Here is a 171,717-nt window from a genome sequence, read left to right as displayed (position 1 = left end):
ATGCTGGCCACAATGGCCGCATGACACAGCCGGCCAGATATGCCGGAGAGCACGACGCCAAAGCGCGAGCTACACCACGTCAGGGGACACGATCCTCGCCCGTGAGGGGCTGACCGTCTCCGCCATCGCCCGGCAGACCGGCCTGGACCGCAAGACCGTCCGTCGCTACATCGCCCAGGGGCTGGAGCCGCCCCGCTATACCCCTAGGCCGCCCAAGCCCACGGTGGTTGGGCCCTATCAAGCCTACCTGCGCCAGCGGGTGATCGCGGTGCCCGGGCTGAGCGCCCGCCGTCTGCTGCGGGAGATCCAGGCCCTGGGCTATCCCGGCGGCTATACGGCAGTGAAGGACTTCCTGCGCACCGTGCGACCGGCGGCGGCCAAGGGCTTTGAGCAGCGGTTCGAGACGCCGCCAGGGCATCAGGCCCAGGTGGACTTCGCCCACTTCAAGGCCAGCTTCACCGATGAGCCCGGCGTGGAACGGGTGGTGTGGCTGTTCTCCCTGGTGCTGGGCCACAGCCGCATGCTGTGGGCGCGCTTCGTCGCCCGCCAGGACTTGGCCACCGTGCTGAGGTGCCATATCGCCGCCTTCGAGGCTCTGGGCGGCGTGCCCGCCCGCATCCTCTACGATCGCATGAAGACCGCCGTGCTGGGCGAAGCGGCGGGAGATGACGGCGCCGATGGCGGCATCGCCTACAATGCCCGTCTGCTGGACCTGGCCGCCCATTACGGCTTCCTGCCCAAGGCCTGCAAACCCTATCGCGCCAAGACCAAGGGCAAGGTCGAGCGGCCCTTCCGCTACATCCGCCAGGACTTCTTCCTGGGACGGACCTTCCGCAATCTGGATGACCTGAACGGCCAACTCCAGCGATGGCTGGAGCAGGTCGCCAACATCCGCCGCCACGCCACCACCCAGCGCATCGTCGTCGAGCACTACGCCGAGGAACGGCCCCACCTCAAGCCCGTCCCCGCAATCCCCTATGCCACCGTGCTGTCCCTGGAACGCCGCATCACCAAGGACGGCATGGTGTCCGTCGGCGGCAACCTCTATTCCGTCCCCGACAGCACCCGGCGCCGCGCCGTCGAAGTGCAACTCACCGCCGACCAGGTCCACATCCTGGAGGAAGGCCGCCGGATCGCCATACACCCGGTGCTGGAGGGCCGTGGGCGCCGACACCTGATCGCTGGGCACCGCGTCCTGCCGCCACCCGTCAACAGCACGACACCCCGGCAAAGTGCTCCCCAGGCGCCACCATTACGGCGGTCCGGCGAGATCGTCACGCCGCGCGACCTGGCGATTTACGACGCCATCGGCCGCCACCTCGCCCAGCGCGAGGTCACGCCATGAGCGCCACCCTCGACAGCATTCGCCGCCACCTGGTGGGCCTGAAGATGCCCCGCGCCCTGGAAACGCTCGACCACGTCCTGCGCCAGGCCGAGCGCGGCACCCTCACCACCCTGGAGGCCATCGACGCCCTGCTCGGCGAGGAACTGGCGCTGCGGGAAGCATGCCGTGTCAAGGCCGCCCTCCAGATGGGCCGTCTGCTCACCGTCAAGACGTTGGCGGGCTTCGACTTCGCCTTCCAGCCTTCCCTCGACAGGGACCGCATCCTGGCCCTGGCCCAACTGGACTTTATCGACCGGCACGAAGTCCTTCACCTCCTGGGCCAGCCCGGATGCGGCAAGACCCACCTCGCCACCGCCCTGGGCGTTGAGGCCGTCAAGGCGGGACGCACCGTCTACTTCACCACCCTGGCCGACCTCATCGCTTCCCTGGCCAAGGCCGAACGCGAAGGCACCTTGCGCGAACGCCTGCGCTTCCTCTGCCGCCCCCAACTCCTCATCGTCGATGAGATCGGCTACCTCCCCGTCGTCCCCGGCGGCGGCAACCTCTTCTTCCAGCTCGTCAACGCCCGATACGAAAAGGGCGCCATGGTCCTCACCTCGAACCGCGGCTTCGCCGAGTGGGGCGACGTCTTCGGCGACACCGTCGTCGCTACGGCGCTCCTCGATCGCCTTCTCCACCACGCCATCGTCGTACAGATCGAGGGCGCCAGCTACAGGCTACGCCAGCATGCCGACCTCATCCCCGAAAACGTCCGGCGAAGACCCGACACTGCACCGCTCCAAGCCATCCGGAAACGCGGAAGACCGCCGAAAGTGAGGCCCACCGACACCCACCCAATCAATTAGCCAAACAAACCATCTGGGGATTTTTAAGTCGCCACTTCTGGGGAAAATCACTTCGCCGTTTACAGCCAGGCGCTCGGTGTACTTGATGCTGACGTATTGAACGCCCCTGTCCGAATGGTGAACCAGGCCGCCGTGCTTGGCTGGGCGTCGTTCATGCAGGGCCTGCTCCAGGGCGTCGAGCACGAAGGCGGCATGGGCGGTCCGCGACACCCGCCAGCCGACGATGCGCCGGGCGTAGGCGTCGATGACGAAGGCCACGTAGACGAAGCCCTGCCAGGTGGCGACGTAGGTGAAATCCGACAGCCACAGCATGTTCGGCCGGGGCGCATGGAACTGCCGATTGACGTGGTCGAGCGGACAGGGCGCCGACTTGTCGCTCACCGTCGTCTTCACCGGCTTGCCCCGGATCACGCCCCGCAAACCCATGCCCCGCATCAGCCGGGCAACCGTGCAGCGCGCGACGGCGTGGCCTTCCCGCTTGAGCTGGTGCCAGACCTTGCGCACGCCATAGACGGCGAAGTTCCCGTCGAATACCCGCCGTATTGCGACCTTCAACCGCGTGTCCCGCTTGGCCCGCGCCGGCAGGCGATCCGGGTCGGAACGCCGCGACGCATGCCGGTGATAGGTGGACGGGGCGATCGGCAACACCTGGCAGATCGGCTCGACCCCGTGCGCACCCCGATGCTCATCGATGAAGGCAATCATGGCTTGAACCGGCGGTCGAGCTCCGCCGCCGCAAAATACGCGCCCGCCTTGCGCAGGATCTTGCTGCTCCGCGCTGCCCTACGGGTCATTCGCTTGGCGCAGTTCCCGGTTCTCCCGTTCCAGCGCCTTCAGCCGTTCCGCGACATCGCTGGGCACACCGGCCCGCGTGCCTGCTTCAATCTCGGCCTTCTTAACCCATTCGTTCAGCGTCTGGCCCGAACAGCCGATCTTCGCCGCGATCGACATCACCGCCGCCCAACGGGACGGATGATCCTTCTCATGATCCAGCACCAGCCGCACCGCGCGGGACCGAACTTCGGGGGAAAACTTGTTCGTCGGCTTGCTCATCGTGGCTTCAGTCTCTCAGGAGTGAAAGCCTCCGACAATCCCGGCGCGCTTCATGTTCCGGCGCACCGGTCTGCTGGAACGCGTCATCCCCGACATCGCCGCCATCCTGGCCGCCGGCGGCCTTGTCCCACCGGAGGAGGCGCCGGAGGCCGCTGAACCCGCCATCGCACCAGAGGACGCCAGCGGCGATGATGGTCATCGTGGTTGAGAACGCCCCGCCGCGGCTGCGGGGACGCCTGTCACTCTGGCTGGCCGAGGTGCGGGCCGGCGTCTATGTCGGCGTCTACTCCCGCCGGGTGCGCGAGCGCATCTGGGGCGAGGTCGGCCAGATGATCGGCGACGGCAACGCCGTCATGGCCTGGAGCGCCCCCACCGACAGCGGCTTCGCCTTCGACGCCATCGGCACCAACCGGCGCGAACCCATCGACATCGACGGCCTGACCCTGGTGAAATTCCGCCCAGTCCCAGACCCGGATGCGCCACCCTTCTGAGGCGAGATACGGGCTATTTGCGGTCAATGATGCGCCGCCCGCAATTCCTCAAGGTAATCTGCCCACCATTGCATCATACTTACACGGTCCTGCCAGTGCTCACCACGAGCATACGCCCTCCGGATCTCGTTGTTCTCTACATGGCCAAGCTGTCGTTCGATGGCATCTGGATGCCATTTTCCGCATTCATTCAACAGGCTGGAGGCCGTGGCCCGAAAACCATGCGCTGTGGCCTCGTGCTTTCCGTAGCCGAGTCGCCGTAAGGCAGCGTTGAGGGTGTTGTCGGAAATTGGCCGCTTAGGGGTTCGAATACCCGGAAAGAGAAGGACACCCCTGCCTGTAATATCGCGCAGCCCCTGAAGTATCTCCAGCGCCTGCCGGGAGAGGGGGCTGTGATGGGGGCGACGCATCTTCATGCGCCCGGCGGGAATGGTCCAGACTGCCTTGTCAAAATCGAATTCCGACCATTCAGCAGCGCGCAGTTCCCCAGGACGGGGGAACAGAAGAGCCATCAACTGCAACGCCACCCGCGTGACCAGTTGCCCATCGAATGCATCAATGGCGCGCAACATCGCCCCAAACGCCTTTGGTTCAGTAATGGCGGCCCGCGGCGTGCTAATTGGCGTGGTGAGCGCGCCTCGAAGAGCGAAAGTGGGATCGTTCTGCGCACGCGCTGTCGCAATCGCGTAGCGGAATACGCTCCCTATGGTGGATCGTAGGCGCCGCGCAGTTTCGTATCGTCCACGGATCTCCGCCTCCCTCAGCACACGCAGAACGGAGGGCGCGTCAATCTCTTTAATCGATCTTGTTCCCAGTATCGGGTAGGCGAAGGAGAGGAGCCATTCAATCTTGGTAATCGTGGCTGGCGCACGCCCCTCCCGCTTTAGCTTGGCGACATACTCCTCCGCAACAGCGTGGAAACTGTCGCCCGAGCCATACTGCAGCAGTTTTCGCTGCTTTTTGTCTTCCGACGGATCGATACCGGCAAGCAAAAGCTTTCTGGCCGTGTCGCGGGCCTCACGCGCTGCGGCCAAGGTAACGAGAGGATAAGTGCCAAGAGCCAGAAGCTTCTGCTTTCCGCCAAAACGATAAGCCAGCCGCCATAAACGGGCACCGGTAGGCTGCACCCAAAACTGCAGCCCTTCGCCATCAGAAAACTTCTGCAATTTCTCGCCGGGGCGGGCATTCCGGCACTTCATGTCGCTCAACGCCATGGTCCGGTCCTCCTGTTGGTACACGATACCAACAAGGACTGCCGATACCAACCCACATACCAACAGGCGGCTTCGATGACGAGGGTATCCCAGGGATACGCCCACGCACGCCAAGCTACGATTTCGTGGGTAAAACCCTATATTTTATACGGGGTTAAATCGTACTAGAGCGTATTATCGGCGGCCTGCGGAAACGATGACGTAGGAGAAAATGGTGCCCAGGGGCGGAATCGAACCACCGACACGGGGATTTTCAGTCCCCTGCTCTACCAACTGAGCTACCTGGGCATCCAGAAGAACCTAGCGGACGCTAAGCCCCTGATCTCGCGTGGGTTTTTGTAACCCGTTGCCGTGGCGTTGGCGTCCGCGGCGCGTCGAGGTGGCTGTATGTAGACAAGTCCGGCGGGCTTGTCCAGCCTGTTGTTTCATTCTTTTGCGGATTTTTTTTAGATGGTTGATTTAAAAGAGATTTTGCGAGGCGCGGCCGGTTCTGGGTTCAGTCCCGCTCACCCCCGGGCGCGGTTTCGCCGTCCTCGTCCGTCTCGTCGGTGACGGGCACGCGGTAGCTTTCGTTCAGCCAGCGGCCCAGGTCGACGTCGGCGCAACGGGTGGAGCAGAAGGGCTTGGCCTCCGGCGCCGGCGGACGGCCACAGATCGGGCAGGCGGCGCGGGACTTTCGGGGCTTCAGGGGAATGGGATCGTCGGTCATCACGGGCACCATCACTCACATCAAGGCGTCATCGTCGGGCAAAACTCCCGGGGCCGACACGTCCGGCGTCACCAGGTCCAGCAGGGAGGGGCCCCGCCGCTGGCGTGTCATTTCCACCAGGCCCAGGCGGGACATGCCATAAACCTGGGTATTGCCGGGATCGTCCGCCACCGCCCCGGTCAGCGCCAGGATCAGGCGCTCGCGGTCCGGCGGGCGCGACAGGTTGATGAAGTCCACCACCACGATGCCGCCGACATTGCGCAGACGCAGCTGGCGGGCGATTTCCGGCACCGCCGCCAGGTTGACAGCCAGGGGGTCGCCCTTTTCCCCGCCATTGACGTCGATGACGGTCAGGGCTTCCGTGCGCTCGATCACCAGGCTGCCAGTGGCGCCCCCCGCCTTGGCGCCGAACAGGGGAACGCGCGGGCGCAGCAGCTTGGCGATGGCGCCGTCCAGGTCGCCGCCATCGAACAGCGGCAGGCCGGTGCTGGCCCGCTTCAGGACCGGCAGCAGGTCACCGGCACGGTCGTCGCACCAGCGGCGCAGCTCGGCATACAGGTCCTGACCGGACGCGGCGCGGTCATCCACCAGGATGGCATCCACGGGCTGCCCCGTCTGTTCCATCAGCGCGCGGATGCCGGCGTGGGGTGCCGGCAGCAGCACGGCCGGGGGCCCGTCACCCGCCCGCGCGACGCCCCGCCAATCCAGCGCCAGAGCTTCAGCCTCCTGGGCCAGCCATACGGCCGGCACGGCGGCGGCTGCGGCGCGCACGATCCAGCCGCCAGCCCACCCCCCTGGCCCGCCCCGCCCCCCGGCGGGCACGGCATCCCGCACCACCGTGGTCAGGCGCGCGCGTTCGGCGGCGGCGCTGGCACCCTGCCCAAGGCGCTTGGACACATGGATACCGGCCGCCAGCGGCGTATGGACCAGGAAACGGCCCGGCAGCGCCACGTCCATGGACAGGAGCGCGCCCTTGGCCGCCACCGGGTCGGCCTTGACCTGCACGATCACGGTCTGACCCGCGCGCAGCGAGGTGCCGATGGGCCCCTGGGGGCGAACGGCCGGACGATCCTTGGGCTCGCCCTTGCCCCCCCCGCCATGCTTGTCCGCCTGCGGCAGACGAACGTCGGCGCCGGGCAGCAGGCCGTCCCGCCCAGTGCCGATGTCAACGAAGGCCGCGTTCATACCGGCGACAATGCGAGTGACGCGACCGCGAATCACGGCGCCGGCCAGGGTGGGCCGGTCGGCACGGTCGATGTACAGGTCCGACAGCACGCCGTCGGTCAGCACAGCCGCGCGGCGCAGGGCTGGGCCCTGCGCCGGCGCGGTGATATCGATGTGGAGGTCACGGGCCATCAGGGCCGGCCCGTCAGGCGGCTACGGGGGACAGGGCCAGCGGGTCTATCCCAGCGGCGCGCAGCAGGGCCGCCGTTTCGAACAGGGACAGCCCCACGACATTGCTGTGGGAGCCCACCAGGCCGCGAGCGAACAGGGCGGCACGGCCCTGGATGGCATACCCGCCGGCCTTGCCCACGCCCTCGCCACAGGCGACATAGGCGTCGATCTCGGCCCGGCTCAACTTCTTGAACAGCACGGCGGTCTGTACCAGCCGGGTGCGCTCCTTGCCCGTGGCGTCCACCACGCAGAGGCCGCCGAAGACACGATGCCGCCGCCCCGACAGCAGCGCCAGGCACTGGCGCACATCCTCGGCGCTCTCCGCCTTGGGCAGGATGCGGCGGCCGCAGCCCACCACCGTATCGGCGGCCAGCACGACGGCGCCGGGGCTGCGGGCCGCCACCACCGCCGCCTTGGCCTGGGCCAAGCGCAGGGCGTGATGGGCCGGCAGCTCATCGGCCAACGGGGTCTCATCAATGTCGGCCGGGTCTATGCCCGCCGGCGTCACCCCGATCTGGGCGAGCAGTTCCCGGCGGCGCGGGGAGCTGGACGCCAGCACCAGCGGCGGGATCCGCCACGGCGCTTGCCCCGTCCCGTCCGCTTGCACACGCACCATGGGGTACCGTCCGCTTACTTGAAGCGGAAGGTGATGCGACCCTTGGTCAGGTCATAGGGCGTCATTTCGACGTTGACCCGGTCACCGGCCAGCACGCGGATGCGGTTCTTGCGCATCTTGCCCGAGGTGTGGGCCAGCACTTCGTGTTCGTTATCGAGCTTAACGCGGAACATCGCGTTCGGCAGCAGTTCGGTCACCGTGCCGGAAAACTCGATCAAATCCTCCTTCGACATAACTTCCTTTCGGGAAAAAACGGGTGGATAGCGGGATGCGCGCAATTTCGGCGACATAGGTGATGGCCCGGACGGTCGCGGTCAAGTGTTTTCCAGGCGACCATGGGATGGGCCGGCATGTTTGCACGGCATTGTGTCCGGCCCGACTACCCCGGATGGGTCGGCCCGGGATAATGATGCGGACGGCCTCACGGCTGGCCACCCGGCTTTTTCTTGGGCTTGCCGGTGGCGTCCGCCTCCAGCGCCGCCTGGCGGTCGCGCCACAGCCAGGGCGCCTCCACCCGACCGCCCCACATGCCGGCGCGGTGGCTCATGGCCAACACCTGGACACTGTAATAGTCCGGCGACAGGGCGGTGTAGGCCAACGCCCAGCCGGCACGCACCATGATGCCGGCGACGTCCCGCCCCTCCACCGTGCAGACCCCCAGGCGCCGCTGCTTGGGCGGGCTTTCCTTCGTGGTGCAGCGGACGATCTTGTCCTGGACGATGGCCTGCAATTCCTTCGTCGCCTGGGCGAAACAATCATAGCTGGCGCCGCGTCGATTCTGGCAGGTTTGGCCGGGATCGGGCGCGTCGATGCCGTAAAGCTTGATCTCCCCGCCATCCACCAGCAGCGTATCCCCCTCCGTCGCCTGGGCATGGCCCTCGATCACGTCGCCGCCCCCGCCCACAGGCGGCGGCGGGGCGGCCAGGGCCGTGCTCCCGGCCAGGGCCGCGAGCACCAAGGGCAGGGCCTTTACGCAAAGGGGCGGCTTCGGCTTCATCATGGACTTACTATAACACCCCTTGGCCCATTGCGCAGGTTGCGGGATGGCCAGACCCCGCCCATTATCGCGCCCCTTGACCCTTATTCCGCCCCTCAAGCGGAATGAGGGAAGCGGGTCCGGACTGACGCGCATGAGAGCCGCGCGCGTCCGGGCGGACCTGGACTGTTGCTGAGCCGGGGGCGGATGCACTATGCCGTCCGCCGACCCCTTTCCCGACGACTACATAGATAGGCTGGACCCATGACCCTCGCCGCCGTCCCCGCCCGTATGGACCTTGTCGCCCTGCTGGACGATGTCGCGGCGCTGGCGGTGGAGGCTGGGCTTGCCACCCTGCCGTTCTATGAAGGCAACGACGGCGCCACGTCCAAGGCCGATGGCAGCCCCGTCACCCTGGCCGACCACGCCGCCGAGGCCATCATCCTGCCCGGCTTGGCGCGACTGACGCCAACCATCCCCGCCGTATCGGAAGAGGCGGCGGAGCGCGGGGAGATCCCGGCCGTGACCGCGCGCCAGCCCTTCTGGCTGGTGGACCCCCTGGACGGCACCAAGGAATTCATCAAGCGCAATGGCGAGTTCACGGTGAACATCGCGCTGGTCGAGCAGGGCCAGCCGGTGCTGGGCGTGGTGTACGCCCCCGCCAGCGGCGAATTGTTCGCCGGGGTGTTGGTGCCCCAGCCCCTGGCCTGGCGCCAGCGTAACGGCGCGGAGCGCGAGGCCATCGCCTGCCGGCCGCAGCCGCGCGCCGGCGTCACCGTCGTCTCCTCCCGCTCCCACGCCAACGACGCGGCGCTGGCGGATTACCTCAAAGCCTATTCGGTGGCCGAGACGCTGGCCTGCGGCAGTTCGGTCAAATTCTGCCGCATCGCCGAGGGCATCGCCGACCTCTATCCCCGCTTTGGCCCCACCTGCGAGTGGGATACGGCCGCCGGCCACGCCGTGCTGCTGGCCGCCGGCGGCGGCATGACCACCCCCGAGGGCGACCCCTTCCGCTACGGTAAGGCGGGTTTCCGTAACGGCCCCTTCATCGCCCACGGGAAGTAAGACGGCGGAAAGGGCATCCCCTGCCCTTTTGCGTAAATCTTAGAGCTAATGGACCCTATGGCGCCCAGCTCTCAGACTACCTACATGTCTTTGATATGCAGGTGATTTGAGACGAGGGAGCCTTCGGCATGCTCTTGGCCAGCCTGTTCCGGTCCCTGATCAAGACCGGTCATATGACTCTGATCGACGCGTATCAGCGCCGCTACGAATTCGGCCGCCGCGACCCGGACGCCCTGCCGGGGGGGCTCTGTCCCGGAAGCGTCGCGGATGGCGGCCCGGCGGCTTACGGCCCCATCACCATGCGGCTCACCGATCCGGCCCTGCACTGGAAGCTGGCCCTGGCGCCGCGCCTGTACGCGGGCGAGGCTTACATGGACGGCACGCTGGTGATGGAGGAGGGCAGCATCTACGATCTGCTGGCCCTGGTCACCCGCAACAGCGGCTGGCAGCACATCGGCTGGTCCGACCATCTGATGGGCCCCATCGAGACCCTGACCCGCTATGCCCAGCAGTTCAATCCGGCGCACCGGTCCAAGGCCAACGTCGCCCACCATTACGACCTGTCGGGCAAGCTCTATTCCCTGTTCCTGGACAGCGATCGCCAATATTCCTGCGCCTATTTCCCGACGCCGGAAACGACGCTGGAAGAGGCGCAGAGCCTGAAGAAGCGCCACATCATCGCCAAGCTGCGGCTGGAGCCCGGCCACAAGGTGCTGGACATCGGCTGCGGCTGGGGTGGCATGGCGTTGGAGATCGCCCGCCAGGTTCCGGACGCCCGGATCATGGGCATCACCCTATCGCAGGAGCAGTTGGCCGTGGCCCGTCAACGCGCGGCCGACGAGGGCCTGGCCGGCCGCGTGAGGTTCGAGCTGGTGGATTACCGCCACCTGAGGGCCCAGGGCTACGCCGGTCATTTCGACCGCATCGTCTCGGTCGGCATGTTTGAGCATGTGGGCCTGCCCCACTACCCCGAATATTTCGCGGCGGTGCGCGACCTGATGACTCCAGAGGGGGTGGCCCTGATCCATTCCATCGGCCGGCTGGACGGGCCGGGGGCCACCAACCCCTGGATCCGCAAATACATTTTCCCCGGCGGCTATGTTCCCGCCCTGTCGGAGGTGATGCCGGCGGTGGAGAAGGCGCGCGTCGTCACCACCGACATCGAGATCCTGCGCCTGCATTACGCCGAAACCCTGCGCGCCTGGCGCCACCGCTTCCTGGCGCGCGCCGACGAGGCCGCCGCCCTGTACGACGACCGCTTCGTCCGCATGTGGGAATTTTACCTGGCGGGGTCGGAGTGCGCCTTCCGCTACCAGGGGCACATGGTGTTCCAAATCCAGTTGTCGAACGCGCTGGCGGCGGTGCCCCTGACCCGCGATTATATCCACAGGGCGGAGGAGGCGATGGCCCCCCGCTCCCGCAACCCGGCGATGGTGGCGGAATAGCGGGGAATCAAGCCTTAAGGGCGGGGCGCGCACGAGCGGCTCCGCCTTTATCCCCGCGTTTATCCCCCTGTGGATAAAATCCATCCGCATGTTGCACTTGCCGAGGCCGCAGCGTCCGGCTATGCCATGCCTCCCCCGCTGTTAAACTCATGCCCATGGACACCAAGTTGACCGACCCGGCCGCCTCCACCGGTGCGTTGCCCTACCGCACGCCGCCCCATAATCTGGAGGCGGAACAGGCGCTGCTGGGCGCCGCCCTGGTCAACAACAAGGCCCTGGAAAAGGTGGCCGAGTTCCTGCGGCCGGAGCACTTCTTCGACCCGGCCAACGGCCGCGTCTTCGCCGCCATCGCCAAGCTGGTGGAGCGCGGCCAGATCGCCAGCCCGCTGACGCTGAAGGCCTATTTCGAGCAGGACGCCGACCTGAAGGAGATCGGCGGCACCGAGTACCTGGCCCGCCTGGCCGCCGGCGTCGTCACCGTCAGCAACGCCGAGGACTACGGCCGCATCATCCACGACTCCTACCTGCGCCGGCAGCTGATCGACGTGGGCGAGGACATGGTCAACGCCGCGTACAAGCATGACCTGGACGTGGTCGCCACCGACCAGATCGAGGAGGCGGAGAAGCGGCTGTTCGACCTCGCCTCCACCGGCGACGCCCAGGGCGGCTTCGTCCCGTTCGAACGGTCGCTGAAAGCCGCCATCGAAATGGCGGAGGCGGCGTACAAGCGGTCCAGCCATGTCACCGGCGTCACCACCGGCCTGCGTGACCTGGACGGCAAGCTGGGCGGCCTGCACCCCTCGGACCTCATCATCCTGGCCGGCCGCCCCTCCATGGGTAAGACGGCGCTGGCCACCAACATCGCCTTCAACGCCGCCCGCGCCCATATGAAGAGCAGCGGCAAGGAAGGGGCGCCGGTCGGCTTCTTCTCCCTGGAAATGTCGGCGGAACAGCTGGCCACCCGTATTCTGGCCGACGAGGCCGAGGTCAGCGGCGACAAGATCCGCCGTGGCGAAATCCACGGCAGCGACTTCCCCCGCTTCATCGAGGCCAGCAACTACATCTCCAAGGTGCCGTTCTTCGTGGACGACACCCCTGCCCTGTCCATCACCGCCGTGCGCACCCGCGCCCGCCGCCTGAAGCGCACCCACGGCCTGGGCATGATCGTGGTCGACTACCTGCAGCTGCTGCGCGGCGGCGGGATTAGCAAGACCGACAACCGCGTGCAGGAAATCTCCGAGATCACCCGGGGCCTCAAGGCCATCGCCAAGGAACTGGACCTGCCGGTGATCGCCCTGTCGCAGCTGTCGCGACAGGTGGAAAACCGCGAGGACAAGCGCCCGCAGCTGTCGGACCTGCGTGAATCCGGCTCCATCGAGCAGGACGCCGACGTGGTCATGTTCGTGTACCGCGAACAGTACTACCTGGAACGTGCCGAGCCCTCGCGCCGCCCGGAAGAGGCGGAGGACAAGTTCAACGACCGCTACCAGCGCTGGCAGCAGCGGCTGGAAGAGGTGCACGACACCGCCGAGGCCATCATCGCCAAGCAGCGCCACGGCCCCGTGGGCACCGTGCGTCTGCACTTCCACGGCGAATTCACCCGCTTCTCCGACCTCGACACCCACCATGCCCTGGCGGGCGCGGGCGACGATTACTGAGGAATCAGGCGTGTCGCCCATGGGGTTCCTGGATCAGGTGCCGGCCGGTGCCGGCGCCGTATTGACCATCGACCTGGCAGCCATCGCCGGCAACTGGCGGCGGCTGCGCGATCATGCCCAACGGTCGGGCCGCACGGTGGAATGCGCCGGCGTGGTCAAGGCCGACGGCTATGGCCTGGGCGCCGTGCCCGTGGCGCGCGCGCTGCTGAAGGCCGGCTGCCGCACCTTCTTCGTCGCCGACCTGGAAGAGGCCGCGGCCCTGCGCGCCGCGCTGCCCACCGGCCCCGATGCCCGCATCCTGGTCCTGCACGGCCCGACGCCGGGCACGGAGCGGGATCTGGCCGCCCTGGGCCTGATACCCGTCCTGAACAGCCTGGATGATATCGACCGCTGGCGATTCTTGGCGGCTGAGCTGGGCCGTGAGCTTCCCGCCGTCATCCACATCGACACCGGCATGAACCGCCTGGGACTGGACGACGGTGACGCCCGGCGCCTGGCCGGGGATACGGCCAGGCTGTCGGGCATCGCCCTGACGGGCTGGATGAGCCACCTGGCCAGCGCGGACGTGGCGGGCGACGGCCTGAACGCCGAGCAGGACGCCCGGTTCCGGGCCCATCTGGCCCGTTTGCCCGCGGCGCCAGTCAGCCTGGCGGCTTCTTCCGGCATCTTCCGCGAGGCGTCGCTGCTGCACAACATGGTGCGGCCGGGGGCCGCGCTCTACGGGGTGAACCCGACGCCGGAGGCCCCCAACCCTATGAGCCCAGCGCTGCGGCTGTTGGGACGGGTGCTGCAGATCCGCGACGTGCCAGCGGGCACCACCGTGGGGTATGGCGCCACCTATCGCACCGCGGCGCCAGCACGGCTGGCCACCATCGCCGTGGGCTACGCCGATGGATATTTCCGCGCCCTGGGCTCTTCCGGCCATGTCACCATCGCCGGCGTGCGGGCCCCGGTCGTCGGCCGCATTTCCATGGATTTGCTGAGCGTGGACGCCAGCGACGTCCCGCCCGCCGCCCTGGTTCCCGGCGTGTTCGCCGAGTTGATCGGGCCCGACCGGCCGCTGGACGACGTGGCGGCCGACGCCGGAACGATAGGCTATGAGATCTTAACAGGGCTTGGCCGGAGGTTTTACCGCGTGTATCAGGGGGCGTGACCTTTTGCGGCGCACCCTGATGCGGAGCCGTTGGGCACGCCAGCGGTTGTGTATGGTAAGTCCCTTGAATGACTGAGGAGCGGAGCGGATGGGGTTCTTGAGCGGGATCGGCCGGGCCACCCTGGTGTTCCTGGCCGCCACCGGGCGGCTGGCCCTGTTCACGGCGCGCGCCTTGTCGCATTGCGTCCGTCCCCCCTACTATCCCCGCCTGCTGCTGCAGCAGATGCGGGAGATCGGCTACAACAGCCTGCCGGTGGTGGGCCTGACGGCCCTGTTCACCGGCATGGTGCTGGCGCTGCAGAGCTATACCGGCTTCGCCCGCTTCAACGCGTCCAGCGCCATCGCCACCGTGGTGGTGCTGTCCATCACCCGTGAGCTGGGCCCGGTCATGGCCGGGCTGATGGTGGCGGGCCGCGTGGGTGCGGCCATGGCGGCCGAGATCGGCACCATGCGGGTGACGGAACAGGTCGATGCGCTGACCACCCTGTCAACCAACCCGTTCAAGTACCTGGTGGCGCCCCGGCTCCTCGCGGGCACGCTCATGCTGCCCTGCCTGGTGCTGGTGGCCGACATCATCGGCGTCTTCGGCGGCTATGTCGTCAGCATCTACCGCCTGGGGTTCAACCCCGCCGCCTACCTGACCAGCACGGCGCAGTACCTTGAAACCATCGACGTGGTCTCGGGCCTGGCCAAGGCGGCGGCCTTCGGTTTCATCATCGCGCTGATGGGCTGCTACAACGGCTACCATTCCAAGGGCGGCGCCCAGGGCGTGGGTGCGGCCACCACGCATGCCGTGGTTTCCGCCTCCATCATGATCCTGATGATCAACTATCTGCTGACGGGGCTGTTCTTCTCATGAGCACGGTATCCCCCCAATCCGCGACCCCTAAAATCGAACTGGTTGGCGTCAAGAAGGCCTTCGGCCCTAAGAAGGTGCTGGACGGCGTAGACCTCAGCGTCGCCAAGGGCGAGTCTTTCGTCATCATCGGCGGGTCGGGCACCGGCAAGTCGGTGATGCTGAAGTCCATCCTGGGGCTGCTGCGCCCGGATGCGGGCACCATCAAGGTCGATGGCGAGGAGACCACCCATATCGGCGGCCGCGCCCGCGACCGGGTCATGACCAAGTTCGGCATGCTGTTCCAGGGCGGCGCCCTGTTCGACAGCCTGCCCGTCTGGCAGAATGTGGCCTTCGGCCTGATCCAGGGCCAGGGCATGAAGCGCGCCCAGGCGCGTGAGATCGCCATCGAGAAGCTGGCCGCCGTGGGCCTGGGACCGGACGTGGCCAACCTGTCCCCGGCGGAACTGTCGGGCGGCATGCAGAAACGCGTGAGCCTGGCCCGCGCCATCGCCACCACACCCGAAATCATCTTCTTTGACGAGCCGACGACGGGCCTGGACCCGATCATGGCCGACGTCATCAACGACCTGATCGTGAAGTGCGTGCGCGACCTGGGCGCCACGGCGCTGACCATCACCCACGACATGGCCAGCGCCCGCAAAATCTCCGACCGCATCGGCATGCTGTACCAGGGCAAGCTGATCTGGCAGGGCCCAACGGACGCCATCGACGACAGCGGCAACGCCTACGTCGACCAGTTCATCCACGGCCGTGCCGATGGCCCGATCCAGATGCAGGTGAAGCTGGGGTAAGCCTGCCAAGGCAAGGGACAGTCGCGTATGGGCCGTCATGCCATGCTGATCCTTGGCTTGTTGTTCTTGGTCGCGGGTCCCCAGGGTCCCGCGCGGGCGTCCGCCTGGCAGCCTATCCAAGGCCACGCGCAACTTCCCCTGTGGCCGGGAACGGCGCCTGGCATGCCGGCCTCTGCGGCGCCGGAGACGATGCGCGTGGACGACGGCGTGGTGGTGGCGGAAAACGTCTCCCGCCCCACCATGACGGTCTACGCGCCCAAAGGGCCGAACACGGGCGCCGCCATCATCGTTTTCCCCGGCGGGGGCTACAAGATCCTGGCCATGGACCTGGAGGGCACCGAGATCTGCGACTGGCTGACCGGCCGGGGCATCACCTGCGTGCTACTGAAATACCGCGTGCCGCGCTCAGGCCCCTATTGGGACGGCGCATGCCACTGCCATGTCATTCCCCCGGTGCCGATGGCCTTGCAGGACGCCCAGCGGACCGTGAGCCTGGTCCGCCACCATGCCGCCGAATGGCGGATCGATCCGCACAAGATCGGCGTCATCGGCTTTTCTGCGGGCGGGCACATGGTCGCTGCCGTCAGCACCCATTTCCGCGACAGGGCCTACACCGCCGTGGACGCGGCCGACATTGAAAGCAGCCGCCCGGATTTCGCCATCGCGATGTACCCCGGACATCTGTCCGAGGCGGAGGACACCATCGCGCTCAATCCAGACATTGCCAGTCACATCTCCCGCGACACGCCGCCGACCTTCCTGTTGCAGAACGAGGATGACCACGTGGACAGGGTTGAGGACGCGCTGAGCTATTACATGGGGCTGAAGAAGGCGGGCGTGCCTGTGGAGTTGCACTCCTACGCCAAGGGAGGCCATGCCTTCGGACTGCGGCCGACGGCGTCCGCCGTGTCGGCGTGGCCCCATCTGGTGGAGACCTGGCTGCGCGGCCTGGGGATCATTTAGACCGGACGCGGCCGTGTCACGCGGCGAGGCATCCCCATCCCGCCGTGGCCATTTCAGCCGGCAACCCGCTTTCGGCCAAGGTGGCGCCGGCTTCCATGCCTGATGCCCAGGCGTAGGCGGCGGACATGTCGGCGAAGGCCCGCAGGTCATGGCCGCCGATGAAAAGCCGCGCCAAATTCAACAGGAACCGCACGCCGGTGTTGTGGCTGACCACCGCCGCACGGCCACCGGCGCGGCCGCGCCGAGCCTCTCCCAGGACGGCCCCCATGCGGCGAATGGCGGCCGGCGACACATCGCCGACGTGAAGCCGCAAGTCGGTCACGCTGTTCCACGTGGCGACATCCGCGTTCCAGGCCAGCATTTCCTCCATGTAATCGGCGATGATGTCGCCGGTCACATCCTCCAGGACCAAGAGGCAAATGATCCGGGATGAAGGAAATAATTTATGATGTATTTTATACATTTCCGCACTGCCACCGGAAACGACGATGGCGGTATAGGTAGCATGACCGAAAATTGAAAGTTGTGACCATTTCACTGGTCAAGCTTTCAGAAACCGGGCACCACACCTACATAAGTAGCGATACCCCCGCGCCAATATTGAAAATTGGACCAGCCTCGGGTCGCTCAGTCGACGTCACCCGCCTCATCCGGGGTGATGGGTTGGAAGTCCGCACGGCTGTAGCGATGGCCCCGCTTCACCGTGTAGACGACGCTGCGCAGGTTGGCGATGTCCTGGGTCGGATCCTTGGCCACGAACACGAGGTTGGCCAGCTTACCCGCCGCCACCGTGCCCATCCGTTGATCCATGTCCAAGACGCGGGCCCCCATTTGGGTGCCGGCCTGGATGGCGGCCAGGGGTGAGAATCCGGCCCGGCGAACCAGGAGTTCCAGTTCCTCATGCAGGGCCGGATAGGCGTCAGCGGCCGGCGTTTCCCCATCCGTGCCGGCGGAGATGCCAACGCCGGCGTCACGCGCCTGCCGGGTGATGCGGGCTGCCAGGTCACCCGGACAGTAGGAGCCCGGCGGGTTGGGCTTGCCCGCCCAGCGCTCGTCGCCCTCGGCGTAGACCCGCAGTGTGGCGTCCAGCATCGTGCCGTGGCGTTTCATGGCTTCGAACAGGGTGGCCATGACGGGGTCGGGATTGGCGATGCGCGCCGGGTCCACGGGCGCGCGATCGTGATACTGCGTCGGCTTCTCCGGCAGCGCCTGATAGGCCAGCATGCAGGCATGGGACAGCACGTCAACGCCAGCCTCGATCTCCTCTGCCGGGGTTGCCGGAAAGACCATGGCATGGGCCCAGACGCGAAAGCCCTGGGCATGGGCCTGCCGCGCGATCCCCGCCACCAGGTCGGCGGACAGGTTGGCGTAGATCTTGACGCCGCTGGCGCCGGTGCCCCGCGCCAAAGCCACCGCCAGCTTCAGGTCGGTTTCCGGGGTGATGGCCTGCATCCAGGGCACCTGCCCCGCCGTGGCGCCCTGGGCGGAGGCCGCCGTGCGCGGGTCCTTGAAGAAGCTGGGGCCGGCCATCAGCGCGGCGTAATGGATATCCGGGGCTGGGATATCCCCTAGCAGGGCTGCGCGCGCCAGATCGGCAAGAACGCGGGTATCGCCCGCCATGTCCCGTTCCGCCGTGACGCCACCGTACAGCGCCCGGCGCAACAGCGCCTCTTCGGCGCGGCGGTTGGGCACGGTGGCCAAGTGGACATGGGTATCGATCAATCCCGGCAGGACGTAAAGACCCCGGACATCGATCACCACGGCCCCCTTGGCCAGGCTTGCCGGCACCTGCCCCGTGGGCGCCACCAGCGCGATGTCCTGCCCCCGGGTCACGACATCCATGCCAGGCTGCGGCGCCGTGCCGGTACCGTCGATCACGGTGGCCCCGCGATAGATCACCACCGCGGTCGGCGCCACCCCTCCATCAGCCGCGCTGGCGGGCGTCACCCCCGCCGCACCAGCCAGCAGCGTCAGGATCGTCAAGGCGCGGCGCGCCATGGTCATGATGCTTTTCAAGGTGAACATCCTGAGGGGAACGGCAGGCGGCGACTGTGGGCGCGGCACTGGCGGCTGTCAATTCACCGGCCACCGGCCGCATCATCACGCTCCAGCCCCCGCACCATTCTGTCGTGCGTCCGGCGGGGCCCTACCCCCTAAATCTGGTGGCTGTATAACCGGCGCCGGGGTGGCGGTTTGGTCCCCCAAGCTGTTATGATGCGCCCTGCCCATCACCCCGTCAGGATTTTGTTCCCGTGGCCCGAAACACGAACCGCTATGTCTGCCAAAGTTGCGGCACGGCCCATCCGAAGTGGAGCGGCCGGTGTGAGGGATGTGGCGCCTGGAATACCCTGGTGGAGGAAGCCGCCCCCGAGGCCGCACCCCGGGGCTTGGGCACCAAGGTGCAGGGCCGCCGGCTGGAGTTCGTGGAATTGTCCGGCGTGTCGGAGCAGGCACCCCGCCGCATGACCCACATCCAGGAATTCGACCGGGTGTGCGGTGGCGGTTTGGTGCATGGCTCCGCCCTGCTGGTGGGCGGTGACCCCGGAATCGGCAAGTCCACCCTGTTGCTGCAGGTCATCTGCCGGCTGGCCCAGGGCACGTCCTGCGCCTACATCTCCGGTGAAGAGGCGGTGGATCAGGTGCGCATGCGCGCCCTGCGGCTGGGCCTGGCTTCGGCGCCGGTGAATTTGGCGGCCGCGACCAATGTGCGCGACATCGTGGCCTCGCTGGACGCGGCGGACGGCCCGCGCGTGGCGGTCATCGACAGTATCCAGACCATGTTCGTCGATACGCTGGACAGCGCGCCCGGCACGGTGGCCCAGGTCCGGGCCTCTGCCTCCGAACTGATCCGCGTGGCCAAGCGCCGGGGCATCACCCTGCTGATCGTGGGCCACGTCACCAAGGACGGCCAGATCGCCGGCCCCCGCGTGCTGGAGCACATGGTGGACACGGTGCTGTATTTCGAGGGGGAGCGCGGCCACCAGTTCCGCATCCTGCGCGCGGTGAAGAACCGCTTCGGCGCCACCGATGAGATCGGCGTGTTCGAAATGGCTGAGGACGGCCTGCGCGAAGTCGCCAACCCGTCGGAGATTTTCCTGGCGGAACGGCGGGGCGACGTCACCGGCACCGCCGTCTTCGCCGGCATGGAGGGCACCCGCCCCGTGCTGATGGAGGTGCAGGCCCTGGTCGCCCCCTCCCCCCTGGGCACACCGCGGCGGGCGGTGGTGGGCTGGGACACGGCGCGCCTGGCCATGGTGATGGCGGTGCTGGAGGCGCGGTGCGGCCTCGCCATCGGCGCCAATGATGTGTATCTGAACGTCGCCGGCGGCCTGAAGGTCACGGAACCGGCGGCGGATTTGGCGGTGGCCGCGGCCCTGGTCTCCTCCCTGACGGGGGAACCGGTGCCGGCCGACGCTGTGGTTTATGGAGAGATCGGGTTGTCGGGGGAAATCCGGGCGGTGAGCCAGAGTGAGACGCGGCTGAAGGAGGCGGCGAAGCTGGGCTTCGGCACGGCCCTGGTGCCCACCCGGCGCAAGGGATCCGGCGGGGACGCCGGCCTGCGGCGCATCGAACTGCACCACCTGTCGGACCTGCTGCCCCTGTTCCAGGCGGCCCCCGCCCAGAAAGGCGCGCCGCCGAAGAACACACCCAAGGCCGTCTCCAGCGGCGGGCGGGGCTGAGGCATCATGGATATCAACGGTTTGAACCCCCTGGACATCGCCGTCGTCGTCATCGTCGTGCTGTCGGCGCTGCTGGCTTTCGCCCGCGGCTTCGTGCGCGAGGTGCTGTCGATCGGCGCCTGGGTCGGGGCTGCCCTGGTCACGCTGTATGCCTTCCCCCTGGTCAAGCCCTTCGTCCGCGCCCATATCGAGCGGCAGATGATTGCCGACGGCGTCGCCATCATCACCCTGTTCGTGGCGGCCTTGCTGGTGCTGCAGATGATCTGCCACACCCTGGCCGGCCGCGTGAGCGACAGTGCCCTGTCGGCCATAGACCGGTCGCTGGGGTTCGGTTTCGGGGTGCTGCGGGGCGCTGTGTTGGTCAGCCTGGGCTATATGCTGATGGGCTATATCTGGCCGGACAACAAGCCGGACTGGCTGCGTGACGCACGCACCCGGCCGGCGCTGGAGGCCGGGGCGGACATGCTGCGCACCTTGGCGCCGTCCGACCTGCGCCACGAGGGTGAAGGACGAATCGATGCCGCCCGGATGGAAGCCGAGCGGGCCCTGGCCGCCAAGCAGGACTTGGAACGGCTTCAAACCCCGGCGATCACCCCTGCGGGGAACGCGGGTGCGAAGCCGGGTGAACAGGGCTATAACGACCGCGAACGCACGGGCCTTGATCAGCTGATCGAGAACACCGTCGATAAGAAGAAGCCGGAATAAGCGCTTCTTCGCAACGGACCGCAACGTACCAACCTAGCGCGAAAGGCGCCCGGTGACCGCTCATGCTGACCACGAACCCCTTTGACGACGACAAGTTGCGTGAGGAATGCGGCGTCTTTGGCATCCTGGGCGCCACGGACGCGGCCGCCCTGGTGGCCCTGGGCCTGCATGCCCTGCAGCATCGAGGCCAGGAATCGGCGGGCATCGTCGCCTTTGACGGGGAACATTTCGGCGTCCATCGCGCGCTGGGCCAAGTCGGCGACAACTTCAGTTCCGAGGCGGTCATGCGCCCGCTGAAGGGCAACGCCGCCATCGGCCATGTGCGCTACGCCACCACGGGTGACACAGCGCTGCGCAACGTGCAGCCGCTGTTCGCGGACTTTGAGTTCGGCGGTTTCGGCCTGGCGCACAACGGCAACCTGACCAACGCCATGACGCTGCGCCGCCAGCTGGTGCGCCGTGGCTGCCTGTTCCAGTCCACCACCGACACCGAAGTCATCGTCCACCTGATGGCGACCGCCCGGGGCGGCAGCGTCATCGACCGCATGGTCGAGGCCCTGCGCCAGGTCGAGGGCGCCTACTCCCTGGTCGCCATGGCCAAGGACCAGATCATCGGCGTGCGCGATCCCCGCGGCGTGCGCCCGCTGGTGCTGGGCATGCTGGGCGACGCGCCGGTCCTGGCGTCGGAAACCTGCGCCCTGGACATCATCGGTGCTGAGTTCGTCCGCGACATCGAGCCGGGTGAAATGGTGGTGCTGACTGCCGCCGGGGTGCAGAGCCTGCGCCCCTTCCAGCCGGAAAACAGCCGCTTCTGCATTTTCGAGTACATCTACTTCGCCCGGCCCGACAGCTTGGTTGAAGGATCCAGCGTCTACAAGGTGCGCAAGTCCATCGGCGCCCATCTGGCCCAGGAAAGCCATGTGGATGCCGACGTGATCATCCCGGTGCCGGACAGCGGCGTGCCCGCCGCCATCGGCTATGCCGAGCAGAGTGGCATCCCGTTCGAGTTGGGCATCATCCGCAACCACTATGTCGGCCGCACCTTCATCCAGCCGACCGACAAGATTCGGCATCTGGGCGTGAAGCTGAAGCACAACGCCAACCGACACTACATTCAGGGCAAGCGCGTCATCCTGGTGGACGACAGCATCGTGCGCGGAACCACCTCGGTGAAGATCGTGGAAATGATGCGCGCGGCCGGCGCCAAGGAAGTGCACATGCGCATTTCCAGCCCGCCCACCCGGCATTCCTGCTTCTACGGCATCGACACGCCGGAGAAGGAAAAGCTGCTGGCGCATAAGCTGTCGGTCGAGGAGATGAACCGCTACATCGGATCCGACAGCCTGGCCTTCATCTCCAACGACGGGCTGTACAAGGCGCTGGGACACAGCGGCCGCGACACTGGCGGCCCGCAATATTGCGACGCCTGCTTCACCGGCGAGTACCCCATCCCGCTGACGGATTATGAGGGCACGCCGGGTGGCGAAGTCGCCTTCCTGGCCGAACGCCGCGCCTAAGGCCAAGCCTGGCTTTCCGTGATTGAGAAACGCCCCCGGAAGACGATCTTCCGGGGGCGTTTCGATTCCCGCCAATCGCTTTCGCCCAGGCTACCGCCCGCGGTCAGGGGACTCGTCCTGCGTTGCCAGCTCCAAATGCCAGTCCAGTGACATCATGTGTCGAGGCAACGCATCCTGCCCGCATGCCCAAGCGAAACCCTGCCGCATGTCGGAAAAGTGTTGAAGATCATAATCCCGGATATAGACGCGGGCCAAATTTATCAAGAATTTCTGACCGGCATTGTAGCTTACGATGGCCACCTTTCTCCGATCTTTTTCTAATCCATGAGTAAAAATCCCGGGCCGACGCTTCACATTTAACAGCTTTGACATCCTCTCCAAGGATGAGTGGTGGACGTTTCCGATAAAGGAACGCAAATCCACCACGCAATTCCAGGAGATATCCACCTCACCATCTTGGATCAGGCCGGATATATGATCGGCTATTTCGTGCCCGTCCACATCCCCACTATAGATGATACATATCAGACGCAACTGCGGGAAAAGCTGGTAATCAGCCTTGTGCATAAGCCATGTCCTGCCGCGATAGACAAAAGCTCCGGCTGACTGTCTTGATGCGGATTGGACGTTGCGATCAGGTCGGGGAGCTTTATTCTATCAGATCTTAATCAAACTTTTACCTGCGCGGCGGTACCGCTCAGGTAGCAAGCTCGCTTACTTGGATATTGGGGCTAAGCCCATGGAGGATTGCCGGCCTGACAGGCATCATTAACGCCCCCCGGGTTCCCCACCACATATCGACCCCGCGCACAGGGTGGATTGTGTCAGGATGCCCATTTTCAACTGCCAAATCCCACCAGAGACGGAACCGGGGACGCCCATCAGCGCCTGGATACCGGCGCCCTTGTGCGGCCCCATGACATCAGGAGTGGTCACGGAGTGTTCCGACTGAACGCGAGATTGAACATGGCACGTTTTTTCGTGCCAATGAAGCACAAAATTCCGTGCCTTCTATACCCATCCGCCGCCTACGGACTGAGGCTGCGCGCGACACCATGAAGGGGTTGAAGGATAGGCTGCGCCAGGTCCGTGAGTATCTGGGGGAAACCCAGAAAAGCATGTCCGCCCGGTTCGCTTTGGGCGTGAACACCTGGCAGGGGTATGAGCGCCTGGGGAAGCTGCCCAAGGGGGAAACCCTGGCTCAACTGCTGACCCTGGACATTTCGGTGGACTGGCTGCTGACCGGCCATGGCGACATGCATATGACCGGCAACCGCCCCGGGCTGGATGCGCACCTTCTGGCGCAGATCATCGACGGCGTGCTGACCCTTCACGGCCAGAACGGGAGTCGACCCAGCCCGACGGTGCAGGGTCAGTTGATCAGCCACATCTATGACCGGCTGATCGCCATACCGGACGAACGGGAGCGGCGGGGCGCCCTGCGGTATGCGCTGGACCAAGCGCGGGAGGATTGGGCGGAGGACGCACCGCCCATCGGGCGGTAGGGGCTCAGGTCGGCGTCGGCTTCACCGCCACGATGGGCGGCAGCATGGTGACGCCCAGGCCCAGCGACCGCAACGCCGCCTCATCCCGCCGTTGGGACGCCCCCCCAGTTTGGCGCAGGGCGTTGAGGTCGATGCCGGTGGCTTGGCGCACACGGTCGGCCACCGCCGCCGGCGCCTCTGGCCCAGCGCTGAAGTCGAAGACCGCCTCCGGCGTCACCAGACGCTTGGGCGACGCGGCCAGCCACCAGACGCAGGGGCCGGCACAAGGACCATCGACAATGACGGTGATGCCCCTGTCGACGATGGTCTGCGCCAGCTCGGCGGCCGCCTGCGGGTCGCCACCACCCTGCGACCAGATGACCAGGGTCTGGGCGTCGAGGGCGGTGATGCGGGCGATGGCGTCCTTCATCACGGCTGTCTTGGCTTCGCCATGGGCGCAAACCAGCTTTTGCCCCCCCACCCCGACACCGGCCCCCTTCGCGTTGGGACGATGGCCATAGCTCCAGCAATTAAGCACCTGCTGAACGATGGGGTCGGTATCGTCGGGGCGGCCCGGGGGCAGGAAATCGGCCCGCGCCGGCATCATGCTCCCCGCCGCGATCAGCAGGATACCCAGGACAAGGGCAAGTCGGGTCATGAAGGCCATGGCTGCGATCCGAACAGGGACAAACGGCGTCGAACTTATATGGGGCCGCCGCCGCACTTTCCAACGGAAAGCAGGCCAACGGAAAGCCGGACCTCACACGCCGGTGTCAGCCAGCGTCGGTCCCTGTTGGACCACCACCGTGCCCTTGCGCCCCAGGGTCTTGGCCAGCGCATCCAGGCGCCGCTGCACGGCGTCGCCGTCCAGCATGGCGGCATCCCGGGGCAGTAGCAGGGTCAAGGTATCCGGCGTCAGCCGCAGGGCCGTCCGCTGCAACAGGGTCGCGGCGCCGCCGGTCAAGGTGTGGGCCAGCCGCAAGGCCAAACCCACGATCACGGCGCGGCTGAGCTGCGCCTCTGACAGCAGGGTCCGGGTCAGCCCCAGGGGCTGACCATCGGCCGTGCCCGCATACCGCACGAAGGAGGCCAGCGCCAGGAAAGCCCGTTCCGCATGATCGGCACCGGCGAAGGGCATGCGCAGCACCCGCAGGTAGGCGTGCTCCGCCCGATAGTCCGGGTGCTCCGACCATCCCAGGTCGGACAACAGGCACGCCGCCGTCCGCAGCCGGGCGGCGGCCTCGTCCTCGCCCGCGAAGAGGGGGGACGTCCACTGCGTCAGCGTCGCGGCCTCGCCGAAGCGGCCCAAGCGCTCGGCCACCTGGGTGCAGCTGTCGATCAGCGGATCGCGCCGGCGCTCCTCCGCCGACAATTGGTCGAACAGGAACCCTTCCCGCAGGCCGTAGGCGGAAAAAACCACATTAGATGGCTGCACCGCGCGCAGCAGACGCTCCATGACCAGCGCCGCCATGGGCAGCGTCTCCAGCCGGCGACGGGAAACGCCCGGCATCTTTTCCAGCGATGCGCGGCTCTGACGCCCGACCAGGCCGGCAAAATCAGCCATCACCCGGGCGTCGACCACGTAATGGTGGATGATGTGCAGCGGGTGGCCCACCTGCTCCATATGCATCTTGGCCAAGGCGCGCCAGCCGCCGCCCACAGGGTGGAAATCGCGGCCCCGGCCTTCCAGGGCCCAGGGCAGCTTGGCCAGTTGCGCATCGATCAGCTTGGTGGCCGACCCCGGCTTGCCGTCCACCGCCTCGATCAGCCGCAGGGGACCCAGCGGCAGGGTGGCCTGACGGCCGATGACGCCCTTGTCCAGGGTCACCAGTTCCAGACTGCCGCCACCGAGGTCGCCCATCAGGCCGTCGGCGCCGGGCGTGCCGGACAGCACCCCCATGGCGGACAGCCGCGCCTCCTCCTCCCCCGCCAGCACGGTGACGGGCACGCCGGTCAGCGCCTCCACATCCGCCACGAACTTGGCACCGTCCTTGGCGTCGCGCACGGCGGCGGTGGCCAGGATATCCACCCGGCCGACCTGCATGCCTTCGATCAGACGGCGGAAGCGGGCCAGGTTGGCCAAGGCCAGCTTCACACCCTCGGGATGCAGCTTGCCCGTCTTTTCCACCGACCGGCCCAGCCCGCACATGATCTTCTCATTGAAGATGGCGATGGGTGACCGCTCCAGGCGGTCATACACCACCACCCGCATGGAGTTGGAGCCGATGTCGATGACCGCCAACCGGTCGGAGCCAACATGGCGTTCTGGGGCGGGACGATCGAACTTTACGGGCATGGGTATCCGGTACGGGCTAAGGCGGTTCAGTCAGCGCGTTTGGCGGCCTTGGCGGCCGCCTTCAGCAACAGCTTGGCCGGCCCCTTGGGATCGGTGACCGCGCTGCTGCCCCGCCCCGACAGGCTGGGGTTGGTCATGAAGAACGTGTGGGCGTTGAAGGCGCCCAGCGGTGCTTCCACCCGATGATACTCGCCATCGGGGCTCAGCTGCCAGCTTTGCGCCTCATCCTTCAGGTTCGCGACCATGATTTGATCCATCACCTGGCGATGGCAGGACGGCGTCTCGATGGGCACCAGCGTCTCGATACGGCGGTCCAGGTTGCGCGGCATCCAGTCGGCGGAGGAGATGAAGACCTTGGCGCCGGGGTGCGGCAGGCCCACGCCGTTGCCGAAGCAGACCACGCGACCATGCTCCAGGTAACGGCCGACGATGCTTTTCACCCGGATGTTTTCCGACAGGCCCTTCACCCCCGGCCTCAGGCAGCAGATGCCGCGGATGACCATGTCGATGCTGACGCCCTGCTGCGACGCCTCATACAGCTTGTCAATGATGCGGGCGTCGACCAGGGAGTTCAGCTTCACCCAGATCTGCGCCGGCCGGCCGGCGCGGGCGTGGGCGATCTCGGCATCGATCAGGCTGACCAACCGGTCGCGCAGGCCGATGGGGGCGATGGCGATCTTCTCCAGCGCCTTGGGCGTCGCGTACCCGGTCATGTAGTTGAACATGTGGGCCGCGTCGTGCACCAGCGCCGGATCGCAGGTGAAGAAGCTGAGGTCGGTGTAAATCTTGGCGGTGATGGGGTGGTAGTTGCCGGTGCCGAAATGAACGTAGGAGCGCAGGCCCTTCTGTTCCCGGCGCACCACCAGCGACACCTTGGCGTGGGTCTTGAGGTCGACGAAACCATAAACCACCTGCACACCCGCCCGTTCCAGGTCGCGGGCCCAGCGGATGTTGGCCTCTTCATCGAAGCGGGCCTTCAGCTCCACCATGGCGGTGACGCTCTTGCCCGCCTCCGCCGCCTCGATCAGGGCCGCCACGATGGGGGAGTTCTTGGAGGTGCGGTACAGCGTCTGCTTGATGGCCAGCACGGCAGGGTCCTGCGCCGCCTGGCGCAGGAACTGCACCACCACGTCGAAGCTCTCGAACGGGTGGTGGACGATGATGTCCTTGTGGCGGATGGCGGCGAAGCAATCACCGCCGAAATCACGGATGCGCTCCGGGAAGCGGGCGTTGTAGGGCTGGAACAGCAGATCCGGCCGCTCATCGATGATCAGCTGCTTGGTCTCGGCCAAGCCGATCAGGCCGTCCAGCACGAACACATCGTCGGTGGGCACGTGCAACTGTCCGGCCAGGAAGTCGCGCAGGTCACGCGACATGCCGGCGTTGACGCACAGCTGGATGACGCTGCCCCGGCGGCGGCGCTTCAGCGCGCTTTCGAAGGTGCGGACCAGGTCTTCCGACTCTTCCTCAATTTCGATGTCGCTGTCGCGCAGCACACGGAAGAAGCCATGGCCCTTCAGGGTGAAGGGCGGGAACAGCCGGTCGATGAACAGCAGCACCAGCTCTTCCAGCAGGATGAAGCGCACGTCGCTGCCCGGCAGGCGCACGAAGCGATCCAACTGCGCCGGCAGTAGGACCAGGGCGTCCAGGTGGGTGTTGCGCACCGGGTCGAACAGCTGCACCGCCAGGGAGAAGCCGGAATTGGCGATGAAAGGGAACGGATGGGCCGGATCGACCGCGATGGGCGTCAGCACCGGGAAGATGTCGTCCAGGAACTTCGCTTCCAGCCAATCGGTTTCCGACGGCGTCAGCTCGGCGGGGTCGATGGCGGCGATGCCGGCCTTGGCCAGGTCGGCGCGCATCATCAGCCAGCAAGCCTGCTGCTCGCGCATCAGCTCCGCCGCGCGGGCGTTGATGGCCGCCAACTGCTGCGCCGGCGTCAGGTTGTCATCGGAGGGGGTGGCCACGCCCGCTGTCACCTGCGCCTTCAGGGCGGCGACGCGGACGGTATAGAACTCATCCAGGTTGCTGGCGGAAATGGACAGGAAGCGCAGCCGCTCCAGCAAGGGGTGGTGGGCGTTGTACGCCTCTTCCAGGACGCGCTGGTTGAAGGCCAGCCACGACAGTTCGCGATTGATGAACCGGTCCGGCGACGTCATATCGAGGGGGGCAGGCTCAACTTCGCGGGTCGGGGTTTCCACCGCCGTGGACATGGTCGCCTCATTCGCAGCAAGGGTATCGGGTCGTTCACCATAAACAGCCAACGTTACCGTTTCTGGTTCCGGTACCGCCGATCCTGTTGATTTCGCTTCCGTGCCGGTCGCGCTCTTGTCCGCCTCAGGGGTCTCCGGGTCGACAGCGGGCGCGGGCAGTCGGTCCACCCTGGGGGATGTCTCGTGAAAACCCTTTTCCTGCTGCGGCATATGAAATCCTCCTGGGACGACGACAGCGTCCCCGATCATGAGCGTCCCTTGTCGGCACGGGGGGAGCGCGCGCTTGCGACCATGGCCGACTATTTCCGGCACCGCAAGGGTGGAACACCCCGGCCCGACCTGATCCTCTGCTCCACCGCCGTTCGCACGCGGGCGACCCTGGCCGGCCTGCTTACCCTGTGGCGGGAGCCGCCACCCCTGTGCGTGGACCGGGTGTTTTACATGGCCTCCGCCCCGGCGCTGGCCGACCGCCTGCGGGCCTTGCCCGACCCGACCGCCACCGTCCTGCTCATTGGTCACAACCCGGGGCTGGAGGAGCTGGCGTTGTCGCTGGCGGGGGCCGAGGAGGACCCCGCCCTTCGCACCCGCGTCATGGAAAAATACCCGACCGGAGGGCTGGCGCGACTGGACTTCACCCTGGACCGCTGGGCCGACCTGGCCGCCGGCAAGGGCCACCTATCCGAATTCGCCACCCCGCGCGGGGTGGCGCGGGACTGAAGAGATCGCCCTAGCCTGGAGTTGTATAATTAATACCATCTTGGAGGGCGCATGAAGACTAAAGCCCCCTCGTTTCAAATCCGGAAAGTTCATCAAAAAAGTAAGTGGCATCAAGCTGCGCAAGGCTTTTATGGCCGCCTGGGCGCGGACGCGACAGGGCTAAAAACGAAACCGATTTCACTTCCAATCACCTCCTATTAGTTGCACATCGGCTGAGCAACCATTTGCCTGGAATTTCGCCACCCCTGTCCTTTCGGCTAGGATCAGGGCAGGACCGCTGACCCGACCGGCGGCGCCATTCCCTATATTTCTTAACGACTTATTAACGACGTTGCCCTGCGGCGGCGGGACGGCACGCCTTTTGCGATAGCGTCATGACGTGACGTAATTGTTGCGCCGCACAAAAGCTAATCAAGAGAGTGGGGGAGCCGATGGACAACAGCCTGATCGACCTGACGAAGAACGTTCTGGACGTGGCCAGCCAGAAGGTCTCGGTGATCGAGGACATCAACCGGACCACCAAGATGCTGGCCTTCAACGCCCTGATCGAGGCCGGCCGCGCCGGCGACGCCGGCCGGGGTTTCGCCGTGGTGGCCAACGAGGTCAATTCCATCTCCCAGCGCGTCAGCGTCGTGGCGGGCGAACTGCGCAGCGAGATCGGCCAACTGGTCGACCGCATGACCACGGTGGGTGAGGATTTGATGACCCGCTTCCGCGGCCAGCGCCTGGCCGACCTGGCGTTGAACAGCATCGACATCATCGACCGCAATCTCTATGAGCGGTCTTGCGACGTGCGCTGGTGGGCCACCGACAGCGCCGTGGTCGCGGGCCTGCAGAGCCCGTCGCACGAGACGGCCCGCCATGCCAGCGAGCGGCTGAACGTCATCCTGCAAAGCTATACCGTCTATCTCGACCTGTGGGTGGCCGACCGCACCGGCCGCGTCATCGCCACCGGCCGGCCCGACCGCTTCCCCCACGCCATCGGCGCCAACGTCGCCAATGAGGCCTGGTTCATCGACGCCCTGCGCACCCGCGACGGCGGCGATTTCGCGGTGGAGGATGTCAGCCCCAACCCGGTGCTGGAGAATCGCACGGTCGCCACCTATTCCACGGCCGTACGCCGTGACGGCGCCCAGGATGGCGAGGTTCTGGGCGCGCTGGGCATCTTCTTCGACTGGGCGCCGCAGGCCCGCGCAGTGGTAACCGGTGTCCGCCTGGAAACATCGGAACGGACCAACACCCGCTGCCTGCTGCTGGACGCCGCCGGCCGCATCATCGCCGCCAGCGATGGCCGGGGGGAGCTGACGGAGAGCTTCCACCTGGTGACCCAGGGCCAGCCCATGGGCCACTACATGGACCGCCATGGCCGGCTGATCGGGTTCGCCCGCACGCCGGGATATGAGACCTATCGCGGCCTGGGCTGGTATGGCGTCCTGGTCCACAACCCGCCTGGCCAAAGTTGAGTACCCCTTCCAGCGCGTCGCCCAGCGGCCACCGTTGGGCGACGCCGGGGGCCTAAGGAAAGCGCACCACGTCGCCGTCCAGGGGCATGGCGTGGCGGACATCATGGGTGCTCCCCTCCAGCGTCACCGGCGCATCGACGTCGAAGGTGGCCTCGACATTGGTCTTCCCCCGTCGGGTGTAGGCCTTGATCACGAACGGCAGCCCTTCCGACTGCTCGAACGTTGATCGGTCGCTCAGGTGGAAATGCAGATGGGGCGCGCCGGCCGCACCGGTCTGCCCCACCCGGCCGATGATCGCCCCGGCCTGGACGCGGTCGCCGGCTTTCACCCCGACGCTGCCCGCGCGCAGATGCGCATAGTGCGCGAAGACGCCTGGCGCGATTTCCAGAATGATGAAGTTGCCATAGAGGGTCCGGGCCGTCAGGTCATCCGGGACGGATTGCGGCGCCAGCGGCGTGCCATCGGGCACATCGTCGCGCACATCCAGCACCAGACCATCCGCCACCGCCAGCACATCGGCGCCATAGCCCACCCAATCCTCATCCCGGGTCGCGGATAGACTGTCATGGCGGCCGCGCAGGGAATGCCAGGCGGCATCCAGGCCGAACCAGTCGATGGCGAAGCGCTGGGGGATGGTGAGCATCCCGTCGACGGCGACCATGCTGCCCCAGTGATGGGAATGGGGATTGCCGGGCCCCTCCACGGCCAGCCAGGCGCCGCCGCGCAACGGCGGCCCGATCTCCAGCGCCGGCGCGCGGGCGACCGCACTGGTCACCGCGGCCGCCCGCTGCACCTGCCCCTGGGCCGTCCGGAAATCCAGCTGATGGCGCAGGCTTACCGGCGGGGCGCCGGGCGGCAGGGTCAGCCAGAGGAACAGCACCTGACGCCGGCCGGGCTCGATGGCGACGCCCCCACCCACCTCGCCGCCCGGCGGCTGGGCCAGCAAGCCGGCAAGGTCCGCCCCGGCCACGGTCAACAGCGGGACCGCCCCCTTCCCGGCGAACACCGACAGCCGCTCCAGCGTCAGCGGCCCATCGCCGGAATCAAAACTGGTGATATGGAGTTCATAGGCCAGATGGTTCCGACCATCGCTGGCGGCGACCGGCCGGGGCCGCCAGGGGATACGGGCTTCGACCTGGGCCTGATGGATCTCCTCCGCCCGCGTCGGCGCCAGGGCGCACAGCAAGGCGCCAACCACCAAACCAAGAAATCGCGGCACGGACCACCCCCAGGCTATCCCCCTAAGGCATCATGATCCCTGGGCAGGAGCAAGGGGCTTAACCAGGACTTGTGGCGACCATTAATCAACAAACTGGATTGGTTCATTCAATACGTTCTGTTGGAACGATCACAGGATGGGGCGCAGTTTCGAGGGCAAGCGCAAACCCACTCCCGAGGATGTCTATCATGACCACCGCCGCCCCCATCCGCGTCGCCGTTTCCGGTGCCGCCGGGCAGATTGCCTACTCCCTGCTGTTCCGCCTGGCCAAGGGCGACGTGTTCGGCGCCGGCCAGCCCATCCACCTCTCCCTGCTGGAGATCACGCCGGCACTGCCGGCCCTGCGCGGCGTGATGATGGAGTTGGAGGACTGCGCCTTCCCCCTGCTGCGCGGCATGGACGCCAGCGATGACCCGTCCGTCGCCTTCCGCGACATCGACGCCGCCTTCCTGGTCGGCTCTCGCCCACGCGGCAAGGGCATGGAACGGCGGGACCTGCTGTCCGCCAACGCCGCCATCTTCAAGGCGCAGGGCCGCGCCCTGAACGAACAGGCCAAGCGCACGGCCAAGGTGCTGGTGGTGGGCAACCCCGCCAACACCAACGCCTGGATCGCCATCCAGCACGCACCGGACCTGCCGCACGACGCCATCACCTCCATGATCCGATTGGACCACAACCGCGCCCAGGCGCAGTTGGCGGCCAAGGCCGGGGTGGATGTGACGGCCATCGAGCGGCTGGTAGTCTGGGGCAACCACTCACCCACCATGTTCGCCGACTGGCAGCACGCGGTGGTTCAGGGCCACCCCCTGCCCGACCTGATCGGCGACACCGCCTGGTACCGGGAGACGCTGATCCCCACCGTAGCCCAGCGGGGCACCGCCATCATCGAGGCGCGGGGCCTATCCTCCGCGGCGTCCGCCGCCAATGCCGCCATCGACCACATGCGCGACTGGGTGCACGGCAGCGGTGACCGCTGGGTTTCCATGGGGCTGGCGTCGGAAGGGGATTACGGCCTGCCCCAGGGTCTGGTTTGCGGCGTGCCCGCACTGTGCCGGGATGGCCGTATCGAACGGGTGCGTGGCCTGGAGCTGGACGCCTTCGGCCGCGCCATGCTGGACCGGACGGTGGCGGAGCTGATGGAGGAACGGGCCGCCGTGGCGAACCTCTGAACCCGGCGAACCTCTGAACCCAGCGTAACAAGGCAAAGGGCGCCCTCCCCTCCCTGGGGAAGGCGCCCCTTTTTCATGGCGCGTCAGCCGAAGAAGCCGATACGCTGGGTGATGCCGTTGCCGACGCGGCGCACCAGATCGTACAGGCTGGCGATGGGCTTGAAGATGCGTTCGTTCTCCTGCCCGTAATTCTGGCTGTCATCGCTGACGTAAGTGGCGCTTTCGCCGAAATCGCCCTCCCCCGCGGTTTCGGCCACGGGGAAGATGCGGGACAGCAGGTCCAGGGCCCAGGGCACATCCAGTTGCATCAGCCGCGCCATCAGCCGGCGGTGGGTGATGTTGTGCTGGCTGGAGAATTGCGGGATGTGCGTCGCCCGCAGGAAAACCTCCTGGATCAGGGCGATGCGCAGGGCGTGCAGCACCAGCAGGCCGTTGCTCAGCGCCTCGTCCGGTGGCGCCACCTGGCCCGGCACCGGCGGGCGTTCCACCCGGGCCAGCCCTTCCTCCAGCACGTCGAAATCGCGGTAGAGCTTGCGGAAGATGCGGATCAGGCGGCTATGGAGGGGGTTGTCCTCGAGGATGGCCGCCAGGCGCCGCATCTCCTCCACCCGGGCGGGGTCGGCGGTGTGGGCGGCGCGCAGCAGCCAGAAGGCCGGGTCCAGGGTGTCGATATAGGCCTTCAGCGCGTCGGGGCTGGCGATGGCCACGCCGTATTCCACCATGCCCAGCAATTGCCGGAAGCGCGGCGAGGTGCGGTACAGCTCGGCGAAATGCTCCGGGTCCTTGTCGATGGCCTCGCCCACGCCGCTGACCGTGTTCGCCGGCAGGCCCATCTGCTGCAGAATGGCGTTGTGCGGAATGGCGCGGAACTGCGAGGCACGGCTCTGGTCCACATCGTCGGCGTTGCCGTCGTGCTGGCGCTTGATGGCCCGGCTGCCGGAGGGATACAGCAGGTTGGTGCCCAGGGCCGACAGCAGGGCGCCGTAGTTCGGATCTTCCACCAGCGACACCTGGAACTGCTTCACCGTGGTGAAAAATTCGCGGATGTAGTCGGCGTCGCCATAGAACGGGTCGTCATCCAGGGTGGTGTGCTTGCCACCCAGCATATGCTCCAGGATGCGCGTCACGACGGCCAGGGCGCCAGGCTGGGTCACGAAGTAGAGATAGCCGTCGCCACCCTGGAAGCTGACCTCCTGCTTGAAGGCGATCTTGTGGTGGGCCATGAACGACAGCGTCGCCGGGGCCGCGACATAGCCCAGGCGTTCCGGGAAGCCCGCCGGATGGGCGCCACGGCCGATGGATTCGCCGTGGGTGTCGAAGATCACCAGTTGCACACCGTCCAGCCGATGGCGGGTGAACAGGCGGGCGATGCGCAGGCGCAGACGCTCGATACTGGCGGAGGCGGGTGTCTGCCCCAGGTAGCGGCCGGCGTCGGAGAAGCCGGTCTGGATGCACAGGCGGCCGCGCCGCTTCACGTAATCGCGGTAGTGCGGGTTGTCCAGCAACTGCTCGATGACGCGGCTGCCCACCTCCAGCGCCCGTTCCGTCTCGAACAGGGGGCTGATGTCAACCTTGTCAGCCACGCCGAACAGGCGGGCGTAGTAGAGCGCCGTCAGCACGGTGAAGGCCGATTCGGATTCCGCGATCAGGAAGCGGACGGGCACCGACGCGTCGGCATACTTCAGCATCTGGGCCACGACCATGAACAGCCGCTTAGCCGAGGTGCGCTCGGCGATGATGCTGCCGAAATTGATGCGCACCGGCCGCACCTCATCCAGGAGGCCGGTGATCGCGGTCAGGTAGGATTGGCGGTAGCGCGGATCATCCGGCGCCGTCTCCATGCCCACCGTCTTGCGCACCGCGTTGTGCAGCTGGGTGGCGTTGATGCGCACATGGGTATGCGCCTGGCCCAGGCCGTAGTTCGACAGTTCCGCCTTCAGGATGGCCAGGCGCCGCACCACGTCGTCGCCCTTGCCATCCTTGCCGGCGACGCCCTTGCCGACCGCCGTCGCCAAACGAATGGCGCGGTCCACCTGCTCGATGGCGTGCGCGGCCTCCACCAGGCGCAGGGGCAGGCCCTCATGCATGCGCTGGGCGATGGCTTCGATGTCTTTCTGGGTGGTCGTCTCCCTGCCGAAGGCGGCGACCTCATCCGTCACCTGGGCGATGGCCAGGGCCAGACGGGATTCCAGCAGATCCAGGGTGTTGCGCAGGTCTTCCTGCACCGGCGCCGCCTTGCGGATGGCCTGCACCTCGGCCAGGTAGTGGCGCAGTTGCCCGACCTGCACCACCAGGCGCTTGTGCAGCGTGTCGGACCAGCGGATGTCCGAGCGGCCGTCCAGGTCGTATCCCACCCAGCTGGCCACCGTCAGCAGGCGCGGCGTCAGTTCGGCCCACTGGTCGGGGTAGCGCTCCCGCGCCACGGTCAACACGATGTCGTAGACGGTGCGCAGCGCCGCCTGGATGTTGGTGATGGCCGCCAGCGACAGGCGGTGCTCATCCACCAGCGACAGCTCACCGGGCCGCAGCTCCGTCGCCGCGACGGCGGCGATCAAGCCCTTGCGCGCCTCCGCCGTGAGGGGCACGCCCGCCGCGTCCCGCCCCGTGGCCAGCTTGGCCATGGCGTCCATCAGTTCCCCCGTCAGGTTGAACGTCGGGTGGGCGGTGATGACGATGCCGAAAATCTCCTTCTCCACCTGGGCGCGGAAGGCGTCGAACGGCACGGCCTTGCCATCAGCGTCCACCGCCAGGCCATCGATCAGGGCGCGGATGCGGGCGGCGTTGGCGGCGGGATCGGCCTCACCCAGATAGGCGCCCAGGCGGCGGGCGCGGGCCAGGAAGCCCTCCGCCCCCAGGTACTGGATGGCCTGCTCCACCGCCGCCAAATCCAACTCACCCGAGTGCAGGCGGCGGGAGACATCCAGGGCCAGCAGTGACACCGGGTTGGCGAAGGGATCGGCGTCCGCCAGTTCGGTATAGCGGGTCAGCCGCGCCACCAGATCGGCCGTCAGCCCGACCGCATCCGTCGCGCCCCCGCCCATAGTCCCCGCACTGGCGCCGCCGAACTTGGCCACCGAGCGATCCAGCAAGGGGCCAGCCTTGGCCAAGGTCGCCAGGGTGGCGGCATCGGCCGCCTTGACGTCCACCCCCGGGGTGGCCGTGGCGTCCGGGACGGAGGCGGCCTTGGTGGATGCGGTTTTGCCGGTCATCGTTGGGGTCTTCGCTGGGGTGGTGGGCGTCGCGGTCAGGCCCTGGGCCTGACTGGAGTCGGGGGACTTTTCCGCGGACTTTTCAGCAGCCCGCGACGCTGCCAGCGATGACGTCATGATGATTCGGTGCCCAGTTTGGTTGCTCATCCCTGTCGCGCCGGACCGCCTGTCCATCCGTTCCGCATTCCACCGGTGTTAGGCATGACGCTGAGTCATTATCCTACCTCGCACTGGCGAAATGGGGTGCCGGGGCGGAGGGCTTACGGGGGCGGGCTCGGGGTGGCGACTTATTGTGACGCAACGGAGTGCCGAGACTATCGCAACTGTGCGTCGCAAAGCAACCTGAGGGAAAGAATTTTGCCGTTTGCCCCGAATCGATGTAATTCCGCAACACGACCTTAACGCAGGCGCCATCTTCGGTTATCCATTCGGGATGACGAACGGCCCCGACCGCCCCACACCCGTACCCAGTGGTCCCGCACCCAGTGGTCCCCCCAGTGGTCCCGATGCCCCGGCCGAGGCGACGGGCGGCGTCGCCACGCCCCCCATTGCTCCCGAACCCGCTGGGCCACAACCACCCGCGCCCCCCTCCGGTTCCCGGCCCAAGCGCACGCTGGCCGTGCGTGAGGTGGAGGTGAAACTGGCGACGACGCCGGCGGCGCTGGAGAGGCTGCAGGCGCTGCCCCTGCTGGCGCGCATGGCCGATGGCCCCGCCGTCCATCGCCATCAGGTCACCACCTACTATGACACGCCGGATTTGGCGCTGGCCGCGCGTGGCCTGGCCTTGCGCGTTCGCCGTCAGGGCGGCCGCCGGGTGCAGACGGTGAAGACCTGGGCGTCCGACGCCGGCACCGCCGCCGCCGCCGGCCGGCGGGAATGGGAGTGGGAGTTGCCGGCGGACGGGGACGGGCCGGACCGCGCCCTGCTGCCGGCCGCCATCGCCGGCCTGCTGAGCGAAGCGCAGTGGGCCGAGGTCGCCGCCCGTTTCGCCACCGATATCCACCGCACCGCCCTGCTGCTGCACCCCGACCCCCGCACCTCGGTGGAATTGGCGCTGGACCAGGGGGAGGTGCGCCTGTCCGTCCCTGGCGCGGGCGATGAAACCACCTGGCCGGTGGCGGAGGTGGAGCTGGAATTGAAGGGCGGGCGGGTCGCGGCCCTGTTCGAGGTGGCCGCCGCCCTGCATCACCACGCCCCATTGCGCCTGACCACGGGCAGCAAGGCGGACGCGGGCCTGCGCCTGCTGACGGGCAAGCCGGCAGCGGCCGTCCCCGCCCATCCTGCGGCCCTGACCCCGGTGACGACGGTGGCGGAGGGCTTCCGCCATGCCACCCGCCAGGCGGTGGGCCACCTGCTGGAAAACGCCACCGTGCTGCTGGAAAGCGGCGACGCCCAAGCCCTGCGCGAAATGGCGGCCGCCAGCCGGCGGTTGGACACGGCGCTGCGCCTGTTGCGCGTGGTCATCGGCCTGACGCCCGCCGCCGGGCTGGCCTGGACCAAGGCCGCCGTCAATCCGCACGCGGACGCGGCGGACGCCCTGCGCCGGCGCCTGATCCCGCTGCGCACCCTATTGGAAACGGCCCGCGCCTGGCATCGCCTGGCCGAACGCGCCGCCCTGCTGCCCGACCGCAAGGGGGCGGCCGGCCTGAGCAAGCGCCAACGGCTGGTGCTGGACCATGCCGCCACCCAGGGCCGCCGCCGGGTGATGAAGCACCTGCGCGGCGCCGGCCACACCGCGCTGATGCTGGATCTCGCGGCGTGGATCGAGGGCGGCGGATGGGCCTCCCCTGCCCTGGACCAGCCGCTGAGGACGGTGGCGCCCCACCTGCTGGCCGACTTGCAGGACAAGGTGGCCAAGGCCCTGGCCCGCCTGGACCTGGCGCCCCCGCCCGCGCCCGGCGCCAAATCCGTCGCCAAGTCCGTCGTCCCTGGGCAGAAAACGCCGCCCGACACCGACGCGCTGGAACGCCTGCGCCGCCGGGCCCAGCGCCTGTATGAAACGGCGGAGGTCTGCCGCGGCCTCTACCCCGTGACCACCGCCAAGCCCAAAGGCGCTAAGGCGGGCACCAAGACCAGCGCCGGGAAGCGACCCGCCGCCGACCCGCTGGCCCCCCTCACCCGCCTGCACGCCGCCGTGACCGCCCCCGCCCTGGCCCGCCAGGCGGCCCAGCTGGTGGCGCAATTGGCCAAGGCCACCGGCCCCAAGGCCCGCAGCACCCGCTTGCTGTCCCGCCTGGCGCAGGAGGAGGCGGCGGCGCTGGCCAAGCTGCCGACCACCTGGCGCGGCTACAGCCGGCGGCGGATGTTCTGGATCGTCGGGCGGTAGCGGCCGGAGGAAGGCCTACGACTCCGTCGGCCTATCCTTGGGCTCCAGCACCTGGCGGCAGAAGGCCACGGTGATGGGCTTCTTGGCGGCCAGGGCGGCGCGGTCCAGCAGGGCCACGGTGCGGCGGGCGCTGTCGAAGGAGCGTTCGGTGTGGGTCATCAGCCAGGCGATGACGTCCTCGCCCACCCGCACCTGGCGGTCGTCGAACAGCTTGACCAGCACAGCCATCAGCAGGGCGTCATCGGGGGCGGCCATGCCCACGGCCGGCGCCGCCACCAGGCGGGAGCGCAGGTCGGGCAGGCGCAGGGTCCAATTGACAGGGGCGTAGTGGGCCAGCAGCAGCAACTGCCCCCCCGCCTCCTTGGTGATGTTGTAGAGATGCAGCAGGGCGCGTTCCCGCGCCGTGTCGCCCGAGATCTCATGCGTGCGGTCGATGACGGCGGTGCGGGTGGGGCCCAGCAGGTGCGGCACCTCCGCCGGGTCCAGATCCTCCGGCCCCAGCAGCGGCGCCCGCGACCGGGCGCGCCATACCTGGGCCAGATGGCTCTTGCCGCAGCCGGGCGGGCCGTACAGCACCAGGGCCGGCGCCGGCCAGTCCGGCCAGGCGTCCAGCCAGGCCACCGCGTCGGCGTTGCCCGGCGCCACCAGGAAGTCGGCCTCCCCCATGGCGGAACGGTGCCCCAGGTCCAAGGGCAATTGTCTCAAGTCGGCCATGATTCCAGGATCTTACCGGCAGCGGGCACTGTAGGCGGGAGAAAGGGGCGCCGGATCAGGGAACCGGCGGCGACGCCCCGGTTTCCATCCCCGACGGGACCCGGCCTTCCGGGGCCGGATCCACGCGCGTCACCTCCTCGGGAGGGACGCCGGTGTAATAGCTGCTGGAAAGGTACTGACGCAATGCGAAGCGCACCAGCACGCCGATGATGGCGGCCACCGGCACCGCCAGCAGCACGCCGGTGAAGCCGAACAGGCTGCCGCCCGCCAGCAGGGCGAACATGACCCAGACGGGATGCAGGCCCACCTTGTCGCCCACCAGCTTGGGCGTCAGGACATAGCCTTCCAGCAGGTGGCCCAGGATGTAGAGCGCCACCACCAGCCCCTCGCGCCACACGTCGTGGAACTGGAACAGGGCGACGCCCACGCTGGCGCCGAAACCGACCACCGTGCCGACATAGGGGATGAAGGACAGGATGCCGGCGATCAGGCCGATGACCAGGCCGAAATTCAGGCCCACCGCCGTCATGGTAAGGGCGTAGAAGGCGCCCAGCGCCACGCAGACCGTGGCCTGGCCACGCACGAATCCGGCCAGGGTGCGGTCCACCGCCCGCAACTGTTCGCGGATGACCTCGGCATGCTCCCGCGGCAGCCAGCCGTCCAGGGTCGCCACCATGCGGTCCCAGTCGCGCAGCAGATAGAAGGCCACCACCGGGGTGATGAATAGCAGGGAAACCAGGCCGAACAGGGCGGCCCCGCCAGTGAACAGGTTCTTGATAAAATCCGCCCCCCAGCCGACCAGCGTGCCGACATACTCGCTGGCGGCGCCGCGCAGCCGCTCGATGTCATCGGGCGGCAAGGCGGCCATCAGGCTGCGGACGCGCTGCATGGTTTCATCCCGCGCCCAGGTGATGATGGCCGGCAGGCTTTCGATCAGCTGGCTGACCTGCTGCTGGATCAGCGGCACCAGCAGCAGGATGGCGAGCACCACGGCGACGACGAAGACCAGCAGCACCACGCAGGTGGCCGCCAGGCGGGGCAGGCCGAACCCTTCCAGCCGATCGGCCACGGGGTCCAGCAGATAGGCGATGGCCATGCCGGCGACAAAGGGCAGCAACATGCCGCGCAGCAGCCAGATGAGGGCGATTCCCAGAACCAGACCGATCAGCCAGAATCGTGTCTGCCGCCCCGCATGCGTCTCCGCCATCGTCCCCCCGAGAGTGCCTGAATCGAAACCGAGCCAATGACTATACCAGACAAGCCCCTGGAATCAGGCAGCCTTATGTCAGGGGCGCCGCTTAGGCCCCGGCTAGGCTGATCTGGTAGCGCACCGCCGGCTGGGTCGGTTGTTGACCGGCCGGGGCCGGGCCGGCGGGGGCGGCGGCGTCCACCTCCGACAGCGTCAGATCACGCTGGGCCAGCGCGGTCTTGAGGTGGCTGACGTCGCCCAGCACGGTCAGTGTCAACAGCGCCTCGGTGGTCTTGAGCGCGCTGGTGTCCACCTGGGTCACCATCGGCACGCCGGCCAACCGCCGCCGCACCTCCACCAGGGTGGCGAGGTCCGTCAGGGGGACCCGCACGGACACCTGCCCGGACTGGTGGCTGTCCACCACCACGCGGCGCTTCCACCCTTCCTCCACCCGGTCGACGGTGGTGGCGACGGCCAGGGCCAGCGGGGCCGGCACCGCGACCGCGGGCTGGACGTCCGGCGTGGCCGACGGCAACGGACGGGAAACGAAGGCCCCTTGCGGCACCGATTCCGGCGGCGACAGCCCTTCCCCGGGGATGAAGGTGGTCAGTGTCAATTGATAGCCCTTGGCGGCGTCGCCCTCCAGCCGGGCCACCACCACCTGGCCGGCGCCATGGCGGGCGGCGATGCGGGCCAGGACGGCGGCATCCGGCGTCAGCGCGGCCTTGGCCGGCAGGTCGGTCTGATCGGCGCCGTCCGGCGGCGCCAGGGTCACGGGCACCAGCCCGTCGACCTGCCCCATCTGCGCCCAGGCCTGGCGCCAGGGGCCATCGGTCCACAGGGCGGGCTCCGTCCCGGTGGCGTCGAGGGGCAGCACCAGGGCGGGTTTGCCCACCATCTCGGCATAGCGCACGCCGTTCTGTTGCAGAAGCTGGCGCACGGCGGCGGGGCGGAAGCGGACGGTGAAGCGGCCGACATAGCGGACAGAGGAAGCGCGCTCCTGCTCCAGCTCGAATCCGGCCACCAGGGCCTCCAGATCCCCCTGCCCCACGGACGGGGGCTGGCGGCCATCGGCGGCGGGGGTCAGCTTGCGGAACAGGCGGGCCAGCGCCTCGCGCTGGGCCTGCAGGATGGCCTGGTCGCGGGCCTGGTTGGCGTTGCCGGCGGTAACATCCACGTCCACGCCCCGCTCCACGAAGGCCTGCTCCGCCGCCGTCGCGCCACCGGCCTCGGCACGGGCCCGCCCGGCGAAGGCCCCGGCGGCGCATACCCCGGCCGCCAGGGCCAGGAAAATGGCGCCCCGGAACCCGGTCTGGCGCAGGAGGGGGATGCAGCGGTGCGGCATTGCAAAGCCTTCCGATATTGCTATGTTCGGCGCCGAAACCCGGGCGGGTCACGGAACCGTCTTGAAACGACGGTGGCGGGCGGCGGCCTTAGCGCAGCGGCCCCCGGATGGACGCCCCTTCTTAGCCCAGGCCCTGCGAGGACGCCATAAGCACCTATTCGTACAAGGACGCCGGTGTCGACATCGACGCGGGCAACGCCCTGGTCGAGGCGATCAAGCCCCTGGCCAAGTCCACCGCGCGCACCGGTTCCGACGCCGGCCTGGGCGGCTTCGGTGCCCTGTTCGACCTGCGGGCCGCCGGCTTCACCGATCCGCTGTTGGTGTCCACCACCGACGGCGTCGGCACCAAGCTGAAGGTCGCCATCGACGCCAAGCGCCATGACACGGTCGGCATCGACCTGGTGGCCATGTGCGTGAACGACCTGGTGGTACAGGGGGCGGAGCCCCTGCTGTTCCTGGATTATTTCGCTACCGGAAAGTTGGACGTGGCCGCCGGCCGCGCCATCGTCGCCGGTATCGCCGAGGGTTGCCGCCAGGCCGGCTGCGCCCTGGTCGGCGGTGAGACGGCCGAGATGCCGGGCATGTACGCCGATGGCGACTATGACCTGGCCGGCTTCTCCGTGGGTGCCGTGGAACGCAGCCAGGTGCTGACCGGCGCCGGTGTCGCCGCCGGCGACGTGGTCCTGGGCCTGGCGTCCAGCGGCGTGCATTCCAACGGCTATTCCCTGGTGCGCAAGCTGGTGTCCGTCTCGGGCCTGACCTATGAGGATGAAGCCCCCTTCGCCCCGGGCAAGACCTTGGGCGAGGCGCTGCTGACCCCCACCCGCATCTATGTGAAGAGCACGCTGGCGGCGGTGCGCGCCGGCCTGGTGAAGGCCATGGCCCACATCACCGGCGGCGGCCTGATCGAGAACATTCCGCGCGTCCTGCCGGACGGCTTGGGCGTCACCCTGGACGCGACATCCTGGACTCTGCCGCCGGTGTTCCGCTGGCTGGCCGGCGTCGGCACCATCGCCGACCTGGAACTGGCCCGCACCTTCAACTGCGGCGTCGGCATGGCCGTGGTGGTGCCCGCCGACAAGGCGGATGAGGCGATCTCCGTCCTGACCCAGGGTGGTGAGACGGTTACGCGCATCGGCCAGGTGGTGCCGGTCGCGGCCGATGCCGCCCATCGCGTCACGGTGACGGGCACGGACAAGGCATGGCACTCGTAAACAGCGGAACGCCCGGCAAGCTCAAGCTGGGCGTTCTCATTTCCGGCCGGGGCAGCAACCTGCAGGCCCTGCTGAACGCCACCACCGCGCCGGACTTCCCGGCGGAGGTGGCGCTGGTCCTGTCCAACAAGGCGGATGCCGCGGGGCTGGAGCGGGCGCGGGGCGCCGGCGTCCCGGCCCTGGCGCTGCCGCACAAGAACTATGCCGACAAGCCGGCGTTCGAGCAGGCCATGACCCGGGCGCTGGAGGATGCCGGCGTTCAACTGGTGTGCCTGGCCGGCTTCATGCGCCTGCTGTCGCCCTGGTTCGTGGACCATTGGCGCGACCGGCTGATCAACATCCACCCGTCGCTGCTGCCGGCCTTTCCCGGCATCGACACCCACCAGCGGGCACTGGACGCCGGCGTGCGCTTCCACGGCTGCACGGTGCACTATGTCCGCAGTGAGGTGGACAGCGGCCCCATCGTGGCGCAAGCCGCCGTGCCGGTGCAGGCGGAGGACACCGCCGACACCCTGTCCGCCCGCGTGCTGGAGGCGGAGCACCAGCTGTATCCCCACGCCGTGCGCCTGATCGCCGAGGGCCGGGTGACGGTGGAAGGCAACCGCGCCGTGCTGGCCGGGCCCCTGCCCCTCCCCGCCACGGCGCTGAACCCGACTCCTGCCTGAGGTCCTATCCGGGGATTGCTGGCACGGTTTGCCGCAGGTCCGGCTCGTCATGCAGGAAGGTCAGGTTCAGGCCGGCGGTGATTTCCGTGTCCGGCTCGCGGGGTTTGGCGGCCTGGGTGGCCAGCCGCGCCTGGCTGTCCTCATCCAGCCGCACGCCCGCCTCCGCCACGGCCGCCGCCCAGGGCGTCAGCCCTTCGGCCGGCAGGACGAAGCGCAAGGCCATCGCCAGATTGGAAAACTGGGTGCTGTCGACCAGCCATCCGCCCGCCGCCATGATGGCGTCGGTGACCGCGGACGTGGCCTGATGCCGTTCACACCGCGTGATGGCGGCCAGCATGAGGGGGCGCGGCCTCATGATCGCCCTCCACTCGACGGCCAGGGGGGTGTTTCGTTTCTCATGGCGCCATTATGCATGGCCGCCGCTGGCGCGGCCACCCGCCACTGGGCACAGAGGATCACAACCAAGGCGTGACCTGAACCGTTAACCGAACAACGCGGCCCCTTGCCAGCGGCCCGCGTTTGCGCATAAACCTTGGAAAACGGGTTTCATCTCGGGACAAGGGAGGGCGAACTATGGCCGGTGCTCACAGCGGTGCGGTCGCGGTCAGCGACACGGTGGTCAAGGAACATGCCGACGGCTGGCATGCCTTCACGCGCTTCGTGAAGGCGGGCATCATCGCTGTTGTCCTGCTGATGCTGATGTTCCTGGCGCAATTCGCCCTGGGGTGGGGCTTCTCCATGTTCCTGATGATCGTGGGCGACATCATCCTGGTGCTGGCCCTGTTGCTGGGCAAGGTGTAGCCCAGCCTCCACATCTGGCCACCATGGCATTTTCCCATCGGCGCCGTCCGCGCTTCGTGCATCACGAAGCCGTGGGCGGCGCCGATGTGCTTTGGGCCGATGCCGCGACATCGTTCGCCAAGACCGATGGAAGCCCAGACCATTGCACCCGTGGGTCCCTTCGACATATCTGTAAACAAATGGCTTTAAGGTCCGGATGATGTCGAAACACCTGAACGCGGCGATTCAGTTTCATCAGGCCGGCTGCCTTGCCGAAGCGGAACAGGAATACCGCCAAGCCATCAATACCGGCGATACCGGGTTCGCCCGCAATTTGCTGGGCGTGCTGTGCGCGCAAACCGGTCGCGTGGCGGAGGGTATCGCCCTGATCCGCCAGGCCATCGCCCTCAACAAACGGGTGCCGGAATTCCATTCCAACCTGGCCGTGGTGTTGTTGGGGGCGGGCGACGCCCCGGGGGCCGTGGCCGCCTGCCGCCAGGCCCTGAAACTGAACCCCAACCTGGCCGACGCCCTCATCAACCTGGGTGCCGCCCTGCTGCGGCTGGGCCACCATGCCGACGCGGTGGCCCCACTGCGACGGGGCGTCAAGGCCAATCCCGGCAATGTCGAGGCTCACCGCAACCTGGGCCTGGCCCTGCTGGGCACCGGCCAGCCGGCGGAGGCGGTGGACAGCTTCCGCGCCGGCATCGCCCTGGCCCCCACCCATGCCGGATGCTGGACCGGCCTGATCGCGGCGCTGGAACAGTCCCGGTCGGCCGGCCTGGGGCAAGGGTTGGAGGAGGCCGTGGCCCGTTGTCCAGGTGAGATCGCCCTGCGGCTCAAGCTCACGGCGCACCGGTTGGCCGCCGGCGACACAGCCTCTGCGGAAGCCCTGGCCCGGCAGACAGCGATGGCCGCCCCGGCCGTCCTGGAAGCGACCATCATGCTCGCCAACGTGCTGACCGCCCAGGGCCGCACGGCGGAGGCCCATCAGGCGTTGACTGACTGGCTGGACCGGGGCGACGCCTCATCCCACACGCTGACCCTGTTGGCCGACGCCTTCATGGGACTGGGCGATGACATCCTGGCTGAACGGCTTTTCCGACAGGCGGTGGCGCTGGAGCCGGGCGCCGGTCAGGCCGCCTTGGGGCTGGGACTGCTGATGCGTCGTCTTGACCGCGGCCAGGAGGCGCTCACCCTGCTGGAGCGGTGCGCCCAGGACCTGCCGGCCTCCCCCCTGGCGCAGGCCGCCTATGGTGATCTGCTGCTGGCCATGGGCCGGCCCGCCGCCGCCCTGGCCTATGCGCGCCGGGCCCAGGCGCTGACGCCCGACGATCCAGGTATCCTGCTGACCCTGGGCAACGCCCTGCGCGACCTGGGGGAGATCGATGAAGCGCTGGCGGCATTGACGCATGCCGTGACCGTGGCGCCAGAGCGGGCGGACATCCATTCCAACCTGGTTTATACTCGCCTTTTCCACCCTGCGGTGACTCTGGCCCAGGTCCGGGCGGAGCATATCGCTTGGGCGCAACGGCACGCCCAACCCGTCCCACCAGCCCCGCCTGCCCCACCAGCCGGACACCACGGGGCCCTGCGCATCGGCCTTGTTTCAGGCGACTTCCGCAACCACCCCGTGGGCTATTTCATCGTCCGGGCGCTGGAGGCGCTCGCCAAGCGGGGGGTGACGCTGATCGCCTACGCCAACCAGCGGGTGGAGGACGACATCACCCGCCGGGTGCAAGCCGTATGCGCCTGGCGGCCCATCCAGGGGCTGGACGCCCCGATGGTGGCGCGGCAAGTGCGCGAGGATGGCATCGACATCCTGATCGATCTCGCCGGCCACATCGCCGGCAACCGACTGGACGTGTTCGCCTTGCGTCCCGCCCCTCGCCAAGCGACCTGGGCCGGCTATATGGCCACCACCGGGCTGACGCAGATGGACCTGATCATCGCCGATCCCCATCACATCCCGCCCGAAGCCGAAGAATTCTATACCGAGCGGGTCGTCCGCATGCCGCACAGCTTCTTGTGCTACGACCCGCCGGCCGCGGCCCCCGCCGTGCCGCCACCGCCGGCGGAGGGCAACGGCCACGTCACCTTCGGATGCTTCAACATCGCGGCCAAGCTGAACGCCGAGGTCATCGCCTGCTGGGCGCAAATCCTGACCCGCGTGGCGGGATCCCGCCTGCTGCTGAAATCGCGCGGCCTGGATGAGGCGCCGGTTCAGGCCCGCATCCTGGAGCAATTCCGGGCCGGCGGCATTGATGCCGCGCGCCTCGACTTCCTGGGCGCCACCACGCAAGCCGAGCACGTCGCCTGCATGCAGCGGGTCGACATCGCGCTGGACCCGTTCCCCTTCGCCGGCAGCACCACCACCCTGGAATCCCTATGGATGTGCCTGCCCGTGGTGACGCTCACGGGGCAGACCTTCTCCGGCCGCCACTCCACCTGCTTCCTCAGCGTGTTGGGACTCACGTCGCTCATGGCGACGACCGTGCAGGAATATGTCGACATCGCCGTTCGCCTGGCCACCAATCTGGAAGAGGTCGCCGACCTACGCCAGCGGTTGCGCCCCGTCATGGCCGCCTCCTCCCTTTGTGATGCCGAGGCCTTCGCCGACGACTTCATCCGGCTGCTGCGGTCGGCCTGAGTCGTCAGTACACCGTTTCCCCCGGCGGCACGGCCGACCGGGGCGTCAGTACCACGACATCGCCGGCCGCGTTACGGGCGCCCAGGATCAAAACCTCCGACAGGAAGCCGGCGATGTTGCGCGGGGGGAAGTTGCAGACGCACACCACCTGGCCCCCCACCAACTCCTCCGGCCTGTAGTGGGTGATCTGGGCGCTGGACCATTTGATGCCCAGATCGCCCAGATCCACCGCCACCTTGTAGGACGGGTTGCGCGCCTTGGGGAAAGGCAGCACCTGCACCACCCGGCCCACGCGGATGTCGAGGTTCAGGAAATCCGCCACCTCCGCCGGTGGCTTCAGGGGTGCCGTCATCATCCGTCCTTCACAGCGGGGTTAAACCGACAGGCCCGCCATCACACCGCCGGGACGCGGCGCATCAGGGCGGCGTACAGGACGGTGGCGATGAACAACCCAGTGAACCACGCATAGCTGTAGATCGCCTGGAAAAAGGCCGGCACGCCGGCGAAGGTCGCCGGGAAGGCCGCATGCAGGAAGCCAGGGATGTTGGGCAGCACGGCGATGATGAAGGCCCCCAGGGCCCTCAGGTTCCAGCCACCGCTGTAGGCGTAGGGCCCGTTGAGATCGAACAGCCCCTCCAGGCTCAGGCGGGCGCGGCGTACCAGCCAATAGTCGGCCAGCATGATGCCCAGCAGCGGCCCCAGCAGGGCGCCATAGCCCAGCAGCCAGGTGAAGATATAGCCCTGGGTGCTTTCGATCAGCTTCCACGGCATCATGATCACGCCGATGGCGGCGGTGATGTAGCCGCCCCGGCTGAAATTCACGGCGCGGGGGAAGATGGCGGCGAAGTCATAGGCCGGCCCCACGGTGTTGGCCGCCAAGTTCACGCACAGCGTGTCGATGACGATGATGGCAAGGCCGATGGCGACGGCGATACCCTCCATCCGGCCGGCCAGATCCACCGGGTCCCAGATGGCCTTGCCATAGACGGTGATGGTGGCGGAGGTGACGGCGACGCTGATGAAAGCCAGACCCGCCATGGGCAGCGGCAGGCCCAGCGCCTGGCCCTGGTACTGGTCTTTCTGGCTGCGGGCGAAGCGGGTAAAATCGGGGATGTTGATGGCCAGGGTGGACCAATAGCCCACCATGGCCGTCAGGCCGGGCAGGAAGGCCACCCAGAACCCACCTTCCTTGGCGCCGCCGGGGCCGAACTGCGACGGGGCCGACAGCAGGCTGCCAAAGCCGCCGGCCTTGTCGTAGGCCCACCACAGCAGCGCCAGGATGATCAGGATCTTCAGGGGCGCCGTCACCGTTTCCACCCAGCGGATGGATTCGGGCCCCTTGGCGATGAAATAGAGATGCAGGGCCCAGAACAGGAAGAAGCACACCAGCTGGCCGGCATTGATGCCGATCCAGCCCAGCTTGGCCCCATCCAGGGCGCCCGCCGTCAGGATGTTGCCGATGGCGTAGATGGCGCTGCCGCCCACCCAGCACTGGATGCCGAACCAGCCGCAGGCGATCAGCGCGCGCAGCAGGGCCGGCAGCTTGTTGCCCCGCACCCCGAAGGCCGACCGGGCGATGACGGCGAAGGGCACGCCGTACTTGGCGCCCGAGTGCCCCACCAGCAGCATGGGCACCAGCACGATCAGGTTGCCCAGCAACACCGTGCCGACCGCTTGGCCCGCGGACATGCCCTGCTCGATCAGGCCGGACGCCAGCATGTAGGAGGGGATGCACATGACCATGCCCACCCACAGCGCGGCGAAGTGCACCCAGCGCCAGGTACGATGGCGCGGGTCCACCGGCGCCAAGTCCGCGTTCCAGATCTCCGACGTCGTGTCGACGCCCTGCCCTGTGCCCATAAATGCCCCCGTTCAAACCTTTTGGTTCTTGTCACCGGGCGGCGACCTCCCGAATCCCGTCTTCTATTAGGCCCGTCTTCTGTTTATGAGGCCCTTTTCGCCTATGCCCGATCCACACCCACCGGCTTCAGCGCCTGCTTCCGCTTGGCGGCGGCGTCGAAGCCGGGCGCGAAGGCCGGACGGTTGACATAGCGCCCGGCGCCGCGCACCGCCCGCAAATCGCCATCCTGCCAGGCCACGCGGCCGGCGGTCAGGGTGACGCGTGGCAGGCCTCGCACCTCCATGCCCTCGAAGATGTTGTAGTCCACGTTCTGGTGGTGGGTCTTGGCGGAGATGGTCTTGGTCGCGGCCGGGTCCCACACCACCAGGTCGGCGTCGGCGCCCACGGCCACCGCGCCCTTGCGCGGGTAGATGTTGAAGATCTGCGCGGCATTGGCGGAGGTGACCTTCACGAATTCGTTCATGGTCAGCCGGCCGCTGTTCACCCCGTGGTGCCACAGCACGGCCATGCGATCCTCCACTCCGCCCGTCCCGTTGGGGATGCGGGTGAAGTCATGGCGGCCGGCGGCCTTCTGCGGCGCGCAGAAGCAGCAATGGTCGGTGGCGGTGGTGTGCAGGGTGCCCGACTGCAGGCCATGCCACAGCGCGGCCTGATGCTCCCTGGCGCGGAAGGGCGGGCTCATGACATGGGCGGCGGCCACCTCGAAATCGGGATGGCGGTAGACGCTATCGTCCACCAGCAGGTGGCCGGCCAGCACCTCGCCATAGACGCGGTGGCCGTCCATGCGCCCGCGCGCGATGGCCTCCAGCGCCTCGCGGCAGCTGACATGTACGATGTAGAGCGGCACGCCCAGCACCTTGGCGATCTGGATGGCGCGGTTCGCCGCCTCCCCCTCCACCGCCGTGGGTCGGGACAGGGGATGGGCCTCGGGACCGGTCAGGCCCTGGGCCAGCAACTGCTTCTGCAGCTGGAACACCAGCTCGCCATTCTCGGCGTGGACGGTGGGCATGGCGCCCAGTTCCAGGGCGCGGGTGAAGCTGTTCACCAGCACCTCGTCATCGCACATGATGGCGTTCTTATAGGCCATGAAGTGCTTGAAGCTGTTCACGCCGTGGTCGCGCACCAGGGCGCCCATGTCGGCGTGCACGCTGTCATCCCACCAGGTGATGGCGACGTGGAAGGAATAGTCGGCCGCCGCCTTCTCCGCCCAGCCGCGCCAGGTGCGGTAGGCCTCCATCACGTTCTGCTTGGGGTTGGGGATGACGAAATCGATGATCATGGTGGTGCCGCCGGCCAGGCCCGCCGCCGTTCCGGTGTAGAAATCATCGCTGGCCACCGTGCCCATGAAGGGCAGCTGCATATGGGTGTGCGGGTCGATGCCGCCCGGCATGACATAGCAGCCGCCGGCATCCACCACCGTCGCGTCCGACGGCGCCGCCAAATCCGGCCCCACCGCGCGGATCACCCCATCCTCGGCATAAACGTCGGCGCGGAAGGTCTGGTCGGCGGTGACCACGGTGCCGCCCCGGATCAGGGTGCGGATGGAGGGGGGGGTGGTCATGGGGTAACTCCTATCAAGTGTCCCTCAATCGCCGGGCGCCGCCATCCGGCGGCTTGGCTTCCTCACGTTCCAGTCCGCTGCGCTTCCCGAAACGTTCCGGCGGCCCTGGTCAGGGCCTGCAACGGAATGAGGAGGATCCCTCATTCCGTTGGTGTGGCTCACGCGGTGGGCAACGACAGCCCGGCCCCCCGCAGGATGAAGCGCACGACCTCCACCGTGATGGCGTCGAAGTCGCGGCGCGTCAGTTTCTTGCGGCCCAGCACGGCGCGGACCTGGGCATCGAAGTCGGCGTAGTGCTGAGTCACCGCCCAGATGAAGAAGAAGAAGTGCCGGGTATCCACCGGGGCCATGCGGCCCTCGGCGATCCAGCCGTCCAGCACGGCCGACTTCTCATCCACCAGCTTCTTCAGGTCGGACGTCAGGAAGCCTTCGATCTCGGCGGCACCATGGATGATCTCACTGGCGAAGACCTTGGACACCACCGGACGGTCGCGCGTGGCCCGCATCTTGGCGCGAATATAGCCCGCCAGCGCCTGGGCCGGGTCGCTGTCCGGCGTGACATGGGCCAGGGGGTCCAGCCATTGCTTCAGGATGTCAGCCAGCACGGCGCGATACAGGTCGTGCTTGGTGCTGAAATAATAATGCACGTTGGCCTTGGGCAGGCCGGCACGGAGGGCGATGGCCGCCGTGGTGGCGCCGCCGTATCCCTGCTCGGCGAACACCTGCTCCGCCGCGGTCAGGATGCGGCGCAGGTTCTCACGCCGTATGCCCCCTTCGGGCGCCGCGGCCGGCGCGTCCGCCCGTACTGACTTCTGGTCCTTCTTGGACGCTCCCCCAACACCCTGCGCCATCTGTACTTCCAACCCCTCGTACCCGTAATGCGGAACGCGGGTCAGGTGGCGTCGGCCTTCGCCACCACGGCCCGCAACAGAACATTGCATCCGGCCTCACACCATTCCGGATGCGCATGTTCAATCTCGTTATGGCTGATGCCGTCCACACAAGGAATGAAGATCATCGATGTCGGGGTTACACGGGCCAGGTAGCAGGCGTCATGCCCTGCCCCGGACACCATGTCGCGGTTGCTGTAGCCCAATTCCGCCACGGCGCCGCGCACGGCCTCCACGCAGCCCGCGTCGAATTTCACCGGGGCATAATACCAAATCTGCTCGAATTCCGTTTCGAGACCGGTTTCCTGGGCGACTCGTGCAACGGCGTCGCGCAGCTTTGCGTCCATTTCCGCCAGCACCGCATCGTCGGGATGACGGAAATCGACGGTGAAGAACACCCGGCCTGGGATGACGTTGCGGGAATTGGGGTGGATTTGCATCAGGCCCACCGTGGCGCAGGCGTAGGGCGCATGCTCCAGCCCGATGCGGTTCACCGCCTCCACGACACGGGCGGCGCCCAGCAGGGCGTCGCGCCGCCGGCTCATCGGCGTCGGGCCGGCGTGGGCCTCCTGGCCGGTGAAGGTGATCTCATACCAGCGCTGGCCCTGGCAGTCTGTGACCACGCCGATGGTCTTGTCCTCCGCCTCCAGGATGGGGCCCTGCTCGATATGGGCCTCGAAATAGGCGCCAAGCTCGCGGCCACGGATGGGGGCGTCGCCGGCGTAGCCGATGCGGGCCAACTCCTCCCCCATGGTCTTGCCGTCCAGGTCCTTGCGCGACAAGCCGTACTCTAGGTCGAAGGTGCCGGCGAACACGCCCGAGGCGACCATGGCCGGCGCGAAGCGGGACCCTTCCTCATTGGTCCAGGCCACCACCTCGATCGGCGCCTCGGTCTGGTAGTTCAGGTCGTTCAGGGTGCGCACCACCTCCAGCCCGGCCAGCACGCCATAGACGCCGTCAAACTTGCCGCCCGTCGGCTGGCTGTCCAGGTGGCTGCCCATGAGGATGGGCGGCAGCGCGTTATTGCGGCCGGGGCGGCGGGCGAAGATGTTGCCGATGGCGTCCACGGTGATGGTGCAGCCCGCGTCGCGGCACCATTGGACGAACAGGTCGCGGCCCTGCTTGTCCAGGTCCGTCAGGGCCAGGCGGCAGACCCCGCCCTTGGGCGTGGCGCCGATCTTGGCCATCTCCATCAGGCTGTCCCACAGCCGGCTGCCGTTGATGGCGACGTTCGTGCCGAACTTGGCCTCAGTGCTCATGGTTCACATGCTCCCTTATTCGGCGGCTTTCGGCGGCAGGACGCGGGCGGGATTCTGCGGATGCTCGGGCCAGGTCAGGTAGGGCCGCCCCGTCTCCTGCTCATGCATGGTGATGCAGTCCGGCACCGGACAGACATGGGCGCACAGGTTGCAGCCCACACACTCCTCATCCACCACCTCGAACAGGCGCTTGCCTTCGGCCGGAATGATGCGGATGGCCTGGTGCGAGGTGTCCTCGCAGGCGATGTGACAGCGGCCGCAGTCGATGCACAAATCCTTGTCGATCTTCGCCTTGGTGACGAAGTTCATGTTCAGGTCGTTCCAGTTCACGACGTTGGGAACGGCGCGGCCCTGGAAATCGGCCAGGGTGCGATAGCCCTTCTCATCCATCCAGGCCGACAAACCGTCGATCATGTCCTCGACGATGCGGAAGCCATGGGTCATGGCGGCGGTGCAAACCTGGACGCTGCCGCAGCCCAGGGCCAGGAACTCCGCCGCATCGCGCCAGGTGCCGATGCCGCCGATGCCGGAGATGGGCAGGCCCCGCGTGTCCGGGTTGCGCACGATCTCCGCCACCATGTTCAGCGCAATGGGCTTCACCGCCGGGCCGCAATAGCCGCCGTGCGTGCCCTTGCCGCCCACGGTGGGGGTGGGCGCCATGGCGTCCAGGTCGACGGAGGCGATGGAATTGATGGTGTTGATCAGCGACACGGCGTCGGCCCCACCGCGCTTGGCCGCTTCCGCCGACCACAGCACATTGGTGATGTTGGGCGTCAGCTTCACGATCACCGGCAGGCGGGTGGCGTTCTTCACCCAGCGGGTCACCTGCTCCACCATTTCCGGCACCTGGCCGATGGCGGAGCCCATGCCGCGCTCACACATGCCGTGGGGGCAGCCGAAGTTCAGCTCCAGCCCGTCCGCCCCGGTCGGCTCGATCCGCCGGGCCAGCCCGGCCCACGCCGCCTCCGTCATCACCGCCATGAGGGAGACGACGACGGCGCGGTCGGGCCAGGCCTTCTTCACCGCCGCGATCTCCCGCAGGTTGACCTCCAGTGGGCGGTCGGTGATCAGCTCGATGTTGTTGAAGCCGATCAGGGCGCGGTTGCTGTCCAGCAGAGCGCCATAGCGGCTGCTGACGTTGACCACGGGCGGGTCCTCGCCCAGGGTCTTCCACACCACACCGCCCCAACCGGCCTTGAAGGCGCGAACGATGTTGTATTCCTTGTCCGTGGGCGGGGCGGAGGCCAGCCAGAACGGGTTGGGCGATGTGATGCCGGCGATGGTGGCGCGAAGATCGGCCATGGGTCGTCCCTCCCCTGCTCAAGCCTTGAGATAGGCGTCGATGGCGAAGGCCGCTGCCTTGCCGTCCGCCACGGACTGCACGGTCAGGTCCTCACCGCTTTTGATGCAATCGCCGCCGGCATAGACGCCAGGCAGGCTGGTGGCCAGGGTCTCGTCCACCTGGATGCGGCCGCCCGCCAACGCCAGACCATCCAACCCGCCGGGCGCCAGCTTCTGCCCCACGGCTTTCAGCACGACGTCACAGGGGATGGTCACCGTCTCGCCGGTACCAACCAGGCGGCCCGCATCCATCGCCATGCGTTCCAGCACGATGCCACTGACGGCGCCGCCGGCCCCCAGGATCTCGCGCGGCGCCAACCAGGTGCGCAAGACCACCCCCTGGGTGCGGGCCAGATCCTGCTCATGCCCCGTGGCGCCCATCTCGGCCGTGCCCCGGCGGTAGGCCATGGTGACCTCCGCCGCCCCGGCGCACAGCGACTGGATGGCGGCGTCCACCGCCGTGTTGCCGCCACCGATGACCACCACACGGCGCCCAGCCAGGGGGCCGGCCACGGCCACCGGGGGGGCGGTCCGCTGGCGCAGCGCGGCGATGACGTCCACCGCGTCGGCCACGCCGGCCAAATCCTCACCCGCCACGCCCAGGGTGTTGATCCCGGCAAGGCCGACCCCCAGGAACACGGCGTCGAAATCCTGGCGCAGTTGGGCCAGCGTAACGTCGCGGCCCAGAGCCATGCCCGTCTTCACGCTGATGCCGCCCAGAGACAGGATAAAGTCCACCTCGCGCTGGGCGAAGTCGCCAACCATCTTGTAGGCGGCCAAGCCATATTCGTTCAGGCCGCCGGCCTTGGCGCGGGCCTCGAACACCGTCACCTCGTGCCCCAGCAGGGCCAGCCGGTGGGCGCAGGCCAGGCCGGCGGGGCCGCCGCCCACCACCGCGACATGCTTGCCGGTCGGCGCCTGGCGGGTGAAGGGCTGCACGCCCGCCTTGAACAGCGCGTCGGTGGCATAGCGCTGCAGACGGCCGATGGCCACCGGTTCCGCCTCCGCCTTGTTGCGCACGCAGGCCTGTTCGCACAGCACCTCCGTCGGGCAGGCGCGGGCGCAGGTGCCGCCCATGATGTTGGCGTCCAGAATGGTGCGGGCGGCCCCCTTCACATTGCCGGTGCCGATCTTGCGGATGAAGCCCGGGATGTCGATGGCGGTGGGGCAGGCCGTGACACAGGCCGCCTCATAGCAATACAGGCACCGGCTGCTCTCCGCCATGGCTTGCAAGGCGGTGAAGGGGGGAACCAAGTCCCGGTCCAGGCTGAGCTGGTTCCCGTGTGCGGCCCCGTTGACGCCACTCATCTGCTGCTCCCGTCCTTTCCGGCCCTTTACTGGGCCACCGCCGGGACGGTCGTGCGTTCCCGGCGGTCCTGTTCAGAGGTACGCGTGTCGCAGGCGTATGCCTTGATTGGCTTTATTTTTCGACTTGTTTTTTGCCCAAGGGCAGCAGCCCCTAGGGCAATTCGCGCAGCACCTCGGCCAGCGTGCCGAAGATTTGGTCGATGTGGCTTTTCTCGATGATCAGCGGCGGCGACAGGGCGATGATGTCGCCGGTGGTGCGGATCAGCAGGCCCTTCTCAAAGGCCCGCAGGAAGGCGTCGAAGGCGCGCGCCGTGGGCTTGCCGGCGATGGGCTCCAACTCGATACCGGCGATCAGGCCCAGGTTGCGCACGTCGATGACATGCGGCAGGCCGCGCAGGCTGTGCGCCGCCTCCTGCCAATAGGACGCCAGTTCCGCCCCCCGGGTCAGCAGCCCCTCCTCCTTGTAAATCTTCAGGGTGGCGAGGCCGGCGGCGGTGGCCAGCGGATGGCCGGAATAGGTGTAGCCGTGGAACAGCTCGATGACGTTCTCCGGCCCGGTCATGAAGGCGTCGTAGATGTGGTTCTTGAAGAACACCGCCCCCATGGGAACCGTGGCGTTGGTCAGGCCCTTGGCCGCGGTAATGATGTCCGGCACCACACCGAAATAGTCGGTGGCGAAGGGCGCGCCCAGGCGACCGAAGCCGGTGATGACCTCATCGAAGATCAGCAGGATGCCGTGGCGGTCGCAGATGGCCCGCAGCTTTTCCAGATAGCCCTTGGGCGGCAGCAGCACGCCGGTGGACCCCGCCACCGGCTCCACGATCACGGCGGCGATGGTGGAGGCGTCGTGCAGGGTGACGATGCGCTCCAACTCATCCGCCAGATGGGCGCCCCATTCCGGCTGGCCCTTGGTGAAGGCCTGGTGCGCCTTGTCATGGGTGTGCGGCAGATGGTCGACACCGGCCAGCAGGGGGCCGAAGAACTTGCGGTTGGTGACGATGCCGCCGACCGAGATGCCGCCGAAGCCCACGCCGTGGTAGCCGCGTTCCCGCCCGATGAAGCGGGTGCGCGTTCCGTCCCCCCGGGCGCGGTGGTAGGCCAGCGCCACCTTCAGCGCCGTATCCACGGATTCCGAACCGGAATTGGTGAAGAACACCTTGTCCATGCCGGTGGGCAGCAGGGCGGCCAATTGGGCCGCCAACTCGAAAGCGCCGGGGTGGCCCATCTGGAAGGCGGGGGCATAGTCCATGGCCGCCACCTGCGCCTGCACCGCCTGCACGATCTCGGGCCGGCAATGGCCGGCGTTCACGCACCACAGGCCGGCCGTGCCGTCCAGCACCTGGCGGCCGTCATCAGTGGTGTAGTGCATGTCCTTGGCGCCCACGAACAGGCGCGGCGCCTTCTTGAACTGACGGTTGGCCGTGAACGGCATCCAGAACGCGTCCATGTTGTTCGGGACGCTTCCCGACCCACGGCCATCGGGGGCCGCGGACGTGGGAATGGGGTGGACGCCGAAGCCGTCGTGACGCTGTGCCAAAGCCGCTCTCCCAGAAAGCGCCCGACCCCTTTCGGCCAGGCATGCCCGCACGTTATAGCCCGAAATTTATGGAATGGAGAGTGACATGAATTTGACCATTTGGTCAGGATTTTTTTGACCGGACGGCCAGAAAAATGCGCAAAGTCGCGTCACCGCCCTTCCTGCATAATTTCTGTGCAGGGGACATACACGGATAGCGCAAAAGAAAAGCGGCCCCGAGGTCGCCCCCGAGGCCGCTTTCCCTAAATCGTCATCCGTGACGCCGGCGTTCAGCCGACGATCTCGGTGCCGGCGAAGAAGTAGGCGATCTCGATCTTCGCGTTCTCCAGGCTGTCGGAGCCGTGGACGGAGTTGGCTTCGATCGATTCCGCGAATTCCTTGCGGATGGTGCCGGCGTCGGCGTTGGCCGGGTTGGTGGCGCCCATGATCTCGCGGTTGCGGGCCACGGCGTTCTCACCTTCCAGGACCTGCACGACCACCGGGCCGGAGGTCATGAAGGACACCAGGTCGCCGTAGAACGGACGGGCGGCGTGCACTTCGTAGAACTTCTCGGCCTGCTGCTTGGTCATCTGGATGCGCTTCTGCGCGACGATGCGCAGACCGGCTTCCTCGAACTTGGCGTTGATCTTGCCGGTCAGGTTGCGACGGGTGGCGTCGGGCTTAATGATCGAGAAGGTCTGTTCGACGGCCATGGCCGGATCTCCTGGGATTTGAAGTGAGGGAATCTCGAAAGTGGCGGCGTTATATACGGGCGCACGCGGGGCCGCAACGCCCGACGTCACCACGTCCACCCCGCGTCAGGGGCAGGAAGCGGGGGAATGCCGCCGCAAGCCGGGCCGCAAGCCCGATTGATTGCAGACCGCGCGAACGGCACATTGGATTTCGCCCGTTGTAAGGGGGGGTCACCATATCGTGAGGGCCAAATGAGTCGTCGCCGACATGCCGCCTATGTGGCGATCACGCTTGGCGCCCTGATGGCGAGCAGTTCCCCCGCTGGGGCGGATTCGGGAACCGGGCGGGTGACGCACTGGGCACCAAGCGGTATCGCATCGGATCAGTATGAGTCGCACCCCGCGTTCGATCCGCTGACCGGCGATCTCTATTTCGTGCGAAGCACCCCGCAATTTCGCGGATGGCGCATCCTCTACAGCCACTGCACCCCATCCGGCTGGAGCCCCCCGCAGGACGCCCCCTTCGCGGGCGACGGCGTGGAAGCGGACCCCTGGTTTTCGCCGGATGGGCGGTCGGTATGGTTCATATCCAACCGCACGACGGACGGCGTCCATCGTGAGGATCTGGACATCTGGCGCGTCGAGCGGGGGGCCGATGGCCACTGGGGACAGCCCGTGCGCCTGCCATCCCCCATCAATTCCATGGGATATGAGTGGTTTCCACGGCTGGCACCGGATGGCTGGCTCTATTTCGGGTCGGACCGTCCAGGCGGCTTCGGCAAGACCGACATCTGGCGCGCGCGCGCCGATGGCCAGGGTGGCTGGACGGTTGAAAACGCCGGGCCCGCCCTGAATGGACCCGATGACGAGTATGAGGCCCTGCCGTCACCCGACGGCCAGCGCCTGATCCTGATGGCGGAAAACGGCGCCGGAGACGTGCGCACGCTCTACGAAAGCCACAAGACGGACAACGGCTGGTCACCACGCCGCGCACTGGGGCCGGACGTGAACGCGACCGGTTCCGAGATCGGCGCGCTTTTCTCGCCAACCGGCAAGACGCTGATGTTCGCTCGGGATTTGCACGGAAATGAAAGCGGCGAATTTTTTGTCTGGCGCGGCGGACTATCGGCGGCTTCGACGGCGGAGGAGGCCTGGCCTGCGGCCTGCCCCGCGCCCCAGCACTGACACCCCCACCCCTTTCAGGCCGCCCCCTCCCATGCTAAGAGGGCGACCATGCTGACCATCACCGACCTCACCTACCGCATCGCCGGCCGCACCCTTCTGGACCAGGCCTCCGTCGTCGTGCCCAGGGGCCACAAGGTGGCGCTGGTGGGCCGCAACGGCACGGGCAAGTCCACCTTGTTCAAGCTGATCGCCGGCGAGTTGCACCCCGACGGCGGGGAGATCAGCCTGCCCAGCGGCATGCGCATGGGCATGGTGCGGCAGGAGGTGCCGGCCGGGGCCACCAGCCTGCTGGACACGGTCATGGCGGCGGACACCGAACGCACCGCGCTGCTGGCGGAGGCGGAGACGGCGACCGACCCCGCCCGCATCGCCGACATCCACACCCGCCTGGCCGACATCGGCGCCCATTCGGCGGAGGCGCGGGCGGCGCAGATCCTGTCCGGCCTGGGCTTCGACGCGGCGGCGCAACAGCGGGCCTGCGCCGACTTCTCCGGCGGCTGGCGCATGCGCGTCGCCCTGGCCGGCGTGCTGTTCACCCAGCCCGACCTGCTGCTGCTGGACGAGCCGACCAACCATCTGGACCTGGAAGCCACGGTGTGGCTGGAGAGCTATCTCAAGAACTACCCCCACACCATCCTGCTGATCAGCCACGACCGGGAGCTGCTGAACAAGGTCCCGACCACGACCATCCATCTGGATCAGCAGAAGCTGACCTCCTACAGCGGCGGCTATGACCAGTTCGTCACCGTGCGCGCCGCCAAGCTGGAGAACCTGAAGGCCCAGTCGGCCAAGCAGGAGGCCCAGCGCAAGCACATGCAGGACTTCGTGGACCGCTTCCGCGCCAAGGCCAGCAAGGCCAAGCAGGCGCAAAGCCGCCTGAAGGCGCTGGAAAAGCTGGGTCCGGCCATTACCGTGCTGGAGGAACACCGCACGCGCTTCGACTTCCCCTCGCCCGAGGAGCTGTCGCCGCCGCTGATCAACATGGACGGCGCCGCGGTGGGCTACGGCGACAAGGCCATCCTGCGCAACCTGAACCTGCGCATCGACCCTGAGGATCGCATCGCCCTGCTGGGCGCCAACGGCAACGGCAAGTCCACGCTGGTGAAAATGCTGGCCGGGCGGCTGGCCCCCATGGGGGGCGAGGTTCGCCGATCCTCCAAGCTGAAGGTCGGATACTTCGCCCAGCACCAGGCGGAGGAGCTGAACCTGGCCTGGACGCCGGTGCAGCAGACCCAGGCCGCGATGAAAGGGACCACCGAGCAGCAGGTGCGCAACCACCTGGGCCGCTTCGGCTTCCCCCAGATCAAGGCCGACACCCTGATTCGCGACCTGTCGGGCGGGGAGAAGGCGCGCCTGCTGTTCGCGCTGATGAGCCGGGAGGCGCCGGGCATCCTGCTGCTGGACGAACCGACCAACCACCTGGACATCGACAGCCGCGAGGCGCTGGTGGAGGCGATCAACGGCTATCAGGGTGCCGTCATCCTCATCAGCCACGACCCGCACCTGGTGGAACTCACGGCCGACCGGCTGTGGCTGGTGGCCGACGGGACCTGCAAGCCCTATGACGGCGACCTCGACGAATACCGCGCCTGGCTGCTGGACCAGCGCCGCAGCGACAGCGCCTCGCGCGACGTCACCCCCGCCGCCGGCCGCGACCGCAAGGAGGAACGCCGCGCGGCGGCCGAGCTGCGCCAGCAACTGGCCCCCCTGCGCCGCAAGGTGGAGGACGCGGAGAAGCGCATGGGCCAGTTGGGCACCAAGAAGGCCAAGCTGGATGAGAAACTGGCCGATCCCGCCCTGTACCAGGGCCCGAAGGAGGCCGTGACCAAGCTGCAGATCGAGCTGGGCCAGGTGCAGAAGGACCTGGACGCCGCCGAGGAGGCTTGGCTGACCCTGTCGGAACAGCTGGAAGAGGCGATGGCGGCGGGCGCGTGAGGCCGGTCGCCTGCGCCCATGCGCCGCACCCCGCTCGTGGCCCCCAGTCCGAAATTGCGTAACCGAAACCGGGGTGTAACACAGCCATCATTGCAAATCGGGGCGGTGCGTGCCATCTGTGCGCCTATGTTCCGTGCATAAACTTGTTCCCGGGGCCTGGGGCCCAGGGCTCCCACCCGGGGAGCGACGACCTGAACAGCCTTACGCCCATCTGGAGACATGCCGTCTTCAGTGGGACGCACCGCCGCTGGAATGCCGATGCTGAGGAACGCCTGACCCATGCCGACTGATCGCGCCGAGACGACCTTGAACGGCAAGAAATTCGCCGCCCGGGGCTCCGCCAAGAGCTGCCATCCGCATGGGCACGGGCATGCCCCCCGGGCCCATAGCCCGGCCAGCGAGAACCCCGCCTGGCTGTTCTTCCGCCGCTGGGCGGCCAACCCCGTCTCCATCGCCTCCATCACGCCGTCGGCCCCCTCCCTGGGCCGCCTGATGGCCCGCCATGTGCGGCGCGAGGCGGATGAGATCGTGGTGGAATATGGTGGCGGCACGGGCGCCATCACCAAGGCGCTGCTGGACTCCGGCATTCCCGCCTCTCGCCTGTTCGTGATCGAGCGGGATAAGGAGCTGCACGCCTACATGACGGCCAAATTCCCGGGCGTCACGGTGCTGCTGGGCGATGTGAAGGACGTGCGCACCCTGCTTCCGCCGCAATGGGTGGGCAAGGTCGGCACCATCGTCTGCGGCATCCCCATGATCCTGATCCCGACCGAGGCCCAGCGCCAGATCATGGATGAGGCCTATGCCGTCATGCCGCGCGGCCGCCGGTTCCTGGCCTTCACCTATTCCTTCCGCTCCCCCCTGCGCCGCCAGGCCCTGGGCCTGGCGGGCAAGCGCCTGGGCTGGGCCATGTCCAACATCCCGCCGGCGGCGGTGTGGGGCTACACCCGGGACTGAGGGACGGCGGCCCAGCCCGGCAGCCGTGATGTGATCCACTGTTCGGAAGCGCGGAGAAGGCGCTGAACCGGCTGGTCGAACAGCGCCGTGATCAGCCAGGCGCTGAGATAGATTAGCGCCAGCACCGCCACCAACGCCCCGAGCAACGCCGGCCCGGACAGCGCGAGTTTCGGCAGGGTAATCTCCAGCGCCAGCAGCAGCGGCATGTGAATGACGTAAAGCGGGTAGGATAAGGCGCCGGCCCGGCGGGCGAGCCGTCCCCCGCGCAGCACGCCATGACGTTCCAATCCCGCCAGCCCCAGCATCAGCAGCCCGACCTGGACCGCCATGCGCATGAACATCACCTGCCCGCCGTACTCCCTGCCCCAGGCGAGGTCGGGCAGCGTCACGAGAATCAACGCGGCCCCCAGCGCCGCCAGGGCCAGACTGGTCCGGCGCCCGGGACGAAACTTCACGAATATCCATCCGGCGGCCAAGCCGGCCATGAAATAGAAATTGAAGTAGCTGATCGCCCGCATCCCCCAGGGATTGGCCACTTGGCTCAGCCATACCGAACGCGGCAGATGCAGCATGTCCAGGACCGGCCACGGTATCCAGCGCCAGAAGGTGGCGAAGACCCAGGCGGCCAGGACGACGGGTCCCAGCCGGGGTATCAGGGCCAAGCCAAAGAAGAAATAGAAGACCAGTTCATGCCGCAAGGTCCAGGCCGCCGGTATGAACTCCCGATCATGCCCCGGTGACAGCAGAATCATCGGTATGGCCGCTTCCGGCGTGATCAGGGAATGGAGGAAGTAAAACGGGATCAGCAGCGCCAGCCAGTAGGCGGGATAGATTCGGCAGAGGCGGCGCCACCAGAAGCGCGGCACGGCGGCGATGTCGCCCCAATCGCCAGCATGGACCATCATCATCACGAAGCCGGACAGGACGAAGAAATAGGTCACGCCCAGCGCACCGGGCACCGGCCAGCCGCCCAGCACGGGCCCCACGCCCGGCGCCGCCAGCTTGTCAACGTTGGGGCCCGTATGGCCAAAGACGACCGCGGTCGCGGCCAGGAAGCGCCCCCATTCCAGGGTCGCCAGCTTGGGCGGTGCCAGATCGGCGGCCCCCCGCCCGGAAACGGCACCATCACGTATTGTTCTCGCACCCAAAGGCGTATGTCCCATTTGGAGAAGTTGGCTTCTAAGCCTTGCGCGGCGCCTGGGCCAGCAGGGCGTCGGTCCAGCTGGGGGGCAGGACGCCCAGCAGCCAGGACACGGCATAGGTTGGCCAGGGGAAAGCGATGCGCGCCCGGTTGGCGGCCAGGCCCTGCACGACGATGCGCGCGGCCCTGTCCGCGTCCATCAGGAAGGGCATGGGAAAGGTGTTCACCGCCGTCATGCGGCTGCGCACGAAGCCGGGACAGATGACGGTGACCTGCACGCCCTGGCCCATCAGCTCCCCCCGCAGCCCCTCGCCATACGACCGCACCGCCGCCTTGGAGGCGCAGTAGGCCGGGGCGCCGGGCATGCCGCGAAAGGCGGCCAGCGAGGACATCAGCGCCAACTGCCCCCGCTTGCGCGCCACCATGCGCGGAATCAGGGGGTGTATGGTGTTCAGCACGCCCTCGATGTTCACCGCCAGGATGCGGCGCGCCTGCTCCTCGGTCTCTCCGGAAAGCCCGTCCCCACCGCCCGTGCCGCCGGAAATGCCGGCGTTGGCGATCGCCAGGTCGATGGGCACGCCGTCATCGGCCGCCCGGATCCAGTCGCCCAAGGCCTGGCGATCCAGCACGTCCAGCGCCGCCGCCGTGACCCGCGCACCCTTGGCGCGCGCGGCATCGGCCACCGCCGCCAGCCGCGCCGAATCACGACCCGTCAGCCACAGCTGGCGCCCCGGCACCGCATAGGCCAAGGCCAAGGCCTCGCCAATGCCGCTGGACGCGCCGGTGATCAGAATACTGTTCGGCGACTGCACCGCCCGTTCCCCTTCGCCTGTCTCGTCACGGAGGGCGTGCCCCCAGCGCCCACCGCAAGGCCCGCACCCCGCGGGCACCTGTGGCGCTCGCTTGTTTGTCGCCGTCCCCACGGGCTATAACCCTGGGCTCAAGACGATGCAGCATGTCTCGCCGCTGGTCCAGCGGCAGCGCGTCGATGCGTCCCTGTCGCCCTTCCCGTACCCCGGATCCTATCCTTTGAGCAAGACCGCCCCCCTCGCCAGCATGACCGGCTTCGCCCGCACGGAAGGTGCGCTTGGCGGCATCTCGTGGATCGTCGAGGTGAAAAGCGTCAACGGCCGCGCCCTTGACCTGCGTACCCGCCAACCCTCCGGCTTCGATGCCATCGAGGCGCTGGCCCGGACGGAGGTGAACCGCCTCATCCGCCGTGGCAACGTCACCCTGAACCTGACGGTCAACCGCGCCACCACCACCGCCCCCTTGCGCCTGAACCGCGAGTTCCTGGCCCAGGTGCTGGAACTGGCGCGGGAGATCGAGGGCGCCGGCGCCGCCCCGCCCCGGCTGGACGCCCTGCTGGCCATCCGGGGCGTCATCGACACCGGTGAGGAGACGGAGCAGCCGGAGGAGCGGGCGACGCTGGAGGCCGCCATGGCCAAGACCGTGACCCAGGCCATCCAGGCGCTGTCCACCGCCCGCCTGGCCGAAGGCGCCCGCCTGGCGGAGGTGCTGGCCGGCCACCTGCATGAGATCGCCACCCTGACCGAGGCCGCCGCCAACACCGCCGCCCTGCAGCCCGCCGCCCTGCGCGACAAGCTGAAGACCCAGGTGCAGGCCCTGCTGGAGGCCGTGCCGGCCCTGCCGGAGGAGCGCCTGGCCCAGGAGGCGGCGCTGCTGATCGCCAAGGCCGACGTGCGGGAGGAACTGGACCGCCTGCGCGCCCACATCGCCCAGGCCCGCGACATGCTGGCCGAGGGCGCCGCCGTGGGCCGCCGGCTGGACTTCCTGTGCCAGGAATTCAACCGCGAGGCCAACACCCTCTGTTCCAAGTCCGCCGACGTGGAATTGACCCGCATTGGGCTGTCGCTGAAGGCCACGATCGAGCAGTTCCGCGAACAGGTCCAGAATATCGAATGAGCACGCCCGAGATGACCGCCGACACCCCGTCCCCCGCCCTGCCCCCCTACATGCACCGCCGCGGCCTGATGCTGGTGCTGTCCTCACCCTCGGGTGCGGGCAAGACCACCATCGCCCGCCGCCTGCTGGAGCAGGACCAGGAGCTGACCATGTCGGTTTCCGCCACCACCCGCGCCAAGCGGCCGGGCGAGGTGGCGGGCGTGGACTACCACTTCACCAGCCTGACCGAGTTCGACCTGATGGTGAACCAGGGCAAGCTGCTGGAATACGCCAAGGTATTCGACAACTACTATGGCACCCCGCGTGAGCCGGTGGAACAGGCGCTGGCCAGCGGCCGCGACGTGCTGTTCGACATCGACTGGCAGGGCACGCAGCAGCTGAAGGAAAAGGCCCGCGACGACCTGGTCAGTATCTTCATCCTGCCGCCGTCGGCCCGCGAACTGGAACGCCGCCTGACCAGCCGCGCCCAGGACAGCCAGGCCGAGATCGCCAAGCGCATGAGCAAGGCGTCCAACGAGATGAGCCACTGGGCCGAGTACGATTACGTCATCATCAACAACGACGTGGACACCTCCGTCGCCAAGGCCCACGCCATCCTGACCGCCGAGCGCCTGGTGCGCCGCCGCCAGGTGGGCCTGTCGGAGTTCGTGAAGGGCCTGCAGGCGGGGGTGTGATTGGCTGAGGGCCATGCCTAGGGGGACTTGGGAATGCTGAAGGTCACGGCCAAGTGGCCGCACATCGTCGTGCTGTCGGCGGCGTTGGTGCTTTTGATGCCTGCCATGGCTTGGGCGGAAGACATGCGTGGTGCCCTCGGCAACTACGCCAGCAACCGCCAGGCGCAGCTTCTGGATGACAAGTGTCACATCCTGAACAGCGAGGAACGGCCGGTTATCGATACCTTCGTCCAGGACGTCCAAGCCTATGTCGTGGCTAAGGCGCCCAGGGAGCAGGACACGTTACGCAAATTGGATGAAACGGCCCAAACGGCTGCGGCCGCCGAGAGCTGTGGCACCGCCGCCAAGGTGGTCCGGGACGCCTACGAGGACCGGCTGGCCAACAGCCTGGCCCTCGCCGTCATCCCCTACGCCTGGGCCATGGACGTGGGTGAACGCTGCGAGAAGATCACCCCGGACGAAGACAACCAGATCATGAAGCTCTATTTGGCCCGCCAGCAGGAGGTTCAGCAGAAGTATGGGACGGCGTTCTTCGGGAAGTACGCCATGATCGTCCATCAGGCGGACGACAAATCCCAAACCTTCTCCTGCTCAGACGCCCGAAAGATGATCGACGCCGTCATCGGCAAGTAAGGCGGAAGTCCTCCCTACTCCGCCGCGCTCGCCGCCCGCGCGCCCGCCAGGAAGCGCTTGGCCTGGTCGATCAGGGCACGGCGGCGGGCGGCGTCCTCGGCGTGGCGGGCGGCCTCCGCCGCCACGTCCGAGCCGCAGTGGGGACAAGTCTCCTCGTGCGGCCAGATATACTGGTCGCAGCCCCGGCAGACCTCCAGCTTCGGCGGGGTGGTGCCGCCGCCGGCCGCGCGTTCGCGGGGGTGGATGTGCACCTGGGCCGGATCGCGCGCCGGCAGGGGTGGCGCGTCCGTCATGCCGGGGATGGCCTCGGTGATCAGGGCGAATTCGCCGATGGCGAAGCTCTCCGGCGGCGCCTCCTTGACCTTCACCACCCGCTCGCGCAGGCCGTGCTTGGCCAGGTCCAACACCCGGTGGTGGCAGTAGGGGTTGTTGCCCCGGCGGCCCAGCAGCGATTCGGACGTCCAGGTGCAGCCGGCGCGGCAGGCGTCGGCATAATAACAGGTGCGGCAGTAGCCCCACATCTCATCCACCGAGCGCAGGCGGCCGAAGCTGATGCGCTCGGTATGGCGCCAGATGTCCTCCACCGTCATGTCGCGGACATGGCCGGCGGAATAGAGCGAGGTCGCCAGCGAGGGGCAGCCCTTGATGGTGCCATCGGCCTCGATGCCGATGGCGGTCTGGCCGGCGGCGCATCCGGTCCAGTGCATGGTCTCATCGCCATAGCCCCGCCACATGCGCTCATACGGGCCGAAATAGCCGATGTTGTTGCCCACGATCATCAGCAGGCCCCGCTCCGCCCCCTCCTGATACAGGCGTGCCAGCAGGGGCATGACGTCGATCAACTGATAGGGCTGCAACAGCAGGTCCGGGTTGTCGACGGCATTGCCCATGGCCACGGTCAGCTGGATCTGCCAATGGGTGGCGCCGGCCTCGATGATGCGGTCCATCAACTCCGGCAGATGGGCCGGCGTCTCCGGCCCGATCTGGGTGTTGACCGACACATCCAGCCCGCGCGCCTTGGCCCGGCGCAGGGCGCTGATGGCCTGGTCGTAGGATCCCGGGACACCGCGCACGCGGTCGTGCAGTTCCGGCAGGCCATCGATGGAGACGCCCAACCCTTGCAGACCGGCATCCACCGCCTGGTCCAGCCGGGCATCGGTCAGGTTGCGGGCGCCGGTCTGGATGGCGGTGCGCATGCCATGGTCGCGGCAGCGGCGCACGATGTCGATCCAGTCGCGGCGCAGATAGGCCTCCCCTCCGATCAGGCTCATCTCCCGCGTGCCCAGGGCGGCCAGCTGGTCCACCAGGTCCAGCGCCTCCGCCGTCGTCAGTTCATCGGCGCGGGGCCGGCCGGCGCGGGAGCCGCAGTGCTGGCACTTGAGATTACAGGCCAGCGTGATCTCCCACACCACATGCACCGGCACCAGGTTGTGGTGGTCCTCCATCCGGCGGAAGCGGACGGGAACCTCCTGATCGGTGGGCGGCAAGGCGGACGCGCTGTTGTCCATGGGGGAAGCCCTTGAAGAGTGTTGAAATAGGCCGGCACCCCGGGGGCGCCGGCCGGTCTCACGATGGCGGCAGGCTCAGGGCTTGCGCGCCTCGGCCTTGGCAATCTCCAGCTTCAGGTGCGTCAGCAGGGTGGGGATGTCGCCGTATTGCTGCACATGCGCCTCGGCCTCGGCGGCCAGCTTCTTCAGTTCCGACAGGTCGCCCTTGGCGATGGCGTCGGTGATGGCAACGCCGTACAGGTGGTGAATGGATGACATGGTTTTCCTCCGGGATTCAGGACTTGGGATTAGGGGGTGGGATCAGGGCTTGGCCGCTTCGGCCTTGGCGATTTCGACTTTAAGCAGCTGCAGCACGGTGGCGACGTCGCCATACTCCTGCAGGTGCTTTTCGGCCTCGGCGTGCAGGCTCTTCAGCTGCGTCAGGTCGCCCTTGGCGATGGCCTGGGTGGCGGCGACGGCGTAAAGGGGAATGTGACTCACAATATATCCCTCTTAAGTTGTGGTTGCGGATAAAAAAAAGCCCCTGCCCAGCGGCGGGATCAGGGTGTCTTGCCGGCCTCAAGCTTGGCGATGGCCGCCTTCAGGTGCGTCAGCAGTGTCGGGATGTCGCCGTAACGCTGCACATGATCTTCGGCCAAGGCCTTGGCCCGTTTCATTTCCTCCAGGTCACCACTCGCGATGGCCTGGGTAATGGCAACGCCATAGGGCTGAATGATCGTCATTGTCTTCCCCATTGTTTGAAAGGTCGCGGAAGGCGCACGGCTGCGACCGCCCCGCCCGAAGGCGGGGGCCTGACATTATGAAATGATCAAAACAAGACGGTCCCTGCGGGACCGGGGGCGGGTCCAACGGATCGGCGCCGCCTCCCAAGCGGCAAGGTGGTCAGGCCACGGCTTCTCTGTGTCTGCCAAACTTTTTTGACCTGGGACGGTCCCGGAGTCAACTTAAATGATTGCAATGATCCATTAATACAACCAGTTAGAATCACTCCCGCCCCGGCCGCCAGATGGCGCCGGTCAGGGCGGCGGTGATGCAAAGCGCGGCGGACGCGACGGAAGCGGCGGCCACCAGCGCGAACAGGACGCCCAGGCTGGCGCCCAACCCCACGGCCAGCCACCCCACGCCCGCCGCGACAATCAGGCGCACCGTGCCGGCCAGGAACGCCCACAAAGGCCGGCCGCCGCCTTGGGAGGCGAAGCCCAAAATGAAGGTCAGGCCGACGGCGCCGTAGACTGGGCCGACGGTGCGCAGGTAATGGGCACCGTGGGCGAGCACGGCGGGGTCATGGCTGAACAGGTCGACCCAGGCGGCCGGCCACAGCGCCACACCCAGCCCAATCGTCTCCGTCACCCCAGCGGCCATCAAGGCCCCGATCCAGGCGGCGCGCCGGGCGCGGGGGGCATCGCCCGCCCCCATGGCCGTGCCCACCAGGGTCAGCACCGCCGTGCCCAGGCCGAACAGCAGCGGGATCAGCAGATAGTCGAGGCGGGAGCCCATGCCGAAGCCGGCCAGCGCCTCAGTCCCGAAGCGTCCGACGGCACCCGTCACCAGCAAGGTGATCAGGTTTAATTGCAAAGCGCTGAGGGCCGAGACGACACCCACCCCCAGGATGTCGCGGAACAGCCGTCCTTCAAGCGGCACGCGGCGCAGCGTCAGGCCCGAGCGACCACGCGCCATGTAGGCCAGCAACACGCCCGCCGCCACGGTGTAGTAGCCGCTGACCGCCATGCCGGCGCCGGCGACGCCGAAGCCCTGGAAGGAACCAATGCCGAAGATCAGCAAGGGCGACAGCGGAATCATGATCGCCGCCCCGACCAGGGTGACCAGCGCCGGTACCCGCACGTTGCCGATGCCGCGCAGCACGGCCGACATCAGGTTGATGATCCATACCGGCACAGCGCCGGCGAACAGCCAGCCGGAATAGGACAGGGCCGCCGCCAGCGCCCCTCCGGTCCCACCCAACAGGCGATAGAGCGCCGGCCCACCCAGCCCCAGGCCCAGGGTGAACGCCAGGCCAAAAGCGATGGCCAGGGCCAGGGCGTGGAACACCAGGGCATTGGCATCCCGCGTCCGCCCCGCCCCCACGGCCCGCGATACCGCTGCGGCCACGCCGCCGCCAATGCCCCCCGCCGCCACCATGGTCATCAGCATGGACACCGGCAGGACCAGGGCCGCCCCCACCAGCGCGTCCGTGCCCAGCGCGCTGACATAATAGGTCTCCGCCACGCCGACGGCCGTCTGGATGACCAACACCACAATGGTGGGCAGGGCCAAACGCAGCATGGTGGGGACAATGGGCCCGTGCAGCAGCGCGTGGCGGGTGGGCGGCGCCGGCTTGGCCTCCACCCGATCGCTTTCCGCGGCGCCGGATAAGGTTTCCGCCGGCGTCGTGCCGATGTCAGTCATGGCGATCATCCCCTTTTGAATGGATAAGAGCATATGCCCTTATATAGGAGCATATACTCTTATCTGGCGCTGGATGCCAGCACCTGTTAGAACAGCGCCAGGAGGATGAGGACATGACCTTTGACTGGCAGCGCGACGGCGTCGCCCACTGCAACTGCAACGCCCTGCGGCGGGCGGCCCGGCGGATGACGAACTTCTATGATGCCAGGCTGGCACCCACCGGCCTGCGCGTGACGCAGTTCTCCATGCTGGCGATGGTATATGAGGCTGGCGCCCTGTCGGTGAACGAGATGGCGGCGCGCCTGGATCTGGACCGCACCACCACCGGCAAGAACCTGCGCCCGCTGGAGCGGGAGGGCCTGATCCAAACCGTACCCTGCCCCACCGACCGGCGCAGCCATGAGATCACCCTGACCGACAAGGGACGTGAGGCGTTGCGCGCCGGCACCCTGCTGTGGCGGGAAGCCCAGCGGGAATTTGAGGCGGCCAATGGCGAGGACAGGGCGGCCGCCCTGCGCCAAACGCTGGGCGGGCTCAGCATTCCGGCCTGACCAGTCCTTCAGAACGAGACGCGGCCGGTGAAAATCCAGGCGTGATCCAAGGTCGGCGTCAGCGCCGGTTCGCGTTGCAGCGTGGGCGACACCGCGAACTGGTAGCCAAAGCCGAAATTGGCCTTGGAATGGCCCCCCAGCGGGAAGCGGCCGAAGATGATGCCGGGGGTCAGCAGCACCTGGTTCTTGCCGTCGCGCAGGCCGCCGGACCAATAGGTGTCGTTCACCTCCAGCTCCGGCCAGAAATAATCGTCCAGGTGATATTGGAAGGTGACGTTGGTGGCCACCGCCCGGCCGATGGTGACCTCATGCGCCAGGGGCAGGGCGACACCCACGGTGCCCTGGATGTCGACCCGGCCGAAGCCCTTGCCGGCGGCCAGGGTGGGGGTGACCAGCCAGGCGTCGTTGGTGAAGGCCTTGATGCCGGTAGGCGCCTGGAAGCCCAGGAAGGCGGTGACGATGTAGTCCCCGCCCCAAGGACGCTGAGGGTCCGCAGTGGCGGACAGCAGGCGCTGCTTAACCAGCAGCACGGGATCGTCGCCGAAGCCCTGAACCGGCTTGATATTGGAGCGCACCTGATAAGGCGGAATGTTCAGCACCACCTCGGTGGTCGCGGTCGGAATCAGTTCCAGGCCCTTGCCGCCGCCATAGTTACGGACCATGGCGCCGGTGCCTTGGTACTGGTTCAGTTGGTCGAAGCGGAACTCCTGCTCCAGCCGGGGGGTCACGGTGACCAGCGGCGTCACCCAGCCAGGCTGGCTGGATTGGGCCTGATCGACGCGGGCGTACCAGTTGTTGAAGTAATCGCTGAGGACGTCGGTGCTCTGGGCGTAGGCCGTGCCAGTCAGCGCGCCAAAGGCAAGCACGCTTGACACCACGGCGCCTATGGCGGTGGGGCGGATCATGATGAGGGTCCTTATGGGGCTTCGTTATATTTTCTCGTATATATCGGGCCCGTTACCCCTCCGATTAAAATCGATTTTAATCAGGCACCGTCAGGCGCTGAGCCGCGCGGTCCGCTGGAAGGCCTGGGGCGGCTGGCCGAAGGCGCGCAGGAAGGCGCGGCGCATACGCTCCCGGTCGCCAAAGCCGGTTTCGCGCACGATGATCTCGATGGGATGGCGCCCCTCCTCCATCAGCACGCGCGCGGCCTCCAAGCGCAAATTCTCCACCGCCTTGGCGGGTGACTGGCCGGTTTCGGCATGGAAGGCGCGGCTGAACTGCCGGGGGCTGAGGTGCGCCACCTCGGCAAGCCGCTCCACCGACAGATCCTCCTTCAGGTTCTCGCGGGCGTAGCGCAGCACCGTCTGGATGCGGTCGGAGCGCGGTTCCAGTTCCAGCAGGGCGGAGAACTGGGACTGCCCGCCCGGGCGGCGGTGATACACCACCATCTTGCGCGCCACCGCGCGGGAGATGTCGGCGCCCAGATCCTCCTCCACCAGCGCCAGCGCCAGGTCGATGCCGGCGGTCATGCCGGCCGAGGTCCAGATGGGGCCGTCCTGGATGAAGATGCGGTCCTCCTCCATGCGCAGGGTGGGGAATTCCCGCTGCAGGGCACGGGCCACCAGCCAGTGGGTCGTAACCCGCCGCCCTTCCAGCAGGCCAGCGCGCGCCAGGATGGCGGCGCCCGTGCAAATGCTGGCGGTGCGGCGGGAGACGCGGGCCGCCCCGCGGACGAACACCGCCAGGCTGGCAGGTACCACAGCCAAGTCCAGGGCGCCGGCGACCATGAGCGTGTCATAACTGAGGTCCCCCGGCGGTTGGGCCTGCACCGCCACGCCGGAGGAGCTGACCACCATCCCCCCCATCTCCGACACCAGATGCACGTCATAGACCGGCCGGCCGGCGAGGATGTTCGCCACCTCGAACACCGTGACGACCACGAGATCCAGGATCTGGAAACCGGGGAAGACGACAACACCGACACGGCGCATGGGGGCTCTCCAGATCAGGGGATCAGGTCAGGGTGGGCAGCGATATGTCCTGAAAAGTGGCATCAATGACATTCGTGACAAGACCCTGCGCCGCTATCTTTCCCTTGTCAACGCCGGCGGCCCGCCGGTGTCCAAGCGAAAGGAAACCGGATCATGAGCACCATTTCCACCAAAGGTACCGCTGTCGTCACCGGCGCCTCCTCCGGCATCGGCGCCATCTATGCCGACCGTCTGGCCCGCCGCGGCTATGACCTGATCCTGGTGGCGCGTAACGCCGGCCGCCTTCAGGAGCGGGCCCAGCGCCTGGCCGCCGAAACCGGCCGCACGGTGGAGGTGCTGGCCGCCGACCTGACCAAGGCCAGCGACCTGCGCGCCGTGGAAGCCCGCCTGCGTGAGGACGCCCGCATCACCGCCCTGGTGAACAATGCCGGCGTGGGTGCCACGGCACCGCTGCTGGACGCGGATGTGGACGCCATGGAAGCTATGATCCAGCTGAACGTCACCGCCCTGACCCGCCTGACCTACGCCGCCGTGCCCGGCCTGGTGAAGCGCGGCGGGGGCCTGGTGATCAACATCGCCTCCATCGCCGGCATCGCGCCGGAGATCCTGAACGGTACCTACGGCGGCACCAAGGCCTTCGTCGTCGCCTTCACCCAGTCGCTGCACCATGAGCTGGCGGGCAAGGGCCTGCGTGCCCAGGCCGTGCTGCCTGGCGCCACGCGGACGGAGTTCTGGGGCGTGGCCGGCGTGCCGGTGGAACACCTACCGCAGGAGATCGTGATGCCGGCGGAGGAGATGGTGGACGCCGCGCTGGCGGGCCTGGACCAAGGTGAACTGATCACCATCCCTGCCCTGCCTGATGCCGCTGACTGGCAGGCCTATGAGGACGCCCGCCAGAAGCTGAAGCCCAACCTGTCCCATGCCAGCGCCGCCGCCCGCCTGAAGCCGGCCGCGTAAGCGATAGCGCGAAACGGAACGGGCCGCCCCATCACCGGGCGGCCCGTTTTTTTTCACCGGCCGGCGGCGTGAGCCGTCACGCCGTTGGACGCGATAGCGGCAGCCGGAGGTTTCCGGGTAACGAAGTGGACTGGAAACCGAGGACAGCCAAGGACCGGATGTCCTGCCGGCGCCTGAGGCACGCTTAGTACACAGTCCCGGTTCCGGTTCCCATCTGTGTCCCCTGCTGCTGCGCCGCCGGGGTGGCCTGCACCCAGACGCTGCCGCCGTCGCCGCCATCCAGCACGCCTTCGCCGCCCTTGGGCTCGGTGCCGGGGATGAAGGCTTCCCAGATGGCTTTGCGGTCGCCAGGTTCGGCCAAGCGGCCGGTCTCAGGGTTCACGCGCACCAGGCGCACGCCGGGCGGCACGCGGAAGGGCAGCGAGGGCTTGTCGGCCAGCGCCGTCTCCATGAACTCCTTGAAGATGGGTACGGCGACCGAGGCGCCCGTCTCATGGTCGCCCAGGGAGCGCGGCTGGTCATAACCGGTGAAGACGCCGAACACCAGGTCGGGGGAGAAGCCGACGAACCAGGCGTCCTGGCTGTCGTTGGTGGTGCCGGTCTTGCCTGCCAGTGTCTTGCCCAGCACCCGCAGCGCCGCCGCCGTGCCGCGATCGACCACGCCCTGCAGGATGTTGACGATCTGGTAGACGGTGCGGGGGTCCTCGATCTGTTCACGCGTGTCGGGCACATCCGGCACAGCACCGACGTCGGCGCCTGCGGCGACGGAACCGGGCGTCAGCTGGCAACCCTCGCAGGCCCGCTGGTCGTGGCGGTAGATGGTCTTGCCGCTGGCGTCCTGCACCCGGTCGACGAAGGTGGGGGTAATGCGCTTGCCGCCATTGTCCAGCATGGCGTAGGCGGTGGTCAGCTTCAGCACCGTGGTTTCACCGGCACCCAGCGCCATGGACAGTTCCGGCGCCAGATGGTCGCTGATGCCGAACAGCTTGGCCTCATTCACCACCGCCGGCATGCCGATGTTCTGCGCCAAGCGCACGGTCATGACGTTGCGCGACTTCTCGATGCCCACGCGCAGCGGCGTGGGGCCATAGAACTGATCGGTGTAGTTGCTGGGCCGCCACTTCTCCTGCCCCGGCCCCTGCTCCAGCGAGAAGGGCGCGTCCAGCACCAGGCTGGAGGGGGTGAAGCCCCGGTCCAAGGCGGCCAGGTAGACGAAGGGCTTGAAGGCGGAACCGGGCTGGCGGTTGGCCTGGGTGGCACGGTTGAAGGCGCTGATGCGGGCGCTGAAGCCACCGCTCATGGCCAGGACGCGGCCGGTGCGCGGGTCCATGGCCACGACAGCGCCTTGCAGCTCAGGAATCTGGCGCAGGGCGTAGACGCCGGGCATGGGCGCCGGTTCTTCCGCCTTCTGGCCCTTCGACGCCGGCTTGGCCTCCGACATCGCCGGTTCGACCATGATCAGATCGCCGGCGGTGAGGGCGGTGGCGCGCTTGGCCCAGCGCACGTCGGCCGGCTGCAGCTTGCCCTGGCTGCCGTCCTTCAGGCCGATGGCGGCCTCTTCCCCGTCAGCCTTCAGCACGACGGCCAACTGCCAGCGTTCGCCACCGGCCGGCAGGGTCGCCTTGGCCAGCTGGTCCTGCCAGTTGGCCGGGCCTTCCAGGTGAGCCACGGGGCCACGCCAGCCCTTGCGGCGGTCGAACGCCTCCAGCCCATGGCGCAGGGCCTCCACAGCCGCCTGCTGCAGCTTGGGGTCGAGGGTGGTGCGGATGGACAGGCCGCCCTCATACAGCTTGGACTCGCCGTAGACGGACAGCAGCTCGCGCCGCACCTCCTCCACGAAGTAATCGGCATCGACCTGGCCTTCGGCATGACGGTCGCGGAAGGTCAGCGGCCGACCTTGCGCCTCCTTGGCCTCGGCGGTGGTGATGTAGCCATCCTCCGCCATGCGGCCCAGCACGTAGTTGCGGCGGGCGATGGCGGCATCGTGGAAGCGGTCGCGGTAATAACGGTCCGGCGCCTTGGGCAGACTGGCCAGGAAGGCCGCCTCATCCACCGTCAGCTCATCCAGCGACTTGTTGAAGTAGTTCAGCGCGGCGGCCGCGACGCCGAAGGAGCGGTTGCCGAGGAAAATCTCGTTCAGGTACAGCTCCAGGATGCGGTCCTTGGAGAGCGCGTCCTCGATCCGGTAGGAGAGGATGGCCTCCTTGATCTTGCGTACGTAGCTGACCTCGTTGTTCAGCAGGAACAAGCGCGTCACCTGCTGGGTGATGGTGCTGGCGCCGATGGGCCGCCGGTCCTGCCCCACCCGTTCCACGTTGGTGGCCATGGCACGGGCGATGGCCAGCCAGTCGACGCCACCGTGCTGGTAGAAGTTCTGATCCTCGGCCGAGACGAAGGCCTGGCGCACGCGCTTGGGGATCAGGCTGATGGGCACGAACACCCGCCGCTCCGCCGCGAACTCCGCGATCAGCCGGCCGTCGCCGGCCTGCACCCGCGTGGCTGTGGGCGGCTGATAATCCACCAGCTGGTGATAGTCCGGCAGGTCGGCCGCGTAATGGCGATAGCCCAGGTAGACGCCGACGCAGCCGGCCCCCGCCAGAATCAACAGCACGACCAACAGCTTGACGATAATGCGCATGGAACCGACCGACACCCGCAGGCGATAAGACCAAAAGATCGCGGCACCCTAGCAGGAAGCGCCCGCCCTGTCGCCGTCCGGCCGGCGGCGGCGCGCATGCCCCAGGCGCACGACTGCCGCGGGAAGCTAACGCGACACGATTATGGCTTATTTGCGCGAAGCGGGCCGTCGGGGCCCGAAATAACTGTCGATGGCGCGCACCATGTCGGCGGCGAAGCGCCGGCGGTGGCTGTCCGCGGTCAACAGGCGGGCGTCGGTGGGATGGGACAGGTAGCCCATCTCCACCAGGATGGCCGGCACGTCCGGCGCCGTCAGCACGGCGAAGCCGGCGGAGCGTAAGGGCGAATTCAGCAGCGCGATGTCCCGCCCCACCGACTCCACCACCAGGTTAGCCAGGCGCCGCGACTGGTTGCGGGTGTCGCGCTGCGCCAGGTCGATCAGGATGCTGGCGACCTGAGTGCTCTGGTCCGCCAGATCCAGGCCGGCGATGGCGTCGGACCGGTTCTCGCGCTGGGCCAGCATGTCGGCCTCACGGTCGGTGGCCCTGTCCGACAGGGTGTAGACCGACAGGCCGCGCACGGACCGGCCCACCACGATGTCGGCATGCAGGGAGATGAACAGGTCGGCACCCAGCGCCCGCGCCTTGCCTGGCCGGTCACGCAGGGGGATGAAGACATCGCTGTCCCGCGTCAGCGCCACGCGATAGCGGCCGGTGGCCTCCAGCGCGCGGGCCAGCACCCGGGCGGTGGCCAGCGTGATGTCCTTCTCATAGACCCCGGTGACGGCGGTGGCACCGGGGTCGTCGCCGCCATGGCCGGGGTCCAGAACGATCAGGGGCGTGCGGTCGCGCAGGGTGGGCTTGGCCCCTGGCGCCGGCGGCACCACCACCACCGGGGCCGCCTTGGGCGGCGGCTCGGGCGGCAAGGCGCCGATGCGGTTGGCGGCCGGCACCACGGCCCCCCCCGTCCCCACCGGCACCCCTCCTCCCGAAGGCGCCTCGGTTCGCGACGCCTCCGGCAGGACGGCGACGGCGGGCGTTTCCTCCGCCCGGGTGGTGGGCGGTGGCGGCGGGGCGGACGGCCCGGCGACGGCCGCCATCAGGCTGCCAAGGTCGCCATGGGCCAGATCCAGCACCAGGCGGGGCGGATGGCCGTCCCGCGCCGGCAGGAAATCGGCGTTGATCACGCGCACCGGGCCATCAGTTTCCAGCACCACCTGGGCGGAACCGGTCAGGCTGTTGGTCATGCGCACCGCCTTGACCAGGCCCCGGCCGGCGCCGGGCAGCGCCGCCTGCCAGGTCACGGCCGGCAGGTCGATCACCACCTGCGTCGGGCTGACGGAGGTGGTGACGTGGTAATCGGTGCGGGCGCTCATCTCCAACACGAAGCGGGTCTGGTCCCCCTGCAAGCCCAGTCGCACGGCCAGGACGGCGCTGCGGTTGGGGACGGAGGGCATGCGCAACGACTGTGCCTGCGCCAGGTCCATGGCCCCCAGGGTGCCGAGGCTGCCGGCCGCCGCCGGAGAAACGGCATAGGGCGAAAACAGGACCAGCCCGGCCACCATCGCCGCGCCCACCAGGGCGCCCGCGAGGGATGCGCGTCGCCTCCCCCGATATGCCAAGAACAGATGATGTCGACGCCCAAAGGCGGACAAGACAGGTTCCCCCCGAACGAGACGAGACGGGCCGTACCAGGGAGCGTTATACCTCCGCCGAATCAACCCCTTCAAGCATGATCATGAGATCCTGGCTAAGAAACGGCGGGCGCGCGGCGGTGTGGTGGCGGCGCCTGTCCCACCCGGCCCGTCCCAAACTAAGGCCCGGTCGCGGCCAGTCGCCGAGGACCATGATTCTTTTGATTGTAGTATGGGTCCCCCCGTGTTTATCTTGAAATCGCGACAACCAGTATCCTGGCCCGCCCCTCCCGGGGTGGGGGCGTCGCCCCCGGGTTTCGTGCCGCAGCCAGCCAAGTCCGCTGCGATGCGATCCGTGGGCGTGGCGCTTGAGGGGATGCTCGGTCCTGTGAAACCACGAAGCCGGTGCCGGCCCCCTGATTAAGGATAGGGGCTGGCGCCAGGTCCGTGTCGCCCGCCCCCCCGCTGGCCGCTTCCTGGAAGCGCCGTTTCGGGGTGCTCTTCCCTCGGCGGCGATGGGGATCCGACGCTTCGGCACTAAACGGTGGCACACCGGTGGGCCCGTCCGTCGTGCGGGCATGCCGTCCCTGTGCCATGAGGATAAAAAATGGCCAAGCGTATGCTTGTCGACGCCACGCATCCGGAGCAGACCCGGGTCGTCGTCGTCAACGGTAACAAGCTCGATGAGCTTGATTTTGAAATCGCCAGCCGGAAGCAGCTGAAGGGCAATATCTATCTTGCCAAGGTGATCCGGGTGGAGCCGTCGTTGCAGGCGGCCTTCGTGGAATACGGCGGCAACCGCCACGGCTTCCTCGCCTTCTCCGAAATCCATCCCGACTACTACCGCATCCCGGTCGCCGACCGCGAGGCCCTGCTGCGCGAGCAGGAGGAGCTGGAGCGGGAGCGCGAGGCACTGGAGCACGAGGAGGAGGAGGCCCTGCACGCGGCGGAGCATCCGCCCCTGCTGGAGGCCGGCGCCTCCGCCGTCAGCTACGACGACGCCCAGGCCGAACCCGCCGCCGCCTATCAGGCGGTCGCGGACGAGGTGGGCGCCCATGAGACGGTGGCCACCGACCTGGTGGTGCCGGAGGGCCACCCGGAAGACGCCTATGTGCCGCCGGCTCAGCCGCTGACCATCGAGCAGCCCTACATCACCGAGGAACTGCCCGCCGAGCACGCCGCCAGCGGCGACGCCGATGGCGAGACGGCGGAATTCGTCGAGGATGATGGCGAGGACGACGACACCGACGGCGACACCGAGGGTGAAGAGGGCGCCGATGGCGAAGCCGCCGATGCCGATGGCGAAACCGGTGAAGGCGACGCGGGCCGCCAGGGCGGCGACCGCCGCCGCCATCGCGGCCGCCGCGGCCGTCGCGGCCGCGAGCGGGGCGACCGCAACGGCGACCGCGCGCCCCAGGAAAACGGCCACCCTGGCGAGGCCGCGCATGCCGAGGAAGAGGGCGAGGAACGCCGCCGTCCCCGCTCGCTGCGCTCCTACAAGATTCAGGAAGTCATCCGCCGCCGGCAGATCCTGCTGGTGCAGGTGACGAAGGAAGAGCGCGGCACCAAGGGCGCCGCCCTGACCACCTATCTGTCGCTGCCCGGCCGCTACTGCGTGCTCATGCCCAACACCCCCCGGGGCGGCGGCATCTCCCGCAAGATCACCAACCCGCAGGACCGCAAGCGCCTGAAGGAGTTGCTGGAGGAGCTGGACATTCCGAAAGGCATGGCCGTCATCCTGCGCACCGCGGGCATGGAACGGTCCAAGCAGGAGATCAAGCGCGACCTCGAGTACCTGATGCGTCTGTGGGACAACATCCGCGAGCAGACCATGCAGGCGGTGGCGCCGGCGCTGATCTATGAGGAAGCGAACCTCATCAAGCGGTCCATCCGCGACCTGTACGCCAGCGACATCGACGAAGTGCATGTGGAAGGCGCTGCGGGCTACCGCACCGCCAAGGACTTCATGCGCATGCTGATGCCCAGCCACGCCAAGAAGATCCAGCCCTACACGGACGACATTCCGCTGTTCCACCGCTTCCAGGTGGAAAACCAGATCGACGCCATGTTCAACCCGGTGGTGCAGCTGCGCTCCGGCGGCTACATCGTCATCAACCAGACGGAAGCCCTGGTCGCCATCGACGTGAACTCCGGCCGCTCCACCAAGGAGCGGAACATCGAGGAGACGGCGGTGCGCACCAACCTGGAGGCCGCCGAAGAGGTGGCCCGCCAGCTGCGCCTGCGCGACCTGGCCGGCCTGATCGTCATCGACTTCATCGACATGGAGGACGGCCGGAACAACGCCGCGGTCGAAAAGCGCCTGAAGGAGGCCATGAAGGCCGACCGGGCGCGTATCCAGCTGGGCCGCATCTCCCCCTTCGGCCTGATGGAGCTGTCGCGTCAGCGGCTGCGCCCCAGCCTGCAGGAAATCAACTTCGAGCGCTGCCCGCACTGCGAGGGCACGGGCATGGTGCGGTCGCTGGAAAGCGCGGCCCTGGCCGTGCTGCGGGCCATCGAGGATGAGGGCATCCGCCGCCGCTCCACCGAGATCACGGTGACGGCCGCCAGCTCGGTCACCCTGTACATCCTGAACCAGAAGCGCGACGCCCTGACGGCCATCGAGCGCCGCTACGGCCTGCGCGTCTTCCTGTCGACCGACGACAGCCTGGTGCCGCCGGACCACCGTCTGGAGCGCATCCGCGCCCGCACGGCTGCCGACGACCAGCCCGCCGCCGCCGTCAGCGCCGAGCGCATCTACGCCGAAACCGACCGCGCCTTGGAAAAGGCGGACGAGGTTGAGGAAGAGGTCGCCGAGGAAGAGGTCGAGGAGACCACGGCTGAGAGCGGCAATGGCGAAGGCAACGGCCAGGATCGCCGCCGCCGCCGCCGCCGCCGCCGTGGCGGTGGGCACGAGCGGGGCGAAGGCGCGCCGCAGACCGCCGACATCCCCGAGGGGGAACAGTCCGCCGACGCGGCCATCGCCGGTGAAGGCGTCGAACCTGCCGCCGGCGAGGATGCCGATGGCGAGGGCGCCGAGGGTCTGGAGACCGCTGACGGCGATGACGCCAATGGTGAGCGCAAGAAGCGCCGTCGCGGCAAGCGCGGCGGTCGCCGTCGCGGCCGCCATGGCGCCGAGGGCGAAGGCACCGAGGGTGACGTCACGGGGAGTGACACCTTTGAGGGCGACGATGGTGACGTCGTCGCGGCCGAAGGTACCGAGGGCGATGCGGTGATCGCCGAGGTGGATGCCGCCGTTCCGGTGCCCGCCACCGAGCCAGTGGTCGAGGCCCCGGCCGAAGCGGTGACGGCCCCGGTGACGGAACCCGTCCCGGTCGACGCGGCCCCGGCCGCCGAGCCGGTCGCGGAGGAGGCCCCGGCCAAGCCCAAGCGCGCCACCCGTAGCCGCAAGAAGGCCGCCCCCGCAGCCGAGGTTCCCCCCGCCGACGTTTCCACCGAGGAAACCCCGGCAGTGACCGACGCCGTAGCCCCCGCGGTCGACGCCGCGCCAGTCGCCGAAGAAGCCCCGGCCAAGCCCAAGCGCGCCCCCCGCAGCCGCAAGAAAGCCGCCCCCGCAGCCGAGGTTTCCAGCGAGGAGGCCCCGACCGTGGCTGACGCGCCGGTTGCCGAGGCGGCCCCCACTGCCCCGGCGCCCGAGGCGCCTGTGGTGGTAGCGGAGCCGGTGGTAACGGAACCGGCGGCCGACGTGGCCCCGGCCGGTGAAGCCGCCCCCGCAGCGCATCCGTCGGTGGAGCTGAACCCGCCGGTGGAACAGCCCAAAAAAGGCTGGTGGAGCCGCGTGCTGAAGTAAGCCCTTCTGGCCCTAGGCCCCTTCGGACAGAGGGCCTAGGGCCATAATCCTAAAAGAATCAGCCCTCCCGAACTGCGGTTCGGGAGGGCTTTTTCATGTACGATGTGTTTCGAATGAATGAATTCCCCGTGTGAAGGCGGCGGCGCCTTTGGGCGCGGAGTCGCTGGAAACCATCACGCGTGCCTCCCGCCGCCGCAGGAGCCGCCCGAACGCCAGGCAGTCCGAATGCGCACCGACACCGACGCCTTGATCCTGATCGACATCCAGAACGATTTCTGCCCCGGCGGGGCCCTCGCCGTCGCCGATGGCGACGCGGTGGTGGGGCCGGCCAATGAGCTGGCCGCCCATTTCGCCACCGTGATCCTGACCCAGGACTGGCACCCGGCGGGCCACCGTTCCTTCGCCAGCGCCCATGCCGGCCATCGCCCGTTCGACATGGTGCAGATGCCCTATGGGCCACAGATGCTATGGCCTGACCACTGCGTCCAGGGGACGGAAGGGGCCGCCTTCCACGCCGGGCTGGCCCCAGCGGTCGACAAGGCGCAACTGGTGGTGCGCAAGGGCTTCCGCCCGCATATCGACAGCTATTCCGCCTTTTTCGAGAATGACCGGGTGACGCCCACCGGCTTGGCCGGCGCGCTGCGCGAACGCGGGGTGCAGCGGATCTACCTGGCGGGCCTGGCCACGGACTATTGCGTCGCCTACTCCGCCACCGACGCCGCGCGCCTGGGCTTCGAGGCGCTGATCGTGGAGGACGCCTGCCGGGCCATCGACCTGCACGGCTCCCTCACCGCCGCGAGGCGCGACTGGACGGCCGCCGGCGTGCGCAGCGTCAGCCTGGCGGATGTGCTGGCCCTGGACGCGCCCTTGGCCTCTGTCGCCTGAGGCTCCCCGGCGCGGCGGCGTTCGCAAAGCGGCGACCTTCAAGGCGCGCCGCCGCAAGGCACCCCTGCCCTATCCAGCACCCCGGGGCAGGCCGCCCTTGTTGACGCTGGCGGCAAACTGTAGCTTCCTGCCCCAAACATGTCCCGGGCGCCTCTGCCGAGGCGGCGGCCCGGATTTTTTCGTGCCCTCCGTGCGCCGAGGTGATGGGTTTGCGCTACACCATCCTGATTTCCGTCCTGAACGAGCAGGGCAACATCCTGCCGCTCCTGGAAGAGCTGCAAGCCGTGGCGCCCTACCCCGGGGACTATGAGGTCCTGTTCGTCGACGACGGCAGCACGGACGGCACGCCGGCGGAGCTGCAGCAAGCCAAGGCCAAATACCCGTTCGTGCGGGTCCTGCGCCACGGCCAGCGCGCGGGCAAGAGCCGCGCCATCCGCAGCGGCTGCCATGCGGCCAAGACCGACTGGATCATGATGGTCGATGGCGACATGCAGAACGACCCCCGCGACATCGCGCCCATGCTGGCGGCGGTAGAGCGGGACCCAGAGGTGAAGGTGGTGTGCGGCATCCGCCGCCGCCGCGACGACACCCTGGCCAAGAAGATCACCTCGCGCCTGGGCAACGGCATCCGCCGGTCGCTGCTGCGCGACGGCTGCCCCGACACCGGCTGCGGCTTCAAGCTGGTGCACCGCGCCGCCATGCTGGAACTGCCGCAGTTCGACGCCATCCACCGCTTCATCCCCACCGTGGCGACCTACAGCGGCTGGAAGATGGCCAACGTGCCCATCAACGACCGCAAGCGCCACGCCGGCCGGTCCAAGTACACCAACATCGGCCGCGCCTTCGTCGGCTTCTTCGACCTCTTGGGCATGCTGTGGATGCTGCGGCGGAACACCATGCCCGGCACCGTGAGGGAGGTTTGAGGCCATGGTGTGGGAGCATATCGCCCAGTTCCTGGCACACTGGTGGCAGGAAGCCCTGGGCAAGAACGGCTGGATCGCCGCCTTCGGCCTGTTCGGCCAGGCGATGTTCATGTCGCGCTTCATCGTGCAGTGGATTTCCAGTGAGCGCGCCGGCCGCAGCGTCGTGCCCGTGACCTTCTGGTATTTCAGCCTGGCGGGTGGCGCCCTGGTGCTGCTGTACGGCCTGCTGAAGCCGGACCTGGTCATCATCGCCGGCCAGATGCCGGGGCTGGTGGTCTATGCCCGCAACCTGCACCTTATCCATAAGCACAAGCGCGCCGAAGCCGCCGCCGCGACCTGACGGGACGTCCAATCGATGAACGACACCTTCCGCCCCGCCGTCCTGCGGCCCATGCACTACGTCATCCTGGCGCTGCTGGCCCTGGCGACGTTCCTGCCGGGTTTCACCACCATCCCGCCCTTCGACCGGGATGAGAGCCGCTTCGCCCAGGCGACCCGGCAGATGCTGGAAACGCACGACTTCGTCTCCATCCGTTTCCAGGACGAGGCGCGCAACAAGAAGCCCGTGGGCATCCATTGGCTGCAGAGCGCGACCGTCACGGCGGTGCAGGCCGTCACCGGCGACCATGATCCCGAAACGACGCCCATCTGGGCCTACCGCCTGCCCTCGCTCATCGGCGCTGTCACCGCCGTGCTGCTGACCGCCTGGGCGGGGCAACTGCTGTTCGGCGCCACCGCCGGCTTCGGCGCCGGCCTGCTCATGGCCGTCAGCGTGCTGTTGAGCGTCGAGGCGCGCATGGCCAAGACCGACGCCGTGCTGCTGGCCACGGTGGTGGCGGCCATGGGCGCGCTGGGCCGCATCTATCTGGACCGGCGCAAGCCCCTGCCCCCCACCTGGGGCCTGACGCTGACCTTCTGGGTGGCGCTGGGCGTCGGCATCCTGATCAAGGGGCCGGTCATCCTGCTGCCGGTGCTGGGCAGCATCGTCACCCTGGGCTTCGCCGACCGCGACTGGTCCTGGCTGAAGGGCCTGCGCCCCGTGCCCGGCCTGGCCATCGTGCTGGCCATGGTGCTGCCCTGGGCCATCGCCATCGCCGTGGCCACCAAGGGCCAGTTCTTTGCCGACGCCATCGGGCACGAGTTCCTGGGCAAGGTGAATTCCGGCCAGGAAAAGCATGCCGGCCCGCCCGGCTATTACCTCATCACCTTCTGGCTCAGCTTCTGGCCCGGCAGCCTGCTGGTGGGACTGGGCGCCGCCTGGGCCTGGCGCCGCCGCCATGACGACGCCGTGCGCTTCTGCCTGGCCTGGATCGTGCCCACCTGGCTGATCTTCGAGGCGGTGGCAACCAAGCTGCCCCACTATGTCCTGCCCACCTTCCCCGCCTTGGCCTTCCTGGGCATGGCCGCCCTGCTGTCGCGCATCGACGCCAAGGCGGCGGCCGGTCGGAGCAGCACCCAAGGCACGCTGAATCAGCCCACGACGGCCGGCCGCATCGGCCGCTGGGCCGTCGTCTTCGTCTACCTGGTCATCACCGTGGCCCTGGCCATCCTGGGCGCCGGCGCGCCGCTGCGGCTGGAGGGCACCAACCTGCCGGCGGGCTTCGTCGCCGGCGCCTTGGCGCTGGCCACCGGCATCGCCTTCGTGGTGCTGGAGCGGATCGGCTGCCTGAAGCGGCTGACCCTGGCTGTGGCCGCCGGTGGCGCGCTCAGCATGATCACCATCCTGGGCCTGGTCATGCCCAGCCTGAAGGCCATGTGGCTGAGCCCCACCATCGCCCAGGCCGTGGCGGACCACCGCCTGTGCCCCACCACCGTGCTGGCGGCGTCGGGGTACACCGAGCCCAGCATGGTCTTCCTGGTGGGCACCAAGACCAAGCTGGGTGAGCCGGACATGGTGGCCAACCACCTGGCCGACGATCCCGGCTGTGGCCTGGCCCTGGTGCGGGACAAGGAGGAACCGGCCTTCGCCGCCCAGTTGGCCGCGCGCGGCCTGTCGCCGGAACTGATCAAGCATTTCCGCGGGTTCAACTACTCGCGCGGCAGCTGGGCCAACCTGGCCCTGTACCGCGCCGGCGCGCCGGTCAACGCGCCGGCCCCCCAAACGCCTGCGGATCAGGTGCCCGCGGATCAACCGAAGCCGGCGACGCCACAGCCGTGAAGCGTGCGATCCTGATCGTGGTCGGCTTCCTGGCGCTGGAGGCCGTGCTCATGCTGTGGGTGGACCGGCCCTTCGCCCTATGGGCGGCGCAGCTACCGCATTGGGTCACGGCCGTCAGCCATCATCTGACGCGGGTGGGTGACAGCCTGTACAGCCTGGTGCCCCTGGGCCTGGCGGCCCTGGCGCTGACCACCGCGCGTGCCCAGGCGGAGGGGACGCAGCGGGAACGGCTGGGCCGTTGGCTGGGGGCCGTGGCCTTCGTTTTCCTGGCCGTGGCCCTGTCCGGCCTGGCGGTGGACGCCGTGAAGGCGGTGGTCGGCAGGCCCCGGCCCATCCTGTTCCTGAGCGAGGGCGCCATCTGGCCCCAGCCCTTCCACATGGGCTTCCGCTATTATTCCTTCCCCTCCGGCCACGCCGACACCCTGGTGGCGCTGGCCCTGTCGATCGGCATCCTGTGGCCCCAGCACCGGCGGGCGCTGGTGGGGCTGGCCCTGGCCCTGGCGACCACACGGCTGTGGGTGGGCGCGCACTATCCGTCCGACGTGGTGGCGGGCGCGGCCGTGGCGGTGCTGACCACCCGCCCGTTGCGCGATCTCTTCATACGCCGTGGCTGGTTGCCGGCGCCCAATGGCGCTATGGTCCCCGGCCGATAGCAGTTTCAGTCCCAACGATCCCATCATGGAGGAAGACATGGCCGGCCGTATCGACGCCCGTCTGAAAGAACTCGCCATCGAGCTGCCGACCCCGGCCATCCCGGTGGCGGCCTACGTCCCGGCCGTGCGCACGGGCAACACCCTGTTCCTGTCGGGCCAGATTCCGTTCTGGAACGGCGAACTGCGTTGCGTCGGCAAGCTGGGCGACAATTTCACGGTGGAACAGGGCGCCGAAGCCGCCCGCCTGTGCGCCCTGAACCTGATCGCCCAGGCCAAGGCCGCCCTGGACGGCGACCTGGACCGCATGGTGCGCGTGGTCAAGCTGGTGGGCTTCGTCAACTCCACCGGTGACTTCACCGACCAGCCCAAGGTCATCAACGGCGCCTCCGAGACCTTCGTGCAGGTGTTCGGCGACGCCGGCCGCCATGCCCGCTCCGCCGTCAGCGCCGCCGCCCTGCCCCTGGGCGTCGCGGTCGAGGTCGAGGCCATCCTGGAAGTGGCCTGAGCCACCTCATCATTTGCACGCCGCCCGCTCTTGTTAAATGCCGTTCGGCACCCGACTATTAGCCTGGGTGCCGAACGGATCGGGATAGCGTGATGGCGGATGGAAGCAGCGACTGGACGGCGGGGCTCAAGGTGGCTGTGGCCCCGCGCATCGGCGCGCTGGACGCGGCGGATTGGGACAGGCTGGCGGCCAGCGACGCCTATCCCGGCCATCCCTTCACCCGGCACGCCTTCCTGAGGATTCTGGAGGACAGCGGCTCCGTCGGGCGCAAGACCGGATGGCTGCCGCAGCACCTGACGGTGCGCGACGCCCAGGGCCGCCTGGTGGGCGCGGCGCCGATGTACCTGAAGTCACATTCCTACGGCGAATATGTCTTCGACCAGGGCTGGGCGAACGCCTATGAGCGCGCGGGCGGGGAGTATTATCCCAAGCTTCAGGTCTCCATCCCCTTCACGCCGGCGACCGGGCCCCGCCTGCTGGTCGACCTCACCTGTCCCGATCCGCAGGGCGTGCGGCGGCTCATGGTGGCCGCGCTGCGCAGTGCCGCGGTGGACAACAAGCTGTCATCCGTTCACGTCACTTTCCCCGCGCCGGAGGATCGCGCCGCCCTGACAGGGGCCGGCTGGCTGGATCGCCACGGCGTGCAATACCATTGGGAGAACAGGGGCTACCGCGACTTCACCGACTTCCTGGCCGCCTTCAGCAGCCGCAAGCGCAAGGCGGTGCGCAAGGAACGCCAGGCGGTCGCGGACAGCGGGGTGGAGGTGCTGACCCTGACGGGCAGCGACCTGACGGAGGAACACTGGGACGCCTTCTTCCGCCTGTACAACGCCACCAGTGACCGCAAGTGGGGCTGGGCCTACCTGACGGAAGACTTCTTCCATCGGCTGGGGGCGGAAATGGCGGACAACGTCGTGCTGGTCATGGCCCGCGACCCCGCCCGTCCGGACGACAAGGGCCGCCCCGCCTGGGTGGGGGGTGCCTTGAACCTGATGGGCGACGATGCGCTCTACGGCCGCAACTGGGGCTCCGCCGGCGACTACCCCTTCCTGCATTTCGAGGCCTGCTACTACCGCGCCATCGAGTTCGCCATCGAGCGTGGCCTGGAGCGGGTGGAGGCCGGGGCGCAGGGCGAACACAAGGTGCAGCGCGGCTACCTGCCGGTCACCACCCACAGCGCCCATTATATCGCCGACCTCGGCCTGCGCCGCGCCGTGGCCGATTTCGTGGAACGGGAGCGCGCGGGTGTCGCCGCCGACATCGAAACGCTGCTGGCGGAAAGCCCCTATCGCCAAGCCGATGGCGGGGCCGAATGAACATCGTCCACCGGCTGACCGTCGGCGCCCATGGCCTGAGCGTCCTGGCCGCCGGCCCGGACCCGGTGGAGCAGGCGGCCCGTCCCATCATTCTGGTGCACGGCACACCGGGCAGCGCCGGTGGCTGGCGCTGGTTCCTGGGCCATGGCCCCCAGGGTGTGTCGCTGCTGGCGCCAGACCGGCCGGGCTTCGGCCACAGCGCCCCGCAGGAGGCGCTGATCGGCCTGAAGGCCCAGGCCGGACGGCTGGCACCGCTGCTGGCGCTGAACCCGGCCAACCCGCCAGCCATCCTGGTGGGGCATTCCATGGGTGGTCCCGTCGTGGCGCGCCTGGCGTTGGAGCAGCCGGAGCGCGTGGCCGCCCTGGTGCTGGTGGCGACCTCTTTCGATCCGAACCTTGAGCACCAGCATCCCTTGCAGCCCTGGGCGGATCGGGAACCCTGGCGCCGGCTGCTGCCCCGGCCGCTGCGCAACGCCAACCGGGAATTGCTGACCATCGTGCCGGAGCTTCACGCCCTGGCGCGGGACCTGGGCCAGGTACGCTGCCCCGTGGTCATCCTGCACGGCACGGCCGATCGGGAATCGCCCTACGGCAACGTCGCCTATCTGCAACGCCACCTGACCCAGGCGATGGTGGAGGTGCGCACGCTGGAGGGGGCGGGCCATTTCCTGCCGTGGACCCGCCGCCACGATGTGATGGCGGCCATAGAGCGCGCCCGGACGCTGTGCACCGTTTAGCGGATCAGAACGGGCTACGGTCAAGGACGCCGAACGCCAGGCTGAGCAGCAAGGCCGCATTCAACAGCATCAGCGGTGGGGTGACCCAGGCGGCGACGCCGCTGAATTGGCGTCCCACCGCCCGGCCGGCCACCGCCACGGTCATCAGGCTGGGGGCGGTGCCCACGGCGAAGGCCGCCAGCACCAGCGCGCCCCCGCCGGCGGACCCGCTGCTGACCGCCGCCGCCAGCGCCGCATAGACCATGCCGCAAGGAATGAAGCCCAGCAGCACGCCCAGAAGATAGCCGTTCAGGCCGCGCGGGTCGGCAAATAGCCGGCGCAGCGGCCGGGCCAGCGCCGCCGTCAGGCGCGCCGCACCCGCGGTTCCCAGGCTGAACCGGCCGGCCGGCACCAGGCGTACCAGGCGGGGCGCCACCCGGCCCAGCCCGGCCAGGCCCTGGCGCAGGAACAGCAGCGCAGCGATCCCCAGGAATACAGCCAGCAGCCAGCGAAATTCCGTCGCCCGCACCACGAGGCCGGACAAGCCGCCGGCGACGGCGCCCAACGCGGCGTAGGTGGTCATGCGGCCCAGGTGATAGGGCAACAGCAGGATACCGGCGGGGCGTATCAGCGCCGGACCCGCCGCCTCCCCCGCCCCCACCTGCGCCAGCACGAAGGGGCCGCACATGCCGACGCAATGGCCAAAGCCGCCCGTCAGGCCGGCCATGAACACGGCGGCCATCAGAGCGGGCAAGCTCAACGGCGCGGACTGCAGCATGGACAGGTGGTCGTGCATGGGACGGTGTCCGGATCAGGATTTGCCTAATACGCGTGGCATTTGATCGTAACCGCTCAAATGCCCCCTCAGTCGCCGGGCGCCAGCATCCGCTGGCTAGGCTTCCTCGCTACGCCCTGCGGTGCTCGCTCCGGCGGACGCAGTCGCGTCCTACCAGCGGCACGAGTCAAAGTCTCACGCCGCTGGTAAAAGCCATAAACCATGCGCCGGCCGCATCGCTTGATCCGGATCAGTCCTTTTCACTTTTCTCCAGGGATGGTTCGCCCAAACTCAGGTCGCGGGCACCAGGCGGTACAACCCGACATCGATCACGCCGGCGCGGAAGCCCGCCTCGCAGTACGCCAGGTAATAATCCCAAAGCCGACGGAAATGGGGCGGGAAGCCCATGTCCTGGATATCCGTCCAGGCGGCATGGAAGCGCTGGCGCCATTCCGCCAGCGTGCGGGCGTAGCTGTCGCCGAACGTCTCCGCCCCCTCCAGGCGCAGGCCGGCCGCCTCGGCCTCCCGCACCAGGCGCGAGGGGGACGGCAGCATGCCGCCGGGAAAGACGTGGCGCTGGATGAAGTCGACCTCGCGCCGGTAATGCTCGAAACGGGATTCGTCGATGGTGATGACCTGCAGCACGGCGACACCCTGATCGGACAGGCGCCGGCGCAGCGTCTGGAAATACTGGGGCCAGTAGCGCTCGCCCACCGCTTCCAGCATCTCGATGGAGACGATGCGGTCATAGGTGCCGGTGACGTCGCGATAATCCTGCAGGCGCAGGTCGGCCCTGACATCCAGGCCGGCCTTGGCCAGACGGTCCTGGGCCACGGCCAACTGCGACGGCGACAGCGTCAGGCCGGTGACATGGCAGCCCTGGCGCGCGATCCGTTCCGCCAGGCCGCCCCAGCCGCAACCGATCTCCAGCACCTGTTCCCGCCCGCTAAGGCCCAGAAGGTGGACGATGCGGTCCAGCTTGACCTCCTGCGCCGCCTCCAGCGTCTGGTCGGGGGCGGTGTACAGGGCTGACGAATAGGCCATGCCCTGGTCCAGCCAGCGTGCATAGAAGTCATTGCCCAGATCATAATGGGCCATGATGTTGCGCCGGCTGCCCTTGCGCGTGTTGGCGCGGCCGCGATGCACCAGGGTCTTCACCATGCGGGCCAGGGGCGTGCCGGCGAAGGCGCCGTCCAAACGGCTGATGTTGCGCGCCGCCAGTTCCAGGAGGGCCGGCAGGTCGGGGCTGGACCAGTCGCCATCGGCATAGGCTTCGGCGAAGGCCACGTCCCCGCCAAAGGCCAGACGCCGCACGGCGCGCCAGCGGTGGATCTCCAGCACGCCATCGGGCCCGGGATGGGCGGCCTGGCGCGTCAGGCGGGTGCCGTCCGGCAGTTGCACCGTGATCCGCCCAGCCGCCACACGGGCCATGACACGCGACAGCAAATGAGCCGCCAGCCGCCGCAAGGGCTGCGCCGAGGTCGGGGATTTGGAAGAGATATCCAAGGTAGACATGGGCGAAGAGGTCCTACAGGCCGGAGTCAGCGGGGGAGACGATGGTGACGGGCCGGGACGGCGCCGGCGGGCTGGGGCGGAAGCCGACGCCCTTCAGCCACAGCTTGAGCGCCTGCCAGTGGATGGCGGCCATCACCTTGAAGGTAAGCAGGGGGTGCGCCGACCAAGCGGACAGGATGCCCGCATCGTCCAGCGCCTGGCGGCGGCCGCTGAAGCCGGCGGACAGGATGGGTCGGCCTGGGCTGTCGTCCTGCCCTCCTTGGCTGCGGCGCACCTGAATGGCGACGCTCAAGCTTTCCGCCGGGGGCGCGATGCGGAAATCATACCGCGCGTCCATGTCCATGAAGGGGGAGACATGCAGGCGCTTGGCACAGCGCTGGCGCACCAAGCCACCGTCCCCGGCATCGACGGGAATGACATAGCTATGACGCAGCCCGAAGGTGTTGTTCACCTCATGCACCAGGGCGCAGAGCGACCCATCGCGGCGGTGACAGAAATAGATGCTGAGAGGATTGAAGACGTAGCCCAGGACGCGGGGCATGCACCACAGACGGATGGGCCCGCCGTCATAACCGGCATCCGTCTCCGCCAGCAGGCGCGCCACCTGGGGCCCCAAGGGCCGACCGGAACCGTCGCCGTGGTCGGCGTCATGGAAGGACAACAGGTTGAACCGGTTGTGGGAGAACAGGCGCAGCCCCTGGTGCAGGGCCGGCAGTTCATCCAGATCAAGCACCATGGACCAGACGCGGTACCGCAGATGATGGTGGCGCGGCCAGGTGCGACGGTGCGCGACCACCCCGCGGTAGAGGGCGCTGTGGATGGCCGGCGGGCGGGACGCCGTGTCCCCACCCTGACCCCTGTCCCCATCGCTGGCCCGCATCGCCCCCGTCATCCGACCCATCCCTCCCGCATCCGGCAGTAAGTGTTTGCCCTGTCTATACGCGCCGAGGGGGATAGCGGATCAGTTGAGAAAGGACTGATCCGAACCGGCCGTGGTTCGTATAGAGTGGCATGCATGACGCTCGTACCCTTCGCAACTCCTTCCCGCGCCGCCGGCCATCAGCCGGCCGACCGGGCACGCCTTGGACTTTGCCCGCAGATGGCCGCCCCGGAGATGGCCGCCCTGCGGACGGACGCGCCGGGGACACCCGCTTGACCGGCGGTGGCGACATGGGCTTGCCGGAGGCGGGCCCGGCGGCATCCCCCCCCGCCAGCACGGTGGTGCTGGAGGACGTGCATGCGCGGCACCTGCAGGCCATCGCCACCCAGGGCGACCGCGCCGCCTACGCCGCCCTGTTCCGACACTACGCTCCGCGCCTTAAAAGTTACTTGATGACCACGGGCCTGCCGGCGATGGAGGCGGAGGAGCTGGCCCAGGAGGCCATGCTGACCATCTGGCGCAAGGCCAGCATTTTCGACCCGGCCCGCGCCCGCGCCGCCACCTGGATATTCACCATCGCCCGCAACCTGCGCATCGATGCGGCCCGCCGCAGCCGCGCGGCGGACGCGGCGCTGGCCCAGGAAAGCCTGACCCCGGCCGAGCCGGAGCAGGCGGACGAGGTGCTGTCCGCGTTGGAGGTCGCCGACCGCCTGCGGGCCACGCTGGCGACCCTGCCCCCGGATCAATTGGCGGTCGTAAGACTTTCTTTCTTCGAAGATGCGCCCCACCCCGATATCGCCCGCCGCCTGGGCATCCCCCTTGGGACGGTCAAATCGCGCCTCCGGCTGGCCATGGCACGCCTGCGCGGGCTGATTGATCCGGTGGGGGTCAAGCCATGATCACCGCCATGAGCAAACCACCCTCCATTCCCCTTCCCACCCATCATCCCGATGCGGACCTGCTGATGCGGTACGCCGCCGGCACACTGCCCGCTGGGCCCGCCTTGGTGGTGGCCACGCACCTGGATTTCTGCCCCGTGTGCCGCCGCCAGGTTCACGCCTGGGAAGCGGTGGGCGGCGCGCTGCTGAACAACCAGCGGCCAGAGGCGATGGCGGAGGACGCGCTGGAACGCGCGCTGGCGCGGCTGGATGCGCCACTCCCAACGGCAAGGATGCGTCCCAAGACGGAGCCGAAAGTCGACATGGCGCTGCCGCCCGCCCTGCGCCAGCGCGCGCTGGGCCCCTGGCGCTTCGTCGCACCGGGCATACGGGGGCGCGCCGTGCGGGTGGATCCGGCCGAGGATTACAAGGTCATGCTGTTCCGCGTGGGCGCCGGCATGGCCATCCCCACCCACGGCCATCGCGGGATGGAGTACACCTGCGTCATCGATGGCGCCTTCAGCGACGCATTCGGACGGTTCGCCTCCGGCGACATGGCGGCGGTGGACGCGGCCGCCGAACATCAGCCCCTGGCCGATCCGGACAGCGACTGCCTGTGCCTGATCGCCGTGCGCGGCCGGCTGCGCATCCACAGCCTGTTGGGCCGCCTGGTCCAGCCCCTGGTGGGACTTTAGCCGGTGATACCCCTGGCGCTGCTGCTGGCCATCGCGCTGGGCCAAAGCGCCCTCATGGCGCTCGCCTGGGCGGTCCAGCGGCTGACGCGGCAATCCGGTTGGGTGGACGCCACCTGGTCCTTCACCGTGGGGGCGGGCGGTCTATGCGCCGCCCTGATCCCGGTGGGTGACCTGCCGACCAGCGCCCGGCAAGTTCTGGTCGCCACGCTGGTGGGATTATGGTCTGCGCGACTGGCCGGCCACATCGCGCTGCGCACCCGGGGCGCCGGCGATGATCCACGTTACGCGGAACTGATGCGTACCTGGGGGGCACGGGCGCCGTCCCGCCTGTTCTGGTTCCTGCAAAGCCAGGCGGTGGCTGCGGCGCTGCTGGCCATCACGGTCTATATCGCGGCGCGCAACCCGGCGCCCGGCCTTGGCGTGCTGGATGTGGTGGGGACCCTGGTGCTGCTGGCGGGGATCGCCGGCGAAGGGATCGCCGACGCCCAGTTGACCCGTTTCCGCCACGGCGCCAACAGCCATGCCCCCAACGCCCAAGGGCGTATTTGCGATGTCGGCCTTTGGCGCTGGTCGCGCCACCCCAATTATTTCTTCGAGTGGCTGATCTGGCTGGCCTATCCCTGCTTCGCCCTGGTGCCATCCGTCGATGGTCCCTGGACCTGGGGATGGCTGGCGTTCATCGGGCCGGCCATGATGTACGGCCTGCTGGTCCACGTCTCGGGCATTCCCCCGCTGGAGGCGCACATGGCCCGGTCGCGCGGGGCCGCCTTCGCCGCCTATTGCCAGCGCACCAGCGCCTTCTTCCCCCTGCCCCCGCGGCGGCCGGACACGGATTAGCCCCTTGACCATCCCCAGGCGCTCTGTCCAATAGCGGGGTAGGGTCGCTAAGGGGAATGGCATGCGCGCTTGGCTTAGGATTATGCCCGTCTTGGGCCTGGGGGCCAGCTTGGCGCTGGCCGGCTGCTCCGGCGATGACCCGATGGGCCCCGGTCCCGATCAAAAGATGCTGCAGGCCGCCTGCAGCTTGGACCTGCACACCACCCGCCCCACGGGGACCGACGTGCTGTCCTTCTACCGCATCGAACTGCCGCTGACGCCGGTGGACGTGCGCCGCGTCGAATCCATGGTGCTGGCCGATGGCCGCGACACCTATTACGTCCGCCCGAAGTTCAACGACCAGGTGTGCATCGGCGGCGATGTGGCGATGGTGTCCCTGGCCAACGGCAAGGTACATGTCCACTATGAGATCGCGGATCTGGCGCATCTGGATATGGTGGGCAAGCCGGTTTTCACCCGCCTGACCCTGGACGACACCTTCGACTACACCCCCGGCCAATCCGTCAACCGGACGGCCGGGGGCCGCTATTACGGCTTCCTGCTGAAATAAAGGGCGACGGCGCAGCCGGCCGTGGCCGCCAGGGCGGTCAGCACCGCCCCCCAGGCCATGTCCAGCGCCGTCAACCGCGCGGACCACAGCCGCAGGGTGGCATGGTTGGTCAGGTCATAGGTGCCATAGGTGAGCAGGCCGAAAAGCGCGCCCCGCACCAGCGCCTGGACCAGGGGGGAGTCCGTGCGGGTCGCCGGCTCGACAGCGAAGAAAACGATACCAGCCCCCATCAGCAGATAGAAAAGCGCCGCCGCCCCGACGCGTGGCTGGTCCGCCACCATGTCGCCCATGACCTGGCGATAGAACCCGATCATGCGGGTCAGCCAGACGGCATCCAAGGCGACGAAGGTGATCAGGGTGGCCGCATAAATCGCGGCATGACGCAGCACCGGGCCCATGGGCTATCCCTTCCCCCGTTTCAAAGAAAAAGCGCCCCGGGATCAAGTCACGGGGCGCTTTTCTATACGGGGCGCCGACCCGGACGGATCAGCGCCGAGCCAACGGACGGCTCAACGGACGGGTGAGCGCGTCAGCGACTTGATGCGGCCGCGCGGGCTGCCGGACATGAGGGCGATTTCGCGATCCTGCGCCTCGATGATGGCGCGCGCCGGTTCGTCACCATCCAGGCCGCCCAGTTCGGAGGACGGAACGCGGCGGTTGGACGACCGCGACCCATCGTCATAGAGGACATCGAACAGGACGAATTCGTTGACGGACTTGGATTTCGGCTTGCTGCTGCGGCCCATGGGGACCTCCTCTTCCTAAAAAACCATCACATATCGGAACGACACGCGGCTCAGCGGCGGCGGCGGGGACGGTCGCGGCCCTCACGCGTCGGCTGCTGCTGGTCTTCGTTCGCGTTCAATGCCGCAACGAAGCTGGAGAACGGGGTACCACGGCCACCGTCCTGGGCGGGACGCGGGGCCTGGGGCCGGGGGGTGGGCCGGGCGGCGGGGTGGGCGGCGGCGGGACGGGCGCCTTGCGGCTGAGCCGGACGCGCGGCCTGCGGACGGCCCTCGGGGCGCGGGCCCGCCTGGGCGGGACGCGGCCCCTGGGGCTGGGCCGGGCGGGCCTGCTGCGGACGGCCACCGTCCGGACGGGCCGGACGCGGGCCATCATTACGGGCGGACGAACGTCCTTCCGCCTGACCGTCGGAAGCCCGCGCGCTCTGGCGCTGCCCACGGCCCGGATTGCCACCGTTGCGCGGCGGACGGGCCGGCAGCGGCGGGCGGCTCACCGGGGCGGCGGCGGCCTGGGGCGTGGCCTCCGGCCGCTCGCCCACAGGGATGGACTTGCGGATCAGCTTCTCGATGTCACGCAGGTAGCCGCGCTCCTCCCCATCGGCCGTGCACAGCGACACGGCGACGCCGGAGGCGCCGGCGCGAGCGGTGCGGCCGATGCGATGGACGTAGGTTTCCGGCTCGTTGGGCAGGTCGAAGTTCACCACGTGGGTGACGCCATCGACGTCGATGCCGCGCGCCGCGATGTCGGTCGCCACCAGCACGCGCACGGTGCCGGCGCGGAAGCCATCCAGCGCCTTCTGCCGGGCGTTCTGCGACTTGTTGCCATGGATGGCGGCGGCCTCGATGCCCGCCTGCTCCAACTGCGCGGAGACGCGGTTGGCGCCGTGCTTGGTGCGGGTGAAGACGATGCTGCGCTGCATGCCGGTGTCACGTCGGATCAGGTCGACCAGCACGTGGCGCTTTTCCGGCGCCGGCACGAAGATGACCTTCTGGTCGATGCGCTCGGCGGTGGTGGAGACGGGCGTCACCTCCACGCGCAGCGGATCGCGCAGCATCTTGTTCGCCAGCTCCGACACGTCGCCCGGCATGGTGGCGGAGAAGAACAGCGTCTGCCGGTTGGCCGGCAGCTTGGCCATGATCTTCTTCAGACTGTGGATGAAGCCCATGTCCAGCATGCGGTCGGCCTCGTCCAGCACCAGCACCTCGACCTTGTCCAGGCGCACATGGCCCTGGGTCATCAGGTCCAGCAGGCGGCCGGGGGTGGCAACCACGATGTCGATGCCGGCGGCCAGCGCCTTGACCTGGTTGCCCTGACCGACGCCGCCCAGGATGACGGTGTGGCTCAGCTTCAGGCCGGTGCCGTAATTGGTGATGCTCTCCCCGATCTGAACCGCCAGCTCACGCGTCGGCGTCAGGATCAGGGCGCGGGGCATGCGCAGCGGCAGGGCCGACGGGGCGGCGCCCAGGCGCTGCAGGATGGGCAGGGTGAAGGCGGCGGTCTTGCCGGTGCCGGTCTGGGCGATGCCCAGGATGTCGCGGCCCTCCAGCGCATGGGGAATGGCCCGCGCCTGGATGGGGGTGGCGGTATGATGGCCCAACTGGGCCAAAGCGGCCTGAATCTCAGGCCGCAGGGAAAGGGTATCGAAAGCGGTCAATGTCGTAGAATCCCAGGGCGACGCGCCGGCCGCGGTCATATGCGCGGCTGCGAAATCGCGGTCAAGCCCTTGCCCGGGCGCGTGCCGGCAGGCGTGGTGTCGAAAGGTTGAGCATGCCCTGGGTGCACAGGGGCGATTTGGCCGCCACCGCTACGCGCCACCCGGGGGATACCGCCGGGCCCAGCGGCCCGGCATGGGAACGGATGAGGCTCATCCATTCCTTAGGACCGCATAAGTGGCTGTGACCGCTCCCAGGTACAAGGGAAATCTCTCAAGACCCCTCGAATTGCTGCCATGTCCGCGCCAGCGCGGCCCGTGTCATACAACCGACAAGCTTGTTCGGCAGGGTGCTTGCCCCGGCGCGACATCATCGCATTTGCGCGCCCCTGCAATTAACCATAGAAGAACCGGGACGGTTCCAGACCCTGAACGGGCTGGATGAATGGGGAACCCGGAACGGGGGATACTCCCCCAAGCCGTCGCTGCCGCCAGTCATCTGGCAGGGACCAGGCCCCTGGGAAACCGGGAAGGCGGCGCCAAGGGGGAGACGACCTGCGGGCCAGGAAACCTGCCGTCAGACCGCGGTGGCGTATTAGCTTGCCCAAGAGGCCGATATTCATGGGTCGTTTCATTTCCGGAATAACAACGTCACTGCTGTTGCTGGCCTGCCCGGCGGCCCTTGCGGCCGGCCCGGAGAATGACGCGTCATCGCCCACCATCCTCGACGACGTGGTGGTCACCGCCGCCCGCCGCGACCTGATCGGTACCGCCATCACCTCCAGCCAGGGCGTGGTGGTGAAGGAGGAACTGGATCTGTTGCCGGCCTACCGCGTGGGCCAAATGCTGGAGACCGTGCCCGGCCTTGTGGTCACGAGCCACAGCGGGGAGGGCAAGGCCAACCAGTACCTGCTGCGCGGCTTCAACCTGGACCACGGCACCGACATGGCCACCAGTGTGGACGGCATGCCGGTGAACATGCGTACCCACGCCCACGGCCAGGGCTACACCGACCTGAATTTCGTGATCCCGGAACTGGCCAGCGGCATCGGCTATACCAAAGGCCCCTACTTCGCGGCGCAGGGTGACTTCTCCGCCGTCGGCTCCGTCCAGATGGACTATCTGGACCGGATTCCAAATCAAGTGGCGCTGACGGCAGGCACGCTTGGCTATCAGCGCGCCTTCGCCGCCGGAAGCGCCGACCTGGGCGCCGGCCACCTGATGGCGGGCGGTGAGCTGGAGCACTACGACGGCCCTTGGGACCATCCGGACAATCTGCGCAAGGGCAACGCCGTGCTGCGCTACAGCCAAGGGGACCGGCACGACGGCTTCAGCGTCGCGGCTATGTACTACCGCGCCTTATGGAACGCCACCACCGACCAGCCGGAGCGCGCCATCGCGCAGGGCCTGATCGGCCGCTATGGCACCCTGGACCCCACGGACGGCGGCCAAGCCCGGCGCATGAGCCTGTCCGGCACCGTCGCTATGCCCTTGGAAAAGGGCTGGCTGGCCGGGGGCCACGTGACGGCCAACGCCTATATCATCAACAACCAGCTGACCCTATGGAATGATTTCACCCATTTCCTGAATAATCCCATTGATGGCGACCAGCACGCCCAGGACGAGAACCGCATGGTGGCGGGCGGCGCCGGCAGCTATAGCCGGCCCGTGAGCCTGCTGGGCCTGGGTCACGAGATCGTGATCGGCCTGGATGCGCGTTTCGATGACGTGCACGTGGATTTGCAGGCGACCAAGGCCCGCATCGCCTATGCCCTGGTCGATACCGACAACGTCCGGGAGGCCGGCGGCGGCGCCTATATCCAAATCACCAGCCACTGGACATCTTGGCTGCGCACCGTCGCGGGTCTGCGCGAGGACTACCTGACCGCCACCGACCACGGCAGTAACGCCGGCGTGGTGGCGGCGCGCCTGTTTCAGCCCAAGGGCAGCGTCGTCGCCACCCTGTGGCAGGGAACGGAGGTCTACGTCAGCGCCGGCCGTGGCTTCCATAGTGACGACGTGCGCGGCACCACCCCGAAGGGCGCCGATGGGGGTAATGCGCCGCTGCTGGCCAAGGCTGACGGTGAGGAGGTGGGACTGCGCAGCATGCTCCTGCCCAACTTGGCAGCCACCCTGACAGCCTTCCAGATAGATTTCGTGTCGGAGCTGACCTACGACGCCGATGTGGGCCAGACGGAGGCCGGGCGCCCCAGCCGTCGGCGCGGGGTGGAACTGAACGCGACCTATACCCCCTTCAGCTGGCTGGAGTTCTACGGCAGCGCCGCCTTCAGCCATGCCCGCTATACCGACACCGACCCGGCCGGCAACTTCATCCCCGACGCACCCAGGCTGATCGGCTCGCTGGGGATCTATTTGCGGGACCTGGGCCCCCAGGAGACGGGATGGACCGGCGGCATTGAATACCGGTACTTCGGCGCCCATCCCCTGGTCGCGGACAACAGCGTGCGCGCGCCCGGCAGCCAGGAATGGAACCTGACGGCCAACTATACGCTGGCGGGTGGCCTGCGCTTCGGCGTCGGCCTCTACAACGTCTTCGACAGCAAGGATGACGCCGCCGACTACTACTACACCGATCGCCTGAAGGGCGAACCGGCCGAGGGCGTCGGCGATCTGCATCTGCACCCGTTGGAGCCGCGCTCCGTCCGCTTCACCATCGGGAAGGTGTTTTAGGCACCTACCACAGGTCGGCCAGCCCCTCCTCCATCACGAGATCGGCGGCAGGCCGGCCTTCAGGGCCCACCCAGGCCACCGCCGCCTTGTGGCCGCTGGCCAAGTCGCGCGTCCACAGCCGGCAGCCCTGGCCCACCGGCATGGAACCGTCGTGGCGGATCAGGCACGGCCCATCCGGCTGTATGGCGAAGCTGTCGGTCGGCAACGACAGCCCCACACCCAGCGCCTTGATATAGGCCTCCTTCAGCGTCCACACGCTCACCATGTCCGGTCCCGAGCGGCCGGCGGGGCGGGCGTCCAGCCAGGCCAGTTCCTCCGCCGCGAACATGGCCGTCGCCACGTCGGCTCCGATGTGGCGGCCGCCCGGCTCCACATCCGCGCCCACGCGGCAGTCCGGCTCCAGCGTCACGGCGCAGGCCACCAGGCCCTCCGTGTGCGACAGGTTGAAGTCCAGGCCCGGCGGCCCATCCACCAGGCCCGGCTTGCCCTGGGGGGTAATCGGGGCGAAGGCCAGCGCGGCCGGCGGCCGGTCCAGCAGACGGCCCAGCCAGAGGCGCACCAGGCCGTGGGCCGCCACATATTCCTGCCGGTTGGCCTCAAACATGAAACGGTTGGCCCGCGCCCGTTCCCCCTCATCCAGCAGGGACCAGAGGCGGGCGTAGGTGTCGGCGTCCAACAGGACCAGCGGCAGTGTCCGCAGCAGCGGCATGGGCGGGTGTCCAACCAGTCGGCGGTGAAAAGCATGGGCCAGATCAGGACGCGCGCGCCCGTCTGTCAAGGCGGGCCATGCCGGGGACGGGCGGCGGCCCCACCGAAAAGGGTCATCCGGTTCCACCGGGAACCGGAACAAGCCCGGCCCCCTTTCAAGCGCAGCACGACGGTGGCGGGCTGCCCGTCCCTTGAAGTAAAGAAGCCGCCCCCCGGCCCTGACGATGTCCCACCATGACAGTCCCAGCCGGGACGATATCCACCTGGTAACCGGAGCGCCTACCGATGCCGATCCGCCGCAATGCCCACCTCACCCTGACTGCCGCCCTGGGGGGTGTCATGGCGCTGGCCACCGTCTTGTCCGCCCGGGCCCAGACGGCGGAACAAGGCCCCTGGCTGAGCGCCGGCCCGGTGGTCAGCACCTTGGGCTTGGGGGCGGAGGTCGGCGCCCGCTTCGACGACCATTTCGGCCTGCGCCTGAACGCCAACGGCTTCGCCTTCACCGCCAACCACACGGTGCGCGACGTGCGCTATGACGGCGACGCCACGCTGGAATCCTTCGGCCTGCTGGCGGACCTGCATCCCTTCGGCGGCGGCTGGCGCGTGACCGCAGGCGCGCGCCTGAACCTGAACGCGATCGACCTGAAGGGCACGCCGCAAAACGCCACCTACACCATCCACGGCATGACCTACACCGCCAGCGATGTCGGCAGCCTGAACGGCAAGATCGGCTTCAATCGCTTCGCCCCTTACGTCGGCGTGGGCTATGAGGGCGCGGTCGCCAACCACTGGCGCTTCGGCGTCGACCTGGGCGCCATGTACCACGGCACGCCCCGGGTCTCCCTCGACGCCAGCGGGCCCGTCACCACCACCCCCGACTTCCAAAGCCGCCTGGATGCCGAACGCCAGGAACTGCGCGACGACGTGAAGGACTACAGCTGGTACCCGGTGCTGAGCCTGACCATGAAGTACGCGTTCTGAAGCGGGAGAGGGCCTGAATCGAGAACGGGCGCCGTTGCCGACGCCCGTTCCGCTCAAGCCTGAGCCATCCCGCCCGCTTACTTCTGGGCGAAGTCCAGCGCCCCTGTCAGGTCGCCCAGGGCCGGGCTGCCATTGGCGGCCAGGGCCGCGTCGCGCTGCTTGATGCCTTCCAGCTTGGGCAGGTCGAAGCGGCGGGTGATGAAGCGCAGGATGGAGGTGGTGTCGTAGAAGGTGTGGTCGACATAGCCCTTCTTGGCGAAGGGCGAGATGATGATGGCCGGGATGCGGGTGCCAGGGCCCCAGCGGTCGGCCTTGGGCGGGGCCGCGTGGTCCCAGTAACCGCCGTTCTCGTCGTAGGTCACCACCACCAGCATGTTCTTCCACTGCGGCGACTTGCGCAGGTGTTCGATCACGTCGGCGATGTGGGCGTCACCTGACTGCACGTCGGCATAGCCCGAGTGCTGGGTCAGGTTGCCCTGGGGCTTGTAGAAGGTGACGGCGGGCAGCTTGCCGGCGTCGATGTCCTTGATGAAGGCCTTGCCCGACAGCCCACCATCGCGCAGATGCTCCTTGCGCGCCTCCGTGCCCGGGGCCATGTCGGCGAAATAGTTGAAAGGCTGGTGGTGGTACTGGAAGTTGGGCACCGGCGCCGCGTTGCCGTGGTCCAGCGTCTCCTGCCAGGCGCCGCTGTACCAGGCCCAGCCGATCTTCTTCTGGCTCAGCAGGTCGCCGATGTTGGGCATGGTCTGCGGCGGTAGGGTGGTGGGGTTGGCCGGGTCGGCGAACCGCGGATCGGCACCGGGCGCCGGCTTGTTGGCGCTGGGCTGGTAGGGCGGCTGCATGGTGTTCACGGCATAGAAGTCGGGCGTCAGATTGCCGCTGTTCACGAACTTCGGCGGGCCCTGCAGCGCCGACGTGGGCGAGTTCGGCGCCTGGGTCAGGGTGACGCGGTCAGGCTCCACCACCGAGATCGATTCCTTGGCCGGCCCCTGGTCGGCATTGGGGTAGTAGGGCGCGCAGGAGCAGATCAGGATGAAGTGGTTGAAGAAGGAACCACCGAAGCCGCCCATGAAGAAGTTGTCGGCCAGCGTGTATTGCTGCGCCAGCTTCCACATCGCCTGCTTGGTTCCGTCATAGTGGCCCATGACCAGCGCGCCGGAATCGGCATAGGCGACGAACTTGTCGTTCTTGCCGCCGTCGATCTGCATCTGGTTTTCATAGAAGCGATGCACCAAGTCGCGGGTGATGACGCCCTGCCCCTGGTTGAAGCCCTTGGGATCGTCGATGGCGAAAGGCTGGTTGGGCAGGTGCTCCGTCTGGGCCTGCGTCACCTCCGGCGTCACGCCGCGGGCGGTGAGGCCCTTCCAGATGGGCGGCAGTTCCTTGAGCACCGTGCCGTCGCGGTCGCGCTGGGCCAGACTGTCCTGCGGCGCGTTGGCGATGCCGTTGGCGCCGGGGAAGGTGCCATACAGGTTGTCGAAGCCGCGGTTTTCCGCGTAGATCACGACCACGGTCTTGATCTTGGCCAGGTCGGCGTCAAGGCTGGCGGTTGTGGAAGCGGCGGCGGGAGCCGCTGCCATCGCCCGGTCACCAAACCCTGCCATGATCCCGGCGGCCAAGGCCACAGCGGCCACACCCAGACGCAAGCCACCGCTCCGACCCATGTCCACTGCCCCCATTTCCACTGCCATGATGTTCCCCTTCTTCGTTGTCTCGCTTTTGATGACGGTCTTATACGGACGCGTGGAAAAACGCATCCCCTGGCACCGTGCCCTTGGGCTGGGCGCGGCAATTTGGCTGGCCGGCACGGCGGGCCTGACGCCCGCCACGGCCACGGCGCAGGGCCTGAGCCGGGAGGAGGCGCGGCGGCAGGCGGCGGCCCTGGCGGAGGTGGGGCGGCAACTGTTCTTCGACCCCAGCCTGTCGGCGAGCGGCACCCTCGCCTGCGCCAGTTGCCACGACCCGGCGCATGCCTTCGGCCCGCCGGACGGGGCGGCGGTGCGCCTGGGCGGCGCCGATGGCCATACGCCCGGCCTGCGCGCCGTGCCGTCGCTGATGTACCTGCAGGACGTCCCCCCCTTCGCCCAGCACTACCGCACCTCGGAAGATGAGGGGGACGAGAGCGTCGACAACGGCCCCACCGGCGGCCTCACCTGGGATGGCCGGGTGGACGGCCAGCGGGAACAGGCCCGCATGCCCCTGTTCAGCCCGTTCGAGATGGGAAACACCGACCCCGCCGACTTGGCCGCGCGCCTGGAAAAGGCGGGTTACGCCGCCCCGCTCCGGGCGGCCGTCACCCCCGGCGGTGAGCACGGGGATTTGGTGGACCTGGCATTGCGCGCGCTGGACGTGTTCCAGCAGGACGGATCGCTGTTCCACCCCTATACCAGCAAGTACGACGCCTATCTGGCGGGCACGGCGACACTGACGGAGGAGGAGAGGCGCGGGCTGGCGGCGTTCGAGGATCCGGCCCGGGGCAATTGCGCCAGTTGCCATGTCAGCCGGCCGGGGCTGGACGGCACGCCGCCGCACTTCACCGACTATGGCCTGATCGCCCTGGGGGTGCCCCGCAACCGGGACATTCCAGCCAACACTGACCCGACCTATTTCGACCAGGGCCTGTGCGGCCCCCTGCGCACCGACTTCACCGGCGTCGCCGACTATTGCGGCCGCTTCCGTACGCCCACCCTGCGCAACGTGGCGCTGCGCCAGGTGTTCATGCACAACGGCGTCTTCCATACCCTGCGCCAGGTGATGGGATTCTATGCGGAGCGCGACAGCGATCCGGGCAAATGGTATCCGCGCGGCGCCGGCGGCAACGTCATGAAGTTTGACGACATCGCCGCCGCCGCCCACGGCGGGGTAGCCGAGGCGGTCAACCAGGAACCGCCGTTCGGCCGGCGGCCGGGCGATGCGCCGGCACTGAACGCACGCGAGATTCAAGACATCATCGCCTTTCTGGGCACCCTGACCGACGGTTGGTCGGCCAAGAAAACGGCCGGACGATAATCGACGCGCATCTCAGGATGATGACAGAACGCAAGGCCGCCAGCCCAACACCGGAACGGGGTTGGCGCAGCGATACGTGCGTCGGGCGCAACCAGCGACGCCTGTCACAGACGAAGCGCACCGTCCAGGATAAGATTTAACAATTGCCTCTACTTGAACGAGCGCGCCCATGGTCTTGTCCCCGCTCTTCCCCACCCGGCGCGACGGTGGTGTGTTCAACCTGTTGACCAGCGCGGCGGTCCTGGTGGTCCTGCTGGCGGTTCTCACTTGGGATGGGCTGCGCGACGTGGTGGCGGCCGCCACCGGCCTCAGCATGGCTCGGGGAGAGATGCTGAGCCTGTTGGCCCTGCTGGCCATCGCCGGCCTGGTCTTCCACCTGGCACGCCGCATCTGGACCCTGATCCCCCACACCCGCTTCTCGGCGGAGGAGCGGCGCCTGCTGCGCAGCCTGCCCCAGGCCGTGGCGCGCGGCGAAATCCAGCCCTACTTCCAGCCGGTGGTGGACGCCGGCACCGGCAAGGTGGTGGCGGTGGAGGCGCTGGCCCGCTGGATCAAGGCCGACGGCACCCTGTTGTCCCCCGGCCAGTTCATCGGGCTGGCGGAACGGGGCGGTCTGATCCGCCTGCTGACCAAGGGCATCATCGAGCACGCGGTGCGCACCGCCGCCGCCTGGCGCGCGCACCATGACCTGGACATCCCCATTTCCATCAACCTGTCGGTGGAGGATCTGGAGGCCAGCGACCTGGTGGACCATCTGATCGCGCTGTGCGACCAGCACGGCGTGCCCCACGGCGCCATCCGGGTGGAACTGACGGAAACCCAGTCGATTGTTCATTTCGATGTGGTCGACAGGGCGGTGGCCACGCTGCGCCAGGCGGGCATGGCCGTGTACCTGGACGATTTCGGCACCGGCTACGCCTCGCTCAGCGTCCTGCACCGTATCCCCTTCACCGGGATCAAGCTGGACCAGAGTTTCATCCGCACCCTGCGCGACGACCCGCGCGCCGACGCCATCGTGCGGGCCAGCGTGGCCATCGCCCAGGATCTGGGGCTGTCGCTGGTGGCGGAAGGGGTGGAGGACTGGGAGACGCGCGACCGCCTGGGCGAGATGGGCGTGCGGCACATCCAGGGCTATGTCTACGCCCGGCCCATGCCGGCGCCCGAGCTGATCGCCTTCGCCCAGCAGGCGCAGCCGGCCCTGACGCTGTCGCTCTAAGCGGATCTTCCAGGGCGCCCCGACGCGGCCCAATGTCGCCACACAGACGGACAAAAGGTCACCGTGCCGTACAAGCCAGGTGAGCCCGCGTCGGTCATGCTGCCCATCGTGCCGCCCAGCCCTGAAGGAGATGACGAGAATGGCCCGCTATCCCGCCCTGTTCTGCATCATCTGCGGCCGCGTTGAATCCGTGCCGGGCCAGGCGGCGACGTCCCCCGCCACGGCCGCCAACGACCCGATGGCCCCAGCCGCGCACGACACGACGAGTGAAGGAGCCCGCACCATGGCCAGCATGAACGCCTTGTTCCGCCTGTTGAGCCCGGCGCAGCGCGCCATCCTCATGGACGACCTCGCGGCCAGCATGCGGGGGATGCCGGTGGCCCTGCAACAGCGGCAGTTGGCCCATTTCGGGCGCACCGACCCCGCCTATGGCGCCGGTGTCGCCGCACGGCTGGGCTTGACACCGCCACCAGCGTCGCGGCCCGCCCTGATGGACGCCGGTCACCAGGCCGGCTGACCAGAAAAGGCCAAGCCCCCGTTGTTCCGCCCTCAATGCGCGTCGGCGGAGGGGCCCCGGGGCGGCGCCACCTTGCGCATCGCCGGCACCAGCAGCGTGGCGATGATGAAGCACACCAGAATGACCAGGAAGGCGTCGGCATAGGCCATGGTCTGCGCCTCGCGGTAAGCCAGGGTCCAAAGCTGGTTCAACGCCGCGCCCTGCCCCCGCAGCACATCGCCCCCCAGGCTCGCCCCATCGGACGCCCCCACCTTGGCCAGCAAGGCGCGCAGGGGCGCGCTGGCGGGCGTCAAATGTTCGGCCAGGCGCAGGAAATGCAGGTTGGTGCGGTCGTTCAGGATGGTGCCGCACACGGCGATACCGATGGCGCCCCCCAGGTTGCGCATGAGGTTGAACAGGCCCGACGCCTGTTTAAGCCGCGCCGGCGGCAGGCCGCCCAGGGTCAGGGTGACGATGGGCGCCACCGCGAACTGCTGGGAGAAGCCGCGGAAAGCCTGGGGCAACAGCAATTCCCGCCACCCCCAGTCATGGGTGATGGGGGTGAAGTTCCACATGCTGAGGGTGAAGCCGGCCAGTCCCACCATCATCAGCCAGCGCAGGTCCACGCGCCTGGCCAGGATGGTGTAGAGGGGGATGGCGCTGACCTGGAACAGGCCGGTGGAGAACACGGTGAGGCCGATGTCCAGGGCGCTGAAGCCCCGCACCCGGCCCAGGAACAGCGGCGTCAGGTAGATGGTGGCGAAGATGCCGATGCCGGTGATGAAGGAGAACAGGCAGCCCAGGGCGAAGTTGCGGCTTTTCAGCGCCCGCAGATCCACCACCGGCTGGGCGTAGGTCAGGCTGCGCGCGATGAAGGCGACGCCGGCGATGGCCGAGATCCAGGCCGTCAGGCGGATGGTGTCGTCATCAAACCAGTCCCAGCGGGGCCCCTCCTCCAGCGTGTATTCCAGGCAGCCCAGGAAGATGGCCATCAGCAGCATACCGGGATAATCGGCCCCCTTCAGCAATGACCAGTCGGGCTCATCAATGCGCACCATCAGCGGCACGGCGATGGTGACAAACAGGCCCGGCACCAGATTGATGAAGAACAGCCAGTGCCAGGAATAATGGTCGGTGATCCATCCCCCCACCGTCGGGCCCAGGGTGGGCGCCAGGGACGACAGGGCCCCCACCGTGGCGGCGGCCACCACCACCCGCGGGCCGGCGAAGAAGGCGAAGGCGGAGGTGAAGACCATGGGGATCATGGAGCCGCCCAGGAAGCCTTGCAGCGCCCGGAAGACGATCATGCTCTGAATGTCCCAGGCCCAACCGCACAGCAGGCTGGTCAGGGTGAAACCGGCGGCGGAGACGGCGAACAGCCAGCGGGTGGACATGACCCGCGCCAGCCAGCCGGACAGGGGGATGACGATGATCTCGGCGATCAGGTAGCTGGTCTGGACCCAGGCCGTCTCATCCGTGCCGGCCGACAGCCCGCCGCCGATGTCGCGCAGCGAGGCGGAGACGATCTGGATGTCCAGCAGCGCGATGAACATGCCCACGCACATGATGGCGAAGGCGACGATCTTGCCCCGGGGGGAAAGCTCCTTCCTCTGCGGGCCGGCTGTTTGCGGGAGGGCCGTCACGGCACCGTCTTCCCGGCGGCGGCGACCGCCTTGCCCCGGGAACCAGCGCCGTCCTTGGTGTTGATGGCGGCGGTGACCGACAGGCCCGGCCTCAGGCTGCCCAGCAGGCCGCCTTCGCCCTCCAGCAGGATGCGGACCGGGACCCGCTGCACGATCTTGGTGAAGTTGCCGGTGGCGTTCTCCGGCGGCAGCACGCTGAACTGCGCGCCCGTGGCGGGCGCCAGGCTGGCCACATGGCCCCGGAACTCGCGCCCCGGCAGCACATCCGCCACCACCGATACCGGCTGGCCGGCCTTCAGGCCCGCGATCTGGCTTTCCTTGAAATTGGCGTCCACCCACAGACCCCGCGCCGGCACGATGGCGATCAGCTGGGCGCCCACGGTGGCGTAGGCGCCCGGCCGGGCGCTGCGGTTGCCCACCGTCCCGTCGATGGGGGAGCGCAATTCGGTGTAGCTGAGGTTCAGTTGCGCGGTGTCGCGGTCGGCGATGGCGCCGGCCAGCGCGGCCTCCGCCTGGCGCTTCTGGGTATCGATGACGTCGATCTGGCGCTCGGCCGCCTGCAGGGTCGCCGTCGCCTTCTCACCGTTCGCCACCGCCTGCTTGTAGGCGGCATCCGCCTTCTCGAAGGCCTGGATCGAGGCGGCGGCCGTGGCCGACAGCGCGCGGTAACGGTCCTGGTCGTACTTGGCGCGGTCGGTCTCGGCCTTGGCGGCCCCCACGCCGGCGGCGGCCTGGTTGATGACCGCCTGTTGCAGGCGGCGTTGCGCCTCCAAGTTGGCCAGTGTGGCCTGCTGCGCCTGCACCGCCGCCACGGCCCGGGCAAGGGCGGCGCGATAGTCGCGGTCATCCAGCGTCAGCAGCAGGTCGCCGGCATGCACCGCCTGGTTGTCGGTCACCGCCACCTGGGCGATGAAGCCGGAGACCTTGGGCGCGATGACGGTAACGTCGCCGCCGACATAGGCGTCGTCCGTGCTTTCGATAAAGCGCCCGCTGGTCCACCAGTCATAACCATAGGCCGCAGCAGCGACGCCCAGAGCCGTGCCCAGGGCGGACAGGAGAAGCGCGCGGCCCAGGCGCCGCGACTTCACCGGTGCGCTGGTTGGAAGGCCGTCCTTTGGCTCATAGGTCTGGCTGGTCATGGGGGCATCCTTCAAGCGCCGGCACACGCGGGTCGGCATCGGTGTCGGCGGGCTGCGGCTCGGTACCCGGAACCGGGGCGGGCGCTGGCGTGGTGGCCGGCCAGACGGGGTGGACCGCCAGGGTGTGGCTGTCGGCGGCGGGACCAGCCACGACACGGAACGCGGGGAACGCCAAGGGCTGGCCGCTGGCCCGGTCGATGAGCAGGGGATCGGCCGGCACGCCGGTGGCGCTGTTCACGATATGCACGGCGGGGCCCTCGGGGGCGAAATACCGGTTGCCCCAAGCCATGAGCGCCCACAACACGGGGCGGAAATCCCGCCCTGCCTGGGTCAGCAGATATTCATGGCGCACGGGCCGCGTGCTGTAGGGCCGCTTTTCCAGCAAGCCGTGCTCGACCATGGCACGCAGGCGGCGGCTGAGCATATTGGGCGCGATGCCCAATTTCTTGTGAAACTCGTCAAACCGCTGGGCACCCAGGAAGGCCTCGCGCAGGATGAGGATGTTCCAGCATTCCCCCACGCGCTCCAGGCTGCGCGCGATGGGGCACTGCGAATCGCCAAAGCTGTTGTGCTGCATGATGCTCGTCCCTATGTTGCTTTCATAATGAAAGTAACGAAACCATCTAGGTTCAGTTACTTTCATTATGCAAGTGATAAACCACGCCATATCCTGCCAGGGGAGCGCACCACCCATGTCCGAAACGGCGGCCATCCTGTCCCAGCCGGGTAAGCTGTACCTGGACGACCTGCAACCGGGCCAACACCATGTGACCGGCACCCGCACGCTGGACGCTGACGCGATCAAGGCGTTCGCGGCGCAGTTCGACCCACAGCCCTTCCACCTGGATGAGGAGGCCGCCGCCACCAGCTTCTTTGGCGGGCTGGCGGCCAGCGGCTGGCATACGGCGGCCACCACCATGCGGTTGATGGTGGACGGCCTGCCCATCGCCGGCGGCGTCATCGGCGCGGGCGTCGAGATGAGCTGGCCCACCCCCACCCGCCCCGGCGACACGCTGCAGGCCCATTGCGAAATCCTGGAGGTGCGGCCCTCCCGTTCCCGCCCGGACCGGGGGATGGTCACCATCCGCACCGAAACCCGCAACCAGCGGGACGAGGTGGTGCAGCTGATGACCACGAAGGTGGTGGTGTTCCGCCGGCCGGCCGGCGCGTAAGCCCGCCCGTCTTCCCGCCGCCACCGCTTTTCGCCATACTGCGGCGGCAGCCAAGGGGACGCCCTCAGCGCCCCCACCCGGGCCCCATCTCAGGAGTATCCTTCCCGTGTCCAAGAAAAGCGGAGTCGCCATCGTCGTCGGCTCCTTCCACAAGAACGAATGCGAGACGATGCTGGCCGCCGCCGCCGGCGCCATCAAGGAACGCGGCATGGACCTGCGCGCGGTGGTGCGCGTGCCGGGATCTTACGAAAAGCCGCTGGCCACCAAGCGCCTGCTGCTGCGCGATGATGTCGACGCGGTGGTGGTGCTGGGCATTATCGAGCATGGCGAAACCGCGCACGGCCGCGTCATGGGCCAGTCGGTCAGCGACGCCCTGGTTACCATGCAGCTGGAGTTCATGAAGCCCATCGGGGTCGGCATCATTGGGCCCGAGGTCTTCCCCACCCAGATCCAGCCCCGCCTGGTGGGCCATGCCGTGGCCGCCGTGGCCGCGGTGGAGGTGATGCTGGCCGGCGCCGAATCCCCCTACCCGATCTGATCCCATACGCTTGTGCCGAAAGCGCTGGCATGGCACGCCAGCGCTTTCGTCGTGCCTGTGCGGGACCAACTTCGACTATCCCAAAATGATCAAGGGAAGTGCCAGGCAGGGCACCCCGGCAGGGATAGGCCGATGACCGCAGACGTGATGGACGCCCCACCAGCAGCCCCCGCCGATGGGTTGCCCGACAGGCCCCGGTTCTGGGCCATGGCCGCCATCCTCACGGCCGTCGGCATGGCGACGCTGGACACCGCCATCGCCAACACCGCCCTGCCCACCATCGCCGCGGACCTCAAGACCACCGCCGCCGATTCGGTGTGGGTTGTGAATGCCTATCAACTCGCGGTGGCTGCCGCCGTGCTGCCGCTGGCCTCGCTGGGCGACCTGCTGGGACAGAAGCGGGTCTATCTGGCGGGCCTGATGCTGTTCGCCGTGTCGTCGCTGGCCTGCGGCCTGGCCCCGTCCCTGACGCTGCTGGAATTGGCGCGCGTGGTTCAGGGCCTGGGCGCCGCCGCGTTGATGAGCGTCAACATCGCCCTGATCCGGCACATCTACCCCAGCCGCATCATGGGCCGGGGCTTCGGACGCAATGCCCTGGCGGTCGCCATCTCCTTCGCCATCGGGCCCACCGTCACCTCGACCATCCTGTCGGTGGCGACATGGCATTGGCTGTTCCTGGTCAACGTGCCCTTCTGCCTGCTGGCCTTGGGCCTGGGCATCGTGACCCTGCCCACCATTCCCCCACTGGGCCACCGCTTCGACTGGATCGCCGCCGTGCTGACGGCGGGCCTGTTCTCCCTGCTGGTGCTGGCCATGGGGGAGGTGGCGCACGCGGCCGCCTGGCCCCGGGTGGCGGCCGAGGCGGCGGGGGCTGCCCTGTGTGGCATCCTGCTGCTACGGCGCCAGCGGGGGCATCCAGCACCCATGCTGGCCGTGGACCTGTTCCGTAACCGGGTCTTCGCCCTGTCCGCGCTGACGTCGGTCTGCACCTTCGTCGCCCAGGGGCTGGCCTTCGTCGCCCTGCCCTTCCTGTTCCAATCGGTCATGGGCCGGTCGGCGGTGGAAACCGGCCTGCTGATCACGCCCTGGTCGGTGGTGGTGGCGGTGATGGCGCCCATCGCCGGCAAGCTGTCCGACCGCTATCCCGCCGGCATCCTGGGCGGCCTGGGCCTCGCCATCCTCTGCCTGGGCATGGTGCTCACCGCGACGATGCCGGCCAATCCGTCCAGCCTGGACATCGCCTGGCGGCTGGGCGTCTGCGGCGCCGGCTTCGGCTTTTTCCAGTCGCCCAATCTAAAGGCCCTGATGAGCAGCGCCCCCCTGCACCGCAGCGGCGGGGCCAGCGGCATCGTCGCCACCGCGCGGTTGATGGGCCAGTCGACCGGCGCCGCCCTGACCGCCGCCTGTTTCGGCCTGCTGGCCAACCACGACCTGACCTATGGCGCCATCCTGGCGCTGTGGCTGGGCGCCTTCGCCGCCGGGGCGGCCAGCATCGCCAGCTTCCTGCGCTTGACGGTGAGGACTCAGGCCGCCGCCTGAATGTGGCGCACCACCGTCTCGCACAGGCGATGGGTTTCCAGCGCGTCGCGGGCGCTCAGGGTGCGGCCGGCGCGCAGCGCCGCCAGGAAATGCTCCACCGCCTGATGGATGCCGCGCTGGTCGGACACCGGCGTCCAATCGCCCCGGCGGGTGCTGATATGGGTGCCGGCCTCGGCGATGTGGATGTCCGCCATGTCGACGACGCGATGGCGCAGGGCCTGGCCATGGTGGTCCATGCCCGAAACCTCCAGCACCTCCTCATTCACGCCGGCGACGCGGTTCATGGTGCCGATGGCGGTGCAGGCGCTGGCGCCGTCGCCGCTCGCCCCCCCACCGCCAACCAGGGTCAGCACCACATGGTGCAGCAGCCCGTCCACCACCCGGGCGTCCACCCGCAGGTCGCGCGCCGGCACCGGCAGGAGGAAGCGCAGCGTATCCACCACATGGATGAAATCGTCGAACACCACGGTCCGCGGGGTGTCGGCCAGATCCACCCGGTGCTTTTGCATCAGCACCAGGTCGCGCGGCGCCGCCGCCAGGGCGGCATAGGCCGGGGCGTGGCGGCGATTGAAGCCGACCATCAGGCTGACGGCCCGCGCCTCCGCCAGGTTCACCAGCCGCTCCGCCGCGTCGGCCGTATCGGCCAAGGGCTTGTCGACATAGGTGGGGATGCCGGCCGTCAGCAAACGGGTGACCAGTTCCTCATGCGCGGCGGTCGCGGCATGGACGAACGCGGCGTCAAGACCATCGCGCAGCAGGTCGTCCAGGTTGGTATGGGCATGGGCGACGCGCCAGTCGGCGGCGATGGCCCGGACCTTGTCCGAGTCCCGCGACATCAGGGACAGTGTCAGGTCCCCCCGCGTGCCCAACACCGGCAAGTAGGCCTTACGGGCGATATCCCCCAGGCCAATCATCGCCACGCGCATCCCCGCCCCCGTCGCATTCCAACATTCCGGCCCCACCTTAGCGCCCGGTCCGGCGCAAAAACCAGCCATTGGCGGGTGCGATACCGCACGCAATTTAAAATCGAGGGTGAAATGTACAAGCGGGGGTTCGGGAACGGCGGCACCCTGCGCCTCGGTTCTTCCCGGAAACGATAGTCATGACAAAGAAATTGGCGGGCAAAGTGGCCCTGGTCACCGGTGGGTCGCGGGGCATCGGGGCCGCCACCGCGCGGGCCTTGGCCGGCCAGGGGGCGGACGTCGCGATCAGTTACCTGACCTCCTCGACGCTGGCCGACACCGTGGTGCGGGACGTGCAGTCCCGGGGTGGCCGCGCCGCCGCTTTCAAGGCCGATCAGGCCGACCCACAGCAGGTCGACGGGCTGGTTCGCATGGTGGCCGCCCAGTTCGGCCGCCTGGACATCCTGGTGAACAACGCCGGCATGTTCGCCACCGGCGACGTGGACGACCCCGATTGCGATATCGAGGCGCTGACCCGGCAATACGCCGTGAACCTGACCGGGGTGGTCGCCGCCATCCGTGCCGCCTCACGGGTATTGGCGGACGACGGCCGCATCATCACCGTGGGCGCCAGCGTGGCGTCCCGGGTGGGTTTCCCCAGCCTGGCCGACTACACCGCCGCCAAGGCGGCGGTGGCCGGCTATTGCAAAGGGGCCGCCCGTGACCTGGCGCGGCGCGGCATCACCGTGAACGTGGTGCAGCCCGGGTCCATCGACACCGACCTCAACCCCGCCATGGGCCCCTTCGCCACCGTGCAGACGGCGGAAAACGCCTTCGGCCGCTATGGCCGGCCGGAGGAAGTGGCCGCGGGCATCGTCTTCCTGGCCAGTCCCGACGCCTCCTTCATCACAGGCACGGTCTTGACCATAGACGGCGGTTACGGGGCGTGACCCCGGGCCGTGGCCTCCCCCGGCCGTCGCAGTAGCCCCCGTTGTCCAGTCAGGCCTCCGGCCTCAGCTGGTCCACCAGGGCGTCCGCCCCCTTGTCGATGCCGGTCTTCGCCGCCCCCAGCGACCCAAAGCTGGCGCCGATGTTCATGGCCCCGGGATATTGCTTGGTGATGTAGGCGGACAGCAACTTGCCGCTGGCGGCATCGTGGATTTCAACGGCGTAGACGACGGCGCCGCTGATCATGCCCTCGCGTCCCCGGATGGCCTGGACCCCGTTGTACAGCCCGCCGGCCAGATCGAAATGGCTGATGGGGCCGATGACGGCGGGCGTCGTTGTGGCGCCGGTCAGGGTCAGATGGATGCGCAAGGTGCCGGGCGCCGGGGTCCCGGTGATTTGAAACCGGGTGGCCAGCCGCTCCCGGAATTGGGCTTGCATATAGTCGGCCAACTCCACCTTGTCCTTTTCATCCATGTCCCCGAACTGGCTGTCGATGCCGTAATAGATCGCCACCGGGTCGATGATGACCCTGGTGTAGGTCCGCCAATCGACGGGTGTCGCATAGCGATAGGGGAAGCGGCCGGTTTCATCGGCCGGATCGGGCCGCAGATAGCGGGCCGAGGCGATATCGCGGTAAGGCGCCGGCTCTATGCCGCCGCAACCGGCCAAAAGGGCGCACGCCATCAGCGGCGGCAACAGCCGCCGGATCAACAGGTCGGACATTCATGTCTCCACAGGTCAAGGCCACGGGCGGGCCTGCGGCCCAGCCCGGGATGATGCCGGCGGCCGCCATCATCCCGCGGACGCCACCCTAGCGACCCACAAACAATCCGTCTAGTCGGTTTTTATAGGTGCGCCTGCCGCCCGGCGGGAAGCCCCTGTCAGCCGGCGGCCTTACACCCCTTCCAGCGCGCGCCGTCCTGCAGCAGATCGAACAGGCGGTCGCGTTCCCCTTGCGTCAACGGACACATCCCCATCAGGGCGGGGATGGCCAAGCCGCGCGCCGCCACCCAGCGCAGCAGGGCCATGTCCCGCATGTTCCCGTCCTGGGCCTCATCCTTCAGGGCCTGCAACTTGGGCTCACCCGCCGCCCTGATGATGGACAGCAAATGGGGGTCTTCCGCCATGGCGCCGACCAGCGCGTAGGCGACGGAGGTCGGGTCCGTCGACACCTCGCGCAGCACAGCGATCTGCGCCTGCAGATTGGCCTCGCCGCTGGCCGGGTCGATCTTGGTCAGGTGGGCCTGGGTCCTCTGGTCCGAATGGGCGACCTGGTGGTCCAGCAGGGCCTCCAGCACCGCCTGCTTGGTGCGGAACTGGTGCATCACCCCGCCCTTGCTGATACCGCTTTCCCGGGCGATGGCATCCAGGGTCAGTTTCCCCGCGCCATCACGCGCAATAACGGTCAGGGCCGCCTGGATCACAGCGGCGCGGGTGCGTTCTGAACGGGTGGCGTTATCCATGGGATCGCTCTTGAGGCTGAACGGATGTTCCAACCCCGGGCACCCAGGGTGGCGGGGATCCGCAATACCCTGGCAAGCGGAAAAAGGCAATCCGTCCGGTCTGTTTTCTTTTGCCGGGATGGGCCCCTCAGCAGGCGATGCCGGGAAAGGGCACCACCTCTCCATCCCATGGATCACTAAGGCCGGACGGGTGGACGTCCGCCGGCAGGACGCATGGGGCGGGCCGCGCCGGGGCCGCCCCATCCGATGCTCCACCAGCCCCTGGACAGGCCATGTCCTGGCCAACCATGTCCTGACTTAGGGATGCCACCAGGTCACGGGCGGCAATCAGGTCGGCGGTCTGGAAACCTTCTGTGAAGCGCCCCTGCACTTCCGTCAACAGCGCGTGGGCGTCGGCCGGCCGCCCCTGGCCGCGCCACAGCCGGCCCAGGCTGAGGGCCGCGCGCAATTCCCAGGACAGGGACCCCTGGCGTTGGGCCCAGGAGAGCGCATCCTGGAAATGGGCTTCGGCCGCATGGGCGGCGGCCTGCGGGCCATCAGGGCCGTCCTCGCGCAGCAGCAGTTCGCCCTTGATGCGCAGCAACTCCGGCATGACCCAGCGGATGCCTTGCGTTTCCGATCGGTCCAGGGCCCGGTCCACGGCCACAAGACCTTGGCGTCCCAGCCCAGCCTGGCCCAAGGCCTCAGCCCATTCACCCTGATAGCCGATAAGGCGCAGGCGGAAATTGAGAGCCTCCAGCTCCGCCAGCGCGGCCCCCATGCCGGCAAGGCCCGACGCCGTGTCGCCGCGAACCACCTGCAGGCGGTGCCTGAAATAGCGTGCCAACACCGCCCAAGGTCCCAGACCGTGCCGGGTACTTTGGTCCTGCAGCAGGCTGACATGGCGCTCCACCGCGGCCAGGTCGCCCACCAGGAAGGACACCTGGCATGCGGCGGTGGACAGGACATAGCCCAATGTCAGGGCATGGTCGATGCGCTGCGCCTCCTCCACCGCCATGGCCACCATGGCCGCGGCCTTGTCCGGATAACCCTGGATCCACAGGATGACCGACAGGGGCACGCAGGCGGCCACCCGCTGGTCGTACTGATAGCGGACCAGGTGGCCGCGATGGGCGGGCCGGACATAGCGGCGCAGCCCATCCTCGATATAGCGACGGCCGGCGGCATGATCGCCGATCAGATGAAGCGCGAAGCCGCGCATGCGGTCGGCCGCCATGAGGTCGACGGGATCGGCGGAACGGACCGCCACGGCCCGGAAGCGGTCCGAAATCTCCAGCGCCTGGGCGTAATGTCCCTCGTTGAAGGTCTCCACATACAGCCCCCACAAGACCCGCAACTGGTAATCGACGGCATCCAGCCGCCGCGCCAGCGTCAGCGCCTGGCCCAGGGCCGCCCGTATCTCCGGTGCCGGCCCTTTCGTGTAGATCAGCGACAGCCCCAGGGCCGACAATAGCCGCATGGCCGCTTCAGCCTCCGGGCCCGGCGGCGCGTCGGCCGGCGGCGGCGGCACCATTTCCAACGCCCGCCGCACCGCCTCGCGGCATTCGTTCATCAGGGACAATTGCATCCAAAGCGGCACGGCCGCGGCCGTCAGGGCGATGCCCAGGCACGTGTCGCCCTCCGGCCCGAAGGCCCAGATCAGGGCGGCACGCAGGTTGTCGATCTGGCGGCCATACACGTCCAGCCATTCCGCCGTGGGACGCTGGTCCCATTCCTGCTCCGCCCGCACCAGCAGGTCGCGGTGGCACTCCGCATGGCGCCGCAGCACCCGGGGAAGCTCGCCACTGGAAGACAGCTTCTCCATGGCATAAGCCCGGGTCATCTCCAGCAGCCTGTACTGGGGGCCGTTACCGCCCACGTCGGCGACCAGCAACGATTTGGCGACCAGGTTCGACAGCGCCACCAGTATGTCCGTGCGGGTCGACAGGGCGTCGCCCGCCACGATGACGGCGGATTCCATGCTGAACCCCCCCGCGAATACCGCCAGGCGGTGCAGGACCGACCGTTCCACCGGCGGCAGCAACTCATAGCTCCAGTCCAGTGTGGCGCGCAGGGTCTGATGCCGGGGCAGCGCGGTGCGCCGGCCCCGCACCAGCAGCGCGAACCGGTCGTGCAGGCGCTCGGCCAGGCCCCGCAGCCCGAACAGGTCCAGGCGGGCGGCCGCCAGCTCGATGGCCAGGGGGATGCCATCCAGGCCCCGGCAAATCTCGATCACCAGCGGCACCTCGGCATCGCCGAAGGTGAAGGTGCCGTCAGAGGCCGCGGCGCGCTCCACGAACAGGGCGACAGCGGAATAGGTCAAGGCCTGGGCCGCGTCCACCGCCGCCGTCACCGGCGGGGTTTCCAGCGAGGCCAGGCGCTGGACCCATTCACCTTCCGCCAGCAGCGGCTCGCGGCTGGTGGCAAGGATGTGGACACCCGGGGCGCCGCGCAGCACCGCCTCGGCCAACACCGCCGCCGTGCCCACAACATGCTCGCAATTATCCAGGATCAGCAGCATCTTCCGGTCCTGAAGGATGCCGCCCAGATCGGCGATGGACTCGACCGCAACCCCCAAAGCCCCCGCCAGGACACTGGCCGCCAGGGTGGCGTCCCCCAGCGCGGCATCGGTGACGGGGGCGAAGTCCACAAACCGCACCCCATCGGCATAGCGGGCCCCGATAGCCTCGGCCAGGGCCAGCGCCACCGTCGTCTTGCCAATACCGCCCGGACCGACCAGCGTGACGAAGCGGCGGGCTGGCAGCTGTTGGGACAGGGTCTGGATGAGGGATTCGCGACCCAGCACGCGGGTCAACCGGACCGGCGGGGTGTGACCGCCCGCGCCGGGGCCGGGCGAGGTCTGCGGCGGCGGCATCACCGCCGTTTCCACCTGGACCACGGGGGCGACGAAGCAGTACCCCCGCCCCGGCACGTTGGTGATGTAGCGGGCGCCGTCGCGCCCCTCCCCCAGGGCCTTGCGCAGGGCCGCGACATGAACCCGAAGATTGGCGTCGTCGACCAGGCTGTCGGGCCAGACACTGGCGACGAGGTCGTCCTTGGCCACCACCTCGCCCGCGCGGTCCGCCAGGAGGATCAGGATGTCCAGGGCCTTGCCGCCCAGACGCACGGGAGCTTCGCCAGCCAGCAGAAGCTTGCGGTCCGGCATGAGGCGGAAGGGCCCGAACGTGAGCAGCCGTTCGGAGCTTGAACCAACCGTATCGGTCATGCCGCGCCCCTCAAGATCCCACATCCCTTCCATACACGTCCCGCACACGTTCCTGTGTCCGGGGAAGCCTTCCATTACTCTGGCGCCCAAAATGCCGCCGGTGGTGACGCGACCGGCGTCGGGCCACGGCTGTACCTGCCGTCCGTCGCAAGTGCGACAAAGTGATGCTGGCGTACCACGCCGTAACGGGCAATCGTTCAAGAGGCAATACACCAACGAGACTGCGGAATTTAAAAATAGGTGTTGTTTTCGCCTATCGCCGCCGCAGCGATATCGCGCCCGTTACTGCGGGGCGGACACCTCACTGGGCAGGATGGCCCGGAATGCGAATTGAGATCACCCTCGGCCTGAGTCGCACGCCGTTTACGGAACGTCACCGGCCCATCGCCCCCGGCGAGGTCACCATGTCGCCGCCGGAACATGCCGCATGACACCGGTGGACGGCCCGATGGTGGGGGTCTCGGCCGTGACCATTGCGCATGGCTGGCCCAATTGACGCAGAAATTGAAAATGACTTGAGTTTCACGCGGGCTGTCGCGCCATAGTGCCGGGGTAAGAAGGAACCCTATGCAGATCACCAGCAACAGCTTTCGTGACGGCGGACGCCTGCCAGATGCCTGCGCCTTCGCAGTGCCGTCCGCCATCGGCCGGGTTCGGCCTGGCCCGAACCGCAATCCCCATGTGGCATGGAGCGACCCGCCGGTGGGAACACGATCCTTCGTGCTCACCATGCACAGTCCCGACGCCCCTCACCACTGGGCCGACGCCAACCGCGAGGGCAGGACGCTGTCACCCGAGTTGCCGCGCGTGCCCTTCTACCATTGGATTCTGATCGACCTGGCGCCCCGCGTCCGGGAAATCAAGGAGGGGCGCCATAGCGTCGGCATCACCAACCGGGGTAAGGCGGGGCCGCTGGCGCCGGACGGCGCGCGCCACGGCATGAACGATTTCACCATCCTGTTCCTGGAGGACCGGGCGCGAACGGGCGACTACTACGGCTATGATGGCCCCTGCCCGCCCTGGAACGACAGTATTTTCCACCGCTACATCTTCACCATTCACGCGCTGGACGTGTCCCGCCTGCCCGTCGTGGGCCCGATCAACGGCACGTCCACCCTGTTGGCCATGGCGGGGCACGTGCTGGGACGGGCCAGCATGGTCGGTGGCTATTCCCTGAACCCAGGGCTGCTGGGCGCGCCCTGACCTTGCCGGGTCAGGGACCCGGCGCTCCGCCGGCCAGGACCACGACCAGCTTGCCGCGCAGCGGATAGAGGGCGGCCAGGCTGATCAGGGCGGCGCCCGCCAGGTACAGCCCGACGTAAGGCAGGCCGCCAGACTGGGCCAGGGACTGCGCCAAGGCGGGCGCCACACCGCCCCCCAGGATGCCGCCCAGGTTGAAGGTCATGGAGGTCCCGGTGTAACGCACCCGCGCCGGGAACAAGCTGGGCAGCCAGGCCCCCAGGGGGCCATAGACGAAGCCCATGACCATCAGGGCGAGGCAGAGGAACAGGCCGACGAGGGACAGCGACCCGCTGCCCAGCATCGGGGCCAGCAGGAACCCGACAACCACCGTCATGACGCAACCGACCATCAGCACGCGGCGGGGGGAGGCGACATCCGCCCACCAGCCGGCGATGACGATGCCCAGGCCCAGGAACAGGATGGCCCCCAGTTGCACACCCAGGAAGGCGGTACGGCCATACCCCAAGGTGGTGGTGCCATAGCCCAGCGCGAAGGCGGTAGCGAGATAGAACAGGGCAAAGCAGACGATGGCGGCGAAGGTGCCCCCCACGGTCTGGCGCGGATAGCCGCGCACCACCTCGGCCAAGGGCACGGCGGGCGGCGGCGCCTCCTCCAGCGCCTTGGCGAAGGCCGGCGTCTCCGTCAGCTTCAAACGGACCCAGAGCCCCAGCAGTACCAGCACGGCACTGCCCAGGAAGGGCAACCGCCAGCCCCAGGCCTGGAACTGCGCCGGGGTCAGGAAGGCGCCCAGCAGCAGGAACAGCCCGTTGGCGGCGATGAAGCCCACCGGCGCGCCGATCTGCGGGAACATGCCGTAACGGGCCCGGTGGCTGGCCGGCGCGTTCTCCACCGCCAGCAGGACCGCCCCGCCCCATTCGCCCCCTAATCCGAAGCCCTGGCCGAACCGCAGCAGGCACAGCGCCAAGGGCGCCAGCCAGCCGATGCTGTCATAGGTGGGAAGGACGCCGATCAGCACCGTCGATCCGCCCATCAGCAACAGCGACGCCACCAGCGTGGACTTGCGGCCCACGCGGTCGCCGTAATGGCCGAAAACGATGGAGCCCAAGGGGCGGGCCAGGAAGGCGATGCCGAAGCTGCCATAAGCCGCCAGCAGCTGCGCCGATGGGGAGGCGGCGGGGAAGAACAGCGGCCCGAACACCAGCGAGGCGGCGGTGGCGTAGATGTAGAAGTCGTAGAATTCCACCGCCGTGCCCACGAGGCTGGCCAGCAGCACCCGGGTTGGCGACGCGCCCCGGCGTTCTTCCGTCGACATGATCCCCCCTGTTTCGTCCGGCATCCGCGACCCGGTATCGCCCGCGCGCGCCACAGGGGTCAAGCAGGGGGTGGCGCAAAAGCCGGCTGAATGCAGATTGACAACAGTTATTCTTTATAACAGTGTTTATTCAGTACGGTCCGCGAGAGATCGGCACGGGGAGAACGATATTGGGACAGCTGTACCCCCGCCCGGCGCAGCCGGCCACCAGCCCCATCCTGGCGCTCAACCCCGCCACGGATCGGACGGCGGCCTGGATGAAGACGGCCAACTATGCCCTGATCGCCACTGAAATGGAGGACGACGGCGGGCTTGGCGCCATCACCGCCGCCGCCATCGAGGACGCGCTGGTGGAACAGGACTGGCCGGTCAACGCCGTCTGCGGTCCGGAAAGCATGCTGGCGAGCAATTTCGGCGTCAGCGTGCGCCTGGTCCGCCAAGCCTTCCGCATATTGGAAATCCGGGGCGCCTGCCGCATGCGCCGGGGACCATCGGGCGGCCTGGTGGTGCAGAACCCCCAGCGCGCGGACGCCGCGCGGGCGCTGGCCAGCCACATGCGCTGGACCGGCGCCACCCCGGCGGAGGTCTGGGCGGCGCGACGCCTGATCGAGCCGATGGCCCTGCGCCGCGCGGCCATCAACCGCCGCCACCTGGACCTGCCCCTGGATACAGGCCGCCTGCCGCTGGGCAGCCTGGTGGGCAATCCCTGCTTCGCGCTGGCCCTGGACAGCCTGGAACAATTCCCCGGCGGCCTGTGCGAGACGGTCACGCCCTTGCGCCCTGATCTGCGCGCCGCGGTGGAGCGGGGCGAGGACGAGCGAGCGGCCTGCCTGGCGCTGGCGGACCTGGAGGCCCGCGAGGCCGACTATTTCCGCCTTCATGGCCCGGACTGGCCGCGGCAGGAACCGCGGCAGGCCGTCAACGGCAACGATCCACACCGCAACCTGGCCACCGCCGTGGCGCGGCGCATCGGCGCCGATGTCCGGTACGAGCGGTGCCGCGACCATGATCGCCTGGGGTCGCTGCCCGACCTGGCGCAGCGTTACGACGCCAGCCTGGCGGTGATGGTGGAGGCCGTGCGCATCCTGGAGGATCTGGGCGTGGTGGAAAGCCGGCGCGGCCGGGGCGGCGGCGTCGTGCTGTCCGTCCCCTCACCCGCCTGCATCATGCGCATGGTCCATGGCTTCCTGGCGGCGGCGCGGCTGGATCGTCTGCAGTGCGACGACTTCACGGACGCGCTGAACACCGTCGTTATCGAACAGGCGGCGACCCTGGGGGCCGGCGGCCACATGCGGGCCCTTGAATCGATCGCCCAGGGCATGGAACAGACGCCCAGCCGGCCGTCCAACCTGCTGCTGTACCTGGAGATGATGCGGGGCATCTACGACATCGTGGGCAACGGGGTGCTGCATACCCTGATCCGCTGCATCGCCGGTCATAAGACCCGCATCTATGCCCGTGACATCCGCGTGTCGCCGCGCCACGACCCGACACAGGACCTGATGCGGGCCGGCCAGATGATCATCCGCGGCGTGCTGACCGGCGACCCGGCCACCGCCCGCCAGGGCCAGGATATCACCGCCGCGACCTGCCGCCAGGTCCAGGCCGAAGTCACGGGGACGGGCACCCGGCGCATTGTGGGCTCTATTTAGCCCGCACCTCCCCTCCTAGACTGTGATCAGGCGTCCCTACCGGGAATGCCCAATAAAATCCTCGGGAGGCATCAAGATGGTGAATTTCGCTTTGCGCCGGAAGTCGGCGGCCCTGTTGGGGTCGGCCGCCGCGCTTTGCCTGACGTCGCAGGCCCTGGCCCAGTCGGCGACCGACACGTTGCAGGAGGTGGTGGTGACGGCCGAGCGCCGGACGGAGAACCTGCAGAACGTCGCCATTTCCGCCACGGCCATCAATGGCGACCAATTGGCGGAAAAGGCGGTGACCCGCCTGTCAGACCTGCAGTTCGCCTCCCCGGCCCTGACGGTGACGGACGCGGGCCTGACCCAGTCGGTCAACATCCGCGGCATCGGCCTGGCCAGCGGCTCGCCCCAGGTGGCCAACGGCGTCGCCACCTATGTCGACGGCCTGTTCCAGCCCCCCATCGTCACCACCAACAGCTTTTACGACATCGCCAATGTCGAGGTGCTGCGCGGCCCCCAGGGCACGCTGGTCGGTTCCAACTCCACCGGCGGCGCCATGTTCATCACCAGCAAGAGCCCCGAGCTGGACAGGGTCGAGGGATATGGCGAGCTGGCCTATGGCAACTACGGCACCGTGGCCACGCAAGGCGCCATCAACATCCCCCTGACCGACACGCTGGCGATCCGCGTGGCCGCCAACCATCGCGAGCACGACAGCTATTACGATGATGTCGGCCCCTACCACAACCAGCCCGGCGGCCTGAACGAGACCGACGGACGGCTGGGCGTGCTGTGGCGCCCCGGCGCCTTCCAGGCGCTGCTGAAGGTGGAGGCGGCCAACAAGAACACGGGCGGCTACGCCTACCGCCCCGTCCCAGGCACCCAATACGCGGACGACGCCGTTCCCGGCATCCGCAACCTGGACTACAACGCCCCGACGATGAATTCGGAGCGGGCCCTCATCAACAACCTGGAACTGCGCTATGAGTTCGAGGATGGCATCACCGTGCGGTCATTGAGCGGCTTCCAGAACAAGCGCATCAACAACCTGTACGACAGCGACGCCACCGAGGCCGCGACCCAGACCGAACAGCAGTACGTGCGCGAACGGGAATGGACGGAGGAGGTGAACATCCTCTCCCCCACCGATGGCCCCTTCAACTGGATCGTCGGCGGCTATTACCAGCGCAACAAGATCGACGTGGACATCCTGAACCAGGATGCCGGATTCCCCACCAACATCGGGACCAAGAACAACAAGCTGACCACCGGCGTGTTCGCCCAGGGCGGCTACAAGATCACGCCGGACCTGGAATTGCAGGTGGGTGCCCGGGAAAGCTGGTTCCATGTCACCGGCGACGGCGGCGTCTACATCGGCCGGGGCATTCCGGGATTCCCGGCCAACGGCCTGAAGGTGGCCGACACCGCCGGCCGGCACGATGACAGCATGCCCACGGGCAAGGTGGCACTGAACTGGAAGCCGGATGCCGACACCCTGATCTACGCCTTCGCCGCGCGCGGCTACAAACCGGGCGGCTACAACTCCTCCACCTCCCAATTCAGCCCGGAGACGGTGTGGGATTATGAGATCGGCTGGAAGTCCACCCTGCTGGACGGCCACCTGCGCACCCAGCTGGGCGCCTTCTACAATGATTACAAGGGGTTCCAGTTCGGCCGCATCGACCTTACCAACGGCCAGAACGGCGTGACCAACCTGTCCAACGCCACCATCAAGGGTATCGAGGGCCAGGTGCAGGCCAAGTACGGCGGCTTTGGCGCCGATGCCGGATTCGCCTATGTCGACAGCCAGTTGGGGTCCGTCACCGTGGTGGACCTGCGCCTGCTGCCCTCGGGCACCCTGGGGCCGCAATGCCCGGCCGGCACCGCCAGCAATCCCCCCACCTGCTTCGACTACACATCCTACCTGCGCGCCGGCGGCGGCGGGCCCAACCTGTTCTCGCCCAAATGGACCGGCAACGCCGGCGTCGACTACACCTTCGACCTGCCGCGCGGCATGACGCTGACGCCGCGCCTGAACCTCGCCTATGTGGGCCCCAGCTACACCGACATCCTCTATTCCCGCGTGACCGACTATCTGGCCGGCCGCACCCTGCTGTCGGCCCTGGTGACGCTGCGCACCGGCGACTGGACGGTGGAGGCCTATGCCACCAATCTGACGGACCGGAAATATGTCAGCGGCCAGTTCGGCAACAACGAGTTCTATGGCGCGCCCCGGGAATACGGCCTGCGCGTGCATGTCGAGTTCTGACCCCCGCCAAGAGAGGGAAATCCCCATGCCATCCCGTTCCCGCGTCATCCGTTCCCACGCCCTCTTGGGCCTGGCCGCCAGCGCCAGCCTGCTGGCCCTGGTCCCCACAAGAGGGGCGCAGGCCGCCGACGCCGATCTCAAGGGCCGCTGCCTGGCGCTTGAAAAGACCATGGCGGGCCATTGGCCGGACGCCAGCACCCATATCGTCTCGGTCACGCCGCAGCCGGCGGGCCCCATCACCCTGCCCCCCATGATGCCGGGGGCGCCCGGCATCCCCCTGCAACTGCCGGAACATTGCGAGGTCTACGGCATCCTGCATGAGCGCACGGGCGTGGACGGCCAAGCCTACGCCATTCGCTTCCATGTCCGCCTGCCCGCCGCCTGGAACCAGGGCTTCTTCTTCCAGGGCGGGGGCGGCACCAATGGCGAGGTGGGCAATGCCATCGGCCCCACCGGGCTGGATACCCCGCCGGCCCTGGTGCAGGGCTATGCCGTCGTCAGCCAGGACTCCGGGCATGACAACCAGCGCAATATGGACCCAACCCATGGCGGCACCGCCGCCTTTGGTTTCGACCCCCAGGCGCGGGCCGACTATGGCAACGCCTCGCTGAAACCGGTGGCCGACGCCGCCAAGGCCCTGGTGGCCGCCTTCTACGGCAATGCGCCGCGGCGATCCTATTTCGTCGGCTGTTCCAAGGGGGGTGAGGAAGGCATGGTCTTCGCCCAGCAACATCCCGAGGAGTTCGACGGCATCCTGGCCAGCGCACCCGGCTTCGCCCTGCCGCGTGCCGCGCTGTCCCAGGCCTGGGACGTGCAGTCCTTCGCGCCGTTGGCCAAGGGACCAGACGGGCAGCCCAGCTTCGCCCGCCTGTCCGCCGCCTTCAGCGACGCCGACCTGGGCCTGGTGCGCGATGCCATCCTGGAGGCGTGCGACGGGGATGACGGTGCCAAGGACGGCATCGTCGGCACCTTCGCCCAATGCACCGCCGCCAAGGTGGCGCCCGCCCTGAAGGCGCGCACCTGCACCGGGCCCAAGGCCGACACCTGCCTGAGCGGGGAGCAGGTCGCGGCGATCACGCGGTCCTATGGCGGGCCGCGCACCAAGGCCGGCCAGGCGATCTACAGCGATTGGGCCTGGGACGCCGGTATCGCCGCTCCCGGCTGGCGCCTGTGGAAGCTGGGCCTGGCCGACAAGGTGCCCAGCCTGAACGTGGTCCTGGGCGGCGCCTCGCTGGCGTCCGTCTTCACCACGCCGCCCACGCCCCTGCCGCCGGATCCGCAGACCCTGCTGCGGTGGCAGTTGTCCTTGGACATCGACCAGGTCGCGGCGCAGTTGACGGCCACCAACGCCACCTTTACCCGCTCCGCCTGGCAGGACGTGTCGGCGCGCTCCGCAGACCTGTCGGGGCTCAAGGCGCGGGGGGCCAAGCTGATGGTGCCGCACGGCGCCTCCGACCCCGTCTTCTCCATCAACGACACGCTGGCGTGGTGGCGGGAGGTCGACGCGCGCGAGGGAGGCAAGGCCGCCGCCTTCGTCCGCGTCTTCCCGGTGCCCGGCATGAACCACTGCACCGGTGGCCCCTCCACCAGCCATTATGACGCCTTCAGCGCGCTGGTCCGTTGGGTGGAACAGGGCCAGGCGCCAGATCGCATCCTGGCCAGTGCGGGCCCCGATACGCCCTGGCCCGGTCGCACACGGCCCCTCTGCCCCTATCCCAAGGTGGCGCGGTACAAGGGCAGCGGCGACCTGAACAGCGCCGACAGTTTCGAGTGCCAGTTATAAAATTTGCCCCTGATAAAACCTGATACCGGACGCCCCCGCCCATCCTGGCGGGGGCGTTCTCCTGTCGAGAGGACACGGTTCGCGATGCGGATGAAGGCGCCATTTCTGTGCATGATGATCACCGCCCTCCTGGCCTGGGGCCCAAGGGGGGCCGGCGCGCAAGAGGCCGTGGTGCCCGCCAAGGACCCGGACGCGCTGTTCACCAGCCCCGATCCGGTGCTGAACCGCAACAAGCAGGCCGCCTATCACATTGTGAAGGACCTGCTGGAGGCCGACCATTGGAACGAGGCGGACCGCTGGCTGACAGCGGAGTATCACCAGCATAATCCCCTGGTCGCGTCGGGGCGCGACAATGTCGTCACCTTCTTCACCAAGGTGCTGAAGCGCACCCCGAAGCCAGTGCCGGAGAAGATGGCGACGCCGGTGGTGGCCGTCCTGGCGGAAGGCGACCTGGTGACGGTGGTCTTCCCCCGCGTGCTGAAGGACCCCAAGGACCCGTCCAAAACCTATACGACCACCTGGTTCGACATGTGGCGCTTCAAGGACGGCAAGGCGGACGAGCATTGGGACCCCGCCAGCAAGGACATTCCCCCTGGCCCCTGACGCGGGACAAGCCGAACCCTCGACACCAAGAGCCCCGGATACCGTGACAGCCCCTCCCCGTGCATGAGGGAGGGGCTGCCTATGTTGGGCAAGTCGCCCGGCAGCCACGCCTTAGGATTGAATTGAAAGCGTCACAATAGATCATTTTTGATGCTATTGACCCTGGTCGACAGACGGCCACATCTTATGGGGGATTTTCTACTTGTGATAATCTTTTAAATAGAAGGCGACACCGCATGTCCAGCTCCCAAACCTTCATTATCGTTGGTGATTTTGGATCTGGCGGGGTCGACTGTGACGGTAAGACAGACACCGTCAGCGCAACCGCGGCGTTGGGCGTGGCGCAGGCCGCGACCTCCGCAATCCCGGCTGCTGATGGGAGCTTCATTATTTCCTTGGGCGACCAGGTTTACCAGCCTTGGTATTCCACAAACGAGACCCAATCCGCCACGCCGCAACAATACTGTGCCGCAATTGGAAACACTTACGGCTCTTACATTGACTACAGCAATGTCCCAAAGAGTTATCAAGGGTCAAAAGCTGGGACAACTATGAACTTCTACCCCGTCATCGGCGATCATGACTGGTGGAAACAACTACAACGCGGCTTGTCGGTCAATACGGTGACCGGCTCCATCGAAACCGTCTACGCGATGTCGCCGCCAAATTCAGCCGGCGAGCCAACGGACAATTATCAAAGTTATTTCTCGGGCCTGGGCTTGCCGGTCGGTGCACCGGGCGACGGCAGCAACGGCGAAAGCGCGTGCATCCGCTATTACGACCGGGTTCTCGCGGGTGGCCTGATCCACCTTTTCGTGCTGAGCAATGATCCGAACGAAGTGGCGCTTGGCACTTTGGAAACGGCGGCGTTCCAGCCCGGCGCGGCGGAGTTGAACCTGTCATCGCCTCAGATCACCTGGTTCAGGAAGGCTCTCTCAAACTCCACCGCGACGTGGAATATCGTGGCCATGCATGAGCCGCCCTACACCAATTCCGACTATCACCACGGTGGCGACGGCCACGCCCCTACCCAATATTTCCAGCTTGTGGATTTGGTGGCCGCATCAGTGGGCGTCACTGTCGATCTGGTTTTGGCCGGACACGTGCATTCATATGAACGCCTGCAAGGTGTGGATACGTCTGGCGGCCTGACGACCTATATCGTCAATGGCGCCGGCGGCGCGCCGGAGTCATTCGCGAAGTTCTTGTTACAAACGAATCCCGACATGCAGCCCCCGGCGGTCAGTCCCGTCCAGGTATCCGGCTATTACGGCTATCAACTTGCGACGGCGACCTCGTCTACCCTGACCCTCCAGTTTTACGGCTCACAGGACCCGGCCAATTGCCTGGGTGCGACTCCCCCTTCGCCTTGGACGCTTTTTGACAGTGTCATGATCGTGAAGCCGGATACGACCCTGACAGTGTCCGAAATCAATGCCGGGTCCTGTATCGGCCTTGTTGCCCAAGGCACCACGACCATCCAGACCGCCGGAACCGCGTCAACCTTGTCCCTGAATCTGTTTGGGCCGGGACGCGTCATCGTCTCCGGTGGCGGAACCCTGAGTTTCAAGAATCCCGTCGCCCCGAGCCCCTCCCCGACAAAGGGGGCATCGGCCGAACCCTACGCTTTTTACCCAATCCTCCCCTCCCTCTATACCGGAACGATCGCCGCGGGCAGCGGAACCACCATCGATTTCTACGGCGAGACGATAGGGGCCGATTCCTGATCCCTGATCCCTGATCCTTGATCATCCTCGGCGGGCGTGACCCGCCGTTAGGCGCCCCCCAGCCGCCCATATTGAAAAGCCCAGGACGTCCCCTAACGTCCTGGGCTTTCGCACGACCAGCACGCGCGGGCCTGCGCACATCCATTCGGCCCGGCGGCGTCCTGTGGGCCAATCCACTTCCCACAAAACTGCACAACGGCGGATCGTCGACACAAGCGCTGTGATTAAAAATATTTTTAAAATCTTGAAGCGCTATTTAATTTCTCAGGCGGTCGATCATGCCATCTAATCAATCCATCAGGAATGATGATGGCACCGAAAAAACGATAAAATTAACCGCCTGATCAAATAGAAAAGGCCGGGAATCAGGGCATCCATTTTTAATGGCTTCCTTCTATTTGGCTTTTTTTGGATGAGGATCGTGAAAATCCTGTTTCGCGATCAATAAAATCAACATTAGGGAGGGGTCTTTCGTGACCTTGACGAAGACGGGTGCGCCGGCGGCGCGCCGGCCGGCGCGCGTGCGCGCGCACCTACTGGGCATGACGGCCGTTTGCGCCTTGGTGGCCCTGGCCCCCGCTGGGGCTCGCGCCAGCGACGCCGATGAACTGCGCAAGCTGCGCCAACAAATGCAGGAGGCCCAGGCCCAGATGGCGGCGCAGGCCAAGGCCATGCAGGCGATGCAGGATCGTCTGAACACGCTGGAGGCGCAGCAGACCCAGACGGCGGGCCAGACCGCCGCCAGCACCCAGACAGCGGCACAAGCCGCCCAGCAGGCGCAGGCCGCGCAATCGGCGGCGCAGGCGGCCCAGAGGGTGGCGGATGACGCCGCCCATCCCAAGCTGCCCAAGGACGGCAGCCTGACCTTCTATGGCATCACGCTGTACGGCACCGTGGACATGGGCTTCTCATACCAGTCCCATGGCGCGCCGCTCAGCCCCTATTACCCGCCGGGGCTGGATTATCTGGTCAGCAAGAACGGCAACAAGGGCATCGCCTCGCTGGCCCCTAACGGGCTCAGCCAATCCAAGGTGGGCCTGCGCGGGGCGGAGGAGTTCGCCGACGGCTGGTCCGCCCTGTTCAAGGTCGAGACGGGCTTCAATCCCCAGTCGGGCCAGTTGGCCGACGGGCCCCGGTCCATGGCCGCCAACAACGGCCTGGCGCTGACCAAGCAGACGGCGAACGGCGATTCCAGCCACGCCGGCCAGGCCTTCAACCGCGCCGCTTATGTGGGGGTCAGTTCCCGGGAGTGGGGTACCGTCACCGTCGGCCGCCAGAACACCCTCCTGGCCGACAACATCTTCGCCTATGATCCCCAGCAGGCCTCCTACGCCTTTTCCGTTATCGGCTTCTCCGGCCTGACGGGCGGCGGGGGCAGTACGGAGGATTTCCGCCTCGACAACACCGTCAAGTACACGAACCAGTTCGGCCCCCTGCGGGTCGGCGCGCTGTACCAGTTTGGCGAGGACAATGGCGGCATGCACGGCAACGCCCTGCAACTGGACGCGGGCGCCGATATCGGCGGCCTGTCCTTCGATGCCACCTACGCGCAAAAGCAGGACATGGTGTCGGCCGGCGGCCTGACCGCGGCGCAGATGACGCAGGCGACGGCGCTGGGTTACAACCCCGGCAATTCCCTGGCGGCCACCATTTCCGACAACACCTCGTACGCGCTGATGGGCTCGTACACGCTGGACCCGCAGTGGAAGCTGTTCGCGGGGTATGAGTACATCGACTTCGCCAATCCCTCCGTGCCCTTGCGGGCCGGGTCGACCGACATCGGCGGCTATACCCTGGCCTTCGTGAACAACAACGCCTTCGTCCACGACAAGATCATCCAGGTCGCCTGGGCCGGTGCCCGCTATGCCGTCACGCCCAAGGTGGATTTGTCGGCGGGCTACTACCACTATGGCCAGAACAGCTTCGGGGCCAAGAGCTGCGCCGACGCCAGCGCCGCCACCTGCTCGGGCACGCTCAACGCCTATTCCCTGGTGGCGGATTACCGCTTCGCCCGCCGCTTCGACGCCTATCTGGGCGTCATGTACTCCGAGGTCGCGGGCGGCCTGGCGGCCGGCTACCTGCACACCGACAACATCTCGCCCACGACGGGGGTGCGCTTCAACTTCTAACGCCGGCTTTACAAGAGCGTACAGGGACCGATGCGGGCGGCGGAGGCCGCCGCCCGCGAACCGGCGCCTCAGTAGCGGTCCTCATCGATCCGCTTGTCCATGATGGCGTGCTCCACGGCGTGGCGCGCCTCTTCCAGGTGATGGAAGGCGGCATTGCGCCAGCCCGCGGCGTTCGGATTGTCCTCTTCGGACCGCAGGTCGCGCTCGGCGGAGGCGATCAGATCCCGCGCCTTGCTCAGGCGGCCGCGGTGATTGATGTTGGCGTCGATGGGCGGGTTCCAGTTGGGGTCCTTGCCATCGTCGTAGCTGGCGTGGCGGAGCTCGCCAATCGCACCGTTCACATGATCGATGGCGAAGAACTGGTCGCGCACCACGTTGTATTCCGCCGGACGGTCCAGCAGGGCGCGGGCCAGGCGCAGGTCCGACAGGGCATGCAGATAGGCGGGGTGGGCTGGTTGCGCATGCGCCGGACCGGGGACGGTGGCGCAGGCCGAGGCGGCCATCAGGACCAGGGCGGCGCCCAGGGCTTTCACATGCTTCATGATATAGTGCTCCTTCCTTCCAAACGGCGGTTAGCCCCGGGTGGGGTCCGCCTGTCGTTCGCCCACCCACGGTCGGGGCGGATTGGAGCCTAAATGGGGCGCGATGGCGGCGTGTCCACGGCGGCGTCCGCGCCAAAACCGCGCACCCCGGGGTCCGCCCCGGGCGGGACGACTCCGCCGGAAATCCGGACAACCACCTGATATTATTTACATTTTAGCCCTATCGGATCGTTTCCACGCGGGCCGCCAAAGCCATGGGCCGGCGACGGGACGCCTCATTCCCGCCGTATCACCGGACGAGAACCGTTCCGCGAACGATCAACATGAGGTGCCCGGCACCATGGAAAGCACCGTATTATTGGGCAGCCTGTCGGGGCTGATGAGCGCCTACAACCTGTCCCAGGGGCAGTTGGGCTGGTCCATGCTGCTGGCCCTGAAGCAGACCTTGGACCAGCGCCTGGCGCCGGATGCCCTGAGGGCCAAGAGGATGGACATGCCGGACGACGACAGCCCCGCCGTCCTGTCCTGACCCATCCTGTCCTGCCCCGTCAGGCCGTCAGGCGGCGGCCAGCGCTGGCCTTTTCCCACAGCAGGGGGGCCGGCCGCCAGAACTGCCCCTGATACCCGTCCAGGAAGCCTTCCATCAGGCGCAGCACGTTCTCCAGCCCAAGGCTGTCGGCATGGTACATGGGGCCGCCCTTGTGAGCCGGGAAGCCATAGCCGTTGAGATAGACGACATCGATGTCCGACGCCCGCTGCGCGATCCCCTCCCCCAGCAGGGCCGCCCCTTCGTTGGCCAGCGCCAGCAGGCAGCGGGCCACGATCTCCTCATCCCCGATGACGCGGGGCGGCAGGCCTAAATCCCGAGCCACCTCCTTGGCGTGGGCCTGGGCCAAGGCGTCGATTTCCGGGTCCGTCTCCCGCGCGCGGGTGGCGGGGTCGTACTGGTAATAGCCCTTGCCCGTCTTCTGGCCATAGCGGCCCAAAGCGCAGATCTTGTCCGGGAAGGTGGAATAGGGCCGGTCATCCCCCGCCGCCTGGCGCCCGGCCCGGATGGCGCGGCCGATGTCGTTGCCCGCCAGATCCATCATGGCGAACGGCCCCATGGCCATGCCCCAGCGTTCTAGCGCGCCATCCACATGCCAGGGCAGCACCCCCTCATCCACCAGGAAATAGGCCTGCCGCAGGTACTCCTCCACCATGCGGTTGCCGATGAAGCCGTTGCAGACGCCGGCGACCACCCCGACCTTGCCCAGCTTGCGCGCCAGCGCCATGGCCGTGGCCAGCACCTCGGGCGCCGTCTCGGCCCCCCGCACCACCTCCAGCAGGCGCATCACCGGCGCCGGGCTGAAGAAATGCAGACCCACCACCTGCCCCGGCCGGCCGGTGACGGCGGCGATGGCGTCCAGGTCCAGGGTGGAGGTGTTGCTGGCCAGGATGGTGTCCGGCCCACAGACCTTGTCCAGGGTGCGAAAAATGTCCTGCTTGACCCCCATGTCCTCGAACGCCGCCTCGATCACCAGGTCCACGGCCGCGGCGGCGGCCAGATCGGTGGCGGTATGCAGGCGGCCCAGGCGGCGGTCCCGCTCCGCCTCGTCCAGGCGGCCCTTGGCCAGGGCGGCGTCATAGCCCTTGGTGATGCCGGCCAAGCCCTTGCGCACCGAGGCCTCGTCCCGGTCCAGCAGGATGACCTCCAGCCCGGCGTTGGCCGCCACGGTGGCGATGCCCGCCCCCATGGTGCCGGCGCCGATCACGGCCACGCGCTGAACGCTGCGGGGCTGGACATCCGGGGCCAGGCCCTCGATGCGGGCGGCCCGGCGTTCCGCGAAAAAGGCATATTGCAGCGCCTTGGATTCCGGCGTCACCACCAGGTCGCGGAACAGGGCGAATTCCCGCTGCAGGCCCTGGTTGAAGGGCAGCTCCACGGCCGCCCGCACCGCCTCGATGCAGGCCAGCGGAGCGGGCAGCGGGCGCTTCAGGCCGTCAACCTGGCGCTGGAACCAGTCGGCCCCGGCATCCGTCGGCAACTCGGCCCGGCGCAAGGACAGGCGCGGCTTGGCGCCGTCGCGCGCCGCCTGCCGGGCCACGGCGACGGCGTCCTCGATCAGGTCGCCCTCGGACAGCGTGGCCAGCCCCAGCCGGGCCGCCGTGGGCGCGTTCACCGGCATGCCGGACAGGATCATGTCCAGCGCCGCCTTGACCCCAATGGCGCGCGGCAGGCGCTGGGTGCCACCGGCCCCCGGCAGGATGCCCAGCTTCACCTCTGGCAGACCCAGGCTGGCGTTGGCCGCGACCACCCGGTAATGACAGCCCAAGGCCACCTCCAGCCCGCCGCCCAGGCAGGTGCCGGCGATGGCGGCCACCACTGGCTTGGCCGCCTGGTCCAGGTCGATGATCAAGTCGGGCAGGGTGGGCACGGCCGTGGCCCCGCCCCGCGTGCCGGAGGCGAATTCCTCGATATCCGCGCCCGCCGAGAAATGGCGCGTGCCGCCAGTCAACACCACGGCCTCCACATCCGGCCGGGTCATGACCATGGCCATCGCCGCGCGCAGGTCGCGGCGCAGCGCCAGGTCGAAGCTGTTGACGGGCGGTCGGTTCAGGGTGAGGACGGCGACGCCGTCCCTGATGTCGATCTGCACCGGCATGGCGTGACGCTCCTTGGTTCCCGGGGAAGTGGCTCAGACGGACTCGATCAGGGCGGCGATCCCCTGCCCGCCCCCGATGCACATGGTAACCAGGGCACGGCCCCCGCCGATACGGCGCAGTTCGTAAACCGCCTTAACCAAATTGATGGCGCCCGTGGCGCCCACCGGATGGCCCAGGGAAATGCCGCTGCCATTCGGGTTCACCCTGTCAGGGTCGAAGCCCAGGTCCCGCGCGACGGCGCAGGCCTGGGCGGCGAACGCCTCGTTGGATTCGATGACCGCCAGGTCGGCCACTGACAGGCCGGTGCGGGCCAGCAGCCGGCGCGTCGCCGGGATGGGACCCAGGCCCATGAAGGCCGGCTCGACGCCGGCATGAGCATAGCCCACCAGCCGGGCCAACGGCGCCAGGCCCAGGCGCCGCACCGCCTCCCCCGACGCCAGCACCAGGGCCGCCGCGCCATCGTTGATGCCGGAGGCGTTGCCGGCGGTGACCGTGCCGTCCTTGCGGAAGACGGTCCGCAACTTGGCCAGGTCCGCAGCCGTGAGGTCGGGGCGCACATGCTCGTCGGTGGCGAAGGACACCGTCTGGCGCTTCACCGTCACCTCGACGGGCAGGATCTGCTCGGTGAAGCGCCCCTCCGCCTGGGCGCGGGCCGCGCGGCGGTGACTTTCCAAGGCCAGGGCGTCCTGCTCGTCACGGCTTATGCCGTAACGCTCGGCCACGTTCTCCGCCGTGACGCCCATCAGGCTGCGGTCGAAGGGGTCGGACAAGGTGCCGTTCAGCGCATCCACCACCCGGGCGTCGCCCATCTTGCTGCCCCAGCGGGCATCGGGCAGCAGGTAGGGCGCGCGGCTCATGCTCTCCGCCCCGCCGGCCACCGCCAGGTCGCAGTCGCCCAGCAGGATGCCTTGCGCCGCCGACACCACCGCCTGCAGGCCGGAACCACAGAGCCGGTTGACGGTCAGGGCCGGGACCTCGACCGGCAATCCGGCGCCAATGCCCGCCACGCGGGCAAGGTAGGCGTCGCGCGGCTCGGTCGGGATGACCTGGCCGAAGACGACATGGCCCACGGCCTCATTGGCGACACCGGCGCGGTCCAGCGCCGCGCGGGCGACCTTGGCCGCCAGGTCACCCGGCGTCAGATCCTTCAACGCGCCGCCGAAATCGCCGATGGCGGTGCGCACGCCGGAAACGATGTAGACCTCGGTCATGGTGCTGATCCTGTCTGCGGGGGGCGGGTTAGAAGGCGGCGGGGTCGATGGTTTGGGTCAGGTCGCTGCGCCGGCCGACGATGCCCAGCCAGACATCAATGCGTGGCACCTCGGTCTCGAAGAAGAAGCGGCAGGCGGCCAGCTTGCCGGAACGGAAGGCGGCCTCCTCCGCGTCGGGAGCCACGTCCAGGGTGCCGGCCACCACCGCCTGATCCAGCCATTGCCAGGCCACCACGGCATGGCCGAAGGCGGACAGGAAGCTCGTCGCCTGCGCCAGGCTGGCGGCATCGTCGCCGGCGGCCTTCAGGTGGCCCACCAGGGCGCCGATGCGGGCCCACGTCACCTCCAGCGCATGGGCGAAATCGGCCAGGGCGGGCAGCCGCCGGGCCCGTTCCACCGTGGCCTGCACCCGGCGGCGCAATATGGCCAGCGAGGCGCCATCGTCGCGCAGGGTCTTGCGTCCCATGAGGTCCAGGCCCTGGATGCCGGTCGTCCCCTCGTGGATGGGGTTCAGGCGGTTGTCGCGGTACAGCTGTTCCACATCGAAGTCGCGGGTGTAGCCGTACCCGCCATGCACCTGGATGGCCAGGTCGTTGGCCGCCAGGCCCCATTCCGCCGGCCAGGTCTTGGCGACAGGCGTCAACAACCCCAGGAGGCTGCCGGCTTCGGTCCGCCCCTCGGCCGGGCCATGCCGTTCCTCATCCACCAGGCGGGCGCAGTACAGCACCAGGGCCAGCGCCCCCTCGGCATAGGCCTTCTGCGCCAGCAGCAGGCGGCGCACATCGGGATGGTCGATGATGGCGACGGGGCCGCCCGTCGCCCCTTTCTGGGCCGCCAGCGGCCGGCCCTGACGCCGGTCGCGGGCATAATCCACCGCCAGGCGATAGCCGCGATAACCCAGCATGGCGGCACCCAGGCCGACGGAGATGCGGGCGCTGTTCATCATCTGGAACATGATGGGCAGGCCCTGGCCCACCCCACCGACGCGATAGCCCACGGCGCCCGCCTCGCCCCCCGGCCGGTGGTGCGCCCCCTCGCCGAAGTTCAGCAGGCAGTTGGCGGTGCCGCGATAGCCCATCTTATGGTTGAGGCCGGCCACCACCACGTCGTTGCGCTGGCCGGCGAAGGCCGACCCATCCACCAGCACCTTGGGCACGACGAACAGGCTGATACCCTGGGTGCCGGGGATCAGCTTGCCATCGGGGCCCGGCACCTTGGCCAGCACCAGATGGACGATGTTCTCGCTGGCGTCCTGGTCGCCGCCGGAGATCCACATCTTGTTGCCGAACAGGCGATAGCGGGGGCCCAGTTCATCGCTGCCATCGGGCACGGCCCGGGTGGCGATGTCGGCCAGCGACGACCCCGCCTGGGGCTCGGACAGGCACATGGTGCCGAAGTAGCGACCCTGGATCTCCGGCAGGGCGCAGGCCCGCACCAGCGCGGCACCGGCGTAGCGCACCAGCAGCTCGGCATTGCCCATGGTCAGCATGGGATAGGCGGCGGTCGCCACGTTGGCGGCCATGAACTGCGCCATGGCGGCGCTATAGGCCAGGTGGGGCAGCTGCAGGCCCCCCACCTCGGCATCGAAGGGGGCGGCGAACATGCCGATCTCGGCGTAGGCCGCCAGCGCCTGGCGGATGGCGGGCAGGATGCGCACCTGCCCGTCCACCAAATGAGGCTCATGCTGGTCGGCCGCCTTGTAGTGCGGCAGGAAGGTGTCGGCCGCCACGCGGCCGGCGATGTCCAGCATGGCGTCCACGGTTTCGCGGCCATGGTCCTGGAAATGCGGATAGGCCAGCAGCCCCTCCAGGGACAGCCAGTCGTGCAGCAGGAAGCCAAGGTCGCGGGCGCGCACCGGGGGCGTGGTCATCGTCGTCGTCCCTTCCCTCGCCGTGCTCAGATGACGCTGACGCCGCCGTCCACCGCCAGGATCTGGCCGGTGATGTGCCCGCCGGCGGGCGATGCCAGCAGCAGGGCCGCCCCCTTCAGGTCCTGGTCGTTGCCCAGCTTGCCCAGGGGGGTGCCGTCCACCAGGTCGGCCTCATGCTTGGCCAGGGTGCCGCGCGTCATCTTGGACGGGAAGAAGCCGGGCGCCAGGGCATTGACATTGATGCCAAGGGGCCCCCACTCCGCCGCCAGCACGCGGGTCATGTTGACCAGCGCGCCCTTGGTGGTGCCATAGGCGACCGTGCCCATCATGCGCGGGTGGTGCCCCTGCATACCGGCGATGGAGGCGACGTTGACGATGCGCCCCCGCTTCAGGGGCAGCATGGCGGCCCGCGCAACCGCCTGGGTCAGGAAAAAGACGGCGTTCAGGTTCAGGTCCACCACCTTGGCCCACTGTTCCGGCGTGTGGTCCTGCGCCGGGGCGCCCCAGGTGGTGCCGGCATTGTTGACCAGCACGTCGATGCGCCCGTGATCTGCCATCACCTTGTCCACCAGCGGGGCCATGGCCTCCTGCCGGCTGAGGTCGGCGGGGATGGCGCTGGCGGCGATACCCTGCCCCGCCAGGTGGGCGACGGCGGACGCCAGTTCATCGGCCTTACGCGCCACCAGCACGGGATGGGCACCGAACTCGCCCAGGGCCTCCGCGATCTGAAGGCCCAGGCCGCGCGACCCGCCGGTGATCAGGGCGACCTGGCCCGTGAGGTCGAAAAGGCGATGCAGGGCATCCGTCTTGGCGGCAGCGGACATGATGGGCGTTTCCTCCTGTCGTCGGCGCGTTCCGGATGCGTTGCCGGCGCCGGGTTCTCCCCCGCGCCGGTACCCTCGGCAACCAGCGCGCGGCGAAACTGTATGTCATTGTTCGTTTGTTGGACAATTGAAATATCGCGCTGAAAACGCGAGACTAATTCCGGCGGGCGCCGGCGTGTGCTAAAGCGCCGGCCGGCGACGGGGGCTGCAGTCCACTGCCGCCTGGGTTTTCATCGGCGCTCAGGACAGTTTCGGTCCTGGACGGGGTTGCGGGCAAAGGGGCATTCGGCGCATGGCGTTCGCACGGCTGGCTATCCTGCCCACCTATAAGGTGGTCAGCGACACCATAGAGCGGGAGATCCTGGCCGGCCGGCTGGCCGCCGGCGACATCCTGCCAACCGAGACGGAATTGGCCGACCAGTTCGGCGTGACCCGCCACACAGTGCGGGAGGGCATCCGCATCCTGGAACAGAGCGGGCTGGTGCGGCGGGAAGCGGGACGCCGCCTTTATGTGGCCGAGCCCCATTACGGCGACCTGGCGCCGCGCCTGTCCCGCGCCATGGTGATGCAGCGCGTCACCTTCCGCGAGTTGTGGGAGGTGTCCATGGACCTGGAGCCCAGCACCGCCGCCCATGCCGCCACCCGCATCGACGCCGGCAGGCTGGCCCAGTTGCGCGCCAATGTGGAAGCGACGGAGCAGGCGGTCGCCGCCGGCGCCTCCGTCATCCCCCTGGACGTCGCCTTCCACATCCTGGTGGCGGAGGCGGCGGGCAACCGCGCCCTGCTGCTGGCGCGGGAACCGGTGACGCAGCTGTTCTATCCCGCGCTGGAACGATTGTTCCGCCATCCCAAAACGGCGGAGGTCGGCCCCCGTCGCCTGGTGGAGGCGCACCGCCGCATCGTCGAGGCCCTGTCCGACGGCGACGCGGGGGTGGCGCGGGAGTGGATGCGCAAGCACATGGTGGATTTCCGCCGGGGCTACGACACCGCCGGCCTGGACCTGGACGACGCCCTGGAAGCCACAGCCGCCCCGCCGGCGCCGGCCCCCTCCCGACGCTGATTCACCACCTTGCGGCGAGACATCTCGCCATTTCGCGCACGCAGCAATTGTGGACTCAACCCCGATCCGGGCCATTAAGAAGCCGCTAACCATAAACCGTTGGTGGTGCAGGGGAATTCCGAATCGGTGGCGACAATGCGCCCGATGGTGGCCGCCCCCGTCCCCCTTAACCACGCGCAATGCCCGAGGCAGGGACACGGCAGGCTTACGCCGTACGCATGCCACAGGATGGCAAACCAGTTTCTGGCACGACCATTCGCCGGAAGAATCATAAAAGTACGTTTTAATACAATACGCTAGTCTAGTTTGCGCCGCTCGCGCCCGCGCATACGCGGACAGGGAGGCCGCGCGCCCTTGGACCAATTGTCCAATCCCCCCTACACAATGAACTCGATAAATGACGCGGCGAAGGTCTAGTTCTTTTGCAGTGCGGAACCTCACACGGCGGTGCCAGGTGGTACGCCTTGCGTAGGGGCCATCCGGGCCTTCGGACGCAAGCGACGCCACAACCCAGGCGCGCCGCCGGCGAGACGCTCAAAAATTAGAATCATGAGTTGACGATCCCATCACGGCTTTACGTGGACAGAATGACTGCGACCCTTAGAATTTTGCGGAACCTTCGCGGCCGCACAAAATCCCTGGCGGCACTCATGGCCGCAGCCCCCCTGCTCAGCGGCTGCGACATGGCCCTGCTGGACCCGGCGGGCCCCATTGGTGCCGAGGAAAAGTCGATCATCATCCTGGCCACGTGCCTGATGCTCATCGTCGTCATCCCCGTCATCGCCATGGTCTTCCTGTTCGCCTGGCGCTACCGCGCCTCGAACAAGAACGCGACCTTCAAGCCGGAGTGGGATCACTCCTCCAAGATCGAGGTGGCGGTGTGGGGCATCCCCTGCGTCATCATCGCCATCCTGGCCTATGTCACCTGGGTGTCCTCGCACACGCTGGAGCCCAGCCGGGAACTGGTGTCGGACAAGAAGGCCGTCGAGGTCGAGGTGGTCTCGATGGACTGGAAATGGCTGTTCATCTACCCCGACCTGAACGTCGCCTCGGTGAATGAGCTGGCCTTCCCCGCCGGCACCCCGGTGCATTTCAAGCTGACCTCGGCCACGGTGATGAACTCCTTCTTCATCCCGCGCCTGGGCAGCCAGATCTACACCATGCCCGGCATGGAGACGAAGCTGAGCCTGGTGGCCGACGCCGCCGGCGACTTCGACGGCCTGTCCGCCAACTACAGCGGCGGCGGCTTCTCAGACATGCATTTCGTGGCGCACGCCATGACCGACGAGGCCTTCGCCCAGTGGGTGGAGAAGGCGCGCGCCGGCGAAGGCAAGCTGACGATGGCCAAGTACCGGGAGCTCGCCAAGCCCAGCGAGAAGGACCCGGTGACCTATTACAGCGAGGTCGAGCCCACGCTCTACCACGACATTCTCAACAAGTGCTCGGACGGTTCCACCTGCATGGACGCCGCGGTCAGCCTGGCGATGGCCAAGGAAGTGGCCGGCGGCGACGTGCAGCTGTGCAATCCCGCCAAGCCGAGGGGTTAATCCATGTTCGGTAAACTGACTCTCGAGGCCATTCCTTACCACGAGCCCATCATCATGGGCGCCGTGGCGATGATGGTCCTGGGCGGTGCCGCCCTGGTGGCGGGCATCACCTTCTTCCGCCTGTGGGGCCCGCTGTGGTCCAAGTGGCTGACCTCGGTCGACCACAAGAACATCGGCATCATGTACATCATCCTGGCGCTGGTCATGCTGCTGCGTGGCTTCGCCGACGCGGTGATGATGCGCACCCAGCAGGCGCTGGCCTCCACCGGCGGCGCCGGTCCCCTGCCGCCCGAGCACTTCGACCAGGTCTTCACCGCCCACGGCGTCATCATGATCTTCTTCATGGCGATGCCCTTCATGGTCGGCCTGATGAACATCGTCGTGCCGCTGCAGATCGGCGCGCGCGACGTGGCGTTCCCCTACCTGAACAACCTCAGCTTCTGGCTGACGGCCGCGGGCGCCCTGCTGATCAACATTTCGCTGGCGGTGGGTGAGTTCGCCCGCACCGGCTGGCTGGCCTACCCGCCGCTGTCGGAGCTGCAGTACAGCCCCGGTGTCGGCGTCGACTACTATCTGTGGGCCCTGCAGATCTCGGGCGTCGGCACCCTTCTGGCGGGCGTGAACATGATCACGACCATCCTGAAGATGCGGGCGCCGGGCATGACGCTGATGCGCATGCCGATCTTCACCTGGACCACGCTCTGCTCCAACATGCTGATCGTGGCGGCCTTCCCCATCCTGACGGCCACGCTGGCGATGCTGTCGCTGGACCGTTACCTGGGCATGCACTTCTTCACCAACGACGGTGGCGGCAACGCCATGATGTACGTGAACCTCATCTGGGCCTGGGGCCATCCTGAGGTGTACATCCTGGTCCTGCCGGCCTTCGGCATCTTCTCCGAAGTCATCTCCACCTTCTCGTCCAAGAAGCTGTTCGGCTACACCTCGATGGTCTACGCCACGGTCTGCATCACCGTGCTGTCGTTCATCGTGTGGCTGCACCACTTCTTCACCATGGGCGCCGGCGCCAACGTGAATGCCTTCTTCGGCATTTCCACGATGATCATCTCCATCCCCACCGGCGCCAAGATCTTCAACTGGCTGTTCACCATGTACCGCGGCCGGGTGCAGTTCACCGTTCCGGTGCTGTGGACCCTGGGCTTCATGGTCACCTTCGTCATCGGCGGCATGACCGGCGTTCTGATGGCGGTGCCCGCGGCCGACTTCGTCCTGCACAACAGCCTGTTCCTGATCGCCCACTTCCACAATGTCATCATCGGCGGCGTGCTGTTCGGCTACCTGGCCGGCTTCACCTACTGGTTCCCCAAGGCCTTCGGCTTCAAACTGAACGAGACCCTGGGCAAGGTGTCGTTCTGGTGCTGGCTGGTCGGCTTCTACCTGGCCTTCATGCCCCTGTACGCCCTGGGCCTGATGGGCATGACCCGCCGCATGAACCACGTCGACAACGTCGTCTGGCACAACTACCTGCTGGTGGCGGCCCTGGGTGCGGCGATCATCGCCTGCGGCATCGGCGCCTTCGTCCTGCAGATCCTGGTCAGCGTGCTGAACCGCAAGGCGCTGCGCGACCTGACCGGCGACCCGTGGAACGGCCGTACGCTGGAGTGGGCCACCTCTTCCCCGCCGGCCTTCTACAACTTCCCGCAGACGCCCGTGGTCACCGCCCGCGACGCCTTCTGGGAGCAGAAGCAGGCCACCGGCGCCGGCCTGCAGCCGCTGCCCGCCTACGGCAAGATCCACATGCCCCACAACACGGGCACGGGCGTCATCCTCGGCGGCTTCATCGCCGTCCTGGGCTTCGCGCTGATCTGGCACATCTGGTGGCTGGTGGTCGCCGCGTTCGCCGCCGCCGTCGCGGTCGGCATCGGCCACACCTTCAACGAGAACCGGGACTACTACGTCCCCTCCGAGACGGTGGCCGAGACTGAGCGCAAGTACTTCAAGCAACTGACGTCGCAGGTCTAAGACGATGAGCAACGCACATTCCGTCGCGGCCGCCGACGCGGCCCTGCTTCACGGCGTGGAGGCTCATGACGAGCACCACGACGACGGGTCCAAGACCACGCTGGGGTTCTGGATCTACCTGATGAGCGACTGCATCCTGTTCGCCGCCGTGTTCGCGGCGTTCGCGGTGCTGCGCGGACAGACGGCCGGCGGGCCGGACGCCAAGGAGCTGTTCAGCCTGCCCTACGTGGCCGGTGAAACCGCCTTCCTGCTGGTGTCCAGCTTCACCTACGGCATGGCCATGATCGCCGCCGAGAAGCAGAAGCAGTCGGCCACCCTGCGGTGGCTGGGTGTCACCCTGCTGCTGGGCCTGGGCTTCATGTTCATGGAACTGCATGAGTTCGCCGAGTTGATCGGCGAGGGTGCGGGCCCCGACCGGTCGGCCTTCCTGTCGTCGTTCTTCACCCTGGTCGGCACCCACGGCCTGCACGTCCTGTCCGGCATGGTCTGGATGGTGACGCTGATCGCCCACGTGTTGCGCCGTGGCCTGACCCACGCCAACATCGTCCGCCTGACCTGCCTCAGCCTGTTCTGGCACTTCCTGGACATCGTCTGGATCGGCGTGTTCACCATCGTCTACCTGTCGGGAGTGGCCGCGTGATGGCTACCGCACACACCACTGCTCACGGCCATGATCATGGCCACCATGGCGCCCATCACGGCGAAGGCGCTCACGGCAGCGTGAAGTCCTACATCGTCGGCTTCGTCCTGTCGGTCATCCTGACCGCCATCCCCTTCGGCCTGGTCATGTCCGGCGCCCTGCCGGCCGGGACCGCCATCCCGGTGTGCTTCGGTCTGGGCATCGTCCAGATCATTGTGCATCTGGTTTACTTCCTGCACATGAACAGCTCGTCGGCCCGTTCCTGGAACATGGCCGCCTTCCTGTTCACGCTGCTGATCGTCGCCATCCTGGTGGTCGGTTCCTGGTGGGTCATGCTGCACCTGAACGCCAACATGATGCCGGGCGCCATGCCCATGGAGTAAGGCGTCTTCCCGGGGGGAGGGGTGGGTCACCATCCCTCCCCCCGGGGTCGCTTCCCCCCGTACCGCCATTGACCATCGTCAGGGCGACCACGAGACCACCCCGGCCCCTGCGGCGGGATGGCCCCGTGGTCGCCTTCGTCATTGCCGGCCCCCCGTTGAACCGTTAGTCCTACCGGAAAAGACATCCGTCACCCGGGGAGGACTAGGGACAGGATGGAAGAGATTTCGATCCAGGACTCGACCAACAAGAAGAACCTGCTGCTTCTTGTCACCCTGCGATGGCTGGCGGTCGGCGGCCAGGTGGCGACCGTCACCATGGCCCAGGCTTGGTTCGACATCGACCTGCCGCTGATCCCCATGGTCGGGGTCATCCTGTTCCTGGTGCTGCTGAACCTGATCAGCCTGTACCGCAGCCGCACCTGCACCACCGTCACCAATGCCGAGCTGTTCCTGGCCATGCTGCTGGACGTGGCCGCCCTCACAGTGCAGCTGTACCTGAGCGGGGGCGCCACCAACCCCTTCATCTCCCTGTTCCTGCTGCAGGTCATCCTGGGCGCCGTGCTGCTGCAACCGGCCCTGACCTGGACCCTGGTGGGCCTGACCAGCGCCTGCTTCGTCGGGCTGACGGCCTATCACCGCGACATCGCCCTGTTCTCCCAAGGGCTGGCCTCCGCCGGGGGCGCGTGGCCCCGGGTGTTCGACCTGTACCTGGCGGGCACCTTCATCTGTTTCCTGCTGGCCTCGGTGCTGGCGGTCAGCTTCGTCACCCGCATCAACGGCAACCTGCGCCAGCGCGACGCCCGCCTGTCCGACCTGCGGCAAAAGTCGGTGGAGGAGGACCACATCGTGCGCATGGGCCTGCTGGCCTCGGGGGCCGCGCATGAGTTGGGCACGCCGCTGGCCACCCTGTCAGTCATCCTGAACGACTGGCAGCACATGCCCGCCAACACGCGGGACGCCGAACTGCTGGACGACGTGACCGAAATGCAGGCGGCACTGGCCCGCTGCAAGGAGATCGTGTCGCGCATCCTGCTGACGGCGGGGGAGGCGCGCGGCGAAGGGGCGGCGCGCACCACGCTGGTGCGCTTCCTGGACACCGTGGTGGCCGACTGGCGCCAGGCCCACGCCGACCGGGCCATCGACTACACCAACCACATCACCGACGATGTGGCCATCGTGTCAGACACGGCCATCAAGCAAAGCCTGTTCAACATCTTCGACAACGCGCTGGAGGCCAGCCCCGCCTGGGTCGGCATCGACGTGGCCTGCCATGACGGCGTGCTGACCGTGACGGTGCAGGACCGGGGCCCCGGCTTCGCACCCGACATCCTGGCGCGCTTCGGCAAGCCTTACCAGTCCACCAAGAACAAACCTGGCCGTGGTCTTGGCCTCTTCCTTACGGTCAATGTGGCGCGCAAACTGGGTGGGCGGGTAACCGCCGACAACAACCCAGCCGGTGGCGCCACCGTGGAACTGCGCCTGCCCATCGACTCACTAATAATCCCGGATGGGGCGATCGAGGATGCCGATGACGGACGATAACCTTATTGCCGACGATGACGCCCCCGTCCTGCTGATCGTGGAGGACGACCCCTCCTTCGGCCGCGCCTTGAAACGGTCGTTCGAGCGGCGGGGCTATCATGTGGTCAGCTGCGACCGGGCGGAGGCCCTGCCCGACCTGCTGACCAACGAGGCCCCGGATTTCGCCGTGGTGGATCTGAAGCTGGCCGGCGCGTCGGGGCTGGAGTGCGTGAAGATCCTGCACGCCCACGATCCTGAGATGAAGATCGTGGTGCTGACCGGCTTCGCCAGCATCGCCACGGCGGTCGAGGCCATCAAGCTCGGCGCCTGCCATTACCTGGCCAAGCCGTCCAACACTGACGATATCGAGGCCGCCTTTGGCCGCACCGAGGGTGACACCGGCGTCAGCCTCAGCAGCCGCACCACATCCATCAAGACGCTGGAATGGGAACGCATCCATGAGACGCTGGCCGACACCGGCTTCAACGTCTCCGAAGCCGCCCGCCGCCTGGGCATGCACCGCCGCACCCTGGCCCGCAAGCTGGCCAAGCAACGGGTGAATTGAGGCAACCGGTTTTTGGTTGACGCCACAACCTTCCGGGCTGGAAATGGCCTGACCAAAAATCGGGAGGGGTCCGGGGGGTCATGAATCTGTTCAGCCTGGCGGGCAAGCGCGCGCTCATCACCGGTTCGACCCGGGGCCTGGGACACGCCATCGCCCTGGAAATGGCCCGCGCCGGCGCGCGGGTGGCGATCTCCAGCGAGGTGGCCGACGATTGCGCGCGGGTGGCGGCGGCGTTCCAGGATGACGGCCTGGCGGCCCTGCCCCTTCCCTGCGACGTCGGCGATGACGCGGCCCTGGACCGCCTGGCGGAGGGTGTCGAGGCCCAAATGGGCGGCGTCGATATCCTGGTGTGCAACGCCGGCCTGAACCTGCACAACGGCCCCAGCGCCACCACGTCGGACGATGCCTATGACCGCATCATGGCCATCAACCTGCGCAGCGCCTTCCGCCTGTGCAACCGCCTGGTGCCGCCCATGGCCGCGCGGGGCGGTGGGGCCGTGATCCTGATGTCCAGCCTGTCCGGCCTGCGGGGCAACCGCAGCCTGGGCGTCTATTCCCTGACCAAGGCGGCCCTGGCGCAGATGGCGCGCAACATGGCGGTGGAATATGGCCCCGGCAACGTGCGGGTCAACGCCATCTCCCCCGGGCTGATCGACACCGACCTGGCGGCGGTTTTCAAGGCTGACCCGGCCCGGCTGGAAAAGCGCTTGGCGCAGACACCCCTGCGGCGCATGGGCACCCCACGGGAGGTGGCGGGCACGGCGGTCTATCTGGCGTCGGCCGCCGGTGCCTTCGTGACCGGCCATAACCTGGTTGTGGACGGTGGCACCCTGATCACGGATTGAGGCGCGCCAGCAGGGCGCGGGCCTGCCGCAGGTCGGCGGTGCCGAAGCCCTCGGTAAAATGGCCGTGGGTGGCGGCCAGGAGGGCGGGCGCGTCCGGCGCCAGGCCCGTGTCCAGGTGCAAACGGGCCAGGTCGATAGCCAGCCGCAGCCGCCAGGTCCACGCCCCCTGCCGCTCCGCCTGGACCAGGCCTTGGCGATAAAGGGCCTCGGCCTCCAGGGGCTCCCCCCCCTGGACCAGCATCAAGCCACGCAACCGCGCCAGCTCCGGCAGCGTCCAGCCTTCCTCGTTGGCGTGGGCGCGGGCCAGGGCCGCGTCTATCATGGCCAATCCGCCGGGCAGATCGCCAGCCCTGGCCATCGCCAAGGCCGTTTCCCGCACCAACACGGCATAGCGCGCGTGCGACAGGTCGCCCAAGGTCGCCATGGCGCGGCACAGCTCATCCAGCAGATCCCGGCCACCACCGGCCTTGAGGCGCAGGATCATATCCAGGCAGCGGCCCCAAGGTTGCCATGCCGTCAGGCCGTACCTGTCCGCCAGCATCAGCAGCAGGTCGGTGTGCCGCCGGGCTGCCGCCAGGTCGCTTGTCAGCATGGCCAGGGGGCAGGCCGCCAAGCCCAGCACGGAGCATGTGGTGTAAGCATGGTCCATGGCCGCAGCCTGCTGCAAGGACTGGCGCAACAGATCCAAGCCCTGGTCGACGTTTCCCTGCACCCAGAGCACGCCGGCCAGCGTGCTGCGCGCCATGATCTGCTGGTCCAATTGGAAGCGGACACTGTGTCCGCTATCTGCCAGCGCCAGCGCCGCCTCAGTATGACGGCGGGCACCCGCTGGATCGCCCAGGAAGTAAAGCGCGGCCCCCACCAGACGCTCGGCCATGGCGGAAACGGACCGGTCGGGAGAATCCGCCGCCCCCTCTCGCATATGCAGGGCCAAGTCCAACGCCCGGCGCACATGGCCCTGGTTGAAGTGCACGGAATAGAGGCCCAACTGCGCCTGCAGCCGGCTATCGCCATCCCCCAGGCGCGTCGACGCGGTTAGGACATCCGCCCATAGGCGCTCCAGCTCCGGCGGCGCCAGATCGCCCGTCACTGTGGCGGCCATGGCCCGCAGCAGGTGAAGGTCCAGATCTTGCCGGTCGTCCACGAACGGCACCGGACTGGCCAGGGCCCGAGTGACCCAGCGCTGGCACTCCAACCACAAGGAAAGACACTTCCACAGGGGCGCCACGGCTAGAATCAGCTCCCGTCCCATGCGCACCCCATCGTCCCCGGAGGGGCCCCCATTGGAACCGAAGCACCAGTCCAGCGCCTGGAGCACGTTATCGATCTCCACCCCATCGCGGCGCATCATCTCGCCCGGGGGCGTGGTAGCCCAGTCCGACAGGGCGGCCTGGAACAGGCGCAGGTAATGGGTGGCGTGGGCCACCCGGGTTTCGGCGGCCAGGCCGCTGGCGTCCAGCCACTCCCGCGCATAAACCCGGATCGTGTCCAACAGTCGGTAGCGCGGCTCCGCCCCCCTATGGTCCGCGACCACCAAGGACTTGGCTACCAGTTCATCCAGGACTTGGGCGCTGGTGCCTTCGCCATCCAGATCCCGCGGGGAGACCACCGCCGCCACCGCCGCCTGGTCGAAGCCGCCGATGAAAACAGACAGGCGGTTCAACACGGCGCGCTGCGCGCCGGACAGCAGGGTGTAGCTCCAATCGAAGGCGGCGCGCAGGGTCTGATGCCGGGCGGCGGCCGTACGGCGCCCCCGGACCAACAGGCCCAGATCGTCCAGGCGTTGGGCGACGCCGGCGACGCCATAGGCGGCCACCTGCCCGGCCGCCAGTTCCAGGCCTAGGGGGATGCCGTCCAGACGCCGGCAAATCTCCGCCACGGTCCGCGCGTCTGCACCGTCCAGCGGGCCGCCCCCGGCGACCGCCGCCGCCCGCTCCGTGAACAGCCGCACGGCGGCGTGCCCCCAAATCTGGGCGGCATCACCATCCCGGGTCCGGGGCGGCACCGCCAGCGGCGCCAGCGCGTGCAAATGCTCCGCCGCCAAGCCCAGGGGCTCCCGGCTGGTGGTGAGGATATCCACGCCGGACGCGGCGGGCAGCAGGGAACCGACGAAGGAGGCCGCGGCCACGGTCACCGTCTCGCAGCTATCCAGGATCAGCAACATCCGCCGGGGCTTGAGGAAGGCCAACAGCGCCGGCAACGGGGCGCCGGCCTGTATCTGGGGCGCCAGACGACCGGCAACGACGCCCGGCACCAGCGCGCCGTCGCTCACAATCGACAGGTCGATCAAGGCGACGCCGTCGGGATAGCGATCCGCCACAGCAGCACCGATGGCCAGGGCGACAGTCGTCTTGCCCATGCCCCCGGGGCCGACGATGGTGACGAGACGCTGTCGCCCCAGGCGCGCCGCCAGAGCGGCAACGACCTCGCCCCGTCCCAACGGCGGGGCCAACTGGCGCGTCAGGGCGAAGGCGGCGACGGCAGGGGACGGCGGCGATGGAGTGCCGTCCCCCTCGCGCAACACCTGGGCGATGAAGCGGTAACCCTGGCCCGCGACCGTGCTGACATAAGGCCCATCGTCCCCGCGCTGCCCCAGGGCCCGGCGCAGTTGCGCCATCTGAACCCGCAGGTTGTTTTCCCCGACATGAAGGCCGGGCCAGACGCGCGCCTCCAGTTCCTCGCGATTCAGCACCTCGCCGGCGCGTTCGACCAAGGCCAGCAAGAGGTCGAGCGCTCGGCCGCGCAAGGCGATAGGCTGGCCCGCCGTCAGCAAGCGGCGGGCGGGATAGAGGCTGAAGGAACCGAAGCGGAAGACGGTTTCAGCGAGGGCGGCGGCAGGCATGGGGGAGTGGCCTCGATTGCGGCGCCCATCGGAGCAAAATTGGTTAACAAACGCAATCGCATCCCGGTGAACCTGTACGCCTGCACCCCTCGGGCTAAACCGGCGCCCGGGTCCAGGGGGCGGAACCGGCGGTGAAACGGTGCGCCAAGAAGTCCAGCAGCACAGCGACACGGGCGGCGCGCGGGCCACCGGCAGGGGTCACCAGGTTGATGGCCAGCGGCGGTGGCGCCCAATCCCGGCAGGCGACCACCAGCCGCCCGTCGCGGACCGCTTCCCACGCCAGGAAGTCGGGCTGCATGGCCACACCCAAGCCCGCCAGCAGCGCGTCCTGCAAGGCGTCGGCGTTGGTGGCGCTCAAGGGGCCCTTGACCCGCACCGACTCCTCCGTGCCATCCAGGTGAGTGAAGTGCCAAGTCTCCCCCGTTGCCAGGTAACTGTAGACCAGGCAGGCGTGATCCTTCAGGTCGCGCGGGCGGGCGGGCATGCCACGCTGCACGAAATAGCTGGGCGCGCCCACGACCCAGCGGCGAACGGGGCAAAGGCGGCGGGTGATCAGGCTGGAGTCCGCCAGCGCGGCGATGCGCAGCGCCACGTCGACGCCGCCCGCCACCAGATCCACCAGCCGGTCGTCCAGTTGCAGGTCCACCGTTACATCCGGATAGGCGGCCAGGAAATCCGGCAGCGCCGGGGCCACGTGCCGCACACCGAAGGACATGGGGGCGGCCAGGCGCACCCTGCCGTGCGGCTGGCTGGACTTGGCCTGCGCCTCCGCCTCGACCGCCTCCCCCTCCGCCAGGATTTGGGCGGCCCGCACCGCCAGCACGCGCCCCGTCTCGGTCAGGGAAAAGCGGCGGGAGGTGCGGTGGATGAGACGCTCACCCAACCGTTCCTCCAACCGCTTCACCGCCTTGGAGATGGTGGCGTTGGATACGCCGAAATCGCTGGCGGCGGCGGCGAAGGACCCGGTTTCCGCCACCTTGGCGAAAATGGCCCAGGCCTCAAGATCGGGGATGGGCATGGCGCGGCCTCCTGGGCCAGGACGTAAAAAATGGAAACGATGAAGTTCCATAGTTTCTATTTTCGTCAGCGTCAACCAGGGCCATCTTAAGTCCTGTCAGCGGCGCCCACCGACGCCGCGCCAGAGATGAAAGCAAGGAGCTTTGTCATGATCGAACGTCGTCCGTTCGCCAAGCTGGGTGGCGCCAACCACGGTTGGCTGAAGGCCAAGCACCATTTCTCGTTCGCCAGCTACTACGATCCGTCCAACATGGGCTGGGGTGCCCTGCGGGTCTGGAACGACGACGAGATCGCGCCCAAGTCCGGCTTCCCTCCGCATCCGCATGCCGACATGGAGATCATCACCTACGTCCGCGACGGCGCCATCACCCACCAGGACAGCGTGGGCAACGAGGGCCGCACCGAGGCCGGCGACGTGCAGGTGATGTCGGCCGGTTCCGGCATTCGCCATGCCGAGTACAATCTGGAGAATGAGACCACCCGCATCTTCCAGATCTGGATCCAGCCGGAAACGCGGGGCGGCACACCCTCCTGGGGCGCCAAGCCCTTCCCCAAGGCCGACCGGTCCGGCCGGTTCGTGACCCTGGCCAGCGGCTACGCCGAGGATGAGGGTGCCCTGCCCATCCGCGCCAAGGCCCGCGTCATGGGCGCCACGGTCAAGGCGGGTGAGCGCATCAGCCTGACCGTGGACCCTGCCCGCCATGTCTACCTGGTGCCGGCCAAAGGCGTGGTGGAGGTCGACGGCGTCCGCATCGAGGCCCGTGATGGCGCCGCCGTCACCGACCAGGCCACGATCGAGGTGGTGGGCGTCGAGGATGCCGAGGTGGTGCTGGTCGACGCCATCTGACGGCAGTGGGCCGATAAGGGTGGGCGCGGCGTCCGAAACGGCGTCGCGCCCACCACCACCCTGGCTTGATTGACCTTGATTGACCACTGCGGGCTTGGAACGGCGGCGGCACACCCTAGATCCCTAATGCCTGGTGCCGGCCGTCCATGGGGCGGCCCCACGGGGCGGTTTCCGAAAATGGCGCGCAGCGTTCAATAGGGCGACAAGCCTTCAAGACGGAACCGACGGGGGCTGCTACGTCCCGCTGCGCATCCCATTAAACCTCCACCGGAGAAGCGACGATGAGCAACAAGCCGAACTTCCAGGGTGTGCCCGGCGCGCTGACGCCCCTGCTGGCCGACATGTTCGCCCTGTACCTGAAGACCAAGAACTTCCACTGGCACATCTCCGGCCCGCACTTCCGCGAATATCATCTGCTGCTGGACGCTCAGGCGGCCCAGATATTCGCCACCACCGACGCCATCGCCGAGCGGGTGCGCAAGGTGGGCGGCACCACCCTGAAGTCCATCGGGCAGATCGCCAAGCTGCAGCGCATCAAGGACAACGACGCCGAGGGCGTGGGCGCCCTGGACATGCTGCGCGAACTGCATGACGACAACGTCACCCTGGCCGCCATCCTGCGCGAGGCGCACGAGGTTTGTGACGAGGCGGGCGACGTCGCCTCCGCCAGCCTGCTGGAAAACTGGATCGACGAGGCCGAGGAACGCGCCTGGTTCCTGGCCCAGACGATCAGCGCCGACTGACCCGGCACGCCCGTCGCCGGGCGACCATTTCTGCGCACAAACCATCAAATCGCGCGTGTCCCCTGCAAGTCACCGGTCCCCCGCCGCCCTACCTTGGGCGTCGCGGGGGCCGCACCCCGGTTCCGCACATCTCAAGGAACAGCAGGGTCATGACACCGAACAGCGACCTTTCCCAACCCGATTCCATTGCCGCTCAACCGCCCGAGAGCGGGGCGGAAGCCTCCCGCCGCGCCATTCTGGTGGGCGGCGCGGCCGTGGCGGCGCTGGCCGCCCTGCCCGCCCGCGCCGCCCTCGCGGCCAGCGACACCCCCTCTTCCCATGGCCCGCACGCGGCCCACAAAGGAACCCATGCCATGAGCTTCATCACCACCAAGGACGGCGTCCAGATTTTCTACAAGGACTGGGGCCCCAAGACGGCGCAGCCCGTCGTTTTCCATCACGGCTGGCCGCTGTCATCCGATGACTGGGACAACCAGATGATGTTCTTCCTGGCCCACGGCTATCGCGTCATCGCCCATGACCGCCGCGGCCACGGCCGGTCCACCCAGACCGATACCGGCAACGAGATGGACACCTACGCCGCCGACGTCATCGCGCTGGCCGCGGCCCTCGATCTGAAGAACGCCATCCATATCGGTCATTCCACCGGCGGCGGCGAAGTGGCGCGCTATGTCGCCCGGGCCGAGAAGGGCCGCGTGGCCAAGGCCGTGCTGATCGGCGCCGTGCCGCCCATCATGCTGAAGACCGACAAGAACCCGGGCGGTCTGCCCATGGAGGTGTTCGACGGCTTCCGCACACAACTGGTGGCCAACCGCGCCCAGTTCTACCGCGATGTCCCGGCGGGCCCCTTCTATGGCTTCAACCGCCCCGGCGCCAAGGTGTCGGAGGGGGTGATCAACAACTGGTGGCGCCAGGGCATGATCGGCGGCATCAAGGCCCACTACGATTGCATCAAGGCGTTTTCGGAAACCGACTTCACCGAAGACCTGAAGAAGATCGACGTGCCCGTGCTTATCATGCACGGCGATGACGACCAGATCGTGCCCATCGCGGACTCCGCGCATCTCGCCATCAAGCTGGTGAAGAATGGCACCCTGAAGGTTTATCCGGGCCTGCCCCATGGCATGGCCACCACCCACGCCGACACCATCAACCCCGACCTGCTGGCCTTCGCCAAGGGCTGAGTATGGCGTATTGAGGAACGGGCCGGCCGAGCATTCCCGGCCGGCCCGCTTTTTTTAACCGGAATTCGGTTAAAATTCCGGATCTAGTTGGAACTGATCGTCGCCTTGAGGTTCAGGGTCCCGCTGGGGGACGTGCCGGTACAATTCTCCGCCATCCAGGTGCAGCCCGTACCGCTGACCACGTCGAAGCCCCCACCCGACTGGCGCATCAGCACATGGCCGGCGGCGTTGCCGTTCACCTGGGCCAAGCGGGACTTGCCCGTGGTCGCCATGGCCCCGCCGGAGGATTGGTCGCAGTTGTCCAGCACCGTCAGGTTGCTGAACCAGCCCCGCACCATGTAGGTGGCCCCGCCGCCCTCGTTATAGCCGGTGCAGTTGCGCAGCCGCATCTGCACCAGGCCATAGACATGGGCGCCGTTGGGATCACCGGGCGACAGCGAGCGGCAGTTGTTCTCGAAGCCCACCTGCTCGATGGCGGCGCCGCTGGAGGTGCCGTTGTTGTAGTAGAAGCCATAGCTGCCGTTGTCGCGGCAGTAGCCGCCGAAGATACGAACGTCGGTGGTGCCGCCGTAGGTCGAATCAAAGTTGGTGGCCATCATGCCGCACTTGGTGTTCTGGGCGAAGAAGCAGCCCACCACGGTGATGGCGGAACAGACACCGCCCTTGGATTGGGCGAAGACGGCGCCGTTCTGCTTGCAATCCTGGAAGAAGCAGCCCACCAGCAAGGACTCGAAGACGTTGCCCTCAAACAATAATCCATTCAGACCCGCGCCCTCGATGCACAGCCCGTCGAGCGTGACATTGTAGAAGAAGTAGGAGCTGCCATAGGCGATGATGCGCAGGCCGTTGCCGTCCTTGCCGCTGCCCAGGATTTTCATGGCGCCCAAGATGCGGAAATACCGCACGGTGTTGACCGCCTGCAGGCTCATGATGTCGGTGCCGTTGGTGATGGTCGACACCAGCGTGGCGCCCTGCGCCTGCAAGCCCCAGGGCCTACCGGCGTCCTGGGTGGACACGAAGGAGATGGTCTTCGCTATGGCGTAGGTGCCGGCCGGCACGATGACCATCAAGCCCTTGGTGGCGGCGGCCGCCAAAGCCTTGGAGAAGGCGGCGCTGTCATCGGTGACGCCATCGCCCACGGCCCCGTAGTCATAAATGGTGGGCGTGGCCTTGGTCGTGGCGGTCTGGGCCACCTGGGTGGCCATGTCCGCCGAGGGCTCTCCCCCCGCGCGCGTGGCGGCGGACAAGCCGAAGGGCAGCGCGGCACCGGCCGCGATCAAATGTCGGCGATCCATGATTTACCTCGCTGAAAATCCGTGCTGCCCCGCCACCGCCCTTATTGGCGCTTGAATTACCCGCGGGATGACGAAGTTCCGACCCAAGAGGCGCTAGGCCTATGGAGGAGGGGGACCCATTCTTTCGGCGGCGCCGCGTTAAGCATTCACTCAGTCGAAGGGCGCCGCAAGACCAAAACAGTGCGTCAACAAGCGGCAAAAGACATACCCCTGACAGAAGAAAACAGGTCCTCTCCCCTGCCACGCACCCACTACGGCCGGTTGTATCCGGTCTTAGTCATATACCGCACTGCAATAGACATATATCACCCGCGCCATGTGACGAAACTGTGTTCGCCGAATGCCCAATGGCGGCCACACGCCGGGGCAGGGCATTGTTACCGTGCTTGCAAACGGCACCAATACGTTTGATAGATTGCCTTTATGTTAAATTGTATGTAATCAGAAGTTGCTCAACTGGTCCCGCCTTAATCAATAAATCAAAACCATCGTTAAGCCTTTCGGTAGGAATACGCGGCCGCCCAGGCGCCACGGTGATGCCACGATCCCGTGCGACGTAGGGGCGGACGGCTTCTGAACCATAATAAAGGCGGCGACCCCAGCCCACCGGGGATCACTCGCCTTCGAAGGCAGGCTCCCCGGGAGGGACCACCCCAATGATGTGCGTGACCGGCCGTCGGCTGACACCCGATGGCAGGCAAACGGAGGTCGTCCCTTATGGAGGTTCTTAGTGGTGTGCGCAAAACTTTGGCATCGGGCAGGCCTATCGGGGCTGATGCTGCTGTCGGGCTGCACCGCCTGGTTGCCGCCGTGGGAGCAGGCCAAGCCCGCACCGCAAAAGATAGCGGTAACACGCCCCCAGCCCACGCGTGCCAAGGCTCCCGCGACGGCCTCCGCTAACGGGGGCCCGTCCACCAGCGACGCCCGCGTGGCATCCGCTCGCCGCCCCCCCTCTCCCACCACCCCATCGGTACCGGCGGCCGGAACGGCGCAGCCCATGAACGACATCGACCTGGTAGGAATGGACGAATCCCAATTGCAGGCCCTGATGGGGCCCCCTTCCTCACAGCATGACCTGTCTCCGGGGAAGGAATGGCTCTACCGGCACGGGGCCTGCACCGTCGACCTGACACTGTACCCAGACATCAAGACGCAGGCTTACCGCGTCCTAAGCTATGAGGTGACAAGTGACAATGACACCGGCGACCGCAAACGCTACTGCCTGGCAGACCTCCGGGCCGTGGCTCAAGCCAAATGACGTCCTGCCGGCCGTGCCGGCCCGCGTGGTCCTTGTCGACGATGACGAGGCCTTTCGCGAAGCGGCGACGGGAGAGCTGGAGGATCTGGGCTTCGCCGTTACCGGATTCCCCGACGCGAAATCTCTGATCCAGTACCTGACCAGCGCCGACGGCGCCGGACTGGACGACAGCGCCGCGGATATCCTGGTCGTCGATTGGTGCCTGGAACGCACCCTGGGCATCGACCTTCTGCCCGATCTGCGCCGCCGCGGCTGCCGCATCCCGGTCATTTTCCTGACCGGCATGTCCATGCCCGCGAACGAAACCCTGGCCCTGGACCGGGGCGCGGTCGACTTCATCGACAAGACACGCGGCATGTCGGTCCTGGCCCGGCGCATCCGCCTGATCCTGCAGCCGCCGACCGCCGCCACCCCTACCCCAACGACAAAGGGGGGGGATGAAATCATCTGCGGGAATCTTACCCTTAAGCCTAAGGTCAACCGGGCCTTCTGGCGAGGCCGCGACGTTATGCTTACGGTGACCGAGTTCAGTATCGTCGAGTTCATGGTGGCCAATCTGGGTGAGCACGTCACCTACCGGGCCATCTATGACCGGGTGCACTGGAGCGGTTTCATCGCCGGCAGCGGTGAGGATGGCTACCGGACCAACGTGCGCTCGTCGATCAAGCGGATCCGGAGCAAGTTCAATGCTATCGATCGTGGCTTTGCGGAAATTGAGAATTTCGCGGCCTTCGGCTACCGATGGCGTGACCCGACCAGCATCGACGCCCTATCGTCTGACATGGATGGCCCGGAGGATATCCGGATCACTCACGGTTAGGCTGGGCTTCCTGCTGCTGATTTTCGCCGCCCTGCCCTTCATCCTGTACGGCCAGTTCGAGACGGCGGACCGCAAGGAAAGGGAAATTGTCACCAAGAACCTGCGGTACAGCAGCTGGCTCATCGCCCAGGCTTTGAAGCCTCTGCTGAACCGCGAGAGCGGTCCGCCCACCGCCTCGTTGAACGACGAACTGGCCAAGTACGACGGTGACGGCACCAACCTGAAATTGATGTTCCAGCCCAAGGGAGGAGCCGCCGGCCAGGACGGCGGCTTCTACTTCCTGGCGTCGGCGCCCAAGGTCGACGCGGCCGACCTGGGCGCCACGCTGGACAACCTGCAACGCCACGGCATCGTCGCCCAGGTGGCCGAAAGCTGCACCTGGGACAAGCCGGTGGACATCCGCTACACCCAGCCCACGGGGCATGAGGAGATCCTGACCTCCGTCATCCCGATCCAAAGCCGCTGGGGCTGCTGGGTCCTGGTCTCCTCCCACGTCACGTCGGAATTGCTGGCGACCGCCATCGGGCGCCCCTATTGGCAAACGCCGCAGGTGCGGCTCTCGCTGATGCTTTACTTGGCCGTGGCCGTCATCGCCCTGCTCACCGCCCTGTCGGTGCGCCGCCACATCCGTCATTTCCGACACGTCGCCCGTGAAATCCGCCAAGGCCGCGTGGCCGGCAACACCTTCGCCAGCCGCAACGCCATTCCCGAGCTGGACAGCGTGGCCCAGGATTTCGACGGGCTGGTGCATGACCTGCACCATGTCGCCGGCGTCATCCGCCAGACGGCAGAAGACAACGCCCATTCCTTCAAGGGGCCGGTCGCCACCATCCAGGCCTGCCTGGAACCGCTGAAGCGCCTGGTACCGGCGGAGCATGCGCGCGGCAAGCGCGCGGCGGAACTGATCGAACTGTCGCTGGACCGGCTGAAGGCCCTGATCTCCGCCTCGCAATGCCTGGATAACACCATGGCGGACATGATCGAATCGCCCCGCGAAAGCGTGGACCTGACGCAGATCGTGGCCGACATCCTGAAAAGCTATCGTGAGGTGTTGGTGGCCCGCCAGATCCGCCTCAGCCGGCAATTGCAGCCGGAGGTCCTGGTCCGCGCGGGCAAGGTCGCCCTGGCCGTGGTGGTGGAGAACATCCTCGACAACGCCGTCAGCTTCACCCCCGACGCCGGCGCCATCGCCGTGCGCCTGCAGGAGGAGGAGGGCGTGATCAACCTGACCATCGAGGACAGCGGGCCCGGTATCGACCCCGACAAGATCCACAACATCTTCGACCGCTATTTCTCCCTGCGGCCACCCGATCATGCCCGCCGCGACGCCAAGGGCGGCTCACCGGGCCATGCCGGCCTGGGCCTATGGATCGTGAAGCGCAATGTGGAGGCGCTGGGCGGCACGGTCACCGCCACCAACCGCATCGGCGGCGGCCTGAAGGTCCACATCATCCTGCCCGCAGCGACCTAACCTATAGATATAAAATTCTTAAAAGAATAGCGCTTGGCTGAATGATTTCTCGCCCATATAGTCTGCAACGCGACATAGGCTCGCACAGGTTGCATTGCGCAAGCTGTCCCGGGTGAACGGTCGCCACAACGGGAGGGACGCATTCGCCATGACCACGAGCCCCAACATCCTGCTGGTCACCACCGACCAGTATCGCTTTCCCCGCTTCTCCTATGGCCCCGAGGGCGGCTTCGCCGAGGCCCTTAAGCGTATCCTCGGCTTCCAAGGAACGGTGGGGCCGGACGATCCCTACGCCAAGTTCTTCCCCGGGCTGCTGCGCTTGCGCCACAACGCGGTGGTGCTGCGCAATCACACCATCGCCGCCAGCGCCTGCACGCCCAGCCGCGCCACGATCTATACCGGCCAGTACGGCACGCGCACCGGTGTGACGCAGACCGATGGCCTGTTCAAGAGCGGCGACGCCGCCAACTTCCCCTGGCTGGCGGCCGACGGCATCCCCACCCTGGGCAGTTGGATGCGGGCCGCCGGCTACAGCACCCATTACTTCGGCAAATGGCATGTGAGCAACCCGCCGGACCACAGCCTTGAGGCCTACGGCTTCGACGATTGGGAGGAGTCCTATCCGGAGCCGCATGGCGCCTCACCCAACAATCTGGGCACCTATCGCGACATCGGTTTCGCCGATTCCGTGTGCAATTTCCTGCGCCGCAAGGCGCTGGGCCTGGATTATGACCGCGCCGCCGCGATCAAGAGCGAGAAGGCGCCCAACCAGCCGGCGCCGGACGCGTCGAACGCCCGCCCCTGGTTCGCCGTCGCCTCCTTCGCCAACCCGCACGACATCGCGACATATCCGGCGGTGATCTCCCAGGCCCTGCCGTCCGACGGCCAAACCCGGACCGGCACCCAGTCGCCCTTTGGCCCCCTGACGGTGCCCCAGCAGGGCGACCGCACGCCCCCACCCACGGGCGGCACCTTCCAGGTCGCCCTGAACCCTCTGGGCTTTCCGCAGGACTGCGCCCACAACCCGCCCACCCTGGCGGAGGATCTGTCGACGAAGCCGTCCTGCCAACACGACTATGCGTACAAGATGGGTTTGGCCCTGTCGGCCAAGATTGGCTACAATTTCGCGGGTGTTGCGCCGACGGACAAGCTGGACGCGGCCCTGGCCACCACGCTGAAAAGCTGCATCCCCTTCCAGCTGACGTCCGATCCCGCCACGTCGGCCCAGGATTTCATCCAGCTTTACGCTTATCTGCACTCCCTGGTCGACACGCAAATCGACCGCGTGCTGAGCACGCTGGAGGAGTCCGGCCTCGCGGAAAACACCATCGTCGTCTTCCTCGCCGACCATGGCGAGTATGCCGGTGCCCACGGCATGATGATCGAGAAGTGGCATACCGCCTACCAGGAGGCGCTGCACGTCCCCGTGGTGGTGCAGTTTCCACCCTCCACCCATGTTCACGGCGGCCTGCGCCAATTGGACCAGGTGACCAGCCACATCGACATCCTGCCCACCATCCTGGGCCTGGCCAAGGTGGATCAGGCGGAGGTGGCCAGCCGGCTGGCCGCCACGCGTGGGCCCTTCCCACCCCTGCCGGGCGCCAACCTGGCCCCCCTGATCCATGGCAGGACGGACGTGGTGATGGAGCCGGACGGCACGCCCCGCCAGGGGGTGCTGTTCATCACGGATGATGAGATCACGGAACCGCTGCCGCCCATTGGCGATCCGCACGAAACGGCGTCCTATGGCCAATTCGCCATCTACGACGCCACGGTCGCCGCCGTGCGCCATGGGTGGCACGGCAAAGGCCCCGTTCCCGACCTGACGCCGGGCCCGGTCCGCCAGCCCAACCATGTCCGCTGTGTGCGTACCGCCGATTTCAAGCTGGCGCGCTATTGCGATCCCCAGGAGCGCGTGCCGCAGGAATGGGAAATGTACGATCTGCGCAATGATCCCAATGAGACCACCAACCTGGTCCACGTACGTGTCTCGCCGCCAACGGCCCGTCCTGATCTGCCGGCGTGGGCCCCTCACGGCGCGGTGCAGGCGGAGGCGGACCGCCTGGCCCACCTGCTGGCGCGGCTGGAGGCACGGGACCTCCCCCCCCTGGCTGCGGACGCGACCTGACACCCAAGTACATCGCCGATACCGTGCAGCGCCGCCCCTCACCGGGCGGCGCTTTCGTTTGCGCCACTCGCCGCCGCACCCGTCCAAGAGGGGCGGGGCGGACGGTCCACCCTTTTTGGGCGCGGACCATGGCGCGCGGCTCGTCCCCTCCTGATCGGCCCGGAACACCCGGCCACGGCTTGGTCACTGGCCCGCATCGGGCCCGACCCGTAGCGTCACGGTCAAATGTTCCCACCCTGAAGCGGAGCGGTCATAAAATGCATGACGTGACGGAGCGCGTGTCCACCCGAGCCCTGCGGACCACGCAAATCCATCCGGTTCTTCTGTCCGGCGGCGCCGGCACCCGGCTGTGGCCCCTCTCCCGGGCGATCCACCCCAAGCAGTTCCTGGCGCTGACCTCTGACCGCACGCTGTTGCAGGAGACCGCGGCGCGCAGCCTGGGCGACGCCGGCTTCGCCGACCCGGTGGTCATCTGCAATGAAGAGCATCGGTTCATGATCCATGAACAGTTGCACGGCATGGGGATCCAGCCCCAGACCATCATCCTGGAAAGCGCCGCCCGCAACACCGCCCCGGCCATTGCCGCCGTCGCGCTGTGGCTGATGGACCGCGACCCGGACGCGCTGATGCTGGCGCAGCCCTGCGACCACCTGATCGGCTCCTTGCCTGATTTCTACCTGGCGGTCGCCAAGGGCGTTCCGGCCGCCCAGGCGGGCCATCTGGTCACCTTCGGCGTCGTTCCGGACAAGCCGGAGACGGGATACGGCTACATCCGCACCGGCGCCCCGCTGCCCGGTGTCGACGGCGTCCGCGCGGTCGAGCATTTCGCCGAGAAGCCCAACGCCGAAACGGCGGAGAAATACCTGGCCAGCGGCACCTATCTTTGGAACAGCGGCATCTTCCTCATGTCCGCCCGCCAGTACATCGCGGAACTGGAACGCCTGCAGCCGGACATGGTCACCGCCGTGCGCGAGGCTATCGCCGCGGGCAAGGAGGACAACGGCTTCTTCCGTCTGGACGAGGGCTGCTTCACCGCCGCCGCCGCGCTGTCCATCGATCATGCCGTCATGGAGCATACCGACAAGGCGGCCGTCATCCCGGTGGAGATGGCCTGGTGCGACGTCGGTTCCTGGCGTTCGCTCTGGGACGTCAGCCATAAGGACGACGACGGCAATGTCGAGCAGGGCGACGTCATCCTGCAGGACGTGACCAACAGCTACGTCCATTCCGACGGGCGCCTGGTGGCCGCCATCGGGGTGAAGGATCTGGTGATCGTCGCCACCGATGACGCGGTGCTGGTCGCCGACGCCGCCCACGCCAAGAACGTGGGCAAGGTGGTGGAGCAACTGCGCCGCCGCAACCGGTCGGAAGAAACGCACCACACCACGGTGTATCGCCCGTGGGGCTATTACCGCGCCGTGGATATCGGCTATCGCTTCCAGGTGAAGCGCATCATGGTGAAGCCGGGCGCCCGCCTCAGCCTGCAAAAGCATCACCACCGGGCGGAGCACTGGATCGTCGTCCAGGGTACGGCACTGGTGCAGCGGGACGGCGAAAACCGCCTGGTGCGCGAGAACGAGTCCGTTCACATCCCCATCGGCATGGAGCACCGCCTGGAGAACCCCGGCAAGCTGCCCCTGCACCTGATCGAAGTGCAATCCGGCGCCTATCTGGGCGAGGACGACATCGTGCGTCTGTCCGACACCTACGGCCGCGCGTAAGCGCGGCCCCCTTCCGAATGTACGGGAGCAGGGGGCCACTTCGAACGCGCAAGCGGGCGGGGAACGGGGGGCAACCCGTTTTTAAACCAAGACGCGGTCCCGCAAGGGCAACGCGCCAAGCCCGAGGTCAAATCCAATGCCTTCACACCACCGACGCCCTCTCACCCCGGCGACGGGCTTCCCGTTATCGGGAACCCCAGCCGGGGCCGGCCTGAAGCATCGCCTGCTGGCGACCGGGGCCGGTCTGGCCCTGGCGGCCGGCCTGGTCCTGCCGGCCGGTGCGCAGACCGACACATCGCCGGATGAGACGGTGGCGACCCGCCAACACCCGGAATACGACCCCACGGGCATCCGGATGGGCGGCTTCATCCTGTACCCCAGCGTCACGTTGGATGAGGTGTTCGACAGCAACATCTATGCGACGCAAGGCCACGACACCAGCGACCTGATCACGGTGCTGCAGCCCAAGCTGGAGCTGAAGTCCAACTGGAACGTGCACCAGTTGAACCTGCACGCCAGCGGCGACATCGACTGGTACGCCCAGCACAGCCGCGAAAACTACGCCAACTATGACATCGGCGCGGACGGCCGGCTGGAAGTTTACCATGACGCCTGGATCGCCGGCGGCACCGACTACAGCCTGTGGCACCTGCCCCGCACCTCGCCCAACAACATCGTCGGCCAGGCCGACCCCACCGAATACAACCAGGCATCGGCCAACGTGGTGGGACACAAGGAATTCGGCAACCTGTTCGTCGAGCTGGGCGACAGCTACAACCGCTATGACTTCGCCAACGCCAAGACCTTCGATGGCCGGACCATCATGTGGGAACGGCAGAACCACGATGAGAACGAGGTCAGCGTCCGCACCGGCTACACCATCCAGGGCCTGTACGAGCTGTACGTGAAGGGCGCCTACAACACGCGCAATTACGACAGCGCGTCGGACATGAGCGGCTTCAACCGCAATTCCAACGGCTACACCGTCCTGGTCGGCGGCAAGTACAACCTAACGGGCATCACCTCCGTCGACCTGTTGGCCGGTTATCGCTCGCAGGATTATGACGACCCGCGCCTGGGCACCTTCTCCGCCCCGACGGGCGGCGCCAAGATCACCTGGAACGTGACGCCGCTGACCACCGTGACCGGTGAAATCACCCGCGATATCGACGAAACCATCGTGGTGGGGGCCGCCGGCTACTTCGCCACGAAGGAAACCGTGGCCGCGGATCATGAATTGCTGCGCAACCTCATCCTGCACCTGCAGCTAAGCCATGAGTCTGACGATTTCCAGAATATAGGCCGAACAGATGATGTCTACGGCATCGGCCTCGGCGGAAAATACATGCTAAACCAAATGACCGCCATCAACGTGCGCTATAACTACCAAGTCCGGTCATCTAACGGCACCGGAATCGGCTACGCCGATCACAACATATTGGTCGGACTGACCTTCCATATGTAAGCCAATACTGGCTGTATCCATCGGCGATCACAGCACATGCGGGGGCGGCCCTCGTTTGATCACAACCGCCGCCTCCCGTGTTTGATAAAACCATCGTGTGGGCCCGGCGAGAAACGGGCCGTCACCAGGTAAACCAACGGATGAGAGAACCTGGCGCCCTGGCGCCAGACGGTCTCCCATCAAGCAGAAGGTGCCGGAATGCTGCCTTCCAGCCTCATCTCCCAATACCCCCACCGGCTGGTGCCCCCATTGGCGTCCCAATCGGCATCCAGGCTGGCGGTCGTCACCGTCATGGCCGCCGCCCTGGTGCTTCCCGTCATGGCCCGCGCCCAGAACGACGCTCCGCCGCCGGCACCGAACGCCGCCGCCACCAGCGCCAACGTCGTCGCCAACACCGACACCACCGGACGTCCCGGCGCCCCGGCGCCGGGCGGCGTGGCCGCCGCTGACTATCAGCTGGGCCCCGGTGACCGGGTGCGCATCACCGTTTTCGGCCAGCAGGATCTGTCAGGCGAATACGCCGTGGACGGCAGCGGCACCCTGTCCTTCCCCCTGGTGGGGCAGGTGCATGCCGGCTCGCTGACCGCGGCCCAGCTGGGCAAGTCGCTAGAGAGCAGCCTGTCGCCCAATTACATCAAGAACCCCCATGTGAGCGTGGAAGTGCTGAGCTATCGGCCCTTCTACATCCTGGGCGAGGTCAAGACCCCCGGCAGCTATGCCTATGTCTCGGGCATGACGGTGCTGAACGCCGTGGCGCTGGCCGGCGGCTTCACCTACCGCGCCCGCGAGGATGATTTCCGTCTGCAGCGCACCGCCAAGGACGGCAGCAAAACCCAGGTCGACGCCGAACCGACGACGCCGGTCCAGCCCGGTGACGTCATCACAGTCCGGGAGCGCTATTTCTGATGACTTTGCCCGAGCAGCCCCGCGCCCTGGGTGGTGGTCCCATCCTCCCCCGGCGCCTCACCGCCGCCCCGCCGGCCCCCCGCCCCATTTACATGCCGCCGCCGCAACAGCAGCAGCGGGACGTGTTGGACACCTACCGCAAGATCTGGGCGCACCGCCGCCTGGTGCTGGCCTGCACCGTGGGCGCCGCCCTTCTGGCCGGCATCGTGGGCTGGAGCATGCCGTCGCGCTACACCTCCGAGGCGCGGGTGCTGGTGGGCGTGCCCCAGCCGTCGATGGAGGGCATCGGCCCCACGATCGCCTCGATCACCTTCAACGCCGAGCGCGTGCAGAGCGAGGGACTGGTCGCCCAGTCGCGGGAGTTGGCCCAGAAGGTGGTCGACCGGCTGCATCTGAACGATGACCCCGAGTTCAACCCGGACGCCAAGACGGCGGCGCCGCAGGTGCCCGCCTGGGCCCGCCTGCTGCCGGCCAGCGTCGCGGAATGGCTGGCCAAGCCCAAGGCCAGGGCGCCGGAGACGCCGGAAGAACAGTCGCGCATGGCGGCCATCATCAACAACCGCACGGTCGACATCCTGGTGTCCAAGCTGGACATCGCCACGGTCGGCCGGACGGACGTGCTGAAGATATCCGCCACCACGCGCAACCCGGACACGTCCTCCCTGGTGGCCAACGCCGTCGCCGACGCCTATCTGGCGGAGCAGCGCGACGTGAAGGTCGGGACCGCCAGTCGGGTGGAAGAATACATGGAAAGCCGCATCGCCGACCTCCGCCACCAGGTGGAGGACAGCGAGAAGGCCATCGAGGATTATCGCAAGCAATACGGCCTGTACGATCAGCAGAACGGCACCGGCATCATGGGCCAGCGCCTGACGGAGCTGAACACCCAGCTGATCACCGCCCAGACCGCCAAGGCCGACGCCGAGGCCCACCTGAACGACGCCCAGAACCTGATGCGCCAGGGCATCACCGGCGACAGCGTGCCGGAGGTGCTGAACAATCCCCTGATCCAGTCGCTGAAGCAGCAGCAGGCCGCCGCCGAGCAGCGCCTGGCCCAGCTGTCCGCCACCTATGGCGACAAGCATCCGCAGGTCACCGACGCCAAGGCCCAGATCGCCGACGCCCAGCGCAAGATCAGGGCGGAGATGCAGGGCATCATCAACGGCCTGCAGAACGTGGCCCGCACCGCCAACGCCCGCTATCAGGCTGTGCTGCGCGACTTCAACGAGGCCAAGGGCTCCCTGGGCGCCGACAACCAGAACGCCATCCACCTGGAGGCGATGGAACGCGACGCCGCCGTCAACCGGCATCTGCTGGAAACCATGCTGACGGAAGAGAAGCGCCTGATCGGCCGCCAGCAGCTGGAGGCGCCGGACGCCCGCGTCATCTCCCGCGCCACGCCGCCGGTGGCCGCCAGCTATCCGCCCAAGGCCCTGATCCTGCTGCTCGGCACCCTGGTCGGCGCCGTGGCCGGCATGCTGATCGCCCTGCTGATGGAGGAGGCGGACCAGACCTTCCGCCAAGGCAGCCAGATCGAGAGCGCCACCGGCGTCCCGGTGGTGGCCCTGGTGCCGGAGGTGAAGGGCAAATCGCCCACCGCCCAGGTGCTGCGCGAGCCCGTATCCCCCTTCGCCGAGACCCTGCGCAAGATCCACATCGCGCTGGAACTGTCGGAGATGGAGTACAGCCCGCGCACCGTATTGCTGTCCTCCGCCGCCCCCGGCGAGGGCAAGAGCGTCATCATCGCCGCCCTGGGCCGGCTGCTGGCCAGCCATGGCCGGCGCATCCTGATCATCGACTGCGACTGGCGCTCCCCGTCCCAGCACAAGCTGTTCAACGTGTCCAACAAGTACGGCCTGGCCTCGCTGCTGACCGATGACAGCGTCGTGCTGGACGACTGCATCCACCACGACACCCTGTCGGGGTTGGAGCTGATCACCGCCGGGCACTGGACCTCCAAGGACACCCGCATGCTGACATCCGACCGGATGCGGATCCTGTTGCAGACCTTCGCCAAGAACTACGACCTGGTGCTGATCGACACGGCCCCGGTCCTGGTGGGCGCGGAGGTGCTGGCCATGTCGCGGATGGTGGACAAGGTGCTGTTCACCGTGCGTTGGGACCACACCCGCCGCAACGCCGCGTTGCAGGCCCTGCGCCAACTGGTGGAGGTGCAGTGCGACCTGGCCGGCGTGATCATGTCCCGCGTCGATCCGCGGCGCTACCGCCAGTACGGCTACGGGCCGCTGAACTACGACTACGCCCGTCCCCTGGCCGATCACTTCGGCTGAGCCACGCCTGGTCAAGGCCACTTCGGTTAAGGATAGCCCCATGGAGCGAGAGGCCCTGCGTGACTTGCCGCCCGAGGGGGCAAGGGGGATGGATCTTCCTCCTTCCTCCATCCCCTCCCCCCAGGCGGCCCTTTTGACCCGCGCCTATTCCCCGGAACTGATCGGCTCCGCCCCCCAGTGCGCCGACCTGGCGGAATGGCTAACCCAGAAGGGGTGCGAGACCACGGTGTTCACCGGCCTGCCCTACTACCCGGGCAATGAGGTCTTCACCCAGTACCGGGACTTCAAGGGCGGGCACGAGGTCATGAATGGGGTGCGGGTGGAGCGCCTGCGGGCCATGATCCCGCGCAAGGGCTCCGCCAAGGCCCGCATCCTGGCGGAGGCCAGTTTCCTGCTGGCGGGATTGTGGGCCCGCGCCTCCGGCCGGCTGAAGCCCAAGCCGCTGGTCATCAGCCTCTGCCCGTCCATCCTGACGGTCGCCCTGGGCTGTCTGGTGCGCCAGCGCGACGGCCGCCATGTCGCCATCATCCACGACATCCAATCCGGCATGGCCAAGGGGCTGAACATGGTGTCCAGCGGCGGCCTGGTGAAGGCCATGCGCTGGTGCGAACGCACCGTCCTCAACCGCGTCGACCTGATCGTGGTGCTGACCGACCACATGGCGGAGCAATTGCGGGACCTGGGCGTGACGCAGGACATCGAGGTCGTGCCCATCTGGGTCGACACCGACCGGCTGTATCCCGAAGCGCCGAGGGTTCCAGCCAACGACAGCCCAACCATCATTCCAGCGCCCAAGATCGCCGCCCGCCTGTTGTACAGCGGCAATTTCGGCCTGAAGCAGGGCCTGGGGCAGGTCCTGTCCATGGCGGAGGAGTTGCAGCGCCGCACCGATGACGTGGAGATCATCCTGCGGGGCAGCGGCGCCATGCGCCCCGCCCTGGAAGAAGAGATCGCCGCCCGGGCCCTGCGCCGCGTGCGCGTCACCGGCCTGCTGCCGCCGGACCAGCTGCGCCAGGGCCTGAGCGAGGGCGACATACATTTGGTGCCGCAGGAGCCCGACGCCGCCGCCTTCGCCATCCCGTCGAAGATCTTCAACATCATGGCCGTGGGCCGACCCTTCGTCACCACCGCCAAGCCGCACAGCCCCCTGTGGCATTTGCAGGAGCGCAGCGGCGCCTTCGTCTGCGTGCCGCCCCACGATACCGAAGCCTTCACCGACGCTGTCCTGCGCCTGGTCCGTGACGCGCCGCTGCGCCGGGAACTGGGCGCGCGGGGGCGGCGTTTCGTCGAACAGCATTATTCCCGGTCCCATGTCCTGGGGGGGTTGGTGCGGCGACTGGATGCGCTCTATGCCAAATAAGGTTACCGCGGGGGCGCGGGCGGTTCCGCTCGCGGACAGCCCCCGCTCCTTCGTGATTTTCGAGCCGGACGCGGAGGGGCACCCCTGCGAATGGCTGAAGCACCTGATGCACTTCGCCGTCGCCGACCGGCGGAACTACCGGGTTTCGTTCGTGGTGGCCCGCGAGCTGTACGACGAGTTGTCGGCCGATGATGCCGCCGGCCGCCAGGACCGCGTGCGGATCCTGCCCCTGGAGCCCTCGGAACAGGCGCTGTGCCGCCACCCCCTGCTGCCGGTGCGCGGCTTCGCCCGCTGGTGGGTCATGCGCCGCTATCTGGAGCGCACGGGGTCCGAGGCCGGACATTTCCTGTCGTTGGATCATCTGACCCTGCCGCTGGCCCTGTCGCTGGGAGCGCGGGGCCGACGGTTGTGCGGCGTCCTGTTCCGGCCATCGGTCCATTACCGGGCGCTGGGAAGCTATGAACCCAGCCTGAAGGAATGGATGCGCGACGCGCGCAAGGCCCTGCTCTACCCCCTGATGCTGCGCAATGCCGCGGTGCACCGCGTCCTGTCCCTGGACCCCTATTTTCCCACCTTCGCCCATGATCGCTACACCCAGGGCGGCAAGGTGCGGACGGTGGTGGACCCGGTCCATCCCTTCGTGAACGAGAAGCCAGAGGAGCGGAGGCTGGCCGACAGCATGCCCACCGACCGCGTCACCCTGTTGCTGTTCGGATTCCTGAGCGAGCGCAAGGGCGTGCTGTCCCTGCTGGACGCCTTGTGCCGGCTGCCAGCGGACGCGGCGTCCAAGGTGGGCGTCATGATCGCCGGCAAGGTCGATCCCGCGCTGCGGGAGCGGGTGTACGCCGCCCTGGACCGGGTACACCGGGAGCAGCCCGACCTGTGGATCCATCTGGAGGACAGGCGGCTGACCAGCGGCGAGATCAACGCCCTGATCAAGGAAACCTCCGTCGTGCTGGCCCCCTACCAGCGCTTCGTCGGGTCCAGCGGCGTGCTGCTGTGGGCGGCGCAAGCGGGCAAGCCGGTCCTGACCCAGGATCTGGGCCTGCTGGGCTGTCTGGCCCGCACCCATCGTCTGGGCCTGGCGCTGGACACCACCAACAGCGACACCCTCTCCAAAGGCATAGAATATCTATCGGAAAGCGACACCCGGAGTTATTTCGACCAGGAAGCGGCGGCGAACTATATCCGCCATCAGAGTCCGCAGAACTTCGCTTCCGAAATAATCTCCAGCCTTATGGGCACCACCTGATCGGGATATGACTGGGCGTGATTGCCGCACCTGCGAGCAAGTCCCAGCTTGGTCACAGGACTTCTTAGGTGGGGCATGGCCTGATCTGGGCGAACTCGGCTGTCGATCAGCCTCCTTTGGCCAGCCGCCGCACATGCGTGGGCGGCCATCGCCACCGGTCGCCGCATTCAGGAACCCGTCCCATGCCCCCAGCCCTGTCCGAAGCCCTTTCCACCCCCCTCATCACCCTGCGCGACCATCCGGTGGGCCTTCCCGCCGCGATGACGCAGCCCCCGCGTAGCGGTCGCCCGCTGGCGCCGGAGGTCATCACCGGCACCGCCGCCGCGCTGGACGCCCTGGCCATCCTGGCCACCGGCGCGGCCGCATACACCCTGGCGGACGGCACCGTGGCCCGGCCCCTGTTCGGCCTGGTGCTGATCGTCGGCCTGATGCTGGGCATGGCCGCCCTGCGCTGGACCGGCGCGCGGCGGCTGGACCGCTTGCGCAAGCCCGCCGACAGCCTGCTGCCGCTGGCTTCGGCCTGGGCCCTGACCGCCGGCGGCCTGGTCGCCCTGCTCCACCTCCTGGGCGCCTTCGATCCGTCCATGACCAACTGGCTGGCGATCTGGTCATTGCTGGCCCTGGGCGGGCTGGCGATGGGTCGCCTGGCTGCCGGCCTGGCGGTCGGCACCTGGCACCGTACCGGCCGACTGACCCAGAACATCGCGGTCGTGGGCACCGGTCCGGAGGGCCAGCGCCTGCTGCGCCACTACCGCGCCACGCCGCGTGATGACCGCCACGTCGTGGGCGTTTACGACGACAACCGCGCCAGTCATGCCCGCTTCTGCGTCGGCTACCCCATCCTCGGCGGCCTTGACGCGCTGCTTGGCGAAATCCGCGCCGGCCGGGTCGACCGGGTCATCCTGGCCATGCCCCTATCGGGCGAAAATCCCGTCCTGGTCAAGGCGCTGCATGTGCTGAACCAGGCGCCGGTTGACGTGGCCATCAGCCTGGACACGGTGGCCGTCCACGGCCGTGCCACGGGCGACGAGCCACCGATGCTGGACCTGCTGCGCCATCCCCTGACCGGCTGGCGCGCCATCGCCAAGACGATAGAGGACCGGGTGCTGGCCGCCGTCATCCTGGTCATGATCGCCCCCATCATGCTGGCCATCGCCGTGGCCATCAAACTGGAGAGCAAGGGCCCCATCCTCTTCAAGCAGAAGCGCCACGGCTATAACAACCAGCTGATCGAGGTGTACAAGTTCCGCTCCATGTACCATCACATGGCGGACGCGAACGCCGAGAAGCTGGCGCAGCGCAACGACCCCCGCATCACCCGTCTGGGCCGCATCCTGCGCCGCACCAGCCTGGATGAGCTGCCGCAGTTCATCAACGTGCTGCGCGGCGAGATGTCCATCGTCGGCCCCCGCCCCCACGCCCAATCCGCCAAGGCCGGCGGCCTGCTGTACCGCGACGCCGTCGCCCACTATGACAGCCGCCACCGTATGAAGCCGGGCATCACCGGCCTGGCCCAGGTCAGCGGCTGGCGGGGCGAGACCAGCACGGTGGAGCACATCGTGAAGCGGGTTGAGCACGACCTGCGCTACATCGAGACGTGGACCGTGCTGGGCGACCTGAAAATCATCGCCCGCACCATCACCAGCAGCATCTTCACCAAGAACGCCTACTGAAAACGCTTTTTGATCAAGGCGTTGATGACCGATCACGATAGAAGGGACGTAGCCGATGCGCTGCCTCTGGATCACGCTGGCCGACCCCGATCCGCCCCATAACGGACAGTTCATCTATTCCGGGGGATTGATCGGCAGCCTGGCGCAAGCGGGCGCCGACATGGCGGTGCTGGGGCTGAGCCGGCCCGACGGCAAGCGCGCCGACGGCGCGCGGGAGACGCCGGGCGACGGCGCCATCGACTGGCATCTGGCGGAGCACAAGCCCCGCTCGCGCTGGAGCAGCCTGCGCTCCCCCCTGCCCAACATCGCGCACCGCTGCGGCACGCCGGACATGCACGCCCGGCTGCGGCGCTTGCTGGCCTCGGGTCCC

The 171,717-nt window shown here is 67.8% G+C and carries 145 protein-coding genes, 1 tRNA gene, 2 pseudogenes and 1 other annotated feature (1 of these 149 only partly in view); of the genes and pseudogenes, 84 read left to right on the top strand and 64 right to left on the bottom strand.

Going from position 1 to position 171,717, the window contains the following annotated elements:
• Positions 1-91 precede the first annotated feature (91 nt).
• Both istA and istB read left to right on the top strand, forming a co-directional pair.
• Entirely contained in the window at positions 92-1,345 is a 1,254-nt protein-coding gene (gene istA, locus FBZ90_RS02600; RefSeq protein ID WP_145729507.1) for an IS21 family transposase, read from the top strand.
• Positions 1,342-2,190, top strand: coding sequence for an IS21-like element helper ATPase IstB (gene istB / locus FBZ90_RS02595; protein WP_145729441.1), 849 nt, complete (start codon positions 1,342-1,344; stop codon positions 2,188-2,190). The genes istA and istB overlap by 4 nt, the downstream gene beginning before the upstream one ends.
• A gap of 54 nt (positions 2,191-2,244) precedes the next feature.
• Here istB and FBZ90_RS02590 read toward each other — a convergent pair.
• Positions 2,245-3,243: pseudogene (locus tag FBZ90_RS02590) on the bottom strand (IS3 family transposase); the annotation flags it as partial.
• Positions 2,821-2,937 (bottom strand) — a sequence feature (AL1L pseudoknot). Its footprint overlaps the pseudogene before it by 117 nt.
• A gap of 37 nt (positions 3,244-3,280) precedes the next feature.
• Here FBZ90_RS02590 and FBZ90_RS02585 point away from each other — a divergent pair.
• Positions 3,281-3,451 (top strand): annotated as a pseudogene (locus FBZ90_RS02585) (type I-E CRISPR-associated endonuclease Cas1e); the annotation flags it as partial.
• Positions 3,432-3,734 (top strand): type I-E CRISPR-associated endoribonuclease Cas2e, encoded by a 303-nt coding sequence (gene cas2e, locus FBZ90_RS02580; RefSeq protein ID WP_186455570.1) that lies wholly within the window; start codon positions 3,432-3,434, stop codon positions 3,732-3,734. The pseudogene FBZ90_RS02585 and the gene cas2e, both read left to right, overlap by 20 nt.
• Positions 3,735-3,757: 23 nt before the next feature.
• Here the strand turns inward: cas2e and FBZ90_RS02575 are convergent, their stop codons facing one another.
• The 7 genes from FBZ90_RS02575 to FBZ90_RS02545 form a co-directional block, all read right to left on the bottom strand.
• On the bottom strand, positions 3,758-4,948 hold the full coding sequence (locus FBZ90_RS02575) for a tyrosine-type recombinase/integrase (protein ID WP_145729440.1): 1,191 nt from the start codon (positions 4,946-4,948) through the stop codon (positions 3,758-3,760).
• Between the two features lie 212 nt (positions 4,949-5,160).
• Positions 5,161-5,236, bottom strand: a tRNA-Phe gene (locus FBZ90_RS02570).
• 208 nt (positions 5,237-5,444) lie between these two features.
• Positions 5,445-5,657: a DNA gyrase inhibitor YacG gene (locus FBZ90_RS02565; RefSeq protein ID WP_145729439.1), complete on the bottom strand. Its 213-nt coding sequence runs from the start codon at positions 5,655-5,657 to the stop codon at positions 5,445-5,447.
• Positions 5,658-5,672: 15 nt separating this feature from the next.
• Positions 5,673-7,013 (bottom strand): ribonuclease E/G, encoded by a 1,341-nt coding sequence (locus tag FBZ90_RS02560; RefSeq protein WP_145729438.1) that lies wholly within the window; start codon positions 7,011-7,013, stop codon positions 5,673-5,675.
• Between the two features lie 13 nt (positions 7,014-7,026).
• A complete protein-coding gene (locus FBZ90_RS02555) occupies positions 7,027-7,668 on the bottom strand; it encodes a Maf family protein (protein ID WP_186455569.1) in 642 nt (213 codons plus the stop codon).
• A gap of 14 nt (positions 7,669-7,682) precedes the next feature.
• Positions 7,683-7,901 (bottom strand): translation initiation factor IF-1, encoded by a 219-nt coding sequence (infA, locus tag FBZ90_RS02550; protein WP_044559220.1) that lies wholly within the window; start codon positions 7,899-7,901, stop codon positions 7,683-7,685.
• A gap of 188 nt (positions 7,902-8,089) precedes the next feature.
• Positions 8,090-8,668, bottom strand: coding sequence for a thermonuclease family protein (locus FBZ90_RS02545; protein WP_246130108.1), 579 nt, complete (start codon positions 8,666-8,668; stop codon positions 8,090-8,092).
• A 240-nt stretch (positions 8,669-8,908) separates the two neighbouring features.
• On the opposite strand from FBZ90_RS02545, the gene cysQ reads away from it, so the two are divergent.
• The 7 genes from cysQ (at position 8,909) to FBZ90_RS02510 (ending at position 16,578) form a co-directional block, all read left to right on the top strand.
• A complete protein-coding gene (cysQ, locus tag FBZ90_RS02540; protein ID WP_246130107.1) occupies positions 8,909-9,709 on the top strand; it encodes a 3'(2'),5'-bisphosphate nucleotidase CysQ in 801 nt (266 codons plus the stop codon).
• A gap of 128 nt (positions 9,710-9,837) precedes the next feature.
• Positions 9,838-11,154 (top strand): SAM-dependent methyltransferase, encoded by a 1,317-nt coding sequence (locus FBZ90_RS02535; protein WP_145729437.1) that lies wholly within the window; start codon positions 9,838-9,840, stop codon positions 11,152-11,154.
• Positions 11,155-11,309: 155 nt separating this feature from the next.
• Complete coding sequence (locus tag FBZ90_RS02530; protein WP_186455568.1) at positions 11,310-12,812, top strand: replicative DNA helicase; 1,503 nt, start codon at positions 11,310-11,312, stop codon at positions 12,810-12,812.
• Positions 12,813-12,831: 19 nt separating this feature from the next.
• On the top strand, positions 12,832-13,965 hold the full coding sequence (alr, locus tag FBZ90_RS02525; RefSeq protein ID WP_145729435.1) for an alanine racemase: 1,134 nt from the start codon (positions 12,832-12,834) through the stop codon (positions 13,963-13,965).
• An 88-nt stretch (positions 13,966-14,053) separates the two neighbouring features.
• The gene (locus FBZ90_RS02520) at positions 14,054-14,824 is read left to right on the top strand and encodes an MlaE family ABC transporter permease (RefSeq protein WP_145729434.1); all 771 of its coding nucleotides are present in this window, start codon (positions 14,054-14,056) and stop codon (positions 14,822-14,824) included.
• The gene (locus tag FBZ90_RS02515) at positions 14,821-15,615 is read left to right on the top strand and encodes an ABC transporter ATP-binding protein (RefSeq protein ID WP_145729433.1); all 795 of its coding nucleotides are present in this window, start codon (positions 14,821-14,823) and stop codon (positions 15,613-15,615) included. The genes FBZ90_RS02520 and FBZ90_RS02515 overlap by 4 nt, the downstream gene beginning before the upstream one ends.
• Before the next feature lie 162 nt (positions 15,616-15,777).
• On the top strand, positions 15,778-16,578 hold the full coding sequence (locus FBZ90_RS02510) for an alpha/beta hydrolase (RefSeq protein ID WP_211101888.1): 801 nt from the start codon (positions 15,778-15,780) through the stop codon (positions 16,576-16,578).
• A 16-nt stretch (positions 16,579-16,594) separates the two neighbouring features.
• Here FBZ90_RS02510 and FBZ90_RS02505 read toward each other — a convergent pair whose 3' ends face one another.
• Together FBZ90_RS02505 and FBZ90_RS02500 are read right to left on the bottom strand one after the other, a co-directional pair.
• The gene (locus FBZ90_RS02505; protein ID WP_145729431.1) at positions 16,595-16,990 is read right to left on the bottom strand and encodes a hypothetical protein; all 396 of its coding nucleotides are present in this window, start codon (positions 16,988-16,990) and stop codon (positions 16,595-16,597) included.
• Between the two features lie 215 nt (positions 16,991-17,205).
• Positions 17,206-18,594 (bottom strand): amidohydrolase family protein, encoded by a 1,389-nt coding sequence (locus FBZ90_RS02500; protein WP_246130106.1) that lies wholly within the window; start codon positions 18,592-18,594, stop codon positions 17,206-17,208.
• A 236-nt stretch (positions 18,595-18,830) separates the two neighbouring features.
• On the opposite strand from FBZ90_RS02500, the gene radA reads away from it, so the two are divergent.
• From radA to purF, 3 genes are all read left to right on the top strand, one after another.
• Positions 18,831-20,258, top strand: coding sequence for a DNA repair protein RadA (gene radA, locus FBZ90_RS02495; protein WP_145729429.1), 1,428 nt, complete (start codon positions 18,831-18,833; stop codon positions 20,256-20,258).
• Between the two features lie 6 nt (positions 20,259-20,264).
• Positions 20,265-20,963 carry a CvpA family protein gene (locus FBZ90_RS02490; protein WP_145729428.1) on the top strand — a complete coding sequence of 233 codons (699 nt, stop codon included), beginning with the start codon at positions 20,265-20,267 and terminating at the stop codon, positions 20,961-20,963.
• A gap of 62 nt (positions 20,964-21,025) precedes the next feature.
• A complete protein-coding gene (purF, locus tag FBZ90_RS02485; RefSeq protein WP_145729427.1) occupies positions 21,026-22,480 on the top strand; it encodes an amidophosphoribosyltransferase in 1,455 nt (484 codons plus the stop codon).
• A gap of 90 nt (positions 22,481-22,570) precedes the next feature.
• Here purF and FBZ90_RS02480 read toward each other — a convergent pair whose 3' ends face one another.
• Positions 22,571-23,047, bottom strand: coding sequence for a hypothetical protein (locus FBZ90_RS02480; protein WP_145729426.1), 477 nt, complete (start codon positions 23,045-23,047; stop codon positions 22,571-22,573).
• A gap of 551 nt (positions 23,048-23,598) precedes the next feature.
• Between FBZ90_RS02480 and FBZ90_RS02475 the strand changes: the two genes are divergently transcribed.
• Entirely contained in the window at positions 23,599-23,985 is a 387-nt protein-coding gene (locus FBZ90_RS02475; RefSeq protein WP_145729425.1) for a hypothetical protein, read from the top strand.
• 4 nt (positions 23,986-23,989) lie between these two features.
• On the opposite strand, the gene FBZ90_RS02470 is transcribed toward FBZ90_RS02475, so the two are convergent.
• From FBZ90_RS02470 to FBZ90_RS02460, 3 genes are all read right to left on the bottom strand, one after another.
• Positions 23,990-24,631 (bottom strand): hypothetical protein, encoded by a 642-nt coding sequence (locus FBZ90_RS02470; protein ID WP_145729424.1) that lies wholly within the window; start codon positions 24,629-24,631, stop codon positions 23,990-23,992.
• A 93-nt stretch (positions 24,632-24,724) separates the two neighbouring features.
• Positions 24,725-26,260, bottom strand: coding sequence for a Ppx/GppA family phosphatase (locus FBZ90_RS02465; RefSeq protein WP_145729423.1), 1,536 nt, complete (start codon positions 26,258-26,260; stop codon positions 24,725-24,727).
• 26 nt (positions 26,261-26,286) lie between these two features.
• Complete coding sequence (locus tag FBZ90_RS02460) at positions 26,287-28,473, bottom strand: RNA degradosome polyphosphate kinase (RefSeq protein WP_186455567.1); 2,187 nt, start codon at positions 28,471-28,473, stop codon at positions 26,287-26,289.
• A 183-nt stretch (positions 28,474-28,656) separates the two neighbouring features.
• On the opposite strand from FBZ90_RS02460, the gene FBZ90_RS02455 reads away from it, so the two are divergent.
• Together FBZ90_RS02455 and FBZ90_RS02450 are read left to right on the top strand one after the other, a co-directional pair.
• Positions 28,657-29,190, top strand: coding sequence for a SixA phosphatase family protein (locus FBZ90_RS02455; RefSeq protein WP_145729422.1), 534 nt, complete (start codon positions 28,657-28,659; stop codon positions 29,188-29,190).
• 431 nt (positions 29,191-29,621) lie between these two features.
• Entirely contained in the window at positions 29,622-30,653 is a 1,032-nt protein-coding gene (locus FBZ90_RS02450; RefSeq protein ID WP_186455566.1) for a methyl-accepting chemotaxis protein, read from the top strand.
• A gap of 52 nt (positions 30,654-30,705) precedes the next feature.
• On the opposite strand, the gene FBZ90_RS28595 is transcribed toward FBZ90_RS02450, so the two are convergent.
• Positions 30,706-31,872, bottom strand: a complete 1,167-nt coding sequence (locus FBZ90_RS28595; RefSeq protein ID WP_145729420.1) for a M23 family metallopeptidase — start codon at positions 31,870-31,872, stop codon at positions 30,706-30,708.
• A 188-nt stretch (positions 31,873-32,060) separates the two neighbouring features.
• Here FBZ90_RS28595 and FBZ90_RS02440 point away from each other — a divergent pair, with 188 nt between their 5' ends.
• Positions 32,061-33,041 carry a malate dehydrogenase gene (locus FBZ90_RS02440; protein ID WP_145729419.1) on the top strand — a complete coding sequence of 327 codons (981 nt, stop codon included), beginning with the start codon at positions 32,061-32,063 and terminating at the stop codon, positions 33,039-33,041.
• Positions 33,042-33,124: 83 nt separating this feature from the next.
• Here the strand turns inward: FBZ90_RS02440 and FBZ90_RS02435 are convergent, their stop codons facing one another.
• Complete coding sequence (locus FBZ90_RS02435) at positions 33,125-36,250, bottom strand: phosphoenolpyruvate carboxylase (protein WP_145729418.1); 3,126 nt, start codon at positions 36,248-36,250, stop codon at positions 33,125-33,127.
• A 619-nt stretch (positions 36,251-36,869) separates the two neighbouring features.
• On the opposite strand from FBZ90_RS02435, the gene FBZ90_RS02430 reads away from it, so the two are divergent.
• A complete protein-coding gene (locus tag FBZ90_RS02430) occupies positions 36,870-38,576 on the top strand; it encodes a CYTH and CHAD domain-containing protein (RefSeq protein ID WP_186455565.1) in 1,707 nt (568 codons plus the stop codon).
• 15 nt (positions 38,577-38,591) lie between these two features.
• On the opposite strand, the gene FBZ90_RS02425 is transcribed toward FBZ90_RS02430, so the two are convergent.
• The 3 genes from FBZ90_RS02425 to FBZ90_RS02415 form a co-directional block, all read right to left on the bottom strand.
• Complete coding sequence (locus FBZ90_RS02425; protein ID WP_186455564.1) at positions 38,592-39,290, bottom strand: HdaA/DnaA family protein; 699 nt, start codon at positions 39,288-39,290, stop codon at positions 38,592-38,594.
• A gap of 55 nt (positions 39,291-39,345) precedes the next feature.
• On the bottom strand, positions 39,346-40,497 hold the full coding sequence (locus FBZ90_RS02420; RefSeq protein WP_145729415.1) for an AI-2E family transporter: 1,152 nt from the start codon (positions 40,495-40,497) through the stop codon (positions 39,346-39,348).
• Between the two features lie 91 nt (positions 40,498-40,588).
• Positions 40,589-41,824, bottom strand: a complete 1,236-nt coding sequence (locus tag FBZ90_RS02415) for a DUF2066 domain-containing protein (RefSeq protein ID WP_145729414.1) — start codon at positions 41,822-41,824, stop codon at positions 40,589-40,591.
• 146 nt (positions 41,825-41,970) lie between these two features.
• Here FBZ90_RS02415 and purM point away from each other — a divergent pair, with 146 nt between their 5' ends.
• Both purM and purN read left to right on the top strand, forming a co-directional pair.
• Positions 41,971-43,038 (top strand): phosphoribosylformylglycinamidine cyclo-ligase, encoded by a 1,068-nt coding sequence (gene purM / locus FBZ90_RS02410; RefSeq protein WP_145729413.1) that lies wholly within the window; start codon positions 41,971-41,973, stop codon positions 43,036-43,038.
• Positions 43,026-43,703: a phosphoribosylglycinamide formyltransferase gene (gene purN / locus FBZ90_RS02405; RefSeq protein ID WP_145729412.1), complete on the top strand. Its 678-nt coding sequence runs from the start codon at positions 43,026-43,028 to the stop codon at positions 43,701-43,703. Before purM ends, purN begins: the two co-directional genes overlap by 13 nt.
• 4 nt (positions 43,704-43,707) lie before the next feature.
• Here purN and FBZ90_RS02400 read toward each other — a convergent pair whose 3' ends face one another.
• Positions 43,708-44,058, bottom strand: coding sequence for a hypothetical protein (locus FBZ90_RS02400; RefSeq protein WP_145729411.1), 351 nt, complete (start codon positions 44,056-44,058; stop codon positions 43,708-43,710).
• A 218-nt stretch (positions 44,059-44,276) separates the two neighbouring features.
• On the opposite strand from FBZ90_RS02400, the gene FBZ90_RS02395 reads away from it, so the two are divergent.
• Positions 44,277-44,504, top strand: a complete 228-nt coding sequence (locus FBZ90_RS02395; protein ID WP_145729410.1) for a hypothetical protein — start codon at positions 44,277-44,279, stop codon at positions 44,502-44,504.
• 196 nt (positions 44,505-44,700) lie between these two features.
• Entirely contained in the window at positions 44,701-47,133 is a 2,433-nt protein-coding gene (locus FBZ90_RS02390) for a tetratricopeptide repeat protein (protein WP_145729409.1), read from the top strand.
• 4 nt (positions 47,134-47,137) lie between these two features.
• Here FBZ90_RS02390 and FBZ90_RS02385 read toward each other — a convergent pair whose 3' ends face one another.
• The 9 genes from FBZ90_RS02385 to ndk form a co-directional block, all read right to left on the bottom strand.
• Entirely contained in the window at positions 47,138-47,488 is a 351-nt protein-coding gene (locus FBZ90_RS02385; protein ID WP_246130105.1) for a tRNA-binding protein, read from the bottom strand.
• Between the two features lie 38 nt (positions 47,489-47,526).
• Complete coding sequence (locus FBZ90_RS02380; protein ID WP_145729408.1) at positions 47,527-48,993, bottom strand: NCS1 family nucleobase:cation symporter-1; 1,467 nt, start codon at positions 48,991-48,993, stop codon at positions 47,527-47,529.
• Positions 48,994-49,094: 101 nt separating this feature from the next.
• The gene (gene hydA, locus FBZ90_RS02375; protein ID WP_211101887.1) at positions 49,095-50,555 is read right to left on the bottom strand and encodes a dihydropyrimidinase; all 1,461 of its coding nucleotides are present in this window, start codon (positions 50,553-50,555) and stop codon (positions 49,095-49,097) included.
• Positions 50,556-50,713: 158 nt separating this feature from the next.
• A complete protein-coding gene (locus FBZ90_RS02370; protein WP_145729407.1) occupies positions 50,714-51,406 on the bottom strand; it encodes a TetR/AcrR family transcriptional regulator in 693 nt (230 codons plus the stop codon).
• Positions 51,407-51,447: 41 nt separating this feature from the next.
• Entirely contained in the window at positions 51,448-52,704 is a 1,257-nt protein-coding gene (locus FBZ90_RS02365; RefSeq protein ID WP_145729406.1) for a Zn-dependent hydrolase, read from the bottom strand.
• 15 nt (positions 52,705-52,719) lie between these two features.
• Complete coding sequence (gene preA, locus FBZ90_RS02360) at positions 52,720-54,006, bottom strand: NAD-dependent dihydropyrimidine dehydrogenase subunit PreA (protein WP_145729405.1); 1,287 nt, start codon at positions 54,004-54,006, stop codon at positions 52,720-52,722.
• Positions 54,007-54,024: 18 nt separating this feature from the next.
• Entirely contained in the window at positions 54,025-55,353 is a 1,329-nt protein-coding gene (locus FBZ90_RS02355; RefSeq protein ID WP_145729404.1) for an NAD(P)-dependent oxidoreductase, read from the bottom strand.
• Between the two features lie 151 nt (positions 55,354-55,504).
• A complete protein-coding gene (gene aptA, locus FBZ90_RS02350) occupies positions 55,505-56,800 on the bottom strand; it encodes an omega-aminotransferase AptA (protein ID WP_145729499.1) in 1,296 nt (431 codons plus the stop codon).
• Between the two features lie 359 nt (positions 56,801-57,159).
• On the bottom strand, positions 57,160-57,582 hold the full coding sequence (gene ndk, locus FBZ90_RS02345; protein ID WP_040844830.1) for a nucleoside-diphosphate kinase: 423 nt from the start codon (positions 57,580-57,582) through the stop codon (positions 57,160-57,162).
• Between the two features lie 126 nt (positions 57,583-57,708).
• On the opposite strand from ndk, the gene FBZ90_RS02340 reads away from it, so the two are divergent.
• The 3 genes from FBZ90_RS02340 to FBZ90_RS02330 all read left to right on the top strand — a co-directional run bounded on the left by FBZ90_RS02340 (position 57,709) and on the right by FBZ90_RS02330 (position 61,638).
• Entirely contained in the window at positions 57,709-58,746 is a 1,038-nt protein-coding gene (locus FBZ90_RS02340) for a TolB family protein (protein WP_211101886.1), read from the top strand.
• 48 nt (positions 58,747-58,794) lie between these two features.
• Entirely contained in the window at positions 58,795-60,681 is a 1,887-nt protein-coding gene (locus tag FBZ90_RS02335) for an ABC-F family ATP-binding cassette domain-containing protein (RefSeq protein ID WP_145729403.1), read from the top strand.
• A 279-nt stretch (positions 60,682-60,960) separates the two neighbouring features.
• On the top strand, positions 60,961-61,638 hold the full coding sequence (locus tag FBZ90_RS02330; protein WP_246130104.1) for a class I SAM-dependent methyltransferase: 678 nt from the start codon (positions 60,961-60,963) through the stop codon (positions 61,636-61,638).
• Here FBZ90_RS02330 and FBZ90_RS02325 read toward each other — a convergent pair.
• Together FBZ90_RS02325 and FBZ90_RS02320 are read right to left on the bottom strand one after the other, a co-directional pair.
• Entirely contained in the window at positions 61,623-62,801 is a 1,179-nt protein-coding gene (locus tag FBZ90_RS02325; protein ID WP_186455563.1) for an acyltransferase family protein, read from the bottom strand. The two genes, FBZ90_RS02330 and FBZ90_RS02325, sit on opposite strands and share 16 nt — an antisense overlap.
• Positions 62,802-62,817: 16 nt before the next feature.
• Positions 62,818-63,591 (bottom strand): SDR family NAD(P)-dependent oxidoreductase, encoded by a 774-nt coding sequence (locus tag FBZ90_RS02320; protein ID WP_145729401.1) that lies wholly within the window; start codon positions 63,589-63,591, stop codon positions 62,818-62,820.
• Between the two features lie 244 nt (positions 63,592-63,835).
• On the opposite strand from FBZ90_RS02320, the gene FBZ90_RS02315 reads away from it, so the two are divergent.
• The 3 genes from FBZ90_RS02315 to FBZ90_RS02305 are packed head-to-tail and all read left to right on the top strand — an operon-like array spanning position 63,836 to position 66,012.
• On the top strand, positions 63,836-64,705 hold the full coding sequence (locus FBZ90_RS02315; RefSeq protein WP_145729496.1) for a YicC/YloC family endoribonuclease: 870 nt from the start codon (positions 63,836-63,838) through the stop codon (positions 64,703-64,705).
• A gap of 11 nt (positions 64,706-64,716) precedes the next feature.
• Positions 64,717-65,379, top strand: coding sequence for a guanylate kinase (gmk, locus tag FBZ90_RS02310; protein ID WP_330495502.1), 663 nt, complete (start codon positions 64,717-64,719; stop codon positions 65,377-65,379).
• A gap of 33 nt (positions 65,380-65,412) precedes the next feature.
• Positions 65,413-66,012, top strand: coding sequence for a hypothetical protein (locus tag FBZ90_RS02305; RefSeq protein WP_145729399.1), 600 nt, complete (start codon positions 65,413-65,415; stop codon positions 66,010-66,012).
• 14 nt (positions 66,013-66,026) lie between these two features.
• On the opposite strand, the gene FBZ90_RS02300 is transcribed toward FBZ90_RS02305, so the two are convergent.
• The 5 genes from FBZ90_RS02300 to FBZ90_RS02280 form a co-directional block, all read right to left on the bottom strand.
• Complete coding sequence (locus FBZ90_RS02300) at positions 66,027-67,520, bottom strand: GDL motif peptide-associated radical SAM/SPASM maturase (RefSeq protein WP_145729398.1); 1,494 nt, start codon at positions 67,518-67,520, stop codon at positions 66,027-66,029.
• A gap of 75 nt (positions 67,521-67,595) precedes the next feature.
• Entirely contained in the window at positions 67,596-67,778 is a 183-nt protein-coding gene (locus FBZ90_RS02295; RefSeq protein WP_145729397.1) for a DUF1843 domain-containing protein, read from the bottom strand.
• A gap of 42 nt (positions 67,779-67,820) precedes the next feature.
• Positions 67,821-68,000 (bottom strand): DUF1843 domain-containing protein, encoded by a 180-nt coding sequence (locus FBZ90_RS02290; protein WP_145729396.1) that lies wholly within the window; start codon positions 67,998-68,000, stop codon positions 67,821-67,823.
• 59 nt (positions 68,001-68,059) lie between these two features.
• The gene (locus FBZ90_RS02285) at positions 68,060-68,242 is read right to left on the bottom strand and encodes a DUF1843 domain-containing protein (RefSeq protein WP_040847170.1); all 183 of its coding nucleotides are present in this window, start codon (positions 68,240-68,242) and stop codon (positions 68,060-68,062) included.
• 262 nt (positions 68,243-68,504) lie between these two features.
• Positions 68,505-69,926 carry an MATE family efflux transporter gene (locus tag FBZ90_RS02280; protein WP_145729395.1) on the bottom strand — a complete coding sequence of 474 codons (1,422 nt, stop codon included), beginning with the start codon at positions 69,924-69,926 and terminating at the stop codon, positions 68,505-68,507.
• Positions 69,927-70,039: 113 nt separating this feature from the next.
• On the opposite strand from FBZ90_RS02280, the gene FBZ90_RS02275 reads away from it, so the two are divergent.
• Positions 70,040-70,477 (top strand): MarR family winged helix-turn-helix transcriptional regulator, encoded by a 438-nt coding sequence (locus FBZ90_RS02275; RefSeq protein WP_145729394.1) that lies wholly within the window; start codon positions 70,040-70,042, stop codon positions 70,475-70,477.
• Positions 70,478-70,485: 8 nt separating this feature from the next.
• Here FBZ90_RS02275 and FBZ90_RS02270 read toward each other — a convergent pair whose 3' ends face one another.
• Both FBZ90_RS02270 and FBZ90_RS02265 read right to left on the bottom strand, forming a co-directional pair.
• Positions 70,486-71,382: a hypothetical protein gene (locus FBZ90_RS02270; protein WP_145729393.1), complete on the bottom strand. Its 897-nt coding sequence runs from the start codon at positions 71,380-71,382 to the stop codon at positions 70,486-70,488.
• Between the two features lie 90 nt (positions 71,383-71,472).
• Positions 71,473-72,411 carry a GlxA family transcriptional regulator gene (locus FBZ90_RS02265; RefSeq protein ID WP_145729392.1) on the bottom strand — a complete coding sequence of 313 codons (939 nt, stop codon included), beginning with the start codon at positions 72,409-72,411 and terminating at the stop codon, positions 71,473-71,475.
• 153 nt (positions 72,412-72,564) lie between these two features.
• Here FBZ90_RS02265 and FBZ90_RS02260 point away from each other — a divergent pair, with 153 nt between their 5' ends.
• Positions 72,565-73,368, top strand: a complete 804-nt coding sequence (locus FBZ90_RS02260) for an SDR family NAD(P)-dependent oxidoreductase (protein ID WP_145729391.1) — start codon at positions 72,565-72,567, stop codon at positions 73,366-73,368.
• Positions 73,369-73,552: 184 nt separating this feature from the next.
• On the opposite strand, the gene FBZ90_RS02255 is transcribed toward FBZ90_RS02260, so the two are convergent.
• Both FBZ90_RS02255 and FBZ90_RS02250 read right to left on the bottom strand, forming a co-directional pair.
• A complete protein-coding gene (locus tag FBZ90_RS02255; protein ID WP_246130103.1) occupies positions 73,553-76,006 on the bottom strand; it encodes a penicillin-binding protein 1A in 2,454 nt (817 codons plus the stop codon).
• A gap of 147 nt (positions 76,007-76,153) precedes the next feature.
• Positions 76,154-77,569 carry an N-acetylmuramoyl-L-alanine amidase gene (locus tag FBZ90_RS02250; protein ID WP_145729390.1) on the bottom strand — a complete coding sequence of 472 codons (1,416 nt, stop codon included), beginning with the start codon at positions 77,567-77,569 and terminating at the stop codon, positions 76,154-76,156.
• A gap of 676 nt (positions 77,570-78,245) precedes the next feature.
• Here FBZ90_RS02250 and FBZ90_RS02245 point away from each other — a divergent pair.
• From FBZ90_RS02245 to FBZ90_RS02205, 9 genes are all read left to right on the top strand, one after another.
• Positions 78,246-81,446 (top strand): Rne/Rng family ribonuclease, encoded by a 3,201-nt coding sequence (locus FBZ90_RS02245; RefSeq protein WP_145729389.1) that lies wholly within the window; start codon positions 78,246-78,248, stop codon positions 81,444-81,446.
• 225 nt (positions 81,447-81,671) lie between these two features.
• On the top strand, positions 81,672-82,331 hold the full coding sequence (pncA, locus tag FBZ90_RS02240; RefSeq protein WP_145729388.1) for a bifunctional nicotinamidase/pyrazinamidase: 660 nt from the start codon (positions 81,672-81,674) through the stop codon (positions 82,329-82,331).
• Positions 82,332-82,540: 209 nt separating this feature from the next.
• Positions 82,541-83,254, top strand: a complete 714-nt coding sequence (locus FBZ90_RS02235; protein WP_246130102.1) for a glycosyltransferase family 2 protein — start codon at positions 82,541-82,543, stop codon at positions 83,252-83,254.
• A 4-nt stretch (positions 83,255-83,258) separates the two neighbouring features.
• On the top strand, positions 83,259-83,594 hold the full coding sequence (locus tag FBZ90_RS02230; protein WP_145729386.1) for a lipid-A-disaccharide synthase N-terminal domain-containing protein: 336 nt from the start codon (positions 83,259-83,261) through the stop codon (positions 83,592-83,594).
• A gap of 15 nt (positions 83,595-83,609) precedes the next feature.
• On the top strand, positions 83,610-85,412 hold the full coding sequence (locus tag FBZ90_RS02225; protein WP_145729385.1) for an ArnT family glycosyltransferase: 1,803 nt from the start codon (positions 83,610-83,612) through the stop codon (positions 85,410-85,412).
• Positions 85,409-86,065, top strand: a complete 657-nt coding sequence (locus tag FBZ90_RS02220; RefSeq protein WP_145729384.1) for a phosphatase PAP2 family protein — start codon at positions 85,409-85,411, stop codon at positions 86,063-86,065. The genes FBZ90_RS02225 and FBZ90_RS02220 overlap by 4 nt, the downstream gene beginning before the upstream one ends.
• 37 nt (positions 86,066-86,102) lie before the next feature.
• A complete protein-coding gene (locus FBZ90_RS02215; protein WP_145729383.1) occupies positions 86,103-86,570 on the top strand; it encodes a RidA family protein in 468 nt (155 codons plus the stop codon).
• Between the two features lie 92 nt (positions 86,571-86,662).
• Positions 86,663-87,886, top strand: a complete 1,224-nt coding sequence (locus FBZ90_RS02210) for a GNAT family N-acetyltransferase (protein WP_145729494.1) — start codon at positions 86,663-86,665, stop codon at positions 87,884-87,886.
• The gene (locus FBZ90_RS02205; RefSeq protein WP_145729382.1) at positions 87,883-88,623 is read left to right on the top strand and encodes an alpha/beta fold hydrolase; all 741 of its coding nucleotides are present in this window, start codon (positions 87,883-87,885) and stop codon (positions 88,621-88,623) included. The genes FBZ90_RS02210 and FBZ90_RS02205 overlap by 4 nt, the downstream gene beginning before the upstream one ends.
• Before the next feature lie 4 nt (positions 88,624-88,627).
• Here FBZ90_RS02205 and FBZ90_RS02200 read toward each other — a convergent pair whose 3' ends face one another.
• From FBZ90_RS02200 to FBZ90_RS02190, 3 genes are all read right to left on the bottom strand, one after another.
• Entirely contained in the window at positions 88,628-89,398 is a 771-nt protein-coding gene (locus FBZ90_RS02200; protein WP_145729381.1) for a sulfite exporter TauE/SafE family protein, read from the bottom strand.
• A gap of 270 nt (positions 89,399-89,668) precedes the next feature.
• On the bottom strand, positions 89,669-90,892 hold the full coding sequence (locus FBZ90_RS02195; protein ID WP_186455562.1) for an SAM-dependent methyltransferase: 1,224 nt from the start codon (positions 90,890-90,892) through the stop codon (positions 89,669-89,671).
• A 13-nt stretch (positions 90,893-90,905) separates the two neighbouring features.
• Entirely contained in the window at positions 90,906-91,784 is an 879-nt protein-coding gene (locus FBZ90_RS02190) for a DUF1365 domain-containing protein (RefSeq protein ID WP_246130101.1), read from the bottom strand.
• A gap of 260 nt (positions 91,785-92,044) precedes the next feature.
• Between FBZ90_RS02190 and FBZ90_RS02185 the strand changes: the two genes are divergently transcribed.
• From FBZ90_RS02185 to FBZ90_RS02170, 4 genes are all read left to right on the top strand, one after another.
• Complete coding sequence (locus tag FBZ90_RS02185) at positions 92,045-92,671, top strand: sigma-70 family RNA polymerase sigma factor (protein WP_246130100.1); 627 nt, start codon at positions 92,045-92,047, stop codon at positions 92,669-92,671.
• Positions 92,672-92,679: 8 nt separating this feature from the next.
• Complete coding sequence (locus FBZ90_RS02180) at positions 92,680-93,345, top strand: ChrR family anti-sigma-E factor (RefSeq protein WP_186455561.1); 666 nt, start codon at positions 92,680-92,682, stop codon at positions 93,343-93,345.
• 3 nt (positions 93,346-93,348) lie between these two features.
• Positions 93,349-94,182: a DUF1295 domain-containing protein gene (locus tag FBZ90_RS02175; protein ID WP_211101884.1), complete on the top strand. Its 834-nt coding sequence runs from the start codon at positions 93,349-93,351 to the stop codon at positions 94,180-94,182.
• 61 nt (positions 94,183-94,243) lie between these two features.
• Positions 94,244-94,732, top strand: a complete 489-nt coding sequence (locus FBZ90_RS02170) for a hypothetical protein (protein WP_145729378.1) — start codon at positions 94,244-94,246, stop codon at positions 94,730-94,732.
• Here the strand turns inward: FBZ90_RS02170 and FBZ90_RS02165 are convergent.
• The 3 genes from FBZ90_RS02165 to FBZ90_RS02155 all read right to left on the bottom strand — a co-directional run bounded on the left by FBZ90_RS02165 (position 94,711) and on the right by FBZ90_RS02155 (position 97,130).
• The gene (locus tag FBZ90_RS02165; RefSeq protein ID WP_145729377.1) at positions 94,711-95,130 is read right to left on the bottom strand and encodes a DUF2177 family protein; all 420 of its coding nucleotides are present in this window, start codon (positions 95,128-95,130) and stop codon (positions 94,711-94,713) included. The two genes, FBZ90_RS02170 and FBZ90_RS02165, sit on opposite strands and share 22 nt — an antisense overlap.
• 111 nt (positions 95,131-95,241) lie before the next feature.
• Positions 95,242-95,478 carry a hypothetical protein gene (locus tag FBZ90_RS02160; protein WP_145729376.1) on the bottom strand — a complete coding sequence of 79 codons (237 nt, stop codon included), beginning with the start codon at positions 95,476-95,478 and terminating at the stop codon, positions 95,242-95,244.
• 50 nt (positions 95,479-95,528) lie between these two features.
• Positions 95,529-97,130 carry a DEAD/DEAH box helicase gene (locus tag FBZ90_RS02155; RefSeq protein ID WP_246130099.1) on the bottom strand — a complete coding sequence of 534 codons (1,602 nt, stop codon included), beginning with the start codon at positions 97,128-97,130 and terminating at the stop codon, positions 95,529-95,531.
• 618 nt (positions 97,131-97,748) lie between these two features.
• Between FBZ90_RS02155 and FBZ90_RS02150 the strand changes: the two genes are divergently transcribed.
• Positions 97,749-99,818, top strand: coding sequence for a TonB-dependent receptor (locus FBZ90_RS02150; protein ID WP_145729375.1), 2,070 nt, complete (start codon positions 97,749-97,751; stop codon positions 99,816-99,818).
• Positions 99,819-99,822: 4 nt separating this feature from the next.
• Here the strand turns inward: FBZ90_RS02150 and FBZ90_RS02145 are convergent, their stop codons facing one another.
• Positions 99,823-100,527 carry a 4'-phosphopantetheinyl transferase family protein gene (locus tag FBZ90_RS02145; protein WP_145729374.1) on the bottom strand — a complete coding sequence of 235 codons (705 nt, stop codon included), beginning with the start codon at positions 100,525-100,527 and terminating at the stop codon, positions 99,823-99,825.
• Between the two features lie 284 nt (positions 100,528-100,811).
• Between FBZ90_RS02145 and FBZ90_RS02140 the strand changes: the two genes are divergently transcribed.
• Positions 100,812-101,507, top strand: a complete 696-nt coding sequence (locus FBZ90_RS02140; protein ID WP_145729373.1) for a hypothetical protein — start codon at positions 100,812-100,814, stop codon at positions 101,505-101,507.
• A gap of 77 nt (positions 101,508-101,584) precedes the next feature.
• On the opposite strand, the gene FBZ90_RS02135 is transcribed toward FBZ90_RS02140, so the two are convergent.
• Positions 101,585-103,087, bottom strand: coding sequence for an acid phosphatase (locus FBZ90_RS02135; protein WP_211101883.1), 1,503 nt, complete (start codon positions 103,085-103,087; stop codon positions 101,585-101,587).
• A gap of 163 nt (positions 103,088-103,250) precedes the next feature.
• Between FBZ90_RS02135 and FBZ90_RS02130 the strand changes: the two genes are divergently transcribed.
• The 3 genes from FBZ90_RS02130 (at position 103,251) to FBZ90_RS02120 (ending at position 106,249) form a co-directional block, all read left to right on the top strand.
• The gene (locus FBZ90_RS02130) at positions 103,251-104,516 is read left to right on the top strand and encodes a cytochrome-c peroxidase (protein WP_246130098.1); all 1,266 of its coding nucleotides are present in this window, start codon (positions 103,251-103,253) and stop codon (positions 104,514-104,516) included.
• Between the two features lie 169 nt (positions 104,517-104,685).
• Positions 104,686-105,732 carry an EAL domain-containing protein gene (locus tag FBZ90_RS02125; protein ID WP_145729370.1) on the top strand — a complete coding sequence of 349 codons (1,047 nt, stop codon included), beginning with the start codon at positions 104,686-104,688 and terminating at the stop codon, positions 105,730-105,732.
• Between the two features lie 139 nt (positions 105,733-105,871).
• A complete protein-coding gene (locus tag FBZ90_RS02120; protein WP_186455560.1) occupies positions 105,872-106,249 on the top strand; it encodes a catalase-related domain-containing protein in 378 nt (125 codons plus the stop codon).
• Positions 106,250-106,281: 32 nt separating this feature from the next.
• Here the strand turns inward: FBZ90_RS02120 and FBZ90_RS02115 are convergent, their stop codons facing one another.
• The 3 genes from FBZ90_RS02115 to FBZ90_RS02105 are packed head-to-tail and all read right to left on the bottom strand — an operon-like array spanning position 106,282 to position 109,587.
• Positions 106,282-107,871 carry a DHA2 family efflux MFS transporter permease subunit gene (locus tag FBZ90_RS02115; RefSeq protein ID WP_145729368.1) on the bottom strand — a complete coding sequence of 530 codons (1,590 nt, stop codon included), beginning with the start codon at positions 107,869-107,871 and terminating at the stop codon, positions 106,282-106,284.
• The gene (locus tag FBZ90_RS02110) at positions 107,868-109,010 is read right to left on the bottom strand and encodes an HlyD family secretion protein (RefSeq protein ID WP_145729367.1); all 1,143 of its coding nucleotides are present in this window, start codon (positions 109,008-109,010) and stop codon (positions 107,868-107,870) included. Before FBZ90_RS02110 ends, FBZ90_RS02115 begins: the two co-directional genes overlap by 4 nt.
• Complete coding sequence (locus FBZ90_RS02105; RefSeq protein ID WP_145729366.1) at positions 108,991-109,587, bottom strand: winged helix-turn-helix transcriptional regulator; 597 nt, start codon at positions 109,585-109,587, stop codon at positions 108,991-108,993. Before FBZ90_RS02105 ends, FBZ90_RS02110 begins: the two co-directional genes overlap by 20 nt.
• Positions 109,588-109,702: 115 nt before the next feature.
• Here FBZ90_RS02105 and FBZ90_RS02100 point away from each other — a divergent pair, with 115 nt between their 5' ends.
• The 3 genes from FBZ90_RS02100 to FBZ90_RS02090 all read left to right on the top strand — a co-directional run bounded on the left by FBZ90_RS02100 (position 109,703) and on the right by FBZ90_RS02090 (position 112,259).
• Positions 109,703-110,182, top strand: a complete 480-nt coding sequence (locus tag FBZ90_RS02100; protein ID WP_145729365.1) for a MaoC family dehydratase — start codon at positions 109,703-109,705, stop codon at positions 110,180-110,182.
• 106 nt (positions 110,183-110,288) lie between these two features.
• Positions 110,289-110,720, top strand: coding sequence for a 6,7-dimethyl-8-ribityllumazine synthase (locus FBZ90_RS02095; RefSeq protein ID WP_246130097.1), 432 nt, complete (start codon positions 110,289-110,291; stop codon positions 110,718-110,720).
• A gap of 132 nt (positions 110,721-110,852) precedes the next feature.
• A complete protein-coding gene (locus FBZ90_RS02090; RefSeq protein ID WP_246130096.1) occupies positions 110,853-112,259 on the top strand; it encodes an MFS transporter in 1,407 nt (468 codons plus the stop codon).
• On the opposite strand, the gene FBZ90_RS02085 is transcribed toward FBZ90_RS02090, so the two are convergent.
• Complete coding sequence (locus FBZ90_RS02085; protein WP_145729364.1) at positions 112,244-113,185, bottom strand: Gfo/Idh/MocA family oxidoreductase; 942 nt, start codon at positions 113,183-113,185, stop codon at positions 112,244-112,246. The genes FBZ90_RS02090 and FBZ90_RS02085 overlap by 16 nt on opposite strands.
• 176 nt (positions 113,186-113,361) lie before the next feature.
• Here FBZ90_RS02085 and FBZ90_RS02080 point away from each other — a divergent pair, with 176 nt between their 5' ends.
• Positions 113,362-114,111, top strand: a complete 750-nt coding sequence (locus tag FBZ90_RS02080; protein WP_145729363.1) for an SDR family NAD(P)-dependent oxidoreductase — start codon at positions 113,362-113,364, stop codon at positions 114,109-114,111.
• A gap of 49 nt (positions 114,112-114,160) precedes the next feature.
• Here FBZ90_RS02080 and FBZ90_RS02075 read toward each other — a convergent pair whose 3' ends face one another.
• From FBZ90_RS02075 to FBZ90_RS02065, 3 genes are all read right to left on the bottom strand, one after another.
• A complete protein-coding gene (locus tag FBZ90_RS02075) occupies positions 114,161-114,832 on the bottom strand; it encodes a DUF3313 domain-containing protein (RefSeq protein WP_145729362.1) in 672 nt (223 codons plus the stop codon).
• Positions 114,833-114,990: 158 nt separating this feature from the next.
• Complete coding sequence (locus tag FBZ90_RS02070; RefSeq protein ID WP_145729361.1) at positions 114,991-115,572, bottom strand: TetR/AcrR family transcriptional regulator; 582 nt, start codon at positions 115,570-115,572, stop codon at positions 114,991-114,993.
• Between the two features lie 127 nt (positions 115,573-115,699).
• The gene (locus FBZ90_RS02065; RefSeq protein ID WP_186455559.1) at positions 115,700-118,777 is read right to left on the bottom strand and encodes an ATP-binding protein; all 3,078 of its coding nucleotides are present in this window, start codon (positions 118,775-118,777) and stop codon (positions 115,700-115,702) included.
• 567 nt (positions 118,778-119,344) lie between these two features.
• On the opposite strand from FBZ90_RS02065, the gene FBZ90_RS02060 reads away from it, so the two are divergent.
• Complete coding sequence (locus FBZ90_RS02060; protein WP_145729359.1) at positions 119,345-119,980, top strand: YbhB/YbcL family Raf kinase inhibitor-like protein; 636 nt, start codon at positions 119,345-119,347, stop codon at positions 119,978-119,980.
• Positions 119,981-119,990: 10 nt separating this feature from the next.
• On the opposite strand, the gene FBZ90_RS02055 is transcribed toward FBZ90_RS02060, so the two are convergent.
• Entirely contained in the window at positions 119,991-121,292 is a 1,302-nt protein-coding gene (locus FBZ90_RS02055; RefSeq protein ID WP_186455558.1) for an MFS transporter, read from the bottom strand.
• A 170-nt stretch (positions 121,293-121,462) separates the two neighbouring features.
• On the opposite strand from FBZ90_RS02055, the gene FBZ90_RS02050 reads away from it, so the two are divergent.
• From FBZ90_RS02050 to FBZ90_RS02025, 6 genes are all read left to right on the top strand, one after another.
• Positions 121,463-122,944 (top strand): FadR/GntR family transcriptional regulator, encoded by a 1,482-nt coding sequence (locus tag FBZ90_RS02050; protein ID WP_145729357.1) that lies wholly within the window; start codon positions 121,463-121,465, stop codon positions 122,942-122,944.
• A gap of 76 nt (positions 122,945-123,020) precedes the next feature.
• Complete coding sequence (locus tag FBZ90_RS02045) at positions 123,021-125,195, top strand: TonB-dependent receptor (RefSeq protein WP_145729356.1); 2,175 nt, start codon at positions 123,021-123,023, stop codon at positions 125,193-125,195.
• Positions 125,196-125,220: 25 nt separating this feature from the next.
• Positions 125,221-126,978, top strand: a complete 1,758-nt coding sequence (locus FBZ90_RS02040; protein WP_186455557.1) for a tannase/feruloyl esterase family alpha/beta hydrolase — start codon at positions 125,221-125,223, stop codon at positions 126,976-126,978.
• A gap of 111 nt (positions 126,979-127,089) precedes the next feature.
• Positions 127,090-127,581: a nuclear transport factor 2 family protein gene (locus tag FBZ90_RS02035; RefSeq protein WP_186455556.1), complete on the top strand. Its 492-nt coding sequence runs from the start codon at positions 127,090-127,092 to the stop codon at positions 127,579-127,581.
• 236 nt (positions 127,582-127,817) lie between these two features.
• Positions 127,818-129,308, top strand: coding sequence for a metallophosphoesterase (locus tag FBZ90_RS02030; RefSeq protein ID WP_145729353.1), 1,491 nt, complete (start codon positions 127,818-127,820; stop codon positions 129,306-129,308).
• A 473-nt stretch (positions 129,309-129,781) separates the two neighbouring features.
• Positions 129,782-131,437 (top strand): porin, encoded by a 1,656-nt coding sequence (locus tag FBZ90_RS02025; protein WP_246130095.1) that lies wholly within the window; start codon positions 129,782-129,784, stop codon positions 131,435-131,437.
• A gap of 68 nt (positions 131,438-131,505) precedes the next feature.
• Here the strand turns inward: FBZ90_RS02025 and FBZ90_RS02020 are convergent, their stop codons facing one another.
• Entirely contained in the window at positions 131,506-131,979 is a 474-nt protein-coding gene (locus tag FBZ90_RS02020; protein ID WP_145729352.1) for a hypothetical protein, read from the bottom strand.
• 340 nt (positions 131,980-132,319) lie between these two features.
• On the opposite strand from FBZ90_RS02020, the gene FBZ90_RS02015 reads away from it, so the two are divergent.
• Positions 132,320-132,508, top strand: coding sequence for a hypothetical protein (locus FBZ90_RS02015; protein ID WP_145729351.1), 189 nt, complete (start codon positions 132,320-132,322; stop codon positions 132,506-132,508).
• A gap of 19 nt (positions 132,509-132,527) precedes the next feature.
• Here FBZ90_RS02015 and FBZ90_RS02010 read toward each other — a convergent pair whose 3' ends face one another.
• Genes FBZ90_RS02010 through FBZ90_RS01995 form a run of 4 tightly spaced genes read right to left on the bottom strand, consistent with a single transcriptional unit; the run spans position 132,528 to position 138,530 of the window.
• A complete protein-coding gene (locus FBZ90_RS02010) occupies positions 132,528-134,624 on the bottom strand; it encodes a 3-hydroxyacyl-CoA dehydrogenase NAD-binding domain-containing protein (protein ID WP_145729350.1) in 2,097 nt (698 codons plus the stop codon).
• Positions 134,625-134,657: 33 nt separating this feature from the next.
• Positions 134,658-135,836 (bottom strand): beta-ketothiolase BktB, encoded by a 1,179-nt coding sequence (gene bktB, locus FBZ90_RS02005; protein ID WP_145729349.1) that lies wholly within the window; start codon positions 135,834-135,836, stop codon positions 134,658-134,660.
• Positions 135,837-135,864: 28 nt separating this feature from the next.
• A complete protein-coding gene (locus FBZ90_RS02000; protein ID WP_145729348.1) occupies positions 135,865-137,706 on the bottom strand; it encodes an acyl-CoA dehydrogenase in 1,842 nt (613 codons plus the stop codon).
• A gap of 26 nt (positions 137,707-137,732) precedes the next feature.
• On the bottom strand, positions 137,733-138,530 hold the full coding sequence (locus tag FBZ90_RS01995) for an SDR family oxidoreductase (protein ID WP_145729347.1): 798 nt from the start codon (positions 138,528-138,530) through the stop codon (positions 137,733-137,735).
• A gap of 292 nt (positions 138,531-138,822) precedes the next feature.
• Here FBZ90_RS01995 and FBZ90_RS01990 point away from each other — a divergent pair, with 292 nt between their 5' ends.
• The 8 genes from FBZ90_RS01990 (at position 138,823) to FBZ90_RS01955 (ending at position 147,074) form a co-directional block, all read left to right on the top strand.
• Entirely contained in the window at positions 138,823-139,590 is a 768-nt protein-coding gene (locus FBZ90_RS01990; protein WP_145729346.1) for a FadR/GntR family transcriptional regulator, read from the top strand.
• A 650-nt stretch (positions 139,591-140,240) separates the two neighbouring features.
• Complete coding sequence (cyoA, locus tag FBZ90_RS01985) at positions 140,241-141,137, top strand: ubiquinol oxidase subunit II (RefSeq protein ID WP_211101881.1); 897 nt, start codon at positions 140,241-140,243, stop codon at positions 141,135-141,137.
• A 3-nt stretch (positions 141,138-141,140) separates the two neighbouring features.
• Entirely contained in the window at positions 141,141-143,120 is a 1,980-nt protein-coding gene (gene cyoB, locus FBZ90_RS01980) for a cytochrome o ubiquinol oxidase subunit I (protein ID WP_145729344.1), read from the top strand.
• A 4-nt stretch (positions 143,121-143,124) separates the two neighbouring features.
• Positions 143,125-143,760: a cytochrome o ubiquinol oxidase subunit III gene (gene cyoC / locus FBZ90_RS01975; RefSeq protein WP_145729343.1), complete on the top strand. Its 636-nt coding sequence runs from the start codon at positions 143,125-143,127 to the stop codon at positions 143,758-143,760.
• Positions 143,760-144,143 (top strand): cytochrome o ubiquinol oxidase subunit IV, encoded by a 384-nt coding sequence (gene cyoD, locus FBZ90_RS01970; RefSeq protein WP_145729342.1) that lies wholly within the window; start codon positions 143,760-143,762, stop codon positions 144,141-144,143. The genes cyoC and cyoD overlap by 1 nt, the downstream gene beginning before the upstream one ends.
• Positions 144,144-144,356: 213 nt before the next feature.
• Positions 144,357-145,685 carry an ATP-binding protein gene (locus FBZ90_RS01965; RefSeq protein WP_145729341.1) on the top strand — a complete coding sequence of 443 codons (1,329 nt, stop codon included), beginning with the start codon at positions 144,357-144,359 and terminating at the stop codon, positions 145,683-145,685.
• A complete protein-coding gene (locus FBZ90_RS01960) occupies positions 145,672-146,229 on the top strand; it encodes a response regulator transcription factor (protein ID WP_145729340.1) in 558 nt (185 codons plus the stop codon). The genes FBZ90_RS01965 and FBZ90_RS01960 overlap by 14 nt, the downstream gene beginning before the upstream one ends.
• Before the next feature lie 80 nt (positions 146,230-146,309).
• On the top strand, positions 146,310-147,074 hold the full coding sequence (locus tag FBZ90_RS01955) for an SDR family NAD(P)-dependent oxidoreductase (RefSeq protein ID WP_145729339.1): 765 nt from the start codon (positions 146,310-146,312) through the stop codon (positions 147,072-147,074).
• Here the strand turns inward: FBZ90_RS01955 and FBZ90_RS01950 are convergent.
• Together FBZ90_RS01950 and FBZ90_RS01945 are read right to left on the bottom strand one after the other, a co-directional pair.
• A complete protein-coding gene (locus FBZ90_RS01950; protein ID WP_145729338.1) occupies positions 147,064-149,916 on the bottom strand; it encodes an ATP-binding protein in 2,853 nt (950 codons plus the stop codon). The genes FBZ90_RS01955 and FBZ90_RS01950 overlap by 11 nt on opposite strands.
• Before the next feature lie 94 nt (positions 149,917-150,010).
• On the bottom strand, positions 150,011-150,934 hold the full coding sequence (locus tag FBZ90_RS01945) for a LysR family transcriptional regulator (protein WP_145729337.1): 924 nt from the start codon (positions 150,932-150,934) through the stop codon (positions 150,011-150,013).
• A gap of 147 nt (positions 150,935-151,081) precedes the next feature.
• On the opposite strand from FBZ90_RS01945, the gene FBZ90_RS01940 reads away from it, so the two are divergent.
• From FBZ90_RS01940 to FBZ90_RS01930, 3 genes are all read left to right on the top strand, one after another.
• A complete protein-coding gene (locus FBZ90_RS01940) occupies positions 151,082-151,780 on the top strand; it encodes a pirin family protein (RefSeq protein WP_145729336.1) in 699 nt (232 codons plus the stop codon).
• Positions 151,781-152,061: 281 nt separating this feature from the next.
• Complete coding sequence (locus FBZ90_RS01935; RefSeq protein WP_145729335.1) at positions 152,062-152,523, top strand: Dps family protein; 462 nt, start codon at positions 152,062-152,064, stop codon at positions 152,521-152,523.
• Between the two features lie 353 nt (positions 152,524-152,876).
• The gene (locus FBZ90_RS01930) at positions 152,877-153,707 is read left to right on the top strand and encodes an alpha/beta fold hydrolase (RefSeq protein ID WP_211101895.1); all 831 of its coding nucleotides are present in this window, start codon (positions 152,877-152,879) and stop codon (positions 153,705-153,707) included.
• Positions 153,708-153,790: 83 nt separating this feature from the next.
• Here FBZ90_RS01930 and FBZ90_RS28050 read toward each other — a convergent pair whose 3' ends face one another.
• Positions 153,791-155,002, bottom strand: a complete 1,212-nt coding sequence (locus FBZ90_RS28050) for a glycosyl hydrolase family 28-related protein (protein ID WP_211101880.1) — start codon at positions 155,000-155,002, stop codon at positions 153,791-153,793.
• Between the two features lie 997 nt (positions 155,003-155,999).
• Here FBZ90_RS28050 and FBZ90_RS27690 point away from each other — a divergent pair.
• From FBZ90_RS27690 to FBZ90_RS01870, 12 genes are all read left to right on the top strand, one after another.
• Positions 156,000-156,260, top strand: a complete 261-nt coding sequence (locus FBZ90_RS27690) for a hypothetical protein (RefSeq protein ID WP_186455555.1) — start codon at positions 156,000-156,002, stop codon at positions 156,258-156,260.
• Entirely contained in the window at positions 156,196-157,080 is an 885-nt protein-coding gene (locus FBZ90_RS01920) for a response regulator transcription factor (RefSeq protein WP_145729333.1), read from the top strand. Before FBZ90_RS27690 ends, FBZ90_RS01920 begins: the two co-directional genes overlap by 65 nt.
• Entirely contained in the window at positions 157,046-158,551 is a 1,506-nt protein-coding gene (locus FBZ90_RS01915; RefSeq protein WP_186455554.1) for a sensor histidine kinase, read from the top strand. The genes FBZ90_RS01920 and FBZ90_RS01915 overlap by 35 nt, the downstream gene beginning before the upstream one ends.
• Before the next feature lie 148 nt (positions 158,552-158,699).
• Complete coding sequence (locus tag FBZ90_RS01910) at positions 158,700-160,679, top strand: sulfatase-like hydrolase/transferase (protein ID WP_145729331.1); 1,980 nt, start codon at positions 158,700-158,702, stop codon at positions 160,677-160,679.
• Positions 160,680-160,936: 257 nt separating this feature from the next.
• Positions 160,937-162,400 (top strand): mannose-1-phosphate guanylyltransferase/mannose-6-phosphate isomerase, encoded by a 1,464-nt coding sequence (locus FBZ90_RS01905; protein ID WP_145729330.1) that lies wholly within the window; start codon positions 160,937-160,939, stop codon positions 162,398-162,400.
• 136 nt (positions 162,401-162,536) lie between these two features.
• Positions 162,537-163,865 carry an outer membrane beta-barrel protein gene (locus tag FBZ90_RS01900; RefSeq protein ID WP_145729329.1) on the top strand — a complete coding sequence of 443 codons (1,329 nt, stop codon included), beginning with the start codon at positions 162,537-162,539 and terminating at the stop codon, positions 163,863-163,865.
• A gap of 198 nt (positions 163,866-164,063) precedes the next feature.
• Positions 164,064-164,771 (top strand): polysaccharide biosynthesis/export family protein, encoded by a 708-nt coding sequence (locus tag FBZ90_RS01895; protein WP_145729328.1) that lies wholly within the window; start codon positions 164,064-164,066, stop codon positions 164,769-164,771.
• Positions 164,771-167,062 carry a GumC family protein gene (locus FBZ90_RS01890; protein ID WP_145729327.1) on the top strand — a complete coding sequence of 764 codons (2,292 nt, stop codon included), beginning with the start codon at positions 164,771-164,773 and terminating at the stop codon, positions 167,060-167,062. The genes FBZ90_RS01895 and FBZ90_RS01890 overlap by 1 nt, the downstream gene beginning before the upstream one ends.
• Before the next feature lie 88 nt (positions 167,063-167,150).
• Positions 167,151-168,422: a glycosyltransferase gene (locus FBZ90_RS01885; RefSeq protein WP_186455553.1), complete on the top strand. Its 1,272-nt coding sequence runs from the start codon at positions 167,151-167,153 to the stop codon at positions 168,420-168,422.
• Positions 168,412-169,674: a glycosyltransferase gene (locus FBZ90_RS01880; protein ID WP_186455552.1), complete on the top strand. Its 1,263-nt coding sequence runs from the start codon at positions 168,412-168,414 to the stop codon at positions 169,672-169,674. Before FBZ90_RS01885 ends, FBZ90_RS01880 begins: the two co-directional genes overlap by 11 nt.
• A 182-nt stretch (positions 169,675-169,856) precedes the next feature.
• Positions 169,857-171,347 (top strand): undecaprenyl-phosphate glucose phosphotransferase, encoded by a 1,491-nt coding sequence (locus FBZ90_RS01875; protein WP_145729324.1) that lies wholly within the window; start codon positions 169,857-169,859, stop codon positions 171,345-171,347.
• A gap of 55 nt (positions 171,348-171,402) precedes the next feature.
• A protein-coding gene (locus FBZ90_RS01870; protein ID WP_145729323.1) for a glycosyltransferase crosses the window boundary here: on the top strand, positions 171,403-171,717 show its beginning. The gene runs 885 nt beyond the window's last position; 315 of the gene's 1,200 nt are visible here — the first part of the coding sequence; its start codon is at positions 171,403-171,405; the stop codon falls past the right edge of the window.

This window comes from Nitrospirillum pindoramense (genome assembly GCF_007827955.1).
GTDB lineage: Bacteria > Pseudomonadota > Alphaproteobacteria > Azospirillales > Azospirillaceae > Nitrospirillum > Nitrospirillum amazonense_B.
The sequence above is the reverse complement of the archived record's forward strand: the minus strand, read 5'-3'. Positions and strand labels throughout refer to the sequence as shown.

Excerpts from the sequence above, each read along its gene's own strand:
- FBZ90_RS02205 (WP_145729382.1), top strand. The coding sequence starts at position 87,883 with ATGAACATCGTCCACCGGCTGACCGTCGGCGCCCATGGCCTGAGCGTC.
- FBZ90_RS02440 (WP_145729419.1), top strand. The coding sequence starts at position 32,061 with ATGACCACCGCCGCCCCCATCCGCGTCGCCGTTTCCGGTGCCGCCGGG.
- cyoC (WP_145729343.1), top strand. The coding sequence starts at position 143,125 with ATGAGCAACGCACATTCCGTCGCGGCCGCCGACGCGGCCCTGCTTCAC.
- FBZ90_RS02040 (WP_186455557.1), top strand. The coding sequence starts at position 125,221 with ATGCCATCCCGTTCCCGCGTCATCCGTTCCCACGCCCTCTTGGGCCTG.
- infA (WP_044559220.1), bottom strand. The coding sequence starts at position 7,901 with ATGTCGAAGGAGGATTTGATCGAGTTTTCCGGCACGGTGACCGAACTG.
- FBZ90_RS01885 (WP_186455553.1), top strand. The coding sequence starts at position 167,151 with ATGGATCTTCCTCCTTCCTCCATCCCCTCCCCCCAGGCGGCCCTTTTG.
- FBZ90_RS02105 (WP_145729366.1), bottom strand. The coding sequence starts at position 109,587 with ATGCAGCACAACAGCTTTGGCGATTCGCAGTGCCCCATCGCGCGCAGC.
- FBZ90_RS02470 (WP_145729424.1), bottom strand. The coding sequence starts at position 24,631 with ATGGCCTTCATGACCCGACTTGCCCTTGTCCTGGGTATCCTGCTGATC.
- FBZ90_RS02475 (WP_145729425.1), top strand. The coding sequence starts at position 23,599 with ATGTCCGCCCGGTTCGCTTTGGGCGTGAACACCTGGCAGGGGTATGAG.
- FBZ90_RS01900 (WP_145729329.1), top strand. The coding sequence starts at position 162,537 with ATGCCTTCACACCACCGACGCCCTCTCACCCCGGCGACGGGCTTCCCG.
- hydA (WP_211101887.1), bottom strand. The coding sequence starts at position 50,555 with ATGACCACCCCCCCCTCCATCCGCACCCTGATCCGGGGCGGCACCGTG.
- FBZ90_RS02100 (WP_145729365.1), top strand. The coding sequence starts at position 109,703 with ATGTCCGAAACGGCGGCCATCCTGTCCCAGCCGGGTAAGCTGTACCTG.
- FBZ90_RS02425 (WP_186455564.1), bottom strand. The coding sequence starts at position 39,290 with ATGGCCGACTTGAGACAATTGCCCTTGGACCTGGGGCACCGTTCCGCC.
- aptA (WP_145729499.1), bottom strand. The coding sequence starts at position 56,800 with ATGGACGCGTTCTGGATGCCGTTCACGGCCAACCGTCAGTTCAAGAAG.
- FBZ90_RS01955 (WP_145729339.1), top strand. The coding sequence starts at position 146,310 with ATGAATCTGTTCAGCCTGGCGGGCAAGCGCGCGCTCATCACCGGTTCG.
- purN (WP_145729412.1), top strand. The coding sequence starts at position 43,026 with ATGGCACTCGTAAACAGCGGAACGCCCGGCAAGCTCAAGCTGGGCGTT.
- FBZ90_RS02245 (WP_145729389.1), top strand. The coding sequence starts at position 78,246 with ATGGCCAAGCGTATGCTTGTCGACGCCACGCATCCGGAGCAGACCCGG.
- FBZ90_RS28050 (WP_211101880.1), bottom strand. The coding sequence starts at position 155,002 with ATGGATCGCCGACATTTGATCGCGGCCGGTGCCGCGCTGCCCTTCGGC.
- FBZ90_RS01935 (WP_145729335.1), top strand. The coding sequence starts at position 152,062 with ATGAGCAACAAGCCGAACTTCCAGGGTGTGCCCGGCGCGCTGACGCCC.
- FBZ90_RS02275 (WP_145729394.1), top strand. The coding sequence starts at position 70,040 with ATGACCTTTGACTGGCAGCGCGACGGCGTCGCCCACTGCAACTGCAAC.
- cyoA (WP_211101881.1), top strand. The coding sequence starts at position 140,241 with ATGGCCGCAGCCCCCCTGCTCAGCGGCTGCGACATGGCCCTGCTGGAC.
- FBZ90_RS02295 (WP_145729397.1), bottom strand. The coding sequence starts at position 67,778 with ATGTCATCCATTCACCACCTGTACGGCGTTGCCATCACCGACGCCATC.
- cysQ (WP_246130107.1), top strand. The coding sequence starts at position 8,909 with ATGACCCTCGCCGCCGTCCCCGCCCGTATGGACCTTGTCGCCCTGCTG.
- FBZ90_RS02300 (WP_145729398.1), bottom strand. The coding sequence starts at position 67,520 with ATGGACAACAGCGCGTCCGCCTTGCCGCCCACCGATCAGGAGGTTCCC.
- FBZ90_RS02200 (WP_145729381.1), bottom strand. The coding sequence starts at position 89,398 with ATGCACGACCACCTGTCCATGCTGCAGTCCGCGCCGTTGAGCTTGCCC.
- preA (WP_145729405.1), bottom strand. The coding sequence starts at position 54,006 with ATGGCCGATCTTCGCGCCACCATCGCCGGCATCACATCGCCCAACCCG.
- FBZ90_RS02195 (WP_186455562.1), bottom strand. The coding sequence starts at position 90,892 with ATGTCTACCTTGGATATCTCTTCCAAATCCCCGACCTCGGCGCAGCCC.
- FBZ90_RS02270 (WP_145729393.1), bottom strand. The coding sequence starts at position 71,382 with ATGATCCGCCCCACCGCCATAGGCGCCGTGGTGTCAAGCGTGCTTGCC.
- gmk (WP_330495502.1), top strand. The coding sequence starts at position 64,717 with ATGACCGCCGACACCCCGTCCCCCGCCCTGCCCCCCTACATGCACCGC.
- bktB (WP_145729349.1), bottom strand. The coding sequence starts at position 135,836 with ATGACCGAGGTCTACATCGTTTCCGGCGTGCGCACCGCCATCGGCGAT.
- FBZ90_RS02435 (WP_145729418.1), bottom strand. The coding sequence starts at position 36,250 with ATGACCGGCAAAACCGCATCCACCAAGGCCGCCTCCGTCCCGGACGCC.
- FBZ90_RS02490 (WP_145729428.1), top strand. The coding sequence starts at position 20,265 with ATGGATATCAACGGTTTGAACCCCCTGGACATCGCCGTCGTCGTCATC.
- FBZ90_RS02070 (WP_145729361.1), bottom strand. The coding sequence starts at position 115,572 with ATGGATAACGCCACCCGTTCAGAACGCACCCGCGCCGCTGTGATCCAG.
- FBZ90_RS01930 (WP_211101895.1), top strand. The coding sequence starts at position 152,877 with ATGAGCTTCATCACCACCAAGGACGGCGTCCAGATTTTCTACAAGGAC.
- FBZ90_RS02460 (WP_186455567.1), bottom strand. The coding sequence starts at position 28,473 with ATGTCCACGGCGGTGGAAACCCCGACCCGCGAAGTTGAGCCTGCCCCC.
- FBZ90_RS02555 (WP_186455569.1), bottom strand. The coding sequence starts at position 7,668 with ATGGTGCGTGTGCAAGCGGACGGGACGGGGCAAGCGCCGTGGCGGATC.
- FBZ90_RS02355 (WP_145729404.1), bottom strand. The coding sequence starts at position 55,353 with ATGAGTGGCGTCAACGGGGCCGCACACGGGAACCAGCTCAGCCTGGAC.
- FBZ90_RS02090 (WP_246130096.1), top strand. The coding sequence starts at position 110,853 with ATGACCGCAGACGTGATGGACGCCCCACCAGCAGCCCCCGCCGATGGG.
- FBZ90_RS02280 (WP_145729395.1), bottom strand. The coding sequence starts at position 69,926 with ATGACTGACATCGGCACGACGCCGGCGGAAACCTTATCCGGCGCCGCG.
- FBZ90_RS02140 (WP_145729373.1), top strand. The coding sequence starts at position 100,812 with ATGCCGATCCGCCGCAATGCCCACCTCACCCTGACTGCCGCCCTGGGG.
- FBZ90_RS02260 (WP_145729391.1), top strand. The coding sequence starts at position 72,565 with ATGAGCACCATTTCCACCAAAGGTACCGCTGTCGTCACCGGCGCCTCC.
- FBZ90_RS01995 (WP_145729347.1), bottom strand. The coding sequence starts at position 138,530 with ATGTCCGCTGCCGCCAAGACGGATGCCCTGCATCGCCTTTTCGACCTC.
- FBZ90_RS02165 (WP_145729377.1), bottom strand. The coding sequence starts at position 95,130 with ATGGGCCCGGTGCTGCGTCATGCCGCGATTTATGCGGCCACCCTGATC.
- FBZ90_RS02230 (WP_145729386.1), top strand. The coding sequence starts at position 83,259 with ATGGTGTGGGAGCATATCGCCCAGTTCCTGGCACACTGGTGGCAGGAA.
- FBZ90_RS02135 (WP_211101883.1), bottom strand. The coding sequence starts at position 103,087 with ATGGCAGCGGCTCCCGCCGCCGCTTCCACAACCGCCAGCCTTGACGCC.
- alr (WP_145729435.1), top strand. The coding sequence starts at position 12,832 with ATGGGGTTCCTGGATCAGGTGCCGGCCGGTGCCGGCGCCGTATTGACC.
- FBZ90_RS02075 (WP_145729362.1), bottom strand. The coding sequence starts at position 114,832 with ATGTCCGACCTGTTGATCCGGCGGCTGTTGCCGCCGCTGATGGCGTGC.
- ndk (WP_040844830.1), bottom strand. The coding sequence starts at position 57,582 with ATGGCCGTCGAACAGACCTTCTCGATCATTAAGCCCGACGCCACCCGT.
- FBZ90_RS01990 (WP_145729346.1), top strand. The coding sequence starts at position 138,823 with ATGGCGTTCGCACGGCTGGCTATCCTGCCCACCTATAAGGTGGTCAGC.
- FBZ90_RS02335 (WP_145729403.1), top strand. The coding sequence starts at position 58,795 with ATGCTGACCATCACCGACCTCACCTACCGCATCGCCGGCCGCACCCTT.
- FBZ90_RS02420 (WP_145729415.1), bottom strand. The coding sequence starts at position 40,497 with ATGGCGGAGACGCATGCGGGGCGGCAGACACGATTCTGGCTGATCGGT.
- FBZ90_RS02190 (WP_246130101.1), bottom strand. The coding sequence starts at position 91,784 with ATGACGGGGGCGATGCGGGCCAGCGATGGGGACAGGGGTCAGGGTGGG.
- FBZ90_RS02225 (WP_145729385.1), top strand. The coding sequence starts at position 83,610 with ATGAACGACACCTTCCGCCCCGCCGTCCTGCGGCCCATGCACTACGTC.
- FBZ90_RS02325 (WP_186455563.1), bottom strand. The coding sequence starts at position 62,801 with ATGGGACATACGCCTTTGGGTGCGAGAACAATACGTGATGGTGCCGTT.
- FBZ90_RS01945 (WP_145729337.1), bottom strand. The coding sequence starts at position 150,934 with ATGCCCATCCCCGATCTTGAGGCCTGGGCCATTTTCGCCAAGGTGGCG.
- FBZ90_RS02565 (WP_145729439.1), bottom strand. The coding sequence starts at position 5,657 with ATGACCGACGATCCCATTCCCCTGAAGCCCCGAAAGTCCCGCGCCGCC.
- cyoB (WP_145729344.1), top strand. The coding sequence starts at position 141,141 with ATGTTCGGTAAACTGACTCTCGAGGCCATTCCTTACCACGAGCCCATC.
- FBZ90_RS01880 (WP_186455552.1), top strand. The coding sequence starts at position 168,412 with ATGCCAAATAAGGTTACCGCGGGGGCGCGGGCGGTTCCGCTCGCGGAC.
- FBZ90_RS02465 (WP_145729423.1), bottom strand. The coding sequence starts at position 26,260 with ATGCCCGTAAAGTTCGATCGTCCCGCCCCAGAACGCCATGTTGGCTCC.
- FBZ90_RS02340 (WP_211101886.1), top strand. The coding sequence starts at position 57,709 with ATGCCGCCGCAAGCCGGGCCGCAAGCCCGATTGATTGCAGACCGCGCG.
- FBZ90_RS02370 (WP_145729407.1), bottom strand. The coding sequence starts at position 51,406 with ATGGCGCAGGGTGTTGGGGGAGCGTCCAAGAAGGACCAGAAGTCAGTA.
- FBZ90_RS02065 (WP_186455559.1), bottom strand. The coding sequence starts at position 118,777 with ATGACCGATACGGTTGGTTCAAGCTCCGAACGGCTGCTCACGTTCGGG.
- FBZ90_RS02030 (WP_145729353.1), top strand. The coding sequence starts at position 127,818 with ATGTCCAGCTCCCAAACCTTCATTATCGTTGGTGATTTTGGATCTGGC.
- FBZ90_RS01895 (WP_145729328.1), top strand. The coding sequence starts at position 164,064 with ATGCTGCCTTCCAGCCTCATCTCCCAATACCCCCACCGGCTGGTGCCC.
- FBZ90_RS02365 (WP_145729406.1), bottom strand. The coding sequence starts at position 52,704 with ATGAGCACTGAGGCCAAGTTCGGCACGAACGTCGCCATCAACGGCAGC.
- FBZ90_RS02515 (WP_145729433.1), top strand. The coding sequence starts at position 14,821 with ATGAGCACGGTATCCCCCCAATCCGCGACCCCTAAAATCGAACTGGTT.
- purF (WP_145729427.1), top strand. The coding sequence starts at position 21,026 with ATGCTGACCACGAACCCCTTTGACGACGACAAGTTGCGTGAGGAATGC.
- FBZ90_RS02480 (WP_145729426.1), bottom strand. The coding sequence starts at position 23,047 with ATGCACAAGGCTGATTACCAGCTTTTCCCGCAGTTGCGTCTGATATGT.
- FBZ90_RS01940 (WP_145729336.1), top strand. The coding sequence starts at position 151,082 with ATGATCGAACGTCGTCCGTTCGCCAAGCTGGGTGGCGCCAACCACGGT.
- FBZ90_RS02560 (WP_145729438.1), bottom strand. The coding sequence starts at position 7,013 with ATGGCCCGTGACCTCCACATCGATATCACCGCGCCGGCGCAGGGCCCA.
- FBZ90_RS02450 (WP_186455566.1), top strand. The coding sequence starts at position 29,622 with ATGGACAACAGCCTGATCGACCTGACGAAGAACGTTCTGGACGTGGCC.
- FBZ90_RS02265 (WP_145729392.1), bottom strand. The coding sequence starts at position 72,411 with ATGCGCCGTGTCGGTGTTGTCGTCTTCCCCGGTTTCCAGATCCTGGAT.
- FBZ90_RS01890 (WP_145729327.1), top strand. The coding sequence starts at position 164,771 with ATGACTTTGCCCGAGCAGCCCCGCGCCCTGGGTGGTGGTCCCATCCTC.
- FBZ90_RS02530 (WP_186455568.1), top strand. The coding sequence starts at position 11,310 with ATGGACACCAAGTTGACCGACCCGGCCGCCTCCACCGGTGCGTTGCCC.
- pncA (WP_145729388.1), top strand. The coding sequence starts at position 81,672 with ATGCGCACCGACACCGACGCCTTGATCCTGATCGACATCCAGAACGAT.
- FBZ90_RS02415 (WP_145729414.1), bottom strand. The coding sequence starts at position 41,824 with ATGCCGCACCGCTGCATCCCCCTCCTGCGCCAGACCGGGTTCCGGGGC.
- FBZ90_RS02060 (WP_145729359.1), top strand. The coding sequence starts at position 119,345 with ATGCAGATCACCAGCAACAGCTTTCGTGACGGCGGACGCCTGCCAGAT.
- FBZ90_RS02380 (WP_145729408.1), bottom strand. The coding sequence starts at position 48,993 with ATGGGCACAGGGCAGGGCGTCGACACGACGTCGGAGATCTGGAACGCG.
- FBZ90_RS02575 (WP_145729440.1), bottom strand. The coding sequence starts at position 4,948 with ATGGCGTTGAGCGACATGAAGTGCCGGAATGCCCGCCCCGGCGAGAAA.
- FBZ90_RS02170 (WP_145729378.1), top strand. The coding sequence starts at position 94,244 with ATGCGCGCTTGGCTTAGGATTATGCCCGTCTTGGGCCTGGGGGCCAGC.
- FBZ90_RS01965 (WP_145729341.1), top strand. The coding sequence starts at position 144,357 with ATGGAAGAGATTTCGATCCAGGACTCGACCAACAAGAAGAACCTGCTG.
- cyoD (WP_145729342.1), top strand. The coding sequence starts at position 143,760 with ATGGCTACCGCACACACCACTGCTCACGGCCATGATCATGGCCACCAT.
- FBZ90_RS02020 (WP_145729352.1), bottom strand. The coding sequence starts at position 131,979 with ATGAAGCATGTGAAAGCCCTGGGCGCCGCCCTGGTCCTGATGGCCGCC.
- FBZ90_RS02535 (WP_145729437.1), top strand. The coding sequence starts at position 9,838 with ATGCTCTTGGCCAGCCTGTTCCGGTCCCTGATCAAGACCGGTCATATG.
- FBZ90_RS02120 (WP_186455560.1), top strand. The coding sequence starts at position 105,872 with ATGGCCCGCTATCCCGCCCTGTTCTGCATCATCTGCGGCCGCGTTGAA.
- FBZ90_RS02400 (WP_145729411.1), bottom strand. The coding sequence starts at position 44,058 with ATGAGGCCGCGCCCCCTCATGCTGGCCGCCATCACGCGGTGTGAACGG.
- FBZ90_RS02215 (WP_145729383.1), top strand. The coding sequence starts at position 86,103 with ATGGCCGGCCGTATCGACGCCCGTCTGAAAGAACTCGCCATCGAGCTG.
- FBZ90_RS02395 (WP_145729410.1), top strand. The coding sequence starts at position 44,277 with ATGGCCGGTGCTCACAGCGGTGCGGTCGCGGTCAGCGACACGGTGGTC.
- FBZ90_RS01875 (WP_145729324.1), top strand. The coding sequence starts at position 169,857 with ATGCCCCCAGCCCTGTCCGAAGCCCTTTCCACCCCCCTCATCACCCTG.
- FBZ90_RS02125 (WP_145729370.1), top strand. The coding sequence starts at position 104,686 with ATGGTCTTGTCCCCGCTCTTCCCCACCCGGCGCGACGGTGGTGTGTTC.
- FBZ90_RS01960 (WP_145729340.1), top strand. The coding sequence starts at position 145,672 with ATGACGGACGATAACCTTATTGCCGACGATGACGCCCCCGTCCTGCTG.
- FBZ90_RS02180 (WP_186455561.1), top strand. The coding sequence starts at position 92,680 with ATGAGCAAACCACCCTCCATTCCCCTTCCCACCCATCATCCCGATGCG.
- FBZ90_RS01920 (WP_145729333.1), top strand. The coding sequence starts at position 156,196 with ATGACACCGGCGACCGCAAACGCTACTGCCTGGCAGACCTCCGGGCCG.
- FBZ90_RS02145 (WP_145729374.1), bottom strand. The coding sequence starts at position 100,527 with ATGCCGCTGCTGCGGACACTGCCGCTGGTCCTGTTGGACGCCGACACC.
- FBZ90_RS02385 (WP_246130105.1), bottom strand. The coding sequence starts at position 47,488 with ATGATGACGGCACCCCTGAAGCCACCGGCGGAGGTGGCGGATTTCCTG.
- FBZ90_RS02110 (WP_145729367.1), bottom strand. The coding sequence starts at position 109,010 with ATGACCAGCCAGACCTATGAGCCAAAGGACGGCCTTCCAACCAGCGCA.
- FBZ90_RS01950 (WP_145729338.1), bottom strand. The coding sequence starts at position 149,916 with ATGCCTGCCGCCGCCCTCGCTGAAACCGTCTTCCGCTTCGGTTCCTTC.
- FBZ90_RS01915 (WP_186455554.1), top strand. The coding sequence starts at position 157,046 with ATGGCCCGGAGGATATCCGGATCACTCACGGTTAGGCTGGGCTTCCTG.
- FBZ90_RS02080 (WP_145729363.1), top strand. The coding sequence starts at position 113,362 with ATGACAAAGAAATTGGCGGGCAAAGTGGCCCTGGTCACCGGTGGGTCG.
- FBZ90_RS02000 (WP_145729348.1), bottom strand. The coding sequence starts at position 137,706 with ATGACCACGCCCCCGGTGCGCGCCCGCGACCTTGGCTTCCTGCTGCAC.
- istB (WP_145729441.1), top strand. The coding sequence starts at position 1,342 with ATGAGCGCCACCCTCGACAGCATTCGCCGCCACCTGGTGGGCCTGAAG.
- FBZ90_RS02250 (WP_145729390.1), bottom strand. The coding sequence starts at position 77,569 with ATGGTGGCCGGGCTGGTCCTGTTTTCGCCCTATGCCGTTTCTCCGGCG.
- FBZ90_RS02085 (WP_145729364.1), bottom strand. The coding sequence starts at position 113,185 with ATGCGCGTGGCGATGATTGGCCTGGGGGATATCGCCCGTAAGGCCTAC.
- FBZ90_RS02150 (WP_145729375.1), top strand. The coding sequence starts at position 97,749 with ATGGGTCGTTTCATTTCCGGAATAACAACGTCACTGCTGTTGCTGGCC.
- FBZ90_RS02520 (WP_145729434.1), top strand. The coding sequence starts at position 14,054 with ATGGGGTTCTTGAGCGGGATCGGCCGGGCCACCCTGGTGTTCCTGGCC.
- FBZ90_RS02010 (WP_145729350.1), bottom strand. The coding sequence starts at position 134,624 with ATGCCGGTGCAGATCGACATCAGGGACGGCGTCGCCGTCCTCACCCTG.
- FBZ90_RS02015 (WP_145729351.1), top strand. The coding sequence starts at position 132,320 with ATGGAAAGCACCGTATTATTGGGCAGCCTGTCGGGGCTGATGAGCGCC.
- FBZ90_RS01910 (WP_145729331.1), top strand. The coding sequence starts at position 158,700 with ATGACCACGAGCCCCAACATCCTGCTGGTCACCACCGACCAGTATCGC.
- FBZ90_RS02160 (WP_145729376.1), bottom strand. The coding sequence starts at position 95,478 with ATGGGCCGCAGCAGCAAGCCGAAATCCAAGTCCGTCAACGAATTCGTC.
- FBZ90_RS02305 (WP_145729399.1), top strand. The coding sequence starts at position 65,413 with ATGCTGAAGGTCACGGCCAAGTGGCCGCACATCGTCGTGCTGTCGGCG.
- FBZ90_RS02055 (WP_186455558.1), bottom strand. The coding sequence starts at position 121,292 with ATGTCGACGGAAGAACGCCGGGGCGCGTCGCCAACCCGGGTGCTGCTG.
- FBZ90_RS02255 (WP_246130103.1), bottom strand. The coding sequence starts at position 76,006 with ATGCGCATTATCGTCAAGCTGTTGGTCGTGCTGTTGATTCTGGCGGGG.
- FBZ90_RS02510 (WP_211101888.1), top strand. The coding sequence starts at position 15,778 with ATGCCGGCCTCTGCGGCGCCGGAGACGATGCGCGTGGACGACGGCGTG.
- FBZ90_RS02045 (WP_145729356.1), top strand. The coding sequence starts at position 123,021 with ATGGTGAATTTCGCTTTGCGCCGGAAGTCGGCGGCCCTGTTGGGGTCG.
- FBZ90_RS02285 (WP_040847170.1), bottom strand. The coding sequence starts at position 68,242 with ATGACGATCATTCAGCCCTATGGCGTTGCCATTACCCAGGCCATCGCG.
- FBZ90_RS27690 (WP_186455555.1), top strand. The coding sequence starts at position 156,000 with ATGAACGACATCGACCTGGTAGGAATGGACGAATCCCAATTGCAGGCC.
- cas2e (WP_186455570.1), top strand. The coding sequence starts at position 3,432 with ATGATGGTCATCGTGGTTGAGAACGCCCCGCCGCGGCTGCGGGGACGC.
- FBZ90_RS02330 (WP_246130104.1), top strand. The coding sequence starts at position 60,961 with ATGCCGACTGATCGCGCCGAGACGACCTTGAACGGCAAGAAATTCGCC.
- FBZ90_RS01905 (WP_145729330.1), top strand. The coding sequence starts at position 160,937 with ATGCATGACGTGACGGAGCGCGTGTCCACCCGAGCCCTGCGGACCACG.
- FBZ90_RS02545 (WP_246130108.1), bottom strand. The coding sequence starts at position 8,668 with ATGATGAAGCCGAAGCCGCCCCTTTGCGTAAAGGCCCTGCCCTTGGTG.
- FBZ90_RS02035 (WP_186455556.1), top strand. The coding sequence starts at position 127,090 with ATGATGATCACCGCCCTCCTGGCCTGGGGCCCAAGGGGGGCCGGCGCG.
- FBZ90_RS02210 (WP_145729494.1), top strand. The coding sequence starts at position 86,663 with ATGGCGGATGGAAGCAGCGACTGGACGGCGGGGCTCAAGGTGGCTGTG.
- FBZ90_RS02315 (WP_145729496.1), top strand. The coding sequence starts at position 63,836 with ATGACCGGCTTCGCCCGCACGGAAGGTGCGCTTGGCGGCATCTCGTGG.
- FBZ90_RS02390 (WP_145729409.1), top strand. The coding sequence starts at position 44,701 with ATGATGTCGAAACACCTGAACGCGGCGATTCAGTTTCATCAGGCCGGC.